Genomic DNA, 230686 nt, shown 5'->3' with positions numbered 1-230686 from the left:
CCTTGCCGCCGAGCAGCGAAAACACAGCTGCGGCGTCGGTAGAGCCGACGATGGCGCCGATCAGCAGGCCCTGGATCAGGCTCAGGTTGAACAGCCAGGCCGCGACCAGGCCGGTGAGGGCCGTGGTGATCATCACGCCGACAGTGGCCAGCGACAGTGCCGGCCACAGCGCTACGCGAAAACTTGCCACCCGTGTGCGCAGGCCGCCGTCCAGCAGGATCACCGCCAGCGCCAGGTTGCCCACCAGGTAGGCGGTCGGGTAGTTGTTGAAGATGATGCCGCCACCGTCCACGCCGGCGACCATACCGACCGCGAGGATGATGACCAGGATAGGGATGCCCAGGCGCGACGACAGCGAACTGACCAGGATACTTGCGCCCACCAGCAATGCGCCGATCAGGAACAGGCTGTTGATGGTGCTTGCATCCAAAGGCAGGTACTCCGGGACAACGGGGAAAGGAACTCGATAGCATCTCGCTAGCAGGTCGCGTGCCAATCGATTCTAACCTGATGAATTGGCAGCATGTAAAGCGTTTCTGCAGATGTGCAAAAGGCACCGCGGAGGGTGCCTTTTGATGTGTCGCCTATGCGGGCCCTTTCGCGGGTGAACCCGCTCCCACAGGGTGGTGCTACTCATGTGGGAGCGGGTTCACCCGCGAAAGGGCCGGTGCAGGATCACGCCTGCTTCACTTCTCGCATCGGCTTGCCCTTCACCGGCGCGCCCTCAGCCTTGTAGTACTTGGCAGTGCTGCGCGGCAGCGGCTTGCGGTTGCGGATCTTGTCCGAGATTTTCTCGGCGATCATGATCGTGGTGGCGTTGAGGTTACCGGTGATGATGATCGGCATGATCGACGCATCGACCACACGCAGGCCCTTCATGCCGTGCACACGGCCTTCGCCATCGACCACCGCCATGTCGTCGGTGCCCATCTTGCACGAGCAGGACGGGTGGAACGCGGTTTCGGCGTGCTCGCGGATGAACTTGTCGAGCTGCTCATCGGTTTGCACATCCGGGCCCGGGCTGATCTCGCGGCCGCGGTACGGGTCCAGCGCCGGCTGGGCCATGATTTCACGGGTCAGGCGGATGCCGTCACGGAATTCCTGCCAGTCCTGCTCGGTAGCCATGTAGTTGAACAGGATGCTCGGGTGCTGGCGCGGGTCCTTCGACTTGGCCTGGATACGGCCGCGGCTTGGCGAACGCATCGAGCCCATGTGCGCCTGGAAGCCGTGCTCCTTGACGCCGTTGGAGCCGTTGTAATTGATCGCGACCGGCAGGAAATGGTACTGGATGTTCGGCCATTCGAATTCAGGCCGGGTGCGGATGAAACCACCGGCCTCGAACTGGTTGCTGGCGCCGATGCCGGTACCTTTGAACATCCACTCGGCACCGATGGCCGGCTGGTTCCACCACAGCAGCGACGGGTACAGCGACACCGGCTGGGTGCAGGCGTACTGCAGGTACAGCTCAAGGTGGTCCTGCAGGTTTTCGCCGACGCCCGGCAGGTCGTGGACCACGGGGATGTCGAGGCTTTCCAGCAGGGCGCGCGGGCCGACACCGGAGCGCTGCAGCAGCTGCGGCGACGCGATGGCGCCGGAGCTGACGATCACTTCCTTGCGGGCGCGGGCTTCAACACGTTCTTCGCTGTCGCCGACCAGGTAGGTCACGCCAATGGCGCGCTTGCCGTCGAACAGAACGCGGTCGCTGAGGGCGTGGGTGACGATGGTCAGGTTAGGGCGCTTCTTGGCCTGGTCCAGGTAGCCGCGGGCGGTGCTGGAACGGCGGCCGTTCTTGGTCACCGAACGGTCCATCGGGCCGAAACCTTCCTGCTGATAGCCGTTGAGGTCTTCGGTGCGCGGGTAACCGGCCTGTACACCGGCCTCGACCATGGCGTGGAACAGCGGGTTGTTGCCAGCTTTTGGCGTGGCGACGCTGACCGGGCCTTCGCCACCGTGGTACTCGTTCGGGCCGATATCGCGCGTTTCAGCTTTTCGGAAATAGGGCAGGCAGTCGAGGTAGGTCCAGTCCTCGAGACCTGGCAGTTCTGCCCAGCCGTCGAAGTCCATGGCGTTGCCGCGGATGTAGCACATGCCGTTGATCAGCGACGAACCACCCAGGCCCTTGCCGCGGCCACATTCCATGCGGCGGCCGTCCATGTACGGCTCCGGGTCGGTCTCGTAGGCCCAGTTGTAGCGGCGCCCCTGCAGCGGGAAGGCCAGGGCGGCCGGCATCTGGGTGCGGAAATCGAAGCGGTAGTCGGGGCCACCGGCTTCCAGCAACAGCACGGTGACGCCGGCGTCTTCGGTCAGGCGGGTTGCCAGGGTGTTACCGGCCGAGCCGGCACCGACGATGATGTAATCGAATTCTTGGGACATGAAAGTACCCTCGTGTTGGCGGTGATCAGGGAGCGGAAACGCCCGTGCACAGCGGCACGGGCGTGGCTAGACAAGGTTTAGAAAACCGAGTTGTAGCCGCCCAGCTCGACCTGGACCGACTTGATGCGAGTGTATTGAGCCAGCGAGCTGACGCCGTTCTCACGGCCGACGCCAGACTGCTTGTAGCCACCTACCGGCATTTCCGCCGGCGATTCACCCCAGGCGTTGATCCAGCAGATGCCGGCTTCCAGCTTGTGGATGATGCGGTGGGCGCGGGTGATGTCGTTGGTGCAGACACCGGCGGCCAGGCCGTACTCGGTATCGTTGGCGCGACGGATCACTTCTTCTTCGGTTTCGTAGGAGAGAATGCTCATCACCGGGCCGAAGATCTCTTCCTTGACGATGGTCATGTCGTCGGTGCAGTCGGTGAACACGGTCGGCGCGACGAAGGCGCCCTTGGCGAACTCACCTTCGGTCAGACGCTCGCCGCCGCACAGCACGCGGGCACCTTCTTCTTTACCCTTGGCGATGTAGCCCAGCACGCTTTCCATGTGCTGGAAGCTGACCAGCGGGCCGAAGTTGGTGTTCTCGTCTTCCGGGTTGCCGACACGGATGCGGGCAACGCGCTCGGCGATCTTGGCCTCGAAGGCTGCCTTCATTTCAGCCGGGATGAACACGCGGGTGCCGTTGGTGCACACCTGGCCCGAGCTGTAGAAGTTGGCCATCATGGCGATGTCGGCGGCCTTGTCCAGGTCGGCGTCGGCGCAGATGATCAGTGGCGACTTGCCGCCCAGTTCCATGGTGACTTCCTTGAGTGACGAGCTCGAGGCGCTGGCCATGACCTTCTTGCCGGTGGTGGTGCCGCCGGTGAAGGAAACCTTTTCGATGCGCGGGTGCTCGGTCAGCAAGGTGCCGACTTCACGGCCGCTGCCGGTGAGAACGTTGAACACGCCGTTCGGCAGGCCGGCTTCGGTGTAGATCTCGGCCAGTTTCAGGGTAGTCAGCGAGGTGACTTCCGACGGCTTGAAGATCATTGCGTTGCCGGCGGCCAGGGCCGGGGCGGATTTCCACAGGGCGATCTGGATCGGGTAGTTCCAGGCACCGATACCGGCAGTCACGCCCAGCGGCTCGCGGCGGGTGTAGACAAAGGACGATTCGCGCAGCGGGATCTGCTCGCCTTCGATGGCCGGTACCAGGCCAGCGTAGTACTCCAGCACGTCGGCGCCGGTGACGATGTCGACGTAGCGGGTTTCCGAGTACGACTTGCCGGTGTCCAGGGTTTCCAGCATGGCCAGTTCGTCGTTGCGCTCGCGCAGGATGTCGACGGCGCGGCGCAGGATGCGCGAACGCTGCATGGCGGTCATCGCAGCCCAGACCTTCTGGCCACGTTCGGCGCTTTCGACGGCTTTCTCGACGTCAGCCTCGGTGGCACGTTGCACGTGGGCGAGGACTTCGCCGGTCGCCGGGTTGATGGCTTCGAAGGTGGCATCGCTGCCAGCGTCGACGTAAGCGCCATCAATGTAGAGTTTTTGCGTTCCGAAACGGGCCATAGTGTCCTCGCAAGTGCAGTGTGTGGTTTGGCTTGCGCGTCACGCTCCTGCCGAGTTGGCAAGAGCCGTGCGTGCTTGATCAGCAGCCTGGTCATGGGTGCCCAGGGTGTGCTGTTTAGCCAGTTGTAGATCCATGTATTCGTAAGCAATCCGTATCGCCTGGTCGGTGTCGAATGCATCACCCGACAGGGCACCACGCAGCCACAGGCCATCAATGAGAGCCGCCAGGCCGCGGGCAGCCTTGCGCGCATGGTAAAGCGGCAGGGCGCGGCGGAACTGGCAGCACAGGTTGGAATACAAGCGGTGGTCGTTGATCCGCTGCAACCTGTGCAAATCGGGCTGGTGCATGCTGGAAGCCCAGAAGGCCAACCAGGTTTTCATCGCCGGGCCGTTCACCTGGCTGGCATCGAAGTTGCCCTCGATGATCACTTTCAGGTGGGCACGCGGGCTGTCGTCCGTCAGGGCCAGGCGGCGTGCCCGCACCCCTTCGTTGAGCATGCTCATGATGTAACCCATCGTCGCTGCGATCAGGCCGTTCTTGTCCCGAAAGTAGTGACTGATGATGCCGTTCGACACACCGGCCAAACGGGCAATCAGCGCAATGCTGGCGTCCCCCAGTCCGACCTGATCGACCGCCTGCAACGTGGCTTCGATCAACTGCTGGCGGCGGATGGGTTGCATACCGACCTTGGGCATCTTGCTATCTCCTCAGGCCTGCGAGCAGACGACGGGCGGCTGACTCGGCGAAGACCAGTCTATTTTGTTTTGATTGAACGTTCAATCAATAAAGAATAAGCTCTGCGACAATTTGTGCCATTGACACTCTTTCGAGCGGTCATCAGGGCACGGATTGACACCCCAGGAAATCGCGTAACCCCCGGAATACAAGGCGTTGACGGGCATGAGCGATGCGAAATGCAGATTCTGCCGTACGGTCTTGCGCCCTGCGACAGGCCCTTGGAGCGGGCGCGGTGATCTGTGACGAATGCGCGCACCCAAGCGGCGGCGTGGCATTTTTCAACGGGCCACCTGTCTGTTTTTTGCAACGTATCGATTCGGGATCGCGGTTTCCAGGGTGCTTTTATAACACCTGACGCAGTGGGGATATTCCACCAATTGCTCGGGAAAGACTGATTAGCCTCCACAGCCGTACTGCCCGGAGCATTCGTGCAATGAGTTCTGCCTCCCTTACCAAACCCCCCGCCGAGAGGGTACGGGTCAACCGCGTGGTGTTCTTCACCTCGGCGCTGATGATCCTCGTTCTGACTGCCTTGCTGATCGCTGTACCCGAAACCGCCGGCCAGGTGCTGGGCGTGGCCCAGAAGTGGCTGACGCGCACCTTTGGCTGGTACTACATGCTGGTCATCTGCGGCTACCTGGTGTTCGTCGTCTACCTGGCGTTTTCCGACTATGGCAGCCTCAAGCTGGGCGGCAAGGACGACCAGCCCGACTTCAGCTACGGCGCCTGGGCCGGCATGCTTTTCTCTTCGGGTATCGGTATCTCGCTGCTGTACTTTGGCGCCTCCGAGCCGCTGGACCACTATTTCAACCCGCCCGAAGGCACGCCTGCCAGCCTCGAGGCCGCGCGCCAGGGGCTGCAGCTGACCTTCCTGCACTGGGGCCTGCATGGCTGGGCGATCTACGCCCTGGTCGGCCTGGCCGTGGGTTACTTTGCCTACCGCCACAACCAGCCGTTGGCCTTGCGTTCGGCGCTTTACCCGCTGGTGGGGGAGCGTTGGGTCAAGGGCGCCGCCGGCAACGCGGTGGATATCTTCGGCATGTTCGTGACCTTGCTGGGATTGGTGACCAACCTGGGCATCGGCTCGATGCAGGTGTCCTCGGGCCTGGAATACCTGTTCGGCATGGACCACAGCAAGACCAACTTGCTGATGGTGATCCTGGTCATGGCCGGTGTGGCTACCGTGGCTGCGGTCTCGGGTGTGGAAAACGGCATCCGCCGCCTGTCCAACCTGAACATCATGCTATTCAGCGGTTTGCTGATCTTCGTCCTGCTGGGTGGCGAGACCCTGCACCTGCTCAATGGCCTGGTGCAGAACGTGGGGGATTACCTCAACGGCATCGTCCTGAAGACCTTCGACCTGTACGTGTATGAAGGGTCGGGCGACAAGTCCGAGCGCTGGCTGGGCCTGTGGACCGTGTTCTACTGGGCCTGGTGGATTTCCTGGGGCCCGTTTGTCGGCATGTTCATTGCCCGTATCTCCAAAGGCCGCACCGTGCGCCAGCTGGTAATGGGTGTGCTGCTGATCCCCCTGGGCTTCACCTTGGCCTGGCTGTCGATCTTCGGCAACACCGCGCTGGACCTGGTGATCAACCAGGGTGCTGTCGAGCTGGGCAAGACCGCGCTGGAGCAGCCGTCGATGTCGATCTACCAGCTGCTGGAATACTTCCCCGCGGCGAAGATCGTGATTGGTGTGGCAGTGTTCGTCGGCTTCGTGCTGTTCCTCACCCCGGCCGACTCCGGCGCGGTGATGATGGCCAACCTTTCGTGCAAGGGCGGCAAGGTCGACGAAGACGCCCCGCACTGGATGGTGGTGTTCTGGTCGGTCATCATCACCCTGGTCACCATTGGCCTGCTGTTCGCCGGCAACTTCGAAGCCATGCAGACCATGGTGGTGCTGGCCGGCTTGCCGTTCTCGGTGGTGCTGGTGCTGTTCATGTTCGGCCTGTACAAGGCCATGAAGCAGGACGTGGTCGTCGAGCAGGAGCGCGCCGAACTGGCCGCCCGTGGCCGTCGCGGCTTCAGCGAGCGCCTGGGCCAGCTGGAATTGCAGCCGACCCAGGCCGTGGTCCAGCGGTTCATGGACAAGCAGGTCAGCCCGGCGCTGAAAGAAGCCGCTGCGCAACTGCAGACCCTGGGCTTCGACGTGGAAACCCGGGTTGGCCAGTCGCGCAACATGATGGGCCTGCGGGTGATGATGGAAGAGGGCAACCCGTTCGTCTATGAAGTGAGCCTGGACGGCTACATGGCTGCGCCGAGCGAAGCGCCGGTCGAAGGCGAGCCGGAAGTGCGCCAGCGCTTCTACCGTGCCGAGGTGTACCTGCACGACGGCAGCCAGGAATACGACCTGATGGGCTTTGCGCCGGAGCAGATCGTACGCGATGTGCTGGACCAGTTCGAAAGCCACCGGCAGTTGCTGGGGCGTGTGTACAGCTGATACACAAACTGTAACGCCCAAGGCCTTGCTCGAGAGAGCAAGGCCTTTTTCATGTCTGAGCTTTATGTAGCGCGGGCACCGTGATTGCTTGCAGCAGCCTACCGGCTTTGCCATTGGAGGCCTGCTGCATGATCGCTCCCGACATTCCTACCTTCGACTTCAAACACGCTGCGGCCCTGCAGTTTGGTGATCGCCCGACGCTGCGACAGGTTGCCAGCGAGCAACTGCTCAAGGTGTTGCTGGCCGAACTGCCATGGCTGGCATTTGTCAGTCCTACCCTGATCAGCGCTGATCCGCTGATGCTCGATAGCCCGGAGCCCGACACGGACTATTGGACGACCCAGCCATTTGTCGACAGGGTGCTGCTGGCTCTGCTTGAACCACCGTCGCTGGATATCGAACCCGTCGACGGGCGTCACCATAATCTGGGGCTGTTGGCCACGCATCGCTTTGCCGGCTCAACCAGCGAGTTCGATACCCGCCAATTGAGCGGTGTGTCGAACGTGCTCGATAATCTTGTAAAACAGTTGCCTCAGCTTTTTTGTGAGGCGCAACTGGCCTGCTGGAGCGAGCAGGGGAGCGCTGGGGTAAGCCGCGATCTTTGGTTACAGCTGCTGCTGAAGTCCGCTCTACTGCGTGGCTTGCCGTTGCAGGCGCTGGATAAAAAGGAGCAAGCCTGCATTCGCGGCCTGATCCGTGGCGGGGCAGATCAGCCCTCGGTATGGTTGGTGAAAGCGACTTTGACCAGCGCTACGGTGACCACCGAGGAAACATTGTGCAATTTGCTGGTGACCGGCGAGTGGGACGAGCAGCAGGTGGTGCTTTGGTGTGCGCCGTCGGGTGTGGTGCGAAGCTTCGGGTCGTTGGGCGCATTCGGCCGCGCCCTGCGTGACGAGCTAGCGCAACGCTACAGCTTCGAGCAGCTGAGTTGGACTCGCTACGCGGCCGAAGGCAACATTTTTGCTCAGCAGGTTTCACTGTTGCTCGAAACCCTATTCAACAGGGTCGAGAGGTTAGCCTACCGGGGCATTACCGATGTGACGGAACTTGAGCAGCGCTTTGCCCAGTTGAGCGACCCGTCATCCTGGTTCATCAGCTATGCCGATGATACCGCTGCGGTACAGCCCCCCCCCGGCTGGCGCAGAAGCACGGCTGAAAACAGCTTTGCCTGCCACGCCGGCTTGTTGCAACTTGCGCTCGACCAGCTCGATTCGGACGGTGTTGCAGCCTTGGATGGCGTCCAGACATTGAATGAATACGCCCGCGAGCAACTCGTTGAACAGATACACGCTGACTACAGTGACGACAGCTCGCCCGACGATTTGCTGTTGGACCTGTACCTGGCGCGTGGGGAGCCTGGCGGGCCGGCAGCAGGTGCGGGTGGCGGCGAGCCACTGGTATTCGTCGGCAGCAAGAGCCTTACTGAGTTCGCCATTGGCAATCTTGTCTCCCTGAAGGGCGCGGCTATCGAAAAGGTTCGCCGCCGAGACGGCAGTGAGGCGCCGCCGTGGCTGGACGCCGAAGCAGCCAGGCGACTGGTCACTCAGGTAGACATCGGTGGCCGTTATCCGGCCTATGTTGCAGGCCAACTTGATGACAGTGGCCGGCGGCCTGAACGGATAAGGCGCTTTGCAAGAGAGTGGCGCAGCGCGCTGCTACAGAGTGCCATCACTGCCAAGCTCGATGGCAAGGTGAAGGAGGGCGGGTTGCAATGCGTTGTCGACTATTGCGCAGGACATGTAGACCCAGACACCCCGCGGATGATGCTGATTCCCCTGGCGTTCAGGCGTAGCCAGCACTCGCGTCAAAGTGATCCGGTTCATTGCATGTATATGTTGTTTTGCGCCGAGCCTTCTTTGGTACTGCTTTATCGGCCCTTGTTCAGGCAAGACACGCTTCGCGAGTATGCAAGCCTTCCCGCGGTGCTTGAACATGTGCGCGAATCCCGGCTGTTGCAGGCCGGCATCCTCGACTGGATGGACCCCGCCGTGCGCAGCGTCTACGACAACGGCGGTTTCAGTGAACCGCATGTCACTGCCATCGGCATCGACCCCTATGCGCTGCCAGAGCGCCCAGAGCCCGTTGAACTGGCGATTGAGTTCTGGCGGAATAATGTGGATGAAAGGCTTTACGCAGCTAACCGCGACGTCTTGTTGATGCTGGCGGACCAGCAGTCGGTGTCCAACGCAGAGAGCCGCTGGCAAACCCTGTGCGAAGGTGCATGGCTGTTGTTCGATGTGGCGACATTGCTGGTTTGCGGGCCGGTGGCCAGCGTGGCCTGGTTGGTACAATCGCTGAGCGCCTTGCAAGCGGACCTTCAGGCGCTTGAGCAAGGAAATGACTTTGAGCGGTCTGCTGCAATTGCCGACCTGTTGCTGAACATGGGCATGACCCTTTTGCATGCTCATCATCCGAAGCTGGAGGTTACCCCTGAGAGCGGGTTGCCTGATGCCTCGGCGTTCGAATGCCCTCCGCCACAGAGCGGAGCGTTTTCGGAGCTAGCGGTGAAGCCAGTTCAAAGCGCTGAAAACGCTGGCGAGGTTTTGCCCGCCTATTTCGGGCAATACACAGACTTTTCATTCCGAGGCCGCCAGGGGTTCAACTCGTTGCCCCTGCGTCAGAGGGAAAAGCTGCTGGCCATGCGTTCAAGCGTGTCACTCAACGGAGTCAAACCTCATACCGTGGGTGATGCGGCTGGCCTGTACCAGATGGGTGACAGCTACTATGCAAGCCTTGCCGGTGAGGTATATCGCGTAGAGCTTTCGAGCATCGGCGCGCGTGTGGTTGATGCTCAGGGCCGCTACGGGGCATGGCTGATTCCTTTCGATGGCGTTTGGCGAGTGAATGCGGGCATGGGTATCGGGGGGATGGAGGCTAGCGCCCTGAGCCTGAATATCAGCAAGCGCTTCAAGAAGCTGTCGTCCTCGGCCAGCGCGCTCGAAGTGCAGGCCCGCAGTCTGAGAACCGAATTCGCCACGCTGGGCAAGAGCATCATTGCGCAGCGGGATAAACTTTCAAAACTCCAAGGGATCAGGGCGGGTGCTCAGGCGAAAGTGGATGAGCAACCCCAGGGCAGTAATACTGCCGCTGCGCGGGCGGCCATAAGCCAATACGACGAGCGCATTGCGCAATGGCAAGCGGACCTTTTGAACCTGCGCAAAGAAACGGTCGCCAAGCTCGAGCAGGTACTGCACAAGGAAGAGCAACTGTTGCCGCTACTGACCGCCATGCAGGAGGCGAAGTACGCCACTGAGCGCGCAGCAGGGCATTGGGGAACGATCGTGCCGGAGACCGAGGTTGCGCTCAGGGTCCGGCTGATCCGCGACAGCCACTTCGTCTTCCGCGAGCTACAGACGTTGGCAGAAATCAGGGAGCTCAGCGAATTACAGGAGCGTCTGATAGCCGCCACGGGAGACGAAATCATCGAAGTCTATTTGCTGTGGCGGAGCAAACTCGAGGTGCTGGCAGGGTTCAAGGACCGTATGCTTCTGGCGTACGAACGTCTGGACAATCTCTTGGCCAATGCTTCTGATGAGCTCCAGATCAACGGTCTATTGGGCGGGGAGACGTTGACCGTCAGGCAAATGATCTCCTTGCGCAATGTCTCTACAGTTCAGTTGCGCTTCAATCAGATAATTACCCTGGCTGACCTGTCACTGCATGATGATGTTGCTGGTGTGGGAGAGACGCTTGCTACCTACAGAAGCGAACTCAAAGGTTCGTCACTGCGCAACGCTGCAGGCGCGCATGGCGTACTCGATTTTGTCAACCTGTCGGCTGAAGACCGCATTGGTATCCTGCAGGAAGCGTGGGACGAATACTCGGCGGCAATACTCAACAGTAGCAGCATCCTGACGGCCGGAGGGCAACACATAGAACCCGCCATGCTTGAGCGATATCGAGCACATGTCGAGAAGCTCAAACTGGATGCTGGCCGTCGTCTGGTCGAAGCCGTTCAGGAGCAGGAGGGGTCTGCAGCCACTGGCACGCGAGCGCCTTACAGTGCCTCCAGCGACCAGCACCGGGTGGTACGCAACAACCAGGGGCAGTTGCTGATCGGTACTGAAGTCGAGCAGGACGGGCAGCGTATCGTCGAAATTCGCGAGTCCTTTTCCAACGAAGTCCTGGCCACATTCGACTGGGTAGACGGCCAATGGCGGCAACGACAAGCGCAGCCGATTCCATCGCCCGGGCCCGCCCCTTCAACGGATCTGGCAATGCGCGTACAAGCGCTGCTGGACGAAAATGCCGTTATCGAGAGCAAGGCCAAAGCCTATGTCGCCAACGACATCAAGGCGGGCTTGCTCGCTCAACTATTCGATGGGCAGCTCGAGAAGCTCGACCGGGTGGTGGCCGACTTGCGTGAAGAAGGCTCTGGCGACGCTTTGGTCAGGCAACTGGAAAGCGCTGCGGATCGGCTTCGGTCGGACAAAAACCTGCAACTGACGACGCTTTATACCGGCACACACTACCCCTCTGCCCAGGCATTGCAGTTCCTGCATCAGCAGGGGCTGATCAAGGTCGAATACATCGCAAGAAAGACGATGCACGACGGCAGCACGTTCGACGAGTACAAGATCATGCGCTTGACCAAACCCGGCGATTCTCAGGGCCGGAATCTGTGGGCCGCGCATTTTCATTTTCTGGCTGCTGATGCCTTTGCCGAGGAATTTACTCACGGTCACCTGAAGACGTGGCGCCAGCGCAGCATGAGCAACCGCGCGGAATCTGCTGCGGGTGAGCGGGTGCACCGCGGCAGGTTGACCCTGGAGCAGGCCAGGGGAATCATTCCTTTCGTTTGAGCAGACAAGCCGTTCAGCGGTTGCTGTAGCGGCCATGCTTACCATGCGCCGGCATGGCCTGATTGCTTCGCTCGGCGATCATCTGGTGCAGTGTGACCAGGGTGATGCCTTGGCTTTTCAAGTGTGGCAGCTCGCGTGCCAGTACCTCGAGCGTCTGTGGATACGGGTGTCCGATCAGCACCGCCGAGCCTTGCTTGCGCGCCAGGGCAATGCCCTGCTGCAGCTGCCCGGTAATCGCCTCGGTGGTGCGTACGTCGTCCAGAAACACATCGCGCGAGACATGCGCCAACCCTTGCGCTTGTGCCTCGGCGGCCGCCACCGTGGCGGCGCTGGTGCGGCTGTCGACGAAGAACAGGTGACGTTGCTGCAACTGGGCCATCAGCCAGGCCATCGGCGCGCGCTGTGCGGTCATGCGGCTGCCCATGTGGTTGTTGATGCCTGCAGCGTAGGGGACCTTGAGCAGCGCGGCCTCCAGGCGCCTGGCCAGTTCCTCGATGGGCAGGCCCGGGTGCCAGGCGTACGGCCCGGTGGCCGGGTCCATGGGCATGTGCAGAATCACCGTCTTGCCGGCCTTGTGCGCCTGGCGGGCGAAGTCGCTGGCGTGGGGGGTGTCGGGCATGATCGCCATGGTTACCGGGCCGGGCAGGGCAAGGGTGCGGCGGTCACGCTCGGGGCTTTGGCCGAGGTCGTCGATGATGATGCTCATGTACGCCTTGCCCGCCGGTGCCGCTTGCGCGACACCGGCGACCAGGCAGAACAGCAGGCACAGCAGATAACGCATGGGCTGGATCATTTACCCGAGGTAATGTTCAGGCCCTTGAGCAGGCTCAGTGCCTGGCTCAGCTGGAAGTCGTCATCCTGCGGGCGCTCCTTGCGTTTGCTGCTGCCGGTCGGGCGGTCGGCGCCGCCGTTGCCGTTGCCAAGGTGGCCCTGAAGATCGGCTTCCTTGAAGTTGTCGGTGTCGATTTCGGCGGTGAGCTTGGCCGGGCGCACTTCAATGTCGGGGACAATGCCCTGGGCCTGGATCGAGCGGCCGTTGGGGGTGTAGTACAGCGCGGTGGTCAGCTTCAGGGCACGGTCGTTGGCCAGCGGCAGCACGGTCTGCACCGAGCCTTTGCCGAAGCTGTCGGTACCCATCAGCACGGCGCGCTTCTGGTCCTGCAGGGCCCCGGCGACAATTTCCGAGGCCGAAGCGCTGCCGCCGTTGATCAGCACCACCAGCGGCACGCCTTCGCTGGCGTCGGCCGGGTCGGCCGAGAAGCGCAGCTCGGAGTTGGCGATGCGGCCCTTGGTATAGACGATCAGGCCCTTGGTCAGGAAGTGGTCGGCCACTTCTACCGCCGACTGCAGCACGCCGCCCGGGTTGTTGCGCAGGTCCAGCACCACGCCGCGCAACTTCTTGCCGTTGTCCTTGCGCATCTTGGCCAGGGCCTTGCCGACTTCGTCGCCGGTCTTGACCTGGAACTGGGTGATGCGGATGTAGCCGTAGTCGTTCTCCAGCAGCTGGCTTTTCACGCTCTTGACCTGGATGACCGCGCGGGCCAGGGTGACATCGAACGGGTTACCGCCGTCGCGTACCAGGGTCAGGGTGATTTTTTCGCCGATCTTGCCGCGCATCTTGTCGACAGCTTCGGTCATGGTCTGGCCGCGGGTCGGGGCGCCGTTGATCTTGACGATCAGGTCGCCCGCCTGCACACCGGCACGCGAGGCCGGGGTGTCATCGATCGGCGACACCACCTTGATGAAGCCGTCTTCCTGGCCCACTTCGATGCCCAGCCCGCCGAACTCGCCGCTGGTGCTTTCCTGCAGCTCCTGAAAGTCCTCGGGGCCGAGGTAGGCCGAGTGCGGGTCGAGGTTGCTGAGCATGCCCTTGATGGCGTTTTCCAGCAGGGTCTTGTCGTCCACCGGCTCGACATAGGCCGCCTTGATACGGTCCATCACCTCGGCGAAGGTGCGCAATTCTTCGAGCGGCAGCGGTGCCTTGGCAGTCACCTCGGTGGCCGGTACGGCTGCCGCCGGAGCAGGCTGGGCCTTTTCCGCAGCAATGGCCAGGGGCGCGCCGACCGCCAGGGCGATGGACAGGGCCAGCTGGGTGAGACGAGGCGAGTGCAGCATGTCGAACGAACTCCTGATCCTGTAAGCGCTCCCTGCGGAGCATCGGTGCAGCCCTCAGGCTACCCCGTATAAATGTGACTAGCCCCGGCACCACTGCGAAGGGTCGGTAGGCCGGCCCTGCTGGCGGATGGCGAAGTACAAGCCTGCCGTGTCCTGGCCACCGCTGTCGCCAACGGTGGAAATGGCTTCACCGGCCTTGACGATATCACCGGCGCTCTTCAGCAGGCTCTGGTTGTGGCCGTACAGGCTCAGGTAACCGTTGCCATGGTCGAGAATGACCAGAAGCCCCGCGCCGCGCAACCAGTCAGCGAAGACCACCCGCCCGCCGTGCACGGCCCGCACCTGGGTGCCTGGGTTGGCGCTGATCATCACCCCGTCCCACTTGGCGCGTGCATCGCTGCCGCGGGCATCACCGAAGCGTGCCAGCAATCGACCATTGACTGGCCACGGAAGTTTGCCCCGTGCGGCAGAAAAAGCTCCGCCATAGCTGGCGCTGTCGCTGGAAACCATCGGGCCGAGGGTGGTGCGGGCCTTTTTCGGCGGCTCCACGGGTTCGCGGGCCTGGTCGCGGGCAGCGGCGGCGGCCAGGGCTTCCTGTTGGCGGCGTTTTTCGGCTTCCTGCTGGGCCAGCAGGGCTTTCTGGCGTGCTTCTTCGGCCTCGCGGGCCTGGCGCGCCAGTGTTTCCTCAATGGTCTTGAGGACTTTGGCCAGGTCGGCCTGGTCTTGCTCGCGCGCCTGCAGCTTCTGGTCGCGGTCTTTGACGTCGCTGTTGAGCTTGGCCAGCACCTGCTGGCGCTTGCCGCGCTCGGCTTCCAGGGCCTGGCGGCGGCTGTCGAGGTCGGCACGCTGGGCCAGCAGTTGTTCCTGCTGGCTGGAGATTTCCTGCTCGACGTTGGCCAGCTGGCGCAAGGTCTCGTTGAAGGTGCGCAGTTGCTCCAGGCGCGCCTTGCTCAGGTAGTCGTAGTAGGTGAGGGTGCGGGCGAACTTTTCCGGGTTCTGCTGGTTGAGCAGCAGCTTGAGGTATTCCTCACGGCCGTTGTTCTGATAGGCCGAACGGGCCTGGATGGCGATCAGCCGCTGTTGTTCAACGCGGGCGCTCTGGAGTTTTTTTTTCTCGGTATCAAGGCGCTCCAGCTCGCCCTCGGTCTTTTTTAGTTCTTGTTGCAGGGCCTCCACCTGCTTTTCCAGCTTGCCGATATCGGTCTCGGTAGTCTTGAGGTCCTTTTGCACACCGGCCTTTTCTTCCTGGAGCTTGCCCAGCGTCTTCTTGAGCTCGGCAATATCCTGGCGGGTGGCGTCCAGTTGCTGCTGGGTCTGCGCACGCTCGTCGGCGAAGGCCGGGCTGAGCAGGCATGACAGGGCTAGGAGAATCAGGGCGCGAAGCATGGGGTTTGGCGTACCAGGGATGGAGACTGGCCTAGTATGCCCGCCTGGGCAGGCAAAAAAAACGCCTCGCTGCGGGTGCAGGGGGGCGTTTGTCTGGAATTCATGTGCAAAGGGGCTGCTTTGCAGCCCAATCACCGGCAAACCAGCTCCCACAAAATCACCACAAGCCTTGAAATTGTGTACGTTACCTGTGGGAGCTGGCTTGCCGGCGATGGGCCGCAGCGCGGCCCCCTACTCAGAATCAAGCGTCGATCAGGATCGAAGTACCGGTCATTTCCGCCGGCTTTTCCAGCCCCAGCAGCTTCAGCATGGTCGGCGCGACATCAGCCAACACCCCGCCGTCACGTACCTTGACGTTACGCTTGCCCACATAGATGAACGGCACGGGCTCGGTCGTGTGCGCGGTGTGCGCCTGACCGGTGCATTCGTCTTCCATCTGCTCGACGTTGCCATGGTCGGCGGTAATCAGCGCTTCGCCGTCCACTTTGGCCAAGGCCTCGACAATGCGCCCGACGCAGGTGTCCAGCGCTTCAACCGCCTTGACCGCGGCTGCGAACACGCCGGTGTGGCCGACCATGTCGCCATTGGCGTAGTTGACCACGATCACGTCGTAACGCTGCTGCTCGATGGCTTCGACAATGCGGTCGGTCACTTCAGGTGCATTCATTTCCGGTTGCAGGTCATAGGTGGCGACCTTCGGCGACGGGATCAGGATGCGCTCTTCGCCTTCGAATGGCTCTTCACGGCCACCGGAGAAGAAGAATGTCACGTGTGCGTACTTTTCGGTCTCGGCAATGCGCAGCTGGGTCTTGCCGTTTTTCGCCAGGTACTCGCCCAGCACGTTGTCCAGGCTGGCCGGGGCGAAGGCGGCAGGGGCCGCGATTTTGGCCGAGTACTGAGTCAGGCCGATGTAGGCCGCCAGTTTTGGCAGGCGGGTACGGGGGAATTCGTTGAAGTCGGGCTCGACGAAGGCGCGCGACAGCTCGCGAGCACGGTCGGCGCGGAAGTTCATGAAGATCACGGCATCGCCGTCTTCCACCTTGACCGCTTCGCCGATACGCGTGGCCTTGACGAACTCGTCGCTCTCGTCACGGGCGTAGGCGGCTTCCAGGCCTGCCTGGGCGGTGTCGGCGCTGTACTCGGCGGTGCTGTCGACGATCAGGTTGTAGGCGGCGCTGACGCGGTCCCAGCGGTTGTCGCGGTCCATGGCGAAGTAGCGGCCGATGATGCTGGCGATGCGGCCCTTGCCCAGCTTGGCAAAGGTGGCGTCGAGCAGTTCGATGGACGATTGTGCGCTGCGTGGCGGGGTGTCGCGGCCATCGAGGAAGGCGTGCAGGTAGATCTTTTCCGCGCCGCGCTGCGCGGCCAGCTCGGCCATGGCCACCAGGTGGTCCTGGTGGCTGTGCACGCCGCCATCGGACAGCAGGCCAAGGATATGCACAGCCTTGCCGGCACTGGCTGCCTTGTCCACGGCGCCGGTGAGCACCGGGTTGTGGAAGAACTCGCCGTCGCGGATGGCCTTGGTCACCCGGGTGAAGTCCTGATAGACGACGCGCCCTGCACCGAGGTTCATGTGACCGACTTCGGAGTTGCCCATCTGCCCGTCCGGCAGGCCGACATCCATGCCTGAACCAGAAATGAGGCCGTGCGGCTGGTTGGCGCGCAGGCGGTCATAGACCGGGGTATTGGCGGCAAAGATGGCGTTGTGTTCGGGGATTTCACTGTGGCCGAAGCCGTCCAGGATAATCAGGACCAGGGGTTTGGGCGTACTCGTCATCAATCAAACTCACGGTTGTTCAAAGATGATAAAGAAACGCATTTTAGGGCAAATACGCCACCCACGGCGAATATTCGTCCCATTCCCCCGACCGGCGCACCCGTGGTAGCAACATGAAGGTTGGTTTTCCCGCCGGCCCGTCGGGCTTTGGTGGCACCATGGGGCTGTGTATACTGGCCGGCATTTTCAATCGCCTGGAACACCGCTGATGGTTGCTCACCTGATTCAATTCGCGACAGATCACTACATCCTGGTTGCGATCTTCCTCATTCTGCTGGTCCTGCTGCTTATCAATGAAATCCGTCGTGGCGGCCAGAGCCTGAGCAATGGCCAGCTGACTGCCCTGGTCAACGCTGACAAGGCCCTGGTGATCGACATTCGCCCGGCCAAGGAATATTCCGCCGGTCACATCGTCGGTGCGGTGAACATCCCGCAGGACAAGCTTGCCGCCCGCATGAGCGAGCTGGAAAAGCACAAAGAGAAGACCCTGATCATCGTCGATGCGATGGGCCAGCAGTCCGGCACGCATTGCCGCGAGCTGCTAAAAGCCGGTTACAACGCCGCCAAACTGAGCGGTGGCGTTTCCAGCTGGAAAGCCGATAACCTGCCCCTGGTGAAGTGATATGAAGCCTGTCATCGTCTATTCCAGCGACTACTGCCCCTACTGCATGCGCGCCAAGTACCTGCTCGAGAGCAAGGGCGTGGCCTTCGAGGAAATCAAGGTCGACGGCAAGCCGCAGGTTCGCGCCGAGATGAGCCAGAAGGCCGGCCGTACATCGGTACCGCAGATCTGGATCGGCAGCACTCATGTCGGTGGATGCGATGACCTCTATGCCCTGGAGCGCGCCGGCAAGCTCGACGCGCTGCTGGCGGCCTGATTTGCACTGCATTCAAAAACATTAGGATAAGGATCTGCCATGACTGACCAACAGACCAACGGCGCTGCTGCAGAAGACAACAGCCCGCAGTTCTCCATGCAGCGTATCTATGTGCGCGATCTGTCGTTCGAGGCCCCGAAAAGCCCGCAGATCTTCCGCCAGACCTGGGAACCGAGCGTTGCGCTGGACCTGAACACCAAGCAGAAAGCCCTGGAAGGTGACTTCCACGAAGTGGTGCTGACCCTGTCGGTTACCGTCAAGAACGGTGACGAAGTGGCCTTCATCGCTGAAGTGCAGCAGGCTGGCATCTTCCTGATCGCCAACCTCGATGCAGCTTCGATGAGCCACACCCTGGGCGCGTTCTGCCCCAACATCCTGTTCCCTTACGCCCGTGAGACCCTGGACAGCCTGGTGACCCGCGGTTCGTTCCCGGCCCTGATGCTGTCGCCGGTCAACTTCGACGCCCTGTACGCGCAAGAAATGCAGCGCATGCAGGAAGCTGGCGAAGCGCCGACTGTGCAGTAATCGCTGGCTCTATCAAGAAAGCGCCTTTCGGGGCGCTTTTTTGTTGCCTGTACCGGCCCTGTCGCCGGCAAGCCAGCTACCACAGGTACTGCACAGGACCTGAGCTGTATGCGGTCCCTGTGGGAGCTGGCTTGCCGGCGACAGGGCCGGTACAGGCAGTTCATCAGCTCCCGGCAAACCCGTTCTGCCGCCACGCCTCATACACCGTCACCGCCACGGTATTGGACAGGTTCAGGCTGCGGCACCCTGGTCGCATCGGCAGGCGCAGGCGTTGCTCGGCCGGCAAACTGTCCAGCACGTCGGCCGGCAAGCCACGGCTCTCCGGCCCGAACAGGAACGCGTCGCCCGGCTGGTAGGCCACTTCGTGGAACGAGTGCGAGCCCTTGGTGGTAAAGGCGAACAACCGTGGGTTGCCCAGGCTTGCCAGGCATCCGGCCAGGCTCTCGTGGCGCTTGAGCGTGGCATACTCGTGGTAGTCCAGCCCCGCACGCCGCAGGCGCTTGTCATCCAGTTCGAAGCTGATGGGCTCGATCAGGTGCAGCTCGCAGCCGCTGTTGGCACACAGGCGAATGATATTGCCGGTATTCGGCGGAATTTCTGGTTGAAAAAGGATGACGTGAAACATGCACGGCTCCAAGCGTGAAGATGACGGGCATTCTACCCCTGAACCGGACGTGCGTTCGAAGGCGTTCCCGCGGGTGATGCTGTCGTTGGCGATTGTCGGCTTGATGGTCGGGCTGATGATCGGCCGCCTGACCGCGCCAGAGGAGCGCGAACTGCAGCAGGTGGAGGTGGTCCAGGACGGCCTGGAACTGTGGTTCAACGCAGAACCCAAACTGCATGGCGAGAATGTGGAAGGCACCGTTGCGCTGTTGTTCCAGGCCGAGGGCAAGGTCCAGCAGGGGCAACTTAGCTTGCAGGGCAAGCCCGTCAGCTGGCGGGTACAGCGGAGCAAGGAAGGGTTGTTGCTGACGGTGGTGGCCGCGCGCCCCCTGCACGGCGAGTGGGCCGGTGCAGAGGACGATGGGCGTTGGCGGGTGCAGGTGAAGCTGCACGAATAAAAGAGGGGATGTCCCGGCCTGCCTGTACCAGGGTCCCCAAAACGGGCGGTGTTGCGAATAAAAGAGGGGTCACCCGGCCTGCCTGTACCAGGGCCCCCGAAACTGGTGATGCGATAGCTATTGCAGGGGGCGTGCCAGTTTTGCAAAGCCCGTGAATACTGGGCTTTCAGGGGGATTTGGCCGGATGTTGAGGGGGTTTGTGCCTTCGGGAGGTGCAGTGGGCACAGGATCGGTGCATTGGGGCGGTGTCTGGTTTTGCGCCACAAACGCATTCGCGGGTGAACCCGCTCCCACAGGTACAGCACAAGCCTCTAGGTCGGTGCAGTATCTGTAGGAGCGGGTTCACCCGCGAATGCGTCAGTTCAGGTGGTCAAGGATTAATGGTCTTCACCCTCCTCATCATCCCCACCCGCCACATTCATTCCCAGTTCCTTGATCTTGCGCGTCAGGGTATTGCGTCCCCACCCCAGCAACAGTGCGGCATCCCGGCGCCGCCCGGCGGTGTGCTTGAGCGCCGTCTCGATCATGATCCGCTCAAAGCTCGGTACCGCGCTGTCCAGCAGGTTGGTCTGCCCACGGGCCAGCGCCTGGTCAGCCCATTGGCGCAGGGCCTGCTCCCAGTTGGTCACCGGCGCGGCGTCCTGCGGCAGGTTCAGCAGCTCGGGCGGCAGGTCACCGATCAGCACTTCGCGGCTGGAGGCCATCACGGTGATCCACCGGCAGGTGTTCTCCATCTGCCGCACGTTACCCGGCCATGGCAGGTTACGGATGAACTCTTCGGTCTCCGGCTTCAGGACCTTTGGCTCGACGGCCAGCTCCTGGGCCGCGCGGGCCAGGAAGTGGCGTGCAAGGGTGGGAATGTCTTCGCGGCGGTCGGCCAGGCGCGGAATGTGAATGCGGATCACGTTCAGGCGGTGGAACAAGTCCTCGCGAAACTTGCCAGCCTGCACCAGCGACTCCAGGTTCTGGTGGGTAGCGGCGATGATGCGCACATCGACCTTGACCGGCACGTGGCCGCCCACCCGGTAGAACTCGCCATCGGCCAACACCCGCAGCAGGCGGGTCTGGGTGTCGGCGGGCATGTCGCCAATCTCGTCAAGGAACAGCGTACCGCCGTCCGCTTGTTCGAAACGGCCGCGGCGCAGGTTGGCCGCCCCGGTGAAGGCGCCCTTTTCATGGCCGAACAGCTCGGACTCCATCAAGTCCTTGGGGATGGCCGCCATGTTCAGGGCAATGAACGGCGATGCTGCGCGCGGGCTGTGGCGGTGCAGGGCGTGGGCGACCAGCTCTTTACCGGTACCCGACTCACCGTTGATCAGCACAGTGATGTTGGAATGGCTGAGGCGGCCAATGGCGCGGAACACCTCCTGCATCGCCGGTGCTTCACCGATGATCTCCGGGGTGCGTGCCAGGTTCTGCGGCACATCCAGCCCTTGTTGCTCCTGCGCATGCTGGTTGGCGCGTTTGACCAGCGAGACAGCCTCGTCCACATCAAACGGCTTGGGCAGGTATTCGAAGGCACCGCCCTGGTACGACGCCACAGCGCTGTCCAGGTCTGAATGCGCGGTCATGATGATGACCGGTAGGCGCGGGTGCTGCTCGCGGATCTGCGCCAGCAAGTCCAGGCCGCTGGCGCCGGGCATGCGGATGTCGGAAATGATCACGTCCGGCTGCTGGCGTGCCAGGCGCCCCATCACACCGTCTGCGCTGTCGAAGCTCTGGGTGGTCATGCCTTCCTGTTGCAGGGCTTTTTCCAGGACCCAGCGGATGGAACGATCATCGTCGACGATCCATACGGTTTCACTTCGGCTCATGAGGCGGTGGCTCCTTGTTCCAGGGGCAGGTAGATCGAGAAGGCGGTGTGGCCGGCATGGCTTTCACACTCGATCAGGCCCTGGTGCTGGCTGATGATGTTCTGGGTAATGGCCAGGCCCAGCCCGGTACCGTCCGGGCGGCCGCTGACCATGGGATAGAAGAGGGTGTCCTGCAGTTCCGAGGGAATGCCCGGGCCGTTGTCGATGATCTCCACCCTTGCCACCAGGCGATGACGCACATGGCCGATGGTGAACTGGCGCAGGGCGCGGCTGCGCAGAGTGATGCGGCCCAGGCGCAGCTCATTCTGCGAGCTGATGGCCTGCATGGCGTTGCGCACGATGTTGAGTACGGCCTGGATCATCTGCTCACTGTCGATCAGTACATCGGGCAGGCTCGGGTCATAATCGCGCACCAAAGTGATGCAGCCCTGGCTTTCGGCCTCGACCAGGCTGCAGACCCGTTCCAGCACCTCATGAATATTGGTCATTGCCAGCGATGGCAGCTTGTTCGAGCCGAGCATGCGGTCGACCAGGTTGCGCAGGCGGTCGGCCTCTTCGATGATCACATTGGTGTAGTCGCGCAGGCCGTCTTCGGGCAGCTCGCGCGCCAATAACTGTGCGGCGCCGCGAATGCCGCCGAGCGGGTTCTTGATCTCATGGGCCAGGCCGCGCACCAGCATCTTGGTGGTTTCCTGCTTGCTCAGCTGGGCCTCTTCCTTGGTGATGCGCAGCAACCGGTCACGTGGGTGCACCTCCAGCAGCAGCAGGGTCTGGCCCTGGTGCAGGATGGGCGTGACGGCGTAATCGACGGTAATGGTCTGCCCGGTCAGCGATGTCAGTTGCGCTTCGCGCTTGGTGAAGGGGTGCGCCTGCTCCACCGCCTGGCGCAGCGAGCTGAGCGCTTCGGTCGATTCAGTGAACAGTTCGCTGATGAACTGGCCATGGCTGCGTTGGCCGCTAACGGCCAGCAGCATTTCTGCGGCCGGGTTCATGTACTCCAGGCGCAGATCCGCATTGAGCAGCAGCGTGGCGGTGGTCAGGTTGTCCAGAAGCAGACGGTGCTGTGCATCGCTGATGGTCATATGGCGTCGGTGACCTCTTTTGGCGCTTGCCTGGCACTCCTTTGGCAAGGGCCGGGCGCAGGTTGGATCCGCTGGTGCGAATTCTTGTACAAGAAAATGCAAGAAACAAACCAAAGCTCCGAAAAGAAGCGGGATTTAACGAGAAAGGCCTGGATCTGCGCGATATCGGATCAAAAACTCTGGATGAAACGTTTCATCTGAACCAGTTTGGCGAGCAAATGGGAGCACGGAGCAAAAATGTGCACCAAGATAGAGCATAGCGTGGCTGGTAAAGGTTTTTGTGGGAGCAGAAACGAAAACGGCCTCCCGAGGGAGGCCGTCTGGATCATGTCATCGGCGCCAGGCGCCGATCAGATCAGCAGCTGTAGTACAGCTCGTATTCCAGCGGGTGCACGAAGGTACGGACCTTGATCTCTTCTTCGCTCTTCAGCTCGATGAAGGCATCGATGAAGTCGTCGGAGAACACGCCGCCTTTGGTCAGGAACGCACGGCCTTTGTCCAGCTCTTCCAGGGCTTCTTTCAGGCTGCCGCATACTTGCGGAATGTCCTTGGCCTCTTCCGGTGGCAGGTCGTACAGGTTCTTGTCGGCAGCATCGCCTGGGTGGATCTTGTTCTGGATGCCGTCCAGGCCAGCCATCAGCAGGGCCGCGAAGGCCAGGTACGGGTTGGCCGATGGGTCCGGGAAACGTGCTTCGATACGGCGGGCTTTCGGGCTGCCGACGTAAGGAATACGGATCGAGGCGGAACGGTTGCGAGCCGAGTAGGCCAGCATTACCGGGGCTTCGAAGCCTGGGACCAGACGCTTGTAGGAGTTGGTCGACGGGTTGGTGAAGCCGTTCAGGGCTTTGCCGTGCTTGATGATGCCGCCGATGAAGTACAGGGCGGTGTCGGACAGGCCGGCATAGCCTTCACCCGAGAAGGTGTTCTTGCCTTCTTTCCAGATCGACATGTGCACGTGCATGCCCGAGCCGTTGTCGCCGTACAGTGGCTTCGGCATGAAGGTGGCGGTACGGCCGTAGGCGTCGGCAACGTTGTGCACGACGTACTTCAGGGCCTGTACTTCGTCAGCCTTCTTCACCAGGGTGTTGAATTTGACGCCGATTTCGTTCTGGCCGGCAGTCGCCACTTCGTGGTGGTGAACTTCGACGATCTGGCCCATTTCTTCCAGTGCGTTGCACATGGCAGTACGGATTTCGTGGTCGTGGTCGAACGGCGGAACCGGGAAGTAGCCGCCTTTCACGCCTGGACGGTGGCCTTTGTTGCCGCCTTCCACGTCAGCACCGGTCATCCACGAGCCTTGCTCGGAGAAGATCTTGAACATCGAGCCGGAGATGTCGGAATGGAACTTCACTTCGTCGAAGATGAAGAACTCAGGCTCAGGGCCTGCGAATACGGTGTCACCGATACCGGTGCTCTTCAGGTACTCTTCGGCACGCTTGGCGATCGCACGTGGGTCGCGGTCGTAGCCCTGCATGCTCGATGGGTCGACGATGTCACAGGTGATGATCAGGGTCGGCTCTTCGGTGAACGGGTCCAGCACGGCAGTGTCGTCGACCGGCATCAGGATCATGTCGGAGGCTTCGATGCCTTTCCAGCCAGCGATGGAGGAGCCGTCGAACATCTTGCCGACTTCGAAGAAGTCTTCGTCCAGGGCGTCACGCGACGGCATGGTCACGTGGTGCTGAATGCCTTTGGTGTCCGTGAAACGCAGATCAATCCACTTGACGTCATGATCTTTGATGAGTTGAACCGACTTCGACATGTTGTCCTCCGGAGGGTCTAGAGCGCGGTGGGCCGCTGCCCTGGAAAAAGGGTGTTGCCAGGCGCGGATAGTCGGCCAAGCTTACCTGCCTCACAAGGGAGCAAATTGCATGCCAGTGCCCGAAAATGGCGAGGTAGGGATAAAAGGAGGCGTTTGCGGGCATTTGAAGGTTGGGTGAGCCTGAAAAATGCACCCTAAAGATGCGAATTCTGCAGGCTGCGCACCAATATTGTGCATTGGTTGTTTGATGTGTTTTCTTGAGGGCCTCATCGCCGGCAAGCCAGCTCCCACAGGTAGGGCGCAGCTCTTGATACCTGTGGAGGGCCTGTAGGAGCTGGCTTGCCGGCGATGAGGCCGGTGCAGGTAATATAAATCCGACCTTCTGTACAAAAGTTGGTCAAATCCTGAGCAATTTCCGATATAATTCGCGCCCCTCATTTTCGGCAGGCCCTGCGCGCACTGTTAACCAATGAAACTTATCGTCAAAGTCTTCCCAGAAATCACCATCAAGAGCCGGCCGGTGCGCAAGCGCTTCATCCGCCAGCTCGCCAAGAACATCCGCAACGTGCTCAAGGATCTGGATCCCGAGCTCGCGGTCGATGGTGTCTGGGACAATCTCGAGGTGGTCACCCGCGTCGAAGACGAAAAGGTTCAGCGCGAGATCATCGAACGCCTCACCTGCACCCCGGGTATCACCCACTTCCTGCAGGTAGAAGAGTACCCGCTGGGTGACTTCGACGACATCGTCGCCAAGTGCAAGCAGCACTTCGGCCACCTGCTGGCCGGCAAGCACTTTGCCGTACGTTGCAAGCGCGGCGGCCACCATGACTTCACTTCGATGGACGTCGACCGTTACGTCGGCAGCCAGTTGCGCCAGCAGTGCGGCGCCGCCGGCATCGAGCTGAAGAACCCGGAAGTGCTGGTGCGCATCGAAATTCGCAACCAGCGCCTGTACGTGATTCACAATCAGCACAACGGCATTGGCGGCTATCCGCTGGGCGCCCTGGAGCAGACCCTGGTGCTGATGTCCGGTGGTTTCGACTCTACCGTGGCGGCCTACCAGATGATGCGCCGCGGCCTGATGACCCACTTCTGCTTCTTCAACCTCGGCGGCCGTGCCCACGAGCTGGGTGTGATGGAAGTGGCCCACTATCTGTGGAAGAAGTACGGCAGCAGCCAGCGCGTGCTGTTCATCAGCGTGCCGTTCGAAGAAGTGGTCGGCGAGATTCTCAACAAGGTCGACAACAGCTACATGGGCGTGACCCTCAAGCGCATGATGCTGCGCGGCGCTGCCCACATGGCCGACCGCCTGCAGATCGAGGCGCTGGTCACCGGCGAGGCGATTTCCCAGGTGTCCAGCCAGACGCTGCCGAACCTGTCGATCATCGACTCGGCCACCGACAAGCTGGTGCTGCGCCCGCTGCTGGCCAGCCACAAGCAGGACATCATCGACCAGGCGACCGAAATCGGCACCGCCGACTTCGCCAAGCACATGCCGGAATACTGCGGCGTGATCTCGGTGAACCCGACCACCCATGCCAAGCGTCACCGCATGGAGCACGAAGAAAAGCAGTTCGACATGGCCGTGCTGGAGCGCGCCCTGGAACGCGCCAAGTTCATTTCCATCGACCACGTGATCGATGAACTGGGCAAGGACATCGAAATCGAGGAAGTGGCCGAGGCGTTGCCAGGCCAGATCGTCATCGATATTCGTCACCCCGATGCCCAGGACGACGAGCCTCTGGTGCTGGAAGGTGTCGAAATACAGGCCATGCCGTTCTATGCGATCAACAGCAAGTTCAAGCACCTGGACCCTACGCGCCAGTACTTGCTGTATTGCGACAAGGGTGTGATGAGCCGTTTGCACGCACACCACCTGCTCAGTGAGGGACATGCCAATGTGCGTGTTTATCGTCCGACATAAGATGCCAGGGCTGTATGGCGGCAGCATCCGCCATCGCCCTCCCGACCGCCGGGCCCGCTGAGCCTTATACCTTACATATTGGTCGCCTAGACTAGGCGGCAACCGAATCCTCTGATCGAGATACACTTGTGATCGAAAATCTGCGTAACATCGCCATCATCGCCCACGTTGACCATGGTAAAACCACCCTGGTCGACAAACTCCTGCGTCAGTCCGGCACCCTGGAGCGTAACGAGCTCAACGACGAGCGCGTCATGGACTCCAACGATCAGGAAAAAGAGCGCGGTATTACCATTCTGGCGAAGAACACCGCCATTAACTGGAACGGCTACCACATCAACATCGTCGACACCCCCGGCCACGCCGACTTCGGTGGCGAGGTTGAGCGTGTAATGTCGATGGTCGACTCCGTGCTGCTGCTGGTCGACGCCCAGGACGGCCCGATGCCGCAAACCCGCTTCGTGACCAAGAAGGCCTTCGAAGCCGGCCTGAAGCCGATCGTGGTAATCAACAAGGTTGACCGCCCGGGCGCGCGTCCTGACTGGGTTCTGGACCAGATCTTCGACCTGTTCGACAACCTCGGCGCCACCGACGAGCAGCTGGACTTCAAAGTGGTCTACGCCTCGGCCCTGAACGGCATTGCCGGTCTGGACCACGCCGAAATGGGCGAAGACATGACTGCCCTGTACCAGGCTGTCATCGACCACGTTCCAGCGCCAGCTGTTGACCGTGACGGCCCGTTCCAGATGCAGATCTCGGCACTGGACTACAACAGCTTCCTGGGTGTTATCGGCGTTGGCCGTATTGCCCGTGGTCGCATCAAGCCGAACACCCCGGTTGTTGCCATCGACGCCGACGGCAAGAAGCGTAACGGCCGTATCCTCAAGCTGATGGGTCACCACGGTCTGCACCGCGTCGACGTCGAAGAAGCCCAGGCTGGCGACATCGTCTGCATCAGCGGTTTCGACGAGCTGTTCATCTCCGACACCCTGTGCGACCCGACTGCCGTTGAGGCGATGAAGCCGCTGACCGTTGACGAGCCTACCGTTTCGATGACCTTCCAGGTCAACGACTCGCCGTTCTGCGGCAAGGAAGGCAAGTTCGTCACCAGCCGTAACATCAAGGACCGTCTGGACAAGGAGCTGCTGTACAACGTTGCCCTGCGCGTTGAAGAAACCGACTCCCCAGACAAGTTCAAGGTTTCGGGCCGTGGTGAGCTGCACCTGTCGGTTCTGATCGAAACCATGCGTCGCGAAGGCTTCGAGCTGGCCCTGGGCCGTCCTGAAGTGATCATCCGCGAAGTGGACGGCGTGAAGCAGGAACCGTTCGAAAACGTCACCATCGACATCCCTGAAGAAGCCCAGGGCAAGGTCATGGAAGAGATGGGTCTGCGTAAAGGCGACCTGACCAACATGGTCCCGGATGGCAAGGGCCGTGTACGCCTGGAATACAACATCCCGGCGCGTGGTCTGATCGGTTTCCGTAACCAGTTCCTGACCCTGACCAACGGTGCAGGCATCCTGACTTCGATCTTCGATCGCTACGACACCGTCAAGTCCGGCCACATGTCCGGCCGTCAGAACGGCGTACTGGTTTCGGTCGAAACCGGCAAGGCGCTGACCTACTCGCTGGAAACCCTGCAGGCGCGTGGCAAGCTGTTCGTCGAGCACGGTCAGGAAATCTACAACGGTCAGATCATCGGCCAGAACAGCCGTGACAACGACCTGGGCGTCAACCCTACCAAGGGTAAGAAGCTCGACAACATGCGTGCTTCGGGCAAAGACGAAGTCATCGCCCTGGTTCCGCCTGTTCGCTTCACCCTGGAACAGGCTCTGGAATACATCCAGGAAGACGAGCTGTGCGAAGTAACGCCGAAGTCCATCCGTCTTCGCAAGAAGATCTTGGACGAAAGCGAGCGTACCCGCGCTGCCAAGAAAGCCAAGAACAGCTAAGTTAGTTCTGGCTGAATGAAAACGCCCCCGGTCGAATGGCCGGGGGCGTTTTTTTTTGGTATTACGATCACCTAAAGTTCCATTTCAGGTGTATCAGATTTCCGGAAAATACTACCCCGTGAGTGCGTGTTTCCATGTGCTCGGGTGTTTGATTGTTCTTTAGTCTCCTGTCTCTCTAATTTGTATGATAGTGGGAGGCTGAATATGTCTGAAGTGATTGTCGGTAAAGATATTTGCATTATTGATGACGGTTTTACCGATGACGAGCATACGCAAATTTTGCAGCTCCTTACTGATTCGGTGTGGCGATATGGCTGGCCTTATCCTTATTCGCCGCTTGAGCGCCCTTGCTGGCACAGTTTCATAGCAGGCTCTCGCAGAGACAAGATGGAAGATTGCGAGCAGGAACTGCGTGAGCGCTCGGACTGGGGTTTCTTGGCGGATATATGGGCGCGAATCAAAGCCGTTCATATGCCATCAGCAGTATTGCTGGGTGTCTACGCGAACGGACAAACCGCCAGTCAGGATGGACCTATACATCGGGATAATACCGCAGAGGCGCCGGGACGAACTGTCATGCTGTTCTGTAGTGAACATTGGGCCACTTGCTGGGGAGGCGAGTTAATGTTCTACGACGCTGGTAGGGAGACCATCATTATGTCGGTACAGCCCAAGCCAAGAAGGGTTGTCGTCTTCAATGGCGAGGTACCGCACGCCGCACGGGCGCCCGCAGCAAGCTGTAACCGTCTGCGTATGAGTATCGCCTTCAAGACGATGATAAAGGAGTGATAGCAGATGGCTAGAACAGTCGAAATAATCCTGGGCTATGTCGAAGCACCCGTCGCGGTGGGGGCGGGTTCGACCTCCATATTGGATCAGTACAATAGCGACAAGTCTGGTTATGCGTTGGTCAATCAGAGTGCCCAAACAGGTGCGGCGGTGGCAGGCGTCACGCAAATTGTAAAGCTGACGGCGGGGTTTACACCTTTTCTGAACATAAAGACGAATACGCTGGCGGCAACTACAGTGCTTCTAAAGATTACAGCGGAGTACCAGACGAACCAGAAATTTGAAGAGGGTGATGTCTTAAGTCTGATTGGAAATGTTGCTGGGATTGTCGGAGGGATTACCTTACTGGCGGGTGCCGGCCCAACTGCGCTGGTATTTACAGCTGTAGGTGTGGGTGCTAATGCGTGGGGGGTTTTTAACTCTGATGTGGCGAAGAAATTGTATCATTCTGCAATTATCCCTGTTTTGGAAAAATATTTTGTTGCAGATACAAAAGCAGTGTTTCCAGACTACTGGGTTGCACCGGACTTGACACTTGCTTCTCTTGATCAAATAATTGCGAGCTACTCAGGTGGCATTGCGGTGAGTCAGTGGAATCCTGACACTCATGACGTTTCGCTTGGCAGTAATTCAATTTACATGTATGGAGTAGACTCGGGAAGTGGTGGTGGATACATAGAGTGCGACAGTGGAGGGAGTCAGGTCATTCCGCTGCCTGTCTCCGGTTGGGGTATTGGCGTCGGCCCTATAGAGTTCCCAGAGTGGAATATTGATATTGGCCCTATACAAATTATCGAGCCTGGCGGTAGTAATTGGGGTGTTGACAGGTATCACTGAAGCGCAGCAGTGCTGCATTGTTTCGGCGAGGCATAAGGAGGGGTTTGTGTATTCAACGTCCGAGTTTGTCAAGATATACAGAGCCTCCACTCCGTTGAAGCAGATTCAATTACTTTTAATTATGATGTTTACGGTGCTGCCATTTGCAGCGCTGTATTGCAGTGACTTAAAAGTATACAAAGCTCCTGATTTCTCCAGATTGACGTTTGTTGAAGGGCGTGTATCGGGCTACCCGGATACTTGGGAGCATAATCGTTCGATCATGTATTTTGCAGTTGCATACACGCTGGATGGAGTACGGTATGGTAAACGGACCTACACGTATCCGGCGTTGTACAAGGAGTCAGGGCTGCGGATAAACAAGAAGGTATTCTTGACGGTGGAGCGCCTGGACGACGGTAGCCAAGTGCGTGAACTGGTCACCTTGGATGGCCGTGTCCTTTTCGATGATCGATTTCATCAGCAAGTCGTCGCTTGGAACAATCAATCGATAAAGTTCAAGGTGGCATTAATAGGTCTGATGTCATTCGGGCTCGCTGTCGCAGCTTTGATCGTAGCTGTACGTCATCGGGGCAAGCTTTTTCAGGCTGGTTGAGCTCAGGATTGTTTCAAGCAGAAACACGACGCCCCCGGTCGATTGGCCGGGGGCATTTTTGTATACCAGCAGGATTTGTGCTGTCGGTGCTTGCCTCTTCGCGGGTGAACCCGCTCCCACAGGTATTGCATAGGCTCTGAACACTCCAGGGGGCTGTTCGGGTTCACCGGCGAAGCGGCCAGATCAGGCTGACGATCAGCGCCCAACCACCTTTGGCTTGTAGGCACAATACCCCGGCCGCGGCCCGACCTTGGGATGGTTGCGGCAGGTATCCGGGCGCTTGTCATAAATGGTGCACAGCCGGCTTTTACGATCCAGGTACATGCAGTCATCGTTGCTCATCCGGGTCAGGGTGAAGATGCCCGACTTCTGGTTGAAGCGTTCGATGATGCCTTCCTTCTGCAGGCGTTTTGCCACATTCTTCGGCGGCTCGTCTTTCTCGAACTCGTCGACCACACCAATGCGGATCAGATCCTTGATCTTCACCTCCACCGGCAGGGTGCAGCAGGTTGAATGGCAGCCGCCACACATGTGGCTGGCATAGCGCTGCCAAGTCTCCAGGCGGTCGACTTCGGCGGCGGCAATCAGGGTCGTTTTCATTTTAATAGAGGGCTGTCTTGGGGCGCGCGATCATACCGGAATTGTTCAATTTATGAACAACCTTTTGACCGAATGCGCAAAGGCGCATGAAAACCACGAACCCAGGCCTACGCTCCCTGTCGAAGCGACTAGGCTGAACAATCTCCCTCCGCTTTCGTCAACTTGCCCGAGGATGCCGCATGTCCCAGGAACCTAAAGCACGTGACGCAGAAGTCGCGGACTTTCGTGCTGCTGTACTGAACAAGCTGACCTACGCGGTCGGCAAGGACCCGGAGCACGCTTTCGACCATGACTGGTTCGAAGCCATTGCCCTGGCGGCGCGCGATCACATGGTCGAGCACTGGATGGACCACACCCGCCGGGCCTATCGGCGCAGCCAGAAGCGGGTCTACTACCTTTCTCTGGAATTTCTCATCGGCCGGCTGCTGTATGACAGCCTGAGCAACCTGGGCCTGCTGGACATCGCTCGCGATGCCCTGGAAGGCCTGGACGTGGACCTTGAGCGCATCCGTCTGCTTGAACCCGACGCGGCGCTGGGCAACGGCGGCCTCGGTCGTTTGGCAGCGTGCTTCATGGAGAGCATGTCGACCCTGGGCATCGCTGCCCACGGTTACGGTATTCGCTACGAACACGGCCTGTTCCGCCAGGCGGTTGTCGATGGCTGGCAACAGGAACAGACCGAGAACTGGCTGGACTTCGGCAACCCCTGGGAGTTCGAGCGTGCCGAAGTGATCTACCCGATCAGCTTCGGCGGCAGCGTCGAAACGCTCACCGACGCCCACGGGCAGCAGCGTCAGGTGTGGTCGCCGGGCGAGACGGTGCGGGCGGTGGCCTATGACACGCCAGTGGTCGGCTGGCGCGGGTCCAGCGTCAACACCTTGCGCCTGTGGCGGGCGCGGGCGCTGGAGGAGTTGCACCTGGAGCGCTTCAATGCCGGTGACCACTTGGGCGCCGTGGCCGAAGTGGCGCGGGCAGAAAGCATTTCGCGGGTGCTGTACCCGGCAGACAGCACCGAAGCCGGCCAGGAGTTGCGCCTGCGCCAGGAGTACTTTTTTGTCTCGGCATCGCTGCAAGACTTGCTGCGCCGGCACCTGAACATGCATGACAGCCTGCTCAACCTGCCCGATGCGGCAGCCATCCAGCTCAACGACACGCACCCGTCGATCGCCGTGGCCGAGTTGATGCGCCTGCTGGTCGACCAGCATGAAATCCCGTGGGACAAAGCCTGGGAGCTGACCGTCGGAACCTTGGCCTACACCAACCACACGCTGTTGCCTGAAGCCCTGGAAACCTGGCCGGTGGCACTGATGGAGCGCATGCTGCCGCGGCACATGCAGATCATCTACCTGATCAACGCCTACCATATCGACAGCCTGCGAGCCAAAGGCCTGCACGACTTCGATGTACTTCGGGCAGTGTCGCTGATCGAGGAAGACAATGGCCGTCGGGTACGCATGGGCAACCTGGCATTCCTCGGCTCGCACAGTGTCAACGGTGTGTCGGCGCTGCACAGCCAGTTGATGAAGAGCACGGTGTTCTCCGAGTTGCACAAGCTCTACCCGCAGCGTATCAACAACAAGACCAACGGCATCACTTTCCGCCGCTGGTTGTACCAGTCCAATCCACAGCTGACCGAGATGCTGGTCGAGGCACTGGGGCCAGAGCTGAAGGACGACCCAGAGGGTCGCCTGGCCAGCCTGGTGCCATTTGCCGACAAGGCCGGGTTCCGCAAGCAGTTCGCCGCCCAGCGGCTGCACAGCAAGCGAGCCCTGGCCGGCATCATCCAGGACCGCATCGGCGTCACGGTCAACCCCGAGGCGTTGTTCGACGTGCAGGTCAAGCGCATTCACGAGTACAAGCGCCAGCTGCTCAACCTGCTGCACACCGTGGCGCTGTACCAGGCCATGCGCAACGACCCGGGCACCAACTGGGTGCCTCGGGTGAAAATCTTCGCCGGCAAGGCCGCCGCCAGTTATCACCAGGCCAAGTTGATCATCAAGCTGACCAACGACATCGCCCGTGTAGTGAACAATGACCCGACCGTGCGTGGTCTGCTGAAAGTGGTGTTCCTGCCCAACTACAACGTCAGCCTGGCCGAAAGCATCATCCCGGCGGCAGACCTCTCCGAGCAGATTTCCACCGCCGGTTATGAAGCCTCCGGTACCAGCAACATGAAGTTCGGCCTCAACGGCGCGCTGACCATCGGTACCCTGGATGGCGCCAACGTGGAGATGTGCGAGCATGTCGGCGCCGATAACATGTTTATCTTCGGGCTCACTGCGCAGCAGGTCGAAGCGCGCCGACGCGCCGGGGATTTCGGTGCGAGCGCAGCCATTGCGGCGTCCAGCCGGCTGGGTGACGTGCTGCAGGCAATTCGTAGCGGCGTGTTCTCGCCAGACGACCCGTCGCGCTATACCGGGTTGATCGACGGGCTGGTGGCTTACGATCGCTTCCTGGTATGTGCCGACTTCGATGCCTACTGGGACGCCCAACGGCGGGTCGAGGAGCTGTGGCACACACCGCAGGAGTGGTGGCGCATGGCGGTGTTGAACACCGCGCGGATGGGCTGGTTTTCGTCGGACCGGACCATTCGCGAGTATGCGACCGAGATCTGGAAGGCACTGGATTGAGGTGAGGCCCTTCGCGGGCACGCCCGCTCCCACAGGTACAGCGCAAGCCTCGAGGCTAGCGAGATACCTGTGGGAGCGGGCGTGCCCGCGAAGGGGCCATCAACCAGACCACCGGCCTGGCGCACGCTGAACTACCGACCTATTGTGCCGTCAGAGAGCCGTGGCGAGTCTCATCACTCGCTAGCCTGCAACTCTCCCTGTAAACTGCGGGGGTTTTTCATCCCCCAATCCGTTCGGAGCCATACATGTCCCGCGTTACCCTGAGTCGCTATCTGATTGAGCAGACCCGCAGCAACAATACCCCTGCCGATCTGCGCTTCCTGATCGAAGTGGTGGCGCGTGCGTGCAAGGAAATCAGCCATCACGTGTCCAAAGGCGCCCTCGGCGGTGTGCTGGGCAGCATGGGCACTGAAAACGTGCAGGGCGAAGTCCAGAAGAAACTGGACGTGATCTCCAACGATATCCTGCTGGAAGCCAACGAGTGGGGCGGCCACCTGGCCGGCATGGCCTCCGAAGAAATGGACAACGCCTACCAGATCCCGGGCAAGTACCCGAAAGGCGCCTACCTGCTGGTATTCGACCCGCTGGACGGTTCGTCGAACATCGACGTCAACGTCTCGGTCGGCACCATCTTCTCTGTCCTGCGTTGCCCTAACCAGTACCTGAGCCAGAACGAAAGCCTCAACGAAGAAGCCTTCCTGCAGCCAGGCACCGAGCAGGTCGCCGCCGGTTACGCCATCTACGGCCCGCAGACCATGCTGATCCTGACCCTGGGCAACGGCGTCAAGGGCTTCACCCTGGACCGCGAACTGGGCAGCTTCGTCCTGACCCACGAGAACATCCAGGTACCGGCAACCACCGCCGAGTTCGCCATCAACATGTCCAACCAGCGTCACTGGGAAGCCCCGGTACAACGCTACGTGGGCGAACTGCTGGCTGGCGAGACCGGCCCGCTGAAAAAGAACTACAACATGCGCTGGATCGCTTCGATGGTGGCCGATGTGCACCGCATCCTCACCCGTGGCGGCCTGTTCATGTACCCACGTGACGCCCGCGAGCCGAGCAAGCCGGGCAAACTGCGCCTTATGTACGAAGCCAACCCGATGTCGTTCATCATCGAGCAGGCCGGCGGCGCTTCCACCAACGGTTACGATCGCATCCTCGACATCAAGCCAGAAAGCCTGCACCAGCGTGTGTCGGTGATTCTCGGCTCGAAGGAAGAGGTCGAGCGCGTCACTGCGTATCACAAGGAGTAAACCATGCTCGCACCTTGGCAGCCGTTGCTGGAGTGGTGGTTCGGTTGGGGCACCAGTGCCCAGGCTGTGGCTGACGAGAAGAGCACGCTGTGGTTCGGCAAGCATCATGATGCCGAAGCCCAGGCAGTGTTTGGCGAGCTGGTCGAGCACGCCCTGGCGGGCGGCCTCGACGAGTGGCAACAGAGCCCGCAGGGCTGGCTTGGCCTGCTGATCCTGCTGGACCAGCTGCCGCGCATGATCTACCGCGACACGCCGCGCGCCTTCGAGGGCGACCGGCGTGCCCAGGTGGTGGCCATGCAGGGCCTGCAGAAGGGCTGGGACTATCAGCTGCTGCCGATTCAGCGTGTGTTCGTGCTGCTGGTGCTGGAGCACGCCGAGGTGCTCGACTGGCAGAACCTGTGTGTCGAGCGCTACCAGCTACTGCTGGATGAACAGCCCGAGGCCAACCGCCGGTTGTTCGAAGGCTTCCTCGACTATGCCGAGCAGCATCAGCGGGTGATTGCCCGGTTCGGGCGCTTCCCGCACCGCAACCTGATGCTGGAGCGGCCGAGCACCAGCGAAGAGATGGACTTTCTGCTGGAGCCCGGGTCCAGGTTCTGAAGCCTCCGGGGCCTGCCAAGCAGGCCATTGCGATCGGTACTTCGTCACGAGAAGGCCGCCCCTCACAGGGGCGGCTTTTTTTATTGGCATGGCTAATCCTTTGTGATTAGTCATGCCGTAGTGGCCATCCGACAAATGGTGCAGAGGCAAAGAGGGTAGGTCAGGGAACCCGGGAGGGATTTTCCCGTCGAAGGTCACTGCAGGCCACTCGCCTGTTACCCTTCTTCAGGAGTGTCCTTCATGTCGTTGCGTTCCCTCGCCCTGTTGTCGCTGTGCGTCGTCCTGACTGCCTGCAGCAAGATCAACCAGGAAAACTATTCCAGGATCAAGGCCGGTATGAACAAGGCCGAGGTCGAACAGCTGCTCGGCACGCCGACCGAGTGTTCGGGCGCGTTGGGCATGAGCAGCTGCACCTGGGGGGACGAGAAGAGCTTCATCAGCGTGCAGTACGCGGCTGACAAGGTGCTGATGTATTCAGGGCAGGGCCTCAAATGAGGCCTTTGTACCTGCTGATGGGGGTATGCCTGGCGTTGCTGCTGGGCGGTTGTGCAGGCTCGGTGCACGACCCGCTGGCGCCGAAAACCGCCGGCAATGTCGACCTCAAGCGCTACCAGGGCAAATGGTACGAGCTGGCGCGCCTGCCCATGCGCTACCAGGCCGACTGCGAGCAGTCCGAGGCGCACTACAACCTCAAGCCCGACGGTTCCTATGGTGTGCTGAACCGCTGCCGCACCATGGGGGATGAGTGGCTGCGCGCCGAAGGCCATGCCAGCATTCAGGAGCCGGGGCATACCGACAAGCTGTGGGTAGAGTTCGACAACTGGTTCACCAAGCTGGTGCCAGGGGTGGCCAGGGGCGAGTACTGGATCCTGTATGTAGACGACCGCTACCGTACCGCCATCGTTGGCAGCCCGGACCGCAAGTACCTGTGGATCTTGTCGCGGACGCCGTCGCTGGCGGCTTGGGAGCGCGAGAGCCTGTTGTCCAAGGCGCGGCAGCAAGGCTATGACACCAGTCGACTGATCTGGCGCGCGTCCGATCAGCAAATCGTAAAAATGCACTGATTTTCTGGGGCTGCAAAGCAGCCCCAGTAAACCTAACCCAAAAGCTGCCGCAACACCTCGGCAAACGCCCGCGCGCTGTGCTCTTCCTGCGCATGCCGCCCCTGGCGCACCACCCACTTCCCGTTCACCATCACATCGCGCAGCTGGCGATCGCCACCGGCAAACAGCCAGCGGTTGAGAATGGCATCGCCATCTGCCAGGGCGATGTAAGGGTCCTGCCCATCAAGCACCAGCCAGTCGGCACGCTTGCCCACTGCCAGCTCGCCAATCGCCTGCCCCAGTGCCTGCGCACCGCCTGCCAGTGCGGCGTCATACAGCGTGCGCCCGACCATCGGCTGGTCGCCGCGATACAGCCGGTTGCGCCGCTGGTCGCGCAGCCGCTGGCCATATTCCAGCCAGCGCAGCTCCTCGACCACGCTCAGCGACACATGGCTGTCCGAGCCAATACCCATACGCCCACCCTGGGCCAGGAAGTCCACTGCCGGGAATATCCCGTCACCCAGGTTGGCTTCGGTGGTCAGGCACAGGCCGGCCACTGCACCGCTGCGGGCCATCGCGGTGACCTCATCCGGCTGGGCATGGGTGGCATGCACCAGGCACCAGCGGGGGTCTACGTCCACATGCTCGTACAGCCACTGCAACGGGCGCAGTCCGCTCCAGGCCAGGCAGTCGTCGACTTCTTTCTGCTGCTCGGCGATATGGATATGCACCGGGCATTGCTTGTCGCTGGCGGCCAGCACCTCGGCGATCTGCGCAGGGGTCACCGCCCGTAGCGAATGGAAGCACAGGCCCAGGTGTTGCGCCGGCTGCGCGGCCAGCAGCGGGCCGAGTTGTGCCTGCAGTTGCAAGTACTGGTCGGTCGCGTTGATGAAGCGCCGCTGCCCGTCGTTCGGTGCCTGCCCGCCAAAACCGGCATGGCTGTACAACACCGGCAGCAGGGTCAGGCCGATGCCGCTGTCGGCTGCAGCCGCGCTGATCCTGAGCGAGAGTTCGGCAGGGTCGGCGTAAGGCTTGCCGGCCTGGTCATGGTGAACGTAGTGGAATTCGGCCACCGAGGTGTAACCGGCCTTGAGCATCTCGATATACAACTGGCGAGCGATCACCTGCAGTTGCTGCGGGCTTATCTGCCCGACCAGGCGGTACATCAGGTCGCGCCAGGTCCAGAAACTGTCGTTGGGGTTGCCGGCAACTTCCGCCAGGCCCGCCATGGCGCGCTGGAACGCATGCGAATGCAGATTGGGCATGCCCGGCAGCAACGGGCCGCCCAGGCGTTCGGCGCCTTCAGCCGAAGCCCCTGGCTGGATGCTGGCTACATTGCCATCGCTGGCGACCTCGATGCGGACATGGCTGGCCCAGCCCGTAGGCAGCAGGGCGCGTTCGGCGAAGTAGGCGGACATCGGTGAAATCCTGTTATTGTTAACTTGTATATACATATACAGGCGTTTGCCTGCCGGGTAAACTGCGGCAAGCTACCGCTCATTCCATTTGCACAAGGATCCAACGCCGTGCCGACACCTCCTGTCTCCGCGCTGGTTGCCCAGATGGGCGAGGGCCCGGCGCCGCTCTACGCCCGGGTCAAACAGATGATCATCCAGCAGATCGACAACGGCAGCTGGCCACCGCATCACCGGGTACCTTCGGAGAGCGAACTGGTCAACCAGCTGGGCTTCAGCCGCATGACCATCAACCGTGCCCTGCGCGAACTCACCGCCGACGGCCTGCTGGTGCGCATGCAGGGGGTGGGCACCTTCGTGGCCGAGCCCAAGGGCCGTTCGGCGCTGTTCGAGGTCAACAACATCGCCGACGAAATTGCCGCGCGAGGCCATCAGCATAGCTGCCAGGTGATCACCCTTGCCGAGGAAGCGGCCGGCTCCGAGCGGGCCCTGGCGCTGGACATGCGCGAAGGCCAGCGGGTATTCCACTCGTTGATCGTGCATTTCGAGAACGGTGTTCCGGTGCAGATCGAAGACCGCTACGTCAACGCGGTCATCGCCCCCGAGTACCTCAAGCAGGACTTCACCCGGCAGACCCCTTACGCCTATCTGTCCCAGGTAGCGCCGCTGACCGAGGGCGAGCACGTGGTGGAGGCGATCCTGGCCGAGCCGGAAGAGTGCCGCCTGCTGCAGATCGAGCGGGGCGAGCCTTGCCTGTTGATTCGCCGGCGTACCTGGTCCGGCCGCCAGCCGGTGACGGCTGCCCGGCTGATCCACCCCGGTTCCCGTCATCGCCTCGAAGGACGTTTCAGCAAATGAGCCAGTTGCAGTTGTTGCGTGCGCAGGATTACCCGCGCATGCCGTGGAAGAACGGTGGTGGTTTCACCGAGGAAATCACCCGCGACAGTGGCGAAGGCCTGGACGGCTTTGGCTGGCGCCTGTCGATTGCCGATATCGAGGAATCGGGCGGCTTCTCCACGTTTGCCGGTTATCAGCGGATCATCACCGTGTTGCAAGGGGATGGCATGCGCCTGCAGGTCGACGGTGAGGCCAGCCGGCCATTGCTGCCGTTCGATGCTTTTGCCTTCGGTGGTGAAAGCCAGGTGAGTTGCAAGCTGCTGGGTGGGGCGATTCGCGATTTCAACCTGATCTATGCGCCGCAGCGTTACACGGCGCGGTTGCAGTGGCTGGATGGTACCAGTCGGGTGTATAGCTCGGCTTCGACGGTGCTGTTGTTTGCAGCCAGTGGCTTGGTCGAGGTGGCTATGGCGGGGGGAGATGTGCAGCAGTTGGGTTTGTATGACTGCCTGCGGCTGGAGAGCAACGACGGGTTGTTGGGGCTGAATGTGCAGGGACGGTGCTGCCTGATCGAACTGATGCCGCGCTGACATCTGGTTAGCCAGTAAGGGGCTGCTGCGCAGCCCAATCGCCGGCAAGCCAGCTCCCACAGGTACGCCGCTGCTTTCAAGGCTAATGCGTACGGGTGGGAGCTGGCGTGCGGCGATTGGGTTCGCGCAGCGGCCCCTTGTTTTGCGAACCATTCAGCGGGCCGGTCCGATTATTTTGGTTGTCCATGCTTGTACATACAAGTAAAGGTGTGTTTGTATATCAACCACGACACACCTGCCCGCGAACGACCGCAGAGGACCTTTCCCGTGACCGACAACAACAAATACCGTGACGTTGAAATCCGTGCCCCACGTGGCAACAAGCTGACCGCCAAAAGCTGGCTGACTGAAGCGCCACTGCGCATGCTGATGAACAACCTCGACCCGCAGGTCGCGGAAAACCCCAAGGAACTGGTGGTATACGGCGGTATCGGCCGCGCCGCGCGCAACTGGGCGTGCTACGACAAGATCGTCGAAACCCTGACCCGCCTGGAAGACGACGAAACCCTGCTGGTGCAATCCGGCAAGCCGGTCGGCGTGTTCAAGACCCACAGCAATGCCCCGCGCGTACTGATCGCCAACTCCAACCTGGTGCCGCACTGGGCCAACTGGGAACACTTCAACGAACTGGACGCCAAGGGCCTGGCCATGTACGGCCAGATGACCGCCGGCAGCTGGATCTACATCGGCAGCCAGGGCATCGTCCAGGGTACCTATGAAACCTTCGTCGAAGCCGGCCGCCAGCACTACGGTGGCAGCCTGAAAGGCAAGTGGGTGCTCACCGCCGGCCTTGGCGGCATGGGTGGCGCCCAGCCACTGGCCGCCACCCTGGCTGGCGCCTGCTCGCTGAACATCGAGTGCCAGCAGAGCCGCATCGACTTCCGCCTGGAAACCCGCTATGTCGACGAGCAGGCTACCGACCTTGACGACGCCCTGGCGCGCATCGGCAAATACACCGCCGAAGGCAAGGCCATCTCCATCGCCCTGCACGGTAACGCCGCCGAAATCCTGCCAGAGCTGGTCAAGCGTGGCGTGCGCCCGGACATGGTCACCGACCAGACCAGCGCCCACGATCCGCTGAACGGCTACCTGCCCGCCGGCTGGACCTGGGAACAGTACCGCGACCGCGCACAGACCGAGCCTGCAGCAGTGGTAAAGGCCGCCAAGCAGTCGATGGCGGTGCACGTACAGGCCATGCTGGACTTCCAGAAGCAAGGCATCCCGACCTTCGACTACGGCAACAACATCCGCCAGATGGCAAAGGAAGAAGGCGTGGCCAATGCCTTCGACTTCCCGGGTTTCGTGCCCGCCTATATCCGCCCGCTGTTCTGCCGTGGCATCGGCCCGTTCCGCTGGGCGGCGCTGTCCGGTGAAGCCGAGGACATCTACAAGACCGACGCCAAGGTCAAGGAGCTGATCCCCGACGACGCCCACCTGCACCGCTGGCTGGACATGGCCCGCGAGCGCATCAGCTTCCAGGGCCTGCCGGCGCGTATCTGCTGGGTTGGCCTGGGCCTGCGCGCCAAGCTGGGCCTGGCGTTCAACGAAATGGTGCGCAGCGGCGAACTGTCGGCGCCGGTAGTGATCGGTCGCGACCACCTGGACTCTGGTTCGGTGTCCAGCCCCAACCGCGAAACCGAAGCCATGCGCGACGGCTCCGATGCGGTTTCCGACTGGCCGCTGCTCAACGCCCTGCTCAACACTGCTGGCGGCGCCACCTGGGTTTCGCTGCACCACGGCGGTGGCGTGGGCATGGGCTTCTCCCAGCACTCGGGCATGGTCATCGTCTGCGACGGTACCGATGAGGCCGCCGAGCGTATCGCCCGCGTGCTGACCAACGACCCGGGCACTGGCGTAATGCGCCACGCCGATGCCGGTTACGACATCGCCATCGACTGCGCCAAGGAGCAGGGCCTGGACCTGCCGATGATCACCGGCTGATAGCCGCGCTTTGGATCGCACCCCGCAAGGGGTGATACTGAACAACAAGAAGGAGCGCGCAGGCACCCACAGATGGGCCTGCGGTTCCACGCGATTGGAGTAGCGAAGTGACCGAATTGAACCTCAAGCCCGGCACCATGACCTTGGCCCAGCTGCGCGCAATCCATGCCGCGCCCGTGCGCCTGCAACTGGATGCCAGCGCCGACCAGCCGATCAACGACAGCGTCGCCTGCGTTGAACAGATTCTCGCCGAAGACCGCACGGCCTACGGCATCAACACCGGTTTCGGCCTGCTGGCCTCGACCCGCATCGCCAGTCACGACCTGGAAAACCTGCAGCGCTCGCTGGTGCTGTCGCACGCTGCCGGCATCGGAGCACCGCTGGACGACAGCCTGGTGCGGCTGATCATGGTGCTCAAGGTCAACAGCCTAAGCCGTGGCTTCTCCGGCATTCGTCGCAAGGTAATCGATGCGCTGATCGCCCTGATCAATGCCGAGGTCTACCCACACATCCCGCTCAAGGGCTCGGTGGGGGCATCCGGTGACCTGGCACCGCTGGCGCATATGTCGCTGGTGCTGCTGGGTGAAGGCAAGGCGCGTTACAAGGGCCAGTGGCTGCCGGCCACTGAAGCGCTGGCAGTCGCCGGCCTGGAGCCGCTGACCCTGGCCGCCAAAGAAGGCCTCGCCCTGCTCAACGGTACCCAGGCTTCTACCGCGTATGCCTTGCGTGGCCTGTTCCATGCCGAAGACCTTTACGCCGCTGCCATCGCCTGTGGCGGCCTGACCGTGGAAGCGGCGCTGGGTTCGCGTTCGCCGTTCGATGCACGGGTGCATGCGGTGCGTGGCCAGCGCGGCCAGATCGACACGGCTGCCTGCTTCCGCGACCTGCTGGGCGATTCCAGCGAAGTGTCGCTGTCGCACAAGAACTGCGACAAGGTCCAGGACCCGTACTCGCTGCGCTGCCAGCCACAGGTCATGGGCGCCTGCCTGACCCAGTTGCGCCAGGCTGCCGAGGTGCTGGGTATCGAAGCCAACGCCGTGTCGGACAACCCGCTGGTATTCGCGGCCGAAGGTGACGTGATTTCCGGCGGTAACTTCCACGCCGAGCCTGTGGCCATGGCCGCCGACAACCTCGCCCTGGCCATTGCCGAAATCGGCTCGCTCAGCGAGCGCCGCATCTCGTTGATGATGGACAAGCACATGTCCCAGCTGCCGCCGTTCCTGGTGGAAAACGGTGGGGTCAACTCCGGCTTCATGATCGCCCAGGTCACCGCAGCCGCCCTGGCCAGCGAAAACAAGGCCCTGTCGCACCCGCACAGCGTCGACAGCCTGCCGACCTCGGCCAACCAGGAAGACCACGTCTCGATGGCCCCGGCTGCCGGCAAGCGCTTGTGGGAAATGGCCGAGAACACCCGCGGCGTGCTCGCCATCGAATGGCTGGGCGCCTGCCAGGGCCTTGACCTGCGCAAAGGCCTGAAGACCTCGGCCAAGCTGGAGCAGGCGCGCCAGGCGCTGCGCAGCGAAGTGCCGCACTACGACCGTGACCGCTTCTTCGCGCCAGACATCGAAAAGGCTGTGGAACTGTTGGCCAAGGGTAGCCTGACCGGCTTGCTGCCGGCGGGTGTACTGCCAAGCCTGTAATGCCCCCGGGGCCGCTGTGCGGCCCATCGCCGGCAAGCCAGCTCCCACATTGACGGCGCAAACCCTGTCTCTGTGGGAGCTGGCTTGCCGGCGATTGGGCTGCAAGGCAGCCCCTATCGATCTCACGACCACAAAAACAATTTAAGGACGTGACATGCAACAAGCTGAAGGTCTCAAGCGCGGGCTAAGTGCCCGGCACATCCGTTTCATGGCGCTCGGTTCCGCTATCGGTACCGGGCTTTTCTACGGTTCCGCCTCGGCCATCCAGATGGCCGGCCCGGCTGTTCTGCTGGCCTACCTGATCGGCGGCGCCGCCGTGTTCATGGTCATGCGCGCGCTCGGTGAAATGGCCGTGCACAACCCGGTTGCCGGCTCCTTCGGCCACTACGCCAGCACCTACCTGGGGCCCATGGCCGGCTTCATCCTCGGCTGGACCTACGCCTTCGAGATGGTCATCGTCGCCATTGCCGACGTCACCGCCTTCGGTATCTACATGGGCTTCTGGTTCCCGGAAGTGGCCCGCTGGATCTGGGTGCTGGGCATCGTGTTCCTGATCGGCGGCCTCAACCTGTGCAACGTCAAGGTGTTCGGCGAGATGGAGTTCTGGCTGTCGCTGCTCAAGGTCGGCGCCATCGTGGCGATGATCCTGGCCGGCCTCGGCATCATGGCCTTCGGCTTCAGCCAGGTAGGTACCGGGCAGGCGGTGGGCGTCAGCAATCTGTTCGAGCATGGCGGCTTCATGCCCAATGGCGTAGGCGGCCTGATCGCGTCCTTTGCCGTGGTGATGTTCGCCTTCGGCGGTATCGAGATCATCGGCGTCACCGCCGGTGAAGCCAAGGACCCGCAGCGGGTCATCCCCAAGGCGATCAACGCCGTGCCCCTGCGCATCCTGCTGTTCTATGTGCTTACCCTGTTTGTACTGATGTGCCTGTACCCATGGCCGCAGATCGGTAGCGAGGGCAGCCCGTTCGTGCAGATATTCAGCAACCTGGGCATTGGCTCTGCCGCCGCAGTGCTGAACGTGGTGGTGATTTCCGCCGCGATCTCCGCCATCAACAGCGACATCTTCGGCGCCGGCCGCATGATGTACGGCCTGGCCCAGCAAGGTCACGCCCCGCGCAGCTTCAGCAAGCTGTCGAAGCATGGCGTGCCGTGGATGACCGTGGTGGTGATGGGCGCCGCACTGCTGGTCGGTGTGCTGCTGAACTACCTGATCCCGGAAAACGTGTTCCTGCTGATTGCCTCCATCGCCACCTTCGCCACCGTTTGGGTGTGGCTGATGATCCTGGTCACCCAGGTGGCCATGCGCCGCAGCATGAGCCGTGAAGAGGTTGCCCAGCTCAAGTTCCCGGTTCCGTTCTGGCCATACGGCCCGGCCATGGCCATTGCGTTCATGGTGTTCATCTTTGGCGTGCTCGGCTACTTCCCGGACAGCCAGCCGGCCTTGCTGGTCGGGGTGGTCTGGGTGGTGTTCCTGGTGGCCTCCTACCTGCTGTGGTGCAAGCCGCGGGCAGGGCAGGGCCAGCCGGTATCGGAGCCGGTCGAGTTGCACCGCTAGCAAAGGAGATTGTGCATGAGAACCCTCTGGCAGCATTGCCATGTGGCAACCATGGCCGAGGGCCGCTACTCGAGCATCGAGGACGCGGCCATCGTGACCAATGCCGGGCTGATCGAGTGGATCGGCCCACGGGCCGAGCTGGCGCCGGTCGATGCCGAGCGCACCGTTGACCTGGGCGGCGCCTGGGTCACCCCGGGGCTGATCGACTGCCACACCCATGCGGTGTTTGGTGGTAACCGCAGCGGCGAGTTCGAGCAGCGCCTGCAAGGCGTGAGCTACGCCGAAATTGCCGCCCAGGGTGGTGGCATCGCCAGCACCGTGCGGGCCACCCGTGCGGCCAGCGAGGACGAGCTGTTTGCCAGTGCCCGGCAGCGGGTTCAGGCATTGATGCGCGATGGCGTGACCACCATCGAGATCAAGTCCGGCTACGGCCTGGACCTGGCCAACGAGCGCAAGATGCTGCGCGTGGCCCGGCGCCTGGCCGACGAGCTGCCGCTGGCGGTGCGTGCCACCTGCCTGGCCGCGCATGCCTTGCCACCGGAGTACGCTGGCCGCGCCGACGACTACATCGCGCACATCTGCGACGAAATGCTGCCGGCCCTGGCCGCAGAAGGCCTGGTGGATGCGGTGGATGCGTTCTGCGAACACCTGGCGTTCTCCCCGGCCCAGGTCGAGCGACTGTTCATCAAGGCGCGCGAGCTGGGCCTGCCGGTCAAGCTGCACGCCGAACAGCTGTCGTCGTTGCACGGGTCAAGCCTGGCGGCGCGCTACCAGGCGCTGTCGGCTGACCACCTGGAATTCATGACCGAAGAAGACGCCATCGCCATGGCTGCAGCCGGCACTGTCGCCGTGCTGCTGCCGGGGGCCTTCTACTTCTTGCGCGAAACTCAGCTGCCGCCGATGGACGCCCTGCGCCGCCACGGGGTGAAGATTGCCCTGGCCAGCGACCTCAACCCCGGCACCTCGCCAGGGTTGTCGCTGCGGCTGATGTTGAACATGGGCTGCACGTGTTTTCGCATGACGCCAGAAGAAGCACTGGCCGGTGTCACGGTACACGCCGCCACGGCGCTAGGCCTGGGCGAGAGCCACGGCTCGCTGGAAGCGGGCAAGGTGGCCGACTTCGTCGCCTGGCAAATCGAACGCCCTGCCGACCTGGCCTACTGGCTGGGCGGCGACCTGCCCAAGCGCGTGGTGCGCAAGGGCCACGAAATCTCCAACTGAGCGAGGCGAGATGGACAAGGTACTGAGTTTTCACCAAGGCAGCCTGCCGCTGTTGATCAGCATGCCCCATGCCGGGCTGAACCTGACCGACGCCGTTCGCGACGGGCTGGTCGAGCAGGCGCGCAGCTTGCCGGATACCGACTGGCACATCCCGCAGCTGTATGACTTTGCTCAAGAGATGGGGGCCAGCGTGGTGGCGGCGGAGTATTCGCGCTTCGTCATCGACCTCAACCGCCCGGATGACGACACGCCGCTGTACGCCGGCGCTACCACCGGCCTGTACCCGGCCACACTGTTCGAGGGCGAGCCGCTGTTCAAGGCAGGCCTGGAGCCGACGACCGAGCAGCGCAAGCAATACCTTGAGCAGATCTGGCGCCCGTACCACGACACGCTTCGCAATGAGCTGATTCGACTGCGTGAGCAGTTTGGCTATGCGCTGCTGTGGGACGCCCACTCGATCCGTTCGCACATCCCGCATCTGTTCGATGGCACGCTGCCGGACTTCAACCTGGGCACGTTCAACGGCGCCAGCTGCGATCCGGCGCTTGCCGAGCGACTGGAGGACGTGTGTGCCCAGGCGCAGAATTACAGCCATGTGCTCAATGGCCGTTTCAAGGGCGGGCACATCACCCGCCACTACGGCGACCCCGCTCAGCATATTCATGCGGTGCAACTGGAGCTGGCGCAGAGTACCTACATGAATGAGGTCGAGCCCTTCGCCTACCGCGACGACCTGGCCCAACCTACCCGCCAGGTGTTGCGCCACTTGCTTGAGGAAACCTTGGCCTGGGGGAAGCAGCGCTACGGCGTCTGACCCTTGGCATTCGCCTCGGCATAGGCCTTCAGCCCGGCTTCGGCGAAGGCCCGGTCGAGCGCCGGGGTAGCGCTGTTGACTGCTCGGCACATGAACTCACCACGGGGGGCATGCTCTTGCTGCAATTCAGGTTTATGATGGCCCACGGCTGAATAAACCTCACACGGAGTGCGCAATGCAGACCCTGTACCCGCAGATCAAACCCTACGCCCGGCACGATCTGGCCGTGGAAGCGCCGCATGTGCTGTATGTCGACGAAAGCGGCTCGCCAGAAGGTCTGCCGGTGGTGTTCATCCACGGTGGCCCGGGGGCCGGTTGCGACGCCCAGAGCCGGTGCTATTTCGATCCCAACCTGTACCGCATCATCACCTTCGACCAGCGCGGCTGTGGCCGCTCCACGCCGCATGCGAGCCTGGAGAACAACACCACCTGGCACCTGGTCGAAGACCTCGAGCGTATCCGTGAGCACTTGGGCATCGACAAATGGGTACTGTTCGGCGGCTCGTGGGGCTCGACCCTGGCCCTGGCGTATGCCCAGACCCACCCCGAGCGCGTGCACGGCCTGATCCTGCGCGGCATCTTCCTGTGCCGCCCGCAGGAAATCGAGTGGTTCTATCAGGAGGGCGCCAGTCGTCTGTTCCCCGATTACTGGCAAGACTACATTGCGCCGATCCCGCCGGAAGAGCGCGGCGACCTGGTCAAGGCATTCCACAAGCGCCTCACCGGCAACGACCAGATCGCCCAGATGCATGCCGCCAAGGCCTGGTCCACCTGGGAGGGCCGCACTGCCACCCTGCGCCCCAACCCGCTGGTAGTCGACCGCTTCTCCGAGCCGCAGCGCGCGCTGTCGATTGCCCGCATCGAATGCCACTATTTCATGAACAACGCGTTCCTCGAGCCGGACCAGCTGATCCGCGACCTGCCGAAAATCGCCCATTTGCCTGCAGTGATCGTGCATGGCCGTTACGACGTGATCTGCCCGCTGGACAATGCCTGGGCGCTGCACCAGGCGTGGCCCAACAGTGAGTTGAAGGTCATTCGTGACGCCGGCCACGCCGCCTCCGAGCCTGGCATCACCGATGCCCTGGTGCGTGCGGCCGACCAGATGGCCCGGCGCCTGCTCGACCTGCCCCTGGAAGAAGCATGAGGGCGCTGCTGCAGCGTGTGCGCGGTGCGCGTGTCGAAGTTGCGGGGGAGGTGGTCGGCGCCATCGACCAGGGTTTGCTGGTGCTGGTCGCGGTCGAGCCTGAAGATTCCCCTGAGCTGGCCGACAAGCTACTGCACAAGCTGTTGAACTACCGTGTGTTCAGCGACGAGCAGGGCAAGATGAACCTGTCGCTCAAGGATGTCGGGGGTGGGTTGCTGCTGGTGTCGCAATTCACCTTGGCAGCGGACACCCGCAACGGCATGCGCCCGAGCTTCTCGACGGCAGCGCCGCCGGCCCTGGGCGCCGAATTGTTCGACTATCTTTTGCAGCAGGCCAAAGGCAAGCACGCCGATGTGGCGAGCGGGCGATTCGGCGCGGACATGCAGGTGCACCTGGTCAATGATGGCCCAGTGACATTCTTGTTACAAATATGAGGTCAAAAACCCTTTGTTTATGGGCAAACAAGGGGTTTTGTACAATAAATAGTTGTTCCAGCCTGATGCGTTGTCACGCGACCTGCTGGATAATCGCGCGCTGCATGGACCTGCGTTCGCAGGTTCGTTTCACTCTGACTCGAGCATTGTCTGGATCCGTTTGGGGAATCATTACGCCCTCACGGGGTCCGAACAGTGCTCGCCAACCCGGCATTTGTCGCTGGCCGTTGGTTTCATGATCTGTTTTCGGCGAGGGTTGCTCGTGATTGTTAGTCCCCAAAAAGCATCAAGAATCCCCGGCATCCGCCTGCGCAAGGCCCTGATGGCCAGCGTGGCTCTGGTCGGCCTGATGAGCGCGGGCCAGCTGTGGGCATTCAATCTTGACGATGTTGCAGCCAAGGCAAAGGATCTGGCCGGCCAGAAGTACGACGCACCAAAAAGCAACCTGCCGGCAGTATTCCGCGACATGAAGTTCGCGGATTACCAGAAAATTCATTTCCTGCAGGAAAAGGCCGAGTGGGCCAAGGACAAGACCCCATTCAAGCTGTCGTTCTATCACCAGGGCATGCACTTCGACACCCCGGTGAAAATCAACGAGGTCACGGCCACCACGGTCGAGGAAATCAAGTACGACCCGAGCCGTTTCGAGTTCGGTGACGTGCCGCACGACCCGGAAACCACCAAGAACCTGGGTTACGCCGGTTTCCGCGTGCTTTACCCGATCAACAAGGCCGACAAGCAGGACGAGATCATGACCCTGCTTGGCGCCAGCTATTTCCGCGTGGTCGGCAAGGGCCATGTCTACGGTTTGTCGGCGCGTGGCCTGGCCATCGACACCGCACTGCCGTCGGGCGAAGAATTCCCGCGCTTTACCGAGTTCTGGGTCGAGAAGCCCAAACCGGCCGACAAGCACCTGGTGATCTACGCCCTGCTGGACTCGCCGCGTTCTACCGGCGCCTACAAGCTGACCCTGCGCCCGGGCAACGACACTGTGGTCGACGTGCAGTCCCGCGTGTTCCTGCGTGACCAGGTCAGCCGCCTGGGCATTGCGCCGTTGACCAGCATGTACCTGTTCGGCCCCAACCAGCCATCCAAGGTCCTCAACTATCGCCCGGCCCTGCACGATTCCGAAGGCCTGTCGATTCATGCCGACAACGGCGAGTGGCTGTGGCGTCCGCTGAACAACCCGAAACACCTGGCGGTGAGCAACTTCAGCGTTGAAAACCCGCGCGGTTTCGGCCTGATGCAGCGTCAGCGCGCCTTCAGCGACTATGAAGACCTCGACGACAACTACCAGAAGCGTCCAAGCGCCTGGATCGAGCCAAAGGGTGACTGGGGCAAAGGCACCGTCGATCTGGTAGAGATCCCGACTGCGGACGAAACCAACGACAATATCGTTGCCTTCTGGAGCCCGGAAAAACTGCCTGAGCCAGGCAAGCCGTTCGAGTACGCCTACCGCCTGCACTTCACCATTGATGAAGCGAAGTTCCAGGCGGCTGAACTGGGCTCGGTCAAGCAGACCCTGCGCTCCACCGGCGACGTCAAGCAGTCCAACCTGATCCGTCAGCCAGACGGCAGCGTGGCCTTCCTGGTCGATTTCGCAGGCCCGGCCCTGGCCGCCCTGCCGGAAGACACCGCAGTGCGCAGCCTGATCAGCGTGGGCGACAACGCCGAGGTGGTCGAGAACAATCTGCGCTATAACCCTGAGACCAAGGGCTGGCGCCTGACCCTGCGCTTGAAGGTCAAGGAAGCCAACAAGTCGACCGAAATGCGTGCCTCGCTGGTGCGCGACGTACCGGTCGAGCCCGCCAAGCCTTCCCAGGACACCAAGCAGGACAAGGCCGCAGCCAAGCATGCCAAGGCCGAAAAAGCGGTCAAGGCCGAGCAACCTGCCAAGGCTGACCAACCTGCCGCCGATGCGGCGCCCACCAACGGGGCCCCGGCCACCACCGAGAAGGTGCTGACCGAGACCTGGAGCTATCAGTTGCCTGCCGATGAGTAACTCAAGCGCAAGGCCGGTACCGCTTGGCGAGTACCTGGCCCACCTACCATTGAGCGACGAGCAACGGGCGGAACTTGCCAGCTGCACCTCGTTCAGTGAGCTGCACCAACGCCTGGCGGCCAACCCGGCCGCCGATTCCGCCGAGGCGGTGCAGGCCTCGGTCGGCTCACGCCTGACCGTTGGCAGTGCCGCCGAACTGGAAGACGCCGAAATGCTCGGCGTCGATGGCAGCGGCCGCCTGTGCCTGAAGATCGCCCCGCCGATCAACCGCACCAAGGTCGTGCCAGAGCCTTGGCGGACCAACGTGCTGATCCGCATGTGGCGGCGCATGACCGGTCGCCCGAATGCGCCGCAGCCGCCCAAGCGCGAGCTGCCGCCGGCACGCTGGCGTACGGTCGGTTCGATCCGCCGTTACATCCTGCTGACCCTGATGATCGGCCAGACCATCATCGCTGGCTGGTACATGAAGGGCATCCTGCCGTACCAGGGCTGGTCGTTTGTCGACCTCGACGAAATCCTCAGCCAGTCGCTGTGGGACACGGTGGTGCAGGTGTGGCCGTATGCCCTGCAGACATCCATCCTGATTCTCTTCGGCATCCTCTTCTGCTGGGTGTCGGCGGGCTTCTGGACCGCGCTGATGGGCTTCCTCGAGCTGCTCACCGGGCGCGACAAGTACAAGATTTCGGGCAGCAGTGCCGGCAATGAGCCGATTGCACCCGAGGCGCGTACCGCGCTGGTGATGCCGATCTGCAACGAAGACGTGCCGCGCGTGTTCGCCGGCCTGCGTGCAACGTTCGAATCGGTAGCCGCCAGCGGCAACCTCGACCGTTTTGACTTCTTCGTGCTCAGCGACACCAATGACACCGACATCGCCGTGGCCGAGCAACAAGCCTGGCTGGACGTGTGCCGCGAGACCAAGGGCTTCGGCCGCATCTTCTACCGTCGCCGCCGGCGCCGGGTGAAGCGCAAGAGTGGCAACCTCGACGACTTCTGCCGTCGCTGGGGTGGCGATTACAAGTACATGGTCGTGCTCGACGCCGACAGCGTCATGAGCGGCGAGTGCCTGAGCAGCCTGGTGCGCCTGATGGAGGCCAACCCGGACGCCGGCATCATCCAGACCGGCCCGAGAGCCTCGGGCATGGACACCCTGTATGCGCGCATGCAGCAGTTTGCCACCCGCGTGTACGGCCCGCTGTTCACCGCCGGCCTGCACTTCTGGCAGCTGGGCGAATCGCACTACTGGGGCCACAACGCGATCATCCGCATGAAACCCTTCATCGAGCACTGCGCGCTGGCGCCGTTGCCGGGCAAGGGCGCGTTTGCCGGGGCAATTCTTTCCCACGACTTCGTCGAAGCTGCGCTGATGCGCCGTGCCGGCTGGGGAGTGTGGATCGCCTACGACCTGCCAGGCAGTTACGAAGAGCTGCCGCCCAACCTGCTGGACGAGCTCAAGCGTGACCGCCGCTGGTGCCACGGCAACCTGATGAACTTCCGCCTGTTCCTGGTCAAGGGCATGCACCCGGTGCATCGCGCGGTGTTCCTGACCGGGGTGATGTCGTACCTGTCGGCGCCGCTGTGGTTCCTGTTCCTGGTGCTGTCGACGGCGCTGCTGGCGACCAACACCCTGATGGAACCGCAGTATTTCATCGAACCGTACCAGCTGTACCCGCTGTGGCCGCAGTGGCACCCGGAAAAGGCCGTGGCGCTGTTCTCCACCACCATCGTGCTGCTGTTCCTGCCCAAGCTGCTCAGCGTCATCCTGATCTGGGCCAAGGGCGCCACCGAGTTTGGTGGGCGGATCAAGGTCACCCTGTCGATGCTGATGGAGATGCTGTTCTCCATGCTGCTGGCACCGGTGCGCATGATCTTCCACACCCGCTTCGTGCTGGCCGCGTTCCTCGGCTGGGCTGCGACCTGGAACTCGCCCCAGCGTGACGACGACTCCACGCCGTGGAGCGAAGCCGTGCGCCGCCATGGCCCGCAGACCCTGCTGGGCATTGCCTGGGCATCGCTGGTGGCCTGGCTGAACCCGAGCTTCCTGTGGTGGCTGGCGCCGATCGTCGGTTCGCTGGTGCTGTCGATCCCGGTTTCGGTGATTTCCAGCCGCACCCGCCTGGGCCTGGCGGCCAAGGACGAGAAGCTGTTCCTCATCCCCGAGGAATACGCCACCCCGCAAGAGCTGCTGGCCACTGACCAGTACACCCACGAGAACCGCTGGCATGCCCTGCATGACGGCTTCGTGCGGGCGGTGGTCGACCCACGGCAGAACGCCCTGGCCTGCGCCATGGCCACTGCCCGGCACGGCCAGGCGGCGCCGATCGAGGCACTGCGTGCCGAGCGCGTGGCCAAGGCAATGGAGGTCGGGCCGAAAGGGCTGGACCTCAATACCCGCCTGGCCCTGCTCAGCGACCCGGTGGCACTGACCCGCCTGCATGAGCAAGTATGGGCCGAGCATAATGCGGCGTGGATCGATGTGTGGCGTGCTTCTATCAAGAACGACCCGCATTCGCCGCTGTTGCCGTTGCACCCGGAGAATGAAGGCCAGCCGGCACTCGTCGGCGCCTGACAGGGCCTATTCGCGGGTGAACCCGCTCCCACAGGGGCTGTTCAGTACCTTGTGGGAGCGGGTTCACCCGCGAAGCTTTTAGGGCCCCCCTATTTTGGCCAACAAAGTCCCCCTCAACTCTAGGTCCCCGGGCCGCCATGCGTTAGCATCCCTCCCCGATATGCCACATCGGCCAGTACGGCCGTGCCAACAATAAGATTCGCTACTTTTCTTGCTAGGGGACTTGGTGATGATCAAGAAATACCTTTCGCGGCTGCTGGTCGGTGTTACCGCCCTGGTCGCAGTCACGGCAGCCCAGGCGGGCGCCATCGATGACGCGGTCAAGCGCGGCACCTTGCGGGTGGGCATGGACCCGACCTACATGCCGTTCCAGATGACCAACAAGCGTGGCGAGATCATCGGCTTCGAGGTCGATATCCTCAAGGCCATGGCCAAGTCCATGGGCGTGAAGTTCGAGGCCGTTTCCACCGCCTATGACGGCATCATCCCGGCCCTGCTGACTGACAAGTTCGACATGATCGGCAGCGGCATGACCCTGACCCAGGAACGCAACCTGCGCCTGAACTTCAGCGAGCCCTTCATCGTGGTTGGCCAGACCCTGCTGATCCGCAAGGAACTGGCCGGCGAGATCAAGTCGTACAAGGACCTGAACAACGAGAAGTACCGCCTCACCTCCAAGCTCGGCACCACCGGCGAGATGGTTTCCAAGAAGCTGATCGGCAAGGCCCAGTACCATGGCTACGACAACGAGCAAGAGGCGGTGATGGATGTGGTCAACGGCAAGGCTGACGCCTTTGTCTATGACGCCCCGTACAACGTTGTGGCAGTGGAGAAGGCCGGGGCCGGCAAGCTGCTGTTCCTCGAAGAACCCTTCACCTACGAGCCGCTGGCCTTCGGCCTGAAGAAAGGCGACTACGACAGCATCAACTTCATCAACAACTTCCTGCACCAGATCAAGCATGACGGGACCTACGATCGTATCCACGACAAGTGGTTCAAGAACAAGGACTGGCTAAAGGAAATGGAATAAAGCCCAGGCCACAAGCCGGCTTTATGACCCCGACGCGCAGGCAAACCCTGCGCGTTCGCATTTACGGAAGTACCCCACGTGATCAAATACAAGAAAGCCCAGTGGCCCTGGCATGGGCTGACCGCCCTGGTCCTGGTGGGCCTGGCGATCAGCCTGTACATGGCTACCTCGATGATTTCCTACGAGTGGCGCTGGAACCGCGTACCCCAGTATTTCGCCTACAAGGCCGAGGATACGCAGCGCGCCGCCGGTTACGGTACCGTGCAGGAAATCGTCATCTCCGGCGATAACGCCCGTGTCACGCTGAAGGACGACAGCGGCGCCGAGCAAGTGCTTGAGGTGGCCAAGGACAGCCTGCAACTGAGCCGCGGCGACGATGTTGCCGAAGGCGACGCGATCGGCGTAACCCGGCATTGGGCCGCGGGCCCGCTGGCCTGGGGCCTGTGGACCACGCTGTGGATTTCGGTAGTGTCCGGCGCGCTGGGCCTGCTGATCGGCCTGTTCGCCGGGTTGTGCCGGTTGTCGAACAACCCGACCCTGCGTGACCTGTCCACCGTCTATGTCGAGCTGGTGCGCGGCACGCCGCTGCTGGTGCAGATCTTCATCTTCTACTTCTTTATCGGCACCGTGCTCAATCTGTCCCGCGAGTTCGCCGGGGTAGCGGCGCTGGCGCTGTTCACCGGCGCCTACGTGGCGGAAATCGTCCGTGCCGGCGTGCAGTCGATCGCCAAGGGCCAGAACGAAGCAGCCCGCTCGCTGGGGCTGAACACCAGCCAGTCGATGCGCCACGTGATCCTGCCGCAGGCGTTCAAGCGCGTGCTGCCACCGCTGGCTGGGCAGTTCATCAGCCTGGTCAAGGACACGTCGCTGGTGTCGGTGATCGCCATCACCGAGCTGACCAAGAGCGGCCGCGAGGCCATCACCACCTCGTTCTCGACCTTCGAGATCTGGTTCTGCGTGGCAGGCCTGTACCTGCTGATCAACCTGCCGCTGTCGCACATTGCCAGCCGGCTTGAGCGGAGGCTTGCGCAAAGTGATTGAAGTTCGTGACCTGGTAAAGATCTTCGATACCCGCGGCCAGGTGGTGCGTGCGGTAGACAACGTCACCACCCGCGTGGCCAAGGCCGAAGTGGTGGTGGTGCTGGGCCCGTCGGGTTCGGGCAAGTCGACCTTCCTGCGCTGCCTCAACGGCCTGGAGCACTTCGACGAAGGCCACGTGGCCATCGACGGCTTGCAGCTGGCCGACCCGAAAACCGACATCAACGCCTACCGCCGCGAAGTCGGCATGGTGTTCCAGCACTTCAACCTGTTCCCGCACATGACCGTGCTGGAAAACCTGTGCCTGGCACAGAAGGTGGTGCGCAAGCGCAACAAGGCCGAGCGCGAAGTCAAGGCCCGAGCGTTGCTGGAGAAGGTAGGTATTGCCCAGAAGGCCAATGAATACCCTTCGCGCCTGTCCGGCGGCCAGCAGCAGCGCGTAGCCATTGCCCGTGCCCTGGCCATGGACCCGAAGGTGATGCTGTTCGACGAGCCGACCTCGGCGCTGGACCCGGAAATGGTCGGCGAAGTGCTGGACGTGATGAAGACCCTGGCCCAGGAAGGCATGACCATGGTCTGCGTCACCCACGAAATGGGCTTTGCCCGCGAAGTGGCCGACCGGGTGCTGTTCTTCGACCACGGCAAGCTGCTGGAAGATTCGCCGCCGGCGGAGTTCTTTGCCGCACCGAAAGACCCGCGTGCGCAGGCGTTCCTGCGCCAGGTGCTGTAATGGCCGGGGGCGCTTTGCGCCCCTTTCGCCGGCAAGCCAGCCCCCAGAGGGATCGCGCCGGCCTCTGGGAACTGAGCTACATGGTTGCTGTTGCAGGCACACCGCAGTATTGAGAATTGTGCATTCCCTGTGGGAGCTGGCTTGCCAGCGATTGGGCTGCGAGCAGCTCCGGCAATCTCAGATGTTGAAACGCCCTACCATCCCCCGCAACTCCCGCCCCAACTGCTCCAGCTCGCCACTCGACGCCGCCGTCTGCTCACTGGCCGCACTGGTCTGATCAGACACATCCCGCACGTTCAGCACACTGCGGTTGATCTGCTCGGCCACCACGCTCTGCTCTTCGCTGGCCGTGGCGATCTGCTGGTTCATGCCCTGGATGTTCGACACCGTGTCGGTGATCTGGCTCAGCGCATCGCCAGCCCTGCGGCTCAGCTCCACGCTCTGCTCGGTCAGGCTCTTGCTGCTGTCCAGTAGCCGGGTCACTTCGTCGGTACCGTTGTGCAGGCTGTCGATCAATTGGCCGATTTCCTCTGTCGCGGTCGAAGTTCGCTGGGCCAACCCGCGCACCTCATCGGCCACCACGGCAAACCCGCGCCCGGCTTCCCCCGCCCGCGCTGCTTCGATCGCCGCGTTCAGGGCCAGCAGGTTGGTCTGCTCGGACACCGACTTGATCACATCGAGGATGCTGCCAATGCGCTGGCTCTCGCCCGCCAGGTGCTGCATGGCGGCCAGGCAATGGTCCATCTGCCCGGCCAGTTGCTCGATGCGGCCGATGGCTTCGGCGACCACCTGGTCACCCATCTGCGCCTGCTGGTCAGCGTTGGTGGCGGCCAGCGAGGCTTGCTCGGCGTTCTGCGCCACTTCCTGCACGGTGGCGCTCATCTGGTTCATGGCGGTGGCCACCTGGTCGGTTTCCTCGCGCTGCTGGTTGATGCGCAGCTTGGTGTCTTCGCTGCTGGCCGCCAGCTGCGTGGCGGCCTGGGACAGCTGGCCGACACCCTGGTCGATACCACCGATAAGCGCGCGCAGGCTCAGGGTCATCTCGCGCATGCTGCTCTGCAACTGGCCCATCTCGTCGCGGCGTTGCACCGTGTCGACCTGGGTCAGGTCGCCCTTGGCAATGCGTGCGGCTACAGCCAGCGTCTGGCGCAAGGGCTGGGTTATCTGCAAGGTGATCAGCCAGGCGGCCAGCACCCCAACCGCCAGCGCCAGCAGCGCCACGGTGGTCAGCAGTGAGCGGGCAGCCAGGGCTTCGCTGTCGCGTTGTGCGACCTTGCGTTTGCCCAGCTCCAGGCTGACCGCGCGCAGTTCGTTGCCCATATTTTCCATGTTGTTTTGCAGCTGCTCGACGCGCACGGCAGCGCGACGATACTGGTCCAGGATGGCGCGATACTTGGCCAGCTCGACCCCCGGCTGTTCACTGAGTGCGCGTGGCAAGCCCAGCGGCGCCAGGCCCCTGAGCAGTTGCCCAAGGCTATTGTCGGCGGCGTTCAAGGCGCTGTCGCCGACCTTGGCAAAGTCTTCGACGGGGGTGAAGGTATAGGCCGGTACCAGGCTCTGCTGATTGGCGCCGTCGACATGCCGGGTGAGCGTGTCCATCAGGCCTAGCACGCCACTTTGCTGGCTGTCGGCAGGCATCTTGAGCAAGGCCTGGGTCTGCAGTTCGTCGATGACTGCATTGAGCTTTTGCTCCTGCACCTGCATGGCCTCGCGCAAGGCAATGCGATTGGCGACACTGCGTTGCAGTTCGCTGAAGTCGTCGCGCAGGCGCTGCAGCAGGGCCAGCTTTTCAGTCAGCATTTGCCGCGATTCATCGACGCTGCTGCGTTGTTGCAGCGTGGTCAGCATGTTGTCGAGCTGGTCGAGGATACTGCCCATCCGCGATTTGCTGGCGTCGTCGTCGAGCACGCGGTAGGTGATGCGTTCCGCGCGCAGGTCCTTGGTCAGGTCGTTGATCAGGCCGATTTCGCTGAGTTGCTGCGAGCGAACAATGGCGTCATCCAGCGCGCGCCAGCCGCTGATCGTGGTGGCCAGGGTAAGCAGCAGGACCACGGCAAAGCCTAGGGCCAGCTTGGCAGCGACGCTGATGTTGCCGAGCTTGCGGTTGAGGTAGCCGAGCATGGGAAGTCTCCGAGCGATTGAGAGAGGGGATGCAGGCGCATTGCTGGCATCACACCTTTGCCAATCGGCAGCGGAGCTGTAGGACTTGACCTGATAATCAGGTAGGAAAATTCGCTGCAGTGGGTAGGAAATGTTTCGCCCTGTGCCGGCCTCTTCGCGGGTTCACCCGCGAAGAGGCCGGCACAGGCTATAAATTCTCCAGATCAGAGCCTGAACCGCCCCACCAACCCCTGTAAATGGGTGCCTAGCCGCGCCAGCTCCACACTCGAACTGGCCGTCTCTTCACTGGCCGCCGAGGTCTGGTCGGAGATATCCCGCACATTCATGACGCTGCGGTTGATCTCCTCGGCTACCGCCGTCTGTTCCTCCGCCGCCGTGGCAATCTGCTGGTTCATCGCCTGGATCGACGATACGGTACGGGTGATCGTCTCCAGCGAGCTGCCGGCACGGCGGGTCAGCTCGACGCTGCTGTCGGTCAGCTGGCGGCTGTTGTCCATCACGCTGGCCACCCGTTGGGTGCCGCTTTGCAGGCCGGCGATCAGCTCTTCAATCTCTTCGGTCGACTGCTGGGTACGCTGGGCCAGGCTGCGCACTTCGTCGGCTACCACGGCAAAGCCACGGCCAGCCTCGCCGGCGCGGGCGGCTTCGATGGCCGCGTTGAGGGCAAGCAGGTTGGTCTGCTGCGCTACCGACTTGATCACGTCGAGCACACTGCCGATCTTGTCGCTTTCGGCCTTGAGCTGGTTCATCGCCTCGCTTGAGTTGACCACTTCTCCGGCCAGGCGCTCGATCTGCGCGACCGCCTCGCCGACTACCCGGTCGCCTTCACGGGCCTGCTGGTCGGCCATCAGGGCGGCCTCCGAGGCCTGTTCCGCATTGCGTGCCACTTCATGCACGGTGGCAGTCATCTGGTTCATGGCGGTCGCTACCTGATCGGTCTCGACCTTCTGGTTGTTGACCCCCGCGCTGGTCTGCTCGGTGACAGCCGACAGCTGTTCGGCCGCACTGGCAATCTGGGTGACGCCATCGCCGATGCCGCCGATCAGTTCGCGCAGGCCCTGGGTCATGCGCTGCATGCTGGCTTGCAACTGGCCCAGTTCATCGCGTCGCTGCACCTGCAGCTGGTTCTCGGTCAGGTCGCCATTGGCCACGCGTTCGGCGGCGCGCAAGGTCTGGCGCAGCGGGATGATGATCTGCCGGGTGATGGCCCAGGCTGCCAGCAGGCCCAACGCCAGCGCCAGCACCGTAGCCATGGCGAGCAGGCTCTTGGCCCGCGCGGCACCTTCATCGCGCACGACGGTTTGCGAGGCAGTCATCGCCTGGCTGGCTTTCAGCAAGACCGTGCCCTGGTCGGCCATGCGCCGCAATGCCTGCTCCGTGGCGTCCGGGTCGGCAGCGGACCGGCTGAGGTCGGCGTACGCTTGCCGATATTCGCGTACGGCTGCCAGCTGCTGCTGAAGGCGTTGCTGATCCTCAGGTTGGTCGATCTGCCCTAGCATCAGCTGGATCTGCCGCTCCAGGTCGTTCAGGGCCTTCTCCAGCTCTGCCACGGCCACGTTGTCGCGGTTGCGTTCGTAGTGTTGCCGGGCAATGCGCAAGTCCTGGGTGTACTGGTGAATCACCGAGATATTGCCCAGCTTGTCGCCACGATCGATGATGCTGTCCATGCCCAGCCAGCCGGTCACGGTGATGGCCAGGGTCAGCAGCAGCACCAGGCCGAAGCCCAGCCCCAGTTTGCGATTGACGCTCACATTGCCCAACGATTGGGCTAACCCTTGATACATGTACGACTCCCCGGCGCCTTGGCAGCACAAATAGTTGTTGTGTTGCCAAGGCCATCGGCCTGGGGGAGGGAAACTTGATGGGCGAAAAAGTGGCGTTTACGTCAGAAAATACGCGAAAGCAGCGCAGTTACTGCAGTCTCGACGCGCAAGATGCGATCACCCAACTGCACTGGCGCCAAGCCGGCCTTGCCCAGCAGGTCGACTTCGTAGGGGATCCAGCCACCCTCGGGGCCGATGGCCAGGGTCACGGCTTGTTCCACGGCGCGCGGGCAGGCGGGGTAGGGGCCGGGGTGGCCTACCAGGCCGAGAGTACCGGCGGCGATGGCCGGCAGACGGTCTTCGACGAAGGGCTTGAAGCGCTTTTCGATGATCACCTCGGGCAGCACGGTATCGCGCGCCTGCTCGAGGCCGAGGATAAGGTTGTCGCGGATGCTTTCCGGCTGCAGGAAGGGCGTTTGCCAGAAGCTTTTCTCGACCTTGTAGCTGTTCAGCAGGATCAGCCGCGGCACGCCCAGCGTCGCCACGGTCTGGAACAGCCGCCGCAGCATTTTCGGCCGTGGCACAGCCAGCACCAGGGTCAGCGGCAGTTTGGTTGGCGGCTGCTGGTCGAAGGCGACTTCAAGTTCGGCTTCGTGCTTGTCCAGGCGCAGCACGGTAGCCTTGCCCATCAGGCCGTTGATACGGCCCACGCGCAGGTTGTCGCCCACCGCCACGCGATGGATTTCCTGCATGTGGGTGAAGCGCCGATCAGCGAGAACGACACGGTCGGCCGAAACGAAGTCGGCCTCTTCAAGGAGCAACAGGTTCACGATTGGGTCGCAGGCGGCTGATCGTTATGGTCATCGGCGGTTTCGTCGTGGGTACTGCGCTTGCGAATCAGGCTGCCGCACAGCAGGCCTACCTCGAACAGCAGCCACATGGGCACGGCCAGCAGGGTCTGGGAGAAGATGTCCGGCGGGGTAAGAACCATGCCGACTACGAAGCATCCGATGATCACGTACGGGCGGATTTTCTTCAGGTACTTCACGTCGACCACGCCGATCCACACCAGCAGTACCACCGCCACCGGGATTTCGAAGGCTACGCCAAAGGCGAAGAACAGCGTCATCACGAAGTCGAGGTAGTTGGCGATGTCGGTCATCATCGACACACCGGCCGGGGTGGCGGCGGCGAAGAACTTGAACATCAGCGGGAATACGAAGAAATAAGCGAACGCCATGCCGGCGTAGAACAGCAGGATGCTCGACACCAGCAACGGTATGGCGATGCGTTTTTCGTGGCGGTACAGCCCAGGTGCGATAAACCCCCAGATTTGCTGGAGGATGAACGGGATGGCCAGGAACAGCGACACGATCATGGTCAGCTTGAACGGCGTCAGGAACGGCGAGGCCACGTCGGTGGCGATCATCGTTGCATTGGCCGGCAGGTGATCACGCAGTGGCGCGGAGACCAGGGTGTAGATCTGCTGGGCGAAGGAGAACAGCCCGGCAAAGATCAGGAAAATGACCGCGACGCAGCGCAGCAGGCGGGTGCGCAGTTCGGTCAGGTGCGAAACCAGCGGCATTGGCTGGTCGTGTTCCGGATTCTCGCTCATGGGGCTCGCGGCGTTTCAGGCGGTTCAGAAGGGGCTACCGGTGCCGCAGGTGCTTCGACCGACCTGGCTTCGAGCCCGGCAGGGGGTTGCACGGTGGCGGTGGTCACGGGCGGCTGCGCAGGTGTGGCCATCGGGTTGAGAATGCGCTTGGCTTCCTCTTCCATCTGCAGGATATGCTCGTTGTGCAGCTGGCGGCGTATGTCGTCGGCGCCGATTTCGCGCTCGACTTCCATCTTGATGCTGTTGAAGCTGCGCTTGAGTCGGCCGATCCACAGCCCTGCCGTGCGCGCGGCACCCGGCAGGCGCTCGGGGCCGAGCACCAGCAGGGCGACCAGGCCGACGAGCAGCAGCTCGGTGAAACTGATGCCGAACATGGTCAGTCTTTCCGCTGCGGCTCTTGGACCGGTTGGGCCTGGCCATCGATGGTGTGCCCTTGGGCCTGTTGCGCAGTGTTCTGCACCGGAGGCACAGGCTGGGCGGGCGGCGGGGTTTGCTCGGCCGGCTTGTTCTCTTCTTCGTTCATGGCCTTGCGGAAGCCCTTGATCGATTCGCCCAGGTCACTGCCGAAGTTCTTCAGCTTCTTGGTGCCGAACACCAGGACCACGACGACCAGCAGGACGATCCAGTGTTTCCAGTCAAAAATACCCATTTCGTACTCCTGAATATTGTGTGTTGGCCCTATCCGGGCTGCATTGCAAACCTTGTGGGAGCGGGTTCACCCGCGAACACCGGCGCAGCCGGTGCCATATATCGCGTTGCAAGCTTCGCGGGTGAACCCGCTCCCACAGGGGCGCGCAGCACGCCCCGAAAATACATCAGGCAGAAGGCGTTCGTGCGGCCTTCTCATCATGACCGGACAAGCCAAAGCGGCGGTCCAGTTCATCGAGCACGGCTTGCGGATGCTGGCCCAGTGCGCTGAGCATCACCAGGCTATGAAACCACAGGTCGGCGGTTTCATAGATGACATCGCTGTAATCCTTGCTGACGGCGGCATCCTTGGCGGCAATGATCGTCTCGATCGACTCTTCGCCGAGTTTTTCCAGAATCTTGTTCAGGCCCTTGTGGTACAGGCTGGCCACGTAGGAGCTGTCAGGGGCCGCTTGCTTGCGTTCTTCAAGCACTTCGGCCAGGCGGTCGAGGGTGTCGCTCATGTCAGTGTCCTGCGCTGTAGATGGCATCCGGGTCCTTCAGGACCGGGTCGACGGTGTTCCACTGGCCGTTTTCGAAAACCCGGTAGAAGCAGCTTTCACGGCCGGTATGGCAGGCGATATGGCCCAGTTGCTCGACCATCAGGATGATCACGTCGGCGTCGCAGTCCAGGCGCATTTCGTGCAGTTTCTGCACATGGCCCGATTCTTCGCCTTTGCGCCACAGCTTGCCACGCGACCGTGACCAGTAGATGGCGCGTTGCTCGGCGGCGGTCAGGGCCAGCGATTCGCGGTTCATCCAGGCCATCATCAGCACGCGTCCGGTCTTGTGGTCCTGGGCGATAGCCGGTACCAGGCCGTCGCTGTTCCACTTGATCTCGTCCAGCCAGTCTTTCATCGTCGACTCCAAAACGGGCCCGCTCCTGTGCCGGGCCCTTTGCGCTAGTGTGCCAGCCGCAGGCGCGGCTGGCTATTGGCGCACAATCAGGTAAAGGCCCGCAGCCAGCATCAGCCAGGCCGGCCAGGCAGCCGGGGCGGCCAGGCTGGCGGCTTCGGCGGCGCCGGCAGCCAGTACCGCACCCCCGCCCAGCAGGCCGGCCCCGAGCAGGCGCAGCGCCCGGCGGTCGCCCTGGCGGCGCCGTTCCGGCATCTGCGGGTCTTGCAGGTGCGGTTGCGACAGGCGCTCAAGCAGGTCGCGGGCCATGCCCGCCAGATGCGGCAGCTGTTCGGCCTGGCTATAGACATTGCCCAGCACGGCCTTGGGGCTCATGCGCTCGCGCATCCAGCGCTCGAGAAATGGCTTGGCGGTACTCCACAGGTCCAGGTCGGGGTACAGCTGGCGGCCCAGGCCTTCGATGTTGAGCAGGGTCTTCTGCAGCAGCACCAGCTGCGGCTGCACTTCCATATTGAAGCGCCGCGCGGTCTGGAACAGGCGCATCAGCACCTGGCCGAAGGAAATATCCTTTAACGGTTTTTCGAAGATCGGCTCGCAGACAGTGCGGATCGCTGCCTCGAACTCGTTGACCTTGGTGTGCGCCGGTACCCAGCCCGAGTCGATGTGCAGCTGGGCAACGCGGCGATAGTCACGCTTGAAGAAGGCAATCAGGTTGCGCGCCAGGTAGTCCTGGTCTTCCGAGGTGAGGCTGCCGACGATGCCGCAGTCGATGGCGATGTACTGCGGGCTCCAGGGTTTGACCGTGCTGACGAAGATGTTGCCGGGGTGCATGTCGGCATGGAAGAAACTGTCGCGGAACACCTGGGTGAAGAACACCTCCACGCCGCGTTCGGCCAGCAGCTTCATGTCGGTGCGCTGGTCGGCCAGGGTCGCCATGTCGGTCACCGGTACGCCGTAGATGCGCTCCATGACCAGCACCTTGGGCCGGCACAGGTCCCAGTACACCTGGGGCACGTACATCAGCTCGGAGCCTTCGAAGTTGCGCCGCAGCTGGCTGGCGTTGGCCGCCTCGCGCAGCAGGTCGAGCTCGTCGTAGATGGTCTTTTCGTAGTCGCCGACGATTTCCACCGGGTGCAGACGGCGGGCGTCGGCCGAGGCGCGTTCGGCGGCCTTGGCGATCAGGAACAGCCAGGCGAGGTCCTGGGCGATTACCGGCTTCAGGCCTGGGCGCACCACCTTTACCACCACCTCTTCGCCGGTTTTCAGGCGTGCGGCATGCACCTGGGCCACCGAGGCCGAGGCCAGCGGCTCCACGTCGAAGCGGCTGAACAGCTGCGCCACCGGGGCGCCCAGTTGTGCCTCGATCAGCGCCACGGCCTGCTTGGGGTCGAACGGCGGTACGCGGTCCTGCAGCAGCATCAACTCGTCGGCGATGTCGTTGGGCAGCAGGTCGCGCCGGGTAGACAGCAACTGGCCGAACTTGATGAAGATCGGCCCCAGGTCCTGCAGCGCCAGGCGCAGGCGTGCGCCGCGATTGAGCTCGGACGGTTTGCGAGGCAGCCAGCGCCATGGCATCAGCAGGCGCAGACTCATCAGCCACCAAGGCAGCGGCAGATCGAACAGCAGGTCATCGAGACGGTAGCGGATCACCACACGCTGGATGCGAAAAAGACGGCGGACGGCGAGCAGCTTCATGCGTTATCGCTGGTATCAAGGGATCGGGAAAGGCGCTGCAGGCGCGCCTCGAGGCGTTCGGTATCAAGCTTCAGGGTGTCGAGTTCGCTGAAGGCGGCTTCGGCTTCGCGCTTGCCGACCAGGGTGCGGGACTCTTCGGCCAGGTAGTCGGACAGGTTGCGGCTGAAGCGCGCCAGGCCCTGACGGGTCCAGCGTGCGCGCAGGCGGACATGGCCGGCCAGCAGCGCCGTGGCCACCGGGCCGAGCCAGCGCTGCAGTTCGTGCTCCCAGTCCAGTTCCAGGTCTTGCAGCACGCCGAACAGGTCGAGCAATACGGCGCTGTCGCCGTGCAGTTCGACCTGCGGGCTGTGCAGCACAGCGGTCTTGTCGCTGGCCAGGGCCAGTTGCGCCAGGCTGCCGGCCGGGGCGCGCAGGCTGCAATCAACCTCGCCTTGCCAGTGGGCGGCGAGCATCAGGCCCTCTTCATCGGGCAGGATGAACACCTGCAGGGCCGGTTGGCGGCAGTCGATCTCTATGACCTTGCCTTCCAGCGCAGCCAGCCGCGGCAGGGCCGTGCTGTCCATGCGCAAGACCCGGTTCAGGCCATGTTCGACGCTGGCGAGCAGCCCGGCCAGCAGCATCAGGGTTTGATCCCCCGGTGCACGGCTACGATGCCGCTGGTCATGTTGTGGTAGGTGACGCGGTCGAAGCCGGCCTCGACCATCATGCTCTTCAGCGTTTCCTGGTCAGGGTGCATGCGGATCGATTCGGCCAGGTAACGGTAGCTTTCGGAGTCGTTGGTGATCAGCTTGCCGGCCAGCGGCATGAAGGCGAACGAGTAGGCATCGTAGGCCTTGGACATCAGCTTGCTGGTCGGCTTGGAGAATTCCAGGATCAACAGCCGGCCACCGGGCTTGAGCACGCGCAGCATCGAGCGGATGGCCTGGTCCTTGTGGGTGACGTTGCGCAGGCCGAAGGCGATGGTCACGCAGTCGAAGTGGTTGTCCGGGAACGGCAGCTTCTCGGCGTCGGCCTGGACGAACTCGATGTTGCCGGCCACGCCACGGTCGAGCAGGCGGTCACGGCCAACCTTTAGCATCGACTCGTTGATGTCGGCCAGCACCACTTGCCCGGTAGGGCCGACAAGGCGCGAGAACTTGGCGGCCAGGTCGCCGGTCCCACCGGCGATGTCGAGCACGCGGTTGCCGCTGCGCACACCCGACAGCTCGATGGTAAAGCGCTTCCACAGGCGGTGCATGCCGCCGGACAGCACATCGTTCATAAGGTCGTACTTGGCGGCCACCGAGTGGAATACTTCGGCGACTTTTTTCGCCTTCTGGCTTTCAGGGACGTCCTGGTAGCCGAAATGGGTGGTGGGTTCGGCGTGTTCGCCTTTGCGCTGGTCGTTCATATCGCTTCACCGGAAAAAATTACCGCCATTCTAGGGCGAACAGGCAGATTTGTCTTGGCGGGGTGTGCCAGTGGGCAGGGGCGGGCATAATGCCAATTATGTCTACATCTTCAGGAATGCCCGCATGACCCAGATCAGCGTCGAACGCAAACACTCACTCGGCCGCGAGGCCGCCCGTGCCAAGGCCGAAGCGCTGGTCGACAAACTCAGCCGCGAATACGACCTGAAGGCCACCTGGAACGGTGATCGCGTCGATGTGGCGCGCAGCGGCGCCAACGGCAGCGTGCACATTGGCGATGACAGCATTCGCGTGGAACTGAAGCTTGGCATGATGCTGTCGATGATGAGCGGCACCATCAAGGGTGAGATCGAGCGCGCGCTGGACAAGGCCCTGGCCTGAGTCGGGCTGCCTGCCGATGGCCGAGCAGGCAGCGCTGCCAATCGGGCTTCAGGAGGCAGGAAACGGTATCACGCCCTCGACCTGTGCCAGTTTGAGGTCACCCCGGTACACGTTGGCTCGCTCGGTGGCACTGCTTGCCGCTTCCAGGCGGGCGCTGCGGCTCAGCCCGAGGGGCTCGGGGAATTTCAGGTGGCCTTTGCTGAAATCGTGCGAGCCCGCGTCTGCACGGGCATAGTGGAAATGTGCCTCCCACAGGGTTTCCTCTGGCAGATCTGCCCTGCGGATCGTGTAGACATCCAGGAAGTCACCGGCCCGCAGGCGTTTTCTCACCCGGCCTGGCTGGATGATGATCTTGCCTGCCCGGTGCAGGTAGTTCAGTGCATCGCTCCCGGGGTGGCGAGTATTCAGGTAGGTTACTGTCAGCAGTTCGTTTTTGAGTGTGCGCAGCGCGGCGCTGGTCTCGCCTAGACGAGCAGTCATCGCTTGGTCCTGGTGGCTGGTGCCGAGCCCGGACGCCAGCTCGTCCAGATTGTCGATGAAACCGTCCATGAGGTCTGCCAGACCGTTCGGTTCATCGCTGCTTACATACTGGCGAGCGGTAATCTCAAGACGTGTCGTTCCCCCCATCAAGGATGTAGCACGCTCACGCATTGCCCGGTAGTTGCGAGGCCCGGCCTGGGGGGCAGGGGTGTCGTCATAAAGCCCTTCCCGTTGCTCGTACACCTGCAACACCTGGCCGCTGTCTGGATCATGCTGAGCCATTTGGCTGGACCCCTCGACCTCATCGCCCAGTACTGCCCTGCCTCTTGACGTCCTTATCAACTTGCGGCGCCCCGGGCGTATGCGGTGAGCCACCTGCCGCGGCGCAGGCGGATCGGGTAGCTGGCTGTCGCTCAATACTGTACTCAGATTGCTTTCTGCGACCTGCTTGAGGGCGCCGACTTCAGCGATATAGGCGTCCAGCATCGGCATGTCCAGCGCCGGGTCTTCCCACAGTTGCAGATACCTGGCAATGCCTGTCGCGCGCTCGTACTGGCGCAGGGCGTAGTTGAGGATTTCAGCCTGGTCGGCAAGCGAAAGGTCGCTACCTGCCAACAGTTCATGGCTGATCGCTGCTGTCCGAAAGTCGTCGTTGAACAGCTCGGCGTGCATCAAGCGCAACGCGTCGCCATCGACGTCGGTCGACAATGCACGGTCGAACGTCAACTGGTACAGGTCGCCGATGACCTGCCTGCGCAACAGGACCGAGGAACAGGGGCGCATCTCGATCAACTTTCGAATCTGGTTTTCCTTGTCCGCAAACTGGATTTTCGCATCGTTGAGGGTGGCCAGGGTATTGCGGTCAAGGCGCAGGCTGGCCTCGAGGATACGTCGGTCGATAGCGAGAACATCGCGATAGCGGCCGCGCACTGCGGTGTATTGCTGCAGCTGTTGCGCGTCCAGAGGACCTGAAGGAAGCAGGGCATTCTGTCGCTCGATTTCGCGATGGTCTGCCAGCTGGCGCAGCCTCAGGAACAAAATAGTGTCGTTCTTGATGAGCTTGTAGGCCAGGTCACCCCGGGTACGCTGGTTGTCTGCCTGCCAGGGTGCAGATTGTTTCACTACACGGCCAGTCTGCGCATCGAACTGTTCCTTCACCAGCGCAAGCTTGGCAAACCGAGGCTCAGCGAGCGCTTCGCAGCGTTGGAGCATGCGGGTCATCAGCCGTGCCGACTCTTCATGACAGCGCGCGCTCAGCTGCAGGTCCAGGAGAATCTCCGAGCGCAAGGTGCCAAGAGCGTCATAGCTTTGTTGCATGTCTTCGGGCAGGTTGCCGGGGTCGGTACGTAACAGGCCGAGTTGTGACTGGTAAGTGCTTTCGAACAACAGCAGTTGGCGGTCAAACGGATCGAGCGCCAGGCGTTTGCGCACTGCCTGTTCCGCAAGCCGGGCCAGGCTGTTGCTGTCGGCGACCTGTTCGACGATCGCGGCCTGGAACGCTGCATCATTTTCAGCCGCCAGCTGCCGCGCGCTTTTGGGCATGCCACCGGGCAGGTGCAGGTCAATGACCCACTCTTCGTTCCAGCGGGTCAGCCATGGGCCTTTGCGGCGCTCGCGCCCGACGATGTAGTAACCGTCCCGCTCGCCTCCCCATTCACTGCTCCAGGGGCCTTGGCTCTGGTCTGGGCCGATGATGCGCATGCCGTTCCATTCTTCCTGTACTTCATAGGCATCGTCCTGCAGCTTCACGTAATGGCGCCCCTGCAGCTTGAACAGCCCGCGCAGCCGTCCCTGGGTTTCCAGGATGGCGCTTGCCAGTGAGTGCCGCGCACGCAGGCTGCCCAAGGTGCGCAACAAGGCAGGTGGCAGGTTTCCCAGGCGCTGGTTGGCGTGCCAGCGCCTCACCGTCAGGGCTGTGGGCACCTGCTCGGTCACGGGCTGCCACTCTCGTGGTCGAGGCTTTTCTGCTGGGACCTGCACCACGCCGCTGTGCTCAGGCGATGGGTCGTTCAGCCGGAGTTCTGGCAGTTGGGGTTCAGGCGTGCGGGGTGTCGCTATGGTGTGGATCAGCAGCATAGCCACGTTACTGATCAGATCTGCGGTGGCCATCGCTCGTTGTTCAACGGTGCCATTTGATAGCGCGTCAATATCGTTTTTCAGTGCCATCAGGCTGGTGACGAGCCACGCAAGGGTGGCGGCGGGTCCACGCAATAGGGTCAAAGCGGTGTTGAACAGCACGGCGGCAAAATGCACAAGCATTGCCCAGCGTTCCTGGCTATTGGACACGCTTTGGCGCGAGGCCAGCTGCCGCATGGCATTGAGCCGCGCTTCGAACATGTGGATATCGAGCCTGGTTGGCCATGGCCTGAACGCGGCGCTGGCGGGCTGCTCGAGTTTCTTCAGGATGGTCGTTACCACGGCAGTGGAGGGGCTGAAGGTATAGGCCAGTGATTCAAGTTCAGGATGAATGTGGGGTTTGCTGAAGCCACCGTTGGCATACCTGGCCCTGGCGGCTGCGCTCATCCAGTCGAGCATGCTCTGGCCCAGCGCTGGCTCGGTACGAATGCAATCCATCAGCTGCGCAATGCTCGGGAACACCCGTACAGGGTCTTCGGGGTAGAGCGGGCGATATAGCATCCAGTTTCCGGTTGCGTGCAGCTTGATCAGGAACATGCAGGCCACCTCGTCCTTTGCGGCCCCGGGGGCGAAGGCAAAGGCGAGCGGGGCCAGGGTCAGTTGGCGCTGATCGTCGCTGTCGCCGTGGCAGAAATCGTTGATGGTCTGGTGGGTGCGGCTGTCCAGTTTGCCGCCAATCCTGGCTTTGAGAGCACTGAACATCAGGCCGCTGCGCCATTCGCGGGCATACTGGTGTATCCGCTGCAGGGTCGCCTGTTCCTCGGCCAGAACGTGGTCCAGGTACGCGGGGTAGTTGCCGCCGATGTCGAGCTCACCGATCCACCGGGCGATAGTGTCCAGATCCAGGTCTTTGTCGGCCAGGGCGTTGCCAGCCAGGTCGCTGAGGCCCGTGGCCGACTCCCCTATGCCGCTGTCCAGGCGCGAGACCATCAGCTCGGTGAGCGACACATGCCGGCTGATTTCGAGCCGGGCCAGGCCGGTGCTGGAGTACTGCATCGCCACGGACAATGTGACCATCACCCGATCTGGGTGATAACGGGGCTTGCCGTCGGCCCTCTGTGGCATTTTCTGCAGCAGCCTGTCGACTGCATAGCGATGGATGTCCTGCACATCATCCAGCGCCGATTTGCCCTGGGACAACGCCTGGCAGGCCGAGAGCTCCAACAGCGCCGCGTAATAGTCCAGGCGCTCGGTGCTACTGGCCTGGGCCAGCCAGCCAGGCAGTTCGACTACTGGAAGGTCGGGCGCCAGGTAGGCGTGGTCAAGGAAATAGCTCGAAGGGTCGCTGACCCTGTCGAAGGTGCTCTCCAGCGTACTGACGCTGTCATGGCTGGCCACCTGCACCTGGCCTATGCGCATGAGCGTGTCGTTGAGCAATTGCGTGGCCTGAAAGCTGAAAGGGTCACCTTCTACAGGCTGATATGCCCAGGACATGCTTTGGAACACCTGTTGGCCAGCGAGCGCATCGCGTAACGCGGTGGCGAATGCCGACAGGCTGACGTAGCTGTGGACAATGCCCGATGGTCTGCACCAGAGCACGCGCTGCCCGGGGGCGGTGATGATGAGCAGGTCGGGAAGTGACTGGTGACGGGTGATGCCATCGCGCTGCAATGTTACCTGCAGTGCCTGCACAGCAGGCCTTTCACCGCTGCTGGCAATCAGCGAATACAAGGTGGAGCTGTCTGCCCCACTCAGGCCCTGACGATGAACATTGTCGAGCAACGCGGCCTTGAGCATCTGCTGCAACCATTCCAGGGGCGTTATCCCTGATGCATCGCTGGGCCCAGTCCAGAAACTGATCAGCGCTTGTTGGTAACGCTCGATCAGCCTGCCGAGCAGGTCGGTGAAGTCCCCGTCGAGATGGGTCATGCTCAAGCTGATTTCAGGCCGGGTCGCCGGGTCGGCCCCCTGTTCCTGAGCGCGAAAAACTGTGGGTGGCGCCAGGCTTACCTGGTCGGAAGGCACCAGCACTGTGGGGCTGGCGCCTAGAAAACACGCCAGTAGTGCGTCGACCAGGGGGCATGGGGCAGACGCTGCGCGAAGAATGTAAAAGGGCTGCAGAGAATCGAGCTGTGGGTAACCCTGGCGTATCCAGGGATAGCGCCCGGTCAGGGCGGCGAAGCCTTCTTTGGCGGCCACAGCGCGCAGGCCTGGTCGTTTGGCGAAATGGGAAGCAACCAGGCGTTTGAACGATGGCCTGGGTTCCGCTGGGTTGTGGGACATGCAGTGTGCTCCGGTCGTTTGGCTGGCGACGGTAGAGCGCATGCTTGTCAGCGCGGCGGTAGATAGATCAGTGGCTGCAATGCTTAGGGTGAAGATTCTAATTTCCCGCCTTACCTTATGCTCAAGCCCAACCTCCATGGGCGGTTTCTCCTCCACTCATGAGCATGAGGTACAGAGCATGGCCAAAGTGAATGTGAAGAAAAAGGACGACGCCCAGAGCACCTTGGGCGAGGTGCGCGGCTACGCGCGCAAGATCTGGCTGGCTGGCATCGGCGCTTACGCGCGGGTGGGCCAGGAAGGTTCGGACTACTTCCAGGAGCTGGTGAAAGCCGGTGAAGGCGTAGAAAAACGTGGCAAGAAACTCATCGACAAAGAGCTCGATGCGGCCAACCACCAGATCGACGAAGCCACCCATGAGGTGAGCCGCGTACGCGGCAAGGTCGAAGTTCAACTGGATAAAATCGAAAAAGCTTTCGACGCGCGGGTCGGTCGCGCCTTGAATCGCCTTGGCATTCCGTCTAAACATGACGTTGAAGCGTTGTCGATCAAGCTTGAACAGCTGCACGAGCTGCTTGAGCGTGTCGCGCAAAAACCATAAGGAGAGCAGGATGGCTGGCAAGAAGAATTCCGACAAAGAAGGCAGCTCCTGGGTCGGCGGGATCGAGAAGTATTCCCGCAAGATCTGGCTGGCGGGGCTGGGTATCTACTCGAAAGTCGACCAGGACGGCCCCAAGCTGTTCGACTCGCTGGTGAAGGATGGCGAGAAGGCCGAGAAGCAAGCGAAGAAAACCGCTGAAGAGGTAGCCGACAGCGCCAAATCATCGACCACTTCGCGTGTGTCGGGCGTGAAAGATCGTGCGCTGGGCAAGTGGAGTGAGCTCGAAGAGGCCTTTGACAAGCGCCTGAACAGCGCCATCTCGCGCCTCGGTGTGCCAAGCCGCAACGAGATCAAGGCCCTGCACCAGCAGGTGGATAGCCTGACCAAACAGATCGAGAAACTGACCGGCGCTTCGGTTACGCCCGTTTCGTCGCGCGCGGCTGCGGCCAAGCCGGCGGCACGCAAGGCAGCGGCCAAGCCATTGGCCAAGGCGGCAGCTGACAAGCCAGCGGCAAAAACTGCCGCGGCAAAACCTGCGGCTAAAACTGCAGCGGCAAAACCAGCAGCCAAAACCGCTGCTGCGAAGCCGGCAGCCAAGCCTGCAGCGGCCAAGCCAGCGGCAGCGAAGAAACCAGCTGTGAAGAAAGCGCCGGCCAAACCGGCAGCCGCCAAGCCAGCAGCCCCAGCAGCCAGCGCTGCGCCAGCTGCGACCGCCGCCCCGGCACCTGCCGCGGCCCCCGCCAGCAGCACGCCGTCGGCACCTACCGGCACCGGTACCCTGATCTGATACCGCGTTCGCCTTATTCGCGGGTGAATCGGATCGCCGCACCGCCGCTCCCACAGGACCACGCTATGCCTGTGGGAGCGGCGGTGCGGCGATCCGATTCACCCGCGAATGCGTCGGCAAGGGCAATACATCCCGGACAGGTCTACTCCTCCAGATACTTCACTGCCAACTGCTCCGCCGCCGCCCGTGCCTGCGGTTGCAGATGCGGCGCCACCAGCATCATCACCTGATACACCACAATTCCCACATCCCCTTCGCGCCCCAGCACCCGCTGGTAATCCAGCGAAAACATCAGGGTCATGGTGGTCTGCTCCACCAACTGCCCCAACGCCTGCGTCTCGCTGACCACCTGGCCCTGGCCCTTGAGGCTGGCCAGCAATGCCGCAAGCGTGCGCTTGAGTGCGTTGATCAGGCTGCGCATGCCGCGGGCCAGTTTCGGCAGGCGGCCAGTCAGGTTGGACAGGTCCTGGAACAGAAACCGGTACTGGGCCATGCGCTCCACGATCAAGTGCAGGAACAGCCAGTAGTCCTCAGCCTCCAGGCGAACCTCCAACGGTGGATCGAGCAAGGGCATCAACGCCTCTTCAAAGCGCTCGAACAGCCCTAGCACCAGGGGTTCCTTGCCGTGGAAGTGGTAATACAGGTTGCCTGGGCTGATGCCCAGTTCGTTGGCAATTTCCAGGGTGGATACGTTCGGCTCGCCCTGCTGGTTGAACAGCTGCAGGGCGCATTCGAGGATACGGTCGCGGGTCTTCATCCAGTGAACATGCTCATCGGGTCAGGACATAGGTGCCTGGCGCGGGGCCCAGCGGTGGGTAGGTGCTGTTGCCCAGTTCGGTGCGGGGTGCCTTCAGCGGGCCCGAGCGTGGGGTGATCCATTCCAGCCACAATGGCCACCAGCTGCCTTCGCTACGCTTGGCGTCGTGGAACCACGCACGCGGGTCGCTGGAAAGCCTGGGGTTGGCCAGGTAGTAGGCTTTGGGATTGCCGGGCGGGTTGATGATGCTCTGGATATGCCCGCTGTTGGCCAGGATGAAGCGGCGCTCGCCACCCAGCAGCAGGGACGAGCGGTACACCGCGTCCCATGGGGTGATGTGGTCATTGCTGCCGGCAACGGTGAAGCTGTCGAGGTCGACCTGCGACAAGTCGATGGGCGTGCCGCACACTTCGAGGCCGGCCGGGTAGGTGAGGGGGTTGAGCTTGAAGAAGTCCAGCAGGTCGCCATGCAGCGCGGCGGGCAGGCGCGTGCTGTCGGCGTTCCAGTAAAGGATGTCGAAGGCCGGTGGTGTCTTGCCGAGCAGGTAGTTGTTGACCCAATAGTTCCAGATCAGGTCGTTGGGCCGCATCCAGGCGAAAATCCGCGCCACCTCGCCACCGTCCAGCACGCCACGCTGGTACGAGCGGCGCTTGGCTGCCTCGATCGTCTGTTCGTCGGCAAACAGGCTGGCGGGGCTCTCGAACTTGCTGTCCAGCAGGCTGACAAGGTAGGTGGCGCTGCGTACCCGACGCAGCTGCTGCTTGGCCTGCAGGTGACCTTGCAGCGCGGCCATGGTCAGGCCGCCAGCACAGGCACCCATCAGGTTGGGGTCGCGGTTGCCACTGATGCTGCGGCAGGCGTTGAGTGCTTCCTCCAGGGCCTGTACGTAGCTCGACAGCCCCCATTCGCGATGGCGGGGGTCAGGGTTGCGCCAGCTGACCATGAACACCTGCAGGCCACTCTTGAGCATGTACTGGACGAAGCTGTTGCTCGCGCTGAGGTCGAAGATGTAGAACTTGTTGATTTGCGGCGGCACCACCAGCAGTGGGCGTGCGTGCTGCTTTTCGCTCATCGGCTTGTACTGGATCAACTCCAGCAGCTCATTGCGAAACACCACCGCGCCGGGGGTTGCCGCCAGGTTGCCGCCTACCTCGAAGGCGCGCTCGTCTACCTGGCGCGGCAGGCCGTCGTTATGGCGCAGGTCTTCAAGCAGGTGCGCCACGCCACGCACCAGGCTCTGGCCGCCGGTATTGAATAGCTCCTTGACGGCCAGCGGGTTGAGCAGCGAGTTGCTGGGGGCCAGGGCATCGTTGAGCAGGTTGAACAGAAAGTGCGTGCGGGCCCGGTCGTCGTCGCTCAGGTGGCTTTCCTCGATCCACTGGCGGGTTTGCTTCTGCCACGCCAGGTACGCCTGCAGACTGCGGCGGTAGAACGGGTTGCTGCTCCATGTGGGGTCGCTGAAGCGCGCGTCACGGGGGTTTGGCTGGTACGGCGTGTCGCCCAGCACTACCCGCCCCAGTTGCCCGCCGAGGGCCAGCAGATGCTGCGCGGTATGCAGCGGGTGGCGCAGGCCATGGCGGCCGACATTGCGCAGGGTGGACAGCAGGTCGCGGCCGCGCAGGCCGAGGATGGCGTTCTGCACGTTCATGTGGGTGGCGGGGAGCGATGTCGATCCTTTGGCCGGTTTTTCTTTCATGGCAACATTCCCTCGTCTAAGCCATTTTCAGCCGCTGGCACTATGGGAGCGGGTTTACCCGCGAACACCGGCAAAGCCGGTGCCATACACCGAGTTGGCTTTTCGCGGGTAAACCCGCTCCCACAGGTTTTGCGTCGCCCTCACAAACCCGAGGCCGGGCGTGGGTGCATGACCGCGCGCTGTCGTTCTTGCTGCAGGAACTTCATGATGATCGGGGCGACGGCCTCGGCCCGGGTGATCAGAAACAGATGGCCGTCGTCGATAATGTGTAGCTGGGCATTGGGAATCCGCCAGGCCAGCAGGCGCATGTTGACCAGCGGGATCAGCGGGTCGTCGTCGCCGGCCAGCACCAGGGTCGGCTGCTGGATCTTGTGCAGCCAGTGGATGCTGGTCCAGCCAAGCCCGGCGAACAGTTGCCAGTAATAGCCCAGCTTGCCGCCGGAGCGCACCTTGGCCGCATGGTGCATGGCCAGCTCGGGGTCACGCCGAAAGCCGCCGCCATAGATCATCGGTGCGATGCGGATGACGTGCGACGGCTGCACGTAGCGCCGTGGGCTGGCCATCATCCACAACACTTTCGGCTTGCCCGGCACCATCACCGCACCGGCGGCGGTGGCGGCCAGCACCAGCTTCTTGCAGCGCTCGGGGTAGTCGTGGGCGAACTGCTGGGCCAGGGCGCCGCCCCAGGACACGCCGATGGCATTTACCTGCCCGTAGTCGAGGTAGTCGAGCATGCGTGCCGTCAGCTTGGCCAGCCCGGGGAAGCGATACGGGTGGCGTGGCGTGGACGACCCGCCGACCCCGGGTACGTCGAAGGCGATGACTTCCAGGTCCGGGTCCAGTGCTTCGATGAACGGAAACACCAGCTCCAGGTTGGCTCCGATGCCGTTGAAGATCAGCAACGGTGTCAGGTGTGGCTTGCCTGGCCGGACGGCGGTGCGAATGGACTGGTTGTCCAGCTCGACGGTCCTGAAGATATAGGGTTGCGGCATGCGCGTGACTCTTGGGTGAAGTTAACACCGTGGCGCCCAGCAGGGCGCCACGGCGCTGCAACTCAACGCTCGTGAACGTAGGTGCCCGGTGCGGCTTCGCCAGCGGCATAGGCGCGGTTGCCCAGGCGGGTAGGTGCCTTTTTCAGCTCGCCGGCACGTTCGCCCAGCCAGCTTTGCCAGTGCAGCCACCATGAGTCGGCGTGCTTGGTGGCGTTTTCCTGCCAGGCCACCGGGTCGCCCGGGCGGTCGGCACCCGTCATGAAGCGTGCCTTGGGGTTGCCCGGCGGGTTGAGGATGCTCTGGATATGGCCGCTGTTGGACAGCACGAACTCGATCTTGCCGCCAAACAGGTGCGCCGAGCGGTAGCACGACTGCCACGGGGTGATGTGGTCGGAGGTGCCGGCAACGCTGAAAATGTCGCAGTGCACGTTCTTCAGGTCGATCGGGGTGCCGCACACTTCCAGTGCATCCGGGCGCGTCAGCGGGTTGCTTTTGAACATTTCGATGAGGTCGCCGTGGAAGGCGGCCGGCAGGCGCGTGGTGTCGTTGTTCCAGAACAGGATGTCGAACACTGGCGGCTCGTTGCCGAGCAGGTAGTTGTTGACCCAGTAGTTCCAGATCAGGTCGTTGGGGCGCATCCAGGCGAACACCTTGGCCATCTCGCTGCCTTCGAGCACGCCGGCCTGGTATGAATGGCGCTTGGCGGCTTCCAGGGTCTGCTCGTCGACGAACAGCGCCACCTGGTTATCCATGGTGGTATCCAGCACGCTTACCAGCAAGGTCAGGGCGTTGACCTTATTCTCGCCGATTGCGGCGTAGTGGCCTACCAGCGCGGTGCAGGTGATGCCGCCAGAGCATGCACCGAGCATGTTCAGGTCCTTGCTGCCGGTAATGGCCAGCACCGCGTCGACAGCCTCCTTGAGCGCGTCGATGTAGGTGGACAGGCCCCATTCGCGCTGGGCCTTGGTCGGGTTGCGCCAGCTGATGATGAACGTCTGCTGCTGCGAGCGCAGGCAGTAGCGGGCCAGGCTTTTTTCCGGGCTGAGATCGAACACGTAGAACTTGTTGATCTGCGGTGGCACCACCAGCAGCGGACGGGCATGCACCTGCTCGGTGATGGGGCTGTACTGGATCAGCTCCAGCACGTCGTTGCGGTACACCACGGCACCTTCGCTGGTGCCCAGGTTCTTGCCCACCTCGAAGGCGTCCATGTTTACCTGGCTGGGCATGCCGCCGTTGTTGACCATGTCCTTGGCCAGATTCGACAGGCCATCGAGCAGGCTTTTGCCACCCGTTTCGAAGAAGCGTTTGACCGCTGCCGGGTTGGACAGGGTATTGGTCGGGGCCATGGCTTCGGTCATCAGGTTGATGACGAACTGGCCGCGGCTGATGTCCTGGGGTGACAGGTCGCTGCTGGCGACCCAGTCCTGCAGTTCGTTGCGCCAGGCCAGGTAGGTTTGCAGGTAGCGGCGGTACAGCGGGTTGTTGCTCCAGGCCGGGTCGTTGAAGCGACGGTCGTCGCTTTCCGGGGCCAGGCTGGACTTGCCCAGCAGTACGTTTTTCAGCTCCAGGCCGAAGTGGGCCACATGCTTGGCGCTGTGCAGCGGTTGGCGCACGGCCTGGCGCAGCACGGTACGTGCCGAGCTCAACAGGTCCTTGCGGCGAATGCCGATGACCGGGTTCAGCCCCAGGGTGTTTTCCGAGGCCTGCCGCTGCAGCTCATCGTTGTTCTTGTTACTCATCTACGACGCTCCGTTGTCCTGAGACGAGTACCGGATGCCTGTGCCGGAAGCACAGTCCTGAGCCCGGTACTGCTACTCGGGTGACCAGTGATAAGGAACAGCGGTGCTGCGGGGGTTCTGACTGCCTGCAAGGTGATGCAGGGAACTTGCCACACCCATTGGTTACCCGACTTTCATGTAATGCGCAAGACAGCCCGTCACTGGGCTGTCTGTAGGGCATTCAAACAGATGAATTTAGAAAATGCGCTCTAAACCTTGCAGGCCTTGCGCTAGAGCATGAGTTTGACCACGGCTTCGGCCGGGTCGCGGGACTTTCCGGCCTTGTGCAGTTCGTCGAGGTACTCGGCCCACAGCTGTGCCTGGCGCAGGCACAGCTGTTCGAGGTATTCCCAGGTGAACAGGCCGCTGTCGTGGCCGTCGTCGAAGGTCAGTTTCAGTGCATATTGGCCGGCAGGTTCCAGGCCGACAAGGCCGACGTTGATCTTGCCGAATTGCAGGATGGGGTTGCCGTGGCCCTGGACTTCGGCGGAGGGGGAGTGCACGCGTAGGAATTCGGCGGGCAGGGTGTAGACCTCGCCGGGGGCGTAGGTGAGGCTAAGGGTTTTCGAGGCTTTGTGCAGGTTGATGGCGGTGGGCAGGCGGGCCATGACGGGAATCTCTCGGGAGCTGATGGTGCACAGCTTCGGGAGATTCGGGGGATTGTGCAAGGGGCTGCTTTGCAGCCCATCGGCGGCAAGCCAGCTCCCACAGGTACTCCACAGTCTTCAGGGTTGCGGTGATCCTGTGGGAGCTGGCTTGCCGGCGAAAGGGCCGCACAGCGGCCCCCTGCGGTCTTACAGGATGTAACGCGACAGGTCTTCGTTCTGCGCCAGCTCACCGAGGTGGCTGTTCACGTACGCCGCGTCGATCTGGATCGGTGCTTCGTCATGGGTGCTGGCCAGGTCACCTGCGCTGAACGACACCTCTTCGAGCAGGCGCTCGAGCAGGGTGTGCAGGCGGCGGGCGCCAATGTTTTCGGTTTTTTCGTTGACCTGATAGGCAATCTCGGCCAGGCGCTTGATACCGTCGGCAATGAACTCGATGTTCAGGCCTTCGGTTTTCAGCAGTGCCTGATACTGCTCGGTCAGCGACGCGTGCGGCTCTTGCAGGATGCGCTCGAAGTCTTCCGGGGTCAGTGCCTTCAGCTCGACCCGGATTGGCAGCCGGCCTTGCAGCTCGGGCACCAGGTCGCTCGGCTTGCTCAGGTGGAACGCGCCCGAGGCAATGAACAGGATATGGTCGGTCTTGACCATGCCCAGCTTGGTGTTGACGGTGCAGCCTTCGATCAGCGGCAGCAGGTCGCGCTGCACACCTTCGCGGGACACGTCGGCGCCGCCAACGTTGCCACGCTTGGCAACCTTGTCGATTTCGTCGATGAACACGATACCGTGCTGCTCGACCGCTTCCAGGGCCTTGGCCTTGAGTTCTTCCTCGTTGACCAGGCGGCTCGCTTCTTCCTCGCGAACCAGCTTCAGCGCTTCTTTCACCTTCAGCTTGCGCGCCTTGCGCTTGCCCTTGCCCATGTTGGCGAACAGGCTTTGCAGCTGGTTGGTCATTTCTTCCATGCCGGGCGGTGCGGCGATTTCCACACCCACGGCATCGGCCACTTCGATTTCGATTTCCTTGTCGTCCAGCTGGCCTTCGCGCAGGCGCTTGCGGAACAGCTGGCGGGTGTTGGAATCGCTGCTGGTCTGCGCGGCTTCCTCGCTGAAGCTGGTGACCCGCGCCTGTGGCAGCAGGGCGTCGAGGATACGGTCTTCGGCAGCGTCCTCGGCGCGGTGGCGCACGCGGATGATCTCTTGCTCACGCAGCATCTTCAGCGCGGCGTCAGCCAGGTCGCGGATGATCGATTCGACGTCGCGGCCCACATAGCCCACTTCGGTGAACTTGGTGGCTTCGACCTTGAGGAACGGCGCATTGGCCAGTTTGGCCAGACGACGGGCGATTTCGGTCTTGCCGACGCCGGTCGGGCCGATCATCAGGATGTTCTTCGGGGTCACTTCGGCACGCAGCTCGGCAGGCAGCTGCATGCGCCGCCAGCGGTTGCGCAGGGCAATGGCCACGGCGCGCTTGGCGTCGTCCTGGCCGATGATGTGGCGGTTGAGTTCGTGGACGATTTCGCGGGGGGTCATGGACATGATGAAAATGGTCCTTGGGCGGATGATCAGCGTGGAAAAGTCCCGCTTGCAGCGGGACGCCAGAACAGCTGAATCAGTCGGCCAGGTCCTGCTCCTCGATGGTCAGGTTGTGGTTGGTGAACACGCAGATATCACCCGCGATGTTCAGAGCGGTCTCGGCGATTTCTCGGGCCGAGAGGTCGGTCTTGTTCAGCAGCGCGCGGGCTGCGGCCTGGGCGTATGCGCCGCCGGAACCCATGGCGATCAGGCCGTCTTCGGGTTCGACCACGTCGCCGTTGCCGGTGATGATCAGCGAAGCGTCCTTGTTGGCCACGGCCAGCATGGCTTCCAGACGGCTCAGGGAACGGTCGGTACGCCATTCCTTGGCCAGTTCGACGGCAGCGCGAACCAGATGGCCCTGATGTTTCTCGAGCTGCCCTTCAAAGCGCTCGAACAGGGTGAAGGCATCGGCGGTAGCGCCGGCGAAGCCTGCAATGACCTGACCGTGGTACAGGCGGCGCACTTTCTTGGCGTTGCCTTTCATCACGGTGTTGCCGAGGGATACCTGGCCGTCGCCGCCCATGACGACTTTGCCGTTACGGCGGACAGAAACGATGGTGGTCAAGGGAGAGTCTCCACGCAGCGGGGCGAAAGTGCCTGATGCAGACTCATATGGGGGTGGGGGGAAGGATTTCAACCGTGAGGGATGAATGGTCAGTGTTCTGCTGCGCCGGCCTCATCGCCGGCAAGCCAGCTCCCACAGGAATACCACAGACCTTGAGGGCAGTGATTTCCTGTGGGAGCTGGCTTGCCAGCGATGAGGCCAGTGAGGGTTACTCAGGCCTCGTGGCAGACGTGCCCGTCGACCAAGGTATAACGCACGGCCCCCGGCAGGCAGTGGCCGATGAACGGGCAATTCTCGCCACGCGAGAACCACTGCTCGCCGGCAACGGTCGAGGCTTGCGGGTCGAACAGCACCAGGTCGGCTGTGCCACCCACTTTCAGCTCGCCGGCCGGCAGGCGCAGGGCCGCCGCCGGGCCGCTGCTCAGGCGTGCCAGCAGGGTTGGCAGGTCGAGCAGGCCATCCTGAACAAGGGTCATGGCCAGCGGCAGCAGCAACTCGACGCTGCTGATGCCAGGCTCGGTGGCGCCGAACGGGGCCAGCTTGGCATCGCGCTCGTGCGGCTGGTGATGGCTGGAGATTGCCTGGATCACCCCCGCCTTCACTGCCTCGCGCAGGCCATCGCGGTCGGCGGCGGTGCGCAGCGGCGGCTGCACGTGGTACAGGCTGGAGAACTCGCGCAGCGATTCATCGGTGAGGATCAGCTGGTACAACGCCACGTCGGCGGTCACCGGCAGGCCGAGTTGCTGGGCCTGCGCGATCAGCCGTGCGCCACGGGCGCTGGTGATCTGGCTGAAGTGCGCGCGCACACCGGACTGCTCCACCAGCAACAGGTTGCGGGCCAGGGCCACGGTTTCGGCGGTTTCCGGGATGCCCGGCAGGCCGAGGAAGCTGGCCATGGCGCCTTCATGGGCCAGGCCGCCCTGGGCCAGGTCGCGGTCCTGGGAGTGGAACACCACGGTCAGGTCGAAGGTGGCGGCGTATTCCAGGGCGCGGGCCAGGGTACGGTTGTTGGGGATTTGTTTCAGGCCGTTGCCAAACGCAACGCAGCCGGTGTCGCGCAGGGCTACCAGCTCGGCCAGCTGCTCGCCTTCCAGGCCTTTGGTCAGCGCGCCGATCGGGTAGACCTTGCTGTTGGCTGCCTCGCGGGCGCGGTCGAGAATCAGCTCGGCCACAGCCGAGGTGTCCAGCACCGGCTTGGTCTGCGGTGGGCAGCACAGGCTGGTAACGCCGCCGGCCACCGCTGCGCGGGTTTCACTGGCGATAGTGCCTTTGCGGCTGTAGCCCGGCTCGCGCAGGGATACACCAAGGTCGACCAGCCCGGGCGCGGCGACCAGGCCATCGGCCTGAATCGTACGGTTGGCGCTGAACCCGGCCGGGGCGGCGCCGATGGCGGCAATGCGGCCGCCGTCCAGGTGCAGGTCGGTAACCTGGTCCAGGCCGCTGTTGGGGTCGATGACCCGGGCGCCGAGAATACTGATTGTCACTGGGCGTTCTCCTGGTCGAATTGACGTTGCGCGTTCTGCCCGCTCATGGCCATGGACAACACGGCCATGCGCACGGCGATGCCGTAGGTGACCTGGTTGAGGATCACCGAGTGCTTGCCGTCGGCCACCGCCGATTCGATTTCCACCCCGCGGTTGATCGGCCCCGGGTGCATGACGATGGCATCGGGCTTGGCCCCGGCCAGGCGTGCGGTGGTCAGGCCGAACAGGCGGTAGAACTCGCCTTCGCTGGGCAGCAGGCCACCGGCCATGCGTTCACGCTGCAGGCGCAGCATGATCACCACGTCGACGTCCTTCAGGCCTTCGGCAAGGTCGGTGTAAACCTTCACGCCGTACTGCTCGATCCCGATCGGGATCAGGGTTTTCGGGCCGATCACGCGGATGTCCGGGCAGCCCAGCGCCTTCAGCGCCAGCATGTCGGAACGGGCCACGCGCGAGTGCAGGATGTCGCCGACGATGGCTACCGAGAGGTTCTCGAAGCTGCCCTTGTGGCGGCGGATGGTGAGCATGTCGAGCATGCCCTGGGTCGGGTGCGCATGACGGCCGTCCCCGCCGTTGATCACGGCCACGTCCGGGCATACGTGCTCGGCGATGAAGTGCGCAGCGCCGGAATCCGAGTGGCGCACGACGAACATGTCGGCGGCCATGGCTTCGAGGTTGCGCAGGGTGTCGAACAGCGTTTCGCCCTTGCTGGTCGAGGAAGTCGACACGTTCAGGCTGATCACGTCGGCCGACAGGCGCTGGGCCGCCAGTTCGAAGGTGGTACGGGTACGGGTGGAGTTCTCGAAGAACACGTTGCACACGGTCTTGCCGCGCAGCAGCGGGACTTTCTTCACGGCCCGGGCGCCAACTTCCAGGAAGGAATCGGCAGTGTCGAGGATCTCGGTGAGCAGTTCGCGGGGCAAACCGTCAAGCGAGAGGAAGTGGCGCAGCTGGCCCTGATCATTGAGCTGCAGCGGGCGCTTGGCGTCGATTGGCGTCATCGCGGGGGACTCTTAAAGGGCGGAAGCGGAGGCGAGGTCCTGGCGCTCGAGGGCGAGCGGTGCGGGTCCGGTCAATTTTACCCGTTCATGGGCAGCCAGCGACAGGGTGGCACCGAGCACATTCGGGCGAATTGGCAGTTCGCCGGCATCCAGGTCCAGCAGGCAGACCAGGGTGACGCTGGCCGGGCGGCCATAATCGAACAGTTCGTTGAGCGCGGCGCGAACGGTGCGGCCGCTCATCAGCACGTCATCCACCAGCACCAGGTGCTGGCCTTCGACCTCGAACGGCAGCTCGGAAGGGCGCACCTGTGGGTGCAGGCCGTTCTGGCTGAAGTCGTCGCGGTAGAACGAAACGTCCAGGGTACCCATGGCACTGGTGTCGCCCATGGCTTCCTGCAGGGCCTGGGCGACCCAGACGCCGCCGGTGCGGATGCCGATGTAGCGCGGCTCGCTGATATTGCGGCGGGCCAGGTGGGCACGAAGGTCGACAGCCATCTGCCGAACCAGGTCGGCGGGATTGGGTAGGCTCATTGCGGGCTCCTCGGAGGGGTGCGCCGGGTGGGGCCCGGCGGCAAAGATGATCAGGTATTGGCCTCCAGCCAGCCTTGCAGCAACAAGGCGGCGGCGATGGCATCGACCGGGTTGTCGCGGTAGCTGCCGCGCTGGCCGCCACGGGCCATGCGCTCGCCCTTGGCCTCGAAGGTGGTCAGGCGTTCATCGTGGGTGTGCACGGGGAGGTTGAAACGGCCATTCAGGCGGCGGGCGAACTTTTCGGCGCGGGCGCTCATTTCGCTGGGCGTGCCGTCCATGTTCAGCGGCAGGCCGACGACAATGGCGTCGGGCTTCCATTCGGTAATCAGCTTTTCCACCTGGGCCCAGTCCGGTACCCCGTTCTGTGCCTTCAGGGTGCACAGCTCGCGCGCCTGGCCGGTGATTACCTGGCCCACGGCCACGCCGATCTGCTTGCTGCCGTAGTCAAAACCCAGCAGCAGGCGCAGCTCTTGAGGTAGCTGGGCCATCAGGCGTGGCCCGCCTGGCTGGTCAGCAGGTGCAGGTTGATGCCCAGGCTGGCGGCCGCAGCCTCCAGGCGCAGGTCGCTGGCTACGCCGAAGATGATTTCAGGGTCGAACGGGCAGTTCAGCCAGGCGTTGTCGGCCAGCTCGGCCTCCAGTTGGCCCGCTTCCCAACCCGCATAGCCGAGGGTGATCAGGCTCTGTTTCGGGCCTACCCCGGCGGCGATGGCCAGCAATATGTCTTGCGATGTGCTCAGCGACAGCCCTTCCAGTGCCACGGTGGCCTGGAAACTGCACTCGTCGCTGTGCAGCACGAAGCCACGGTCGGTCTGTACCGGGCCGCCCTGGTAGATCGGCACCTGCAAGGTGCTGGCCGGGGGCGCTTCGTCCGGGCGCAGCTGCTCGAGGATGTCCGCCAGGCTCAGTTCCTGCGGCCGATTGACCACCAGGCCCATGGCGCCATTGGCGTTGTGCTCGACGATGTACGTGAGGGTCTGGGCGAAGTTCGGGTCGGCCATGTGCGGCATGGCGATCAGGAACTGATGCTTGAGGTAGCTCGGCGTGAGGGTTTTCATGGGGGATAGTGTGGCGCCCAGTTACGAGGCTGACAAGGTGCGCAACGAGGCTTGCGCGATCACTGTGGGAGCGGCTTTAGCCGCGAAGGCGTCCGACCAGGCGACATCATTGCCTGATCTGGCGCATTCGCGGCTAAAGCCGCTCCCACAGGGGGATGTGCAGGCCTTGGATCAGTTACTGGACAAACGGTCGCCACGGGCAAACCGCCAGGTGCGGATGATTTCCAGCCGGTCGAATTCGGCCAGGTCGCCGGTAAACGGTGCAAACGGCGCCGCGAGCCTAACGATGCGCTGCGCCGCCTGGTCCAGTACCGCCTGGCCGGACGACTCCAGCACCAGCACCTCGTACAGCGAGCCATCGCGGTTGATCGACACCATCATGCGCAAGTTGCCGTAGATCTGCTGCCGGCGAGCTTCGTCGGGGTAGTTCAGGTTGCCCACCCGCTCAACCTTCTTGCGCCACTCTTCCTTGTACCAGGCACCCTTGTCGCGCATGGTCGACGCCGCATTCAGGCGGTGGATGCGGGGGCGTTTGGCGTAAAGCTGCTGCTCGTTCGACAGCTCTGCTTCCAGGCTGGCGATCTGGCTGGACAGCTGCGAACTGTCGAAGTCTGGCGCTGGCGCGGCCGGCTTGGGCTGTGCCTTGCTTTCCTTGGGCTTGGGCTCGACCTTGTGCGGCTTGGGTGCCGTGGTCACCACCGCCGATTTTTGCGGCGCAGGCGGCGGTACTACCTCGGGCCTGGCCGCAGGCGGCGGGGTGATCTTGTTGATCTTGCTGTCCTGGAACGGCGCCAGCTCGGTGGTCTTGGGCACTGCCTTCTTGTCCAGGGTACCGCTGCCCTGCTGGTTGTCCTGCGCCTGGAAATCGGCCTTCTCGGGCGGTTTTTCGCTCTTGAAGGTGGCCAGGGTGATGTCCATGGTGTGGCGGATTTCTGCCGGCTTGACCACGGTGAAACCGACACCAAGGATCAGCGCCAGGTGCACCAGTGCAGCCAGGAACAGGGTAAAGCCAAGCCGGTCCACCGGGCGAACTCGGGGCGGCAGCAGGTCGGCAGGGATGTCAGCGGGCAGCGTCATCGGGTATCCAGCAACCGCAGGGCGGGGCTGCGGGTCAGGTCATCAGGACCCGCATCATACCCCACTCTGGGAGTGCGCCGCGCGTTGCCGGTCAGCGCGCCTGCAGCTGTCGATCAATGGCGTCCATCAACTTGCCGCCAATGTCGGTGTTGAACGCGTTGTCGATTTCGCGAATGCAGGTCGGGCTGGTGACGTTGATCTCGGTGAGGTAGTCGCCGATCACATCCAGGCCCACGAACAGCAGGCCCTTTTCACGCAGGGTGGGGCCCACCTGGGCGGCGATCCAGCGGTCACGCTCGCTGAGCGGGCGCGCTTCGCCACGGCCACCGGCAGCCAGGTTGCCACGGGTTTCGCCACTGGCCGGGATGCGCGCCAGGCAGTAGTCGACCGGCTCGCCGTCGATCATCAGGATACGTTTGTCGCCGTCCTTGATCGCCGGCAGGTAGGCCTGGGCCATGATCTGCTGCGCACCCAGTGCGGTCAGGGTTTCGAGGATGACCGACAGGTTGGGGTCGCCCGCCCGGTGGCGGAAGATCGAGGTGCCGCCCATGCCGTCCAGTGGTTTGAGGATCACATCGCCATGCTGCTCGGCGAACGCGCGGATGATGTCCGGGCGACGGCTGACCAGGGTAGGCGGGGTGCACTGCGGGAACAGCGTGGCAAACAGCTTTTCGTTGCAGTCACGCAGGCTTTGCGGTCGGTTGACCACCAGTACGCCGTCTTTCTCGGCCTGCTCCAGCAGGTAGGTGCTGTAGACGAACTCCATGTCGAAGGGCGGGTCCTTGCGCATCAGGATCACATCCAGCTCGGCCAGGGTGCTGTCCTGCTCCTCGCCCAGCTCGAACCAGCGTGCCGGGTCGGCGAACACTTTCAATGGGCGCATGCGCGCGCGGGCCTTGCCTTCGCCCTGGTACAGGTCGCGCTGCTCCATGTAGAACAGGCTCCAGCCGCGCGCCTGGGCGGCCAGCAGCATGGCCAGCGAACTGTCCTTCTTGTAGGAGATGGACGCGATGGGGTCCATGACAATGCCGAGGCGAACGCTCATGGGGTGGTTCCTCTTGGCGGCGGGTGGCCGCGATGGTTCGATAGAAAAGTGGCTCAGGGTGGCGCCGCGAACGCCGCTGGTCAAGGGGCGCCGCAGATGGAACGGGCACCCGGAGTGTGCTAAAAATGCAGCTGCAAGCCTTTGGCTACAAGCCTCAAGAGAACAGCAGTCACCCGCCGATTGGCCTTCTCCTGAAACTTGCCGCTTGCCACTTGCAGCTAAATTCCCACTGGTAGGCGTCTATGGAACAACCCCTGAAGGTGATGGTGATCGACGATTCACGCACGATCCGCCGCACCGCGCAGATGTTGCTCGGTGAAGCGGGCTGCGAGGTGATCACCGCCAGCGATGGCTTCGATGCCCTGGCCAAGATCGTCGACCACCGGCCAAGCATCATTTTCGTCGATGTGTTGATGCCGCGCCTGGACGGTTACCAGACCTGCGCGGTCATCAAGCACAACAGCGTTTTCAAGGACACTCCGGTGATCCTGCTGTCGTCCCGCGACGGCCTGTTCGACAAGGCCCGTGGCCGGGTGGTCGGCTCTGATCAGTTTTTGACCAAGCCGTTCAGCAAGGAAGAGCTGCTCGAGGCGATTCGCGCTCACGTGCCCGGTTTTGCCGCACCTCAACAACCCGCACCCTGACCGCGCCCCGCCATGGCACGGTCTTTTCTTTCCTGATGGGGAAACAGCATGGCCCGAGTTCTGATTGTCGACGACTCGCCGACAGAGATGTACAAACTGGCCGAATGGCTTGAAAAGCACGGTCATCAGGTGCTAAAGGCCAGCAACGGCGCCGATGGTGTGGCCCTGGCGCGCCAGGAGAAGCCGGACGCGGTGCTGATGGATATCGTCATGCCCGTGCTCAACGGCTTCCAGGCGACCCGGCAACTAAGCAAGGACCCGGAGACCAGCAACATTCCCGTATTGGTCGTTACCACCAAGGACCAGGAAACCGATCGCATCTGGGCCAAGCGTCAGGGCGCCCGCGGTTTCGTGACCAAGCCGGTGGAAGAAGACGACCTGATAGCCAAGCTCCAAGAAGTGCTGGGGGCTTGACCACCCGCCCGCATGGCGCGTCGCTGACCGCGTTCGAGTTGCTGCTGGACATCGACCGCCGCTGTCGCCTGCTGGTTGCCGACCAGCCGCCGCAGGACAACCGCCTGCAGCAGTGGAGTGGTATCGGCTTTCGCATTGCCGGGCAGTGGTTCGTCGCGCCCATGGGCGAAGTGGCCGAGGTGCTGCGCGAGCCACGCAGCAGCCGCGTCCCCGGCGTGCAGCCGTGGGTGTGCGGGGTCGCCAACCTGCGCGGCCGGCTGTTGCCGGTGATGGACCTGAGCAGCTTTTTCGGCCTGGGCCACGTCGCTCCCGGCAAGCAGCGACGGGTGCTGGTGCTGGACCACGAAGACCTGTTCGTCGGCTTGCTGGTAGACGAGGTGCTGGGCCTTCAGCACTTCGCCCTGGACAGCCTGCAACTGTCGCCACCCCAGCCGTTGATCCGTGCTGCTGCACGCTTCGTGCAGGGGCATTTCCCCCGGGAACGCAACTGGGCGATCTTCAGCCCCTTCGCCCTGGCCCAGGCGCCGGGTTTTCTCGATGTGGCGTTATAGGACCTGCGAACGTGAACAAGCCTGCAACCCCCGTCACTGCGACCACCGTCAGCCCACGTACCCGCAGCATCGCGCAGATCACCGTGCTGTTCCTGATCCTGATCCTGTCGATCATGCTGCTGTTCGCCAACTTCGCCTACCTGAACACCCAGTCCAACTACGACAAGCAGTACATCGGCCATGCCGGCGAATTGCGCGTGCTGTCGCAGCGCATCGCCAAGAACGCCACCGAGGCCGCCACTGGCAAGGCCCTGGCCTTCAAGCTGCTGTCGGATGCGCGTAACGATTTCGAGCGGCGTTGGGGCTACCTGCGCCAAGGTGACAAGTCCACCGGCCTGCCGCCCGCGCCGCCTACGGTGCGTGACGAAATGGAAGCGGTGCGCCGCGACTGGGAAAACCTGCGCAAGAACACCGACACCATCCTGGCCAGCGAACAGACCGTGCTGTCGCTGCACCAGGTGGCGGCAACCCTGGCCGAGACCGTGCCGCAGTTGCAGGTGGAATACGAAAAAGTGGTTGAGATCCTGCTGCAAAGCGGCGCCCCGGCCAACCAGGTAGCCGTCGCCCAGCGCCAGCTGTTGTTGGCCGAGCGCATCCTGGGCTCGGTCAACACCGTGCTGGCGGGCGACGACAGCGCGGCCCAGGCGGCCGACGCCTTTGGCCGCGATGCCGGGCGCTTTGGCCAGGTACTGGAAGGGATGCTCAGCGGCAACGCGGCAATCCAGGTGACCCGCGTGGAGGACGCAGACGCGCGTGCGCGGCTGGCCGAAATTGCCGAGCTGTTCCAGTTCGTCGCAGGCTCCGTGGACGAAATCCTTGAAACCTCGCCAGAACTGTTCCGCGTGCGCGAGGCGGCGGGGAATATATTCAGCTTGTCGCAGACCCTGCTCGACGAGGCTTCGCACCTGGCCAACGGTTTCGAGAACCTGGCCGGCGGCCGCACCCTCGACACCGTTGGCGGCTACGCGCTGGGCCTGCTGGCGTTGGCATCGATCATCCTGATCGGCCTGGTGATGGTGCGCACCACCAACCGCCAGCTGCGCGAGACGGCGGAAAAGAACGAACGCAACCAGCAGGCGATCATGCGCCTGCTCGACGAAATCGAAGAACTGGCCGATGGCGACCTGACCGTGACCGTATCGGTGACCGAGGACTTTACCGGGGCCATCGCCGACTCGATCAACTACTCCGTGGACCAGCTGCGCGACCTGGTTGCAACCATCAACCACAGCGCCGTGCAGGTCGCCGCCGCCGTGCAGGACACGCAGAACACCGCACGCCAGCTGGCCAAGGCCTCCGAGCACCAGGCCGCGCAGATCAGCGAGGCGTCCGAGGCGGTCGGCGACATGGTCGAATCGATCGACCGGGTTTCGGCGCATGCCTATGAATCGGCCAAGGTAGCCGAGCGCTCGGTGGCCATCGCCAACAAGGGCAACGAGGTGGTGCACAACACCATCAACGGCATGGACAACATTCGCGAACAGATTCAGGACACCGCCAAGCGGATCAAGCGCCTGGGCGAGTCTTCACAGGAAATCGGCGATATCGTCAGCCTGATCGACGACATTGCCGACCAGACCAACATCCTTGCCCTTAACGCTGCGATCCAGGCCTCGCTGGCCGGTGAGGCCGGCCGTGGCTTTGCCGTGGTCGCCGACGAGGTGCAGCGCCTGGCCGAACGCTCGTCGTCGGCCACCCGGCAGATCGAGGCGCTGGTGCGCACCATCCAGGCTGATACCAACGAGGCGGTGATATCCATGGAGCAGACCACCGCCGAAGTGGTCCGTGGCGCTCGCCTGGCCCAGGATGCCGGGGTGGCGCTGGCCGAGATCGAGGGGGTATCGCAGAACCTCGCCGACCTTATCCACAGCATTTCCGACGCCGCTCAGTTGCAGACCTCCTCGGCTGGGCAGATTTCCCACACCATGGCGGTGATCCAGCAGATTACCGCACAAACCTCCGCCGGCTCCGGCGCCACTGCCGACAGCATCCGCCACCTGGCCCGCATGGCCAGCGAGATGCGCCGTTCGGTGTCCGGTTTCACCCTGCCGCCACCTGCAGAGCCCAAATGAAGAGCTCGACCGAAACGCCGCGCCCGGCAATGCCCATTGCGTTGGCCAGTGTAAGCCCCGAGCGCCACGACACCGTGGCGCTGGCCTGGACCAAGGCCGCCATCCTCGATTGCCTGGGCCAGGCGCGTCAGGCGCTGGAGCGCTTTGCCGGCGAGCCGGGCGACCTGTCGATGCTCGCCTTCGTGGTCGACAACCTGCATCAGGTACACGGCTGCCTGCGCATGCTCGAATTGCGCGGCGCAACGCGGCTGGCCGAGGAACTTGAACTGTTCGCCAAGGCCCTGGCCGACGGCCAGGTCAGCCCGCGTGGTGACTGCCTGGGCGCGTTGTTCCGCGGCCTGGAGCAACTGCCTTCGTACCTTGAGCGCCTGCGCGGTGCGCGCCATGACCTGCCTCTGGTCATGCTGCCGCTGCTCAACCAGCTGCGCACCTGCCGCGGCATCGAACCGCTCGCCCAGGCCAGCCTGATCAGCGGCGCAGCGCAGCGCTTTGCCGGTGCCGACGACCTGGCCAACCTCGACCTGTCGCTGGGCAACTGGCGCGAGCAATTACAGGCCGGGCCTGGTCGCGATGCCCTGCGCTCGGTGGTGACCGCGCTGTGCGACGACCTGATGCGCATCAAGGAGCGCCTCGACCAGTTCGTGCGCAGTGACCGCCAGCACAGCGAACAGCTCGATGCTTTGCTGGCGCCACTGCGTCATGTGGCGGACACCTTGGCCGTGCTGGGTTTCCAGCAACCACGGCGGGTGATCATCGACCAGGTGCTGGCGCTTCAGGCCCTTGTCCTGGGCGAGCGGGCAGTGGACGACCCGGTGTTGATGGACGTGGCAGGTGCCCTGTTGTATGTCGAAGCCTCGCTCAATGGCATGGTTGGCCCGCTGGAAGAAAACGGCCAGGGTGGCCTGCCGGGCTCGGACCTGGTCGAGATTCGCCAACTGGTACTCAATGAGTCGTTGAACGTGCTGCAGCAGGCCAAGGACCTGATCGGCGATTGCCTGGAGTCTGGCTGGCCGCGGCAACGCCTGCAGCCCTTGCCGGGCCTGCTGCAGCAGATCCGTGGGGCCTTGGCGATGTTGACCCTGCCGACGGTGGCCGAGCTGTTCGCCGGTTGCGCCAACTATGTGCAGCGCTGGTTGCAGCACCTGGAGGAGGAGCCGCCTGCCGCTGAGCTGACCCACCTGGCCGAGGCGCTGAGCGCTGCCGAATGCTACTTGCAATGGCGCCTGGCCGACCCGCTGGCGGATGGCCAGCCGTTTGTCGACATGGCGCGTGCCAGCCTGGCGGCGCTGGGCGTGCATTGTGCCGTCCCAGATGCCGACTGCGACACTGACGGCAGCGGCGATGGCATTGATGACGAGCTGCGCGAAGTGTTCCTCGACGAGGCCGGTGAACTGCTGCCGGAGATCGAGCGGCACTGGCTGCGTTGGCGTGCCGACAACCAGCAGCGCGAGGCGCTGGCTGAAGTGCGTCGCGCACTGCATACCCTCAAAGGCAGTGGGCGCATGGTCCACGCCGAAGCGGTGGCCGAACTGGCCTGGGGCGCCGAACACCTGCTGAGCCGGGTCCTGGAAGGGCGTAGCCTGCTCAGCCCGGAAGGCGTGGTGGCCTTGCAGCAGGTGTTCGTCCACCTGCCCGACCTGCTGGCCGACTTTGCCGTCGGCCAGTTGCCGCAACTGACCGAGATCGAACAGCTGGCCGGGCACCTGCATGCGCTGGCCGAAAACGACGCGCCGGCGCCTGCCGATGTCGACGGCCTCGACCCGCAACTGCTGGATATCTTCCGCACTGAGGCACAAGGCCACCTGGCCAGCCTTGACGCTTTCCTGGAAGGTGCCGATGGCCACGACACACTGGTCAGCGACGGCCTGCAGCGCGCCTTGCACACGCTCAAGGGCAGTGCCGCCATGGCCGGGGTGATGCCGGTCGCCGAACTGGCCACCGCCTTCGACCGCCTGGCCCGTGAGTACAAAGGCCATCAATTGCCCGTGCAAATGGCCGAAATCGAGTGGCTAAAGGCTGCGCGCGGGCTGTTCCAGGCTGGCGTTGCGCAACTCGACAGCACGCCGCTGGCGGCTATCCCCGGTGCTGCGGAGCTGATCGAGCAGGTCGGCCAGGCGGTCGACGGGCGCCTGGCCAGCTTGCATGACGATGGCCTGCAGCAGATGCAGGGCGCCAAGCGCGACCCGCAGGGTGTCGCCAGCTTCCTGGCCCAGGCCATGGATACCCTGCTCAATGCCGAGTCGATGCTGTCGCGCTGGCAGCAACAGCCCGGCCAGCGTGACGCACTGGACATCCTGCTCGACGAAATGACCAGCCTGGGTCACGCCGCGCACCTGGCCGACCTGTGGCAGATGGACGACGTCTGCGAGGCCTTGCTCGACCTGTACGGCGCGGTGGAAGAGGGCAGCCTGCCGGCCGATGGACGCTTCTTCGCCCAGGCGCAGCAGGCGCATGAAGCCCTGCTGGACATGCTCGACGAAGTGGCAGCCGGGCAGGATATTCCGCCCCGTCCCGAGCTGGTCGACAGCTTGCGCAACCTGCTGGACCAAGCCCTGGCGCCGGATGCCACCGGGTTGGTGGGCATCGACACGGTCACACCGTTGCACCCGGACATGGACCTGGCCGATACCCTGGGAATGGGGGGCGCGCATGGCCCTTTGTTGCCCGAGTTGGCCGAGCCGCTGAGCGAGGAGCCGGAAAGCCCTGGCGAAGAGTTGCTGGAAGTGTTCCTCGAAGAAAGCTCGGATATCGTCGAGAGCGCCGCGGCAGCCCTGGCGCGCTGGCAGGCCGACCCGCGCAGCAGTGTCGAGGTGGACAACCTGATGCGCGACCTGCACACCCTCAAGGGGGTGGCGCGCATGGTCGAGATTGCGCCTATCGGCGACCTGGCCCACGAACTGGAGTTTCTCTACGAGCTGTTGGCCGCTGGCCGGCTGCCGCCGAGCGCGCCGCTGTTCGCACTGCTGCAGAACTGCCATGACCGCCTGGCGCACATGCTCGATGCCGTGCGCCTTGGGCAGCCGCTGCACGCCGCCACGGCACTGATCGACTACATTCGCAATTTCAGCAGCGCGGCCCTGACTGACAGCGCTGCCGGTCAGGGGCCGCTTGAAGCCGCCGCCAATGATGTACCTGCGGCTGCTCCGGAGCGGGCGCCAGGTGACATGGTCAAGGTCGATGCCGAGTTGCTCGACGGCCTTGGCAACCTGGCGGGCGAGCATTCGATCATCCGCGGGCGCATCGAGCAGCAGGTCAATGACGCGCAGTTCGCGCTCAACGAGATGGAAACCACGCTGGAGCGCATGCGCGACCAGTTGCTGCGCCTGGATATCGAAACCCAAGGGCGGATCTCCAGCCGCCAGCAGTTCGAAGGGGATGCCTACGACGATTTCGACCCGTTGGAAATGGACCGCCATTCGCAGCTGCAGCAGCTGTCGCGGGCCTTGTTCGAATCCGCCTCGGACCTGCTTGACCTGAAGGAAACCCTGGCCCAGCGCGCCCAGGAGGCCTCCAGCCTGCTGCAGCAGCAGGCGCGGGTGAACAGCCAGTTGCAAGAAGGCCTGACTGCCACCCTGATGGTGCCTTTCGAACGCCTGGTGCCGCGCTTGCAGCGGGTGGTGCGGCAGGTGGCGAGCGAGCTGGGCAAGCAAGTGGAGCTGGTGGTCGGTAACGCCGAAGGCGAACTGGACCGCAGTGTGCTCGAGCGCATGGTGGCGCCGCTGGAGCACATGCTGCGCAACGCTGTCGACCATGGCCTGGAAAGCCGCGAAATGCGCCTGGCGGCCGGAAAGCCTGAGCAAGGTACCATTCACCTGAACTTGCTCCACGAAGGCGCCGACATCGTTATCGAAATGACCGATGACGGTGCCGGCGTGCCTCTGGAAGCGGTACGGCGCAAAGCCATCAAGCGCGGTTTGCTGGACCCGCAGGCGCGCTTGAGCGATCACGAGATCCTGCAGTTCATCCTGCGCCCGGGGTTCTCCACCGCCGAGAAAATCACCCAGATCTCCGGGCGCGGTCTGGGCATGGACGTGGTGCACGAGGAGGTCAAGCAACTGGGGGGCTCGATGAGCATCGAGTCGGCCCAGGGCAAGGGTGCGCGCTTCCTGATCCGCCTGCCGTTCACCGTGTCGATCAACCGGGCGTTGATGGTGCATCTGGGTGAGGAGCAGTACGCCATTCCGCTGAATACCATCGAGGGCATTGTCCGCGTGCCGCCAGCAGAGCTCGCCGCTTGCTATGAGCTGGACACGCCGCGTTATGTCTATGCCGGTCACGACTACCAGCTGCGCTACCTGGGCGAGTTGCTGCAAGGCCTGCCGCGCCCGGCATTGCTGGGGCAGAGCGTACCGCTGCCGGTGCTGCTGGTGCATTCCAAGGAGCAGTCATTCGCCATCCAGGCCGACAGCCTGTCGCCCAGCCGCGAGATCGTGGTGAAGAGCCTGGGCCCGCAGTTTGCTGCGGTTGCCGGGTTGTCGGGGGCGACGTTGCTGGGCGATGGCCGGGTAGTGCTGATTCTCGATCTGCTTGGCCAGCTGCGCGGCCAGCAGCGACGCCTGGCCCGCCTGCCCGGCGGTGGCCCGCAGCGCCAGCTGCTTGGCCCGGCACCGCGCAGGGCACTGCTGGTAATGGTGGTGGACGACTCGGTCACGGTGCGCAAGGTAACCAGCCGCCTGCTGGAGCGCCACGGCATGAGTGTGCTGACCGCCAAGGACGGCGTCGACGCCATGGCCCTGCTGGAAGAGCACCGGCCGGATGTATTGCTGCTGGATATCGAGATGCCGCGCATGGACGGTTTTGAGGTGGCCACCCGCATTCGGCGTGACGCGCGGCTCAAAGACCTGCCGATCATCATGATCACCTCGCGTACCGGGCAGAAGCACCGCGATCGCGCCATGGCCATCGGGGTCAATGAATACCTGGGCAAACCGTATCAGGAATCGCTGCTGTTGCAGAGCATCGCGCACTGGAGTTCGACCCATGCTTGAACTGATCGCCGGCCAGCGCAGCAGCCTGACCGGGTTGTTGCTGCCCTTGGGTGACCGCACCCTGGTGTTGCCTAATGTGGCGGTTGCCGAATTGAGCGGCCAGCGCAACCTGGTGTGCCAACCTGGCGAGCCGGCCTGGCACCTGGGCTGGATCGACTGGCGCCAGCAGCGTCTGCCGCTGGTCGGGTTCGAGGCGGCTTGTGGCGGCGAAACGCCGTGCGGCGAGCGTGCGCGTGTGGTGGTGCTCAATGCGTTGGGCGACACCGGCTTGCGCTATCTGGCGTTGTTGCTGCAGGACATCCCGCGCTCGTGCAAGCTCGACAGCCAGCTGAATTATGTGGATGTGGCGCTGGGTCGCCTTGAGCTGGCGGCCGTGCAGGTGGGTGAGCAGGTGGCACGGGTGCCGGACCTGGTGGCACTGGAAAGGCTGGTGCGTGACGCAGACCTGCAACCTGACCTTGGGTAAGATTACCCGCGAAAGGGCCGCAACAGACATCATCAGGAACCCAGCCCGGCTCGGGAGGTCTGTGTTTGCATGTATTACGGTGAACGCTTCAACGCCTGGACCCACCTGGTCGGTGCCGTCCTGGCCTGTATCGGTGCCATCTGGCTGATCGTGGTTGCGGGCCTGCAAGGCGACCCCTGGAAGATCGTCAGCTTCTCCATCTACGGCAGTACATTGCTGTTGCTGTACAGCGTTTCCACCCTGTACCACAGCACCCGTGGCCGGGCGAAAGTGATCATGCGCAAGCTCGATCACCTGTCGATCTACCTGCTGATTGCCGGCAGCTACACGCCGTTTTGCCTGGTCAGCCTGCGCGGCCCTTGGGGCTGGAGCCTGTTCGGCGTGGTCTGGGCGCTGGCGGTGCTCGGCATGCTGCAGGAGATCAAACCGCGCAGCGAAGCGCGCATCCTGTCGATCATCATCTATGCCGTGATGGGCTGGATCGTGCTGGTGGCGGTCAAGCCTTTGCTGCGCTCGCTGGGCGTCGCCGGCTTTGCCTGGCTGGCCGCCGGCGGCGTGCTGTACACCGTGGGCATCATATTCTTTGCCCTGGACAGCCGCCTGCGCCACGCGCACGGCATCTGGCACCTGTTCGTGATCGCAGGCAGCCTGATGCACTTCGTGGCGGTGTCGTTCTATGTGCGCTAGTTAAAAGTCGCCCCACAACTGCTGGGCGACAGACAGCGCCACCACTGGCGCGGTCTCGGTGCGCAGCACGCGGGGGCCAAGGCGCGCAGCGTGGAAGCCGGCCGCCTTGGCCTGGTCGACTTCGGCCTCGCTCAAACCGCCTTCGGGGCCGATCAGGAAGGCCAGGGTTGCCGGTTTTTCATGGCTGGTGAGCGGTTCTGCCACCGGGTGCAGGACCAGTTTCAAATCCGCATTGCTGCTGCCCAGCCATTCGGCCAGGGTCAGCGGCGGGTGGATGACGGGCAGGGTCGAGCGGCCGCATTGTTCGCAGGCACTGATCGCCACCTGGCGCCAGTGGGCCAGGCGCTTGTCGGCGCGTTCATCCTTCAGGCGCACTTCGCAGCGTTCGCTGACGATGGGGGTGATTTCGTTGGCGCCCAGCTCGGTGGCCTTCTGGATCGCCCAGTCCATGCGCTCGCCGCGCGACAGGCCCTGGCCAAGGTGGACGTGCAGCGGGGAGTCGGCCTGGCCGGCGAAGGCCTGGTCGAGGTTGACGCGCACGGTCTTCTTGCCCACTTCGAGCAGCTGGCCGAGGTATTCCTGGCCGCTGCCGTCGAACAGTTGCACGGCGTCGCCGGCGGCCATGCGCAGCACGCGGCCGATGTAGTGGGCCTGGGCTTCGGGCAGGTCGTGCTGGCCAATGCTCAGGGGGGCGTCGATGAAGAAGCGGGACAGTCTCATGGATCAGCTCGGACGGAATGGGCTCATGTGACACTGTGGGAGCGGGTTCACCCGCGAATGCGGCGGCGAATCCACTATCGCATTCGCGGGTAAACCCGCTCCCACAGGGTTTGGTGGCAGGCTTGCGGGAGTTAACCCGGGTCGCGGAAGTCAGGGTGGAAGTTTGCGGGAACCGCCACGCTGACGCTATCACGGGTGGCGATGTCGATGCCTTCGCTGGCCACTTCGGCGAGGAAGTCGATCTGCTCCGGGGTGATTACATACGGTGGCAGGAAATACACCACGCTGCCCAGCGGGCGCAACAAGGCGCCACGGCTCAAGGCATGCTTGAACACTTTCAGGCCACGGCGCTCCTGCCAGGGGTAGGCGACTTTGCCAGCCTTGTCCTTGACCATTTCGATTGCCAGGGCCATGCCGGTCTGGCGGATCTCGGCCACGTGCGGGTGATCGGCCAGGTGAGCAGTGGCCGTGGCCATGCGCGTGGCCAAGGGCTTGTTGGCCTCGATCACGTTGTCCTGTTCGAAGATATCCAGGGTCGCCAGCGCCGCCGCGCACGCCAGCGGGTTGCCGGTGTAGCTGTGCGAGTGGAGAAACGCGCGCAAGGTCGGGTAGTCGTCGTAGAAGGCCTGGTACACCTTGTCGGTGGTCAGGCAGGCGGCCAGCGGCAGGTAGCCGCCGGTCAAGGCCTTGGACAGGCACAGGAAATCTGGCCGAATGCCGGCCTGCTCACAGGCGAACAAGGTGCCGGTGCGGCCGAAGCCTACGGCAATTTCGTCGTGGATCAGGTGCACGTCGTAGCGGTCGCAGGCTTCGCGCAGCAGCTTGAGGTAGACCGGGTGGTACATGCGCATGCCGCCTGCGCCCTGGATCAGCGGTTCGATAATCACGGCGCTGATCGAGGCGTGGTGCTCGGCCAGGGTCTGCTCCATTACCTGGAACATGTTGCGCGAGTGCTCCTCCCAACCCATGCCCTCGGGGCGCAGGTAGCAGTCGGGGCTCGGTACCTTGATGGTGTCGAGCAGCAGCGCCTTGTAGGTTTCGGTGAACAGCGGCACGTCGCCCACCGACATCGCGGCGATGGTTTCGCCGTGGTAGCTGTTGGTCAGGGTGACAAAGCGCTTCTTGTCCGGTTTGCCGACGTTCTGCCAGTAGTGGAAGCTCATCTTCAGCGCCACTTCGATGCACGACGAACCGTTGTCGGCATAAAACACCCGATCCAGCCCGGCCGGGGTCATGGCCACCAGGCGCTCGGACAGCTCGATCACCGGCTGGTGGCTGAAACCTGCAAGGATCACATGCTCCAGCTGGTCGACCTGGTCCTTGATGCGCTGGTTGATGCGCGGGTTGGCATGGCCGAACACGTTGACCCACCAGCTGCTCACCGCATCCAGGTAGCGCTTGCCTTCGAAGTCTTCCAGCCACACGCCTTCACCGCGCCTGATCGGGATCAGCGGCAGCTGCTCGTGGTCTTTCATCTGGGTGCAGGGGTGCCACAGGACCTTCAGGTCGCGTTGCATCCACTGATCATTGAGGCCCATCGGCACTTCTCCTGGCTTTGCGGCGTGGTTCGACCGCGTAAGCCTAAGCAATGCCGCAGGGCAGGACAACCGCTGCCGTTCAATGGCGCTGTGTGCCGGTCCATTCAAGCTTGCGGATGTGCACGGTACCGGCCTGCGAAGTGGAGATGGTCAGGCGGCGGAACGGCCCGTCGATCACCTGGTGGTAGGGCTGCGTGGCGATGGGGCCGGGGCGCAGGTCGCGAAAGCCGCTGCCCTCAAGTGTGAGCCAGTAGAAGTTGCGTGGTGCCGGTGCGATCAGGTCGTAGTTGTGGTTCCCGGCATCGAACAGCATGTGCAGGTCGTCACCGAGGAAGTCGCTGACCACGTAGTATTCCAGCCGCAGGCACTCGACCTCCTGGGCGAAGGCGATTTCCACATCGCTGTGTTCGCCGATGACCAGCTCGGTGCCGTCCTCACCCTTGAACGCCTCATGAAAGCCGCTGGATGAAGTGCTGTTGGAGCGGATACTCAGCCCGGAGGGCGTGAGCAGGGTCTGCTTGTGCGGCAACGACTGGCGGTCAACTTGCTGGAAATGCTCTTCGAACATCATCTGCGTGCCCTCCTGGCGGGCTTCTGGCCATCTTCGCCAGCATCGCCTGCTGCCGTGTGAAACGGCTACTGGCAAAAATGTCAGTTGCCTAAAGCACTTGATGTCACTGCGCTGGCAGGGTTGGCGGAGGTGACGTATTCTTAACGCATCTCCCCGGGGCATTCCTGCCTCTCCCGTCTCTGCAACTTTTTACTCGGAGTTCGCCATCATGGCTGCTGCTTGGGTGCGCCTGTGCGCGTTGGTATTGATCGGTGTGTCCAGCGGCGCCGCGCTGGCAAAGGACAAGACACCCACAGCTATTGTGGTGGGCGGCGGCCTGGCGGGCCTGACAGCGGCTTACGAGCTGCAGAACAAAGGCTGGCAGGTGACCTTGCTGGAAGCAAAGGCGGGCATGGGCGGGCGCTCAGGCCTTGCCACCAGCGAGTGGATCGGTAACGCCAAGGCGCAGCCAGTGCTCAACCAGTACATTGACCGTTTCAAGCTTGAAACACTGCCGGCGCCCGAGTTCGTGCGTACCCCCGGTTACCTGATCGACGGCGAGTACTTCAGCGCCACTGACCTGGCCACCAAGCAACCGGCCACCGCCGAGGCGCTCAAGCGCTACGAGAAGACCCTCGACGACCTGGCACGCTCGATCGACGACCCGATGAACCCGCAGGCGACCAGCACGCTGTTCGCCCTCGACCAGATCAACGTTTCCAGCTGGCTGGACAAACTGCAACTGCCGGCCACCGCCCGTCAGCTGGTGAACCAGCAGATTCGTACCCGCTACGATGAGCCGTCGCGCCTGTCGCTGCTGTACTTCGCCCAGCAGAACCGTGTGTACCGCGGCGTCAGCGACCGCGATCTGCGCGCCGCGCGCCTGCCGGGTGGCAGCCCGGTGCTGGCCCAGGCTTTCGTCAAGCAGCTCAAGACCATCAAGACCAGCTCGCCGGTGACCGCCATTGTCCAGGACAAGGACGGCGTCACGGTCAAGGTTGGCAGTGTCGGTTATCAGGCCGATTACCTGGTACTGGCCGTGCCGCTGCGCGCGCTGGCCAAGATCCAGATGACCCCGGGCCTGGACGGCCAGCACGTGGCGGCGCTGAAGGGCACCAACTATGGCTGGCGCGACCAGCTGATGCTGAAGTTCAAGACGCCAGTGTGGGAAAGCCGCGCACGCATGTCGGGTGAAATCTTCAGTAATGCCGGCCTGGGCATGCTGTGGATCGAGCCTGCGCTGAAGGGTGGCGCCAACGTGGTGATCAACCTGTCCGGTGATAATGCCCGCCTGCTGCAGGCCTTCGGCGACAAGCAGATGGTCGACCAGGTGCTGATCCGCCTGCACGCGTTCTACCCGCAGGCACGTGGTGCGTTCACTGGCTACGAGGTCAAGCGTTACAGCGTCGACGCCGGTACCGGCGGCGCCTACCTGGCCTATGGCCCGGGGCAGATCAGCAAATACTGGCGCCTGTGGGAGCGCCCGGTGCAGCGTATCACCTTTGCCGGCGAGCACACCGATGCCTTGTACCCGGGCACCCTGGAAGGCGCCCTGCGCAGTGGCCAGCGCGCCGCCAGCCAGGCGCAGGACCTGCTGGCCGGCAAGTCGTTCGACCCGGCCAAAGCGGTACCGGTTGCAGCGGCCGCAGCCGGAGCTGCAGCAGCCAAGGACAGCAATGGCGGGTTCTTCTCCAATATGTTCGGCGGCTCGTCCGACAAGGCTGACAAGGCACCTGCAAAGCCAGAGCTCAAGCAGGTCGATGAGGCAAAGCAGGACAAGCCTGGCTTCTTCAAGCGCCTGTTTGGTGGGGATGACAAGCCTGAAGTGAAGGCGGAGCCCATCGCCAAGGCCGAGGAAGTGGTACCGGCAGTTGCGCCTGTGCCTGCTCCTCAAGTCGCGCCGGCCGCAGTGGTCAAGGAAGCGTCGGCCAAGCCTGCGGCGATCAAGGCTGCACCGGTCAAGCATGCCCCGGCGCACAAATCGGCGCACAAACCTGCCGAGCCCAAGAAGGCCACTGCCAAGTCCGAGCCTGCCAAGAAGACCGTGGTCAATACCCAGGCCAAAGCGAGCTGATTTACTGACCAGTGCTGGCCTCTTCGCGGGTAAACCCGCTCCCACAGTGCATGCACCACCTGTGGGAGCGGGTTTACCCGCGAAGAGGCCGGCACTGGCAGGCGCGTACTCTCCGTCTATTGTTAATGTTTCCTTAATGGGCAGCTCAGAGAATAAATATCGTATTTATCGATAATCCGAAGCAGTTTTTTCCGCTTTTATTCGATACGTTACGCGCTAATCTGTGCACAGCTTTCACGGGGAAACACGCCAACATGCAACTGCGCAATTCACCTTCTCGCTACGGCGTGGTCAGCATCGTCCTGCACTGGGGCGTGGCGCTGGCAGTCTTCGGCCTGTTTGGCCTGGGCCTGTGGATGGTCGGCCTCGACTATTACAGCCCATGGCGCAAAGCCGGCCCGGACTTGCACAAAAGCATTGGTCTGGTGCTGCTGGCGGTGATGCTGCTGCGTGTGCTCTGGCGCTTCATCAGCCCACCACCACCGGCTCCGGCCAACCACGGCGCATTCACTCGCCTGGCGGCCAAGCTCGGCCATCTGGCTCTGTACATCGGCCTGTTTGCGGTGATGGCGGCCGGTTACCTGATTTCCACCGCCGACGGTGTTGGCATTCCGGTGTTCGGGTTGTTCGAAGTCCCGGCACTGGTCAGCGATCTGCCCGACCAGGCGGATGTGGCTGGCGTGATCCATCTCTGGCTGGCCTGGGGCCTGGTGATTTTTGCCGTGCTGCATGCCCTGGCAGCGTTCAAGCACCATTTCATCGACCGTGACGCGACCCTGACCCGTATGCTGGGCCGCAAAGCTTGACTCTCAACCTCAATTGCAAAGGAAGGAACTAAGGATGTTGAAAAAGACTTTTGCCGCTCTGGCGCTCGGTACCGCTCTGCTCTGCGCTGGCCAGGCCATGGCTGCCGAGTACAAGATCGACAAGGAAGGCCAGCACGCGTTCGTCGACTGGAAGATCAGCCACCTGGGCTACAGCTTCATTCACGGTACCTTCAAGGACTTCGACGGCAACTTCAGCTGGGACAGCGCCAAGCCTGAAGCCAGCAAGATCAGCGTCGACCTGAAAACCGCCAGCCTGTGGTCGAACCACGCCGAGCGTGACAAGCACATCGCCAGCGCCGACTTCCTCGATGTGAAGAAGTACCCGGAAGCCAAGTTCGTTTCCACCAGCGTCAAGTCGACTGGCGACAAGACTGCTGACGTGACTGGCGACCTGACCATGCACGGCGTGACCAAGCCGGTCACCTTCAAGGCCACCTTCAACGGTGAAGGCAAGGACCCATGGGGCGGCGAGCGCGCTGGCTTCAACGCCACCACCACGCTGAACCTGAACGACTTCGGCATCAAAGGCCCGGGCGCGACCTCGCAGACCCTGGACCTGGATATCAGTGTTGAAGGCGTGAAGCAGAAGTAACTATTGCTCGGCAATAAAAAACGCCGCCCATTGGGCGGCGTTTTTATTTGCCTTTGCCGAGGATGAGCCGGCAAAGGCTGGCCTGGGTTTAGCCTTTTCGGGTCAACAAGGCCGGGCGCTCGCCACGCGGGCGGCTTGGCAGGTCATCCAGCTGCTCGGGCGTCGGGAAGCGGTCAAGCTTGGATTCCTTGCGGATGATCACGGGCTGTTTTTCCGGCTGGCGCGGGTTGCGCACGGCCGGCTCTTGCCGGGCAGCATCGTCACGCGCCGGACGGCCACGGCCACCACCGCCATCACGACGGGCGCCGCCGCCGTTATTGGCGCGGGGTGGGCGTTTTTCGCCACCGTTGGAAGCACCACCACTACGCTGTTGGCCGCCACTGCGCGCCTGGCCCTGGCCCCCGGCATTGCTGCGTGGGGCGTTACCCTGGCCCTGACCGGCACCAGCACCTGGGCGGCGATTGCGGCCTTGGCCTTTACCTTGGTACGGGCTCACGTAGTCGGCACGGTTACCGAAGTTATCCACATCGTCGTCCAGGAACGCTTCAGGATCGCGATCGGCTGGCGCTTTCGGCGTACTTGCGCTGCTGGCCTGCTGCTGTTGCTGCTGACGCGGCTTCTTGTCGCGCGGCTTGCGCGGCTGCTGTTGCCGGTCGCCGCTCTTTTCCTTGTCGGCCGGCTTGTCAGCAGCCTGCGGCTTGGCCTTGCCTTTATCCTTGCCTTTGTCCTTGCGGCCGCCGTTGGCGTCCTTGCTGCCTTCGCCGCGTGGCTGCTGGTTGCGACCGCCACGGCCGTTGTTTTGCGGGCGTTCACGTACTTCGGGCTTTTCGGCTTCTACCTGGCTGGCATCAAAGCCCATCCAGTCGCCGTCCGGGATACGCTGCTTGGTCACCCGCTCGATGCTCTTGAGCAGTTTTTCTTCGTCCGGCGCGACCATGGAGATGGCCTCGCCCGAACGACCGGCGCGGCCGGTACGGCCGATGCGGTGGACGTAATCTTCCTCCACGTTCGGCAGCTCGAAGTTGACCACGTGCGGCAGCTGGTCGATGTCCAGCCCGCGCGCGGCGATATCGGTGGCTACCAGCACGCGCACGCTGTTGGCCTTGAAGTCGGCCAGTGCCTTGGTGCGGGCGTTCTGGCTCTTGTTACCGTGGATGGCGGCGGCGGTCAGGCCGTGCTTTTCCAGGTACTCGGCCAGGCGATTGGCACCGTGCTTGGTGCGGGTGAACACCAGCACCTGCTCCCAGGCACCCAGGGTAATCAGGTGCGCCAGCAGTGCACGCTTGTGGCTGGCGGGCAGGCGGTAAATGCGCTGCTCGATACGCTCGACAGTGGTGTTTGGAGGGGTGACCTCGATGCGCTCCGGGTTGTGCAGGAGCTTGTCGGCCAGGTCGGTGATGTCCTTGGAGAAGGTCGCCGAGAACAGCAGGTTCTGGCGCTTGGCCGGCAGGCGGGCGAGGACCTTCTTCACGTCATGGATGAAGCCCATGTCGAGCATGCGGTCGGCTTCGTCGAGTACCAGGATTTCCACGTGGGCCAGGTCGACCTTGCCTTGGCCGGCCAGGTCGAGCAAGCGGCCCGGGCAGGCGACCAGCACGTCCACGCCCTTGGCAATGGCCTGGACCTGCGGGTTCATGCCAACCCCGCCGAAGACGCAGGCGCTGACCAGTGGCAGGTCGCGGGCGTAGACCTTGAAGCTGTCATGCACCTGGGCTGCCAGTTCGCGGGTCGGGGTGAGGACCAGTACGCGAGGCTGGCGCGGGCCATGCCGCTGCGACTTGTCGGGGTGGCCGGCCGGGAACAGGCGCTCGAGAATCGGCAGGGCGAAGCCACCGGTTTTACCAGTACCTGTCTGAGCGGCAACCATCAGGTCGCGGCCTTGCAACACGGCGGGAATCGCCCGCTGTTGCACGGGGGTCGGCTGGGTATAGCCCGCAGCCTCGATAGCGCGGACAAGTGCCTCGGAGAGACCGAGGGAAGCAAAGGACATGGGCGATCCTGTTCTCGTGTGGGCTGGGCCCGTAGGGATGTTCTGCCTGGCGCGACGGGCATCGGTGGGATGCGATCGCGTCCGGTCCAGCTGGGCTTTCACTGCACATCCGGGAAACGGAGGGTGGACGCGAAAGCGCGTCAATTGCCGATCGGGATGCCTGTTGCGAGGCCGAGCGTCCGGGCGTGAGCCGGGCGGGAAGGCCCGAGTATAACAGAGCTATCGCGCTGTGCCGCTTTCCTGCTGCTCAACGGCGTTGAGAATGCTTCCGATGTCGCCCGTATAGCGGTTGCTGATCGCCAAGAAGGCCGGTTCCTGCTTGAAACGCCGCAGTTCTTCGGCAAAGGCCAGGGCCAGTGCTTCTCGCCCGGGCTTGCGCACCAGTCCCAGATACTGAGGCTGGCGGCTGATCACCAGCGGCAGTTGTTCGACTTGCTGCTCAAGGCGCAACTGCTGGAGCAGGTAGTGGCCGACCTTGCGGTCGGTGATTGCCAGGTCCACACGCCCCAGTACCAGCTTGCCAAAGTTGGCTTCGTGAGTGGGCGCGGCCTCACGCTTGAAGTGTGGCGCCTCGGTGAAGGCCTTGCCATAGGCGTAGCCGGGGGATGTACCGACGCGAAGACCGGCGAGATCTGCGAGGCTGGTCACGCTATGGCGACGCGAATGTTGCTGGAACAGGACGAACTCCACAATCGACATGGGCTCGGGGGCATAAACCAGGTAAGGCTGGCGTGCCTCGGTCTGGAAGATGTCGAGAATGCCATCTGCCAGGCCTTGCTCGACCATTGCCAGGCAGCGCTTCCACGGCAGGAACTGCCATTCCACTTCCACGCCCAGGCGGGCGAAGACCTGGGTGGTGACTTCGTAGTCTATGCCTTGCGGTTGGCCGTCATGTTCATACACATAGGGTGCCCAGTCGTCGCTCACCAGGCGCAAGCGCTCGGCCAGGGCCAACGGGCTCAGGCATATGAGCAGCAGGATCCAGAACAGGCGGGCGACGTGTGGCATGGCCGGAGATTACGCGCTCGGCCTGGGCAAGGCCAGTGCAGATGGTGTCCTTGTGTGCGGGCCCCACTCAACACCGGGAGGCCCGCAACAGATGTGCCTCGATATCCTTGCGCTGTTCGCCCAGCGACAGGCGCAGCCCCGGGTGGCGCAGGCACTGGCGCAGCCGGTCGGGCTCCATGTGGCCATGGCGGGCATTGAGGTTTTCCAGGGCCTTGTCCCACCAGGCCGGCGCGCAGGCACGGTCGAATTCGTTGGGGTAGGGGTAGCAGCCATACAGCAGCTCGCGGGCAAACTGGCGTTCGTGGCGCGGCAGGGTCAGGCTGAGTGCTTTATAGCCCAGGCGCTGCAAGGCCGGTGGTCGCGGCAGCTGGTCGTTGACCAGGGTGACGTCGGCGAGCGCGGCCTGGCTCAGGGGGGCTTCACCGTGCTTGCGCAGCCAGGCCTGGATCTTGGCACGGAATTGCGCCTTGCGGCTCCAGTAGTGGTGGATGACATCGGTGCATTCGGCCACCGCCAGCGTGCGGTAAGCCGCCACAGCCAGGCAGAACTCCTCGAGGGTGTAGGCCTCGCGTGCCAAGGGATGGAACTCGTCCATCATGGCAATGGAGCGGTCCAGAGTGCTGGCATCTTCGGCCGTAAGGCCGATCACTCCGGAGTTGACCAGTGGCATCTGGCAGTCGGCCAGGCCTCGGGATTCGAGGATCGCCAGCAGGTTCCTGTACAGCAGGCACTTCTGGTTGGCGCCATAGCGGGCGCCGATGGCGTTGCACAGCAGTTGGCCTGGCGCTACCCGGGCGAACAGTTGCAGTGGCGATTTGCGGAAGAACGTATCGGTATCGATCAGGACTGCCAGCGGGTGTTGCTGCAATACCTGTCGCAACAGCACATGCTTGCTGCGGAAGTGATAGCCGTGCGGGGCGTTCCATGCCTGGCGCGTGGCCTCGTCCAGCAGGTGGACGGTGACCGGGAGGCTGGCATAGGGCTGCGGGTTATCCGTGTAGACCTGGATATCCATGGCTTCGCCCGCAGCGCTGTCCAGGTGGGCGAGGGCGCTGACGATGCTGAAGCAGGCTTCCTGATGGTAGGTTGCCGGGCCAAAAGCCAGGTAGACGAGCTGTGGCCGCGAAGGCTGGAGATGCTGCATGGCTGGCAAGACCTGTGTAACCGGAAAATGAACAAGGCTTTAGTCTATGACCAAAGCCTTAATCATTTCTTAAGCAGACTTTGCCAAAAAGTTTCAGCGCGGCAGCTTCAGGTTGTTCCAGATCGCCAGGCTCGGTTCGGCCTGGTTCAAGGTGTAGAAGTGCAGGCCAGGTGCGCCGCCTTGCAGCAGCTGCTCGCACATGCGGGTGATCACTTCTTCGCCGAATGCCTGGATGCTGGCGGTGTCGTCGGCATAGGCTTCCAGCTGCTTGCGGATCCAGCGCGGGATCTCGGCGCCACAGGCGTCGGAGAAACGTGCCAGTTTGCTGTAGTTGGTGATCGGCATGATGCCCGGTACCACCGGGATGTCCACGCCCAGTTTCTGTGCGCGCTCGACGAAGTAGAAGTAGCTGTCGGCGTTGAAGAAGTACTGGGTAATGGCGCTGTCGGCACCGGCCTTGACCTTGTGCACGAAGTTGCCCAGGTCAGCCTCGAAATTGCGCGCCTGCGGGTGCATTTCCGGGTAGGCAGCCACTTCCAGGTGGAAGTGATCGGCGGTTTCCTGGCGGATGAACTCGACCAGGTCGCTGGCATAGCGCAGCTCGCCACTGGCCATGCCCATGCCCGACGGCAGGTCGCCACGCAGGGCAACGATGCGCTTGATGCCGGCGGCCTTGTATTCGGCCAGCAGGGCGCGCAGGTCGGCCTTGCTGTCGCCGACGCACGACAGATGCGGCGCGGCAGGCACCTTCACTTCGTTTTCCAGCTGCAGCACGGTGTTCAGCGTGCGGTCGCGGGTCGAACCACCGGCACCGTAGGTGCAGGAGAAGAAGTCCGGGTTGTAGGTGGCCAGCTGGCGGGCGACGCCCATCAGTTTTTCGTGGCCAGCGTCGGTCTTGGTCGGGAAGAACTCAAAGCTGTAGCGGCGTTCTTGTGACATTGATCGTTCCTCGAGCAGCAGGCTTAAGGCGGCAAGCTGCAAGTGAAAGCCAGGCCGGTGTGAGCCGGCCTGGCTTGGGCATCGTTGCTTGGCGTTGCCTGCTGCTTAGTAGCGGTAGGCGTGCGGCTTGAACGGGCCTTCGACGGTCACACCGATGTAGTCGGCTTGCTGCTTGGTCAGCTGGGTGACCACGCCGCCGAAGCCGCGGACCATTTCCAGGGCCACTTCTTCGTCGAGCTTTTTCGGCAGCACTTCAACGGTCAGGCGCTCGGCTTTCTTCTCGGCCGACAGGTCGGCGAACTTCTGCTCGAACAGGAAGATCTGTGCCAGTACCTGGTTGGCGAACGAACCGTCCATGATGCGGCTCGGGTGGCCAGTGGCGTTGCCCAGGTTGACCAGGCGGCCTTCGGCCAGCAGGATCAGGTAATCGTCGTTCTGCGGGTCGAAGCTGCCAGCGCCGGTGCGGTGGATCTTGTGTACCTGCGGCTTGACCTCTTCCCATGCCCAGTTCTTGCGCATGAAGGCAGTGTCGATTTCGTTGTCGAAGTGGCCGATGTTGCAGACCACGGCACGCTTCTTCAGGGCCTTGAGCATGTTGGCGTCGCAGACGTTGACGTTACCGGTGGTGGTCACGATCAGGTCGATCTTGCCCAGCAGGGCCTTGTCGATGCTGGCTTCGGTGCCGTCGTTGATGCCGTCGATGAACGGCGAAACCAGTTCGAAGCCGTCCATGCAGGCCTGCATGGCGCAGATCGGGTCAACTTCGGTGACTTTGACGATCATGCCTTCCTGGCGCAGGGACTGGGCCGAGCCCTTGCCCACGTCACCGTAGCCGATCACCAGGGCCTGCTTGCCCGACAGCAGGTGGTCGGTGCCACGCTTGATGGCGTCGTTCAGGCTGTGACGGCAGCCGTACTTGTTGTCGTTCTTGCTCTTGGTGACCGAATCGTTGACGTTGATCGCCGGGACTTTCAGCTCGCCCTTGGCCAGCATGTCCAGCAGGCGGTGCACGCCGGTGGTGGTTTCTTCGGTCACACCGTGTACGCGGTCCAGTACCTGTGGGTACTTCTTGTGCAGCAGCTCGGTCAGGTCACCACCGTCGTCGAGGATCATGTTGGCGTCCCATGGCTGGCCATCTTTCAGGATGGTCTGCTCCAGGCACCACTCGTACTCTTCCTCGGTTTCACCTTTCCAGGCGAACACAGGGATACCGGCGGCGGCGATGGATGCGGCGGCCTGGTCCTGGGTGGAGAAGATGTTGCAGGACGACCAGCGCACTTCGGCGCCCAGGGCAACCAGGGTTTCGATCAGCACGGCGGTCTGGATGGTCATGTGGATGCAGCCCAGAATCTTCGCACCCTTGAGCGGTTGCTCGGTCAGGTACTTGCGACGCAGGCCCATCAGCGCAGGCATTTCCGATTCGGCGATGATGGTTTCGCGACGGCCCCAGGCGGCCAGGGAGATGTCGGCGACTTTGAAATCGGTAAAACCAGCAGGCATGTTTGCAGCGCTCATGAGAGCCTCCATTCGTAGTGTGCGAATGGGCGCCGTTGTGCGTTAAGCGCCCGCGAGAGCGAGCAACGCCCCATCCGAGCCTGACAGGCCTAGCCTGCTGCAGCGCCCCTCGGACAGGTGGCGGGCATGGCGCCGCTGTGGGCAGCCATGTGAAACGGCGCAGATTATAGCCGTGCTGGGCGGCTTGCCCAAGGTTTTCTGTCGATTAATCGCGACGATAGTCGATGTTCAATGGAGCGATCGCGGCCGCTCTGCCATCATTGCTGGACGTTAGCCAAGCAGGTCAGGAGTACAGATGAACTTTCACACCCGCAAGTGGGTTAAACCCGAAGACCTCAACCCCAATGGCACTTTGTTCGGTGGCAGCCTGTTGCGCTGGATCGACGAAGAGGCAGCGATCTACGCCATCGTCCAGCTGGGCAACCAGCGCGTGGTGACCAAGTACATGTCGGAAATCAACTTCGTCAGTGCTTCGCGCCAAGGCGACATAATCGAACTGGGCATCACTGCCACAGAGTTCGGCCGCACCTCGATCACCTTGAAGTGCGAAGTGCGCAACAAGATCACCCGCAAGAGCATCCTCACCGTCGACAAGATGGTGTTCGTCAACCTGGGTGAGGACGGCATGCCGGCGGCGCACGGGCGCACCGAGATCAAGTACGTGCAGGACCAGTTCCCGGATTCGGCGGTAGAGTGATTTTCCGGGGCTGCTCTGCAGCCCATCGCCGGTAAGCCAGCTCCCACAGGTACAGCGCAGAACCGGGGCCTGGCGCCATCCTGTGGGAGCTGGCTTGCCGGCGATGGGCCGCACAGCGGCCCCGAAAATCCTACGGCTGGGCGCTGACCTTGCGCACCACCCGGCCGATGCTCAAGCCCTGCACCAGGATCGACGACAGCACCACGATGTAGGTGATCGACAGCAGCAGGTCACGCTCCTCGCCCAGCGGCAGCGACAGCGCAAGGGCAACCGACACCCCGCCACGCAGGCCACCCCAGGTCAGTACCCGCACCGTGCCCTTGGGCACCGGGCGCCAGCGGCGCAGCAGCAAGATCGCCGGGGCCACGGTCAGCATCCGCGACAGCAGCACCGCCAGCGCCAGCACGCCACCGGCGGCCAGGTGCATCCAGTTGAACGGCAGCAGCAACAGCTCCAGGCCGATCAGCGCGAACAGCAGGGCGTTGAGCATGTCATCAATGAGCTCCCAGAAGCCGTCCATGTAGCGACGGGTCATGTCGTTCATCGCCAGGTTGCGGCCCAGGTTACCGATGATCAGGCCGGCCACGACCATGGCAATCGGCGCCGAAACGTGCAGCTCGTAGCACATGGCCGAACCGCCGATGACCAGCGCCAGGGTCAGCATGACCTCGACTTGATACTGCTCGACGCTTTTGATCATGCGGTAGGTGGCGTAGCCGATGATGCCGCCGAACACCACCCCGCCGATGGCCTCGCGAGCGAACAGAATCGCCGTGTCGGCAAAGCTCGGCGTTTCTCCCAGCTGGATGATGCCCAGCAACACGGTGAACACCACCACGGCGGTACCGTCGTTGAACAGTGACTCGCCAACGATGGTGGTTTTCAGTGGTTTCGAGGCATTGGCGGTACGCAGTGCGCCGAGCACGGCAATCGGGTCGGTCGGCGAGATCAGTGCACCGAACAGCAGGCAGTAGATCAACGGTACCTGCCAGCCGAACATGGCGAATACCCAGTGCGACAAGTAGCCGATGACCACGGTGGCAATCAGCACGCCGACGGTCGCCAGCAGCCCTATAGGCCAGCGGTAGCTGCGCAAGTCGGTGAGGTTGACGTGCAAGGCGCCGGCAAACAGCAGGAACGCCAGCATCCAGTGCATCAGCAGGTCGTTGAAGTCGATCTGGTTCATCAGCCCTTCGACGCGAGCTTCCAGGCCGGGGAAGCCGACCAGGCTCAGCCCTTGCAGGATCAGCGAAAACAGCAACGCCGTGACCATCACGCCGATGGCGGGGGGCAGGCCGATGAAACGGTAATTGACGTAGGTAAGGAGGGTGGTCAGGCAGATAAACGCGGCAACTAGTTCAAGCATCCCAAATCCTGTAGCAGTGGCTTCCAAGTCGTAACCCGAATGGCTCGGGCAGTTCTTTGATGACCTGGCGAGGGGTTCGGGACACAGGCTTTGACCGGATTCGTTCCAATCGTTCCCATGTAAAGGGGCTGCCGCGCAGCCCAATCGCCGGCAAGCCAGCGCCCACATGTACTGCATCGACCTTGAAAGCAACGCGGTCAATGTGGGAGCTGGCTTGCCGGCGATTGGGCCGCACAGCGGCCCCCGAACCCTATATATTCACAGCCATAAAAAGGCCATAAGGACAACAAGGCGTGTTGGCAACATCTCTGGTGCTCGTCGCCGCCCTGCTGCATGCGACCTGGAATACCCTGATCAAATTCAGCGGCGAGCGCTTGCTGGTGATTGCCAGCATGGACACGGTGGCGCTGGCCTTCGCGGTGCTGGCTGTGCCTTTCGTCGAGGTGCCACCCGCCAATATCTGGCCGTGGCTGCTGGCCTCTGCGCTGGCCGAGCAGTTGTACCGCTATCTGCTTATCCAGGCCTACCGCGTCGGCGATCTGGGGCTGGTCTATCCTCTGATGCGCGGGCTGTCACCGCTGGTGGTGCTGGGCCTGACCCTGGCGTTTGCCGGGGAGTCGCTGAGCCAGCAGCAGATCATTGGTATCCTGCTGATCCCTTGCGGCATGGCTTGCCTGTTGTGGCAGGGCGGCGGCGGTGACCGGCTGCCCTGGTCGATGTTGCCGGTGGTCGCCCTGATTGGCCTGTGTATCGGTTGCTATACCTGGTTCGACGGCCAGGCCATCCGCTTGTGGGGCAAGCCCTGGGACTACCTGGTGTGGCTGACCCTGCTCAGCGCCTGGCAGTTTCCGCTTCTGGCCGGCGTTGCGCGACCGGCACCGTTTGCCTTGTTCTGGCGCACCCAATGGCGCCTGGGGCTGGCGGTAGGGTTCTGCGTATTGTTCAGTTACGCCCTGGTGTTATGGGCGATGCACTTGGGCTCGGTGGCCGAGGTGGCGGCACTGCGGGAGTTGAGTGTGATCCTGGTGGTACTGCTGGGCATGCGTTATCTCAAAGAACCTTTTGGCGGGCCGAGACTCCTAGCTTGCGGGCTGGTATTGGCCGGCATGCTGGTAATGAAGCTTTGACCTCTAGACTGAACAAGGAGTCCCGTCCATGACTGTTGCCCTGTGGTGCATTTTGATCGCGATGATTTTGCCGCCCCTGTGTGCGCTGATTGCCAAGGTCGGCAGCGGCCGTTTCGGCCTGAAGGACAATCACGACCCGCGCGCTTTCCTTGACACGCTCTCGGGCCTGCCGCGCCGTGCGCATGCCGCGCAGCAGAACAGCTACGAGGCGTTTCCGGCGTTTGCGGCCGCAGTGCTGGTGGCGGATATCGTCGGCAATGCCGAGCAGGTGACGCAGGATGTGCTGGGGGTGATGTATATCACCAGCCGGTTGCTCTACATCATCTGTTACCTGGCCGACTGGGCTGCCTTGCGGTCATTGGTGTGGTTTGCCGGGGTGGCCATGATCGTGGCGTTCTTTGTGGTTTCCATCTGAGACCGCGTTGTCTTTTTCGCGGGCATGCCCGCTCCCACAGGTATTGTGCGGATCCGATAGCTGTGGGAGCGGGCGACACCGATCAAGGCACTTTAGGCACTTCAGGCAACGGCTTGCCTTTGGGCCACAGCATCCAGATCTGCCCCTGCTGCTTCATGTTCCCCGCCAGCTCGCCGGCTTCCGGCCCGGTGCCCCAGAACAGGTCGGCACGCACTTCGCCGGCAATTGCCCCACCGGTATCCTGGGCGCCCACCGGGCGTACCACGGGTGAACCATCCGGGCGCGTGGTGGACAGCCACAGCAGGCTGCCCAGCGGGATCACCTTGCGGTCGATGGCTACGCTGTAGCCGGCAGTCAGCGGCACGTTCAGCGAGCCGCGCGGGCCTTCGTTGCTGTCCGGGCGGGTGCTGAAGAACACGTAGCTGGGGTTGCTGGCCAGCAGTTCCGGTACCCGCTGCGGGTTGGCCTGGGCCCAGCCGTGGATGGCGCCCATGCTCACTTCTTCTTTTTTCAGCTGACCCTGTTCCACCAGCCAGCGGCCGATCGGCCGATAGGGGTGGCCGTTCTGGTCGGCATAGCCGAGGCGCAGTTGGCGGCCGTCCTCCAGTTGTACCCTGCCGGAACCCTGGATCTGCAGGAACTGCAGGTCCATCGGGTCCGTCAGCCAGGCCAGCACCGGTGCCTTGACACCGTCACGGTTGATGACCTCGGCCGTGTCGTAGGGCTTGAGCACCCGGCCATCCAGGCGACCGCGCAAGCGCTTGCCTTTCAGTTCGGGGTAAACACTGGCAAGGTCAACCACGATCATGTCTTCAGGTACGCCATAGACCGCCACATGATTGGTCGCCGACTGGCTCAGGCTACCCGGGTAGACCGGCTCGTAGTAACCGGTGATCAGGCCGTTGGCGTTGTTCTCGGCAGACCGCAGGCCGTACACCTGCAGGTTGTGCTCAAGAAAAGTACGCACCTGTGCTGCGCTTGCGGTATCGCTGCCAGCTGCTTCGCAAGTGGCGGCCCAAACCGGGTCGCGCTTGAGCTTCTGGCAGCCGTTGCGCCAGGCGTAGAAGCCGGCCAGCAGGTCTTCATCGCTGACCGCAGGCAGGTCTTGCCAGGTAGCAGGGGCGTAGGTGGCGATGGCGTGAGGCTCGGGCTTGGCGTTCTCGCCGCCGTTGCAGCCGGCCAGCAAAGCCAGGGCCGGGATTGTCCAGGCCAGGTGGCGCAGGGCAGATTTCATGAGTGCATTCCTGTCAGGCGCAAATATGAAGATTCGCCCCTGTTATTTATGTGGCTATTGGTGTTTGGGGCTTGGGCAGCGATACTGGCCGCCCATTTGCGCAGGCTGAAGTGAGCATGATGTTGAAGCGATTGACCGTTGTTCTGCTGGCAGCCCTGACCCTGGCGGGTTGTGATCGGGTCGACCCGAACTCGCCGCTGGGCCAACGCAAGGCAATCTTCAAGGACATGCTCAAGACCAGCGAAGACCTGGGCGGCATGCTGCGTGGCCGACTGCCGTTCGACGGGCTGAAGTTTGCCGACGGCGCGCTGAAGCTGGACAACCTGTCGCATCAGCCCTGGCAGCACTTCCCACAGGTGCGTGATGCTGCTGGCGACAGTAGCGCGCGCGCCGAAGTGTGGGAGCGTCAGGCGCGCTTTCATGACCTGGCCCGGCAGCTGGAAGGCGTCACTGGCGAGCTGGTCGATGCCACTCGGGGGCAGCCACTCGATGCCGGGCAGCTGAAGGCACCGATGGACAAGGTCGAAGCTGCGTGCAAGGCCTGTCATACCGAGTTTCGTAATCATTGATAGCGTGCATTGCCCTTTGTGGAACTGTCTTGCACAGATCCTGTAGGAGCGGCCTTGTGTCGCGATCGGGCCGCGCAGCGGCCTTGGGATTTCAGCCTTGATGCGTAAATCGCCGAGGCCGCTGCGCGGCCCGATCGCGACACAAGGCCGCTCCTACACACTCACCGCGTTTGCCGGGGGGCTTCAGCGGTCCAGTTCGTCCACCGCTTCCTGCAGTTCTTTACGGGACTCGGCGAGCTTGTCCTTGCGCTTGTTGATCTTCTCCGCGTCGCCTTTCTTCTCGGCTTTTTTCAGGTCTTTCTCGCGTTGCGCCACTTCATGGCGGGCATCGAGCACTTTCTGCTCTCGTTCTTTGCGCAGGCTGGCGTCGGTGCAGTTGTCGACCCCGCGCAGCGCTTCCTCAAGCCCCGCGACCTGGTCGGTGTTGCCATGCTCGCGGGCAATTTTCAGCTGGTTCTCGATGGCGCTGCGCTTGGCGGCGCAACCGGTCAGGCCGGCATCCGGCTGGGCAGCCTGTACGGAGCCCGTGGCCAGGCCAAGCGTTGCGAGCAGAAAAAAGGTGGAAAAGCGCTTCATGTAAAGCCTCCTGAACGGGGCGGGGTAGCAAAGTTGGGGGAAATGCTGCCTTGGTTTTGCCGATTTAGAAACCCTTCTCAGGCATTTCTTGTGCAATCTCAGGGTTTCCCTACAAGCAAATTGGTAAAAAATCATTGCGTGGTCACCGTGTGCTCGACGTCAAACCCATCTACCCCTGCGCCGGCCAACTGGGTTGCAATGGCATTGACCTCGTTGCTTGCAAAGAAGTCGGCAAGCAGTTGCCCGCGTTTTGCCCCGATGTCGGGCAAGGCTTGCCACTCAAGGCTTGTGCGCGCAGCCAGCGCCGACCATGCGCCCGCCACCTGCATGCCGCCAGGCAAGGGCGCCCCGAGCCCACGCAGCCATTGGGCGAAGGGGCGCGAGCGCGCTGCTTTGAAACTGTCCTGCAGCTGTGTAGCCGTCACGATGCTGATGCCCGCTACCTGGCGCAGGCGCTCGGCGTCCAGGTCCAGCCAGTCGCTCATTGAATTCACCAGCCCGGCAGCCACCAGCCGGCGCCAGGTACCGGCCCCGGTGCGTGGCAGTGCCAGCCCCTGTTTGCTGCTGAGCCAGGCAAGGCGGGCAACGAACTGCTCTTCGCAGCCCTCGCTGACCTGCCAGCAACTGTGGGCGTGATGCCGGCCGGGCTCAGGTGCACTTACCGGCAGTCGCTCGACGGCGCGATGCACCACTTGCTCGAATCGTGGAATGGTCAGCCCGGCGAGGCTGACGGCCACCTGGTCGCCAGGGCGGATGTCGAGGCCATGCCAGCGGGCCAGCGAGCCAAGGCTCACCTGAGTGATTCGTCGATCATCAAGCGTGACCGGCAGCACGTGCAGCACCGGCGTCACTCTGCCGGTGCGGCCGACCCGAAAGCGTACGTCGCGCACTTCGGCCAAAACCTGCACATAGGGGTACTTCCAGGCCGCGATCCAGTACGGGGCCTTGGCTTGCCAGCGCTCGGCAGGGGGCCGGCTGCCCTGTCGCAAAATCACGCCATCGGTGGCGAAGGGCAGGGCGGAGCGGTACCAGTGCTCGCGCCAGTGTGCTGCCTGCGCCGGTGTATCAATCGCGACGCTGTAGTGCTGGCTGTCGGGGAAACCCAGCTGCGTCAGCTGGGCAAGGCGTTCGGCTTGTTGGCTGGGGCCTTGTGGCCAGTCCCAGACGAACAGGCCGACAGTGTTGCCTTGTTCACCGGCCAGCTGCTTGCGTGCAAGCAGGCCTGCAACTGTGCCACGGGCATTGGCGCTGCCAGCCCGGGCTTGTACGTGGGCGCCGTGGCGCAAGTAGAGTTCCCCCTGCAGCTGCAGGTCGAGTGGTCGGGGCAACCGCCGGGTAATGGCCCCGAGCTGGGGAATGTGCCGGCTCCAGTCGTGCCCATGCACGCCATCGCCTCGGCTGATCAGTTGCACCAGGCGGCCCTTTCGGTAGGTGAGGGAAACCGCAACGCCATCGACCTTGGGCTGTACCCAGACATCGGTCTTGCCGGTGAACCAGCGTTTCACGGCCTGCTGGTCGGCCAGCTTGTCTACCCCGGTATGTGGCACCGGATGAGGGATCGGTCCGCCAGCGCTGGCCAGGGGCGAAGGGCCGGTTGCGAGGCCAAAGCACTGCCGCAGCAGCTCCAGGCGCTGGCGGCTCTGGTCGTAGAGTTCGTCGGCCACCAGCGCGACGCCCTGACGGTGATAGTGGTCGTCCCACTGGGCGAGCGTGGCGCGTAGTTGAGCGACCTCGGCGTCAACTTGCTGCCGACCCCAGTCGGGGCAGGGGGCGGCCCAGGCCAGCGGGGCAGTCAGCATCATCAGGGTGAACAAAAGCTTGATCAGCATGGCCAGCATCCTTGCATGGCGGAAGGGAGTTCCCAGCCTAGGCAAGTCTGGCGGCCCTTGCTGCGCCGCTATTGTCAGCCGATATGTCACAGAAAAGCCCCTGCCGAGAGTTCGACAGGGGCTTTCTTGTCCCGCTACTAAACAGGTTGAAGATTGCTCTTTTTCCCCGTGTCTGAAGGGCCGCTTTTCAGTTCCAACCATGCCTTGCGTGCTGCCCTGGCAGTCTCCCTGAACGGCTCCCCTCCATCGCAGGCGGTATACAGCAGCGTGACCCGGACATCCTTGAGCTTGTTCTTCAATGCAGCGGCAAAGGTGTCATCCAGAATTTCCAGCTGCCACTTCGAAATGGCGCCAGTCCCCTCGAATGGCAGGTAGCGTCCGTCATGTTCGATCAATTCATAGATCCACTCGCCTGGTGCATAACCAATACCGTCTTCCAGCCGGGCAGATGACAGTGCAATCTGCTGATTGGCCCGCAGGTTGCGTTTGACGCTGTCAGGTAATGTGGGCGCTTGGGCAGCTTTTGGGTTGGGATAGCAATACTCGACACCCGCATTATCGGCTTCCACCAGCGTGGTACTGGCCACTTGGGTCAGCAGTGCGCTGATCTCGCAATCCTCGGGTAGCGCGTCAGTTTGAAGAGAAACCGAAACATGTTTGAGTTGCCGACGATAGTGCCCGGGATAGCTCTGGTCGAAGTGTTCGGCAGCAAACGAAAACTCCAGTTTTTTACTTGTTTTTTGTTCGCCCTCGGCTGAAAGGCTGCTGACCCACGCCTCGAGCGTGGCCTCGCCAAGCAATGCGTTGAGGCTGAAGGTTTTCTTGATGGTCACCCGCCGCTCGTTGGCCTGCAGGTAGGCATTTTCCATGTGCTGCAAGTCATTGAGCAGGGACTCCCCGGCCAGCATGCCTTTATAGGCATCGCGCCAGCCACTGGGCCTGATGAAGGCCGGCCGCTTGTAGTCGCCGATTTCGTAGCGCCAGGCCGCCTCCGCGCTAAGGCATAGCGACATGACGGCATCACGCGCTGCGTCATAGAGTTGCTCCTGGCGTGCCACCAGCCAGTTGTAGATCGGGATGATGGTGAAGCCTGTGGTCATGGCGACATAGGCTTCCTGAAGATTCGCCCTGTCTTGCCGGATCAGGTCGAGTGACAGCGTTGCGGCATTGAGTTCGATATTCGTGTTCTTGATTTCGTTATCCAGTGCCATGATGTCCCATTCGGTCTGCTTGAGTTCGAATTCCCACTCCTGAGCGCGGCGGTTGTACTCTGATTCGCGCAGCATCTGGTCAGCGGTAAATCCGAAGATCGCAGCAGACGTATCGAAAGCTTCGGCCCATGCCTCCGGAACGACCGAAAGCTTATGCCCGCCTATTGAAAAGCCGTAAGTGTCCGGTATGGGGGCCAATGCAGATTTCATTATATGCAAGGGGAACTTGAGCGCCACCTGGAATGCCTGGGCCATGTGCACTGTCGTTGCAGATATTTCGAGCGCATTACGGCCCACGTCAATGAGTCCGCTGAGGTAGTCGCGTTTATGAAGTGCCGCTTGTTTATTGATTTCCAATGTGTGTTTCCTGACCTTTATCGCCGCCGTATTTTCCTGCTGAATGCTGAATGTGAAGTCGCACAGCTTGATTTCCTGCTGCTTCAACAGCACGGACAGACTGGTATTGAATTCGTCCTCCATCAGCTTCATGTAATGCCGACCGAAGTCCAACAGTTGTTTTGCGGCGATACGGGCCGTGGGCAGCAACTGGCGGAATCGGTACGCCGGTATGGGGCTGCTGCTGCTGTAGGGGCGGGCAACGCGGCTGAAGCCGCCCTTGCCTGAGGCCAATGGGTCATCCAGCCCGTCTGCCCAGCCCATGTCGGGAAGCAGGTTGCCATCAAGGGTCAGGCCATGGCGCAAGTTGTACACACGACGTTGCAAATCGTCGCGCAGTTTGATCACACGGCGGTTGATGGGGCTGAGGAAGCAGTTGGCGTCGATCTCCTTCAACTGTTTCGGCTGCCAGCGTGGCACGGCCGCGCGTTCGGGCAACGGCCCTAGCAGTTCCAGTGCCTGTTGGTAGCACAGCCAGGCCTGGTTGAGGCTGCTGTAGCTGAGCTGACGGTAGGCATGGTCGCCTTGCAACTGCCAGTTTTCCAGCAGCGACAGAAAGATGGCCTGCCGGTAGTAGCGTGACAATACGAAGGCGCGGCTGACGGGGTCGACAGCCTTGAGCAGCGTCGAACTCAAAGAGCCACCTTGGGCCAGCGGGCGGGTGTTCCAGAATGCGACGCGTCGTTCGCGATCGGGTTGATCCTGCTGTTCATCGGCGTTGCCGCGATATGGGTCGAACAGGTAGTTGAGGTACCAGTGCTCTGCCTCCTCGAACTGTTGTTGCTCGGTCAGGCGAGACGCGACCAAAGCAGGCAGGTGCAGGAACAACTCCCTGAAATACAGGCCATTGGCACCGTGAAAATCGAGAGCGGAAACATCTTGCTGGGGATCGATGATGGGCTCGGGCAACTGCTGGGTTTCCCAGGCCAGCACCCGCTCGACGCTTTCCGTGGCGCGTGATACCAGGCCTTTTCCAAACAGTGTGTTCAGCCTGATGTACGGCGTGTCTAATGTTTCTTTGATATTTGGCACCTTGGACAGATCCAAGTGGTACGTTTGGTTGGTTTGGTGGAGGTGTACAAGGTCTTTTGCGTATAGTGTGTCGGGTGGTAGGTCCTCTAGTGTGGCATCGATATAAATAACTAATGAACTCAGTTCGGATGTGTCGTCAAATTCGATTTTTATTGACTCGATTGTTGATATGCCTTCTGGGATTTTAAGTTTGACCTGGAGTTTATCGTTGAAATTAGCATCTAACTCTAAGTTAATGCTTTTAACACCGTTCTGGTAGATTAAGGCTGCGGCGCATGACAGTTTTGTTCGGGGGGGGGCGTTGGGGGTGAAAAGCTGGGAGTTGTACCGTATGAGCAGGACTGTGCCTGATGGATCGGATTTTTTAGTTATGATTGTATAGGTTGTCTCTTTTTCATTTCTACCTTTGAGTTCGGCCTCGACCTTTTTTAAAGTTTTTACTCCATAAGGAGATTGTATTTTTTGTTCATTTTTATAGCGGTCCCATAGCGTCCGGGCAATGGTATTTCCCGTTTCGGTGTCGGTAATTGGCTTGCGCTCGAAAAATAAGTCAAATACTTCCAGGAAATAATCAACATCACGGGTGTCAACATTTCTCCCAATGGGGGCGAGCATTACGCTCACCCAAGGGTCGCTCGTCTGTTCATCTTTATCATTAATGGCCACTATCAGTGTGAATTGCCATGATTCGCTGAACAAGGACTGGATCGGCTTCACTCCACGCTCGTGCCCATAAGTGCCATCGAGTCGGATGACTTCATTGGCGGTCGACCATGCGCCGTCACTCTGCAGGTGGCAACACTTGACCGTGATGGCTTTGTATTTGCTTATCTTGGTACTGTCCTCTTTCTCCGGGATGCCCTGCATTTCGCGTTCGACCCAGAAAACGTAGAGCCGACCGGCAATCACCACCGGTCGCACCAAGTCCGTAGTGGTTGTCGCCTTGATGGTGTCGCCAACGTTGATTGAGTTGATGAACTGCAATCTGGTCTGGAATTCTTCATGGCTGATAGTTTTGTTGAGGTTGCGGGATGAAGTGCTATAAATTTTTCCTGATTCGTTGTCGTACGCCCTGAGCTGACCAGTGCGATGGCCTTCCACTTTGCTCCATACCATGAATTTAGTTTGGGCCAGGCTTTTTTTGAGATCAGCTTGTCGTGTTATGTTGGCTTTCTTGTCTGGGTTGGGGGCTTCGGTGGCATACGACAGCTTCAATATCTCGCCAGTGAACGCAAGCGTGATTTTTTGCCATTCACTCCACGCCAAGGGGCTCAGGCGCTTCTTGTCATCTCGCATGCCCATGTCCAGCGAGCGCCAGTAGTACTCAACCGGTGTGCTGTTGCTCTTGCCGATCAGGTAATAGGTGTCATTCAGCGGGTCGTCGCCATCAAGGTATCCGCTGATCACTTGAAGGTTGCTGAGGCGCTCGAACTTGTTCAGGTAATTGCAAATGGCGGTCTGCACCAAGCTGGTGTCGAGTTTGCCCTGGTTCAGTTCCGTCTCAAGCTCTTCGAACGCCGTGGTCTTGTGCTGGCGGTTACTGTGGTGGATGAGGTTTTCCGGGTGCATCAGGCGTTCTTGCCGAATTCGCCATTTACGGTATTCGCTCAGGTACTGGTGCCAGGCTTGCTGGGCCTCGGCCGACACCGGGTTCGTGGCATAGCCAGGTTCCAGGTGCGCGGTCAGGCGATACAAGTAGTGCTGCAGGCTGGAGATAGCATGGTTGGCAGGGGTGGCTTCAACCTTGTCGGTGACCCATACGTCGGTCAGGAAGTAATTCGACAGTGCATCAGGGGTGGGTATGAACGCCTGCAAGTTCGCGTCGGCGGCAACCCACTCGCTCATCAGGTAGGCCACCAATGCGTCACGCCATTGCGGCTGGAGGCCTCGCTGGACAGTGGCGCGCTGTTCGGCGGTGCAAGCGCCGAGTAGTACAGCGGCCGCGGTCTTGTACTTTGCAAGCGAGCTGGTTTCGTCAAGGGATGACAGTTTCAACAGCGATTGACATGACATCCCGGTAGCCTTGCTCATCGCCTGCAGTCGTAGAATGTAATCAATGTCACTGATGGAAGCGGGGACAAGCGGAGTATATTCGTACTGTACAGCTTCAAGGGGGGGCGGTGAGTCGGGTGTGTAGATTTCCAGTTCTACATAATTGGCGTTTTCTCTTATTATGCCTTGGTCTTTATAAGTTTTTATTCTTTGGGTCCAAAAGCTCTTTGAACCAATGGCTAGCTGTTGTGCTTCGGTCACGCCCAGTGGTCCTGGGTTGTCGATTATGAATTGTCGAAGTTTTTCGTACGTGCTTTGTGCTAGTGGATCAGTGTAGCGGCTACCCTTCCCTAGACAATGGTACAAGGCGAAAATGTATCGGATACCACCACCTTTTGATAGGTAGTTAAGTTCTTCAAGCGTGAATGTGTCCAGGCAGTCATTAAATGTTTTTGTTGTGCTGTCATGGGGTCGCAGTTCAATGCTGTTTTCAGTGCGGGGTGTTAGTTCGTCAAGGATCGTCGATATTGCGTAATATTCAGCTGTCGAAACCCTGATGCAGTGGCCGAATTTCTGAACGAAATCCGAGAATTTTTTATTGATCGAACTGACGTCAGGCTCCAGGTCAGCTACTGCCTCGTAGTAATTTTTTATGAGCTTTCCGAGTGCACCCCCTTTGTTCTTCGCATCGGTGTTGTAACTATTTCTCTCGTACGCGGTCAGTGAAAGCCTGAAAGCACTGAGGGTGTTTTCTTCAGGTGCAACAGGTGTGCTCTCTACCTCCAGGCAAGGGGCTGCCTGATAAACCTCATCCGCGTTCCAACCAATCAATCGACCTAATTGCTGACTGGCTTCCTTCACGCTAGTAGGGGAGTCGCTCTGAGGCCGCAGCTGCAGGTACTCGAGGGCATCGCTTTCCTGATGGCCAGTCGTGCGGCATACGTCGACCCAGTCTCGGTAGCGGCTGAGTTGGTACAGCAGGTCGAGGTTGAGCAGCGTGCCGGTTTGCGTGTCGGTATCGGGTTCATCCTCCTGCTGCTGCTGCAGGTCGAACCAATCAGGATGTTCGGCCAGGGCCTTGAGCCCGGCGGGGCTGATCTTCAAGGCAAGCACTGCCAAGGCATAGCGCTGCAGGTAGTGCCACAGCGCGGGGGTGAGCATCGACAGGGGCTTGGCATCCGGCTCGGCGGCTGTCAGATCATGCGCCGCTGCGGCAAGCATATCGCACAGGACATTGTAGGTAGAACTGCCTGCCGACTTCAGCAAGTACAGCGTATGGTCGCTTTCCAGGCGCTGCCCACTGTGGCCCAGCACGTCGGTGAGAATCTGCTTGGCGATGGCTTCCTGGGCATTGCGTGCAATGTTGATCATCGGTACAAGGTCGCTGGCGACCTTGGAGGCTTCATCCGCCGCGTCATAGTGTGGAGTCAACAGCCCCAAGAGGTAGGCATGCAGGTCTTTCATGGCTGCCTGAGGCAGTGGTCTGATCAACCCCTGGAAACCGATCACCTTGGCAAGTATTGTCGTCCACGGGCTTTTCGCGGGGCTGGCAGCCTCTTTGGCCGAGAGCTCTGCGCTCAGCAGTGTCTCGCGCAGTTGCGGCAATGCGTGCGCCACCGCCTCGCGGATGGCGGGGGAAACCACCTGCGATGTGCTGCCAGCCTCATGAGGTTTGACCCACGCAAGTACCTGGCTGGCTGTCAGGCGATTCTGGCGTAACCACCTTTCGAGGTTGGTTATGCCCACCAGGACATCGAGCAGGTCGCTGTGTTCCGCATCATCGCTGATGCTCGGGGAACCGGCCAACTGTCGGTAAATATCGGGGTTGTCGATAGCCAGCAGATCCAGCAAGGCAGTGCCATTGGCCTGGGAAAGCTTCAGCAGGCGGGGCAGGCGGCTAAGCCGGTAGAGCGATGTGATCAACCCTAGCGACAGGCGCGGCGTTTCCAGTGCCTGCTGGTCGATGACCTGGTTCAAATAACGATGAGTGAGCTGCTCTTCAACCCCCAGTACCAAGCTCAATTGGCCGACGATGGCCGAATAAGGGCGGTGGCCTTGATCGTCCGCATCACCGAGCAGCGTGAACTCGCGGTTATCGACGATCAGGCGATCACCCGCGGCTGCCAGCTGACCGGTCCCTGGGCCATCCAGGATGCGGTCCAGAAACGCGGTGTCTGAACCGACCGAGTAGGGGGAGACCTCACAGAGCAGGGCCGCGTATTGTTCAACGGTAATGCCATGACGCTCGCGCAGTAGATTGAAAACACCCAGGGCGCGTAATGTTCCCTCTCCGATACTACGGGTGTTGTGAGCGTTCTGTGCGGCCATGGCCGAGGCCAGCAGCAGGTCTGTCTGGGCAAAGCTGAGCCCCAGCGCGGCACGCAGGTGGATGAGTTTATGGATCCGCTGGAAATGGGCTGGCGTAGCGTTCCTGAACCTGAGTTGAGTACCTGGGCCGGCCTTCGAATCTTCGAGGTTGAGTAAGGGTGTCAGGCCTTTGTTGATGAACGCGGCTCCGTACAGATGAGCACCCGGTGCTTCGTCGGTACCCGGGCAATACGCTGTGCTGCGGCGCACGGCGCTGAGCCCTTCTGTGGCATCGTCAGGGACGCTGGATAGCGCCAGCATCTCCAGTACCTCATCGGTCTTGAGGCCTGTGCGCTTGCAGAACAGGTCCACGTCGCACAGTGCCGCGACGGCGGTGGCAGCGTTTCCTGCCACGCCGAAACGCGACTTGAAGTAATTCTTGCTCGTAGGGGCCGTGTCATCGAGCAGCAGCTCCTGCAGTGCGGGGCTCAGGCCGCAAGCGTTGCGCATTACCGCTCGGAGCTCGTCGGTGCGAAGGTTGCCGTAGCAGAAGTTGGGGTGGGAGTACTCGGTTTGTTGCAAAAGGTCGAAATGCGACAGCTTCTTGTGCTCAAGGACGGCCTTGATTTGCTCAAGCGAGTGGTGGAAAGGCAGGTTGTGATGGCGAACTGCGCTGGCCAGTGCATCGACTACAGGTTTGTTGCCGGTGTGTGCCAGGGCCTGGCGGCTGAGGGCTTCGATCACCAGCTTCAAGGTGGGAACTTTACTGTCGAGGCTGTTTTGGTCGAGAAAAAGCTCGCCAATATCAGGGCGCCGCGTGGCCAGGCTGAAGATCTTGCTGACGGCGCCGCTTTTCTCGATGGTGAGGGCTTTTTTGTGCAGTTCGGACAGGTAGGCAAAAGGACCGTAGGCACACTCCAGTGCATCAGTCTGGCACTTGTCGGTAATCTGCTCAGGGAAAAGGCCGCCATAGGTTGGGCGCGTAGGCGCTGTCGAGACTGCAGCATCTGGTGTGGTCGTGACAGGGGTAACCGGAGTGGTATCACTCATGCTTGAAGGCTCCTGAACGCTGAGTGCGGCGCACTGCGCAAGGCGAGTGCGAGACAAACCCATTGAACGAAGGCGGGGAGCGAGGTTGCAACTGGCAAAAATACCAGTTGCCGGCCAGAAAAAAGCCCCTGCCGATTGCTCGGCAGGGGCTTTCGCACAGCGCTGCAGGAAAAATTACAGGCCGGCGGCGTCACGCAACGACTGGGCGCGGTCGGTGCGCTCCCAAGTGAAGGTGGTGAAGGTGTCGTCGCCGACCGTCTTCTGCTGCGGGGTGCGGCCGAAGTGGCCGTAGGCAGCGGTTTCCTGGTACATCGGGTGCAGCAGGTCGAGCATGGTGGTGATGGCGTACGGACGCAGGTCGAAGCACTCGCGCACCAGCTGGATGATCTTCTCGTCGGAGACCTTGCCGGTACCGAAGGTGTTGATCGAGATGGAAGTCGGCTGGGCTACGCCGATGGCGTACGAAACCTGGATCTCGCAGCGCTCGGCCAGGCCGGCAGCGACGATGTTCTTGGCCACGTAGCGGCCGGCGTAGGCCGCGGAACGGTCGACCTTGGACGGGTCTTTGCCAGAGAACGCGCCGCCGCCGTGGCGCGCCATGCCGCCGTAGGAGTCGACGATGATCTTGCGGCCGGTCAGGCCGCAGTCACCCACCGGGCCACCGATGATGAAGTTGCCGGTCGGGTTGATGTGGTACTGGGTGCCCTTGTGTAGCAGTTCGGCAGGCAGGGTGTGCTTGACGATCAGCTCCATCACGGCTTCCTGCAGGTCTTTCTGCGAAACCTCAGGGTTGTGCTGGGTCGACAGCACGATCGCGTCGATACCCACTACCTTGCCGTTTTCGTAACGGCAGGTGACCTGGGATTTCGCGTCCGGGCGCAGCCACGGCAGCAGGCCGGACTTGCGGGCTTCGGCCTGGCGCTCGACCAGACGGTGCGAGAAGCAGATCGGTGCCGGCATCAGCACTTCGGTTTCGTTGCTGGCGTAGCCGAACATCAGGCCCTGGTCACCGGCACCCTGGTCTTCCGGCTTGGAGCGGTCGACGCCCTGGGCGATGTCCACCGACTGCTTGCCGATGATGTTCATCACAGCGCAGGTGGCGCCGTCGAAACCGACGTCGGAGCTGTTGTAGCCGATGTCGATGATCACCTTGCGCACCAGGTCTTCCAGGTCGACCCAGGCCGAGGTGGTGACTTCACCGGCGATGATGGCGACACCGGTCTTGACCAGGGTTTCGCAAGCTACGCGGGCGTATTTGTCCTGGGCGATGATGGCATCGAGGACGGCGTCCGAAATCTGGTCGGCGATCTTGTCCGGATGCCCTTCGGACACGGACTCGGAGGTGAAAAGGGAGTATTCGCTCATCTCGAAGGTTCCTGAAATTTACCGATGGTGTATGTCGCCAGCCGTGCGCTGGAAATGGCGGACCTGGATCTGGAAACCGTTACGCAAGCCCACGTACAGGCTGTCGCCGAGGGCCAGCCCGGCAGCGTTGGCCCAGCGGGCCAGGTCGTCCTGTTCGAAGCCAAGCCACAGGTCGCCGCACGCTTCCCGCGCCCACCCCTGGTCATGGCTGCAAAGTTCGGTGACCAGCAAGCTGCCGCCTGCCTTCACCCGATTGGCCAGCTGGCGCAAGGCCAGGGCCGGGTCGCTGAAATGGTGCAGGACCATGTTCAGCACAACGCAGTCGGCGGCCACATCCGTTGCACCCAGTGCATCGGCCAACTGCAGGTTCACGTTGTCGAGCCCTTCGCGCTGGCACACCTGGCGCGCCAGCTCGAGCATGGTCGGGCTGTTGTCCAAAGCGGTGACCCGGGCGAAGCGCCGGGCCAGGTCTGGCAGGAAGCCGCCGTCACCGGGGCCGACCTCCAGGGCGCTGGCAGCCGGGTCGAAATTCAGCTTGTCGAGCAGTGCCAGCAGGCTTTCGCGGTACTGCGGCAGGCCGGCAATAAGGTCTTGCTGGGCGCGAAACTTTTCTTCCACGCGCAAGAAGAAGTCCTGGCTGGTTACCGCGCGGCGCTGCTGCACCTGGGCGATCCGCGCCTGCACGTCCGGCGGCAGCGTCAGGCCGTCGACCTCTTCAAGCAACGCCGCATGCAGCCGGCCGCCCAGGCGCAGGCTGTCGGGCAGGGCGCGGCGGTAGAAGATGGCATTGCCTTCGCGGCGGGTCGCTACCAGCTCTGCCTGGGCCAGCACCTTCAGGTGGTGGCTCATGCCTGACTGGCCTACGTCGAATATCTGCGCCAGCTCCAGCACGCCGAACGAATCGTTGGCCAGGGCGCGCAGTACGTTCAGGCGCAACTCGTCGCCACTGGCCTTGCACAGGGCAGCCAGTGTTTCGCGTTGCTCGGGAATGGATTGCGCACGGAGGTTCATGGGGCGGCAGTCTAGACAGGCATCGATGCCCTAGCAAGGCCAATATCAAAAAGTTTTGATATTGAGTGATGGGCGGGCCGTTTCACCCGGTTTTGCCCCGAATTGAATGCCAATCACAGGAAAATCCCCCGACTGCGACCATACGTCATTGCCCCCGGCACCCCCAGTGGGCGAAAATAGCCGCCTTTTTCGTGACACCACCTATTCAAGCCCCCCCAGGAGACCAGCGATGCCCAGCCGTCGTGAACGTGCCAACGCCATTCGCGCCCTCAGCATGGATGCCGTGCAAAAGGCTAATAGCGGCCACCCAGGTGCCCCAATGGGCATGGCGGATATCGCCGAAGTACTGTGGCGTGACTACCTGAAGCACAACCCGAGCAACCCACATTTCGCCGACCGTGACCGCTTCGTGCTGTCCAACGGCCACGGCTCGATGCTGATCTACTCGCTGCTGCACCTGACCGGCTACGACCTGTCGATCGACGACCTCAAGGCCTTCCGCCAGCTGCACAGCCGCACCCCGGGCCACCCGGAGCTCGGTTACACCCCAGGCGTGGAGACCACCACCGGCCCGCTGGGCCAGGGCCTGGCCAACGCCGTGGGCTTCGCCCTGGCGGAAAAGGTACTGGCTGCCCAGTTCAACCGTGACGGCCACGACATCGTCGACCACAACACTTATGTGTTCCTCGGCGACGGCTGCATGATGGAAGGCATCTCCCACGAAGTCGCCTCGCTGGCCGGCACCCTGGGCCTGAACAAGCTGGTCGCCTTCTACGACGACAACGGCATCTCCATCGACGGTGAAGTGCATGGCTGGTTCACCGACAACACCCCGGCGCGCTTCGAAGCCTACAACTGGCAGGTGATCCGCAACGTCGACGGCCACGATGCCGAAGAAATCAAGATGGCCATCGAGACGGCGCGCAAGAGCGACCGCCCGACCCTGATCTGCTGCAAGACCATCATCGGCTTCGGTTCGCCGAACAAGCAGGGCAAGGAAGACTGCCACGGCGCACCGCTGGGCAATGACGAAATCGCCCTGGCCCGTAAAGAACTGAACTGGAACCACGGCCCGTTCGAAATCCCGGCCGACATTTATGCCGAATGGGATGCCAAGGCCGCCGGTGCCAAGGCCGAAGCCGACTGGAACCAGCGTTTCGACGCCTACGCCAAGGCCTACCCGGAGCTGGCTGCCGAGTTCAAGCGCCGTGACAGCGGCGAGCTGCCGGCCGACTTCAGCGAAAAGGCCCAGGCCTACATCAACGAAGTGGCTGCCAAAGGCGAAACCATCGCCAGCCGTAAAGCCAGCCAGAACGCCCTCAATGCGTTCGGCCCGCTGCTGCCTGAGTTCCTCGGTGGTTCGGCTGACCTGGCCGGCTCCAACCTGACCCTGTGGAAGGGCTGCAAGGGCGTCGAAGCCAATGACGCCAGCGGCAACTACGTGTTCTACGGCGTGCGCGAGTTCGGCATGACCGCCATCATGAACGGCGTTGCCCTGCACGGTGGCCTGGTGCCTTACGGCGCGACCTTCCTGATGTTCATGGAATACGCCCGCAACGCCGTGCGCATGTCGGCACTGATGAAGCAGCGGGTGATCCACGTCTACACCCACGACTCCATCGGCCTGGGCGAAGACGGCCCGACTCACCAGCCGATCGAGCAGCTGACCAGCCTGCGCAGCACGCCGAACCTGGACACCTGGCGCCCGGCCGATGCGGTGGAATCTGCCGTGTCCTGGAAAAACGCCCTGGAGCGCAAGGACGGCCCATCGGCGCTGATCTTCTCGCGTCAGAACCTGCAGCACCAGCAGCGTGATGCCCAGCAGATCGCTGACATCAGCCGCGGCGGCTACGTGCTCAAGGACTGCGCTGGCGAGCCTGAGCTGATCCTGATCGCTACCGGTTCCGAAGTGGGCCTGGCTGTGCAGGCCTTCGACAAGCTGACCGAGCAGGGCCGCAAGGTACGCGTGGTCTCCATGCCGTGCACCAGCGTGTTCGATGCCCAGGACGCCGCCTACAAGCAGTCCGTGCTGCCGCTGGAAGTAGGCGCGCGCATCGCCATCGAAGCTGCCCATGCCGACTTCTGGTACAAGTACGTCGGTCTGGAAGGTCGTATCATCGGCATGACCACCTACGGTGAGTCGGCGCCGGCTTCGGCACTGTTCGAAGAGTTCGGCTTCACCCTGGAGAACATCCTCGGTACTGCCGAAGAGCTGCTGGAAGACTGATGTAACAAAGGAGGGCAGTGACGCCCTCCAGGTCGTGCAAAGGGAGGGCTTTGCCCTCCATCGCGACGCAAGGCCGCTCCTGCAGGGACCGCGCAACCCAAGATGGCGGTGCGGTCCCTGCAGGAGCGGCCTTGCGTCGCGATGGGCCGCAACGCGGCCCCAACAGCCATCATGCGTTAGCGAGCCAACGAATGCCCCACCTGCGTCCCTACAAAGTTGCACTCAACGGTTATGGCCGTATTGGCCGCTGTGTCCTGCGCGCGCTGTTCGAGCGGGGGGCAAAGGCCGGTTTCGAGATCGTCGCGCTGAACGACCTGGCCGACCAGGCCAGCCTGGAATACCTGACACGCTTCGACTCCACCCACGGGCGTTTCCCCGGTGAGGTGAGGGTGGACGGCGACTGTCTGCATATCAATGGCGACTGCGTGAAGGTAATGCGCAGTGCCACCCCCGAGGGTATCGACTGGGCCGCCCTCGACATCGACCTGGTGCTGGAGTGTTCCGGCGCCTACAACACCCGTGCCGATGGCCAGCGCTTCCTCGATGCCGGCGCGCCGCGGGTGCTGTTCTCCCAGCCCATGGCCAGCGAGGCCGACGTCGATGCCACCGTGGTCTACGGCATCAACCAGGCCTGCCTGACCGGCAGCGAGCGCCTGGTGTCCAACGCCTCGTGCACGACCAACTGCGGTGTGCCGCTGCTGCGCGTGCTGGACCAGGCATTCGGCATCGAGTACGTGCAGATCACCACCATCCACTCGGCGATGAACGACCAGCCGGTGATCGACGCTTACCACCACGAAGACCTGCGCCGCACGCGCTCGGCCTTCCAGTCGGTGATCCCGGTGTCCACTGGTCTGGCGCGCGGTATCGAGCGGCTGCTTCCGGAACTTGCCGGGCGAATCCAGGCCAAAGCGGTACGTGTACCCACCGTCAACGTTTCGTGCCTGGACATCACCCTGCAGACCGCCCGCGACACCAGCGCGGCAGAGGTCAACCAGGTGCTGCGCCAAGCGGCGCTGGAAGGCCCGCTGAAAGGCTTGCTGGCCTACACCGAACTGCCGCACGCCAGCTGTGATTTCAACCACGACCCGCATTCGGCCATCGTCGATGCCAGCCAGACCCGTGTTTCCGGCCCCCGCCTGGTGAACCTGCTGGCCTGGTTCGACAACGAATGGGGGTTCGCCAACCGTATGCTCGACGTCGCCGAACACTTTCTGCACGTCGTTCACCCAACCCGCAACAAACAGCCCTGAAGGACTGCATTCATGACCGTGTTGAAGATGACCGACCTCGACCTGCAAGGTAAGCGCGTACTGATCCGCGAAGACCTCAACGTGCCTGTGAAGGACGGTGTGGTAGCCAGCGATGCGCGTATCCTGGCAGCGCTGCCGACCATCAAGCTGGCCCTGGAGAAGGGCGCAGCGGTAATGGTCTGCTCGCACTTGGGCCGCCCGACTGAAGGCGAGTTCTCTGCCGAGAACAGCCTCAAGCCGGTTGCCGACTACCTGAGCAAGGCCCTGGGCCGCGAAGTCCCGCTGGTTGCCGACTACCTGGACGGTGTCGAGGTAAAGGCCGGTGACCTGGTGCTGTTCGAGAACGTGCGCTTCAACAAGGGCGAGAAAAAGAACGCCGACGAGCTGGCACAAAAGTACGCCGCCCTGTGCGACGTGTTCGTCATGGATGCTTTCGGTACCGCACACCGCGCCGAAGGCTCGACCCATGGTGTCGCCAAGTTCGCCAAGGTTGCCGCTGCCGGCCCGTTGCTGGCTGCCGAGCTGGACGCCCTGGGCAAGGCCCTGAAAGCCCCGGCCAAGCCGATGGCGGCCATCGTTGCCGGCTCCAAGGTTTCCACCAAGCTCGACGTGCTGAACAGCCTGAGCGCGGTCTGTGACCTGCTGATCGTGGGTGGTGGCATCGCCAATACCTTCCTGGCCGCTGCCGGCCACCCGGTTGGCAAGTCGCTGTACGAGCCAGACCTGGTCGACACCGCCAAGGCCATTGCGGCCAAGGTCAACGTACCGCTGCCGGTTGACGTGGTGGTTGCCAAGGAATTCGCTGAAAGCGCCGAAGCCACCGTCAAGGCCATTGCCGACGTTGCCGCAGACGACATGATCCTGGACATCGGCCCGCAGACCGCAGCCAACTTCGCCGAGCTGCTGAAGTCGTCTAAGACCGTTTTGTGGAACGGCCCGGTGGGCGTGTTCGAATTCGACCAGTTCGGCAATGGCACCAAGGTGCTGGCCAATGCCATCGCCGACAGCGCGGCGTTCTCCATCGCCGGTGGCGGTGACACCCTGGCGGCCATCGACAAATATGGCGTCAGCAAGGATATCTCCTACATTTCTACCGGTGGTGGCGCCTTCCTCGAGTTCGTCGAGGGCAAGGTCCTGCCAGCGGTGGCAATCCTGGAAGAGCGGGCAAAGGCCTGATGACTTCGGCGCTTGGCAAAGGGAGTGGCCTGATGGTCAAGCAATTGCCTGTGATGATGCTGGCCGGCTTGCTGAGCGCTTGCGCCGGCAGCCCGGCCTCGGACGGCGACCCGTCGCACCCGCCCAAGGGCGGCTGCTACCAGTCCGAGTGGCAGGCCGAGACCGTGCCGGTCATCAGCAAGCGCGTGGGCCCGGAAGGCCTGGAAAAGTATGACGAAGACCACCAGCGCAAGGCGCCGGGTTGCCCTTGATCGGGTAGTCGGCAACCTGAAGGCTGATTTGTGGTCTTGGAAAGGGGGCCGCTATGCGGCCCATCGCCGGCAAGCCAGCTCCCACAGGTACAGCTTCTCTTGCAAGGATGTGCGGGGTCTGTGGGAGCTGGCTTGCCGGCGATGGGCTGCAAAGCAGCCCTGAATTGAGGAAACTGAATGAAAGCGCTTATGGCCGTAACGGCCCTGGCGACACTGGCAGGATGCTCACTGCTGCAGCCGGCGCAACCCGCCCCGGCAGACAACTGGACCCGTTGGGTCTGCGATACCCAGGCCGAAGTGCTGTGGCGCTTCGCCGACGCGCAACGCGACCAGGTCGACGTACGCCTTGGCGGCGGCGACCAGGTTTACCGGCTCAAGGCCGAGCCGGGTGCCTCGGGTGCGCTGTATAGCGATGGCATGCTGGCCTTCCACACCAAGGGCGAAGAAGGCCTGGTGTACTGGGTGGCAACCAACGATCTGATTGGGCGGGGCTGCAAGGCACCGTGACTGGCCGGGCCGCGAGGGTGGCCCACACTACTTGAACAGCAACCGCCCCTGCGGCAGGCTTGCACGAAACAGACGACGCTTGTCGGGAGAGAGATACACAATGGCACTCATTAGCATGCGCCAGATGCTGGACCACGCCGCCGAGTTCGGTTACGGCGTACCAGCTTTCAACGTCAACAACCTCGAGCAGATGCGCGCCATCATGGAAGCGGCCGACAAGACCGACTCTCCGGTGATCGTCCAGGCCTCGGCCGGTGCCCGCAAATACGCTGGCGCGCCGTTCCTGCGCCACCTGATCCTGGCTGCCATCGAAGAATTCCCGCATATCCCGGTGTGCATGCACCAGGACCACGGCACCAGCCCGGATGTCTGCCAGCGCTCGATCCAGCTGGGCTTCAGCTCGGTGATGATGGACGGCTCGCTGGGTGAAGACGGCAAGACCCCGACCGACTACGAGTACAACGTCCGCGTTACCCAGCAGACCGTCGCCATGGCGCACGCCTGCGGTGTTTCGGTTGAAGGCGAGCTGGGCTGCCTGGGTTCGCTGGAAACCGGCATGGCCGGTGAAGAAGACGGCATCGGCGCCGAAGGCGTGCTGGACCACAGCCAGATGCTGACCGACCCGGAAGAGGCCGCAGACTTCGTCAAGAAGACTCAGGTCGACGCCCTGGCGATCGCTATCGGTACCAGCCACGGTGCCTACAAGTTCACCAAGCCGCCAACCGGTGACATCCTGGCCATCGAGCGCATCAAGGAAATCCACAAGCGCATCCCCAACACTCACCTGGTGATGCACGGGTCCTCCTCGGTACCGCAAGAGTGGCTGGCGATCATCAACCAGTACGGCGGCGAGATCAAAGAGACCTACGGCGTACCGGTAGAAGAAATCGTCGAAGGCATCAAGTACGGCGTGCGCAAGGTCAACATCGACACCGACCTGCGCCTGGCCTCGACCGGTGCCATGCGCCGTCACATGGCCATGAACCCGAGCGAGTTCGACCCACGCAAGTTCTTCGCCGAAACCGTGAAGGCCATGCGTGACGTGTGCATCGCGCGTTATGAAGCCTTCGGCACTGCCGGCAACGCCTCGAAGATCAAGCCGATCTCCCTGGAAGGCATGTTCCAGCGCTATGCCAAAGGTGAGCTGGCCGCCAAGGTCAACTGATCCGCAGGCAACCCTGAAAAAACCCGCAGCGATGCGGGTTTTTTCATTTCTGGCGGCTACCACCTTGCGCTTTCTTTCCGCAGACCGACCGTTGGTCGGCTACCGTACAGTTAGCCACTGATAGCGTTCTGATTGCATTGCGTGTCGGCAGCTCAGGTCTAGAGTACTAAACGGATCCAACCGTATTTGAAGTCGGTCACATAATAGAGAAGCAGCATGGATGGCGCTCACCCTCAACCACAGCCACTGGATGGCAGCTCGGTTCTTCTGGTAGTAGACGACTACCCTGAGAATCTCATCAGCATGCGGGCATTGCTGGCCCGGCAGGATTGGCAAGTGTTGACGGCAAGCTCGGGGATGGAAGCCTTGAGTGCGCTGCTCGAACACGATGTCGACCTGGTGTTGCTGGATGTACAAATGCCGGAAATGGACGGCTTTGAAGTCGCCCGGCTGATGCGTGGCAGCCAGCGCACTCGGCTGACACCGATCATATTCCTCACCGCCAACGAACAGTCTGAAGCGGCCGTGCTCAAAGGCTACGCCAGCGGCGCCGTGGACTACATGTTCAAGCCGTTCGACCCGCAAATACTCAAGCCCAAGGTTCAGGCACTGCTCGACCAGCAGCGCAACCGGCGCATGCTGCAGCGCCTGACGCGTGAGCTGGAAGCGGCCAGGGCGTTCAACGCGTCAATCCTGGAAAACGCCGCCGAAGGCATCCTGGTAGTGGATGACAAGGGCATCATCGGTTTTGCCAACCCTGCCATTTCGCGCTTGCTGTCAGCGCCAGTGCAGCAGTTGCAGGGCGCCCACCTGCTCGACCTGGTGCAATTGGCCAGCGCCAGCCTGTGGCCAGAATCGGATTTCTACAAAGCCTATCTGGTTCGGCAGATTTTCCGCGTGCACGACGCCCAGCTGCGCACCGTGGCTGGCGAACTGGTGCCGGTGGCGTTGTCCTGCGCGCCGTTGCCGGCAGACCAGCAGGCCATGGTGGTGACCGTGCTGGACATGTCGGTAGTGCGCAACCTGCACCAGCAGCTTGAATACCAGGCCGTCACCGATCCGCTCACCGGCCTGCTCAACCGCCGCGGTTTCTACCAGGCCGCCGAGGGGGCGCTGCTGCGCAACGAGCGCTCGGACAAGGCACAGGCGCTGATGTACATGGACCTGGATGGCTTCAAGCGGATCAACGATTCGCTTGGCCACGATGCCGGCGACCGGGTACTGCGCTGGGTGGCCGAGCAGCTCAAGGACTGCCTGGGCAGCGATGCCCTGCTGGCGCGCATGGGTGGGGATGAGTTTACTGCGCTGTTCGACAGCCTGCCGTACCCGGAGCAGGCCGGGCGCTATGCCGAGCGTTTGCTCGAGCGTGTTTCCATCAGCCACGAAGTGGAAGGGCTGGATGTAACGCTCGGGGTCAGCATCGGCATCGCCACCTTTCCGGACTGCGGCGCCAATGTGGAAGGCCTGCTGCGGGCGGCGGATGCCGCGATGTATGCGGCCAAGCAGGCCGGTCGCCAGCAGTACCGCTTCTATGATCAGGAGCTCAATGGCCGGGCGCGGTCGCGGCTGATGCTCGAAGACAGCGTGCGCGCCGCCATCGAGCAGCAGGACTTCACCCTGGTCTACCAACCGCAGGTGGGTTTCAACGATGGTCGTCTGCGTGGCTTCGAGGCCTTGCTGCGCTGGCAGCACCCCAGTGTTGGCGATGTGCCGCCGGGGTTGTTCATCCCCTTGCTCGAGGAAGCGCGCCTGATCAACCGCCTGGCCAGCTGGATCTACCGGCAGGGCGCAGCGCAGCGCCAGGCATGGTGCCAGCGCTTCCCGGCCGACCTGGTGCTGGGCATCAGCCTGAGCCGCGCGCAGTTCGTCATGCCCGGCCTGGTCGAGGAGTTGCAGCGGGTCATCCAGCTTTACCAGCTGGCCCCGACGCAGCTGGAAGTGGAAGTGGCAGAAACCTCGCTGATGTACAACATCGATGCGGCCGTGAAGCAGATACACCGCTTGCGCGAGTTGGGGGTAAGGGTGGCGCTGGATGATTTTGGCGCGGGTGACTGTTCGCTACGCATGCTACGTGACCTGCCAATCGATACCCTCAAGCTTGACCGCCATCTGGTTGCGCGACTGCCCGACTCGGCAGTGGATGCGGCGCTGGTGCGCAGCGTCATCGGCCTGTGTACCGACTATCACATCACGGTCATCGCCGAAGGCGTGGAAACCCCGGCCCAGGCGGCCTGGCTGAGGGCCAATGATTGCGAATACGTGCAAGGGTTTTTAGTGGCGCACCCGATGACTGCGGCAGATGCCAGCGGCTTCCCGGCGATTTTCCCCTGGCCACGGGCGTGATTGGCTAGAATCGGCATTCGTTACGCCGACTACAGTGCCATGACCGTACTCCGTTATTTGCAAGCCTACCCTCCGCACCTGCAGGCGCAGGTGCGGCAGATGATCGACAGCGACCGCCTGGGCGAATACCTGCAGCGCCGCTACCCAGACCGCCATGACGTGCAAAGCGACAAAGCGTTGTATGGCTATGCCCAGGACCTGCGCCAGCAGTACCTGCGCAGCGCGCCGAACCTGGACAAGGTGCTGTTCGACAGCCGCCTCGACCTGACCCATCGGGCCCTGGGCCTGAACACGGCGGTATCGCGGGTGCAGGGCGGCAAGCTCAAGGCCAAGAAGGAGATCCGCATTGCGTCGCTGTTCAAGGAGGCCGCGCCGCAGTTCTTGCGCATGATCGTGGTGCACGAGCTGGCACATCTGCGCGAGCGCGATCACAACAAGGCGTTCTACCAGCTCTGCCAGCACATGGAGCCGGACTACCACCAACTGGAATTCGACCTGCGCGTCTACCTGACCTATCGGGAGCTGCCGGGCAACCCCTAAGGAACATGCAGCATGGAAGTGAGCAAGACCAAGAGCAGCTTCTACCGCCGCCTGTACGTGGCCTGGCTGATCGACAGCCAGACCGCGACCAGCGTGCCAGCCCTGATGGAGGCCACCGGCATGCCACGGCGCACCGCCCAGGACACTATCGCGGCGCTAGCCGACCTGGATATCGTCTGCGAGTTCGAGCAGCAGGAAGGCGCGCGCAACCACGCCGGGCATTACCGCATTCATGACTGGGGTGCGATCGACAAGCAGTGGATCATCCGCCATCTGCGGCAGATACGCGAAGTGCTGGACTACCCCTGAGGTTTATGGGAGCTGGCTTGCCGGCGAAAGGGGTGCAAAGCACCCCCGGCAATTCAGCCTTTGCGCATGCCGATATGTGGAATGTCATCTTCAAGGTATTCCTCACCCGCCACCACAAACCCATGCCTGGCATAAAACGCCTGCAAATGCGCCTGCGCCGACAGATAAACCGGTACTCCCGGCCAGCAATGCTCCGCCGCCTCCAGCGCCTTCGACAGCAACGTGTGCCCCAGCTTCAGCCCTCGCGCCGCAGGTGAAGTCACTACCCGCCCGATCACCACATCCCCGCCCTGGGATTGCGGATCGAGCAAACGCAGGTAAGCCACCAGTTTGTCTTCCTGCCACGCCATGAGGTGCAGGGTGTCGCCGCTCAGGTCCTGGCCATCGACGTCCTGATAGGCGCAGCGCTGCTCGACCACGAACACTTCGGTACGCAATTGCAGAATGGCGTAGAGCTGATCTTTGCCAAGGTCGGTGTGGTGCTTGCAGAGCCAGTCGATGGACACAGGCGCGAACTCCTTGAATGAGACCTCGATCATCGCATGTCGAATGCATTTGGCCAAAATAGAGGCTGAAAAGCACAGACCCCGCGAAAAATCAGGCGGGCGGGCTCTCTTTGATCAAGTGCCCCGCCAAGGTACGCAGCGGCCCCAACTGCCGGCAGATCAACGCCAGCTGGGTCTGCACCAGCCGCTGATGTTCATCCAGTTCTTCCGGCATCTGTTCCAGGGCATTGGCCAGCGCCTCCTCGGCATCGCTATGAATCGCCACCGGCAGCCGTGCGGCCAGGCCGTTGGCAATCTCGTCCAGACTGTTGGCCAGGCTCTGCCCTGCACCTTCGATCAATTGCTCCTGCACCTGCGCGGGCAACGCCATATCGCGGTGCGCACCCAGCCCCGACAGATAGCTGAGCAAGGTGTGCGACAGCACCAGGAAGCGGAAGCCGACGTCGGCTTCCTTACGGAAGTGCCCAGGCTCCATCAGCATGTTGGCCAGGGTGGTGGACAGCGCCGCATCGGCGTTGTGGGCGTTGCGCCGGGCCAGGCGGTAGGCCAGGTCGTCGCGCTTGCCGTGGGCGTACTGCTGCATGATCTGCCGCAGATAGACGCTGGCGCAGGCCAGGGTATTGGCCAGTGCCTTGTTCAACCGCCGCCCCTGCCAGTCGGGCAGGAACAGGAACACCGCGAGGATGGCGATCAGGCTGCCGACCAGGGTATCGAACAGGCGCGGCAGGAACAGGCCATAGCCATCGCCGATCTGGTTGAAGCAGAACAGCACCATCAAAGTGATCGCGGCCGTGGCCAGGGTGTAGCGGGTGGTGCGGTTGACGAAGAACACCACCCCGGCGACCACGGCAAACAGCGACTGGATGACCGGGTTGGGGAACAGGTCGAACAGCGCCCAGCCCACCGTCAGGCCGACTGCGGTACCGAAAATGCGCTGCACCAGCTTGCGCCGGGTTGCACCGTAGTTGGGCTGGCACACGAACAGCGTGGTGAGGATGATCCAGTAGCCCTGGGTGGGGTGAATCAGGTGCACCATGCCGTAGCCGATCGACAACGCCAGCGGCAGGCGCAAGGCGTGGCGGAACAGCAGCGAGGTCGGTGTGAGCTGGGTGCGCAGGCGCGTCCACACATCCTTCAGCGAGCGTGGCGAACGGTCGAGCAGGCTGCTGTCGCTGGCATCGGCCAGGCTGTCGGGGTTGCTGGCAGCGCTGAGCAGGCGGTCCAGCGTGGCCAGGTTGGCGGCCAGCGCCCGCAGCGAGCGCAGCAGGCTGCGCCAGGCCGGGTTGTTCTGGTTGCGCAGGTGCTCCAGCGACGCGTTGAGGTCCTCGAGTGCTTCGGTAAAGCCGCTGGCGAGTACGAACGGCTGGCGCAAGCGGATAGAGCGGGCCAGTTCCTGGCAGGATGAGCCCTGCTTGCGCAGCAGGCGCTGGCAGCGGAACATCACGTCGCTGTGGAAGAACGCCTCGGTCAGGGCGTTGTAGGGGTAGTGCGAGGCACTGACCCGCTCGTGGATATCCTGGGCCAGGAAGTACAGCTTGAGGTAGCGGCTGACCTTGGAGTTGGGCTGGCTGTTGCCGACCCGGTGCAGGATGATTTCCTTGGCGGCGTTGAGCGCCGCCACCACCTTGCCATTCTGCTGGGCCAGTTCCAGGCGCCGGGCCTCCAGGTCGAGGGTGCGGATGGGTTCGAACAGGCTGGCCTTGAGCTTGAGGTAGCGGCCCAGTTCGAAAAACAGCTTGGCAAGGCTCTGTTGCACCGGCTGGTTGGAGAACAGCGCCTGCCACAGCACCGACAGCAGCCCGTACCAGGCCGCACCTGCCACCAACAGCATCGGCTCGTGCCAGAAGTCCGTTACCTGGCCACCGCGCTGGTCCACGCCGATCATGGTGTACACCGCCGTGATCAGCGTTGCCGAGGCGATCGCGCCATAACGTTCGCCCAGGGCGCCGAGCATGGTCAGCCCGAACGCCGCCAGGGCCAGGGCGATGGCGAAGATCCAGGGGTAGGGGAACAGCAGTTCGACGGCCAGTGCAGCGATGGCGAAGCACACCAGGGTAACGGCCAGGGCGCTGAGGCGGCCCTGCCAGCTGTCGTCGGTTTCGGCCAGAGCGCTGGCGATGATGCCGAGGAACAGCGGAATCAGCAGGGCCATCTCGTTCTGGTACCAGCACAGGGCCAGGCTGCCGGTGAGGGCGATGGTGACCCGGATGCTGTAGCTGAACTTGTCTTGGCCCCACAGGCGACGCAGTGACTGACGGAACGAGCTCGATGACATGATGGCCTGCTAGGCAGTGAGCGAATGAATGCATTGCAGCACGGCCAGCAAGAAGCGTTCCGTGCTGCTGAATGGATTCTACTCTACACGAACTGCGCTGCGGCGTTGGCCGATGCCCACGCCCACTGGAAGTTGAAACCGCCCAGGTGGCCGGTCACGTCCAGCACTTCACCGATGAAGTACAGCCCGGGGCTCTTCAGTGATTCCATGGTCTTGGACGACACTTCGCGGGTGTCGACCCCTCCCAGCGTCACCTCGGCGGTGCGGTAGCCTTCGGTGCCGGCCGGCACCACCTGCCAGTTCGCCAGCTTTTCGGCGATCTGGGCCAGCTCTGCCGGGGTGTACTGCTTCATGGGCCTGGACTCGAACCACTGCTCGGCCAGCAGGTTGGCCAGTTTGCGGGTAAAGACCTCGCCCAGCACGGTCTTCAGTTCGGCGTTGGCGCGTTCGGTTTGCATCTGTTGCAGCCAGGTCAGTGCGTCACGGTCCGGCAGCAGGTTGATCTCGACCGTGTCACCGGCTTCCCAGAACGACGAAATCTGCAGGATGGCCGGGCCGCTCAGACCGCGGTGGGTAAACAGCAGGTTCTCGCGGAAGCTGCTGCCATTGCAGCTGGCGGTGCAATCCAGCGAGGTGCCGGACAGCTCGGTGCACAATGCCTTGAGTTGGGGCTCGGTGATAGTGAAGGGCACCAGGCCGGCGCGGGTTGGCAGCAGTGTGTGGCCGAACTGGCGCGCGACCTGGTAGCCGAAGCCGGTGGCGCCTAGTGTCGGGATCGACAGGCCACCGGTGGCGATCACCAGCGACTGGCAGGCGAACTGGCCGCCGCTGGTCTGCAGCAGATAGCCGTTTGCGGTTTTCTCGATCTGCTCGATGCTGATTTGCATGCGGATCTCGGCACCGGCCTCGTCGCATTCGGCCAGCAGCATGTCGAGGATGTCACTGGCCTTGTTGTCGCAGAACAGCTGGCCGAGTTTCTTCTCGTGGTACGCCACGCCATGCTTGCACACCAGCTCGATGAAGTCCCACTGGGTGTAGCGGGCCAGGGCCGATTTGCAGAAGTGTGCATTGTGCGAAAGGAAGTTGGCCGGCTCGGTGTACATGTTGGTGAAGTTGCAGCGGCCGCCGCCGGACATGAGGATTTTCTTGCCCGGTTTGTTGGCGTGGTCGAGCAGCAGTACCCGGCGGCCACGGCGGGCGCTGAGCTGGGCGCACATCAGGCCGGCGGCGCCAGCGCCGAGGATGATCACGTCGGTGGAGTGCACGGTATGAACCTGTCTGGATTCGAATGTGGAATGCCGACCCTGTGGGAGCGGGTTTACCCGCGAATACGATGGCGCATGCACCATGGCTTTCGCGGGTGAACCCGCTCCCACAGGGTCACTGTCTGGGATTAAAGAATGCGGACTTTCAGGGCGCGGCCCTTGATCTTGCCGCTGTTCAGCCGCTGCATGGCCTGCTTGGCCAGCGCACGTTCCACGGCCACGAACGCCTGGAAGTCGAAGATGGCGATCTTGCCCACCTGCTTGCCCGGGATACCGGCATCACCGGTCAGCGCACCGAGGATGTCACCCGGGCGTAGCTTGTCCTTGCGCCCGGCTGCGATGCACAGCGTGGTCATCACCGGCAGCAGCGGCTCGCCGCCTTTGTTTTTCAGGCTGTCCAGTTGGTCCCAGCGCAACGGGCTCTTCTGCAGCTGTTCGATGGCCTGGGCACGGTGGCCTTCGGCCGGGGCCACCAGGCTGACCGCAATCCCTTTCTCGCCGGCACGACCGGTCCGGCCCACGCGGTGCACATGTATTTCGGCATCACGCGCCAGCTCCACGTTGAGGACCATGTCCAGGCCATCGATATCCAGGCCGCGCGCGGCTACGTCGGTGGCTACCAGCACCGAGCTGCTGCGGTTGGCGAACATGGTCAGTACCTGGTCGCGGTCACGCTGTTCCAGGTCGCCGTGCAGGGCCTGGGCGACGATGCCCTTGGCGGTGAGGTGGGCAACCACGTCTTCGCACTGCTGCTTGGTGAAGCAGAACGCTACGCACGACTGCGGGCGGTAGTGGCCGAGCACGCGGGTGACGGCCTCCAGGCGCTGCTGCGGGTCGATCTCGATGAAGCTCTGCTCGATCTGGTTGTCGGCGTGCAGGCTCTCGACCTTCACTTGCTGCGGGTTGCGCATGAAGTCGGCGGCCAGCTGCTTGATGCCGGTTGGGTAGGTGGCCGAGAACAGCAGGGTCTGGCGGCGCGATGGGGTCTTGCCGATGATGCTGGCGATGGCGTCGAAAAAGCCCATGTCGAGCATGCGGTCGGCTTCGTCCAGCACCAGGGTGTTCAGGCCATCCAGCACCAGGGTGCCTTTGTCCAGGTGCTGCTGGATGCGCCCCGGGGTGCCGACGATGATGTGCGCACCGTGCTCCAGCGAGGCAATCTGCGGGCCCAGTGAAACGCCGCCGCACAGGGTCAGGATCTTGATGTTGTCCTCGGCCCGCGCCAGGCGGCGCAGCTCCTTGGCCACCTGGTCGGCGAGTTCGCGGGTAGGGCACAGCACCAAGGCCTGGCAGCCGAAGTAGCGCGGGTTGATCGGGTTGAGCAGGCCGATGCCGAAGGCGGCGGTCTTGCCGCTGCCGGTCTTGGCCTGGGCGATCAGGTCCTGGCCCTTGAGGATGACCGGCAGGCTCTGGGCCTGGATCGGCGTCATCGAGGCATAGCCAAGGGCGTCCAGGTTGGCCAGCATGGCGGCGGACAGCGGCAGAGTGGCAAAAGCGGTGGATTCGGTGGTCACGAGGCAGGCCTGCGTTGCGAAGCGAAAAAATGCCGCACAGTCTACCAGCCTCATGGCCATTCGCCCTACGACTCCATGTGTTGTTCCGGACGACGGGCACGCCTTCCGTCCGTCGGCGCCAGTTGCATGAAGATCGCCGCTGCCAGCATTGCCATCACGCCGATGGTGACGAAGGTCAGCTGGAACGCCCCCAGCGTGGTTTCCACGCCATCGGCGCTGCCGGCTGCAGTAAACCCGCCGAGCAACGCACCGGCGCAGGCCACACCGAGGCTGAGCGACAGCTGTGCGACCACCGACAGCAGGCTGTTGCCGCTGCTGGCGCTGGCGTCGTCAAGGTCGATCAGGGTCACCGTATTCATTGCCGTGAACTGCATGGAGTTGACGGCGCCGAGCAGGCCCAGCTGGATCAGTAGCACAGCATAGGGTGTCTGTTCGTCGACCAGGCCCAGGCTGGCCAGCAGCAGGCCCAGCAGCAGGGTGTTGCCGGTGAGGATGATGCGGTAGCCAAAGCGTTCGATCAGCGGCCTGGCGATGGATTTTGCGAGCATGGCAGCCGCCGCCAGCGGGATCATGCTCATGCCGGCCTGGGCCGGTGAATAGCCCAGCGCCACCTGCAGCAGTAGCGGCACCAGGAACGGCAGTGCGCCGCTGCCCAGGCGCGCGAACAGGTTGCCGAGGATGCCGATGGCGAAGGTGCGCACTCGGAACAGGCTGGGCGAGAACAGCGGCTCCGGGTCGCGCCCGGCGCGCAGCCAGTAGGCGGCCAGGCAGGCCATGCCGGCAAACAGCAGCAACATCACGCGCAAGTGCGGCAGGTGCAGCTCGCCCAGGCCTTCCATGGCGATGGTGATCAGCACCATCGCCGCGCCGAAAAGCACAAAGCCAGGGCCGTCGAAGCTGGTGCGTTCGGCGCCGCGCAGGTCGGGGATGAACTTCCAGACCGCGTAGCAACCGATCAGACCAACCGGCAGGTTCAGCAAAAAGATCCAGTGCCAGGTGAGGATTTCCACCAGCCAGCCGCCAACCGTTGGCCCCAGCAATGGCCCGAGCAAGCCGGGAATGGTGATGAAACTCATGATCCGCACCAGCTCGCTACGCGGGTAGGCGCGCAGCACCACCAAACGCCCCACCGGCAACATCAGTGCACCGCCCAGGCCCTGCACCACCCGGGCGAAGATCAGAAAACCCAGGCTGTTGGCTGCAGCGCACAACAGCGAGCCGAAGCTGAACAGCAGGATGGCGCTGAAGAAGATGCGCTTGGTGCCGAAGCGGTCGGCGATCCAGCCCGAGGCGGGGATCAGCAGGGCCACGGTGAGCATGTAGGCGATGATCACGCCCTGCATGCGCAGCGGGTCTTCGGCCAGCGAGCGGGCCATGGCCGGCAGCGCGGTGTTGAGAATGGTGCCGTCCAGGGACTGCATGAAGAAGGCGATCGCCACCACCCAGGGGATCCAGCGGGCGGTGACAGGGTCCAGCGGAGTGCGTTCGGGCATGAGGAACCTCAATGTTCGGCATTGCCTGTACTGGCCTCATCGCCGGCAAGCCAGCTCCCACAGGATCACCACAGGCCCCGGACTGGGTGCGGTCCCTGTGGGAGCTGGCTTGCCGGCGATGAGGCCGGAATGGCCTATTACAATGTCAGGGTCAGGCCTTTGACCAGTGCCCCCGGCAAATGACTCGACCCGGTACTGCGCTGTCCGTAGGTGCTGGTCGACAGAATCATCTCGCGCTCCCGGGTCAGGTCTTCCAGCTGGCTGCCGAGCAAACTGTACAGGCTGTCATCGAAACGCATGGTGCTGACGGGCCCCTGGATCTGGCCATCCTCTACCCAGAAAGTGGCAAAACGGGTCAGCCCGGTCATGCGGGCTGCCGGCAAGTCGGAGTAGTTCAGGTACCACAGGTTGCTGATGTACAGCCCGCTGCCAAGCCGCTCGAGGATCTGCTCGCTGGGCAAGCTCCCCGGCGCCAGGCTGAGCGCGCAGGGCGACTCGTAGCTGTCGGCGCCATTGGCCAGCAGCTCGAACTCGGCGGCACTGCGCGCACTGGTCAACCGCTGCACAGCCTGGCCCTGCTGAATCAATGGCACATCCAGGCGTGGCGAGCCTTCATCGGAAAACGCCGGGCTCAACGAGCCGCTGACCTGCTCGGTGAAGCTTACCAGCGGGCTCAGTCGTGCATCGCCGTTGTACAGGCGCTGCAGAGCGCTGTTGCCGGTGGCCAGCGCCTGCGCCGAGAAGCCGCCCCAGCACAGCATGCCGGCGATCTCGTCCATGGCTGACGGTGCCAGATAGGCGCGGTAGCTGCCGGGCTTCAGGGTGACTGCCGGAAGGCCGAGGAAACCCAGTTGCTCCCGCGCCTGGCGCAGCCGTGCGGTGAAGTTGTCGGAGTTCCATTCTTGACCGGCATAGTTGGCTTTCACCGCCTGGCCATTTTCATGGAACAGGCTCCAGTCCACGTTGAAGCTGTTGGCCTGATGCCAGCCGAAGGCGCCAAACGAACTGGCAAAGCCACGGCAGATGGGCCCGGCGGCATAGATGCCGACCAGGTCCAGGTCCCCGGCTTCGCGGTCGAGCAGGGCCAGTACATCGCTCAGCTCGGGCAGCGGTTGCTCCTGCTGGCTGTGGCTGTGCCAGGCGCTGTCGTCCAGGCGCAGGTAGGGGTCGACCGCCAGCAGCGGCAACGTCTGGCGCAGTTGCTCCAGGGCAGCGACCAGGCGCTGGGAATCCAGTTGCGCGTCCCCACTCAAGGTCACCTGTTGTTCAGCCTGGCGGCCATCACTGATCAGCCGCAGTTGCGCACTGGCCTGGCTCACTTCACCGGCCTGACGCACCTTGGCGTGGTTGAAACGCACGAATTGCGATTGCTCGGCGCTGTAGCCGAGGGTGAATTGTTCGCCCGCTTGCAGCTCGGTGCGCACATCGAGGGCCAGGGCTTCGAATGCTTGTTTCATCAGGCGTCCCCTCCGAATACGTCGATCTGGCGGAACACGCAGGCTGGCGACGCGTGGCCGACCCGCACCACCTGGTTGGGTTCACCCTTACCGCAGTTGGGCGTGCCCAGTACCTGGAAGGTGCTGCGGTCGCCGACTGCCGACAGGTTGCGCCAGAACTGCGCGGAGATGCCGCGATAGTTGGGGTTCTTGACGATGCCCTTGAGCTCGCCGTTTTCAATCAACTGGCCCCATTCACAGCCGAACTGGAACTTGTTGCGCGCATCGTCGATGGACCAGGAGCGGTTGGTACGCATCAGTATGCCGTGTTCGATGCCCTGGATCAGTTGCCGCAGGGTCTGGTCGCCGGGTTCGATGTTGAGGTTGGCCATGCGATCGATCGGCGCACGGTTCCAGCCACAGGCGCGGCTGTTGGCCACGCCGTCCAGGCTAGAACGGAACTGCGACAGCGCGCCGCCCAGCGGGCGCAGCAACAGGCCGTGGCGAATCAGGAACTGCTTGCTGGCCGGGGTGCCGTCGTCATCGAAACTGTAGCTGGCCAGTTCTTCGCCGATGGTCGGGTCGAAGGTCACGTTCAGCAGCGGGGAGCCGTATTGCAGGTGGCCGAAGTCACTGGCTTTGACGAAGCTGGTACCGGCGTAGTTGCGCTCGTCGCCGAGAATACGGTCCATCTCCAGCGGGTGGCCAATGGACTCGTGGATTTGCAGCATCATCTGGTCCGGCATCAGCAACAGGTCGCGCGGGCCGCTGGGTGTGTTCGGGGCCAGCAGCAGCTGCAGCGCTTCGTCAGCCACCCGGCTGGCTGCGCCCACCAGGCCGCAGCGCTCGATGATCTCGAAGCCACCCTGCTGGCCGAAGTTGTCGCGGCCCAGGCTACGGCTCTGGCTGTCCTGGCCATCGCTGGCGGTGACGCCCAGGCCGGGGAACAGGAAGCGTTGGGCGTGGCGCAGTTCGGCGCCGGCCGAATTGAGATAGGTCTGCTCGACCAGGCTCAGGCCCAGGCTGGCCTGCCAGTCTACCAGGCGGCTGTCCTTGGGCACGTTGGCCGATTCGGCGGCGAGCAGGCCAAGGCACTCGCCCAGGGTGGGTACAGGTTGGTCGAAGTTGGGCGAAATGTGGTCGTGGCGTGCATCGGTCACTGGCTGATCGCGCAGATCGAGCAGGCTATGCCGGGCAATCTGCCGGGCCAGTGCCTCGGCACGTTCCAGTGCTCGCTGCAGGCCTGCCTGGGACAGGTCGGCGGTGGCCGCATAAGCTTCCACCCCATTCACCCGTGCGATGAGCATGGCGCCTTCGTCCTGGCTGAAGAACGGCGGTTCGGCAACATTGCGGCGAACCGAAAGCGCCTGGTGCGACTGGGTCACATGGCGCAGGGAAAACAACTCGGCCGTACTGCGCAGCGCGGCAAAGCGCTGGCGCAGCAGGGCGCTGGAATCGAACATGCGGAAGCCTCCGTGTACACGGTGGCTCCCCCCTAGAACCACGCGTCTTGCATGGCGAGGCAGGTATCATCGCGCGCCTCGAGCAATGCCAGCTCATTATGGCAGCCTGGTAATTCCCAGGTCAGAAAATAACGCGCGGCCTGCAGCTTGCCGAGGTAGAAGTCGTGGTCGGCGGGGTTGCCTTTGCGCATGCCGAGCTCTGCGTGAATCGCCTGCTCCAGCCAGCGCCAGCCGATCACGCAGTGGCCGAAGGCTTTGAGGTAAAGGGCTGAATTGGCCAGTGTTTCAGCGACTTTACCTTTGGCCAGGTCGCCGAGCAGTACCAGGGTTACGCTTTGCAGGCGGTTGACCAACTGCTCCAGCGGCTGGCGCAGGGGGGCAAGGTTTGGATGGTGGCTGGCGCGCTCGCCAGTTGCTGCCATCAGCCGAAAAAGTTGCTTGAGCCCGGCACCCTTGTTTTGTGCCAGTTTGCGCCCAAGCAAGTCGAGCGACTGGATGCCCTCGGTGCCCTCGTGAATCGGGTTCAGGCGGTTATCGCGGTAGTACTGCTCAACCGGGTATTCGCGGGTATAGCCGTGGCCGCCGAGAATCTGGATAGCCAGTTCATTGGCCTTGAGGCAGAACGCCGAGGGCCAGGACTTGACGATCGGGGTCAGTAGGTCGAGCAGTTCCTGCGCCTGTTTGCGATCACTTTCATCGCAGGCGGTATGGGTGTCGTCGAACAGGCGTGCGGCGTACAGGCCAAGGTCGAAGGCGCCTTCGATGTAGGCTTTCTGGGCCAGCAGCATGCGTTTCACATCGGTGTGCTCGATGATCGGCACTGCCGGGCTGTGCGGGTCCTTGTTGTCCGGCAGCCGGCCCTGCGGGCGTTGGCGGGCGTATTCCAGCGAATACAGGTAGCCTGCATAGCCGAGCATCACTGCGCCCATGCCGACGCCGATGCGCGCCTCGTTCATCATCTGGAACATGCAGGTCAGCCCGTGGTGTGGCTGACCGACCAGGTAGCCGACACACTGGCCATTCTCACCGAAGTTCAGGGCGGTGGAGGTGGTGCCGCGCCAGCCCATCTTGTGGAACAGCCCGGCCAGCAGCACATCGTTGCGCGGGCCAAGGCTGCCGTCCGGATTCACCGTGTACTTGGGGACAATGAACAGCGAGATGCCCTTCACCCCTGGCGGTGCGTCCGGCAGTTTGGCCAGGACCATGTGCACGATATTTTCCGACAGTTCGTGGTCACCGCCGGAGATGAAGATCTTGTTGCCCCTGAGCCGGTAGCTGCCGTCGCCCGCCGGTTCCGCACGGGTGCGGATATCGGCAAGCGAGGATCCTGCGTGGGGCTCGGTCAGCGCCATGGTGCCGAAGTAGCGGCCTTCGATCATCGGCTGCAGGAACAGCCGTTTCTGTTCATCCGTGCCGAAACTCTCGATCAGGTTCGCCGCGCCCATGGTCAGGAACGGGTAGGCCGTGGTGCCAGCGTTGGCGGCCTGGAAGTGGGCGAAGCAGGCCTGCGAAACCAGGCTGGGCAGCTGCATGCCACCGACCTCGAAGTCGCGGTTGGCGTTGAGGAAGCCGGCTTCGAGGAAGGCGTCGACTGCCGGCTTCACCTCCGCGATCAGCTCGGCGCGGCCGTCTACATAGCGCGGCTCGTTTTCGTCGGCCTTTCGGTTGTGCGGAGCGAAGAACTTTTCGGCGATGGTGCGTGCGGTGGTCAGGGCCGCGTCGAAGGTTTCGCGGCTGTGCTCGGCGAAGCGCGGGCGTTGGGTCAGGGCTTGGGCGTCGAGGACTTCGTAGAGCTCGAAGGCCAGGTTGCGGTGGCAGAGCAGGGTCTCGGGCATGGGGGCGGTCCTGAGCGGGATGCTGCGAGTGTAGGGAATCGGCTGAGGTGGGGGGAGGTTAATAGGTTTGGGTGATATGGGGTGAGAACGGGTGGGGCATACAGCTGCCCGCTTTGATCCTTTTTGCGCTTGTGAGATCGGGCGCCGCCCGCGTGGCGCTTCGCGTGACAAGGCCGCTCACAGGTGCTGGAAAGAGTGAGGCGGACACCTTCCAGTCCCCCGCATTCTGACCTGGTTCGGTTAGGTTTTCCGTCATAAGGGCCACCACACACCTGCTGTCAAACAAGAGAGTGGCGGTTGTGCACCCTGTTCCAGGCCACGGATCACGCGCCGTGTGCCGCAACCGTTGTGCGCCACGCCATGCAGCTGCAGCCCAGGTCGCCGGCTTCGATCCTGATGATGACCTCGATGCATGAACTGGAGGCGCTGCGGGCTTTGCGTGAGTCGACGTTGATTCAGGTGCAGATGGCCGCTGAGCCCAAGCCTGTGCATTGAGGTTGCGTAACGTGTTGCCTGGGCTGGCCTCTTCGCGGGTAAATCCGCTCCCACAGGTACTGTGCAAACCTTGGGGCTTGTAATGAACCTGTGGGAGCGGGTTCACCCGCGAAAGGGGCCGCCCAGGCTGTCGAAAATTATCAGGGGATTGAACAATGACAACAGAAGATACCCAGTTCACCGTCGGCAAGACGACTTTCTGCCAAGGCGAAAACTGCACACATCCACTGTTTCGCATTGAGCCCGGTATCCCGTGCAATGGCCAAGGCACTGATGGATGATGCCGAGTTGGGCATGAAGCAGTGAGGGCATGCCTCCCGGTTGCGTGAAGGGGCGGGCACCTGTCTGCCCACCCCCAATTTCAAGTCATGCACTCCATAAAAAAGGGAGAGCCGAAGCTCTCCCTTTCCTTTCAACAACCCCCAGCCTCAGCCAATGGTCATCAAGCTGGCATTACCCCCAGCAGCCGCAGTGTTCACACTCACCGCCCGCTCGATCACCAGTCGCTCAAGCGCAATCTGATGGTCGCCGCTGGACAGCCCGTGCACACCGACGATCGCCCCGGCACGCTTGGCTACCTGCTGGCACACGCTGCGCAGCTGGTCCGAGTCGCCATGGTGGATCACGGCGTCGAACGCTACCTCATCCTTGCTCCAGTCCGCTACCAGCTTGACCTTGGCCTGCAGCTCCTTCGGCAGGCGGGCGCGCAGGGCTTTGCCCGGTTCGCCGTCAGCCCATACCGCTGAGCTGCCAACCGCCAGCACTGCAGCGAACTGCGCCAGCAGGTCGGCTTCGTTGTCTGCCAGGCACAGCACATGCTCGCGGGGCAGAATGGTGTAGCTGTTGCGCTCGCCGGTCGGGCCTGGCAACAGGCGGGCGATGCCGCTTTGCGATTGCCCGGCGAACTGGCTGCACAGTGTGGCCAGGTCGGCCAGCTGGTTGCCTTCGGCCCAGGCCTTCAGGCCGTGCAGAGGCTTGATCAGTTGCTCGTGCAGGGCGCGGTTCTGGCTTGCCTTCGCCATCCTGCAGTGCGAAGTGGCGAGCTATTGCGTCGACCGGGCGGGTCGACAACAGGCGGTAGAGGTACAGCGGGCCGCCGGCTTTCGGGCCGGTGCCGGACAAGCCTTCACCACCGAACGGCTGCACGCCCACCACTGCACCTACGATGTTGCGGTTGACGTACATGTTGCCGGCGTTGGCGGTTTCCACCACCTTGGCAATGGTCTCGTCGATACGGGTGTGCACGCCCAGGGTCAGGCCATAGCCGGAATTGTTGATCTGCTCGATCAGCTGGTCCAGGTTGCGACGGTTGTAGCGCACCACGTGCAGCACCGGGCCGAAGATTTCGCGTTTCAGTTCGTCGAAGCTGTCCAGTTCGATCAACGTCGGCATGACGAAGGTGCCGCGTTTGACCTCGGCAGCATCGGCAATGGCGACCTGATAAACCGAACGGCCTTTTTCGCGCATACCCTGGATGTGCTTCTCGATGCCGGCCTTGGCTTCGGCGTCGATCACCGGACCGATGTCCACGGCCAGGCGGTCCGGGTTGCCCAGGCGGCTCTCGGCCATGGCACCTTTGAGCATTTCGATCACGCGGTCGGCGGAGTCTTCCTGCAGGCACAGCACGCGCAGGGCCGAGCAACGCTGGCCGGCGCTGTCAAAGGCCGAAGACACCACGTCGATCACCACCTGCTCGGTCAGTGCCGAGGAGTCGACGATCATGGCGTTCTGGCCGCCGGTTTCGGCGATCAGCGGGATCGGGCGGCCCTGGTTGTCCAGGCGGCCGGCAACGTTACGCTGCAGCAGGCGGGCAACTTCGGTGGAGCCGGTGAACATAACGCCCTTGACGCGCTCGTCACCGACCAGGCCGGCACCGACGGTTTCGCCGCGGCCTGGCAGCAGTTGCAGCACGCCTTCAGGAATGCCGGCTTCCAGCAGCAGGCGCACGGCCTGTGCGGCGATCAGCGGGGTTTGCTCGGCCGGCTTGGCCAGTACCGGGTTGCCCGCGGCCAGTGCCGCAGCCACCTGGCCGGTGAAGATGGCCAGCGGGAAGTTCCACGGGCTGATGCACACCACCGGGCCCAGCGGGCGGTGGGCGTCGTTGCTGAAGTCGTTGCGGGCCTGCACTGCGTAGTAGCGCAGGAAGTCCACCGCCTCGCGCACTTCGGCGATGGCGTTGGCGAAGGTCTTGCCGGCTTCACGCACCAGCAGGCCCATCAGCGGCTGGATCTCGGCTTCCATCAGGTCGGCGGTGCGTTCCAGGATGGCGGCGCGTTCAGCCGGCGGCGTGGCCTGCCAGATCGGCGCGGCGTTGATCGCGCACTGGATGGCGTTGTCGACGTCGCCTACGGTGGCTTCCTGGACATGGCCGACCACGTCGCGGTGGTCCGCCGGGTTCAGCACAGGTGCAGCAGCGGACTCGCTGGCGCTGCAGGCCAGCAGCGGGGCAGCTTTCCAGTCGTTGTGCGCGGTGGCCAGCATGGCGCAGGACAGCGACGCCAGGCGGTGTTCGTTGGCCATGTCGATACCGGCCGAGTTGGCCCGCTCGCTGCCATACAGCTCACGCGGCATCGGGATGCGCGGGTGTGGCAGGCCGAGGCTGCCTTCCTGGGTGCCCATGCGCTCGATGCTGGCGACCGGGTCGGCAACCAGCTCCTGAATGGAAATCGAGTGGTCGGCGATGCGGTTGACGAACGAGGTGTTGGCGCCGTTTTCCAGCAGGCGACGCACCAGGTAGGCCAGCAGCGTTTCGTGGGTGCCGACCGGCGCATAAACGCGGCAAGGACGGTTCAGCTTGCCTTCGGAGATCTTGCCGACCACCTGCTCGTACAGCGGCTCGCCCATGCCGTGCAGGCACTGGAACTCGTACTGGCCGGGGTAATAGTTCTGGCCGGCGATGTGGTAGATGGCCGACAGGGTGTGGGCGTTGTGGGTAGCGAACTGGGGGTAGATGGCTTCCGGCACGGCCAGCAGCTTGCGGGCGCAGGCCACGTAGGACACGTCGGTGTAAACCTTACGGGTGTAGACCGGGTAGCCTTCCAGGCCTTCGACCTGGGCGCGCTTGATCTCGCTGTCCCAGTAGGCGCCTTTCACCAGGCGGATCATCAGGCGATGGCGGCTGCGCTTGGCCAGGTCGATGACGTAGTCGATCACGTACGGGCAGCGTTTCTGATAGGCCTGGATGACGAAGCCGATACCGTTCCAGCCCGCCAGGGACGGCTCGAAGCACAGGCGCTCGAGCAGGTCGAGGGAAAGCTCAAGGCGGTCGGCTTCTTCGGCGTCGATGTTCAGACCGATGTCGTATTGCTTGGCCAGCAGGGTCAGCGACAGCAGGCGCGGGTACAGCTCTTCCATCACGCGCTCGTACTGGGCGCGGCTGTAGCGCGGGTGCAGCGCGGACAGCTTGATCGAGATGCCCGGGCCTTCATAGATGCCACGGCCATGGGAAGCCTTGCCGATCGAATGGATCGCCTGTTCGTAGGACGCCAGGTACTTCTGCGCATCGTGCTCGGTGAGTGCAGCTTCGCCAAGCATGTCGTAGGAGTAACGGAAGCCCTTGGACTCGAAGCGGCTGGCGTTGGCCAGGGCTTCGGCGATGGTTTCGCCAGTGACGAACTGCTCGCCCATCAAACGCATGGCCATGTCGACGCCCTTGCGGATCATCGGCTCGCCGCTCTTGCCGATGATGCGGGTGAGCGAGGAGGTGAGGCCTGCTTCGTTATGGGTGGAAACAAGCTTGCCGGTCAGCAGCAGGCCCCAGGTAGCCGCGTTGACAAACAGCGATGGGCTGTTGCCCAGGTGTGGCTGCCAGTTGCCGTTGCTGATCTTGTCGCGGATCAGGGCGTCGCGGGTACCTTTGTCGGGGATGCGCAGCAGCGCTTCGGCCAGACACATCAGTGCCACGCCTTCCTGGGAGGAGAGGGAGAATTCCTGCAGCAGGCCCTGGACGATACCGGCACGGCCGCCAGCGCTCTTCTGGTTGCGCAGCTTTTCAGCGATACCAGCGGCCATCTTGTTGGTCGCTTCGGCCAGCGAAGCGCTCAGGCGCGCCTGCTCCAGCAGCATCGGCACCACTTCCTGTTCGGGGCGGCGGTAAGCGGCGGTAATTGCCGAGCGCAGTACCGACTGCGGCAGGATGCTCTCGGCAAACTCCAGGAAGCACTGGTGAGCATGATCGGCCTGCACTTCGCCGGCGTCATCTGCCAGGCTGCTGGCATGACCGTTGATTTCGGTCAGGGTGGCACCACCCTCGAGCTTCTCCAGGTAATTGAAGATCGCTTGCTTGATCAACCAGTGCGGCGTGCGGTCGATAGACTGCGCAGCTGCCTTGAGTCGCTCACGGGTCGGGTCATCGAGTTTGACCCCAAGGGTGGTCGTCGCCATTTCTTATCCTCATTATTGCCACGGTTGTGGCCTAAGCTGTTGCCAAGAGTAGCTGTAGGATATTTCAGGTGCAACCAGGTGCAACCGGAATTTTCCGTTTATTGGGTGCAACTCGTCCGACACTCTTTTCCATATGGCCGAAAGGGCCGTTTTGGTTGCTTTTTCTTCTGAAAATTGCGGTTGATGCTCCCAAAAGGAGCAAAAAAGCGGCTTTATCTGAAAATGTTGCAGAAGGTGCAACTTGTAATTGAAAAAGGGTTGCACCGTCTTTGCGTTGTTGCATAGGATTCGCCGCCTGGGTGCAACCATCCAAACGGTTGGTTGTGCATGACATAAAAACAAACGCCAGGGCACACGCATGGGCAATCCACTAACGATCACCTTCGTGATCTACATTGCGGTAATGGTGCTGATCGGCTTCGCCGCCTATCGCTCCACCAACAACCTTTCCGACTACATCCTTGGCGGTCGCAGCCTGGGCAGCGTGGTCACTGCGCTCTCGGCTGGCGCTTCCGACATGAGCGGCTGGCTGCTGATGGGCCTGCCGGGCGCTATCTATTTCTCGGGCCTTTCCGAAGCCTGGATTGCCATCGGCCTGACGGTCGGTGCCTACCTGAACTGGCTGTTCGTGGCAGGCCGCCTGCGCGTGCAGACCGAGCACAACGGTGATGCGTTGACCCTGCCGGACTACTTCTCCAGCCGGTTCGAGGACCAGAGCGGCCTGCTGCGCATCATCTCGGCCATTGTCATCCTGGTGTTCTTCACCATCTATTGCGCCTCCGGCATCGTGGCCGGTGCCCGCCTGTTCGAAAGCACCTTCGGCATGCCGTACGAGACCGCTCTGTGGGCCGGTGCCGCGGCGACCATTGCCTACACCTTCATCGGTGGTTTCCTGGCGGTGAGCTGGACTGACACGGTTCAGGCTTCGCTGATGATCTTCGCGCTCATCCTCACGCCGATCATCGTGCTGATCTCCACGGGCGGCGTCGACACGACCTTCCTGGCCATCGAGGCGCAGAACCCGGCCAACTTCGACATGCTCAAGGGCGCGACCTTCATCGGCATCATTTCGCTGATGGGCTGGGGCCTGGGCTACTTCGGTCAGCCGCACATCCTGGCGCGCTTCATGGCTGCCGACTCGGTCAAGTCGATCGCCAAGGCCCGTCGCATCTCCATGACCTGGATGATCCTGTGCCTGGCCGGTACCTGTGCTGTCGGCTTCTTCGGCATTGCCTACTTCTCTGCGCACCCGGACCTGGCGGGCCCGGTGACCGAGAACCACGAGCGCGTGTTCATCGAGCTGGCCAAGATTCTGTTCAACCCATGGGTGGCTGGCGTGCTGCTGTCGGCTATTCTGGCGGCAGTGATGAGTACCCTGAGCTGTCAGCTGCTGGTGTGCTCTAGCGCGCTGACCGAAGACTTCTACAAAGCCTTCCTGCGCAAGGGTGCTTCGCAGCGCGAGCTGGTATGGGTAGGCCGGGTGATGGTATTGGCCGTTGCACTGATTGCCATTGGCATGGCCGCCAACCCGGAAAACCGCGTACTGGGCCTGGTGGCCTATGCCTGGGCTGGCTTCGGCGCTGCCTTTGGCCCGGTGGTGCTGATCTCGGTATTGTGGAAAGGCATGACCCGTAACGGCGCGCTGGCCGGGATCGTGGTTGGCGCACTGACCGTGATCCTGTGGAAGAACTTCGACACTCTCGGGCTGTACGAAATCATCCCGGGCTTCCTGTTCGCCAGCATCGCCATTTTCCTGGTGAGCAAGCTGGGCAGCCCGTCGCAGGCGATGGTGCAGCGTTTTGAGACCGCTGATGCGGCATATCACGCTGACAAGTGATGAGTTGTGAATGAGTAACGCAAGCGGCCCGAACAATGTAGTTGTTCGGGCCGCTTGCGTTTGGGGCGATTGTTGCTTAGAGCGTGAACTCGCACCGGGTCGGCTCGAATGCGCCGGCTTCACGCGGGACGATCCTGGCTTCATAGGTACCAGGGCCATGGCGGTCCAGGCTCACTTCCCACTCGTCGGACTTCGAGCTCGGTACCACTATTGTCTCGGCAGTGCCATCTTGTTTCTTGAGTTTCAGCTGCGCGGTGTAGGGCACATTGTTCACGCCGAGTGTTCCGTGCAGTCGATTTTGAGTTTTATCGTATTGAATGGAAGCTTTCATTTGCATCTGCTCCTGGTGGGTGGAAGCTGGATTCTTGCTGCTGGCAGCGCGGCGGAGAATCAGGAACCCGTTCCGGCGGATGAAGGTTTTCAGGGGGGGGCGGGAGCGCCTGAAGAAGTGTTGCTGGTTGATCGCTGCACCTGACTCCGCTGGCAAGGCGAGGTAAACTTGCCGCTTGCGCAGGAGTTGCCATGAACTATCGTCACGCCTTCCACGCCGGCAACCACGCCGACGTACTCAAACACATCGTGCTGACCCGCCTCATCGCCCTGATGTCGCGCAAGGAGCAGCCGTTCGCCTATATCGATACCCACGCCGGCCTTGGTCTGTATGACTTGCAAGGCGACCAGGCGACCCGCACCGGCGAGTACCTGGAAGGCGTCGCCCGCCTGTGGAATCGCGATGACCTGCCGGCCATGGCCGCTGATTACCTGCGCGTCATCAAGCGCCTCAATGCCGACGGCGAGCTGCGCTACTACCCCGGCTCGCCCGAATTGGCCCGCCGCCTCATGCGCCAGCAGGACCGCGCCCTGCTCAATGAAAAGCACCCTGAAGACGGGCCGCTGCTCAAAGAGAACATGAAGAAAGACCCGCGTGTGACCGTGCACCTGGGCGAAGGCTGGCATGTGCCGCGGGCCCTGCTGCCGGTGCAGGAAAAGCGCGCGATCATGCTGATCGACCCGCCGTTCGAGCAGGCTGACGAGCTCAAGCGTTGCACCACATCGATGAAAGAGGCGATCGGCCGCATGCGCCAGACTGTCGCGGCCATCTGGTACCCGATCAAGGATCAACGCTCGCTCACCCGTTTCTATCAGGACCTGACCAGCACTGGCGCGCCGAAGTTGCTGCGGGTCGAGCTGTATGTGCATCACCAGGACAGCCCGCAGGGCCTGAACGGCTCGGGCCTGGCCATCGCCAACCCGCCGTGGGGCCTGGAAGAAGAGCTCAAAGAGCTGCTGCCGTGGCTGGCCAAAGAGCTGGCGCAGACCGCCGGCAGCTATCGCATGGACTGGCTGATCGCCGAATAAGCCGCGCCGCGATCCCTGTGCAGGAGCGCGCAGTTCTTGGTGTTTGCGTTATAATCCCGCCCTTTAGTCGCCACCCGCCCATGAGGCCGCTGGCGCATTTCTACCGAACGAAGAGGCTAATCCCTTGGCATTGACGATTCTTGGCCTGTCCGGCGCCCTTAGCCATGACCCTTCCGCGGCCCTGTACATTGACGGCAAGCTGATTGCCGCCGCCGAAGAAGAGCGCTTCGTGCGTGACAAGCATGCGAAGAACCGCATGCCCTACGAGTCGGCGAAGTTCTGTCTGGAGCAGGCGGGCATCAAGCCTTCCGACGTCGACGTTGTAGCCATCCCGTTCGCCCCGATCAGCCTGTTCGGCAAAGCGCGCTGGCACTATGCCAAGCGTTACTGGTACGCCCCCGACCGCGCCCTCGACGCGATCCTGATGGGCAACCGTCGCTACAAGCGCTACCGCAAGAAGATCGTCTGGTGCCTGGAGCAGCTGGGCTTCGACCCGAAAAAGGTCAAGATCGAGCCGGTCGAGCATCACTTGGCCCACGCTTCCAGTGCCTACCACTGCTCGGGCTTCAAGGAAAAAACCGCGATCCTGGGCATCGACGGCAAAGGTGAGTACGCCACCACCTTCTTCGGCTATGGCGAAAACGGCAAGATCCACAAGATCAAGGAATTCTTCGACCCGGATTCCCTCGGTGGCCTGTATGGCGCTATTACCGAGTTCCTTGGCTTCGAGATGCTCGACGGTGAGTTCAAGGTCATGGGCATGGCGCCGTACGGCGACGCCAGCAAGTATGACTTCTCGCGCCTGGCCAGCTTTGAAAACGGCGAACTGGTGATCAACACCGAGTACGCCAACGTCATTGGCTTGCGCCGCTACAAAGAGAAAGGCAAGGGCTTCTATTTCTCGCCGAAGCTGATCGAATGGCTGGGCCCGAAACGCGAAGGCGACATCGCCGACGAGCCGTACATCCACTACGCGGCCAGCATGCAGGCGCTGTTCGAAAAGCTCGCCTTGCAGATGATCGATCACTACCTGGGCGATACCCTGCGTGAAACCGGCAAGCTGGCCTTCGCCGGCGGCTGCGCGCTGAACGTCAAGCTCAACCAGAAGATCATCGCCCGTTCCGACGTCAAGGAGCTGTTCGTCCAGCCAGCCTCCGGCGACGCCGGTACTGCAGTTGGTGCTGCTGCCTACGTCTCTCACGCCCGTGGCGTGCCGGTCGAGAAGATGGAGCATGTCTACCTCGGCCCTTCGTACTCCAACGAGGACGTGATCGCCGCCTGCGCCCGTCACCCGGACGCGCCGAAGTGGCGCAAGCTCGACAACATGCCCGAGCAGATCGCCAAAATCATGGTCGACGGCAACCCGGTGGCCTGGTTCCAGGGCCGCATGGAGTTCGGCCCGCGTGCCCTGGGTGGTCGTTCGATCATCGGTTGCCCTAGCGTCGAAGGCGTGGCCGACCGCATCAACCACCAGATCAAGTTCCGTGAACGCTGGAGACCCTTCTGCCCGTCGATGCTCGACACCGTCGCCCCGCAGATGATCAAGGTCGACCACCCGGCGCCGTTCATGACCTTCACCTTCGAAGTGGCTGAAGAGTGGAAGACCCGCGTGCCGGAAGTGGTTCACGAGGACGGCACTTCGCGTGCCCAGGTGCTCAAGCGCGAATACAACCCGCGCTACTACGACATGATGAAAGCGCTGGAAGACCTGACCGGCAACGGCGTGTCGCTGAACACCTCGCTGAACCGCCGTGGTGAGCCGATGATCTGCTCGCCGACCGACGCCTTGAACATGTTCTTCGGCTCGGACCTGCAGTACCTGATCATGGAAGACATCCTGGTGGTGAAGGACGGCGCAGCCGCGTATGACCAGCCGCTCTGAACCGCGCATCCTGCAGTTCTGCCATGGCTATGACGGGCCGTTCCTGGACTGTGCCCGTCAGTACGCCAGCCTGTTCCAGGGGCGTGGCTACCAGGTCACCACGGTGTTCCTCACCGGCGCAGCCGATCCTCAAGTGGCGGCCGGCTGCGCGTCGGACGAGGTGCTGTTCCTGGAGTTCAGCTCCAAGGCCGTGCGTGGGCTGAAGCTCGGCGCCATTCGCGCACTACGGCGGATCGCGGCCGAGCGCAATTTCGCATTCTGCATTGCCCACCGTTTCAAGCCGATCTATGTGGCTCTGCTGGGTACGGGCCTGCCGGTAATCGGGGTGCACCATGCCTTTGGCGATTATCAGCGCAAAGGCCGCCGGTTGTTCGCCAACCTGTTCAGCAAGCGCCTGAGCCTGCTGGGTGTGTCCGACGCGGTGCGTGACGACATGCGTCGCTGCCTGCCGCAGTGGCCGGGCGAACGTATCCAGACTTTGTACAACCGCATCGACATCGACGCCTTGCAGGCGGCCCTGGTGCCACGTGCCGAGGCACGCCAGGCCCTGGGCCTGGATGCGCAGGCGTGGATCGTCGGCAACGTCGGGCGGCTGCATCCGGACAAGGACCAGGCCACCCTGCTGAGGGGGTTTGCCCAGGCGCTGCCGGGGCTACCGGTCGGCGCCCGGCTGGCTATCCTCGGCAAAGGCCGCCTGGAGCCCACACTCAAGGCCCTGGCTGCGGAGCTGGGTATCTGCGCACAAGTGGACTTCCTGGGCCAGGTGCCGGATGCGCGCCGCTACTTCCAGGCGTTCGACGTGTTCGCCCTCAGTTCTGACCATGAGCCGTTCGGCATGGTCCTGCTCGAAGCCATGGTCGCCGGCGTGCCGGTGCTGGCCACGGCCTGTGGCGGGGCGCGCGAAGTGGTCGAGGGGGTCGGCATGCTGTTCCCGCTGGGCGATGCAACGCAGCTGGCCCAAGGCCTGAAGCACATGGCCATGCTCGACGCCGGGCAGCGCGAGGCCTGCGCCGAGCACATGCTGCAACGCCTGCGACAGCGGTTCTCCGACCAGGCAGTGCGCGAGGCCTTCTGGCAGTTGCCGCAGGTGCGTGCGCTGGTGGGGCAGGCCTGATGCTCAATCGTATCCAGGCCTTCCGCGAGCGCGGTTGGCAAGCTATCGATGCTGCGACCTATGCCGAGGCGTGGGCGCGCTTTGGCGGCAGTGTCGCCACCCATCCGCTGGTGGTCGAGCAATTGGCCGAGCTGGCGCAGATCCCGGTGCGGTACCTGGGCTGGCATCAGGCCGGCGAGCTCAGGGCCGCTATCCCCACTTGGGGACGACACCTGGCGCTGTCCAAGGACGTGCTCAAGCGTGCTGGCAAGAAAGCCCTGTTCGACCTGGGCAATGCCGAAATCATTCTGCCTGCAGCGGCCGATGCCACTGCCCCGTTGCGCCATGCCGCGCGCTATCTGTCCGAGCTGAACCAGGGCCGTTTCAGCGGGCTCAAGGCGCAGGCGGAGCAGCTGGCCATGGCTCGGGCCCCTGAAGACCTGTCGAAGAAGTTTCGCTACAACCAGCGTCGCGAATTGCGCCTGCTGGAAGAGGCGGGCGGCGTGGTACGCCCGATCGGTGACTTCAGCGCTGGGGAAATTGCCAGCATGTACTGCGACCTGTTCCAGCGCCGCTGGGGCTTCCCGGCCACCGGTGCCGAACGCATGGCCGAGGTGCTGGAGCGTCTGCGCGCGTTGCTGATCGGCTCGGTACTGTTGCTGGACGGCAAACCGATTGCCATCCAGTTGGTCTATCGGGTCGAGGCGCCGGAGTGGGTCAGCGTCGAGTACATCAATGGCGGGGTCGACCCGGAAACCAAGGCCTTCAGCCCGGGCAGCGTGCTGAGCTTCCTCAATACCCAGGCCGCCTGGGAAGACGCCCGTGCCCGCAACAAGCCGCTGCGCTTCTCGTTCGGCCGTGCCGACCGCGAGTACAAGGATCGCTGGTGCAGCCCCGTGCCGGTGTACCAGGCGTGAGCCGCAAGCAGCAGTTGCTCAAGCGCCATCGGCGCAACAAGCGCCTGGGCCTGCTGGCAGGCGTGGTTGCGCTGGTCGGCTTGGCAGTAGTGAGTTGGTGGTGGTTGCCGCTGCTGCTGTTGCCGCTGCTCTGGGCCGGCCATGAGGCGTGGTTTGCCGATCACCTGTTCTACGCGCCAGGCGAGGACTATGCCTACGACTTCGGCGAGTACACGCAGCAAGCCCGCGCCAGTCTGGAGAGGGGGCTGCTCAAGGCCGAATGCGCGCTGCAAGGCGAAGAAACCCTGATCCTTGAACTGCGTCTGAAAAGTAGCTGGGTGGGGCGCTTCCTCGACCCGGCGGTCGAACTGCTGGCTGGCGAGCAGGCTGACCGACAAACCTTCGAGCGTGGCGTCGATGGCGTGCGCTTCCTCAACCTGACCGGCCTGGCTGCGCCCCTGCAGGCTGGCACGTTGCGCCTGCGCGGCCGGCATTGCCGGCTGCAAGGCCAGCCACGCCTGTGGATAACCCCGCCGGTCGAGTTGCAGCGACGTCGGGTGATGGTGATTGCGCCACATGCCGATGACGCCGAGCTGGCCGCATACGGCCTTTACAGCCAGGCCGACGAAACCTGGGTGGTCACCCTGACCGCTGGTGAAATCGAGGCCGAGCACTATCAGCAAATGGGCCTGGACAAGGCCGATGCCGCGCGCCTGAAGGGGCGCCTGCGCGCGTGGGACAGCATCGCCGTGCCGCGCTGGGCCGGGGTGCCGGAGTCGCGCTGCGTGCAGTTGGGTTATTTCTGCCTGCAGCTGCCCGCCATGCAGGCTGCGCCGGAACAGCCAGCCGCCTCCCGCGAGGCCGAGCTGGCCGATATCCGCGTATTCCGCCAGTTCAACCCGTTTCCCCTGCCGGCCGACCGGGATGGCGCGCCGACCTGGAACAACCTGCTGGCCGACCTGCGGGCGTTGCTCGACATGGCAAAACCTGAAGTGCTGGTGATGCCGCACCCGCAGCTCGACCCGCACCCTGACCATATCTGCGCCCAGGCGGCCGTGCTGGAAGCCCTGCAGGGACTGGCCTGGCAGCCAGAAACTTTACTGTGCTACGCCAACCACCTGCACGACAACGACCGCTGGCCAATGGGCGACAGTGGCGATGGTGTGGCCTTGCCTCCGCAACTGAGCACCGGGCAGGCCTGGGCGCCTTGCAGCCTGGTGCTGGGCCTGGCTACCCAGCGCGACAAGGCCATGGCCCTGGGCATGATGCACGACCTGCAGCCACCTGCACCCTTCAAGCGCCGACTGCGCCGCTTGCTGCAGCGCTGGCTGGCAGGGCGCAAGCCGTCGCCGTACGGGGAGAACGAGTTCTTCCGCAAGGCTGTGCGCCGGCACGAACTGTTCTGGCGGCGTGAGCTGTAGGCGCGCCCCATGGTTGACCGCGATGGCGCAGAGCGCCCAAGGAATGCAATGAAAGTCCTGTTTCTGGTGCAGAAAGAACAGCGGGCGATCCTCGACCGTCTGTACGATGGCGTCGCGGCCAACTGCGAGTGTGACCTGCGCTGGCTGACCAGCGAAGACCAGCGCAACCTGCGCCGCTATTTCAAGCGTGAAGTGCAGGTCGAACGCTATGACCGCATCGTCTTCTTCCTGCGCTTCAAACAGGAAATTCGCCAGGTGGCGTTCATTCGCACCGTGCCGAACCTGGTCATCCTCGAACACGATGCCTATCAGAACTACATTCCGTGCAAGTACACCGGCAAGTTCAGCGCCCATTACCGTCAACTGCCGTGGGCACGGGTAATCAGCTCTGGCTACATGGTCAGCGAGCGCCTTCGCCAGGAAGGTTTCGATGCGGTGTTCGTGCCCAAGGGTTACGACGAGCAGTTGCTGACAGATCAGGGGCGTGAGCGCGACATCGAGCTGGCGTTTGTCGGTAGCACCAACAGTGTTGCGTACAGCGGCCGCAAGGCGCTGCTGGATGAGCTGGGGCAGGTCGAAAACCTGGTGGTCACCCGCACCAAGTCGGGTGAGGACTATTGCAACACGCTCAACCGTATCCGCTTTTTCGTCAGTGCCGATGTCGGCATGGGCGAGTACATGATCAAGAACTTCGAAGCCATGGCCTGTGGCTGTGTTTTGCTGGCATACGATCAGGGCGAGGAGGAGAACCGCGCGCTGGGCCTGCAGGACATGCACAACGTGGTGTTCTATGACACCATCCCGACGCTCCAGGAAAAGCTCCGCCGCTTGCGTTCGGACCCTGAACTGTCCCGGCAAATTGCAGAAAATGGCCGCCATCTGGCGGTTTCCCGTTTCAGTTTCGGCGCAGTTGGACGTAGCATCGTCGACCACATGCGCCCGGCACTCAGGCCCCACCCACCCTTGACCGGGTGGCAGCGGTTGCGCCTGAAGCTGGGCATCTAAACAAGAGCTTTCGCGCCTGGGAGTGGGTGTTGAAAGCCGATAGTCGCAATGCGGAGGGAGTCCGGTGCGCTTTTCAAATGAGAGTGATGTCACGCTCGTCGTGACCAGTTGTGGGCGGTTCGACCTGCTCAAAGACACCCTTGAGAGTTTCGATCGCTGCAACACCGCGCCCATTCGCGAGGTGTTCATCACCGAGGATTCCGGTGATGATGCCGTGCATGACGCTGTGCCGGAGCATTGGAAGCCTCACTGCAAGGTGTTCGTCAACCGGCCTCAGCTTGGCCAGTTGCCGTCTATCGACCTGGCCTACAGCCAGGTGAAGACGCCGTACATCTTCCACTGCGAGGACGACTGGCACTTCTATCGCCAGGGCTTCGTCGAAGACTCCCAAGCGATCCTGCAGGTCAGCCCCAACCTGTTGCAGGTGTGGCTGCGCAGCCATGCCCACGACCTGGCCATCCACAGCCCGTACATCCACCTGGGCGATCGCCAGGTGATCGCTGGCGTGCCTTGCTACCCGTTGCTGTCCGAAAAAGCCGAGTGGCAGGCGTTTTCGCTCAACCCGGGCCTGCGTCGCTTGAGCGATTACCAGCGCTGCGCGCCATTTGCCGCCTATGCTGGAGAGAAGGCGCTTTCCCGGCGCTACGCTGAGTTAAATCTGACAGCGGTCACTTTGGAGGGTGATGCAGTCTTACACACCGGATTTGGTAATCACGTGACCTTGCCCATCGAAGTGGAGCGCAAGGCCAAGCGTCGTCAACGTGATCGAATGAAACTGGCATTGACGCTGGTGGCGGGTGCCTTGATCGGCATGGGTATCACCATTTTTGTTCACTGATGTCGCTGTCCCACCTGACATGCGCGGGAGAGGGCCCATGAACATCGTCAATATGATGTGGGCGGGTGGAACGCCGTACATGTCCATCCACAAAGTTCACCGGCAGGTGCTGTCGCACGCGGGCGCCGATGCGCGGATCAGTAACTGGCTGCTGCTGGGTAGCGGGCTCTGCTGCGGGCTCGGCTCGACCCGGGAGTGGCACATGCCGCCACGAGCCCTGAAAGGCCGACACCTTTGGCGCCTGCTGCGGCCGTGGCTGCGCATGCGCTTGCGCAAGGCGCTGGCCGAAGCCAAGGCAGAGATCGTGCTGCTCGATGGCATTGGCGTCGCACGGCTGGTGCTGCCGCTGTTGCAGAATATTCCCGGCGTACGGGCCAAGGTGCTGTTCCATGGCAAGACCCGGCTCAACGCCAGCGATGTGCGGCTGTTGCGCATGCTGGCGCCCGAGCGGCTGAGTATCGCGGCGGTGTCGCATACCCTGGCCGAGTCGCTGGAGCGCGACCTCGGCAGGCCGGTGCAGACGTTGCGCATGGCGCTTGACCCGCTGGCATTCGTCGAGCCGCTGCTGACTCGTGACATGGCCAGGCAGGTGCTGCGCTTGCCACAGGCAGCCGCAGTGATGCTGGGCGCAGTCGGGCGCCTGGTGGAAAGCAAAGGCTTCGAGATGCTGATCGAGGCATTCGCCAAGGCCAGTGCACGGCAACCGGGCCTGCAGTTGGCGATCATTGGTGAAGGCCCCCTGCATGCCTTGCTGCAGGAGCGTATCGAAGCGTTGGGCCTTGCAGGCCGGGTTCACCTGTGCGGCCACCGTGAAGACCTGCAGCAACTGTACCGAGCGTTCGACTGGCTACTGGTGCCTTCGCGTTCCGAAGGCCTGGGGCTGGTGGTGCAGGAGGCGGTCATGGCCGATGTGCCTGTGGTGTGCAGCGACCTGCCAGTGTTCCGCGAGCAGTTGGGTGACACCGGTGGCTACCTGCCCACTGCCGACCAGAGCGCCTGGGCCGAGGCGATCGCGCGCTGCGCGGCGCTCTGTGCTCCGGCGGTCGCCGCCAGGCAACGCCAGGCGCTGGCGCCTGAGCAGGCCTGGCAAGCGTTTTGTAATGGCTCGCAGAGCCTGCTGCGCAGCTGAGCCTCAGCGGGCCAGCAGGGCTGCCTCGAATGCGGCGAGGGGGAACTGGTCACCCAGGTTCTCCCGCTCGATATAGCGCACCATGTGCTGCACATTGCGACGAATCATGCGTGCCGAAAGCGGCGGGCGCAGGAAGCGCATGTCGGCCACGTCGATCAGGCCCAGGCGCTGGTCGGGGGTGACTACCACATTGCCTAGATGCAGCGAGCGGAAGTAAACCCCGCTACGGTGCAACTGACGGATCAGTTCGATCAGCCGGGGCAGGTAGATGTCCCAGCTGAAACCTTCATCGCGCGACATCTGCAGCAGCGTCCGCCCTGGGAGCGGGCGATAAAGCACGGCGGTGCGGCCTGGCAGGTCGAGCTTGTGCTGGCTGATTACCTCGAGGGTGGGAATGCCCAATTGCGCCAGGCGTGCGGCATTATCGACAAAGCGCTGCGAGTACGGGCGCAGCAGCGCAGATGAAATCAGTCTTTTCCTACGAAAAACCTTAAGGAAATTTCCATCCTCGAGCAGGTAGACTTTGGCGCCATGGCTGTCTGCCTCAAGTACCTGTGCGCCGAGTGTCAGCTGATCGAAGTCGACCTGGGTGAGCCGGGAGCATTGCATGAATAGGGCCTTGTCGTCTGGCGAGCAAAATGACCGGCAATAATGCCGAAAATAATGCTGTAGCACCATGGATGGTGTTTTTGATTCATCGGGGGAAAGGATGTTGTATCAGAAAAGCTGGGCAAGAGCCTGGTTGGGGTTGGGTCTGGTCTGGTTCCTGGCTGCGATTGCCCTGGCGCCGAGCAACAAGGTTTATCAACAGGGGCTGGTGTTGTTCCTGTGGCTGCCGACGCTGCTCTTGGCGTGGTCGGCTCGCGACGTGCTGGCACAGGCCTGGAAGCGCCAGCCGGCGCTGTGGACAAGCGTGTTGCTGCTGCTGGCATGGAGCGGGGTCAGCCTGGTCTGGTCGCCTGCCGAAGATCCTGGGCGCGAAATCAAGCGTCTGCTCTATATCCTGGTATTCCTGCTGGCGTTCCCGTTGCTGGCCCAGGCTGGCCTGACGCGCATCCGCCAGCTGCTGCAGCTCGGCAGTGCATTGCTGGCGATTGCCGCGCTGGTGTCGGTCATCAACTTCTACGGGCTGCAGGAGATGCCATGGCGGCTCAGGCTGGCGGGTATCGGTGAAATATCCCACCCCATCCTGGGGGCGTATGTCATCGCTTCGGCTGTGCTGTTCCTGCTCTACCAGCCGCCTCGCCAGCGCGGCACGCAACTGGCGTGGCTGGCAGCACTGGCCTGCCTGGGGGCGTTCGTGATCCTCAGCCAGAGCCGTGGCGCGATTCTGGCTTTGGTGATTACCGTCGTGATCGCACCGCTGTGGTTCCGCGACCGCCACAGTAGGGTATTTTCCATCCTCGCTGTTTTCGCTACCGGCCTGGCGCTTTCCACGGTGTACGACCTGATTGCCGAGCGCGGTTCGTCCTACCGTCCGGAGATCTTCCATGCCGTACTCGACATGATTGCCGAACATCCCTGGACCGGGCTGGGTCTGGGGGCTGGCTACCATGTCAACGCAGCCGGCCAGCAGTTCGAGCATACTCACAACATGTTCACCCACGCCGCGGTGGAAATGGGCCTGCCCGGTATGCTGCTGTGGGTAGCCGCGTGGCTGTTTGCCCTGGCTGAAATCCTCCGCGCCCGCGCAACGTTGCTCGGCAAGCTCCTGCTTGGTTTCTGGGTGTACTCGACCTTGGCCATGCAGTTTGACGCCGCCAGCCTCACCGGAACACCGCGTGCCGAGTGGTTCATCAGTTGGCTGCCGGTGGGCCTTGCCATGTTGCTGCCATGGGGGCGTGCCGAAAATGGCGCCTGTGGTAAAATTTCCGGTTCAACCTGAACAGCGAGCTCGATAATGGCCGAAACACCGCGACCGGCGGAGCCCACCTCCAGCCTGAAGATCTACTTCCGGCTGCTGGGCTATGTGAAACCCTATGTCGGCATTTTCCTGCTGAGCATTGTCGGTTTCGTGATCTTTGCCTCGACCCAGCCAATGCTGGCCGGCATCCTCAAGTATTTCGTCGACGGGCTTAGCAATCCCGAGGCTGTGTTGTTCCCCAACGTGCCCTACCTGCGCGACCTGCAATTACTGCAGGCGGTGCCGCTGCTGATCATCCTGATTGCCGCGTGGCAGGGGCTTGGCTCTTTCCTGGGTAACTACTTTCTGGCCAAGGTGTCCTTGTGCCTGGTGCACGACCTGCGGGTGGAGCTGTTCAACAAGCTGCTGGTGCTGCCGAACCGCTACTTCGACAACCACAATTCCGGGCACCTGATTTCGCGCATCACCTTCAACGTGACCATGGTCACCGGTGCTGCCACCGATGCTATCAAGGTGGTGATTCGCGAAGGCCTGACCGTGGTGTTCCTGTTTGCCTACCTGCTGTGGATGAACTGGCACCTGACACTGGTGATGGTTGCCATCCTGCCGGTGATCGCCGTGATGGTCAGCGTCGCCAGCAAGAAATTCCGCAAGCAGAGCAAGAAGATCCAGGTGGCCATGGGGGACGTCACCCACGTCGCTTCGGAAACCATCCAGGGCTACCGCGTGGTCCGCAGCTTCGGTGGCGAGGCCTACGAGGAGCAGCGCTTCAGCAAGGCCAGCCAGAGCAACACCGACAAGCAGTTGCGCATGACCAAGACCGGCTCGCTGTACACGCCGATGCTCCAGCTGGTGATCTACAGCGCCATGGCCGCGTTGATGTTCCTGGTGCTGTTCCTGCGCGGTGAGTCCACCGCCGGCGACCTGGTGGCCTATATCACTGCCGCCGGCCTGCTGCCCAAGCCGATTCGCCAGTTGTCGGAAGTCAGTTCGACCATCCAGAAAGGCCTGGCCGGCGCGGAGAGCATCTTCGAGCAGCTGGACGAAGAGCCGGAAGTGGACACCGGCACCATCGAGAAGGAGCGGGTAGAAGGGCGCCTTGAAGTGCGTAACCTGAGCTTCACGTACCCGGGCACCGAGCGTGAAGTGCTGAGCGACATCAGCTTCACCGCCGAGCCCGGGCAGATGATCGCCCTGGTTGGCCGCTCCGGCAGCGGCAAGTCGACCCTGGCGGCACTGATCCCGCGCTTCTATCACCACGACCAAGGGCAGATTCTGCTGGACGGCGTGGAGATCGAGAACTATCGCCTGCGCAACCTGCGCCGCCACGTATCGCAGGTCACCCAGCACGTCACCCTGTTCAACGACACGGTAGCCAACAACATCGCTTACGGCGACCTGGCCGGCGCGCCGCGCGCAGATATCGAGGCCGCTGCGGCCGATGCCTACGCCAAGGAGTTTGTCGATCAGTTGCCGAAAGGCTTTGATACGGACGTCGGTGAAAACGGTGTGCTGCTTTCCGGTGGCCAGCGCCAGCGTCTGGCAATTGCGCGCGCGCTGTTGAAAAACGCGCCCTTGCTGATCCTCGATGAAGCCACCTCGGCGCTGGATACCGAGTCCGAGCGGCATATCCAGGCTGCCCTGGATCATGTGATGCAAGGCCGTACCACGCTGGTGATTGCGCACCGCTTGTCGACCATCGAGAAGGCCGATCAGATCCTGGTCATGGACCAGGGCCGTCTGGTCGAGCGCGGCACCCATGCCGAGCTGCTTGCAGCCAATGGCCATTATGCCCGCCTGCATGCCATGGGCCTGGATGAGCCGGCCAAGGCCGATATCACCTGAACCCTCCTTGATCGGGGCCGTGATGGCCCCGATTGTCACGGGAATTTTCCGGGGATGATCTGGCCATAAAGCCGTCGTCTACCCTGTGCTAATATCCTGCCCCTGTTCATTATTTCCATATGGGTTGCCCATGAAGTTGTCCATGCCGCGTTTCGATCAAGCCCCGGTATTGGTGGTCGGCGATGTCATGCTCGACCGCTACTGGCATGGCGGTACTTCGCGTATTTCGCCTGAAGCGCCAGTCCCGGTGGTCAAGGTCGATCAAATCGAGGATCGCCCCGGCGGCGCGGCCAACGTTGCCTTGAACATCGCCGCGCTGGGTGCGCCGGCGTCGCTGATCGGTGTCACCGGCCAGGACGAGGCTGCCGACAGCCTCGCCAACAGCCTGCAGGCTGCCGGCGTACGCTCGGTCTTCCAGCGCATTGCGCACCAGCCGACCATCGTCAAGCTGCGGGTCATGAGCCGTCACCAGCAGCTGCTGCGCATTGATTTCGAAGAGCCGTTCGCCACCGACCCGCTGTCGCTGGGCGCCGAGGTTGACGGCCTGCTCGAGGGGGTCAAGGTGCTGGTCCTGTCCGACTATGGCAAGGGCGCACTGAAAAACCACCAGAGCCTGATCCAGGCGGCGCGGGCCAAAGGCATTCCGGTGTTGGCCGACCCCAAGGGCAAGGACTTCTCCATCTACCGTGGCGCCAGCCTGATCACGCCGAACCTCAGCGAGTTCGAGACCATCGTCGGCCGTTGCGCCGATGAAGCCGAGCTGGTTGCCAAGGGCCTGCAGCTGTTGCTGGACCTGGACCTGGGTGCCGTGCTGGTAACCCGCGGCGAGCACGGCATGACCCTGCTGCGCACGGGCCAGCCGGCCCTGCACCTGCCGGCGCGGGCGCGGGAAGTATTCGATGTCACCGGTGCCGGTGATACCGTCATCTCCACCCTTGCAGCAGCTATCGCCGCTGGCGAGGACCTGCCCCATGCGGTGGCCCTGGCCAACCTGGCGGCGGGTATCGTGGTCGGCAAGCTGGGTACGGCGGCCATCAGCGCCCCTGAACTGCGCCGGGCCATCCAGCGTGAAGAAGGCTCCGAGCGGGGTGTGCTGGGCCTGGAGCAGCTGCTGCTGGCCATCGATGATGCGCGCGCACACAAAGAGAAGATCGTCTTCACCAACGGTTGTTTCGACATCCTCCACGCTGGGCATGTCACCTACCTGGAGCAGGCGCGGGCCCAGGGTGATCGCCTGATCGTCGCGGTCAACGACGACGCCTCGGTCAGCCGCCTGAAGGGCCCCGGCCGACCGATCAACAGTGTCGACCGGCGCATGGCTGTGCTGGCCGGCCTGGGCGCGGTGGACTGGGTGATCAGCTTCCCTGAGGCCACGCCGGAGAACCTGCTGAGCCAGGTCAAGCCGGATGTGCTGGTCAAGGGGGGCGACTATGGCATCGACCAGGTGGTGGGTGCCGATATCGTCAAGGGCTATGGCGGCACCGTGAAGGTGCTGGGGCTGGTCGAGAACAGCTCGACTACTGCCATTGTCGAGAAGATTCGCAAAAACTGATGCTTTTGGGCTGCTATGCCGCCCTTCGCGGGCATGCCCGCGAAGGGCGGCATAGCGGTCCCAGTTATTTATGCAGTGAAGTACGTGCCCGCTCCAGCAGTGCCCGGGCCTTGTCACCAAAGCGCTGCAAGTGCGACGCCCGCGCCCGCGTGCTTTCCACCAGCCCCTGCTGCTTCACCCAATCCTTCCAGCGCACCCGCTCGTCCGTCACCACCCAACCGTCCTGCCGCGCAAAACTTTCGGCCAGGTACAGCCCACGAGTGCTCGCCGGCACCAGCTCGTCTTTCTTCAGCGTATACAGCTCTGCCAGTGGCTGGCCGTCTTTGAGGGGCATCAGATACAGGTCCGGCCGTTTGCGGTTGAGCCGCGCTACAAGCTGGTTGCCCTCGAGCCGTTCATCGACGTGGAACAGGCTGAGCTTCTTGGCTTCCCGCGGTACCTGCAGGCGCATGTCATAGATCAGCTGCAACGAAGCGGTGGGCAGGTGCACATAAGCCCGCGGCCGCTCCAGTAGCATCAACCTGCCGCAGTGCACCGGCCGGGCGGCGCCGGACTGCGGGGCCAGCACGAAGTGCGGGTTTTCCCGGTAATGCAGGGCGGCAGCGTAGGGTACCGGTAGCCAGGTGTCGTTGAAGCGCCCACCCAGCCAGCCCTCGGGGGTTTCCAGCAGGCACTCCTCGGCTACTTCCTGCACGGCCGTATGCAGCGGCAGGTTGAGCTCCTGCGCTGGCACATAACCCGATATCAGTTTCAGAACCACGTCGCCGCGGTCTTGCCGACGTTGACGTACCAGTACCCAATAGTCGCGGTTCTGCCACTGCAGGGTGAGGCGCACCGACACACCCAGGTTGGCCAGTTCAACCACGAACCGTTGCGCGTCCGGCAGCTGGATGGCTTTGCGCCGCTGCTGGGTCTGGGCAAAGTTCAGCGGCATGCCGATGCTCTGGTAGATCAGGCCCTCGGGCGTGGCTTCTACATGCAGGGGCAGTGTCTTGAAGTTGCTCGGGTTCTTGCGGATCAGCGTTCGCGCCACGATGCTCCTCCTTGCCTCGGGTCAGTCTCCAGGCCCTTGAGCCAGGGGTAACTCAATGCCGGCCCAGGATACGGGCGACGGTGGCCACGTTGTGGGCCAGGTGCAACGGGTTGATGGTGCCGACGATAGCACTGCTGACGCCCGAGTGGGCGAACAGCAGTTCGAAGCTGGCTTGCACCGGGTCGACGCCCGGGGCGAGACAGACATGCCCGCTGGCCAAGGCTTTTTTCACCAGGATGGCCTTGCCGTGCTCGGCAGCGTAGTCCAGCACCGGGCGCTCTGCCTGCTCGTTGAGGTTGTAGGTGACCATGGCGCAGTCGCCCTGCTGCAGCGCCTTCAGGCCGCCGGCGACGGTCTTGCCGGACAGGCCAAAGCCGAGGATCTTGCCTTCCTGCTTGAGTGCAGCCAGGGTCTGGTACACCTCCTCGTGCTCGAGGATCGCCAGGTCATTGCCGTCGGAATGCACCAACACCAGTTCTATGCGGTCGGTCTCCAGGCGGCGCAGGCTGCGCTCCACCGAGCGGCGAGTATGGGCAGCGCTGAAGTCGAAGTGCGACTGGCCAGCGTCGAATTCTTCACCGACCTTGCTCACGATCACCCATTCGTCGCGCTGGCCGCGCAGCAGCGGGCCCAGGCGTTCTTCGCTGCGGCCATAGGCCGGCGCCGTGTCGATCAGGTTGATGCCCAGCTCGCGCGCCTGGGCCAGCAGCATGCGTGCTTCGTCATCGTCGGGAATGGTGAAGCCGGTGGGGTACTTCACGCCTTGGTCGCGACCGAGCTTGACCGTGCCCAGTCCCAGCGGCGAAACCTTGAGGCCAGTGCTGCCCAGGGGGCGGAGGAGGTTGTGCAGGGTTGGCAGGCTCATGGCAGCAATTGCTCCCAGGCCGGCACGCCCAGCGGTGGGCGTGGCAGGCCGGCCAAATCGGCCTGTGCCTGCGGGCGAATGCCGTCGCGCTGCAAATGGCTGATGACCCGGTCGCTGAAGTCCGGGGCCAGCGCGAGCTTGGTTGGCCAGCCGACAAGCAGGCGTTGCTGCTCGGCGAGGAAGGCGTTGTCCGGGCGTACCAGGCCCGATTGTGCCGGTTCGGCACGGTCGACTCGCAGGGTGGCCCAGCGCATCTGGCTCTGGTCGACCCATGGCAACAGGCTGGCGATTTCTTTCTGGGCTGCAGCAATTTGCGCGGCCGGCTCACGGGCAACACCCTCGGCTTCGGCCAGGTCGCCGCCCAGGTACCAGACCCACTGGCCATCGGCGGCCGGGTGGGTGGTAATCGTCACCCGTGGCTTGGGCCCGCCGCCCAGGCAGTGGGCATACAGCGGTTTGAGGTTGGTGCCCTTGGCCATCACCATATGCAGCGGGCGGGTCTGCATGGCTGGCTGGTTCACGCCCAGGGCATGCAGCAGCGTTTCGGTGCCGGCGCCGGCGCTTAGCACGATGCGCTGGGCGCGGATGTCGCGGCCATCTACCCGCAGGCCGACCAGCTCGTCGCCTTCGCGCAGGGGTTCGACGTGCTCACCGGCCAGCAGGCTGTCACCCGCCAGCTCGGCCAGGTTGGCCAGCAGGGTGGGGACGTCGATCACCAGTTCCGCCAGGCGATAGACCTTGCCCTTGAACGCACGGTCTTGCAGCGCCGGCGGCAGTTGCTCACCTTTTACCTGGTCGACCCGGCCACGCACGGCCTTGCTGGCGAAGAAGCTGGTGAGGTTACCGGCCAGGGTGCCCGGCGACCACAGGTAGTGGGCATCGGACAGCAGGCGGGTGCTGCTCAGGTCCAGCTCGCCGCTGCCGCTCAACGCTTCGCGCCAGCGCCGCGGCATGTCGGCGATGGCTTCCGATGCACCGGTAAGGGCGCCGTGCAGGGCGTACTTGGTGCCGCCATGGATGATGCCCTGGGACTTGATGGTCTGTTCGCCGCCAAGGCTGGCGCGCTCCACCAGCACTGTCGAGTAGCCCTGGCGACGCAGCCGGGCATTGAGCCAGAGGCCTGCGACCCCGGCGCCGACGATCAGTACGTCAGTGGAAATGGCGGATGGCATGGCGGTACCTCGAAGACTGGGACAGCTGGCAAGTATACAGGGTATCCCCGAGAGGGCCCTACCGCCGGCAAGCCAGCTCCCACAGGGTTCGCGCAGGCCGCCAGGTCAATGCTTTTCCTGTGGGAGCTTGGCTTGCCGGCGATGGGGCCCTCATGGAAAACCTCAATGCCCAGCCGTCTTCGAAAACAGCTGGATCACCACCACGCCACCCACGATCATGGCCATCCCCAGCATCGCCGGCACATCCAGCTTCTGCCCGTATACCACCAGCGCCGCCACGCTGATCAGCACGATACCCAGCCCCGACCAGATGGCATAGGCAATCCCCACCGGTATGCTGCGCACCACCAGGGTAAGCATCCAGAACGCAATGCCATAGCCCACCACCATCAGCAGCAGCGGCAACGGCGTGCTTAACCCTTTGACCGCCTTCATCGAGGCAGTGGCGATGACTTCGGCGCAGATGGCGATGGCGAGGTAGGTGTAGGCATTCATGGCAGGATCCTCCGGTAACTGGTCGGGCATTCTAGAGGTTGGCCGGATGCGGTAAAGTCATTACCTATCTATACGGGAGATAGGTCGATGGCCGAGCAGTGGAATCTCGAACAACTGCGTACCTTTATGCGCGTCGCCGAATTGCGCTCGTTTTCGGCCGTGGCCCGTGAGCAGCGCAAGGCCCAGTCGGCCATCAGCAATGCCATCGCCCTGCTCGAAACCGACCTTGGGGTAACCCTGTTCGATCGCAGCAGTGGTCGGCAACCGAAGCTGACCGATAACGGCAGCGCGCTGCTGGAGGATGCCCGCGAACTGTTGCGACAGTGCGAACGTCTGGACGGGCGCGCCCTGGCATTGATGCGCGGGCAGGAGGCCTTGCTGCGAGTGGCCCAGGACGAAGCCATGCCCTACCAGCCAGTCATCGACAGCCTCGACGAGCTGGCCAGCCATTACCCATTCCTGGAAGTGCAACTGGCCAGCGGCGCCCAAGGCGATGTGGCGCGCAAGCTGGTGGAGCGGCGCGCTGATCTGGGCCTGTTCTTTCACCACGAAAGCATCCCTGCTTCGTTGGAGCGACGTGCCCTGGGCAGCGTGGAAATGGTCACGGTGTGTGCGGCCGGCCACCCGCTTGCCGGCGAACCCCGGGTCACCCGCCAGCAGCTGGCCCGCCACCGTCAGTTGCTGATTACACCGCAACAAAGCGGCTACCCGGGCGGTGAGGCGATCAGCCCGCAGGTGTGGCGTGCAGACAGCTTCTACGCCATGGCCGAACTGCTGATGCGCGGGCTGGGCTGGGCCTGGCTGCCACGGCACGTGGTGCAGTACCCGACCTATCAGGCGCACATGGTCGAGCTGGACAGCGAATGGCGCCCGCCGGCACTGGTGGCAGAGCTGGCCTGGCGCCGTGATGAACCGCTGGGCCCGGCCGCGCAGTGGCTGGCCGAGCGCTTTGCAGTGCACCTGCGCGCGATCGGGTAAACTCCGCTGCCATGAACAGAACACTTTATACCTTGCTGTTTCACCTGGGCCTGCCGCTGGTTGCGCTGCGCCTGTTCCTGCGCGCGCGCAAGGCTCCAGCCTATGGCAAACGGATTGGCGAACGCTTTGCTCTGCAGCTGCCGGCCATGCGCCAGGGCGGTATATGGGTGCACGCAGTGTCGGTTGGCGAGAGTATTGCTGCCGCGCCGATGGTGCGTGCCTTGCTCAAGGCCTACCCGGAGCTGCCGATCACGCTTACCTGCATGACCCCAACGGGTTCCGAGCGCATTCGCAGCATGTTTGCCGATGAACCGCGCGTTCAGCACTGCTACCTGCCCTACGACCTGCCTTGGGCTGCGGGGCGTTTCCTTGATCATGTGCAGCCGAAGCTGGGCATCATCATGGAAACCGAACTATGGCCCAACCACATTCATCAATGCGCCCGGCGCGGCATCCCGGTGGCCTTGGCCAATGCTCGGCTGTCCGAGCGCTCGGCACGTGGTTATGCCCGTTTCGCCAACCTGACCCGGCCGATGCTCGCCGAGATGAGCCTGATTGCGGTACAGACCGAAACCGAAGCGCAGCGCTTCCGCGACCTGGGTGCTCGCCCGGAAAGCGTGCAGGTGACAGGATCGATCAAGTTCGACTTGAAGGTAGACGAACAACTGCTGCCGCGCGCTCGCCACTTGCGCGAGCAGTGGGGCGCCTTGCAGCGCCCGGTGTGGATCGCGGCCAGTACCCACGAGGGTGAAGACGCGTTGATCCTGCAGGCCCATCGCCAGTTGCTGCAGCTGCACGGGGATGCGCTCCTGGTGCTGGTCCCGCGCCACCCTGAGCGGTTCCCTGCGGTGCATGCGTTGTGCAGCCAGCAGTTCGCCACGGTACGCCGCTCTGCCGGTACCCCTGTAGATGCCCAGACCCAGGTGCTACTGGGCGACACCATGGGCGAGTTGCTGTTCCTCTACGCACTGGCGGACATCGCCTTCGTCGGTGGCAGCCTCGTCGCCACCGGTGGCCATAATCCCTTGGAGCCTGCGGCATTGGCCTTGCCCGTGATCATGGGCCCGCACGTTTTCAACTTCCTCGAGATCAGCGCAATGCTGCGCGAGGCGGGGGCGTTGCAGCAGGTGGACGATGCTGACGGGTTGGCCGGGGCTGTGCGCCGCCTGGTGGAGTTGCCACAGGATGCTCAGCGCATGGGCGAGGCGGGCAGGGCGGTGATGGGTGCCAACCAAGGGGCGCTGGAGCGGTTGTTGACAGGGCTTGGCCGTTATCTGACCTGATATTTTTGCCAGTTTTCGCGCACCTGCGTTTGCTCTAGCGTTAAGCCTCCCCTGGTGATGGAGGCTGCGCCAATGTTCCACGATCATACGGACTTCAATAGCGCGAACTGGAATGGTTGGCAGACGGACCTTGGCGATGAGCAGTTGGGGCTGGTTGCCGATGAGGGCGGTTTCTATCTCAACTACACGGTGCCGGACAGCAGCGAGGCGTCGCGGGTACTGCTGAGCAAGGTTTTCGGCAGGCTACAGCCAGGAAAAGACTATGTATTGTGCGTACGTCTGAGTCGCGGCAAGGAAGTGGGCACAGGCACCCAGCACGTGCACTTCTGTATTGATGGGGTCGCGTACGATCGTTGGGAAATCGAGCGCGATGAATGGCAGCGATTCGTGCTGAGATTCAAGGCCAGCAAACAAATCCACACCGTCGAACTTCGCTATGAGTACGAAGCCTATTCAAGTGTCAGTGGTGGCAACTTTGTGCTGGACGACCTGAATCTGTATTGCACTGATGGCCCCGAGCAGGAGGTCGATCGGACGGATTTTGATACCGATGACTGGAACGGCTGGGAGCGAGAAACGAATGGGCTCAAGCTCACTCGCATTGCTCTGCCTGACAAACAATATGGGTTGGGCTTCGACGAGCCAAGCAATTTTTTGGGAGGGCTGATCAGGAAAAGCTATGCGTTGAAACCTGGCGCCAAGTACGAACTCCGTGCCAAGGCGCGGTTGGGTAAGCTCAAGGTAGCAACCGTTACTGTTCTTACACAGGGTGGTATAGAACAGGAGGTGAACTCGGTAAGTTGGCAGGCCTTGGCATGGCCTTTTATCGCATCCACTCCTTCCTGGTGGGATAGATTGCTCATGTGGGTGGGATTAACCCAGTCGGCTGTTAATCAGAAAATTGGGCTGTCCGGCAGGAACAAACCCACTTTCCGCGCAGCAGGGTTGTTAATTGATGATTTAAGTGTCTATGAGGTATTTGACGATACTACCGACTTTGTCGATAAGAATTACAATGGATGGCAGCTGAATCCTGAGACAACTGATCGGGTAGATCTAGTCCAGGAAAATGGCGAGGGTTATGTACTAAACTTTCCGACTCATCCAAATTTCACCCATCACGGAATCATTCTGTCAAAAATTTATCGTGGCCTTGCATCTGGCGTGAAGTTCGAGTTCACGATGCGCGTAAGATCAAACAACGCTATCAACGAGGCGCGTCTATCAGTGAGCAATGGCATGGAATTCATAATCGACGAAACATGGCTCAATCATCAAGACTGGCGCGAGTACCGGGGGATCTTCGAGGCGCGGGGAGAAGAGCTGCGCGTTGATATCAGCAATTCCAATCCCGCGAGCGTTGGCAATGACTACAGATTCTCTAAGTTACGTTGCGTTTCTATAGACAATTGATGCCATGACGGCACGGGCCTGTACGGCCCGTGCCCGCCCGGTCACGGCCTGCGTTCAAAATTCTTTGCCGCTGCCGCGGCCAGGTCCGGCGGCAAGAAGTCCTTGTCGGGGTTGTAGTCGGCCTTCAGGTACCGCCCCAGGTCCTGCAAGTCCTGCGGGCTCAGTGTGCCGGCCGCCTGCTTCAGGCTCAGGTTGTCGAGAATGTAGTCATAGCGGCTGTTGTTGTAATCCCTCACCGAGGTGTAAAGCTGGCGCTGTGCATCGAGCACGTCGACGATGTTGCGTGTACCCACCTGATAGCCGATTTCAGTGGCTTCCAGTGCGCTCTGGTTGGAAATGATCGACTGTTTGCGTGCCTGTACCTGCTCCACGTCGGTGTTCACCGCGCGGTGCAGGTTGCGGGTGTTTTCCACCACCTGGCGGCGCAGGCTCTCGCGCTGTTGCTCGCTCTGGCTCAGGCGCTGGTAGGCCTCGCGAACCTGGGAACTGGTCAGGCCACCGCTGTATATCGGGATATTCAACTGCAGGCCGACACTGGTCTGCTCGACATCGCCGCTGTAGCGCACCCCCAGCTGCGACGGGTTGGTGAAGCCGAGGCTGTCGTTGTCACCCTTCTGGTACTTGGCGACTGCGTCCAGGGTTGGCGCGTGGCCGGCCTTGCGCTGGCGCAGGGTCTCTTCGGCGGCAGAAACGGCGTAGTTGGTCGCCAGCAGGTTGAGGTTCTGGCGCCCGGCAGTTTCGACCCAGGCCTTGGCGTCGTTGGGCGTAGGCACCCGGATCGGCAAAGTATGCACCACGCCCTGGATCGACGAATACTCACGGTTGGTCAGGGTCACCAGTGCTTCGAAGGCATCCTGCACCTGGCGCTCGGCAATGATCCGGTTGGCGCGTGCCGTGTCGTAGCTGGCCTGCGATTGCAGCACATCGGTCTTGTCCGACAGGCCCACATCGAAACGCTCGTTCGACTGGTCCAGCTGGCGCTTGAAGGCCGCTTCTTCAGCCTTGGTCGCGGCCAGGTTGTCCTGGGCGCGGAGCACGGCGAAGTAGTTCTGCGCGGTCTGCAGGATCAGGTTCTGCTCGGTGGCCGACAGCTCCAGCGCCGCCTGTTCGTTGACGGCTTCGGCAGCCTGCAACTGGAACCAGCGATCGGCGCGGAAGATAGGCTGGGCCAGGGTAGCGCTCCAGGAATTGCCGCTGCGGTTGGAGGTGATCGACGGTTCGTCCAGCTTGGTGCGGGTGTTCATCATTTCGGCACCGGCCGACAGGTTGGGCAGCAAACCGGCGCGGGCCTGCGGCACCACTTCGCGGCGTGCGCCATAGTCGGCGCGGGCGGCGGCCAGGTCGGCGTTGTTGTCCACCGCCTCCTGGTAGACGCTGACCAGGTCGGTCTTCACCGTTTGGGGCACGTCCGCTGCCCAGGCCACTCCGTTGGACGCACAAGACACGGCTATCGCCAGTGAGAGTTTGCGCAGCATAGAGGCAATCCTTGTACGAAATTTAATTACTGAACTGTTGAGTATCGAGCGATGCGCCAGTGTAGTGCCATGCGCCCCCGGCAACAATCGCTCGGTACGCCTTTCATCATCCGCGCATTTACCCGCTTGGCTTTGCCGACCACTCCAGTCTAGACTGCGCGTGTTCTTGTCGGGGTGCCTTGAATCAAAGGCTGAGATCGCAGAGGTGCGGATCCCGTTGAACCTGATCAGGTTAGCGCCTGCGTAGGGAACAAGATTGCTCGCCTTCCCGGGGAGCCTCTTGTGCCAGGTCCGGGATTGTCACAGCTGCATGCAGCTTTCAGGCACCCCCATATCCGGCACTGCACCCGTCAAGGGCTGCGTCCGCGTCTTTCAGGTTCATCCCCGACATTCCACTGCTAGGAAGCCGTCTGGAGAGCCTGTGATGAGCAAACAAGAAAAAGCGATCAACCTCAGCGAATCGGCACAAGTCGATCAGCAATCCGTGCAACCGTTCCCGCGTTCGCGCAAGGTCTATGTCGAAGGCTCGCGCCCGGACATTCGCGTACCCATGCGCGAAATCAGCCTGGACGATACGCCGACCGATTTCGGTGGCGAGACCAACGCCCCGGTGCTGGTCTACGACACGTCCGGCCCGTACACCGACCCTGATGTGATCATCGACGTGCGCAAGGGCCTGGCCGACGTGCGTTCGGCCTGGATCGACGACCGCGGGGACACCGAGCGCCTAGGCGGCCTGAGCTCCGACTTTGGCCAGCAGCGCCTGAACGATGCCGACCTGGCCAAGCTACGCTTCGCCCATGTGCGCAACCCGCGCCGCGCGAAGGCCGGTGCCAACGTCTCGCAGATGCACTATGCCCGTCAGGGCATCATCACCGCCGAGATGGAATACGTGGCCATCCGTGAAAACATGAAGCTGCAGGAGGCCCGCGCCGCAGGCTTGCTGAACGATCAGCATGCCGGCCACAGCTTCGGTGCCAACATTGCGAAAGAAATCACCGCCGAATTCGTGCGTGAGGAAATCGCCCGTGGTCGGGCGATCATCCCGGCCAACATCAACCACCCGGAAGTGGAGCCGATGATCATCGGCCGCAACTTCCTGGTGAAGATCAACGGCAATATCGGCAACAGCGCCCTGGGCTCCTCGATCGAGGAAGAAGTGGCCAAGCTGACCTGGGGCATCCGCTGGGGTTCGGACACGGTCATGGACTTGTCCACCGGCAAGCATATCCATGAAACCCGCGAATGGATCATCCGCAACTCGCCGGTGCCGATCGGTACGGTGCCGATCTACCAGGCCCTGGAAAAAGTCAACGGTGTGGCCGAGGACCTGACCTGGGAGCTGTTCCGCGACACCCTGATCGAGCAGGCCGAGCAGGGCGTGGACTACTTCACCATCCACGCTGGTGTGTTGCTGCGCTATGTGCCGCTGACCGCCAAGCGCGTCACCGGCATCGTCAGCCGTGGTGGCTCGATCATGGCCAAGTGGTGCCTGGCGCACCACAAGGAAAACTTCCTGTACACCCACTTCGACGAAATCTGCGAAATCATGAAGGCCTACGACGTCAGCTTCTCGCTGGGCGACGGCCTGCGCCCTGGCTCGATTGCCGACGCCAACGACGCCGCACAGTTCGGCGAGCTGGAAACCCTCGGCGAGCTGACCAAGATCGCCTGGAAGCACGATGTGCAGTGCATGATCGAAGGCCCCGGCCACGTGCCGATGCAGCTGATCAAGGAGAACATGGACAAGCAGCTGGAGTGCTGCGACGAGGCGCCGTTCTACACCCTCGGCCCGCTGACCACCGACATCGCCCCGGGCTATGACCACATCACCTCGGGCATTGGTGCGGCGATGATCGGCTGGTTCGGTTGCGCCATGCTGTGCTACGTCACGCCCAAGGAGCACCTGGGCCTGCCGAACAAGGACGACGTCAAGACCGGCATCATCACCTACAAGATCGCTGCACATGCCGCCGACCTTGCCAAGGGCCACCCGGGCGCGCAGATTCGCGATAACGCCTTGTCCAAGGCGCGTTTCGAATTCCGTTGGGAAGACCAGTTCAACCTGGGCCTGGACCCGGACACTGCGCGTGCCTTCCACGACGAAACCTTGCCGAAGGAATCGGCCAAGGTCGCGCACTTCTGCTCGATGTGCGGGCCGAAGTTCTGCTCGATGAAGATCACCCAGGAAGTCCGTGAGTACGCCGCCAAGATCGAAGCCGTCGACGTCACGGCCGAGCAAGGCATGCGCGAGCAGGCCGAGCGGTTCCGCCAGACAGGCAGCCAGCTGTACCACAAAGTCTAAACCGCTGCGCTGCCCCTTGTAGGAGCGGCCTTGTGTCGCGATGGGCTGCGAAGCGGCCCCGGCAATTTCAGCTGTGAAGCTGAAAACCTGGGGCCGCTCTGCGGCCCTTTCGCGAGACAAGGCCGCTCCTACAGCGACCGCGTACATTCCAATACTTTGCCGAGTATCAACAAGCATGACCACGCCTAGCCAGTTTTCCCCCGACCACCCGGTCCCCACCCACCAGCGCATCTTCGGCGCCCGCGACCTGTTTTCGCTATGGTTCTCCCTGGGCATCGGCCTGATGGTGCTGCAGGTCGGCGCCATGCTGGCGCCGGGCCTTGGCCTCGCCGGCGCAGTGCTGGCCATCGCTCTGGGTACTGGTGTCGGCGTGCTGCTGCTGGGCGCCGCCGGCGTCATCGGCAGCGATACTGGCCTTTCTGCCATGGGCACCCTGAAACTCAGCCTGGGCGGCCATGGCGCGCGCCTGCCGGCGCTGCTCAACCTGCTGCAACTGGTGGGCTGGGGCGCGTTCGAGATCATTGTCATGCGCGATGCCGCCAGCCTGCTGGGTGCGCGCGCATTCGGCGCAGAAAGCGCCTGGAACAGCCCGATGCTCTGGACCCTGTGCTTCGGCGCCCTGGCCACCCTGTTGGCGGTCAGCGGCCCGCTGGCGTTTGTGCGCAAGGTGCTGCGGGCCTGGGGCATCTGGGTGCTGCTGGGCGCTTGCCTGTGGCTGACCTGGAACCTGTTCGCCAAGGCCGACCTGGCGCAGTTGTGGAGCCGTGCGGGGGACGGTTCGATGTCGCTGGCCGTGGGCTTCGACATCGTCATCGCCATGCCGCTGTCCTGGCTACCGCTGATCGCCGACTACTCGCGTTTCGCCCGCAACGGCAAGCATGTGTTCGGCGGCACGGTGATCGGCTATTTCATCGGCAACACCTGGCTGATGAGCCTGGGTGTGGCCTACACCCTGGCCTTTGCCGCCAATGGCGAGGTCAATGCCTTGCTGCTGGCACTGGCGGGCGCCGGCATGGGCATTCCGCTGCTGCTTATCCTGCTCGACGAGTCGGAAAAGGCCTTTGCCGATATCCACTCGGCAGCGGTTTCCACCGGTGTGCTGTTGCCGCTGAAGGTCGAGCACCTGGCGCTGGCCATCGGCGTGCTGTGCACCCTGATTGCCTTGCTGGCGCCACTGGCACAGTACGAGAATTTCCTGCTGCTGATCGGGTCGGTGTTCGCGCCGTTGTTCGGCGTAGTGCTGATGGACCATTACGTGGTCCGTCGCCGCCGCCTGCCGGCACAGGTGGGTGGCTTGCACTGGCAGGCGCTGCTGGCCTGGGCGGTGGGCGTTGTGGCTTACCATGTGATCGCCGCGCAGGCACCTGACCTGGGGGCGACCCTGCCGGCATTGGTGCTGGCAGGGCTACTGCACGGGCTGCTGAGCTTCAGCCGCGGCCGGGAAACAGCTCAGGCTTGAGCACGCCGTTCAGGCGCGGGTAGGGGATTTTCAGCTCCACGTGGCCCATGGAGTAGGGCGCGATAGCATAGACCTCGTACTTGACCACCACCGCGCCGTACGTCAGGGCGACGTGCGGCGACTGCTTGAATGGCCAGGTCTTGACGAACTCGGCGTCCTTGTCCATGCCTACACTGATCAGCCAGGCGCGGTGCGACTCCTCGACGGTTTTCCAGAAGGTGTCCTCCTGGCCTGGCACCAGCATGTCCTGCAAGGTCAATACCTTGTCCAGCTTGCGCGAATAGTTGATGAAGCCACGCCCGGGCATGCCGTGGGCGCCGCCGCTGTCCAGGTAGCTGGACAACTCGATGATCACCAGCCCGTCATGCTGTTCGCGTACCTTGGCTTGCAGGTAGCTGCTGTTACGTTTGTCGGCACTGGCCAGATATTGCTGTTCATAGGCCTGCAGGGTGCTTGGCGCGGTGCCATGCTGATTGTCTTCGGTCAGCTGCAGCAGGCGCTTTTCGACGATGCCATCAAGCTTGGGCAGGGCCGGGAAATGGATCATGTCGATGTTCACCAGCGGGCAGTCGCTCTCGCTGCAGCCAGGTTTGACATGCTCCCAGGCGTCGCGCTTGACCTCCAGCGGGGCCCGGTGGCTTGGCGTGAACAGGCTTTGGCAGGCGCCAAGGGCGAGTGCCAGCACGGCCACGGAAGTCAGTTTGACAAGTGTCATGATGATCCTTGCAGAACAGGGAAAAGTCGGCCTTTGACCGTCTGCGCGGCCTTCAGTTCGCCACTAAGCTAACAGAGTGAAGACGTGCTGTAACGAGTGTGCGAACGGTTGCCAGAAAGGGGTGAAACCGACAGGCGTGCAGAGTAGGATGGCGCGAAGCGGTATTTGAGGTAATGAGGGTTTCCATGTCAGACGCGTTCAATTCAGTGCCCAAGGGCTTCGAGATCATCGAGCGGGCCAATTGCTTCCAGGGCTTCTACAAGCTCGACAGGCTGCGCCTGCGCCATGAGCTTTTTGCCGGGGGCATGGGCCGCGAGATCAGCCGCGAACTGTTCGTGCGCCATGACGCGGTGTGCGTGCTGCCTTATGACCCGCAGCGCGATGAAGTGGTGCTGATCGAGCAGTTCCGTGTCGGTGCCCTGGGCAAGGTCGACAACCCCTGGTTGATCGAGATGGTCGCCGGCCTGATCGACAAGGACGAGCAACCCGAAGACGTCGCCCACCGCGAAGCCGACGAAGAAGCCGGCCTGACCTTCAGTGCCCTGTGGCCGATGACCCGCTATTTCCCCTCGCCCGGCGGCAGTGACGAATACGTCCATCTGTTCCTTGGCCGCTGCAGCAGCGAGGGTGCCGGTGGCCTGCATGGCCTGGAAGAAGAGGGCGAAGACATCCGTGTGCGCGTGTGGTCGTTCGAGGATGCCCTGCAGGCGGTGCGCGATGGGCGCATCTGCAACGCGGCAACCATCATCGGCCTGCAATGGCTGGCGCTGAACCGTGACGAAGTACGAGGTATGTGGAAGTGAACCTGCTGCGCGAGCGCTATCGAGTCGACCTGGTCGGGCTGCAGGCAGCCTGCGAGGCCAACTACGCCCGGCTGATGCGCCTGTTGCCCGACATGCGCACCACCCAGAGCTCGCGCCGCATCGGCATGACCCAGGGCGACCAGATGCTCGGCGTGCTGGTGCTCGACGTGGTGCTGGCCTGCCCGTACACCACCACCTTGCACGTGCGCCAGGAGCACAGCCTGCCGTGGTTGCCGGTACCGCATCTGGAAGTGCAGGTTTACCACGATGCACGCATGGCCGAAGTGATCAGCGCCCAACATGCCCGGCGCCTGCGCAGCATCTACCCCTATCCCAATGCAGGCATGCACCAGCCGGATGAAAAGGCCCAGCTCAACCTGTTCCTCGGTGAATGGCTGAGCCACTGCCTGGCCTGCGGGCACGAACTGGCAAGTGTTCGCTGAATTGTGACGTGGGTGGCTTGCGGGTGTTTGCTCGCAAGCATTCCACGGCCATAATTGCTGCTGAATCCGTTCGAGGAGACGGCCGTTGCCGCAGCAAGACCAATCGCGCCCCGTGCATGTGGTGCAACTGACCGATGCCCACCTGTTCGCCGACCCGGCTGGCAGCATGCTGGGCCTCAATACCCGTGACAGCCTGCGCCATGTGGTCGCCCAGGTGCGCCGCGAGCAACCGCTTGTCGACCTGCTGTTGTGCACTGGCGATCTGTCGCAGGATGCCAGCGTGGCGTCTTATGAAGCATTTCGCGAGCTGACCGCGCCGTTTGGCGTGCCCACCCGTTGGCTGCCGGGCAACCATGACGAGGCCCAGGTCATGGCGCAGGTGGCGCCGGAGTTGGTCCAGGCTGTGACCGATATTGGCGGGTGGCGCATCATCATGCTCAACACGGCGGTGCACGGGGCGCCGCACGGTTTTCTCCAAGAGGATCAGCTGGCGACGCTGGAGTCGGCCCTCAAGGGGGCGGGCGAGCGGCATTGCCTGGTGTGTTTCCATCATCAGCCTGTGGATATCGGCTGTGCCTGGATTGCACCGATCGGCTTGCGCAATGCCCAGGCAATGTTCGCTGTCGTCGAGCGTTATCCGCAGGTGCGGGCGTTGCTGTGGGGGCATGTGCATCAGCCGTGGGATGAAGTGCGAAACGGCCGGCGTCTGCTGGCCACGCCTTCGACCTGCATCCAGTTCGCGGCGCGCAGCGAGGAATTTCAGGTGAGCGAGGAGCAGCCTGGGTATCGCTGGTTGCGCCTGCATGCCGACGGGCGGCTGGACACCGGGGTGGAACGGGCGCTGGATTTTGCGGTGAAGCTGGACTTCGACAGCCCGGGGTATTGAAGAATGGGGCTGCTGCGCAGCCCATCGCCGGCAAGCCAGCTCCCACATCTGCCGCGCCGGCCTCAGACCCTGTGCTGCCTGCCTGAGGCCAACGCGGTAGGTGTGGGAGCTGGCTTGCCGGCGATGGGGCGCGCAGCGGCCCCGGCTTTCTGGAAGAAATTGTTGCGAAACCCGTGACACTGCGTCAAAACCCGGCGAACGCGATACACTGCGCGTCCCTGCGCCGGCATCACCAGGCGCGAAGCCACAGACTCCGGGGGCAGCATGTCGGGTTCCATCCTCTATATCCATGGCTTCAACAGCTCGCCGCTTTCGACCAAGGCGCGCCAGCTCGAGGCTGTGATGCAGCAGCTGGGCTTGTCGGCCCAACTGCGCCTGCCGGCGTTGCACCATCACCCGCGGCAGGCCATTGCCCAGCTGGAAGCGGCGATCGCCGAGCTGGGCGCGCCATTACTGGTGGGCAGTTCGCTCGGCGGCTACTATGCCACTCATCTGGCAGAGCGCTTTGGCCTCAAGGCCCTGCTGGTCAACCCGGCGGTAACGCCGCACAAGCATTTCGACGGCTACCTGGGTACCCAGCGCAATCACTACAGCGGTGAAACCTGGGAGCTGACCCACGATCACGTGCAGGCCCTGGCCGAGCTGGAAGTACCAGCCCCGGCGGACGCCAGCCGCTATCAAGTGTGGCTGCAGACCGCCGATGAAACCCTGGACTACCGCCATGCCGCGCACTATTACCGTGCCTGTGCCCTGCGCATCCAGGCCGGGGGCGATCACAGCTTCCAGGGCTTTGCCGAGCGCCTGCCGGCACTGCTGGCCTTCGCCGGCATCGCCCGCGGGCAGTATGCGGCGCTCGATTTTTCTGTATTTTGACTTCCCTGCATTCACCAGACTGACGACGAGACCCTATGGCCAATCCCAGCGCTAGCGCCTATAACGCAGACGCCATCGAAGTCCTCTCGGGCCTTGACCCGGTGCGCAAACGGCCGGGCATGTACACCGACACCAGCCGCCCCAACCACCTGGCCCAGGAAGTCATCGACAACAGTGTCGACGAAGCCCTGGCCGGCCATGCCCGTTCGGTGCAGGTTATCCTGCATGCCGACCACTCGCTGGAAGTCAGCGACGATGGCCGCGGCATGCCGGTGGACATCCACCCGGAAGAGGGCGTGTCGGGGGTCGAGCTGATCCTCACCAAGCTGCACGCCGGCGGCAAGTTCTCCAACAAGAACTACCAGTTCTCCGGTGGCCTGCACGGCGTTGGCATCTCGGTGGTCAACGCCCTGTCGACCCAGGTGCGCGTGCGCGTCAAGCGTGACGGCAACGAATACCAGATGACCTTCGCCGATGGCTTCAAGGCCAGCGAGCTGGAGGTGGTCGGCTCGGTCGGCAAGCGCAATACCGGCACCAGCGTGTACTTCAGCCCCGACCCCAAGTACTTCGATTCGCCCAAGTTTTCCATCAGCCGGCTCAAGCACGTGCTCAAGGCCAAGGCCGTGCTGTGCCCGGGCCTGCTGGTCAGCTTCGAGGACAAGGCCAGCGGCGAGAAGGTCGAGTGGCATTACGAGGACGGCCTGCGCTCCTACCTGGTCGACTCGGTAAACGAATTCCAGCGCCTGCCTGAAGAGCCGTTCTGCGGCAGCCTGGCCGGCAACAAGGAGGCCGTGGACTGGGCGCTGCTGTGGCTCCCCGAAGGCGGCGACAGCGTTCAGGAAAGCTACGTCAACCTGATCCCCACCGCCCAGGGCGGGACCCACGTCAACGGCCTGCGCCAAGGCCTGCTGGATGCCATGCGCGAGTTCTGCGAATTCCGCAACCTGTTGCCGCGCGGGGTGAAACTGGCCCCGGAAGACGTCTGGGAACGCATCACCTTCGTGCTGTCGATGAAGATGCAGGACCCGCAGTTCTCCGGGCAGACCAAAGAGCGCCTGTCATCGCGCGAAGCGGCTGCTTTTGTCTCTGGCGTGGTCAAGGATGCCTTCAGCCTGTGGCTCAACGGTCACCCCGAGCTGGGCATGCAGCTGGCAGAACTGGCCATCAGCAACGCCGGTCGCCGCCTCAAGGCCAGCAAGAAGGTCGAACGCAAGCGCATTACCCAGGGCCCGGCACTGCCCGGCAAGCTGGCCGATTGCGCGGGCCAGGACCCGATGCGGGCCGAGCTGTTCCTGGTCGAGGGTGACTCGGCCGGTGGCTCTGCCAAACAGGCGCGGGACAAGGAGTTCCAGGCGATCCTGCCGCTGCGCGGCAAAATCCTCAACACCTGGGAAGTGGACGGAGGCGAAGTCCTGGCCAGCCAGGAAGTGCACAACATTGCTGTAGCCATTGGCGTCGACCCCGGTGCAACCGACCTTGCGCAATTGCGTTACGGCAAGGTCTGCATCCTCGCCGACGCCGACTCCGACGGCCTGCACATCGCCACGCTGCTGTGCGCCCTGTTCGTCCAGCACTTCCGCGCGCTGGTCGAGGCCGGGCACGTCTATGTGGCCATGCCGCCGCTGTACCGCATCGACCTGGGCAAGGAAATCTACTACGCCCTCGACGAAGCCGAGCGTGACGGCATCCTCGACCGCCTGGTGGCCGAGAAGAAACGCGGCAAGCCACAAGTCACCCGCTTCAAGGGCCTGGGCGAGATGAACCCGCCGCAGCTGCGCGAAACCACCATGGACCCGAACACCCGGCGCCTGGTGCAGCTGACCCTGGATGACGTTGAGGCCACCTGCGAGCTGATGGACAAGCTGCTGGCCAAGAAGCGCGCCGGTGACCGCAAGAGCTGGCTGGAAACCAAGGGCAACCTGGCCGAGGTCATGGTTTGATTCGTCTGTGCCTGGCTGCGTGTCTGGCGCTGGTTGCCCTGCCGAGCCTGGCGGGCAACTGGCCCGAGCTGAAGCTCAGTGCCGAACACCCGATCGACGGCATGCGCGGTGGTAACCTGTCCGGCCTGGTGCAGTGTCGTGGCGGGCTGTGGGGTGTGTCCGACCGTGACGACGACCGCATCTACCGCTTCGACCAGCAGAACCCGACCTGGCGCGCGCAACCGCTCACCTTCACCCCCCCGCAGGTGCCGGAAAGCGGCCTGCCATGGGGCCTGAAGTCGCGCAACTGGGCGGCGTCGTACATTCGTGGCGGCGAGCTGGACTTCGAAGGCATCACCTGTGACCAGGCCGGCAACCTGTACCTGGTCAGCGAAGCGCACGCCGCAGTGCTGCAACTGCCGCTGGACGGCCAGCCGGACTGGTTGAAGATCGACCCGGCCATGGTGCGCCAGGCCCGGGCCAGCGGCATGCTGCTGAACTTCAATGCCTTGTTCGAAGGGCTGGCGATCAACCCGGCAGGCGACCGCCTGTGGCTGGCGGCCGAGCGCGAGCGCCGCGGCCTTGTGGCGATCGAGCGCCAGCAATCGGTGTGGACCTGCGGGCGTACCTGTGTCCTGCTGAGTGAGGCCGGGGTCGAGATGCAACCGCCGCAGATGCCCGATGCCCGGGCACTGTCTCGCGACTTTGCCGACCTGGCCTGGTTCGAGGGCAAGCTTTTTACCCTGGAACGCAACGCTTACCGGGTTTGCCGGCGTGATGCCGACAGTGGCAAGGTCGAGCGCTGCTGGTCGTTCGCCGCCGAAGCGCTGCAACCCATGCGCTGCTACGATCAGCCATTCGGCCTGGCCGAGGCACTGGTGATCGACGCCAAGGGCGCCTGGGTCGGGCTGGACAACAACAACGGTGACCGCGCCGATGGCGAAAGCCGTCCGATCGTCTGGCGCTTCGACGCGCCGGACGGCGGCTGGAGCGCCAAGCCATGAGCCAGGCGCCGGGCAAGCGTGCGGGCAGGGTGCTGATGATCCTCGCCTGGGGGGCGGCGTTGTTCCTAGCCACGCGCTTTTTTGGCCAGTGGGAAGACAGCCAGCGCAACCCTAATGCCCAGGTGCAGTCCGAGCATGGCGAAGGCTTCATCGAGGTACGCCTGTTGGGCAACGGCCAGGGCCACTTCGTGGTGGATGGCGCGATCAACGGCCAGGTGGTGCACTTCATGCTCGATACCGGTGCCACCGACGTGGCGATCCCCGAGGCCTTGGCCCGTGACCTGAACCTGCAGCGCGGCAGCCCGGTGCTGCTCAGTACCGCCAACGGTCGCACCGAAGGCTACCGCACGCGCCTGGCGAGCCTGCAGCTGGGTGAGATCCGCCTGCGGGACGTACGCGCCATCGTGGTGCCGGGCCTGGACGGGCCTACCGTATTGCTGGGCATGAGTGCCCTGAAACAACTTGAATTTACCCAACGTGGCGGCACCATGCTGCTGCGCCAGAACCTGAAATGACGAGGCCCGCATGAGCGACTCACTGGAACTCAGCCTGGACGGCGTAGAACGCCGCTCGCTGGCTGACTTCACCGAACAGGCCTACCTCAACTATTCCATGTACGTGATCATGGACCGCGCCTTGCCGCACATCGGTGACGGCCTGAAGCCGGTGCAGCGCCGCATCGTCTACGCCATGAGCGAGTTGGGGCTCGATGCCGATGCCAAGCACAAGAAATCGGCGCGTACCGTCGGTGACGTGCTCGGCAAGTTCCACCCTCACGGCGATTCGGCCTGCTACGAAGCCATGGTGTTGATGGCCCAGCCTTTCAGCTACCGTTACACCCTGGTCGACGGCCAGGGCAACTGGGGTGCGCCGGACGATCCTAAGTCGTTCGCCGCCATGCGTTATACCGAGGCGCGGCTGTCGCGCTACGCCGAAGTGCTGCTCAATGAAGTCGGTCAGGGCACCGTCGACTGGGTGCCGAACTTCGACGGCACCTTGCAGGAGCCCGCTGTTCTGCCAGCGCGGCTGCCCAACATCCTGCTCAACGGCACTACCGGTATCGCCGTGGGCATGGCCACCGACGTACCGCCGCACAACCTGCGTGAAGTGGCCAGCGCCTGCGTGCGCCTGCTCGACGAGCCCAAGGCCACCATCGAGCAGCTGTGCGAGCACATTCAGGGGCCGGATTACCCGACCGAGGCCGAGATCATCACGCCGCGGGCAGAAATCCAGAAGATGTACGAAAGCGGCCGCGGCTCGATCCGCATGCGCGCCGTATACCGTGTCGAGGATGGCGACATCGTTGTCACCGCGCTGCCACACCAGGTCTCCGGGGCCAAGGTGCTGGAGCAGATCGCCGCGCAGATGCAGGCCAAGAAGCTGCCGATGGTTGCCGACCTGCGTGACGAGTCGGACCACGAGAACCCGTGCCGCATCGTCATCATCCCGCGCTCGAACCGCGTGGATGCCGCCGAACTGATGCAGCACCTGTTTGCCACCACCGACCTGGAGAGCAGCTACCGGGTCAACGTCAATATCATCGGCCTCGACGGCCGGCCGCAGTTGAAGAACTTGCGGATGATCCTGGTGGAATGGCTGGAGTTCCGCACCAATACCGTTCGTCGCCGCCTGCAGCACCGTCTGGACAAGGTCGAGAAGCGTTTGCACCTGTTGGATGGTTTGCTCACCGCGTTCCTCAACCTGGACGAAGTGATCCACATCATCCGTACCGAGGAGCACCCCAAGCAGGCCCTTATCGCCCGTTTCGAGCTGACCGAGATTCAGGCCGAATACATTCTCGAGACCCGTCTGCGTCAGCTGGCGCGCCTCGAAGAGATGAAAATCCGTGGCGAGCAGGACGAGCTGCTTAAGGAGCAAGCCAGGCTGCAGGCCCTGCTGGGCAGCGAGGCAAAACTGCGCAAGCTGGTGCGCAGCGAGCTGATCAAGGATGCCGAAACCTATGGCGACGATCGTCGTTCGCCAATCGTCGAACGCGCCGAAGCCAAGGCCCTGTCGGAAAACGAGCTGATGCCCACCGAGCCCGTCACCGTGGTGCTTTCGGAGAAGGGCTGGGTGCGTTGCGCCAAGGGCCATGACATTGACGCCACCGGCCTTTCCTACAAGGCAGGCGACGGCTTCAAGGCCGCAGCAGCCGGGCGCTCCAACCAGTTTGCCGTGCTTATCGACTCCACCGGTCGCAGCTACTCGCTGGCGGCGCACAGCCTGCCGTCGGCGCGTGGCCAGGGCGAGCCCCTGACCGGCCGCCTGACGCCGCCGCCGGGCGCCACCTTCGAATGCGTGCTGCTGCCGGAGGACGACGCGTTGTACGTGGTGGCTTCTGACGCCGGCTATGGCTTTGTGGTCAAGGGCGAAGACCTGCAGGCCAAGAACAAGGCTGGCAAAGGGTTGCTGAGCCTGCCCAACGGGGCCAAGGTGATGACCCCGCGCCCGGTCTCCAACCGCGAGCAGGACTGGCTGGCAGCAGTGACCACCGAAGGCCGCCTGCTGGTATTCAAGGTCAGCGACCTGCCCCAGCTGGGTAAAGGCAAGGGCAACAAGATCATTGGCGTGCCGGGCGACCGGGTGGCCAGCCGAGAAGAGTTCGTCACCGATCTAACCGTGATTGCAGAAGGGGCGACCCTTGTATTGCAAGCCGGTAAGCGTACCCTGTCTCTGAAAGCGGACGACCTGGAGCATTACAAGGGCGAGCGCGGACGGCGAGGCAGCAAGCTGCCACGCGGGTTCCAGCGCGTCGATGGGTTGCAGGTGGAAGTGCCGGCGTAACCGGCAGAAATGTCTGGAACGGCAATTTCAGCGCCGTTCCGGGCAGAAATGCTGGAGTCGGACGGCTATTTCGCGGATGATATGGCCCTCGTGGTGCCGGGGTGGCCGTGTGCCCGTTTGAATTTTTATGTATCACTGCGGTGTGCCAGATGGCAACCGCCTGGATGGGATGATGAAATTTCTGCGCCTTCCATTTGCGCTGTTGATGACTGGCCTGCTGGGCCTTGGCGGGTGCACCATGCATCAGCCGGTTGCCCTGTACCAGCTCGACAGTGGTGATCCTGGCCAGCCTTCGCAGAGTGCGGGCATGGCCGTGGTGCTCGGCCCGGTATCGGTAGCCGATTACCTGCAACGCGAGACGTTCCTGCAGCGTCAGACCGATGGCAGCCTGAATTCAGCGACCGATGGTCGTTGGGCTGGCAGCCTGTCGTCGGACATCGACCAGCTGTTGGTACGCCAGCTCGCCTGGCGCCTGGACAGCCAGCGCGTGGTGCTGGCACCGGCGACCCCCGGCTTCAGCCCGGATGTGCAGGTGTTGCTGTCGATTACCCGCCTGGACTCGGGCAAGAACCAGCCGGCCATCCTGGATGCCCAGTGGCGCGTGCTCGACCGCCGTGGTCATGTGCGTGACAACCGCATTGTCCACCTCGAGCAGCAGCACGAGGGCAGTGAGGCGTCGCAGGTTCAGGCCCAGGGCCAACTGCTGCAGAAGCTGGCCGAACAGCTGAGTACGGCGGTCAAGCCGCTGGCCAACCAGCCGGCCATCGCCGAAGAACCACCGAAAAAGCCCGCTGCGCGGGTGCAGGTGAAGAAAGAGCCGGAGAAATCCAAGATTCCGATGGCCTCGCCGATCCGCACCGATATGGAAGTCTATCGGTTCTGACTGAGCCACCAGATACAAAAAAGCCCGCGATCATGCGGGCTTTTTTGTATCTGCAATAAACCAGTCTGAAGCTGTGTGCGGTCCCTGTAGGAGCGGCCTTGCGTCGCGAGGGGCGCCTACAGGGGCCAGTGCAGGCCTGTCAGGCCCGGCGCTCGTGCATGCGCGCCAGTTGCCGCTCCAGCATCGACGGGTAGGGCTCCATCAGCCGCTCCACGCAGCAGGCTCCCTCGGGGCTGGCAATTGGTCGAATACGGGCACGCTGGCGAATCAATGTGTCATCGCTGATCTGCCGCTCCACCAGCAACAGGTTGCGGCTGTGCTGCGACAGCGCCAGGGCATCCTGGGCCTTCTCGGCCATCAGCAGGTCGACCAGCTCCAGCCCGTGCAGGTCGTTACCCAGGGCCAGGCCCAACTGCAACTGCAGGGTGATGCCGCTGTCGGCCACCTCGATCTGCAGGGCATGGCCCAGGGCGCGCAACAGCTCGCCGCAGCAGATGGCGTTGGTCAGGTAGTCCTCGCCACACTCGCGGCTGTGGAACAGCACCAGCGTGCTGCCATCGTTGAGGGTGTGGGTTTCACCGTCGTAAAGCGAGGCGGCGTGCTCCAGGCAATCGCGGTAGCGCTCGGTCAGCTCGGTCAGGCGGGTACGTGGCAGGCGGCGCAACTGCTCCTGCGAACCCAGCTGCACGGCCAGCACGGCGCTGTACTGCGGCTCGTCGGATTCGACCACGGTGGCTTTCGGCGCACTGTCGTCGTCCAGCAGGCCGGCGAAGGCTTCGTCATCATCCTCTTCGGCCACGGCGGTTACCTTGGCACGCGGCGCAGCCTTGGGTGCCGGGGCCGGCTCGTCGAGGTCGTCGAAATGCTCATCGTCTTCTTCCTCAGGCTCCGGCTCGGGTGGCGGCGGGGCCAGGCGTGCATGCAGCTGGCGAGCGATGTCGCCGATCTCGTCCTGGCGGTCGGTAGCCGGGGTATAGGGCTGCGGGTCGCGCAGCCATACCCGCAGCTGCAGCAGCGGCAGCGTGATGTGGCGGCCCTGGCGCAGGCTCAGGGTCAGCGCCAGCACCAGCAGGATGGCGGCAAGAATGCCCATGCTCTGCAGGCTGATGAGCATCGGCTGCTGGAACTGGCTCATGTCCAGGCTGATGCGCAGTTGCCCGGCAGCGACGTCCTGGAAGCTGATCTTGGTCTGGTACAGGCCCTCGGCCTCGCCCAGCAGGCTATTGCGGGGGCGCTGGCCGGCCTCGGCGAGGATGCGGTTGTCCACGCTGTAGATCGCCGCATGAGCCACCAGCGGGTTTTTCACCAGGTTGCCCAGCAGCACATTGAGGCTGAGGATATCGTTGGCGACCAGCAGCTCGGTCGCCGAAGTGGCCGTCTGCGTGGTCAGGCTCTGGCCCAGGGCGTCGGCCTGCTCGTGCATGGCCTGCTTGAACTGCAGGCCCATCACGCAGGCATAGATCACCAGCGCCAGTGCCACCAGGAAGATGTTGGTGCAGGCGATGCGCAGTGCCAGCGGCACGCGACGTTGACTCAGGGCGCGATAGATCATCAGGAAGAAGTTGTCTGCTTTGACGGGCGTGGGCCGGTTCACTGAGCTCGGCTCTTAATGGCATGAAGTGTGGGGCAGTATAGCGATCCGGGTTTTGTCGGCAAAGTATCGTTGGCGCCCGATGGTCATGGAAAATCGGTAGAATGCGCATTTTTCATCGAAGTCGGAGCCAGGTTGTGCGCGAAATCGTCCTGATCAACATCACCGGTGAGGACCGTCCCGGTCTCACTGCGGCTATCACCGGCGTCCTGCTGCAGGGTGGTGTGAGCATCCTCGACATCGGCCTGGCGGTCATGCATGGCACTTTGTCGTTCGGCATTCTGGTCGACATCGCCGATAATGAAGTGGCAACCCGCCTGCTGCAAAGCGTGCAGGCCAAGGCCCACGAGCTGAACCTGCAGGCCCGCTACACGCCGATTTCCGAGGCGGACTACCAGCACTGGGCCGACGGCCAGGGCGAGGCACGCCATATTGTCACCCTGCTCAGCCGCAAGATTACCCCCGAGCAGTTGCAGCGGGTGAGTGCGGTCATCAGCCAGTATGGCCTGACCATCGAGCGTATCGAGCGCCTGTCGGCGCGTGTTGCGCTGGATGTGGAGGCCGGCAAGGGCAAGGCTGCCATCGAAATTTCGGTGCGCGGCGTGCCCAGCGATGCCCAGGCCCTGCGTGCCGACTTCTTCGCCCTGGCTGAAGAGCTGAGCGTCGACATCGCCTTCCAGAAGGACGACCTGTTTCGCCGCAATCGCCGCCTGGCGGTGTTCGACATGGATTCGACGCTGATCGAAGCCGAAGTCATCGACGAACTGGCCAAGGCGGCCGGCGTGGGTGAGCAGGTGGCCGCCATCACCGAGCGGGCCATGCGTGGTGAGCTGGACTTCCGCGCCAGCTTCAAGGAGCGCATGGCGCTGCTCAAGGGCCTGGATGTGGGCGTGCTGGACGAGATCGGCGCATCGCTGCGCCTGACCGAGGGTGCCGAAAACCTGTTCGCCGAGCTCAAGCGCCTGGGCTACAAGACCGCAATCCTGTCGGGTGGCTTCACCTACTTCGCCCGCCAGGTGCAGGCACGCCTTGGCATCGACTATGTGTTTGCCAATGAGCTGGAAGTGGTAGATGGCAAGGTGACCGGTGTGGCTGTAGAGCCGATCGTCGACGCCCAGCGCAAGGCGGAGCTGCTGCAGAAACTGGCCAGCGACGAAGGCCTGCAGCTGGAGCAGACCATTGCCGTGGGCGATGGCGCCAACGACCTGCCGATGCTGTCGCTGGCCGGCCTGGGCGTAGCGTTCCGCGCCAAGCCGCTGGTACGCCAGTCGGCCAAGCAGGCGATTTCCACCCTGGGGCTGGATGGCGTGTTGTACCTGCTGGGCCTGCGCGACCGCGACGCACGCGGCTGATCTGGAAATTCAGGGCTGCTTTGCAGCCCTGAAAAAAGGCCCTGCATGTGCAGGGCCTTTTTCATATGGCTTGAATCAAGCCTGCACAGGCACCGCCAGCTGCTGCCCCATGCGTACCGCCGACCCGGCACCCAGACTCTCAGCCCACTTCACCTGCTCTGGCCCGAACAGCACGATGGCGGTCGAACCCAGCTTGAAGCGCCCCAGCTCGGCACCTTTTTCCAAGTGAATCGGCGCACGGCTGCCCTCGTCATAACGGAAGGTCTTCAGCTCACGCTTGGGCGGCGTCACCAGCCCGGCCCACACGGTTTCGATCGAAGCGACGATCATGGCGCCAACCAGTACCACCGCCATCGGCCCGCGTTCGGTATCGAACAGGCAGACCACACGCTCGTTGCGGGCGAACAGCTCGGGGACGTTCTCTGCAGTCGTCTGGTTGACCGAGAACAGCCGGCCCGGCACATAGACCATTTCGCGCAAGGTACCGGCCAGCGGCATGTGCACGCGGTGATAGTCCTTGGGCGACAGGTAGATGGTGGCGAACTCGCCGCCCATGAACGGCGCGGCCATGGCCGGGTCACCACCCAGCAGCTCCTGGGCGCTGAAGCCGTGGCCCTTGGCCTGGAAGATGCGGCCATGCTCGATCGGGCCGAGCTGGCTGACGGCGCCGTCGGCCGGGCAGAGGATGGCGCCCGGGGTCTCGTCCAGCGGGCGGGCGCCGGGTTTCAGGGCGCGGGTGAAGAAGGCATTGAAGTGCTCGTAGGCACTGAGGTCCTCGACCATGGCTTCGGCCATGTTCACCTGGTAGCGCTTGGCGAACCAGGCGGTAAAGGCGTTCTTGAACCAGCGCACGCGGCACTCGGCGATGCAGCCGGCCAGCCGCGACAGCAGATGGTGCGGCAGCAGGTACTGGCTGATGATGAACAAACGGGATTTCATGCAGGTTCCTTAGACTTCTACAGGCGTGTCCGGGTGGTTGCCCCATTCGCTCCACGAGCCGGCATAGGCCTTGACGCGTGGATAGCCGAGGGATTTGGCCACCAGGTAAGTGAAACCGGAGCGGCGGTGGGTCTGGCAGTGGGTGATCACTTCCTTGTCGGGGGTGATGCCCAGTTGCTCGAGAACTTGTTTGATGTCTGGGCGGATGCGCAGGTGGTCGTTGAGGTCCATGCCGGCGGTCCACTCGAAGTTGATTGCGCCGGGGATGTGGCCAGCCTTGGCGGCCAGCACCTTCTCGCCGTTGAATTCCTGCGGTGCGCGGGCGTCCCAGACCACCAGGTCATCGGAGCCCAGGCGGCTTTGCAGGTACTCGCGGGTTGCAGTTGGGGCGCTGTCGATGTGCAGGCGTACCGGGGCGGTGCCACTGGCAGGTACCTCGGTGGACAGCCTGTCTGCCGGCCAGGCCTGGATACCGCCATTGAGGTAGTGGTAGCCCTTGTGGCCGATCACGTCGAGCAGCCAGATGAAGCGCCCGGCCCAGCCGCCGCCCTCATCGTCATAGACCACGTACACGGCATCATCGCGGTGGCCGAGCTCGCTGAACAGTTTTTCCAGATCGCCCAAGGGTGGCAGCAGGCCGGGCGCGGGGGGCTGGCCAAGCTGGGTACGCTTGCCTTCGACAAAGCGAGCGCCGGGGATATGCCCGCTGACATAGCGGTTGGCACTGCTGAGGTCGATCAGGATCAGCTGCGGCGAATCCAGGCGGGGCAGCAGGTCCGTGGCTTCGATCACCAGGGGCAGGCCGGTAAAGTCAGTCATCCACGGTCTCCAGTGTGGAAAGAGGGGCGATTGTAGCGCAAGGCTCAGCCCTTGCGGTTGGCAAACACCGACAAGGCTCGCTCGATGCATTGCGCGGTTTTGCCGAAGGCTTGCACGCTGATATCGGCCAGCGGCCGGCAGCCCTGGTCGGCCACCAGCAGCATCAGCACCTGATCGTTCACCGCCAACGAGCGTAGCAGCACATGCTCGCTGCGGAACAAGGCACGCAGCGGCGCGGGCAGCAGGGCCGAGAACTGGCTGTGGTTTTCCGGGGTGATGCGCAGCTGCCCGGCCTGGGACAGCAGCTTCTGCAGCAGTTTGTTCTGCGACACTTGCAGGGCCAGAGCGCTTGCTTCCTTTGCCAGGCCGGCGATCTGCTGCACGCGCAGGTAGTCGCTGGCCTTGTCCAGGCTCAACAGCATGATGCGCTGCATGCCGCAGGCCAGCAGGGCCTCGCGAGCCTGCGTCGCCAGGTGCACGGTGTTGGTGAACGGGCTGGGCTGGGCCAGCAGGTCCTGGCACAGCGTGCGCCAGCGCGCCAGGTCGTCGCTGCTGGGTGGTGGCGGGGCCAGCATGTCAGGGTGCGGGCGGCGTTGGTGCCATGGCCAGATCAGCGCTTCGGCCGGGTGGAACAGGGCATGGCGGGCGTGGCGACGGGCGCTGGCGGCAGCCTGCTGGTGCATCTGCTGCTGCACGTCTGCCAATGAAGTCTGCAGGTACAGCGCGGTCAGCAGTTGCCAGCGCAGCAGGTGCGGGTTGTCCCAGCCCACCTGCGCTGCCAGGGCCAGATTGTTGGCCAGCAACACAGTGTTGGCCGGCTGGTTGAACCAGCGGCGCAGGCCGGGTTCTGCATCCAGGCGGTGTTGCTGGCTGAGCAAGTCCTCGTCGCGGGCGATGCTCAGTACCTGAGCGAGTTGTTCGCGCTCTTCCAGCAGCAGACGATAACCCTGGGTCACCCACTGTGGCAGCCGCCAGTATTCCGCCATGGTCTGACACAGCGCCATGATGCGCACGCCAAATAGCTCGTCCTCTACCAGAGCGGCGTCCTCACCCTTGTGGATAACCCGCAGTTCCCAGGTGTCGAGCAGCTTGGGGTAGGCCAGCGCCAGCGGCCACAGTGGCGACAGGAACAGCAGGCTGCCCCAGTGAATTTCTTGCCACAGCCGCGCCAGACGGCTGGCGAACAGGCCGCTGGCCTGTTGCGAGGCATGCTGGCTGATCAGCTGAAACTGGCTGAGCACCGGCGGGATATCTTCGACCGGCACCGCAGGCAGGCGCTTGAGCAGCTGTGCACTGCGCTCCAGGCCCAGGCGGTTGAGGGCGACCTCCAGGCTTTCGGCGGGCTCGGCCTGGCTGGCATTGGTGGGGTGATTGGCTTCGCGCATCACCGACAGCACCAGCGCCGGGCTATCCTGCATCAGTTCGGCGATATCGCGCAGCGAGCGGCGGCTATCATTGATGGCGGCCATGACCCGGTCGTAGCTGTGCTTCGGCACGGGGATGCGAACACTCTCCAGCAGCTTTACCCAGGCCTCTAGCGTACGTGGAGCCTGAGCGGGCACCTTGGTTTCAATTGGCATTTTGACATCAGTCCGAACTGGCTTTTCGCTTTGAGTGGCTATAGTCTGGCGCAGTTCTGCCGATAAGTAGAAGAAGAGTTTTAAAGCTCCCGTCTCTCACCCTGACCACGACAGCAAGTGCTTTGAACCTATGGCTAAAATTATCGGCATCATCGTCGTATTCGCGAGCGTGCTCGGCGGGTACGTGCTCTCCCACGGCAAGATCGCAGCGCTGATCCAGCCGTTCGAAGTACTGATCATCGGCGGTGCGGCCTTCGGTGCATTCCTCCAGGCCAACCCCGGCTACATGACAATGCACGTCATCAAGAAGTCGATGAAGATGTTCGGCTCGCGCTTCAGCCACGCCTACTACCTGGAAGTGCTGGGCCTGGTCTACGAGATTCTCAACAAGAGCCGTCGCGAAGGCATGATGGCCATCGAGGCCGACATCGAGGACGCCGCCGCCAGCCCGATCTTCGCCAAGTACCCGACGGTGCTGGCCGACGAGCGCATGACCGCATTCGTCTGCGACTACCTGCGCATCATGTCCACCGGCAACATGGCCCCGCACGAGCTCGAGGGCCTGTTCGACATGGAACTGCTGAGCATGAAGGAAGAGCTCGAGCACCCGTCGCATGCCGTGACCGGCATCGCCGACGGCATGCCGGGTTTCGGTATCGTTGCGGCGGTACTGGGTATCGTGGTGACCATGGCCTCGCTGGGCGATGGTGACCAGGCGGCCATCGGCATGCACGTGGGTGCAGCGCTGGTGGGTACCTTCTTCGGTATTCTGGCTGCCTACGGCTTCTTCGGCCCGCTGGCCAAGTGCCTGGAGCACGACGCCAAGGAAGAGTTGAACCTCTACGAATCGATCAAGGCCTCGCTGGTGGCCTCGGCCTCGGGCATGCCGCCTTCGCTGGCGGTCGAATTCGGGCGCAAGGTGCTATACCCCAAGCACCGCCCAAGCTTCGCCGAGCTGGAACAAGCGGTTCGCGGTCGCTGAGTCATGGAGAACAATCAGCCCATCATCGTCAAGCGTGTCAAGCGCTATGGCGGCGGCCACCATGGTGGCGCCTGGAAAATCGCCTTTGCCGACTTCGCCACGGCGATGATGGCGTTCTTCCTGGTGCTGTGGCTGTTGTCCACGGCCACGCCTGAGCAGAAGATCGCCATTGCCGGCTACTTCCAGGACCCGATCGGTTTCTCCGAGAGCGGCACGCCTTATGTCATCGACCTGGGTGGTTCACCTGAGATGGCGCCGGAGAAAACCATCAATCCGGAAGTGAAGACCGAGCCGACGCAGCAGTCCCCCACTCAGTTGAACAAAGACCAGGTCGAGACCATGGCCGAGCAGGTCGAGCGTGAGCGCCTGGAGCTGCTGCTGCAGGAACTGCAGAACAAGGTGGAAGAGAACCCGCAGCTGCAGAAGTTCAAGGACCAGATCCTGTTCGAGATTACCCAGGACGGCTTGCGCATCCAGATCATGGACGCCGAGAACCGGCCGATGTTCGACATCGGCAGCGCGCGCCTGCAGCCGTACTTCGAAGACATCCTGCTGGCGATGGCCGACACGATCAAGGCAGTGCCGAACAAGATCAGCGTCAGCGGCCACACCGATGCCAAACCGTATGCCGGCGCTGGCGAATTCGGCAACTGGGAGCTGTCGGCCAACCGCGCCAACGCCGCGCGCCGCGCCCTGGTCGCCGGTGGCTATCCGGATGGCCAGGTGGCGCGGGTGGTGGGCTATGCCTCGTCTTCGCTGTTCGACCGCAAGAACCCGTTCAACCCGGTCAATCGCCGCATCGACATCATCGTGCTGACCAAGAAGGCCCAGCGCGACATCGAGGGTGAGCAGGGCGCGCCGGCTGCCGAGCCTGCGGCGCCCGCCAGTGGCGCTGCGCCGGGGGTATCTGCACCGGCTGCGCCAGCTAACCCGGGGCCTGGCGCCGACGCAGAGCAGGCGCCGATGCAGCCGCGTGAGCTGCGTCAGAAACTGAATATCTTCGAAGAGGGCACGTTGAAGATGGATGAAGCCAAGGAGCAGTAAGCCCTTTCGCGCCCTCAGTTAAGCAATTGGGGCCGCTTTGCGGCCCATCGCCGGCAAGCCAGGCTCCCACAAGTACGGCGCATGGCTTGAATTCGCTGCGGTCGGGGTGGGAGCTGGCTTGTCGTGGCGACGAACCGCGGCGATGGGCTGCGCAGCAGCCCCACTAGCCTTAACTGACTGGCATTAGGGCTTGCCCCGCGAAGCGCCGCGCGGGCGGCGCTCGATCTCACGGGCAGCATAAATGCCAAGCCGGTCAGTAGCTGTCTTCCGTCAAGCTGGCGATGATCGAGCGGTAGCTGTTCATGCGCTGCGGCTTGATACGGCCTTCGTCCAGCGCCTTGAGCAGCGCACAGCCCGGTTCGCGATCATGCTTGCAGTCGCGGAAGCGGCAGGTGCCGAACAGGTCGCGAAACTCGATGAAACCGTCTTCCACATCGGTACGGCTGACGTGGCCAAGGCCGAACTCGCGGATGCCCGGCGAGTCGATCAGGTCGCCGCCGTTGGGGAAGTGGTACAGGCGCGCGGTGGTGGTGGTGTGGGTGCCCTGGCCAGACCATTCGGACAGGTCGCCGACGCGGGTGCCGGCATCCGGCAGCAGGCTGTTGACCAGCGACGACTTGCCTACCCCGGACTGCCCGACGAACACGCTGATGTGGCCATCGAGCTGTTGTTGCAGGCGCTGCATGCCGTCGCCGTGGTGTGCCGAGACCTCCAGCAGCGGGTAGCCGAGCTCGCGGTAGACCTCCAGCAGTGCATGCAGGCCGGGGCCGTTCTCGTCGTTGACCAGGTCGGCCTTGTTCAGCAGCAGCAGCGGGCGCAGGCCGGCATGTTCGGCGGCGACCAGGTAGCGGTCGATCAGGTTCGGGTGCGGCTCCGGGGCCGGTGCGAACACGATCACGATCAAGTCGACGTTGGCGGCTACCGGCTTCAACTGGCCGTGGTTGTTCGGGCGGCACAGCTCGGTACTGCGTGGCATCTGCGCCACGATCACGCCGATACCCTGGTTGCCCGCACGCCATACCACACGGTCGCCGGTGACCAGCGCTGGCAGGTTGGCGCGCAAGTGGCAGCGGAATACCTGGCCGGCGGTTTCACCGTCCTGGGCTTCCACCTCGACCTGCACGCCGAAGTGCGCGATCACCAGGCCCAGTTGCTCCGGCCCCAGGTCGCCACCTTCCAGTTCCTGCAGCGCATTCTGCTCGCGTTTGGCGGCGCGCGCGGCGCGCTCGCCCTGGATTTTTTCGATACGCCAGTTCTGGCGGCGATTGAGCTGGCGTTTGGCCATGAAATTTCCGTGGTGGTTCGGTGTAGGGGCAGATTGAAACGGCAGGCAGTTTAGCACGGCAGGCTGAGGACCATTCCGCTTACCTGCATGCGGCGCATGGGCGTGCCCCGGCCACTAGGCTACTATGACGGCCTATACAAGGAGCACCTGCATGCAAAACCCACAGAACCTGATCTGGATCGACCTGGAAATGACCGGGCTGGATCCGGACAGCGACGTCATCATCGAGATGGCCACCATCGTCACCGACAGCGAGCTGAACACCTTGGCCGAGGGCCCGGTGATCGCCATTCACCACAGTGACGAAGTGCTGGCGCGCATGGACGAGTGGAACACCCGCACCCATGGCGGCTCGGGCCTGACCCAGCGTGTGCGCGAGAGCAAGGTCGGCATGGCCGAAGCCGAGGCGCAGACCATCGCCTTCCTTGAGCAGTGGGTGCCGAAAGGCAAGTCGCCGATCTGCGGCAACAGCATCTGCCAGGACCGCCGCTTCCTCTACCGCCATATGCGCGACCTGGAAAACTACTTCCATTACCGCAACCTGGATGTCTCGACCTTGAAGGAGCTGGCCGCGCGCTGGGCGCCGGACGTTCGCGACAGCTTCAAGAAGGGCAACACCCACCTGGCGCTGGATGATATCCGCGAATCGATCGCCGAGCTGCGCCACTATCGCGAGCACTTCATCAAGGTGTGAGCCGAAAGGGCGCAGATATTGTGCCTGCGCCCCCTTTTGGTGCCTTGGGCAACTGGTTAGACTGCGCGCCTTTCCTGCAGGGACCCGCGCCATGTTGTTGATGCTCTACCTCATCGCCATCACCGCCGAAGCCATGACCGGTGCATTGTCTGCCGGACGCCGCGGCATGGACTGGTTTGGCGTGGTACTGATCGCCTGCGTAACGGCCCTGGGTGGCGGTTCGGTGCGTGACGTGCTGCTCGGGCATTACCCGCTGACCTGGGTGAAGCACCCGGAGTACCTGGTGTTGACCAGCCTTGCTGCGCTGCTGACCATTTTCATCGCACCGATGATGCGCCGCCTGCGCTCATTGTTTCTGGTGCTCGACGCCCTGGGCCTGGTGGCCTTTACCCTGATTGGCTGCATGACCGCGCTGGAGATGGGGCAGGGCATGCTGGTGGCGTCGATCAGCGGGGTGATCACCGGGGTGTTTGGCGGCATCCTGCGGGATATCTTCTGCAACGACATTCCGCTGGTGTTCCGTCGTGAGCTTTATGCCAGCGTGTCGTTCGCGGCGGCCTGGTTCTACCTGGGTTGTGTGTATTTCCAGGTGCCGGCGGAGCAGGCGATGCTGCTGACCTTGTTCGGCGGGTTTCTGGTGCGGTTGCTGGCGATACGTTTTCACTGGGAAATGCCCAAGTTTCATTACAACGATCAGCAGTAAGTGCGCTCGTCTTGAGGGTTGCTGCGCCTGTGGGATCGAGCGCCGCGCGGGCGGCGCTCGATGTCTGCAACACCATCAAAATCAACGATTACGCCTAGCGGCCTCCATCCCCTTCAACGCCGTGCCGGGCCAGCGCCCACTCGACGTGCTCGCGCACCAATTCAGACGCATCCTCGCGCCGCGCCTTCAGCGCTTCTATCACCGGAATGGTCGACGGCGCATTGCCCAAGCCCACCGCCAGGTTGCGCAACCAGCGCTCATACCCCGCCCGGCGCAAAGGCCCGCCCTCGGTCTTGCGCAGGAAGGTCCGTTCATCCCACAAGAACATTTCAGCCAGCTCGGCATTCTCCAGCCCGTGCCGGGGCTGGAAGTCCTGCTCCTGGCTATGCCTTGCAAAGCGGTTCCATGGGCAGACGATCTGGCAGTCGTCGCAACCGAACACCCGGTTGCCCATCATCGAGCGCAACTCGACGGGGATTGGCCCCCGCAGCTCGATGGTCAGGTAGGAAATACAACGCCGCGCATCCAGCACATAAGGCCCGACAAACGCCTGGGTCGGGCAGATGTCCAGGCAGGCCTGGCAGCGCCCGCAGTGCTCGCTGGTGGTGGCTTCGTCCACCGGCAGCGGCAGTTCGACGAACAGTTCGGCGAGGAAAAAGTAGCTACCCGCTTTGCGGTTGAGCAGCAAGGTGTTCTTGCCGATCCAGCCCAGCCCGGCCTGTTCGGCCAAGGCCTTTTCCAGCACCGGTGCGCTGTCGACGAACGCGCGGTAGCCGAACGGGCCGATCGCCTCCTGAATGCGGTCGGCCAGAAACTGCACGCGCTTGCGCACCAGCTTGTGGTAATCGCGGCCCAGGGCGTAGCGCGACACGTAGGCTTTCTCCGGCTGCGCCAGGCGCTGTGCCATCTGCGTGTCGCCGGGCAGGTAGTCCATGCGCAGCGATACCACGCGTACCGTGCCAGGGATCAGCTGGTCGGGGTGCGAGCGCTTGCTGCCGTGGGCGCCCAGGTATTCCATTTCGCCCTGGTAGCCGGCGTCGAGCCAGCGCTGCAGGTGGTGTTCATGTTCGCCAAGGTCGACCCCGGCGATGCCGACGTGGGCAAAACCGAGTTCCTGGCCCCAAATCTTGATGGATTGGGCCAGTTGGGCGAGGTCAGGCGTAGAAGCGGACATGGATGGGCAAGGCAATACGGGCTCAGGTGCGTATAATTCTGCCAGACATTGGAGCCTTTGACCCCATGCCGCAGACCAAACACCCAAGCCTGACCCAACAAATGCTCAGCAGCGTGACCGTCGCGCACCTGCCGGCACGGCATGCGCACGCCCATAAAGGCGACTTTGGCCATGTGCTGGTGGTTGGTGGCGACCTCGGTACCGGTGGCGCTGTACTGCTCAGCGCTGAAGCCGCATTGCGCTGTGGCGCCGGGCTGGTCAGCGTGGCAACCCGGCCGGAGCACGTCGCGGCCAGCCTGACGCGCCTGCCCGAGGTCATGTGTCTGGGCGTCAGTTCGGCCAACCAGGTGATGGGTGTGCTGGAGCGCGCCTCGGTGCTGGTGGTCGGCCCAGGCCTGGGCCAGGCCGCATGGGGCCGTAGCCTGCTGTCGGCAGTGGCCAATGCCGAGCGGCCGCAGGTATGGGATGCCGACGCCCTGAACCTGCTGGCGCGCACCCCGCTGGCCTTGCCCAGCGGCAGCGTCCTCACCCCCCACCCAGGGGAGGCAGCCCGCCTGCTAGGGATTTCCACCGAGGCGGTGCAGGCGGACCGCCCGGGTGCTGCGCGCAAGCTGGCGCGTCGTTACAACAGCGTCTGCGTGCTTAAAGGCGCTGGCACCCTGGTGGCGGATCCCACCGGCAAGCTGGCGCTGTGCGAGCGCGGTCACCCGGCGATGGCGGGCGCGGGGCTAGGCGATGTGCTGACCGGTGTACTGGCGGCGTTGTTGGCCCAGGGGCTTGGCGCCTGGGAGGCGGCCGGCCTGGCGGTATGGCTGCACGCCTGTGCCGGCGAGCGTCTGGGTGTGAATGGTAGAGGCCTGGCGGCCAGCGATCTGGCGCCGGTCATTCGTGAGTTGTTGGAGGAGCATTCTGCGTGTCTGGTTTAACCCTGTTTCTGGCCGATGAAGCGGCCATGGTCGCCTTCGGCGGCAAAATGGCCGAAGTGACCGGCGGTCGCGGCGTGATTTTTCTGGAAGGTGACCTGGGTGCGGGTAAAACCACCCTGTCGCGTGGCCTGATTCGTGGGCTGGGCCATACTGGTGCAGTGAAAAGCCCTACCTTCACCGTGGTCGAACCCTACGAAATCGGCGAGGTCCGAGCCTTTCACTTCGACCTGTATCGCCTGGTCGATCCTGAGGAGCTGGAGTACATGGGTATTCGTGACTATTTCGACGGCGACCCGCTTTGCCTGTTCGAGTGGCCAGAAAAGGGTACGGGCGTTTTGCCAAAGCCTGACCTGACCATTACCATAAGCCCCCAAGCGGGCGGACGCTCGCTGATCCTTTCGCCGCAGGGGGCTCGCGGCGAGGCCTGGTGCGTCGCACTGGCCGAACACTATAAACAGTAAGTGGGGTAGGTATGCGCATACGCGCACTGGTCGCCATCGTTGGGCTGCTGCTGACAACGGTGACCGTTGACGCTCTGGCCGTCACTCAAGTCAAGAGCATGCGCCTGTGGCGCGCGCCGGACAACACGCGGCTGGTCTTCGACCTTTCAGGCCCCGTGCAGCATAGTGTCTTCACCCTCAGCGCGCCGGACCGCCTGGTTATCGACATCAATGGCGCAACCTTGGCTGCGCCACTGAACGTGGCCACCTCCAACACGCCGATAAGCAGCGTGCGTTCGGCCCAGCGGACGCCGACCGACCTGCGCGTGGTGGTCGACCTGAAAAAATCGGTCACCCCAAAGAGTTTCACCCTGGCGCCCAACGCCCAGTATGGCAATCGCCTGGTGGTCGACCTGTACGACCAGGAAGCCGACGCCATCGCCGCCAGCGCCCCGCCCCCGGCCCCGACCCCGGTACAAACCCCGGCGACCACCCCTGCGGTGCCGGTGAGCCCGGCCCAGCCCGCCATCAAGCTGCCGCCGGTACCGAGCGGCAAGCGGGACATCGTGGTCGCCATCGACGCCGGCCATGGCGGCGAAGACCCGGGTGCATCCGGCTCGCGTGGTCAGCATGAAAAAGACATCGTGCTGCAGATCGCCAAAGAGCTGCAGCGCCAGATCAACCGCGAGAAAGGCTTCCGGGCCGAGCTGACCCGTACTGGCGACTATTTCATCCCGCTGCGCAAACGCACGGAAATCGCCCGCAAGAAGGGCGCCGACCTGTTCATCTCCATTCATGCTGACGCCGCACCGTCGCGGGCTGCCTTTGGCGCCTCGGTGTTCGCCTTGTCCGACCGTGGTGCCACCTCCGAAACCGCGCGCTGGCTGGCCGACACGGAAAACCGCTCAGACCTTATCGGTGGTGCGGGCAATGTCAGCCTGGATGACAAGGACCGGATGTTGGCCGGTGTGCTGCTCGACCTGTCGATGACCGCCACCCTCAGCTCCAGCCTCAACGTCGGGCAGAAGGTGCTGGGCAACATGGGTCGCGTCACCTCGCTGCACAAGCAGCGTGTGGAGCAAGCCGGCTTCATGGTGCTGAAATCCCCGGATATTCCGTCGATCCTCGTTGAAACCGGGTTCATCTCGAACAACAACGAAGCGGCCAAACTGGCCACCGCCAGCCACCAGCAGGCCCTGGCCCGTTCTATTCACACGGGCGTGCGCCAGTACTTCCAGCAGAACCCGCCACCGGGCACCTATGTGGCCTGGCTGCGCGACACCGGCAAGATTGCCGCAGGCCCGCGTGAGCACACGGTTCGCCCAGGCGAAACCCTGGCCATGCTCGCCGTGCGCTACCAGGTCAGCGTTGCCAGCCTGCGCAGCACCAACAGCCTCAAGACCGATGAGCTGAAGGTCGGCCAGCGCCTCGATGTCCCGGCCACCACGCTGGCTTCGCAATGAGTGGTGGTTCGCGCATCCAGCTGCTCAGCCCGCGGCTGGCCAACCAGATTGCCGCCGGCGAAGTGGTCGAGCGGCCGGCCTCTGTCGCCAAGGAGCTGCTGGAAAACAGCCTGGACTCCGGCGCCCGACGTATCGACGTGGACGTGGAGCAGGGCGGCGTCAAGCTGCTGAAGGTGCGTGACGACGGCAGTGGTATTTCCGCCGACGACCTGCCGCTGGCCCTGGCCCGTCACGCCACCAGCAAGATCCGCGAGCTGGAAGACCTTGAAGGGGTATTGAGCCTGGGCTTCCGTGGTGAGGCCCTGGCCTCGATCAGCTCGGTGGCGCGCCTGACCCTGACCTCGCGTACCGCCAGCGCCAGCGAGGCCTGGCAGGTGGAAACCGAAGGTCGCGACATGACCCCGCGGGTACAGCCGGCGGCTCACCCGGTCGGTACGTCGGTGGAAGTGCGTGACCTGTTCTTCAATACCCCGGCCCGGCGCAAGTTCCTCAAGGCCGAGAAAACCGAATTCGATCACCTGCAGGAAGTCATCCGGCGGCTGGCCCTGGCGCGTTTCGATGTCGGCTTCCACCTGCGTCACAACGGCAAGAGCATCCTCAGCCTGCACGAAGCCCACGACGAGACCGCCCGCGCACGGCGGGTGGGCGCCATCTGTGGCGCGGGCTTCATGGAGCAGGCGCTGCCGATCGACGTCGAACGCAACGGCTTGCGCCTGTGGGGCTGGGTCGGCCTGCCGACCTTCTCGCGCAGCCAGGCAGACCTGCAGTACTTCTTCGTCAACGGCCGTGCAGTGCGCGACAAGCTGGTCGCCCACGCGGTGCGCCAGGCCTACCGCGACGTGCTGTTCAACGGGCGGCATCCGACGTTCGTGCTGTTTCTCGAGCTGGAACCCAACGGCGTCGACGTCAACGTGCACCCGACCAAGCACGAGGTGCGCTTCCGCGAAGGGCGCTCGGTTCACGACTTCCTGTATGGCACTCTGCACCGCGCCCTGGCCGATGTACGCCCGGAAGACCAGTTGGCGGCGCCTGCTGCGGTGACCGAGATGGTCCGCCCCACAGGCCCGCAGGCCGGCGAATTCGGGCCGCAGGGTGAAATGCGCCTGGCCTCGCCGGTGCTTGAGCAGCCGCGTGCCCCGCAACAGTCGTTTTCCAACGGTGGCAGTGGCGCGGGTTACCAGTACCAGTACACGCCACGTCCTTCGCAGCCGCTGCCGGCCGCCGAGGCGCAGGCGGTCTATCGCGACTTTTACAAACCGCTGGAAGGTGGTGGCGCGGCGCCAGCGACGGCCCTGCCTGAAAGCCAGGGTGACATCCCGCCGCTGGGGTATGCGCTGGCGCAGCTCAAGGGTATCTACATCCTGGCCGAGAACGCCGTCGGCCTGGTGCTGGTGGACATGCATGCCGCCCACGAGCGCATCATGTACGAGCGCCTCAAAGTGGCCATGGCCAGCGAAGGCCTCAGCGGCCAGCCGCTGCTGGTACCGGAAACCCTGGCCTTGAGCCAGCGCGAAGCCGACTGCGCCGAAGAGCACGCGCAGTGGTTCCAGCGCCTGGGCTTCGAATTGCAGCGCCTGGCCCCGGAAAGCCTGGCGATCCGCCAGATTCCGGCGCTGCTCAAGCAGGCCGAGGCCAACCGCCTGGTGCAGGACGTGCTCGCCGACCTGATGGAGTACGGCACCAGCGACCGTATCCAGGCGCACCTAAACGAACTGCTGGGCACCATGGCCTGCCACGGCGCGGTGCGCGCCAACCGGCGCCTGGCAATACCCGAGATGAATGCCCTGCTGCGCGACATGGAAAACACCGAACGCAGCGGCCAGTGCAACCATGGCCGTCCCACCTGGACCCAGATGGGCCTGGACGACCTGGACAAACTCTTCCTGCGCGGTCGATGAAATGAGCGTCAAGCCCCCTGCAATATTCCTGATGGGCCCGACGGCGGCCGGCAAGACCGACCTGGCTATCGAGCTGACCAAGGTGCTGCCGTGCGAGTTGATCAGCGTCGACTCGGCGCTGGTCTACCGCGGCATGGACATTGGTTCGGCCAAGCCCTCGAAAGAAATCCTTGCCGCCCACCCGCACCGGCTGATCGACATTCGCGACCCGGCCGAGAGCTATTCGGCCGCGCAGTTCCGTGCCGACGCACTGGAAGCCATGGCCGACATTACCGCGCGCGGCAAGATCCCGCTGCTGGTGGGTGGCACCATGCTCTATTACAAGGCCTTGATCGATGGCCTGGCAGACATGCCGGCGGCCGATGCTGCGGTCCGTGCCGAGCTGGAAGCCCAGGCAGACGCCTTGGGCCTGGCCGAACTGCACCGCCAACTGGCCGAAATCGACCCCGAGTCGGCAGCGCGAATTCACCCCAACGACCCGCAGCGGTTGATCCGTGCGCTGGAGGTGTTTCGGGTGAGCGGCGAGAGCATGACGGTTCATCGCCAGCGTCAATTCGCTGAAAGTCGCGGCGCAGACGCAGGCGCTGCCGGACATTTGCCCTATACTGTCGCGAGTTTGGCGATTGCTCCTACAGATCGTCACATTTTGCATCAGCGAATTGCGTTACGATTTTCACAAATGCTGGAACAGGGCTTCGTTGAAGAGGTCCGATCGCTGCGAGCCAGAAGTGACTTGCACGCCGGGCTGCCGTCTATACGGGCAGTGGGTTATCGGCAGGTCTGGGATTACCTGGACGGCAAGCTGACTGAGAATGAGATGCGAGAACGCGGTATCATCGCTACTCGGCAGCTGGCCAAGCGGCAGTTCACCTGGTTGCGTGGCTGGCCCGATGTTCACTGGCTTGACAGCCTGGCCTGCGACAATCTGTCCCGCACCTTGAAATACCTTGGGGCCATCTCCATATTGAGCTGAGTCCCTGCTGATTGCCGTCTATTCTTGCGAAGGGGCGGCCTAATTTATCGATTTTATTGATTTTCTATTATTTATCCTTACAGGAGTGCGGCATATGTCAAAAGGGCATTCGCTACAAGACCCTTACTTGAATACCTTGAGAAAAGAAAAGGTTCCGGTATCCATCTATCTGGTCAACGGAATCAAGCTGCAGGGCTCGATCGAATCCTTCGACCAGTTCGTGGTACTGCTGAAGAACACCGTCAGCCAGATGGTCTACAAGCACGCCATTTCGACCGTGGTTCCGGCCCGTCCGGTTCGCCTGCCAAGCCCGACCGATGCCGAGCACGGCGACAGCGAGCCAGGCAACGCCTGATAGGAGCCTGCATTGTTCTTTGAGCGCCACGGTGGTGGTGAGCGGGCGTTGCTCGTTCACTTGGAAGGTCAGAACCCTGAGGCGCGCGAAGATCCGCAGGAGTTTCAGGAGCTGGCACTGTCGGCCGGGGCGGATATCGTCTCGCTGGTGACAGTGACAAGGCATCAGCCTTCGGCGAAATACCTGATTGGCAGCGGCAAGGTCGAGGAGCTGCACGACCTGGTCCATGCCGAGCAGGTCGACCTGGTGATTTTCAATCACACCCTCACGCCCAGTCAGGAGCGCAACCTCGAACGTGTGTTCGAGTGCCGTGTGCTCGACCGGACCGGGCTGATCCTCGATATCTTCGCCCAGCGGGCGCGTACCCATGAAGGCAAGCTGCAGGTCGAACTGGCCCAGCTGGACCACATGAGCACGCGGCTGGTGCGCGGCTGGACCCACCTTGAGCGACAAAAAGGTGGTATCGGCCTGCGCGGCCCGGGTGAAACCCAGCTGGAAACCGACCGCCGCCTGTTGCGGGTGCGTATTCGCCAGATCAAGTCACGCCTGGAGAAGGTGCGCAGCCAGCGCGAGCAGGCGCGTCGCGGGCGCAAACGCGCAGACATCCCGTCGGTGTCGCTGGTGGGTTACACCAACGCCGGCAAGTCCACGCTGTTCAACGCCCTGACCCAATCCGAGGTGTACGCTGCCGACCAGCTGTTCGCCACGCTCGACCCGACCCTGCGCCGGCTTGAGCTGAACGACCTGGGGCCGATCGTGCTGGCCGACACCGTGGGCTTCATACGCCACCTGCCGCACAAGCTGGTCGAGGCATTTCGGGCTACGCTCGAAGAGTCGAGCAACTCCGACCTGCTGCTGCACGTGATCGACGCCCATGAGCCAGAGCGCATGGAGCAGATCGAGCAGGTGCTGGCGGTATTGGGCGAGATTGGTGCCGAAGGCTTGCCGATCCTCGAGGTGTATAACAAACTCGACCTGCTCGAAGATGTCGAGCCGCAGATCCAGCGCGATGCCGATGGCAAGCCGCAGCGGGTCTGGGTATCGGCACGCGATGGGCGTGGCCTGGAGCTTGTAGGCCAGGCGATTGCAGAATTGCTGGGGGATGATCTGTTTGTCGGCACACTGTGCCTGGAGCAGCGTTTTGCCCGCTTGCGCGCGCAATTCTTTGCCCTGGGTGCCGTGCGCAGTGAAGAGCATGATGAAGAAGGGCGCAGCTTGCTGAGCGTGCGACTGCCCATGGTCGAACTGAATCGCCTGGTCAGCCGTGAAGGCATGGAGCCGCAAGTGTTTGTCGAGCAACACACTTTGCAATAAATGCTCGTCGAGGTCGCCGGGCAGCAGTGACAGGCATTCTGTAGCATTGGACGGCGCGCCGTGGGCGCGTCTTTGCTTTATCAGATGGAGAGCGCTATGGCTTGGAACGAGCCGGGTGGCAACTCGAACAATCAGGATCCCTGGGGCGGTCGCCGTGGTGGCGGCGGCGGCGGTGGTGACAAGAAAGGTCCGCCGGATCTGGACGAGGCCTTCCGCAAACTGCAGGACAGCCTGAATGGCATGTTCGGTGGTAACAAGAAACGTGGCGGCGGTGACCGCAATGTCGGCAAGGGTGGCGGCTATGGTCTGCTGGGCATTGGCCTGGCGGTGCTGGCGGCTATCTGGCTGTACAGCGCCGTGTACGTGGTCGACGAGCAGGAGCAGGCCGTGGTGCTGCGCTTCGGCAAGTACTATGAGACGGTCGGTCCCGGCCTGAACATCTACTTCCCGCCAATCGATCGCAAGTACATGGAAAACGTCACGCGCGAGCGTGCCTACACCAAGCAGGGCCAGATGCTCACCGAAGACGAGAACATCGTCGAGGTGCCGCTGACCGTCCAGTACAAGATCAGCAACCTGCAGGACTTCGTGCTCAACGTCGACCAGCCTGAGGTAAGCCTTCAGCACGCGACCGACAGCGCCCTGCGCCACGTGGTGGGTTCCACCTCGATGGACCAGGTGCTGACCGAAGGCCGTGAGCAGATGGCCGTGGATATCCGCGAACGCCTGCAGCGCTTCCTCGACAACTACCGTACCGGTATCACCGTGACCCAGGTCAACGTACAGAGCGCGGCAGCCCCGCGTGAAGTGCAGGAAGCCTTCGACGACGTGATCCGTGCCCGCGAAGACGAGCAGCGCGCCCGCAACCAGGCCGAGTCCTACGCCAATGGCGTGGTCCCCGAAGCCCGTGGTCAGGCCCAGCGCATCATCGAGGACGCCAATGGTTACCGCGACGAAGTCATCGCTCGCGCCAAGGGTGAGGCAGACCGCTTCACCAAGCTGCTCGTCGAGTACCGCAAGGCACCTGACGTAACCCGTGAGCGTCTGTATCTGGAGACCATGCAAGAGGTCTACAGCAATTCGAGCAAGGTCATGGTGGCGACCAAGGACGGGCAGAACAACCTGCTCTACCTGCCACTGGACAAGATGGTCGAAGGCAGCCGCAACCCGTCCGCGCCAACCGGCAGCGTGTCGCCATCGGCCAACGATGCGGCCGCGCGTGCAGCGCAGGACCTGCAACAGCAACAGCAGCCGCTGCGCACTAGGGAGAGCCGCTGATGAGCAATAGATCGCTGATCGCCCTGATCGTCGCCGTGGTTTTGGCCATTGTGGCCTGGAACAGCTTCTACATCGTGGGCCAGACCGAGCGCGCGGTAATGCTGCGTTTCGGTAAGGTGGTCCAGGCCGATGTCCAGCCTGGCCTGCACGTGAAGATTCCGTACGTCAACCAGGTGCGCAAGTTCGACGCCCGTCTGATGACCCTCGACGCCCCGACCCAACGGTTCCTGACCCTGGAGAAGAAAGCGGTGATGGTCGACGCCTACGCCAAGTGGCGCGTCAAGGATGCGGAACGTTTCTACACCGCCACGTCCGGCATGAAGCAGATCGCCGACGAGCGCTTGTCGCGTCGTCTGGAAAGCGGCCTGCGTGACCAGTTTGGTAAACGTACCCTGCACGAGGTGGTTTCCGGTGAACGTGACGCACTGATGGCTGACATCACTGCTTCGCTGAACCGCATGGCCAACAAGGAGCTGGGCATCGAGGTGGTCGACGTTCGCGTCAAGGCCATCGACCTGCCGAAGGAAGTCAACCGCAGCGTGTTCGACCGCATGAGCACCGAGCGTGAGCGTGAAGCCCGCGAGCACCGTGCCAAGGGTAACGAGCTGGCTGAAGGTATCCGTGCCGATGCCGACCGTCAGCGCCGTGTGCTGCTGGCCGAGGCTTATCGCGAAGCAGAAGAAACCCGCGGTGATGGTGATGCCCAGGCGGCCGCTATCTATGCCAAGGCCTACAGCCAGGACGCTGATTTCTATGCGTTCCACCGTAGCCTGCAGGCATACCGCGAGAGCTTCTCGAGCAAGAGCGACGTGATGGTCCTGGACCCGAAGAACGAGTTCTTCCGTTACCTGGACAAGAGCAGGCCTTGATGCTCAGGCCCCTGAGCTGAATCGGGAGCACCCCGCCTGGCAGGTAAAATTCCAGGCAGGGTGCATCCTGAATCAAAAGGGGTGTATGATGAGGCAGCCGGGAAATTTCCCGGCTTTTTTGCGTCTGCAAGGTTGATTGGCACTGCGCCAGTTGACGGTTTGGTCAGGTCGCAAGGCAATTTGAGGGTGTCGGGTACGGTGGCTGCGCTGGGATCAGTGCTGCCCGCTGCTGTGCGCGATACCGGCTTTACTGACGGCTTGCCTGCTGGCAGCCGCCCGGACCAGAGGGGAAATGGCGTAATGGCAACGGTAGACCGCTGGCTACTGCCAGATGGCATCGAGGAAGTACTGCCACCTGAGGCTGCGCGCATCGAAATTGCGCGCCGCCAGGTGTTGGACCTGTTCCAGAGTTGGGGTTACGAACTGGTCGTCACCCCGCATATCGAGTACCTGGAGTCGCTGCTTACCGGCGCCGGCCAGGACCTGGATCAGCGCACCTTCAAGGTGGTGGACCCGCAGTCCGGCCGCCTGATGGGCTTCCGTGCCGACTTCACTCCGCAGGTGGCGCGCATCGACGCCCACACCCTGCGCCGTGAAGGCCCGAGCCGCCTGTGCTATGCCGGCAGCGTGCTGCACGCCCAGCCGCGTGCGCTGTCGACCTCGCGCAGCCCGATCCAGCTGGGTGCCGAGCTGTACGGCGACGCCAGCCCCACCAGCGACGTCGAAGTCATCAGCCTGATGCTGGCCACGCTGCAACTGGCCGATGTGCCGGATGTGCACATGGACCTGGGCCACGTCGGCATCTACCGCGGCCTGGCGCGTGCGGCCGGCCTGTCCGGTGCGGTCGAGCAGCAGTTGTTCGACGCGCTGCAGCGCAAGTCGGTGGACGAAGTGCAGGCACTGACTGCCGACCTGCCGAAGGACCTGGGCAACATGCTGCGCGCACTGGTCGAGCTGTGCGGTGGCCGCGAGGTGCTGAACGAGGCCCGTGTGCGCCTGGGCCGTGCCCCTGCCAGCGTGCTGGCGGCGCTGGACGACCTGCTGGCGATCGCTGATCGCCTGGCGTCGCGCTACCCGGACCTGCCGCTGTACTTCGACCTCGGCGAGCTGCGCGGTTACCACTATCACACCGGCGTGGTGTTCGCCGTGTTCGTGCCGGGCGAAGGTCAGTCGATCGCCCAGGGCGGGCGCTACGACGACATCGGCGCCGACTTTGGCCGGGCCCGCCCGGCAACCGGTTTCTCCACGGATTTGAAGACCCTGGTCACACTGGGGCGAGCGGAGGTCGTATTGCCAACTGGCGGCATCTGGATGCCGGACAGTGGCGACGCGGCCCTCTGGCAGCAAGTCTGCCAGTTGCGCAACGAGGGCCAGCGTGTGGTCCAGGCTCTGCCTGGCCAGCCGTTGAGTGCTGCTCTCGAGGCGGATTGTGATCGGCAATTGATTCAGCAAGACGGGCGCTGGCAGGTTCTGCCGCTGGCCCAGTGAGTTTCTGCGTCGGCAACAGGCCGGCAACCAAGTTTGCGTGAATGAGGACCAATGTAATGGGTAAGAATGTCGTCGTCCTGGGCACCCAATGGGGTGATGAGGGCAAAGGCAAGATCGTCGATCTGCTGACCGAACATGCTGCCGCCGTAGTGCGCTACCAAGGTGGCCACAATGCGGGCCACACCCTGGTGATCAACGGTGAAAAAACCGTGCTGCACCTGATTCCGTCCGGCATCCTGCGTGAAGGCGTACAGTGCCTGATCGGCAACGGCGTGGTCGTTGCCCCGGATGCCCTGATGCGCGAAATCACCAAGCTGGAAGAGAAGGGCGTACCGGTGCGCGAGCGCCTGCGCATCTCCCCGGCTGCGCCGCTGATCCTGTCGTACCACGTGGCCCTCGACCAGGCCCGTGAAAAAGCCCGTGGCGAAGCCAAGATCGGCACCACCGGCCGTGGTATCGGCCCAGCCTACGAAGACAAGGTCGCGCGCCGCGGCCTGCGCGTTGGCGACCTGTTCCACCGTGAGCGTTTCGCCGCCAAGCTGGGTGAGCTGCTGGACTACCACAACTTCCAGCTGGTGAACTACTACAAAGAGCCGGCCATCGACTTCCAGCAAACCCTGGACGAGTGCATGGCCTACGCCGAACAGCTCAAGCCGATGATGCTCGACGTCACCGCCGAGCTGCACAACCTGCGTCGTGCCGGCAAGGACATCATGTTCGAAGGCGCCCAGGGCTCGCTGCTGGACATCGACCACGGTACCTACCCGTACGTCACCAGCTCCAACACCACCGCTGGCGGTATCTCCACCGGTTCCGGCGTTGGCCCAATGTACCTGGACTACATCCTGGGTATCACCAAGGCGTACACCACTCGCGTAGGTTCGGGCCCGTTCCCGACCGAACTGTTCGACGAGACCGGCGCTACCCTGGCCAAGCGTGGCCACGAGTTCGGTTCCACCACCGGCCGTGCCCGTCGTTGCGGCTGGTTCGATGCCGTGATCCTGCGTCGCGCCATTGACGTCAACAGCATCTCGGGCATCTGCCTGACCAAGCTGGACGTGCTGGACGGCCTGGAAACCATCAACATCTGCGTTGGCTACAAGAACGAGAACGGTGCCGTCATCGACGCCCCTTCCGATGCCGACAGCTACATCGGCCTGGAGCCGGTGTACGAAGAGATGCCAGGCTGGAGCCAATCGACCCTGGGTGCCAAGACCCTGGAAGAGCTGCCAGAAGCTGCCCGCGCTTACATCAAGCGCATCGAGGAGCTGACCGGCGCGCCGATCGACATCATCTCCACCGGCCCGGACCGCAACGAAACCATCGTTCTGCGTCACCCGTTCGCCTGATCTGCCCTCCAGGCTGATCTGACGCCGCGGCCCTGAAAGGGGCCGCGGCGTTTTCATTCATGGATAACCCATTGCTGAACCTTGGCGTTTATCCCTGCTGCCCCCGGCACAACCCTTGCTGTAAGAAGTTTCTGACGATGCCATCAAAATAGTGGCGCCAGAAAACACGAGGGTTACACCGTGTCTGCCATCCTCTCACTGTTACGAAGCCGCCTATTGCGGCCTGTGTTTGTTGCCTTGGGTATCGCGCTTCTGGTGCAGGTGCTGGTTGCCGTTGCACTCACGCGTAGCACGGTCACTGCCCTGGAGGCTGATCTTGGCGAGCGCCTGGGCAATGACAGCCGTCAGCTGGCCAGCGACCTGGAGCAAGCCGGGCAGGACGTGCGCTCAGGCCTCGACAGCCTGTCCAGCAGCACCCGCCAGCGCCTCAGCGCAGGCTTGTCTGCACGCCTGCAGAGCGAACAGCAGCAACTGCGCAGCACGCTGGAACAAAACCTCAAGGAGTCCGCCAATGACATGGCCGAGCTGTTGGCCTCGGTGGCCCCGCGGGCCATCTGGGACAACGACGTGCCGGTGCTTTCCGACTTCGCCCGCCGCGCACAGCGCAACCCCAATGTGCTGTTCGTGGTCTACGACGACGCTCAGGGCCAGCATCTGACCCGCTACCTGAACCGGCAAAACCCCATCAACCAAGCGTTGATGGAAAAGGGCCAGGGTGAGCGGGCGCTGGACAAGGTGATCGATGCGGCCCGACGGGACCCGGCGGTGTACTTCGTCGAGTCCCCGATCAACCCCAATGGCGCTGAAATCGGCAAGGTGGTGATGGGCGTCTCCACGGCCGGTATTGATCAGCAGCTCAAGGCCCTCGACCAGCGTTTCTCGGCCCTGATCGCCAGCGGTGAGCAACTGGTCGGCGACAGCCTGGTCGGTGCCGCCGCCGACAGTGGCAAGACCCTGCGCGAACGCCTGGAGAAGGCGCAAGGCAGTGCTGCTGCAATGCAGGCCAATACCGCGCAGACTGTGCGTGACGCTGCCGCGGAGCTACGCTGGCGCATCGGTCTGGGTCTGGCGCTGGTCGGGCTTGGTGTGCTGCTGGTGGTCGCCGTGGTCCTTGGCCGTCGGGTGCTTAGCAAGCTGCGGCTGTTGATTGCTGCACTCGATGACCTGGCAGCAGGGGAAGGCGACCTGACCAAGCGTGTGCGGCTCGACAGCCGCGACGAAATTGGCGACATGGCCTCGGCAGTGAATCGCTTTGTCGACAAGCTGCAGCCAATCGTTCGCGAGGCGGGCGAGGTGGCGCAGCGCACTGGCGTGGAGATTGGCGCAATGGCTCAGCGCAATGCAGGTGCCGATGCCGCAGCCGCGCTGCAACGGGATGAAGTGGCGGCCAGCCTGCGTGATCTGTCGAGCATGGCCGATGAGGCTCAGGCCGAAAGCCATGCGATGCAGGCGGCATTGCAGCAAGTGGTGGATATCCGCCAGGCAACCGACGAAAACAGCCGTACCTCGACTCAGCTGGCGGGCCTGATCGAGAACCTCGCCGGGCAGGTGGACGCCGGTTCTCAGGTGATAGAGCGCCTGGCCAAGCAGAGCGAGCAGATCGAAGTGGTGCTGACGGTGATCCACGGCATTGCCGAGCAAACAAACCTGCTGGCCTTGAACGCTGCCATCGAGGCGGCCCGTGCCGGTGAAACCGGGCGTGGCTTTGCTGTGGTGGCGGATGAGGTGCGGGCGCTGGCGAGCAAGACGCAAAGCTCCACCGGGGATATTCAGGCGCATATCGCCGCGCTGCAGAAGGGTGCCAAAGAGGCCGTGGCCACCATCAGCCAGGCCGGGCTCAAGGCCAGCGAAGGGCTGCTGGTGTTGCGTGACAATGAACGCCGCCAGCAGTCGGTGCAGGCTGCGGTGGAGCAGGTACATGCGGCCATCGGCCTGGCCACCCGAGCGGCCGAGCAGCAGGCAAATGGTGCGCAGGCGGTGCGCGGGCGGGTAGAGACCATTCATGCCCAGGCCGAGCGCTCGGCGGAGGTGGTGATGCAGACCACGGCCAGCAGCAAGGTGCTGGATGACCTGGCCGCACAACTGAGGGCGAGCCTGGGGCAGTTCAGGGCTTGAGGATGGTGGCGGTCTACGGCGAAGGGATTGCTCATATCAGCTCGATAGCCCGCCAGGGTGAGCTGCTCTGCCGCCATGATGGCATTTCCGCCCCCATACCGATAATCGCCTTACCAGGACTGAGTCACCTTCATCGTCAAACTTGTAGGCAATTTCCCAAAATCGCCCTATTCGTCCACGTTCTATTGCAGCACCAGGCGCAGGGAACTAGTGTCTTTCGTACTAGGAGGCGCGCAGCGTAACCCGCCGTTTGCCTTTGGGAGCAGCCTTAAAATGGCGATGTCTGCAAGCCGTCGTTATCAGCCCAATCTTTACCAAGGAGAGGTAAGCATGGCTTTCGATGCTTATATTCAAATCGCGGAAATCACTGGCGAAGCACTGGACGAGCAGTACGCCAACTGGATCGAAATTATCGGCTACTAGTTCGGTGCAAACCAGAGTATCTCTGCCACCGCAAGCTCAGCGGGCGGCGCATCATCAGGTCGCACCACACTCACCAACTTTACCTTCACCAAATACCTGGACAGTGCTAGCTGCAAGCTGCTGGAGGCTAGCTGTGCGGGCCAGCACCTGAAGGAGGTGAAACTCGTGGTGTGCCGTGCTGGTGGCGATAAGCTCAAGTACTACGAAGTCGTCCTGGAAGAAGTGATCATTGCCGACTACGCCCAGAGCGCCAGCGCTGGGGTGCCAGTGGAAGTGGTGCAGCTGAACTACGGGCGCATCAAGACGACCTACACCCGGCAGAAACGCCTCGACGGCAGCGCCGGCGGGAATGTTACGGGTGGTTGGGACCGCATCAACAACAAGAAGTATGCGTGAGGTACGACCATGTCCGAGGCGCGCAGCTTCATTAATCCGCAAGCGCAGTCGTATGAGTCGCTGAAGGCCGATACGCCCATGAACGCGAATCAGCGGGCCAAGTTTGATGTGCTGAATGCGCATATCGTCAACACAGTTGTATTCCCTGGCGAGATGATAATTGTGGGTGACCCAAGCACGTCGTCCTGTACCGCTCAAGAGGCATTTCTCATGGGTAAGGCGTTAGGTATACACCTTGACATCGAATTGAACGGCGGTGGGTTTGACGGGTTCCTTCTGGAGAATTTTGAGCTGCTGCAGAGCTTGCTGGCCCGTGCTTCCGTCGGCGCTGGTGCTGCTAGTGACGCTTGGAGTAAGCATCTTGAAACTATCAAGAAAACGTTAGAGGAGATAGAGCAGCTACACCGAGATTATCTGGTTAAAGGTACGTTGAAAGCTCGTGATGAATTCTACTCGAAGCGAATAGCGCTGTTTTTAAAGTTGGAGTCGCAGCTAGATAGTATGGCTGCGTATGGGGCGGGGGTGCGCAATCGGGGTAAAATCAAGCATGCGCTGGATATATCTACCAAAAGATTTCTTCACGTTGGTGAGATTAAAGGGTATGCAGAAAAAGTATCTGGCGTAGCGAAGGCGGCCAATTGGGTAAAAAAAGGTACGTATTTAGGGATGGCGCTTGATGTGGCGTCAACCGAGCTGTCAATTCGTAACGCTTGCGTGCTTGGGCGGGAAGAGGAGTGTAGAAAGGCTGGGTCTGTCGAGAGAAGCTCGCTAGTTGCGAGCTTGGGTCTAGGAGGAATGGGTGGATATGTCGCTGGCATATTGGGGCCAATAGTATGCGTTGCTGTAGGTATTCCCACCGGTGGAACAGCAACTTTCGCATGTTCGGTATTGGGAGGAGCGGCTGGAGGTATTGCTGGCGGTGAGTTTGGTGAGATATTGGGAGAAAGAGTGGGGGAGATTTTGTATGAGGCAGTGCGATGAGTAACTTGCACCTCGCAGTGCTTGGCGCATTTGTAATTATTTCGCCTTTTTTGATGTTTGGTGTTTGGATATTCGTTGCGTATCGATATCTGGATCGTATCGAATCAACCCTGTCAAATAGCCGAATGGTGGCTGTGAACAGAGAAGTATATTCTCATGCTGGGCTGCTCGGGAAAGTCATGCGGCTCGGGTCAATTTCTGCAATGCTATCTATAAAGGATTTTAGCGTTCGGAAGTGGCTGTTGGATAGCAATGATATTGTAGAGGCTCCCGCCGACCTGCAGAAGCTGTTAGTGCGCTTGTGGACTGTACAAATTTTGCTGATTGCACTAATTGTTCTGTTTTTTGTTTGGATAAAATACTTGAGGTAAACTCGTGTGTGTCGTTCGAAAATCCAGGCTGCTCGCCAGCCTGGATTCGTTCTCAAGCCTTATTCAGATACATCCGCGTAGTCAGCAAGTACACCGGCAACCCCGACACCACAATCAACAGCGCCGCATAAGGCGCCGCCGCCGCAAACTCGACGTTGGCCGTATGCGCCCACACTTCGGTAGCCAGGGTGGTCATGCCGGTCGGGCTGAGCAGCAAGGTCGCCGTCAGTTCTTTCATGGCATCCAGGAACACCAGCGCGAAAGCTGCTGCCATCGCCGGGAAGATGATCGGCAAGGTCACCCGGCAGAACGCGGCAAAGCTGCTCGCGCCCAGGGTGCGGGCGGCTTCTTCCAGCGTCGGCGAAGCCTTGTTCAGCGCGGTGCGCACCGGCGATTGCGCCAGCGGCAAGAACAGCAGCGCATAGGCCAGCAGCAGCAAGGCGGTGGTCTGGTACAGCGCCGGCACGTAGTGCAGGGCGAAGAATACCAGGGTCAGGGCAATCACCAGGCCGGGCAGGGCGTGCAGCAGGTAAGGCAGCCGCTCGGCCCAGATCGCCAGGCGGCCTTTGTAGCGCACCACCAGGAAGCTGATCGGCAGCGCCAGCAGCACGCAGAAACCGGCACCACCCAGCGATACCGACAACGAGGTGAACAACGCCTTGGAGATGGCTGCCACCGGGAATGCCGCCGACGAACCAACGCTCAGCCAGTAGCCAAGCATCGCCAGCGGAATGCCACTGCCAAGCACCGCCAGGGCCACACAAAGAAGCTGCGCCAGCACCGCCCAGCCACCCAGCCTTACCGGCTGTGCGCGGCGCGCCACGCCTTGGCCGATGCGCACATGGCGAGCCTTGCCGCGCACCCGCAGCTCCAGCCACAGCATCACCAGGCACATCGCCAGCAGCACGGCGGACAGCATCGCCGCGTTGGCATTGCTGAACTCCAGTTCGAACTGCTGGTAGATGGCGGTGGTGAAGGTTTGCAGGCCGAGAATCGACAGTGCGCCGAACTCCACCAGCATGTGCAGGGCAATCAGTAGCGCGCCGCCCAGCATCGACGGCCACAAGAGGGGCAGGGTGACCTTGACGAATACCCCCCAACGGCTGCAACCCAGCGTGCGTGCCGACTCTTCAAGCGAAGTGTCGAGGTTGCGCAGGGTGGCGGCCACCGGCAGGAACACCAGCGGGTACTTGGACAAGGCCATGACCATGATCGCCCCGCCCAACCCTTCGAAATCCGAGCTCAGCGATACCCAGGTGAAGCTGCTGACGAACGACGGCACGGCAAACGGCAGGCACAGCACCACGCCCCACAGCCGGCGGCCGGCCAGGTTGCTGCGCTCCAGCAGCCAGGCCAGGGCCAGGCCCACCATCATGCAGGTCAGTGTCACCCCAACCATCAGCAGCAGGGTGTTGCGCATCAGCCCCCAGACGAAGGGACGCCACAGCAGGTGCAAGGCTTCGCGCCAGCCGGCTTCCCAGGCTTTGATGGCGACATACAGCAGTGGCAGCAAGCTCATCGCCACCAGGAACAGCACAGGTAGTACCACCCAGATGGAAGGGCGCTTGCGGCGCGGTACGAAGCGTACCGGCGCCGGCTGGGACAGGGCGGCGGTCATCAGAGCAGGCCGACCTCGCGTTCGAGTTCGATGGCTTCTTCGGCATTGCCAAGGTCAGCCGGCGAGATCTTCGGCGGGCGCAGCTCTTCGAACGGTTTCAGGCCACGGTCAGAGACCATGCCTTTGTGCAGCGGGTATTCGGCGGTGGTCTGGGTGATCACGCGCTGGCCTTCTTCACTGGCCATCCAGTTGAGCAGGGCCTGGGCTTCCTTGGGGTGCTTGCTGGCCTTCACAGCGGCAGCGCCGGAAATGGTCACCAGGTTGCCGGCATCGCCATCAGCCAGGTAGTAAAGCTTGGAGTCGAGCTTGCCGCGCTCGCGCTCCAGGGCGTACCAATAGTAGTTGTTCACCAGGACGGCAGCGACTTCGCCTTTTTCTACGGCCTTCAGGGCGACCATGTTGTTGGTGTAGGTCTTGCCGAAGGCTTTCAGGCCGGTCAGCCATTCTTCAGTGGCTTCGCGACCATGCATTTTCAGGATGGCCACGGCCTGTTCCTGGAATGCGCCGCTGGTCGGAACGTAGCCGACGCGGCCGTCCCATTCAGGGTCGGAAAAATCCATGACCGTGGTCGGCAGGTCTTTTTCGTCGATCTTCTTCGGGTTGTAGACCACCACCCGGGTACGTGCGGTGACGCCCATCCAGGTGCCGTTGGCGCCTACGTATTCCTTGGGCAGCATGTTCAGCGTGGCGTCGTCGATCTTCGCCAACAGGCCCAGCTCGCCCAGGTTGTTCAGCGGTGGAGATTCTTCGGTGTAGATGATGTCGGCGGGCGAGCGCTCGCCTTCCTCGATGATCTGGCTGGCCAGCTGGTTGCTGCTGCCTTTGCGGATATTGATGTGGATGCCGGTCTTGGCCTCATAGGCCTTGGCGATGGCCTCGCCGATTTCCTTGTGCTGACCGTTGTACATGGTCAGGGCGACCGGGGCGTCTGCCATGGCGGCCGGAGCGCCGATGACCAGGCTCAGCACGGCGGCGGCCAGGGTACGCATCAGCGGTTGCGGGCGGATCGTCATGCGGGTACTTCCTCGCTTACGGCTACATATTTGGAAACAATGGTAAACGAAATCGTTTCTCAAGTGGCCGGGTGACGAGAAATTCATGCTCAGACCATGGTCAGTGCCACACAAGGCATGCGCACGTGACGCCTGTCGCGGAGGAGGGGCCTACAAAAAACGCAGGCAAGAAAAAACCCACTAGCAAGCTAGTGGGTTTTTTGTATGGTGCCCAGGAGAAGACTCGAACTTCCACGACCTTGCGGTCACTGATACCTGAAACCAGCGCGTCTACCAATTCCGCCACCTGGGCAAAGCTTTACATCATCTGGTGAAGGCGACTATCGTTCGCTTCACACAGTAGTAACAGATCCTTGGTCATCTGTTACTTGAAATACTTGGTGCCCAGGAGAAGACTCGAACTTCCACGACCTTGCGGTCACTGATACCTGAAACCAGCGCGTCTACCAATTCCGCCACCTGGGCACACATTCGAGATTACTTGATGCTTTACAGCGCCGCTCATCTCTACTACAACTTCGGGGTTGTCCGTCGTTGTGGTGCGCACTATACGGACGCTCTGGAGGGCTGTAAAGCCCCCAATCAAAAAAAATTTCAAAAAATTCAACTTGTTGATTCCACAGGTCTATTGCCGCTCACCAGAGGTGCCGTTGGGGCTGTCCAACGCTTACATTTCCGGTTTCAATAGGCCTATGCCAGAATTCATATCTATATACCCCAAGGTGAACCCCTTCTGATGGCCGATTGGCAATCCCTCGATCCCGAGGCCGCTCGCGAAGCGGAAAAATACGACAACCCCATTCCCAGCCGTGAGCTGATCCTGCAGCGCCTTGCCGACCGTGGCGAACCCGCTGCGCGCGAGGAGCTGGCGAAAGAGTTTGGTCTGTATGAAGAAGACCAGATCGAAGCCTTGCGTCGTCGCCTGCGTGCCATGGAGCGCGACGGCCAGCTTATCTATACACGGCGCGGCACTTATGCCCCGGTAGACAAGCTGGACCTGATCTGCGGCCGCGTCTCGGGCCACCGCGATGGCTTCGGCTTCCTTATCCCTGATGACGGCAGCGAAGACCTGTTCCTCAGCCCGTCGCAGATGCGCCTGGTATTCGACGGCGACCGTGGCCTGGCCCGCGTCTCTGGCGTAGACCGCCGCGGCCGCCGCGAAGGCGTGCTGGTCGAAGTCATCTCCCGTGCCCACGAAAGCGTGGTCGGCCGTTACTTTGAAGAGGGCGGCATCGGCTACGTGACCCCGGACAACCCGAAGATCCAGCAGGAAGTGCTGGTGACCGCCGGGCGTAACGGTGGCGCGAAGATCGGCCAGTTTGTCGAGATCAAGATCACCCACTGGCCAACCCCGCGCTTCCAGCCGCAAGGCGACGTGGTCGAGGTCATCGGCAACTACATGGCGCCGGGCATGGAAATCGACGTTGCCCTGCGCAGCTACGATATCCCCCACGTCTGGCCCCAGGACGTGGTCAAGGAAGCGCGCAAGTTCCGCTCCGAAGTCGAAGACAAGGACAAGGAGAAGCGCATCGACCTGCGTCACCTGCCGTTCGTCACCATCGACGGCGAGGACGCCCGCGACTTCGACGACGCCGTCTATTGCGAACCGCTGGGCAAGCTGCGCATGTTCTCTGGCGGCTGGCGCCTGTATGTGGCCATCGCCGACGTGTCCAGCTACGTGCGCCTGGGTTCGGCCCTGGACGTCGAGGCCCAGCAGCGCGGTAACTCGGTGTACTTCCCCGAGCGCGTGGTGCCGATGCTCCCTGAAGAGCTGTCCAACGGCCTGTGCTCGCTGAACCCGCATGTCGATCGCCTGGCCATGGTCTGTGAAATGACCATGAACAAAGCCGGCCAGATGGTCGACTACCAGTTCTACGAAGCCGTGATCCATTCACATGCCCGTCTGACCTATAACAAGGTCAGCAGCATGCTCGAGCACTCCCGTACCCGCGAGGGCAAGGCGCTGCGCGAGGAGTACAAGGAAGTCCTGCCGGACCTGAAGCACCTGTACAACCTGTACAAGGTGCTGGTCGAGGCCCGCCACACGCGTGGCGCCATCGATTTCGAAACCCAGGAAACCCGGATCATCTTCGGTGACCAGCGCAAGATCGCGGAAATCCGCCCGACCGTGCGCAACGAAGCCCACAAGCTGATCGAGGAATGCATGCTGGCGGCCAACGTGGCCACCGCCGAGTTCCTGCAAAAGCATGAAGTGCCTGCCCTGTACCGGGTGCACGACGGCCCGCCGCCAGAGCGCCTGGAAAAACTCCGCGCCTTCCTGGGCGAGCTCGGCCTTTCCCTGCACAAGGGCAAGGACCCGTCGCCGAAGGACTACCAGGCCTTGCTGGCGAGCATTGCCGGGCGCCCGGACTTCCACCTGATCCAGACGGTGATGCTGCGCTCGCTGAGCCAGGCGGTGTACAGCACCGACAACAACGGCCACTTCGGTTTGAACTACGAGGCGTACACCCACTTCACCTCGCCGATCCGTCGTTACCCGGACCTGCTGGTGCATCGCGCCATCCGTAGCGTAATCCGCTCCAAGGTCGATACCCCGCACGTCAAGCGTGCCGGCGCCATGAGCATCCCCAAGGCGCGTATCTACCCGTACGACGTGAATACCCTCGATCAGCTGGGCGAGCAGTGCTCGATGACCGAGCGGCGTGCCGACGAGGCCACCCGCGACGTGGTCAACTGGCTCAAGTGCGAGTTCATGAAGGACCGCGTGGGCGAAACCTTCCCGGGCGTGATCACTGCGGTGACCGGCTTCGGCCTGTTCGTCGAGCTGACCGATATCTACGTCGAGGGCCTGGTGCACGTCAGCGCGCTGCCGGGTGACTACTATCACTTCGACCCTGTGCACCATCGACTGTCCGGTGAGCGTACCGGGCGCAGCTTCCGCCTGGGCGACACCATCGAAGTCAAGGTCATGCGCGTCGATCTCGACGAACGCAAGATCGACTTCGAGGTGTCCGAGCAGCAGCTCAAGGCGCCGATCGGACGCAAAGGGCGCGGTGCCGCACCGGTCGCCGAAAAGGGCGAGCAGCCGCCGGTGACCGAGGCCAAGGCTACGCCGAAGCCGCGTAGCCGCAAGAGCGAAGCGTCCGAGGCGTACTTCCCGAAAGACGCCGTGCAGCGCAACGCCGAAGTGCGCAAGAGCCGCGAAATGAAGAAGGCGCTGATGACCGAAGCGCGTTCCGGTGGCCATTCGAGCAGCAAGTCGGACAAAGGCAGCAGCAAGGCTGCCGGCAAGCCGACCAAACACCGTAAAGGCCCGCCGAAGTCCGGCGCGCCCCGCAAGAGCAAGAGCAAGTCATGAGTCAGCTGGAAAAGATCTACGGCGTGCACGCCGTGCAGGCGTTGTTGCAGCACCATCCGAAGCGGGTCAAGCAGATCTGGCTATCGGAAGGGCGCAGCGAGCCGCGCATCCAGGCGCTGCTGGCGCTGGCCGCCGAGAACCGCGTGGCGGTCGGCCACGCCGAGCGCCGTGAGATGGATGCCTGGGTTGAGGGTGTGCACCAGGGCGTGGTTGCCGAAGTCAGCCCGAGCCAGGTGTGGGGTGAGCTGATGCTCGAGGAATTGCTTGAGCGCACTGAAACCCCGCCGCTGATTCTGGTGCTCGATGGTGTTACCGACCCGCACAACCTCGGCGCCTGCCTGCGCACTGCCGATGCGGCCGGTGCCACGGCAGTGGTGGTGCCCAAGGACAAGTCGGCGACCCTGACCCCGGTTGTGCGCAAGGTGGCCTGCGGCGCTGCGGAAGTGATTCCGCTGGTGGCCGTGACCAACCTTTCCCGCACCCTGGAAAAACTCCAGCAGCGTGGCTTGTGGGTGGTGGGTACCGCGGGCGAGGCCGAGCAGGAGATCTACCAGCAGGACCTGACCGGGCCGCTGGTGATGATCATGGGCGCGGAAGGCAAGGGCATGCGCCGGCTGACGCGCGAGCATTGCGATTTCCTGGTGAAATTGCCGATGAGCGGGAGTGTCAGCAGCCTGAACGTTTCGGTAGCGACGGGTGTGTGCCTGTTCGAGGCCGTGCGTCAGCGACAGGCCAAGCGCTGATCTTCAGCCTGTACCGGCCCTATCGCCGGCAAGCCAGCTCCCACAGGCACGCCACAAGGTTCAGGTCCTGTGGCGATCCTGTGGGAGCTGGCTTGCCGGCGATAGGGCCAGTACAGACATAAAGTGTTTCGGGCTGTTCAAATAATCGCCAATCACCTTGCTTGTGTGCCACGGCTTCTCTACAATTGCGCCCCTTGCCGAGCTGGCAGGTGCGCATGCGCCTCCCCTCTGTGCAAGACATACAGTGTCATTCACTCCTTGTCTGACCAGATTCGCTGGCAGACTACTAACCCGTAAGGAGCATTCATGCGTCATTACGAAATCATCTTCCTGGTTCACCCGGACCAGAGCGAGCAAGTCGGCGGCATGGTTGAGCGTTACACCAAGCTGATCGAAGAAGATGGTGGCAAGATCCACCGCCTGGAAGACTGGGGCCGTCGCCAACTGGCCTACGCAATCAACAATGTTCACAAGGCTCACTACGTGATGCTGAACGTTGAGTGCACCGGCAAGGCCCTGGCCGAGCTGGAAGACAACTTCCGCTACAACGATGCCGTTATCCGTAACCTGGTCATCCGTCGTGACGAAGCCGTTACCGGTCAGTCCGAGATGCTGAAGGCTGAAGAAAACCGCAGCGAGCGCCGTGAGCGTCGCGAGCGTCCTGAGCATGCTGACTCCGCCGAAGGCGACGACAGCAATGACAGCGACTCCAGCGATAGCGCTGACGAGTAATCCACGGACCTTTAGAGGAGCCTATTAAATGGCACGTTTCTTCCGTCGTCGTAAATTCTGCCGCTTCACTGCTGAAGACGTGAAAGAGATCGACTTCAAAGATCTCAACACCCTGAAAGCTTACGTATCCGAAACCGGCAAGATCGTTCCAAGCCGCATCACCGGTACCAAAGCTCGTTATCAGCGTCAGCTGGCTACCGCTATCAAGCGCGCCCGCTTCCTGGCCCTGCTGCCCTACACCGACAGCCACGGCCGCTGAGACCGGGTCGTCGACAAGCAGTAAGGGATTAGCATGCGAGCGTTAGCAAGCTTCATCATGCGCGGTCGTGTGCAGGCCACCCTGGTGGTGGTCATCAGCGCGGTACTGCCGCTGCTGTTCTGGTTGAGTGCCGCTGCCGGCAGCCTTGTGCTGCTGCGGCGCGGGTTCAAGGATGCTACAACGGTCATCGCCGGCGGCCTGCTGGCCGGGTTGGCCGTGTGGTTCATGGGCGATCCCATCACCTTCATGGTGATTGCGGGTGCCCTGGCCATGGCCGCCATGTTGCGTGCCGAGCAACCCTGGAGCCGCGTGTTGGTGGTCAGCGCCGTGTTCGCCGTGGCTTTCAGCCTCGTGCTCGATCTGGCGCTGGCACCGACCTTCGATATGCTGGCCAAGGCTTTTGCCGAGGCCATGCCGCAAATCGAAGGGCAACCGGTGCTCTCCGGTGAGCTGATCCGCCCTGTGCTGGTCGCTTCCACAGCAGTGACGGTGCAATTGTTCAGTGTGCTGGCCTTGGTGCTGGCGCGCTACTGGCAGGCAGCGTTGTACAACCCTGGAGGCTTCGGTCGCGAGTTTCGCGCCCTGAAGCTGCCAAAACAGACCATGGCGGTGTTGGTGGCAGTGATGGTGGTGGCTCCGTTTATCGGGTCGCAGTTCATCATTCTGGCATCGGCCTCGAGCCTGGTACTGGTACTGGCCGGCATCGCCTTGATGCACGGGCTGGTGGCACAGGGCCGACTGGCTGGTTTCTGGCTGGTGGGCATGTACGTGACGCTGCCGCTGATCATGCAGCTGATTTATCCGTTGCTGATGGTCTTGGCCATTGTCGACAGCCTGATTGATTTTCGCGGTCGCAAGTCCCCCAAGGGGAATGACTCCGCGAACGGTGAAGGTTAAAAGTTAAGAGGTTTTACCAAATGGAACTGATCCTGCTGGAAAAAGTCGCTAACCTGGGC

The 230686-nt window shown here is 62.8% G+C and carries 189 protein-coding genes, 2 tRNA genes, 4 pseudogenes and 2 riboswitches (2 of these 197 cut by a window edge); of the genes and pseudogenes, 111 read left to right on the top strand and 84 right to left on the bottom strand.

The window, feature by feature from the left end; genetic code table 11:
• The 4 genes from AC5O5I_RS26280 to betI form a co-directional block, all read right to left on the bottom strand.
• A protein-coding gene (locus AC5O5I_RS26280) for a potassium/proton antiporter (protein WP_172219781.1) crosses the window boundary here: on the bottom strand, positions 1-430 show its 5' end (the start). It extends 1313 nt beyond the left edge of the window; the window shows 430 of its 1743 coding nt (coding positions 1-430); the start codon lies at positions 428-430; the stop codon falls past the left edge of the window.
• 245 nt (positions 431-675) lie between these two features.
• Entirely contained in the window at positions 676-2373 is a 1698-nt protein-coding gene (gene betA / locus AC5O5I_RS26275) for a choline dehydrogenase (RefSeq protein ID WP_172219795.1), read from the bottom strand.
• Between the two features lie 77 nt (positions 2374-2450).
• Positions 2451-3923, bottom strand: coding sequence for a betaine-aldehyde dehydrogenase (gene betB, locus AC5O5I_RS26270; protein WP_172219798.1), 1473 nt, complete (start codon positions 3921-3923; stop codon positions 2451-2453).
• A gap of 39 nt (positions 3924-3962) precedes the next feature.
• The gene (gene betI, locus AC5O5I_RS26265) at positions 3963-4619 is read right to left on the bottom strand and encodes a transcriptional regulator BetI (protein ID WP_172219801.1); all 657 of its coding nucleotides are present in this window, start codon (positions 4617-4619) and stop codon (positions 3963-3965) included.
• A 476-nt stretch (positions 4620-5095) separates the two neighbouring features.
• On the opposite strand from betI, the gene AC5O5I_RS26260 reads away from it, so the two are divergent.
• Both AC5O5I_RS26260 and AC5O5I_RS26255 read left to right on the top strand, forming a co-directional pair.
• A complete protein-coding gene (locus AC5O5I_RS26260; protein ID WP_218584433.1) occupies positions 5096-7099 on the top strand; it encodes a BCCT family transporter in 2004 nt (667 codons plus the stop codon).
• 128 nt (positions 7100-7227) lie between these two features.
• Positions 7228-11901: a dermonecrotic toxin domain-containing protein gene (locus AC5O5I_RS26255; RefSeq protein WP_494511787.1), complete on the top strand. Its 4674-nt coding sequence runs from the start codon at positions 7228-7230 to the stop codon at positions 11899-11901.
• Between the two features lie 13 nt (positions 11902-11914).
• On the opposite strand, the gene AC5O5I_RS26250 is transcribed toward AC5O5I_RS26255, so the two are convergent.
• The 4 genes from AC5O5I_RS26250 to gpmI all read right to left on the bottom strand — a co-directional run bounded on the left by AC5O5I_RS26250 (position 11915) and on the right by gpmI (position 17179).
• Positions 11915-12682 carry a divergent polysaccharide deacetylase family protein gene (locus tag AC5O5I_RS26250; protein WP_172219810.1) on the bottom strand — a complete coding sequence of 256 codons (768 nt, stop codon included), beginning with the start codon at positions 12680-12682 and terminating at the stop codon, positions 11915-11917.
• Positions 12683-12690: 8 nt separating this feature from the next.
• Positions 12691-14016, bottom strand: a complete 1326-nt coding sequence (locus AC5O5I_RS26245) for a S41 family peptidase (protein WP_172219813.1) — start codon at positions 14014-14016, stop codon at positions 12691-12693.
• A 78-nt stretch (positions 14017-14094) separates the two neighbouring features.
• Positions 14095-15402: a murein hydrolase activator EnvC family protein gene (locus tag AC5O5I_RS26240; RefSeq protein WP_172219816.1), complete on the bottom strand. Its 1308-nt coding sequence runs from the start codon at positions 15400-15402 to the stop codon at positions 14095-14097.
• Positions 15403-15643: 241 nt separating this feature from the next.
• A complete protein-coding gene (gpmI, locus tag AC5O5I_RS26235) occupies positions 15644-17179 on the bottom strand; it encodes a 2,3-bisphosphoglycerate-independent phosphoglycerate mutase (RefSeq protein ID WP_172219819.1) in 1536 nt (511 codons plus the stop codon).
• 208 nt (positions 17180-17387) lie between these two features.
• On the opposite strand from gpmI, the gene AC5O5I_RS26230 reads away from it, so the two are divergent.
• Genes AC5O5I_RS26230 through secB form a run of 3 tightly spaced genes read left to right on the top strand, consistent with a single transcriptional unit; the run spans position 17388 to position 18582 of the window.
• Complete coding sequence (locus AC5O5I_RS26230) at positions 17388-17801, top strand: rhodanese-like domain-containing protein (protein ID WP_172219822.1); 414 nt, start codon at positions 17388-17390, stop codon at positions 17799-17801.
• 1 nt (position 17802) lies between these two features.
• Positions 17803-18057, top strand: a complete 255-nt coding sequence (gene grxC / locus AC5O5I_RS26225; protein ID WP_003249204.1) for a glutaredoxin 3 — start codon at positions 17803-17805, stop codon at positions 18055-18057.
• A 39-nt stretch (positions 18058-18096) separates the two neighbouring features.
• Complete coding sequence (gene secB, locus AC5O5I_RS26220; protein ID WP_172219825.1) at positions 18097-18582, top strand: protein-export chaperone SecB; 486 nt, start codon at positions 18097-18099, stop codon at positions 18580-18582.
• Positions 18583-18745: 163 nt separating this feature from the next.
• Here secB and trmL read toward each other — a convergent pair whose 3' ends face one another.
• Positions 18746-19207 carry a tRNA (uridine(34)/cytosine(34)/5-carboxymethylaminomethyluridine(34)-2'-O)-methyltransferase TrmL gene (gene trmL / locus AC5O5I_RS26215; RefSeq protein WP_172219828.1) on the bottom strand — a complete coding sequence of 154 codons (462 nt, stop codon included), beginning with the start codon at positions 19205-19207 and terminating at the stop codon, positions 18746-18748.
• On the opposite strand from trmL, the gene AC5O5I_RS26210 reads away from it, so the two are divergent.
• The gene (locus tag AC5O5I_RS26210) at positions 19206-19643 is read left to right on the top strand and encodes a hypothetical protein (protein ID WP_172286636.1); all 438 of its coding nucleotides are present in this window, start codon (positions 19206-19208) and stop codon (positions 19641-19643) included. The genes trmL and AC5O5I_RS26210 overlap by 2 nt on opposite strands.
• A gap of 377 nt (positions 19644-20020) precedes the next feature.
• Here the strand turns inward: AC5O5I_RS26210 and ntrC are convergent, their stop codons facing one another.
• The 3 genes from ntrC to glnA all read right to left on the bottom strand — a co-directional run bounded on the left by ntrC (position 20021) and on the right by glnA (position 24301).
• On the bottom strand, positions 20021-21457 hold the full coding sequence (ntrC, locus tag AC5O5I_RS26205) for a nitrogen regulation protein NR(I) (RefSeq protein ID WP_172233324.1): 1437 nt from the start codon (positions 21455-21457) through the stop codon (positions 20021-20023).
• Complete coding sequence (gene glnL, locus AC5O5I_RS26200; protein ID WP_172286635.1) at positions 21454-22539, bottom strand: nitrogen regulation protein NR(II); 1086 nt, start codon at positions 22537-22539, stop codon at positions 21454-21456. Before glnL ends, ntrC begins: the two co-directional genes overlap by 4 nt.
• A gap of 355 nt (positions 22540-22894) precedes the next feature.
• Entirely contained in the window at positions 22895-24301 is a 1407-nt protein-coding gene (gene glnA, locus AC5O5I_RS26195; RefSeq protein WP_172227188.1) for a type I glutamate--ammonia ligase, read from the bottom strand.
• Between the two features lie 469 nt (positions 24302-24770).
• On the opposite strand from glnA, the gene thiI reads away from it, so the two are divergent.
• From thiI to AC5O5I_RS26170, 5 genes are all read left to right on the top strand, one after another.
• Positions 24771-26225 (top strand): tRNA uracil 4-sulfurtransferase ThiI, encoded by a 1455-nt coding sequence (gene thiI / locus AC5O5I_RS26190; protein WP_494511786.1) that lies wholly within the window; start codon positions 24771-24773, stop codon positions 26223-26225.
• A gap of 128 nt (positions 26226-26353) precedes the next feature.
• Positions 26354-28177, top strand: coding sequence for a translational GTPase TypA (gene typA, locus AC5O5I_RS26185; RefSeq protein WP_172227184.1), 1824 nt, complete (start codon positions 26354-26356; stop codon positions 28175-28177).
• Between the two features lie 204 nt (positions 28178-28381).
• Entirely contained in the window at positions 28382-28966 is a 585-nt protein-coding gene (locus tag AC5O5I_RS26180; RefSeq protein ID WP_494511785.1) for a 2OG-Fe(II) oxygenase, read from the top strand.
• Positions 28967-28972: 6 nt separating this feature from the next.
• Positions 28973-29803: a hypothetical protein gene (locus AC5O5I_RS26175; RefSeq protein WP_494511784.1), complete on the top strand. Its 831-nt coding sequence runs from the start codon at positions 28973-28975 to the stop codon at positions 29801-29803.
• Positions 29804-29897: 94 nt separating this feature from the next.
• On the top strand, positions 29898-30398 hold the full coding sequence (locus tag AC5O5I_RS26170; RefSeq protein ID WP_494511783.1) for a hypothetical protein: 501 nt from the start codon (positions 29898-29900) through the stop codon (positions 30396-30398).
• Between the two features lie 195 nt (positions 30399-30593).
• On the opposite strand, the gene AC5O5I_RS26165 is transcribed toward AC5O5I_RS26170, so the two are convergent.
• Positions 30594-30998, bottom strand: coding sequence for a YkgJ family cysteine cluster protein (locus tag AC5O5I_RS26165; protein WP_016712459.1), 405 nt, complete (start codon positions 30996-30998; stop codon positions 30594-30596).
• Positions 30999-31177: 179 nt separating this feature from the next.
• Between AC5O5I_RS26165 and AC5O5I_RS26160 the strand changes: the two genes are divergently transcribed.
• The 5 genes from AC5O5I_RS26160 (at position 31178) to AC5O5I_RS26140 (ending at position 36548) form a co-directional block, all read left to right on the top strand.
• Positions 31178-33628: a glycogen/starch/alpha-glucan phosphorylase gene (locus AC5O5I_RS26160; RefSeq protein WP_494511782.1), complete on the top strand. Its 2451-nt coding sequence runs from the start codon at positions 31178-31180 to the stop codon at positions 33626-33628.
• A 245-nt stretch (positions 33629-33873) separates the two neighbouring features.
• Positions 33874-34884: a class 1 fructose-bisphosphatase gene (locus AC5O5I_RS26155; RefSeq protein WP_012274595.1), complete on the top strand. Its 1011-nt coding sequence runs from the start codon at positions 33874-33876 to the stop codon at positions 34882-34884.
• A 3-nt stretch (positions 34885-34887) separates the two neighbouring features.
• A complete protein-coding gene (locus AC5O5I_RS26150; protein ID WP_172287480.1) occupies positions 34888-35484 on the top strand; it encodes a DUF924 family protein in 597 nt (198 codons plus the stop codon).
• A gap of 240 nt (positions 35485-35724) precedes the next feature.
• Entirely contained in the window at positions 35725-35979 is a 255-nt protein-coding gene (gene bamE / locus AC5O5I_RS26145; protein ID WP_043200628.1) for an outer membrane protein assembly factor BamE domain-containing protein, read from the top strand.
• Entirely contained in the window at positions 35976-36548 is a 573-nt protein-coding gene (locus AC5O5I_RS26140) for a lipocalin family protein (RefSeq protein ID WP_172231293.1), read from the top strand. The genes bamE and AC5O5I_RS26140 overlap by 4 nt, the downstream gene beginning before the upstream one ends.
• A 32-nt stretch (positions 36549-36580) precedes the next feature.
• Here the strand turns inward: AC5O5I_RS26140 and AC5O5I_RS26135 are convergent, their stop codons facing one another.
• Entirely contained in the window at positions 36581-37945 is a 1365-nt protein-coding gene (locus AC5O5I_RS26135; RefSeq protein ID WP_494511781.1) for a formimidoylglutamate deiminase, read from the bottom strand.
• A 144-nt stretch (positions 37946-38089) separates the two neighbouring features.
• On the opposite strand from AC5O5I_RS26135, the gene hutC reads away from it, so the two are divergent.
• The 14 genes from hutC to AC5O5I_RS26065 all read left to right on the top strand — a co-directional run bounded on the left by hutC (position 38090) and on the right by AC5O5I_RS26065 (position 55490).
• A complete protein-coding gene (hutC, locus tag AC5O5I_RS26130) occupies positions 38090-38800 on the top strand; it encodes a histidine utilization transcriptional repressor HutC (RefSeq protein ID WP_494512790.1) in 711 nt (236 codons plus the stop codon).
• Positions 38797-39369, top strand: a complete 573-nt coding sequence (locus AC5O5I_RS26125; RefSeq protein ID WP_494511780.1) for a HutD/Ves family protein — start codon at positions 38797-38799, stop codon at positions 39367-39369. Before hutC ends, AC5O5I_RS26125 begins: the two co-directional genes overlap by 4 nt.
• Positions 39370-39636: 267 nt before the next feature.
• Positions 39637-41310: a urocanate hydratase gene (gene hutU, locus AC5O5I_RS26120; protein WP_172285445.1), complete on the top strand. Its 1674-nt coding sequence runs from the start codon at positions 39637-39639 to the stop codon at positions 41308-41310.
• 107 nt (positions 41311-41417) lie between these two features.
• Positions 41418-42950, top strand: coding sequence for a histidine ammonia-lyase (hutH, locus tag AC5O5I_RS26115; protein ID WP_172232388.1), 1533 nt, complete (start codon positions 41418-41420; stop codon positions 42948-42950).
• A gap of 154 nt (positions 42951-43104) precedes the next feature.
• On the top strand, positions 43105-44508 hold the full coding sequence (locus AC5O5I_RS26110) for an amino acid permease (RefSeq protein ID WP_172285446.1): 1404 nt from the start codon (positions 43105-43107) through the stop codon (positions 44506-44508).
• A gap of 15 nt (positions 44509-44523) precedes the next feature.
• Positions 44524-45729 (top strand): imidazolonepropionase, encoded by a 1206-nt coding sequence (hutI, locus tag AC5O5I_RS26105; RefSeq protein ID WP_172220214.1) that lies wholly within the window; start codon positions 44524-44526, stop codon positions 45727-45729.
• A 10-nt stretch (positions 45730-45739) separates the two neighbouring features.
• Complete coding sequence (gene hutG, locus AC5O5I_RS26100) at positions 45740-46543, top strand: N-formylglutamate deformylase (protein WP_172220211.1); 804 nt, start codon at positions 45740-45742, stop codon at positions 46541-46543.
• Positions 46544-46718: 175 nt separating this feature from the next.
• Positions 46719-47690 (top strand): prolyl aminopeptidase, encoded by a 972-nt coding sequence (gene pip / locus AC5O5I_RS26095; protein WP_016489576.1) that lies wholly within the window; start codon positions 46719-46721, stop codon positions 47688-47690.
• Positions 47687-48124, top strand: coding sequence for a D-aminoacyl-tRNA deacylase (gene dtd, locus AC5O5I_RS26090; RefSeq protein ID WP_172220205.1), 438 nt, complete (start codon positions 47687-47689; stop codon positions 48122-48124). The genes pip and dtd overlap by 4 nt, the downstream gene beginning before the upstream one ends.
• Before the next feature lie 262 nt (positions 48125-48386).
• Positions 48387-50126 (top strand): glucan biosynthesis protein G, encoded by a 1740-nt coding sequence (locus tag AC5O5I_RS26085; protein WP_372242409.1) that lies wholly within the window; start codon positions 48387-48389, stop codon positions 50124-50126.
• On the top strand, positions 50119-52692 hold the full coding sequence (gene mdoH, locus AC5O5I_RS26080) for a glucans biosynthesis glucosyltransferase MdoH (RefSeq protein ID WP_172220202.1): 2574 nt from the start codon (positions 50119-50121) through the stop codon (positions 52690-52692). Before AC5O5I_RS26085 ends, mdoH begins: the two co-directional genes overlap by 8 nt.
• Positions 52693-52924: 232 nt before the next feature.
• Complete coding sequence (locus AC5O5I_RS26075; RefSeq protein ID WP_172220220.1) at positions 52925-53722, top strand: transporter substrate-binding domain-containing protein; 798 nt, start codon at positions 52925-52927, stop codon at positions 53720-53722.
• Positions 53723-53800: 78 nt separating this feature from the next.
• Complete coding sequence (locus AC5O5I_RS26070; RefSeq protein ID WP_494511779.1) at positions 53801-54763, top strand: amino acid ABC transporter permease; 963 nt, start codon at positions 53801-53803, stop codon at positions 54761-54763.
• The gene (locus AC5O5I_RS26065) at positions 54756-55490 is read left to right on the top strand and encodes an amino acid ABC transporter ATP-binding protein (protein ID WP_494512789.1); all 735 of its coding nucleotides are present in this window, start codon (positions 54756-54758) and stop codon (positions 55488-55490) included. The genes AC5O5I_RS26070 and AC5O5I_RS26065 overlap by 8 nt, the downstream gene beginning before the upstream one ends.
• Before the next feature lie 177 nt (positions 55491-55667).
• Here AC5O5I_RS26065 and AC5O5I_RS26060 read toward each other — a convergent pair whose 3' ends face one another.
• The 12 genes and pseudogenes from AC5O5I_RS26060 to ubiE form a co-directional block, all read right to left on the bottom strand.
• Positions 55668-56381, bottom strand: a complete 714-nt coding sequence (locus AC5O5I_RS26060) for a methyl-accepting chemotaxis protein (protein ID WP_494512788.1) — start codon at positions 56379-56381, stop codon at positions 55668-55670.
• Positions 56382-56522: 141 nt separating this feature from the next.
• Positions 56523-57611: pseudogene (locus AC5O5I_RS26055) on the bottom strand (methyl-accepting chemotaxis protein); the annotation flags it as partial.
• Between the two features lie 203 nt (positions 57612-57814).
• Positions 57815-59395 carry a methyl-accepting chemotaxis protein gene (locus AC5O5I_RS26050; protein ID WP_172220177.1) on the bottom strand — a complete coding sequence of 527 codons (1581 nt, stop codon included), beginning with the start codon at positions 59393-59395 and terminating at the stop codon, positions 57815-57817.
• 101 nt (positions 59396-59496) lie between these two features.
• Positions 59497-60204: a 16S rRNA (uracil(1498)-N(3))-methyltransferase gene (locus AC5O5I_RS26045; RefSeq protein WP_172220156.1), complete on the bottom strand. Its 708-nt coding sequence runs from the start codon at positions 60202-60204 to the stop codon at positions 59497-59499.
• The gene (tatC, locus tag AC5O5I_RS26040; RefSeq protein ID WP_172220153.1) at positions 60201-60989 is read right to left on the bottom strand and encodes a twin-arginine translocase subunit TatC; all 789 of its coding nucleotides are present in this window, start codon (positions 60987-60989) and stop codon (positions 60201-60203) included. Before tatC ends, AC5O5I_RS26045 begins: the two co-directional genes overlap by 4 nt.
• Positions 60986-61363: a Sec-independent protein translocase protein TatB gene (tatB, locus tag AC5O5I_RS26035; protein ID WP_172220150.1), complete on the bottom strand. Its 378-nt coding sequence runs from the start codon at positions 61361-61363 to the stop codon at positions 60986-60988. Before tatB ends, tatC begins: the two co-directional genes overlap by 4 nt.
• Before the next feature lie 2 nt (positions 61364-61365).
• Positions 61366-61638 carry a twin-arginine translocase TatA/TatE family subunit gene (locus tag AC5O5I_RS26030; RefSeq protein WP_172220147.1) on the bottom strand — a complete coding sequence of 91 codons (273 nt, stop codon included), beginning with the start codon at positions 61636-61638 and terminating at the stop codon, positions 61366-61368.
• Between the two features lie 166 nt (positions 61639-61804).
• A complete protein-coding gene (locus AC5O5I_RS26025) occupies positions 61805-62140 on the bottom strand; it encodes a phosphoribosyl-ATP diphosphatase (protein ID WP_172220144.1) in 336 nt (111 codons plus the stop codon).
• A 1-nt stretch (position 62141) separates the two neighbouring features.
• Positions 62142-62534 carry a phosphoribosyl-AMP cyclohydrolase gene (gene hisI, locus AC5O5I_RS26020; RefSeq protein WP_172220141.1) on the bottom strand — a complete coding sequence of 131 codons (393 nt, stop codon included), beginning with the start codon at positions 62532-62534 and terminating at the stop codon, positions 62142-62144.
• 72 nt (positions 62535-62606) lie between these two features.
• On the bottom strand, positions 62607-64226 hold the full coding sequence (gene ubiB / locus AC5O5I_RS26015; RefSeq protein WP_172220138.1) for a ubiquinone biosynthesis regulatory protein kinase UbiB: 1620 nt from the start codon (positions 64224-64226) through the stop codon (positions 62607-62609).
• Positions 64223-64846 (bottom strand): ubiquinone biosynthesis accessory factor UbiJ, encoded by a 624-nt coding sequence (locus AC5O5I_RS26010; protein WP_172220135.1) that lies wholly within the window; start codon positions 64844-64846, stop codon positions 64223-64225. The genes ubiB and AC5O5I_RS26010 overlap by 4 nt, the downstream gene beginning before the upstream one ends.
• Positions 64846-65616, bottom strand: coding sequence for a bifunctional demethylmenaquinone methyltransferase/2-methoxy-6-polyprenyl-1,4-benzoquinol methylase UbiE (gene ubiE / locus AC5O5I_RS26005; protein ID WP_172220132.1), 771 nt, complete (start codon positions 65614-65616; stop codon positions 64846-64848). The genes AC5O5I_RS26010 and ubiE overlap by 1 nt, the downstream gene beginning before the upstream one ends.
• A 124-nt stretch (positions 65617-65740) precedes the next feature.
• Between ubiE and AC5O5I_RS26000 the strand changes: the two genes are divergently transcribed.
• Positions 65741-66016 (top strand): polyhydroxyalkanoic acid system family protein, encoded by a 276-nt coding sequence (locus tag AC5O5I_RS26000; RefSeq protein ID WP_033701930.1) that lies wholly within the window; start codon positions 65741-65743, stop codon positions 66014-66016.
• Between the two features lie 48 nt (positions 66017-66064).
• Here the strand turns inward: AC5O5I_RS26000 and AC5O5I_RS25995 are convergent, their stop codons facing one another.
• Entirely contained in the window at positions 66065-70993 is a 4929-nt protein-coding gene (locus AC5O5I_RS25995) for a dermonecrotic toxin domain-containing protein (protein ID WP_494511778.1), read from the bottom strand.
• 40 nt (positions 70994-71033) lie between these two features.
• Between AC5O5I_RS25995 and AC5O5I_RS25990 the strand changes: the two genes are divergently transcribed.
• Complete coding sequence (locus AC5O5I_RS25990; RefSeq protein WP_172285450.1) at positions 71034-71453, top strand: phasin family protein; 420 nt, start codon at positions 71034-71036, stop codon at positions 71451-71453.
• 10 nt (positions 71454-71463) lie between these two features.
• Positions 71464-72240 (top strand): phasin family protein, encoded by a 777-nt coding sequence (locus AC5O5I_RS25985; protein WP_172220123.1) that lies wholly within the window; start codon positions 71464-71466, stop codon positions 72238-72240.
• A gap of 142 nt (positions 72241-72382) precedes the next feature.
• On the opposite strand, the gene AC5O5I_RS25980 is transcribed toward AC5O5I_RS25985, so the two are convergent.
• The 14 genes from AC5O5I_RS25980 to gshB form a co-directional block, all read right to left on the bottom strand.
• Positions 72383-72997 carry a TetR/AcrR family transcriptional regulator gene (locus AC5O5I_RS25980; RefSeq protein ID WP_172285451.1) on the bottom strand — a complete coding sequence of 205 codons (615 nt, stop codon included), beginning with the start codon at positions 72995-72997 and terminating at the stop codon, positions 72383-72385.
• Between the two features lie 13 nt (positions 72998-73010).
• A complete protein-coding gene (phaC, locus tag AC5O5I_RS25975) occupies positions 73011-74693 on the bottom strand; it encodes a class II poly(R)-hydroxyalkanoic acid synthase (RefSeq protein WP_172285452.1) in 1683 nt (560 codons plus the stop codon).
• 140 nt (positions 74694-74833) lie between these two features.
• The gene (gene phaZ / locus AC5O5I_RS25970; RefSeq protein WP_172220113.1) at positions 74834-75685 is read right to left on the bottom strand and encodes a poly(3-hydroxyalkanoate) depolymerase; all 852 of its coding nucleotides are present in this window, start codon (positions 75683-75685) and stop codon (positions 74834-74836) included.
• A gap of 62 nt (positions 75686-75747) precedes the next feature.
• Complete coding sequence (gene phaC / locus AC5O5I_RS25965) at positions 75748-77427, bottom strand: class II poly(R)-hydroxyalkanoic acid synthase (protein WP_172220110.1); 1680 nt, start codon at positions 77425-77427, stop codon at positions 75748-75750.
• 269 nt (positions 77428-77696) lie between these two features.
• Positions 77697-78074 carry a gamma-butyrobetaine hydroxylase family protein gene (locus AC5O5I_RS25960; protein ID WP_172229808.1) on the bottom strand — a complete coding sequence of 126 codons (378 nt, stop codon included), beginning with the start codon at positions 78072-78074 and terminating at the stop codon, positions 77697-77699.
• A 186-nt stretch (positions 78075-78260) separates the two neighbouring features.
• Positions 78261-79604: an ATP-dependent protease ATPase subunit HslU gene (gene hslU / locus AC5O5I_RS25955; protein WP_172229805.1), complete on the bottom strand. Its 1344-nt coding sequence runs from the start codon at positions 79602-79604 to the stop codon at positions 78261-78263.
• A 73-nt stretch (positions 79605-79677) separates the two neighbouring features.
• Entirely contained in the window at positions 79678-80208 is a 531-nt protein-coding gene (hslV, locus tag AC5O5I_RS25950) for an ATP-dependent protease subunit HslV (protein WP_003249309.1), read from the bottom strand.
• Positions 80209-80420: 212 nt separating this feature from the next.
• On the bottom strand, positions 80421-81692 hold the full coding sequence (locus AC5O5I_RS25945; RefSeq protein ID WP_172229802.1) for a dihydroorotase: 1272 nt from the start codon (positions 81690-81692) through the stop codon (positions 80421-80423).
• The gene (locus AC5O5I_RS25940) at positions 81689-82693 is read right to left on the bottom strand and encodes an aspartate carbamoyltransferase catalytic subunit (RefSeq protein WP_008099987.1); all 1005 of its coding nucleotides are present in this window, start codon (positions 82691-82693) and stop codon (positions 81689-81691) included. Before AC5O5I_RS25940 ends, AC5O5I_RS25945 begins: the two co-directional genes overlap by 4 nt.
• Positions 82694-82705: 12 nt before the next feature.
• Positions 82706-83224: a bifunctional pyr operon transcriptional regulator/uracil phosphoribosyltransferase PyrR gene (gene pyrR, locus AC5O5I_RS25935; protein ID WP_172229799.1), complete on the bottom strand. Its 519-nt coding sequence runs from the start codon at positions 83222-83224 to the stop codon at positions 82706-82708.
• A 50-nt stretch (positions 83225-83274) separates the two neighbouring features.
• Positions 83275-83712, bottom strand: coding sequence for a Holliday junction resolvase RuvX (gene ruvX, locus AC5O5I_RS25930; protein WP_172229796.1), 438 nt, complete (start codon positions 83710-83712; stop codon positions 83275-83277).
• Positions 83712-84281 carry a YqgE/AlgH family protein gene (locus tag AC5O5I_RS25925; RefSeq protein WP_172229793.1) on the bottom strand — a complete coding sequence of 190 codons (570 nt, stop codon included), beginning with the start codon at positions 84279-84281 and terminating at the stop codon, positions 83712-83714. The genes ruvX and AC5O5I_RS25925 overlap by 1 nt, the downstream gene beginning before the upstream one ends.
• Before the next feature lie 171 nt (positions 84282-84452).
• The gene (locus AC5O5I_RS25920) at positions 84453-85358 is read right to left on the bottom strand and encodes an energy transducer TonB (RefSeq protein ID WP_172287915.1); all 906 of its coding nucleotides are present in this window, start codon (positions 85356-85358) and stop codon (positions 84453-84455) included.
• Between the two features lie 91 nt (positions 85359-85449).
• Complete coding sequence (gene gshB / locus AC5O5I_RS25915; protein ID WP_172232121.1) at positions 85450-86403, bottom strand: glutathione synthase; 954 nt, start codon at positions 86401-86403, stop codon at positions 85450-85452.
• Between the two features lie 242 nt (positions 86404-86645).
• On the opposite strand from gshB, the gene AC5O5I_RS25910 reads away from it, so the two are divergent.
• From AC5O5I_RS25910 to trhA, 7 genes are all read left to right on the top strand, one after another.
• Positions 86646-87047, top strand: a complete 402-nt coding sequence (locus AC5O5I_RS25910; RefSeq protein ID WP_172232118.1) for a response regulator — start codon at positions 86646-86648, stop codon at positions 87045-87047.
• Positions 87048-87095: 48 nt separating this feature from the next.
• Complete coding sequence (gene pilH, locus AC5O5I_RS25905) at positions 87096-87461, top strand: twitching motility response regulator PilH (RefSeq protein WP_172232115.1); 366 nt, start codon at positions 87096-87098, stop codon at positions 87459-87461.
• Entirely contained in the window at positions 87458-88012 is a 555-nt protein-coding gene (locus AC5O5I_RS25900; protein ID WP_172232112.1) for a chemotaxis protein CheW, read from the top strand. Before pilH ends, AC5O5I_RS25900 begins: the two co-directional genes overlap by 4 nt.
• Positions 88013-88080: 68 nt before the next feature.
• Positions 88081-90084: a methyl-accepting chemotaxis protein gene (locus AC5O5I_RS25895; RefSeq protein ID WP_372242921.1), complete on the top strand. Its 2004-nt coding sequence runs from the start codon at positions 88081-88083 to the stop codon at positions 90082-90084.
• Positions 90081-95072: a hybrid sensor histidine kinase/response regulator gene (locus tag AC5O5I_RS25890; RefSeq protein WP_494511777.1), complete on the top strand. Its 4992-nt coding sequence runs from the start codon at positions 90081-90083 to the stop codon at positions 95070-95072. Before AC5O5I_RS25895 ends, AC5O5I_RS25890 begins: the two co-directional genes overlap by 4 nt.
• Complete coding sequence (locus tag AC5O5I_RS25885) at positions 95065-95538, top strand: chemotaxis protein CheW (protein WP_172227123.1); 474 nt, start codon at positions 95065-95067, stop codon at positions 95536-95538. Before AC5O5I_RS25890 ends, AC5O5I_RS25885 begins: the two co-directional genes overlap by 8 nt.
• A 69-nt stretch (positions 95539-95607) precedes the next feature.
• Entirely contained in the window at positions 95608-96225 is a 618-nt protein-coding gene (gene trhA, locus AC5O5I_RS25880; protein WP_172227126.1) for a PAQR family membrane homeostasis protein TrhA, read from the top strand.
• Here the strand turns inward: trhA and AC5O5I_RS25875 are convergent, their stop codons facing one another.
• The 3 genes from AC5O5I_RS25875 to AC5O5I_RS25865 all read right to left on the bottom strand — a co-directional run bounded on the left by AC5O5I_RS25875 (position 96226) and on the right by AC5O5I_RS25865 (position 99054).
• Positions 96226-96945, bottom strand: a complete 720-nt coding sequence (locus tag AC5O5I_RS25875) for a 16S rRNA (uracil(1498)-N(3))-methyltransferase (protein ID WP_172227129.1) — start codon at positions 96943-96945, stop codon at positions 96226-96228. It abuts the gene before it with no gap.
• Positions 96946-97076: 131 nt separating this feature from the next.
• Positions 97077-98483: an adenosylmethionine--8-amino-7-oxononanoate transaminase gene (locus tag AC5O5I_RS25870; protein WP_172227132.1), complete on the bottom strand. Its 1407-nt coding sequence runs from the start codon at positions 98481-98483 to the stop codon at positions 97077-97079.
• Between the two features lie 79 nt (positions 98484-98562).
• Positions 98563-99054, bottom strand: coding sequence for a hypothetical protein (locus AC5O5I_RS25865; protein ID WP_172227135.1), 492 nt, complete (start codon positions 99052-99054; stop codon positions 98563-98565).
• Positions 99055-99262: 208 nt separating this feature from the next.
• Here AC5O5I_RS25865 and AC5O5I_RS25860 point away from each other — a divergent pair, with 208 nt between their 5' ends.
• From AC5O5I_RS25860 to AC5O5I_RS25850, 3 genes are all read left to right on the top strand, one after another.
• Positions 99263-101107, top strand: a complete 1845-nt coding sequence (locus tag AC5O5I_RS25860; RefSeq protein WP_494511776.1) for a flavin monoamine oxidase family protein — start codon at positions 99263-99265, stop codon at positions 101105-101107.
• 254 nt (positions 101108-101361) lie between these two features.
• The gene (locus AC5O5I_RS25855; RefSeq protein WP_172227142.1) at positions 101362-101913 is read left to right on the top strand and encodes a cytochrome b; all 552 of its coding nucleotides are present in this window, start codon (positions 101362-101364) and stop codon (positions 101911-101913) included.
• 34 nt (positions 101914-101947) lie between these two features.
• A complete protein-coding gene (locus AC5O5I_RS25850) occupies positions 101948-102526 on the top strand; it encodes a YceI family protein (RefSeq protein WP_494511775.1) in 579 nt (192 codons plus the stop codon).
• Between the two features lie 88 nt (positions 102527-102614).
• Here AC5O5I_RS25850 and rhlE2 read toward each other — a convergent pair whose 3' ends face one another.
• The 5 genes from rhlE2 to ahcY all read right to left on the bottom strand — a co-directional run bounded on the left by rhlE2 (position 102615) and on the right by ahcY (position 109122).
• The gene (gene rhlE2 / locus AC5O5I_RS25845; RefSeq protein WP_172287103.1) at positions 102615-104516 is read right to left on the bottom strand and encodes an RNA helicase RhlE2; all 1902 of its coding nucleotides are present in this window, start codon (positions 104514-104516) and stop codon (positions 102615-102617) included.
• A gap of 219 nt (positions 104517-104735) precedes the next feature.
• Positions 104736-105524 carry a substrate-binding periplasmic protein gene (locus tag AC5O5I_RS25840; RefSeq protein WP_494511774.1) on the bottom strand — a complete coding sequence of 263 codons (789 nt, stop codon included), beginning with the start codon at positions 105522-105524 and terminating at the stop codon, positions 104736-104738.
• Positions 105525-105591: 67 nt separating this feature from the next.
• Positions 105592-106668: a hypothetical protein gene (locus tag AC5O5I_RS25835; protein ID WP_172231073.1), complete on the bottom strand. Its 1077-nt coding sequence runs from the start codon at positions 106666-106668 to the stop codon at positions 105592-105594.
• 93 nt (positions 106669-106761) lie between these two features.
• Positions 106762-107607 carry a methylenetetrahydrofolate reductase [NAD(P)H] gene (gene metF, locus AC5O5I_RS25830; RefSeq protein WP_494511773.1) on the bottom strand — a complete coding sequence of 282 codons (846 nt, stop codon included), beginning with the start codon at positions 107605-107607 and terminating at the stop codon, positions 106762-106764.
• 105 nt (positions 107608-107712) lie between these two features.
• The gene (gene ahcY, locus AC5O5I_RS25825) at positions 107713-109122 is read right to left on the bottom strand and encodes an adenosylhomocysteinase (protein WP_172228723.1); all 1410 of its coding nucleotides are present in this window, start codon (positions 109120-109122) and stop codon (positions 107713-107715) included.
• Positions 109123-109142: 20 nt separating this feature from the next.
• Positions 109143-109239, bottom strand: a riboswitch (S-adenosyl-L-homocysteine riboswitch).
• A 178-nt stretch (positions 109240-109417) separates the two neighbouring features.
• Here ahcY and AC5O5I_RS25820 point away from each other — a divergent pair.
• Positions 109418-109819: an acyl-CoA thioesterase gene (locus AC5O5I_RS25820; protein ID WP_027592453.1), complete on the top strand. Its 402-nt coding sequence runs from the start codon at positions 109418-109420 to the stop codon at positions 109817-109819.
• 130 nt (positions 109820-109949) lie between these two features.
• Here AC5O5I_RS25820 and AC5O5I_RS25815 read toward each other — a convergent pair whose 3' ends face one another.
• The gene (locus tag AC5O5I_RS25815) at positions 109950-111185 is read right to left on the bottom strand and encodes a cation:proton antiporter (RefSeq protein ID WP_172228725.1); all 1236 of its coding nucleotides are present in this window, start codon (positions 111183-111185) and stop codon (positions 109950-109952) included.
• Between the two features lie 293 nt (positions 111186-111478).
• Here AC5O5I_RS25815 and AC5O5I_RS25810 point away from each other — a divergent pair, with 293 nt between their 5' ends.
• Together AC5O5I_RS25810 and AC5O5I_RS25805 are read left to right on the top strand one after the other, a co-directional pair.
• Positions 111479-112312, top strand: a complete 834-nt coding sequence (locus AC5O5I_RS25810) for an EamA family transporter (protein WP_172228727.1) — start codon at positions 111479-111481, stop codon at positions 112310-112312.
• A gap of 28 nt (positions 112313-112340) precedes the next feature.
• Entirely contained in the window at positions 112341-112727 is a 387-nt protein-coding gene (locus tag AC5O5I_RS25805; RefSeq protein ID WP_172228729.1) for an MAPEG family protein, read from the top strand.
• A gap of 82 nt (positions 112728-112809) precedes the next feature.
• Here the strand turns inward: AC5O5I_RS25805 and mltA are convergent, their stop codons facing one another.
• Positions 112810-113961, bottom strand: a complete 1152-nt coding sequence (gene mltA / locus AC5O5I_RS25800) for a murein transglycosylase A (protein ID WP_172228731.1) — start codon at positions 113959-113961, stop codon at positions 112810-112812.
• 119 nt (positions 113962-114080) lie between these two features.
• Here mltA and AC5O5I_RS25795 point away from each other — a divergent pair, with 119 nt between their 5' ends.
• Positions 114081-114530: a c-type cytochrome gene (locus tag AC5O5I_RS25795; protein ID WP_172228757.1), complete on the top strand. Its 450-nt coding sequence runs from the start codon at positions 114081-114083 to the stop codon at positions 114528-114530.
• A 183-nt stretch (positions 114531-114713) separates the two neighbouring features.
• Here the strand turns inward: AC5O5I_RS25795 and AC5O5I_RS25790 are convergent, their stop codons facing one another.
• From AC5O5I_RS25790 to AC5O5I_RS25770, 5 genes are all read right to left on the bottom strand, one after another.
• Positions 114714-115106 carry a DUF1090 domain-containing protein gene (locus AC5O5I_RS25790; RefSeq protein ID WP_172228759.1) on the bottom strand — a complete coding sequence of 131 codons (393 nt, stop codon included), beginning with the start codon at positions 115104-115106 and terminating at the stop codon, positions 114714-114716.
• Between the two features lie 131 nt (positions 115107-115237).
• On the bottom strand, positions 115238-116935 hold the full coding sequence (gene ligB, locus AC5O5I_RS25785) for an NAD-dependent DNA ligase LigB (RefSeq protein ID WP_494511772.1): 1698 nt from the start codon (positions 116933-116935) through the stop codon (positions 115238-115240).
• 137 nt (positions 116936-117072) lie between these two features.
• Entirely contained in the window at positions 117073-124923 is a 7851-nt protein-coding gene (locus AC5O5I_RS25780; RefSeq protein ID WP_494511771.1) for a Tc toxin subunit A-related protein, read from the bottom strand.
• Between the two features lie 174 nt (positions 124924-125097).
• Positions 125098-126288, bottom strand: a complete 1191-nt coding sequence (gene metK / locus AC5O5I_RS25775; protein WP_172232944.1) for a methionine adenosyltransferase — start codon at positions 126286-126288, stop codon at positions 125098-125100.
• A gap of 18 nt (positions 126289-126306) precedes the next feature.
• Positions 126307-127299 (bottom strand): ArsR/SmtB family transcription factor, encoded by a 993-nt coding sequence (locus AC5O5I_RS25770; RefSeq protein ID WP_172232941.1) that lies wholly within the window; start codon positions 127297-127299, stop codon positions 126307-126309.
• 229 nt (positions 127300-127528) lie between these two features.
• Between AC5O5I_RS25770 and tkt the strand changes: the two genes are divergently transcribed.
• From tkt to AC5O5I_RS25725, 9 genes are all read left to right on the top strand, one after another.
• Positions 127529-129526 carry a transketolase gene (gene tkt / locus AC5O5I_RS25765; protein ID WP_172286755.1) on the top strand — a complete coding sequence of 666 codons (1998 nt, stop codon included), beginning with the start codon at positions 127529-127531 and terminating at the stop codon, positions 129524-129526.
• A 191-nt stretch (positions 129527-129717) separates the two neighbouring features.
• Positions 129718-130779 (top strand): erythrose-4-phosphate dehydrogenase, encoded by a 1062-nt coding sequence (epd, locus tag AC5O5I_RS25760; RefSeq protein WP_172227282.1) that lies wholly within the window; start codon positions 129718-129720, stop codon positions 130777-130779.
• Positions 130780-130791: 12 nt separating this feature from the next.
• Positions 130792-131955, top strand: a complete 1164-nt coding sequence (locus AC5O5I_RS25755) for a phosphoglycerate kinase (protein WP_494511770.1) — start codon at positions 130792-130794, stop codon at positions 131953-131955.
• On the top strand, positions 131955-132206 hold the full coding sequence (locus AC5O5I_RS25750; RefSeq protein ID WP_172227278.1) for a hypothetical protein: 252 nt from the start codon (positions 131955-131957) through the stop codon (positions 132204-132206). Before AC5O5I_RS25755 ends, AC5O5I_RS25750 begins: the two co-directional genes overlap by 1 nt.
• A gap of 177 nt (positions 132207-132383) precedes the next feature.
• Positions 132384-132713, top strand: coding sequence for an MliC family protein (locus AC5O5I_RS25745; RefSeq protein ID WP_172227276.1), 330 nt, complete (start codon positions 132384-132386; stop codon positions 132711-132713).
• Between the two features lie 100 nt (positions 132714-132813).
• Positions 132814-133878 (top strand): class II fructose-bisphosphate aldolase, encoded by a 1065-nt coding sequence (gene fba / locus AC5O5I_RS25740; RefSeq protein ID WP_172227274.1) that lies wholly within the window; start codon positions 132814-132816, stop codon positions 133876-133878.
• Positions 133879-134094: 216 nt separating this feature from the next.
• Positions 134095-136221, top strand: coding sequence for a putative bifunctional diguanylate cyclase/phosphodiesterase (locus AC5O5I_RS25735; protein ID WP_172227272.1), 2127 nt, complete (start codon positions 134095-134097; stop codon positions 136219-136221).
• Positions 136222-136260: 39 nt separating this feature from the next.
• A complete protein-coding gene (locus AC5O5I_RS25730) occupies positions 136261-136761 on the top strand; it encodes a M48 metallopeptidase family protein (protein WP_172286752.1) in 501 nt (166 codons plus the stop codon).
• Between the two features lie 12 nt (positions 136762-136773).
• A complete protein-coding gene (locus AC5O5I_RS25725) occupies positions 136774-137070 on the top strand; it encodes a winged helix-turn-helix domain-containing protein (RefSeq protein WP_494511769.1) in 297 nt (98 codons plus the stop codon).
• A gap of 53 nt (positions 137071-137123) precedes the next feature.
• Here the strand turns inward: AC5O5I_RS25725 and AC5O5I_RS25720 are convergent, their stop codons facing one another.
• From AC5O5I_RS25720 to AC5O5I_RS25685, 8 genes are all read right to left on the bottom strand, one after another.
• A complete protein-coding gene (locus AC5O5I_RS25720) occupies positions 137124-137576 on the bottom strand; it encodes a GNAT family N-acetyltransferase (RefSeq protein ID WP_172227268.1) in 453 nt (150 codons plus the stop codon).
• A 91-nt stretch (positions 137577-137667) separates the two neighbouring features.
• Positions 137668-139851, bottom strand: coding sequence for a YccS family putative transporter (yccS, locus tag AC5O5I_RS25715; protein WP_172227266.1), 2184 nt, complete (start codon positions 139849-139851; stop codon positions 137668-137670).
• A gap of 83 nt (positions 139852-139934) precedes the next feature.
• Positions 139935-141116 (bottom strand): BaiN/RdsA family NAD(P)/FAD-dependent oxidoreductase, encoded by a 1182-nt coding sequence (locus AC5O5I_RS25710; RefSeq protein ID WP_172286751.1) that lies wholly within the window; start codon positions 141114-141116, stop codon positions 139935-139937.
• Positions 141117-141244: 128 nt separating this feature from the next.
• Complete coding sequence (dbpA, locus tag AC5O5I_RS25705) at positions 141245-142582, bottom strand: ATP-dependent RNA helicase DbpA (RefSeq protein ID WP_256676351.1); 1338 nt, start codon at positions 142580-142582, stop codon at positions 141245-141247.
• A gap of 113 nt (positions 142583-142695) precedes the next feature.
• Positions 142696-144123 carry a multidrug transporter subunit MdtD gene (mdtD, locus tag AC5O5I_RS25700; protein WP_172286750.1) on the bottom strand — a complete coding sequence of 476 codons (1428 nt, stop codon included), beginning with the start codon at positions 144121-144123 and terminating at the stop codon, positions 142696-142698.
• Between the two features lie 137 nt (positions 144124-144260).
• Positions 144261-145580 (bottom strand): TldD/PmbA family protein, encoded by a 1320-nt coding sequence (locus tag AC5O5I_RS25695; RefSeq protein ID WP_494511768.1) that lies wholly within the window; start codon positions 145578-145580, stop codon positions 144261-144263.
• Positions 145580-147022 (bottom strand): TldD/PmbA family protein, encoded by a 1443-nt coding sequence (locus AC5O5I_RS25690; protein WP_494511767.1) that lies wholly within the window; start codon positions 147020-147022, stop codon positions 145580-145582. Before AC5O5I_RS25690 ends, AC5O5I_RS25695 begins: the two co-directional genes overlap by 1 nt.
• Before the next feature lie 32 nt (positions 147023-147054).
• The gene (locus AC5O5I_RS25685) at positions 147055-148857 is read right to left on the bottom strand and encodes an acyl-CoA dehydrogenase (RefSeq protein WP_494511766.1); all 1803 of its coding nucleotides are present in this window, start codon (positions 148855-148857) and stop codon (positions 147055-147057) included.
• Between the two features lie 297 nt (positions 148858-149154).
• On the opposite strand from AC5O5I_RS25685, the gene AC5O5I_RS25680 reads away from it, so the two are divergent.
• Positions 149155-149352: a hypothetical protein gene (locus AC5O5I_RS25680; RefSeq protein WP_494511765.1), complete on the top strand. Its 198-nt coding sequence runs from the start codon at positions 149155-149157 to the stop codon at positions 149350-149352.
• Positions 149353-149507: 155 nt separating this feature from the next.
• Positions 149508-149609, top strand: a pseudogene (locus AC5O5I_RS25675) (DUF3077 domain-containing protein); the annotation flags it as partial.
• Between the two features lie 171 nt (positions 149610-149780).
• Here AC5O5I_RS25675 and putA read toward each other — a convergent pair.
• A pseudogene (gene putA / locus AC5O5I_RS25670) lies at positions 149781-153735 on the bottom strand (trifunctional transcriptional regulator/proline dehydrogenase/L-glutamate gamma-semialdehyde dehydrogenase).
• 64 nt (positions 153736-153799) lie between these two features.
• Complete coding sequence (locus AC5O5I_RS25665) at positions 153800-154018, bottom strand: hypothetical protein (protein WP_172224428.1); 219 nt, start codon at positions 154016-154018, stop codon at positions 153800-153802.
• A gap of 75 nt (positions 154019-154093) precedes the next feature.
• On the opposite strand from AC5O5I_RS25665, the gene putP reads away from it, so the two are divergent.
• Complete coding sequence (putP, locus tag AC5O5I_RS25660) at positions 154094-155572, top strand: sodium/proline symporter PutP (RefSeq protein WP_172224425.1); 1479 nt, start codon at positions 154094-154096, stop codon at positions 155570-155572.
• Between the two features lie 76 nt (positions 155573-155648).
• Here putP and AC5O5I_RS25655 read toward each other — a convergent pair whose 3' ends face one another.
• Positions 155649-155846 carry a hypothetical protein gene (locus AC5O5I_RS25655; RefSeq protein ID WP_256676314.1) on the bottom strand — a complete coding sequence of 66 codons (198 nt, stop codon included), beginning with the start codon at positions 155844-155846 and terminating at the stop codon, positions 155649-155651.
• Between the two features lie 12 nt (positions 155847-155858).
• Here AC5O5I_RS25655 and AC5O5I_RS25650 point away from each other — a divergent pair, with 12 nt between their 5' ends.
• The 9 genes from AC5O5I_RS25650 (at position 155859) to AC5O5I_RS25610 (ending at position 165195) form a co-directional block, all read left to right on the top strand.
• Positions 155859-156047 (top strand): hypothetical protein, encoded by a 189-nt coding sequence (locus AC5O5I_RS25650; protein WP_172286279.1) that lies wholly within the window; start codon positions 155859-155861, stop codon positions 156045-156047.
• A 47-nt stretch (positions 156048-156094) separates the two neighbouring features.
• On the top strand, positions 156095-156931 hold the full coding sequence (locus AC5O5I_RS25645; RefSeq protein ID WP_172286283.1) for a 23S rRNA (adenine(2030)-N(6))-methyltransferase RlmJ: 837 nt from the start codon (positions 156095-156097) through the stop codon (positions 156929-156931).
• A gap of 124 nt (positions 156932-157055) precedes the next feature.
• Entirely contained in the window at positions 157056-158813 is a 1758-nt protein-coding gene (locus AC5O5I_RS25640) for a carbamoyltransferase family protein (RefSeq protein ID WP_110745982.1), read from the top strand.
• Entirely contained in the window at positions 158797-159927 is a 1131-nt protein-coding gene (locus AC5O5I_RS25635; RefSeq protein WP_172286284.1) for a glycosyltransferase, read from the top strand. Before AC5O5I_RS25640 ends, AC5O5I_RS25635 begins: the two co-directional genes overlap by 17 nt.
• Entirely contained in the window at positions 159927-160823 is an 897-nt protein-coding gene (locus AC5O5I_RS25630) for an antimicrobial resistance protein Mig-14 (RefSeq protein ID WP_494511764.1), read from the top strand. The genes AC5O5I_RS25635 and AC5O5I_RS25630 overlap by 1 nt, the downstream gene beginning before the upstream one ends.
• The gene (locus tag AC5O5I_RS25625; protein WP_172231317.1) at positions 160820-162223 is read left to right on the top strand and encodes a PIG-L deacetylase family protein; all 1404 of its coding nucleotides are present in this window, start codon (positions 160820-160822) and stop codon (positions 162221-162223) included. Before AC5O5I_RS25630 ends, AC5O5I_RS25625 begins: the two co-directional genes overlap by 4 nt.
• Before the next feature lie 48 nt (positions 162224-162271).
• Positions 162272-163228 carry a glycosyltransferase family protein gene (locus AC5O5I_RS25620; protein ID WP_172231311.1) on the top strand — a complete coding sequence of 319 codons (957 nt, stop codon included), beginning with the start codon at positions 162272-162274 and terminating at the stop codon, positions 163226-163228.
• A gap of 64 nt (positions 163229-163292) precedes the next feature.
• On the top strand, positions 163293-164066 hold the full coding sequence (locus tag AC5O5I_RS25615; protein WP_172286286.1) for a glycosyltransferase family 2 protein: 774 nt from the start codon (positions 163293-163295) through the stop codon (positions 164064-164066).
• 37 nt (positions 164067-164103) lie between these two features.
• Positions 164104-165195, top strand: a complete 1092-nt coding sequence (locus tag AC5O5I_RS25610; protein ID WP_494511763.1) for a glycosyltransferase — start codon at positions 164104-164106, stop codon at positions 165193-165195.
• Positions 165196-165198: 3 nt separating this feature from the next.
• On the opposite strand, the gene AC5O5I_RS25605 is transcribed toward AC5O5I_RS25610, so the two are convergent.
• Positions 165199-165804: a serine/threonine-protein kinase gene (locus tag AC5O5I_RS25605; protein ID WP_172220839.1), complete on the bottom strand. Its 606-nt coding sequence runs from the start codon at positions 165802-165804 to the stop codon at positions 165199-165201.
• A gap of 100 nt (positions 165805-165904) precedes the next feature.
• Between AC5O5I_RS25605 and AC5O5I_RS25600 the strand changes: the two genes are divergently transcribed.
• From AC5O5I_RS25600 to hldE, 3 genes are all read left to right on the top strand, one after another.
• Positions 165905-167080 carry an O-antigen ligase family protein gene (locus AC5O5I_RS25600; RefSeq protein WP_494511762.1) on the top strand — a complete coding sequence of 392 codons (1176 nt, stop codon included), beginning with the start codon at positions 165905-165907 and terminating at the stop codon, positions 167078-167080.
• Between the two features lie 15 nt (positions 167081-167095).
• Positions 167096-168904: a lipid A export permease/ATP-binding protein MsbA gene (msbA, locus tag AC5O5I_RS25595; RefSeq protein WP_172220845.1), complete on the top strand. Its 1809-nt coding sequence runs from the start codon at positions 167096-167098 to the stop codon at positions 168902-168904.
• 130 nt (positions 168905-169034) lie between these two features.
• Positions 169035-170456 carry a bifunctional D-glycero-beta-D-manno-heptose-7-phosphate kinase/D-glycero-beta-D-manno-heptose 1-phosphate adenylyltransferase HldE gene (gene hldE, locus AC5O5I_RS25590; protein WP_172220848.1) on the top strand — a complete coding sequence of 474 codons (1422 nt, stop codon included), beginning with the start codon at positions 169035-169037 and terminating at the stop codon, positions 170454-170456.
• Positions 170457-170520: 64 nt separating this feature from the next.
• Here the strand turns inward: hldE and AC5O5I_RS25585 are convergent, their stop codons facing one another.
• The 4 genes from AC5O5I_RS25585 to AC5O5I_RS25570 all read right to left on the bottom strand — a co-directional run bounded on the left by AC5O5I_RS25585 (position 170521) and on the right by AC5O5I_RS25570 (position 174021).
• Entirely contained in the window at positions 170521-171489 is a 969-nt protein-coding gene (locus tag AC5O5I_RS25585; RefSeq protein WP_172220851.1) for a metal ABC transporter ATPase, read from the bottom strand.
• A gap of 52 nt (positions 171490-171541) precedes the next feature.
• Positions 171542-172354 (bottom strand): aldo/keto reductase, encoded by an 813-nt coding sequence (locus AC5O5I_RS25580; protein ID WP_172220854.1) that lies wholly within the window; start codon positions 172352-172354, stop codon positions 171542-171544.
• Positions 172351-173526, bottom strand: a complete 1176-nt coding sequence (locus tag AC5O5I_RS25575; RefSeq protein WP_172288260.1) for an NAD(P)/FAD-dependent oxidoreductase — start codon at positions 173524-173526, stop codon at positions 172351-172353. Before AC5O5I_RS25575 ends, AC5O5I_RS25580 begins: the two co-directional genes overlap by 4 nt.
• A 162-nt stretch (positions 173527-173688) precedes the next feature.
• Entirely contained in the window at positions 173689-174021 is a 333-nt protein-coding gene (locus AC5O5I_RS25570) for a DMT family transporter (RefSeq protein WP_054887895.1), read from the bottom strand.
• 87 nt (positions 174022-174108) lie between these two features.
• Between AC5O5I_RS25570 and AC5O5I_RS25565 the strand changes: the two genes are divergently transcribed.
• The 3 genes from AC5O5I_RS25565 (at position 174109) to AC5O5I_RS25555 (ending at position 177695) form a co-directional block, all read left to right on the top strand.
• Positions 174109-174999 (top strand): LysR family transcriptional regulator, encoded by an 891-nt coding sequence (locus AC5O5I_RS25565; protein WP_172220862.1) that lies wholly within the window; start codon positions 174109-174111, stop codon positions 174997-174999.
• 11 nt (positions 175000-175010) lie between these two features.
• Complete coding sequence (gene waaA / locus AC5O5I_RS25560) at positions 175011-176282, top strand: lipid IV(A) 3-deoxy-D-manno-octulosonic acid transferase (RefSeq protein ID WP_494511761.1); 1272 nt, start codon at positions 175011-175013, stop codon at positions 176280-176282.
• A 72-nt stretch (positions 176283-176354) separates the two neighbouring features.
• Positions 176355-177695, top strand: coding sequence for a carbohydrate binding domain-containing protein (locus tag AC5O5I_RS25555; protein ID WP_494511760.1), 1341 nt, complete (start codon positions 176355-176357; stop codon positions 177693-177695).
• 41 nt (positions 177696-177736) lie between these two features.
• Here the strand turns inward: AC5O5I_RS25555 and AC5O5I_RS25550 are convergent, their stop codons facing one another.
• Entirely contained in the window at positions 177737-179170 is a 1434-nt protein-coding gene (locus AC5O5I_RS25550; RefSeq protein WP_172220871.1) for a TolC family outer membrane protein, read from the bottom strand.
• Positions 179171-179330: 160 nt separating this feature from the next.
• Positions 179331-179437: riboswitch (TPP riboswitch) on the top strand.
• A 157-nt stretch (positions 179438-179594) separates the two neighbouring features.
• On the opposite strand from AC5O5I_RS25550, the gene thiC reads away from it, so the two are divergent.
• Positions 179595-181475 (top strand): phosphomethylpyrimidine synthase ThiC, encoded by a 1881-nt coding sequence (thiC, locus tag AC5O5I_RS25545; protein WP_172286606.1) that lies wholly within the window; start codon positions 179595-179597, stop codon positions 181473-181475.
• A 175-nt stretch (positions 181476-181650) separates the two neighbouring features.
• Positions 181651-182934, top strand: coding sequence for a putative hydroxymethylpyrimidine transporter CytX (cytX, locus tag AC5O5I_RS25540; RefSeq protein WP_172220877.1), 1284 nt, complete (start codon positions 181651-181653; stop codon positions 182932-182934).
• Here the strand turns inward: cytX and AC5O5I_RS25535 are convergent.
• A complete protein-coding gene (locus AC5O5I_RS25535) occupies positions 182903-183649 on the bottom strand; it encodes an RsiV family protein (RefSeq protein WP_172220880.1) in 747 nt (248 codons plus the stop codon). The genes cytX and AC5O5I_RS25535 overlap by 32 nt on opposite strands.
• A 185-nt stretch (positions 183650-183834) precedes the next feature.
• On the opposite strand from AC5O5I_RS25535, the gene AC5O5I_RS25530 reads away from it, so the two are divergent.
• The 9 genes from AC5O5I_RS25530 (at position 183835) to AC5O5I_RS25490 (ending at position 193244) form a co-directional block, all read left to right on the top strand.
• Entirely contained in the window at positions 183835-184452 is a 618-nt protein-coding gene (locus tag AC5O5I_RS25530) for an NUDIX domain-containing protein (protein WP_172220883.1), read from the top strand.
• The gene (locus AC5O5I_RS25525; protein ID WP_172220887.1) at positions 184443-184895 is read left to right on the top strand and encodes a DUF1249 domain-containing protein; all 453 of its coding nucleotides are present in this window, start codon (positions 184443-184445) and stop codon (positions 184893-184895) included. The genes AC5O5I_RS25530 and AC5O5I_RS25525 overlap by 10 nt, the downstream gene beginning before the upstream one ends.
• 85 nt (positions 184896-184980) lie before the next feature.
• On the top strand, positions 184981-185781 hold the full coding sequence (cpdA, locus tag AC5O5I_RS25520) for a 3',5'-cyclic-AMP phosphodiesterase (protein ID WP_172286608.1): 801 nt from the start codon (positions 184981-184983) through the stop codon (positions 185779-185781).
• Between the two features lie 264 nt (positions 185782-186045).
• Complete coding sequence (locus AC5O5I_RS25515) at positions 186046-186654, top strand: YqiA/YcfP family alpha/beta fold hydrolase (protein WP_172286609.1); 609 nt, start codon at positions 186046-186048, stop codon at positions 186652-186654.
• A 35-nt stretch (positions 186655-186689) separates the two neighbouring features.
• A complete protein-coding gene (gene parE, locus AC5O5I_RS25510) occupies positions 186690-188594 on the top strand; it encodes a DNA topoisomerase IV subunit B (RefSeq protein WP_172220896.1) in 1905 nt (634 codons plus the stop codon).
• On the top strand, positions 188591-189577 hold the full coding sequence (locus tag AC5O5I_RS25505) for an esterase-like activity of phytase family protein (protein WP_494511759.1): 987 nt from the start codon (positions 188591-188593) through the stop codon (positions 189575-189577). Before parE ends, AC5O5I_RS25505 begins: the two co-directional genes overlap by 4 nt.
• A complete protein-coding gene (locus AC5O5I_RS25500) occupies positions 189574-190092 on the top strand; it encodes a retropepsin-like aspartic protease family protein (RefSeq protein WP_172286611.1) in 519 nt (172 codons plus the stop codon). The genes AC5O5I_RS25505 and AC5O5I_RS25500 overlap by 4 nt, the downstream gene beginning before the upstream one ends.
• Before the next feature lie 10 nt (positions 190093-190102).
• Positions 190103-192361: a DNA topoisomerase IV subunit A gene (gene parC, locus AC5O5I_RS25495; RefSeq protein WP_494511758.1), complete on the top strand. Its 2259-nt coding sequence runs from the start codon at positions 190103-190105 to the stop codon at positions 192359-192361.
• A 172-nt stretch (positions 192362-192533) separates the two neighbouring features.
• Positions 192534-193244, top strand: coding sequence for a PqiC family protein (locus tag AC5O5I_RS25490; protein ID WP_494511757.1), 711 nt, complete (start codon positions 192534-192536; stop codon positions 193242-193244).
• Between the two features lie 139 nt (positions 193245-193383).
• Here the strand turns inward: AC5O5I_RS25490 and AC5O5I_RS25485 are convergent, their stop codons facing one another.
• Positions 193384-194838 carry an AhpA/YtjB family protein gene (locus tag AC5O5I_RS25485; RefSeq protein WP_172220911.1) on the bottom strand — a complete coding sequence of 485 codons (1455 nt, stop codon included), beginning with the start codon at positions 194836-194838 and terminating at the stop codon, positions 193384-193386.
• A 134-nt stretch (positions 194839-194972) separates the two neighbouring features.
• Between AC5O5I_RS25485 and serB the strand changes: the two genes are divergently transcribed.
• Complete coding sequence (serB, locus tag AC5O5I_RS25480; RefSeq protein WP_494511756.1) at positions 194973-196187, top strand: phosphoserine phosphatase SerB; 1215 nt, start codon at positions 194973-194975, stop codon at positions 196185-196187.
• A gap of 75 nt (positions 196188-196262) precedes the next feature.
• On the opposite strand, the gene asd is transcribed toward serB, so the two are convergent.
• Genes asd through AC5O5I_RS25465 form a run of 3 tightly spaced genes read right to left on the bottom strand, consistent with a single transcriptional unit; the run spans position 196263 to position 199525 of the window.
• The gene (gene asd / locus AC5O5I_RS25475) at positions 196263-197126 is read right to left on the bottom strand and encodes an archaetidylserine decarboxylase (protein ID WP_256676307.1); all 864 of its coding nucleotides are present in this window, start codon (positions 197124-197126) and stop codon (positions 196263-196265) included.
• Between the two features lie 9 nt (positions 197127-197135).
• Positions 197136-197945 (bottom strand): rhodanese-like domain-containing protein, encoded by an 810-nt coding sequence (locus AC5O5I_RS25470; RefSeq protein WP_494511755.1) that lies wholly within the window; start codon positions 197943-197945, stop codon positions 197136-197138.
• A gap of 44 nt (positions 197946-197989) precedes the next feature.
• Positions 197990-199525 (bottom strand): HDOD domain-containing protein, encoded by a 1536-nt coding sequence (locus AC5O5I_RS25465; protein WP_172231174.1) that lies wholly within the window; start codon positions 199523-199525, stop codon positions 197990-197992.
• A gap of 130 nt (positions 199526-199655) precedes the next feature.
• Here AC5O5I_RS25465 and motA point away from each other — a divergent pair, with 130 nt between their 5' ends.
• Entirely contained in the window at positions 199656-200507 is an 852-nt protein-coding gene (motA, locus tag AC5O5I_RS25460) for a flagellar motor stator protein MotA (RefSeq protein WP_172286237.1), read from the top strand.
• A gap of 3 nt (positions 200508-200510) precedes the next feature.
• Positions 200511-201551: a flagellar motor protein MotB gene (motB, locus tag AC5O5I_RS25455; RefSeq protein ID WP_172230462.1), complete on the top strand. Its 1041-nt coding sequence runs from the start codon at positions 200511-200513 to the stop codon at positions 201549-201551.
• A gap of 253 nt (positions 201552-201804) precedes the next feature.
• Here motB and rsgA read toward each other — a convergent pair whose 3' ends face one another.
• Complete coding sequence (rsgA, locus tag AC5O5I_RS25450) at positions 201805-202836, bottom strand: small ribosomal subunit biogenesis GTPase RsgA (protein WP_172230465.1); 1032 nt, start codon at positions 202834-202836, stop codon at positions 201805-201807.
• 151 nt (positions 202837-202987) lie between these two features.
• Here rsgA and orn point away from each other — a divergent pair, with 151 nt between their 5' ends.
• Together orn and AC5O5I_RS25440 are read left to right on the top strand one after the other, a co-directional pair.
• Complete coding sequence (gene orn, locus AC5O5I_RS25445) at positions 202988-203530, top strand: oligoribonuclease (RefSeq protein ID WP_172230468.1); 543 nt, start codon at positions 202988-202990, stop codon at positions 203528-203530.
• Positions 203531-203621: 91 nt separating this feature from the next.
• Complete coding sequence (locus tag AC5O5I_RS25440) at positions 203622-204233, top strand: trimeric intracellular cation channel family protein (RefSeq protein ID WP_172230471.1); 612 nt, start codon at positions 203622-203624, stop codon at positions 204231-204233.
• A 94-nt stretch (positions 204234-204327) separates the two neighbouring features.
• On the opposite strand, the gene queG is transcribed toward AC5O5I_RS25440, so the two are convergent.
• Complete coding sequence (queG, locus tag AC5O5I_RS25435) at positions 204328-205407, bottom strand: tRNA epoxyqueuosine(34) reductase QueG (RefSeq protein ID WP_172286241.1); 1080 nt, start codon at positions 205405-205407, stop codon at positions 204328-204330.
• A 65-nt stretch (positions 205408-205472) separates the two neighbouring features.
• On the opposite strand from queG, the gene AC5O5I_RS25430 reads away from it, so the two are divergent.
• The 15 genes and pseudogenes from AC5O5I_RS25430 to AC5O5I_RS25360 all read left to right on the top strand — a co-directional run bounded on the left by AC5O5I_RS25430 (position 205473) and on the right by AC5O5I_RS25360 (position 222046).
• Positions 205473-206333, top strand: a complete 861-nt coding sequence (locus AC5O5I_RS25430) for an NAD(P)H-hydrate dehydratase (protein ID WP_172286242.1) — start codon at positions 205473-205475, stop codon at positions 206331-206333.
• On the top strand, positions 206321-206794 hold the full coding sequence (gene tsaE / locus AC5O5I_RS25425; RefSeq protein WP_172232309.1) for a tRNA (adenosine(37)-N6)-threonylcarbamoyltransferase complex ATPase subunit type 1 TsaE: 474 nt from the start codon (positions 206321-206323) through the stop codon (positions 206792-206794). Before AC5O5I_RS25430 ends, tsaE begins: the two co-directional genes overlap by 13 nt.
• Positions 206795-206805: 11 nt before the next feature.
• Positions 206806-208236: an N-acetylmuramoyl-L-alanine amidase gene (locus AC5O5I_RS25420; RefSeq protein ID WP_172232312.1), complete on the top strand. Its 1431-nt coding sequence runs from the start codon at positions 206806-206808 to the stop codon at positions 208234-208236.
• Positions 208233-210134, top strand: coding sequence for a DNA mismatch repair endonuclease MutL (gene mutL, locus AC5O5I_RS25415; protein WP_172286243.1), 1902 nt, complete (start codon positions 208233-208235; stop codon positions 210132-210134). Before AC5O5I_RS25420 ends, mutL begins: the two co-directional genes overlap by 4 nt.
• A 1-nt stretch (position 210135) precedes the next feature.
• Entirely contained in the window at positions 210136-211107 is a 972-nt protein-coding gene (miaA, locus tag AC5O5I_RS25410) for a tRNA (adenosine(37)-N6)-dimethylallyltransferase MiaA (protein ID WP_172228223.1), read from the top strand.
• Between the two features lie 94 nt (positions 211108-211201).
• Complete coding sequence (hfq, locus tag AC5O5I_RS25405; RefSeq protein WP_172228225.1) at positions 211202-211462, top strand: RNA chaperone Hfq; 261 nt, start codon at positions 211202-211204, stop codon at positions 211460-211462.
• Positions 211463-211474: 12 nt separating this feature from the next.
• A complete protein-coding gene (hflX, locus tag AC5O5I_RS25400; protein ID WP_172228227.1) occupies positions 211475-212776 on the top strand; it encodes a ribosome rescue GTPase HflX in 1302 nt (433 codons plus the stop codon).
• Between the two features lie 96 nt (positions 212777-212872).
• The gene (gene hflK, locus AC5O5I_RS25395) at positions 212873-214054 is read left to right on the top strand and encodes an FtsH protease activity modulator HflK (RefSeq protein WP_172228229.1); all 1182 of its coding nucleotides are present in this window, start codon (positions 212873-212875) and stop codon (positions 214052-214054) included.
• A complete protein-coding gene (gene hflC / locus AC5O5I_RS25390) occupies positions 214054-214923 on the top strand; it encodes a protease modulator HflC (RefSeq protein ID WP_172228231.1) in 870 nt (289 codons plus the stop codon). Before hflK ends, hflC begins: the two co-directional genes overlap by 1 nt.
• Positions 214924-215223: 300 nt before the next feature.
• Positions 215224-216411, top strand: a complete 1188-nt coding sequence (locus AC5O5I_RS25385; protein ID WP_172228233.1) for an ATP phosphoribosyltransferase regulatory subunit — start codon at positions 215224-215226, stop codon at positions 216409-216411.
• Between the two features lie 56 nt (positions 216412-216467).
• Entirely contained in the window at positions 216468-217760 is a 1293-nt protein-coding gene (locus AC5O5I_RS25380) for an adenylosuccinate synthase (RefSeq protein ID WP_172228235.1), read from the top strand.
• Positions 217761-217940: 180 nt separating this feature from the next.
• Positions 217941-219875, top strand: coding sequence for a methyl-accepting chemotaxis protein (locus tag AC5O5I_RS25375; protein WP_172228237.1), 1935 nt, complete (start codon positions 217941-217943; stop codon positions 219873-219875).
• Positions 219876-220205: 330 nt separating this feature from the next.
• Positions 220206-220694 (top strand): annotated as a pseudogene (locus AC5O5I_RS25370) (Hcp family type VI secretion system effector).
• A 9-nt stretch (positions 220695-220703) separates the two neighbouring features.
• Positions 220704-221675, top strand: coding sequence for a hypothetical protein (locus tag AC5O5I_RS25365; protein ID WP_494511754.1), 972 nt, complete (start codon positions 220704-220706; stop codon positions 221673-221675).
• Positions 221672-222046, top strand: a complete 375-nt coding sequence (locus tag AC5O5I_RS25360) for a hypothetical protein (RefSeq protein ID WP_494511753.1) — start codon at positions 221672-221674, stop codon at positions 222044-222046. Before AC5O5I_RS25365 ends, AC5O5I_RS25360 begins: the two co-directional genes overlap by 4 nt.
• Positions 222047-222098: 52 nt before the next feature.
• Here AC5O5I_RS25360 and AC5O5I_RS25355 read toward each other — a convergent pair whose 3' ends face one another.
• From AC5O5I_RS25355 to AC5O5I_RS25340, 4 genes are all read right to left on the bottom strand, one after another.
• Positions 222099-223664, bottom strand: coding sequence for an ABC transporter permease (locus AC5O5I_RS25355; RefSeq protein ID WP_494511752.1), 1566 nt, complete (start codon positions 223662-223664; stop codon positions 222099-222101).
• On the bottom strand, positions 223664-224677 hold the full coding sequence (locus tag AC5O5I_RS25350; RefSeq protein ID WP_172288216.1) for an extracellular solute-binding protein: 1014 nt from the start codon (positions 224675-224677) through the stop codon (positions 223664-223666). The genes AC5O5I_RS25355 and AC5O5I_RS25350 overlap by 1 nt, the downstream gene beginning before the upstream one ends.
• Before the next feature lie 205 nt (positions 224678-224882).
• Positions 224883-224969 (bottom strand) — tRNA-Leu (locus AC5O5I_RS25345).
• 86 nt (positions 224970-225055) lie between these two features.
• A tRNA-Leu gene (locus AC5O5I_RS25340) sits at positions 225056-225142 on the bottom strand.
• Positions 225143-225413: 271 nt separating this feature from the next.
• Between AC5O5I_RS25340 and rnr the strand changes: the two genes are divergently transcribed.
• From rnr to rplI, 6 genes are all read left to right on the top strand, one after another.
• Positions 225414-227996 carry a ribonuclease R gene (gene rnr, locus AC5O5I_RS25335; protein WP_494511751.1) on the top strand — a complete coding sequence of 861 codons (2583 nt, stop codon included), beginning with the start codon at positions 225414-225416 and terminating at the stop codon, positions 227994-227996.
• Positions 227993-228739 carry a 23S rRNA (guanosine(2251)-2'-O)-methyltransferase RlmB gene (gene rlmB, locus AC5O5I_RS25330; RefSeq protein WP_494511750.1) on the top strand — a complete coding sequence of 249 codons (747 nt, stop codon included), beginning with the start codon at positions 227993-227995 and terminating at the stop codon, positions 228737-228739. Before rnr ends, rlmB begins: the two co-directional genes overlap by 4 nt.
• 306 nt (positions 228740-229045) lie before the next feature.
• The gene (gene rpsF / locus AC5O5I_RS25325; RefSeq protein WP_494511749.1) at positions 229046-229471 is read left to right on the top strand and encodes a 30S ribosomal protein S6; all 426 of its coding nucleotides are present in this window, start codon (positions 229046-229048) and stop codon (positions 229469-229471) included.
• Positions 229472-229499: 28 nt separating this feature from the next.
• On the top strand, positions 229500-229730 hold the full coding sequence (rpsR, locus tag AC5O5I_RS25320) for a 30S ribosomal protein S18 (protein ID WP_003249563.1): 231 nt from the start codon (positions 229500-229502) through the stop codon (positions 229728-229730).
• 33 nt (positions 229731-229763) lie between these two features.
• Positions 229764-230627 carry a hypothetical protein gene (locus tag AC5O5I_RS25315; RefSeq protein WP_172228656.1) on the top strand — a complete coding sequence of 288 codons (864 nt, stop codon included), beginning with the start codon at positions 229764-229766 and terminating at the stop codon, positions 230625-230627.
• A gap of 20 nt (positions 230628-230647) precedes the next feature.
• Positions 230648-230686, top strand: partial view of a 50S ribosomal protein L9 gene (gene rplI / locus AC5O5I_RS25310; RefSeq protein WP_075804740.1) — the start only. It continues 408 nt past the right edge of the window; 39 of the gene's 447 nt are visible here — the first part of the coding sequence; its start codon is at positions 230648-230650; its stop codon lies off the right edge, out of view.

The sequence above is a fragment of the Pseudomonas sp. 9_2_1 genome, assembly GCF_059295275.1.
Note: the sequence above shows the minus strand (reverse complement) of the source record. Positions and strands in the feature narration are given on the sequence as shown.

Bases quoted from the DNA above. Each gene is read 5' to 3' on its own strand.
- betA (WP_172219795.1), bottom strand. From the start codon at position 2,373: ATGTCCCAAGAATTCGATTACATCATCGTCGGTGCCGGCTCGGCCGGT.
- betB (WP_172219798.1), bottom strand. From the start codon at position 3,923: ATGGCCCGTTTCGGAACGCAAAAACTCTACATTGATGGCGCTTACGTC.
- betI (WP_172219801.1), bottom strand. From the start codon at position 4,619: ATGCCCAAGGTCGGTATGCAACCCATCCGCCGCCAGCAGTTGATCGAA.
- AC5O5I_RS26260 (WP_218584433.1), top strand. From the start codon at position 5,096: ATGAGTTCTGCCTCCCTTACCAAACCCCCCGCCGAGAGGGTACGGGTC.
- AC5O5I_RS26255 (WP_494511787.1), top strand. From the start codon at position 7,228: ATGATCGCTCCCGACATTCCTACCTTCGACTTCAAACACGCTGCGGCC.
- AC5O5I_RS26250 (WP_172219810.1), bottom strand. From the start codon at position 12,682: ATGCGTTATCTGCTGTGCCTGCTGTTCTGCCTGGTCGCCGGTGTCGCG.
- AC5O5I_RS26245 (WP_172219813.1), bottom strand. From the start codon at position 14,016: ATGCTGCACTCGCCTCGTCTCACCCAGCTGGCCCTGTCCATCGCCCTG.
- AC5O5I_RS26240 (WP_172219816.1), bottom strand. From the start codon at position 15,402: ATGCTTCGCGCCCTGATTCTCCTAGCCCTGTCATGCCTGCTCAGCCCG.
- gpmI (WP_172219819.1), bottom strand. From the start codon at position 17,179: ATGACGAGTACGCCCAAACCCCTGGTCCTGATTATCCTGGACGGCTTC.
- AC5O5I_RS26230 (WP_172219822.1), top strand. From the start codon at position 17,388: ATGGTTGCTCACCTGATTCAATTCGCGACAGATCACTACATCCTGGTT.
- grxC (WP_003249204.1), top strand. From the start codon at position 17,803: ATGAAGCCTGTCATCGTCTATTCCAGCGACTACTGCCCCTACTGCATG.
- secB (WP_172219825.1), top strand. From the start codon at position 18,097: ATGACTGACCAACAGACCAACGGCGCTGCTGCAGAAGACAACAGCCCG.
- AC5O5I_RS26210 (WP_172286636.1), top strand. From the start codon at position 19,206: ATGCACGGCTCCAAGCGTGAAGATGACGGGCATTCTACCCCTGAACCG.
- trmL (WP_172219828.1), bottom strand. From the start codon at position 19,207: ATGTTTCACGTCATCCTTTTTCAACCAGAAATTCCGCCGAATACCGGC.
- ntrC (WP_172233324.1), bottom strand. From the start codon at position 21,457: ATGAGCCGAAGTGAAACCGTATGGATCGTCGACGATGATCGTTCCATC.
- glnL (WP_172286635.1), bottom strand. From the start codon at position 22,539: ATGACCATCAGCGATGCACAGCACCGTCTGCTTCTGGACAACCTGACC.
- glnA (WP_172227188.1), bottom strand. From the start codon at position 24,301: ATGTCGAAGTCGGTTCAACTCATCAAAGATCATGACGTCAAGTGGATT.
- thiI (WP_494511786.1), top strand. From the start codon at position 24,771: ATGAAACTTATCGTCAAAGTCTTCCCAGAAATCACCATCAAGAGCCGG.
- AC5O5I_RS26180 (WP_494511785.1), top strand. From the start codon at position 28,382: ATGTCTGAAGTGATTGTCGGTAAAGATATTTGCATTATTGATGACGGT.
- AC5O5I_RS26175 (WP_494511784.1), top strand. From the start codon at position 28,973: ATGGCTAGAACAGTCGAAATAATCCTGGGCTATGTCGAAGCACCCGTC.
- AC5O5I_RS26165 (WP_016712459.1), bottom strand. From the start codon at position 30,998: ATGAAAACGACCCTGATTGCCGCCGCCGAAGTCGACCGCCTGGAGACT.
- AC5O5I_RS26160 (WP_494511782.1), top strand. From the start codon at position 31,178: ATGTCCCAGGAACCTAAAGCACGTGACGCAGAAGTCGCGGACTTTCGT.
- AC5O5I_RS26155 (WP_012274595.1), top strand. From the start codon at position 33,874: ATGTCCCGCGTTACCCTGAGTCGCTATCTGATTGAGCAGACCCGCAGC.
- AC5O5I_RS26150 (WP_172287480.1), top strand. From the start codon at position 34,888: ATGCTCGCACCTTGGCAGCCGTTGCTGGAGTGGTGGTTCGGTTGGGGC.
- bamE (WP_043200628.1), top strand. From the start codon at position 35,725: ATGTCGTTGCGTTCCCTCGCCCTGTTGTCGCTGTGCGTCGTCCTGACT.
- AC5O5I_RS26140 (WP_172231293.1), top strand. From the start codon at position 35,976: ATGAGGCCTTTGTACCTGCTGATGGGGGTATGCCTGGCGTTGCTGCTG.
- AC5O5I_RS26135 (WP_494511781.1), bottom strand. From the start codon at position 37,945: ATGTCCGCCTACTTCGCCGAACGCGCCCTGCTGCCTACGGGCTGGGCC.
- hutC (WP_494512790.1), top strand. From the start codon at position 38,090: ATGGGCGAGGGCCCGGCGCCGCTCTACGCCCGGGTCAAACAGATGATC.
- AC5O5I_RS26125 (WP_494511780.1), top strand. From the start codon at position 38,797: ATGAGCCAGTTGCAGTTGTTGCGTGCGCAGGATTACCCGCGCATGCCG.
- AC5O5I_RS26110 (WP_172285446.1), top strand. From the start codon at position 43,105: ATGCAACAAGCTGAAGGTCTCAAGCGCGGGCTAAGTGCCCGGCACATC.
- hutI (WP_172220214.1), top strand. From the start codon at position 44,524: ATGAGAACCCTCTGGCAGCATTGCCATGTGGCAACCATGGCCGAGGGC.
- hutG (WP_172220211.1), top strand. From the start codon at position 45,740: ATGGACAAGGTACTGAGTTTTCACCAAGGCAGCCTGCCGCTGTTGATC.
- pip (WP_016489576.1), top strand. From the start codon at position 46,719: ATGCAGACCCTGTACCCGCAGATCAAACCCTACGCCCGGCACGATCTG.
- dtd (WP_172220205.1), top strand. From the start codon at position 47,687: ATGAGGGCGCTGCTGCAGCGTGTGCGCGGTGCGCGTGTCGAAGTTGCG.
- mdoH (WP_172220202.1), top strand. From the start codon at position 50,119: ATGAGTAACTCAAGCGCAAGGCCGGTACCGCTTGGCGAGTACCTGGCC.
- AC5O5I_RS26060 (WP_494512788.1), bottom strand. From the start codon at position 56,381: ATGAACCAGATGAGCGCCACCGTGCAGGAAGTGGCGCAGAACGCCGAG.
- AC5O5I_RS26050 (WP_172220177.1), bottom strand. From the start codon at position 59,395: ATGTATCAAGGGTTAGCCCAATCGTTGGGCAATGTGAGCGTCAATCGC.
- tatC (WP_172220153.1), bottom strand. From the start codon at position 60,989: ATGAGCGAGAATCCGGAACACGACCAGCCAATGCCGCTGGTTTCGCAC.
- tatB (WP_172220150.1), bottom strand. From the start codon at position 61,363: ATGTTCGGCATCAGTTTCACCGAGCTGCTGCTCGTCGGCCTGGTCGCC.
- AC5O5I_RS26030 (WP_172220147.1), bottom strand. From the start codon at position 61,638: ATGGGTATTTTTGACTGGAAACACTGGATCGTCCTGCTGGTCGTCGTG.
- AC5O5I_RS26025 (WP_172220144.1), bottom strand. From the start codon at position 62,140: ATGAGCGACACCCTCGACCGCCTGGCCGAAGTGCTTGAAGAACGCAAG.
- hisI (WP_172220141.1), bottom strand. From the start codon at position 62,534: ATGAAAGACTGGCTGGACGAGATCAAGTGGAACAGCGACGGCCTGGTA.
- ubiB (WP_172220138.1), bottom strand. From the start codon at position 64,226: ATGAAGCTGCTCGCCGTCCGCCGTCTTTTTCGCATCCAGCGTGTGGTG.
- AC5O5I_RS26010 (WP_172220135.1), bottom strand. From the start codon at position 64,846: ATGCTGCTGGCCGGGCTGCTCGCCAGCGTCGAACATGGCCTGAACCGG.
- ubiE (WP_172220132.1), bottom strand. From the start codon at position 65,616: ATGAACGACCAGCGCAAAGGCGAACACGCCGAACCCACCACCCATTTC.
- AC5O5I_RS26000 (WP_033701930.1), top strand. From the start codon at position 65,741: ATGACCCAGATCAGCGTCGAACGCAAACACTCACTCGGCCGCGAGGCC.
- AC5O5I_RS25995 (WP_494511778.1), bottom strand. From the start codon at position 70,993: ATGGAGGTTGGGCTTGAGCATAAGGTAAGGCGGGAAATTAGAATCTTC.
- AC5O5I_RS25990 (WP_172285450.1), top strand. From the start codon at position 71,034: ATGGCCAAAGTGAATGTGAAGAAAAAGGACGACGCCCAGAGCACCTTG.
- AC5O5I_RS25985 (WP_172220123.1), top strand. From the start codon at position 71,464: ATGGCTGGCAAGAAGAATTCCGACAAAGAAGGCAGCTCCTGGGTCGGC.
- AC5O5I_RS25980 (WP_172285451.1), bottom strand. From the start codon at position 72,997: ATGAAGACCCGCGACCGTATCCTCGAATGCGCCCTGCAGCTGTTCAAC.
- phaC (WP_172285452.1), bottom strand. From the start codon at position 74,693: ATGAAAGAAAAACCGGCCAAAGGATCGACATCGCTCCCCGCCACCCAC.
- phaZ (WP_172220113.1), bottom strand. From the start codon at position 75,685: ATGCCGCAACCCTATATCTTCAGGACCGTCGAGCTGGACAACCAGTCC.
- phaC (WP_172220110.1), bottom strand. From the start codon at position 77,427: ATGAGTAACAAGAACAACGATGAGCTGCAGCGGCAGGCCTCGGAAAAC.
- AC5O5I_RS25960 (WP_172229808.1), bottom strand. From the start codon at position 78,074: ATGGCCCGCCTGCCCACCGCCATCAACCTGCACAAAGCCTCGAAAACC.
- hslU (WP_172229805.1), bottom strand. From the start codon at position 79,604: ATGTCCATGACCCCCCGCGAAATCGTCCACGAACTCAACCGCCACATC.
- AC5O5I_RS25940 (WP_008099987.1), bottom strand. From the start codon at position 82,693: ATGACGCCAATCGACGCCAAGCGCCCGCTGCAGCTCAATGATCAGGGC.
- pyrR (WP_172229799.1), bottom strand. From the start codon at position 83,224: ATGAGCCTACCCAATCCCGCCGACCTGGTTCGGCAGATGGCTGTCGAC.
- ruvX (WP_172229796.1), bottom strand. From the start codon at position 83,712: ATGGCCCAGCTACCTCAAGAGCTGCGCCTGCTGCTGGGTTTTGACTAC.
- AC5O5I_RS25925 (WP_172229793.1), bottom strand. From the start codon at position 84,281: ATGAAAACCCTCACGCCGAGCTACCTCAAGCATCAGTTCCTGATCGCC.
- AC5O5I_RS25920 (WP_172287915.1), bottom strand. From the start codon at position 85,358: ATGACGCTGCCCGCTGACATCCCTGCCGACCTGCTGCCGCCCCGAGTT.
- gshB (WP_172232121.1), bottom strand. From the start codon at position 86,403: ATGAGCGTTCGCCTCGGCATTGTCATGGACCCCATCGCGTCCATCTCC.
- AC5O5I_RS25910 (WP_172232118.1), top strand. From the start codon at position 86,646: ATGGAACAACCCCTGAAGGTGATGGTGATCGACGATTCACGCACGATC.
- pilH (WP_172232115.1), top strand. From the start codon at position 87,096: ATGGCCCGAGTTCTGATTGTCGACGACTCGCCGACAGAGATGTACAAA.
- AC5O5I_RS25890 (WP_494511777.1), top strand. From the start codon at position 90,081: ATGAAGAGCTCGACCGAAACGCCGCGCCCGGCAATGCCCATTGCGTTG.
- AC5O5I_RS25885 (WP_172227123.1), top strand. From the start codon at position 95,065: ATGCTTGAACTGATCGCCGGCCAGCGCAGCAGCCTGACCGGGTTGTTG.
- trhA (WP_172227126.1), top strand. From the start codon at position 95,608: ATGTATTACGGTGAACGCTTCAACGCCTGGACCCACCTGGTCGGTGCC.
- AC5O5I_RS25875 (WP_172227129.1), bottom strand. From the start codon at position 96,945: ATGAGACTGTCCCGCTTCTTCATCGACGCCCCCCTGAGCATTGGCCAG.
- AC5O5I_RS25870 (WP_172227132.1), bottom strand. From the start codon at position 98,483: ATGGGCCTCAATGATCAGTGGATGCAACGCGACCTGAAGGTCCTGTGG.
- AC5O5I_RS25865 (WP_172227135.1), bottom strand. From the start codon at position 99,054: ATGATGTTCGAAGAGCATTTCCAGCAAGTTGACCGCCAGTCGTTGCCG.
- AC5O5I_RS25860 (WP_494511776.1), top strand. From the start codon at position 99,263: ATGGCTGCTGCTTGGGTGCGCCTGTGCGCGTTGGTATTGATCGGTGTG.
- AC5O5I_RS25855 (WP_172227142.1), top strand. From the start codon at position 101,362: ATGCAACTGCGCAATTCACCTTCTCGCTACGGCGTGGTCAGCATCGTC.
- AC5O5I_RS25850 (WP_494511775.1), top strand. From the start codon at position 101,948: ATGTTGAAAAAGACTTTTGCCGCTCTGGCGCTCGGTACCGCTCTGCTC.
- rhlE2 (WP_172287103.1), bottom strand. From the start codon at position 104,516: ATGTCCTTTGCTTCCCTCGGTCTCTCCGAGGCACTTGTCCGCGCTATC.
- AC5O5I_RS25840 (WP_494511774.1), bottom strand. From the start codon at position 105,524: ATGCCACACGTCGCCCGCCTGTTCTGGATCCTGCTGCTCATATGCCTG.
- AC5O5I_RS25835 (WP_172231073.1), bottom strand. From the start codon at position 106,668: ATGCAGCATCTCCAGCCTTCGCGGCCACAGCTCGTCTACCTGGCTTTT.
- metF (WP_494511773.1), bottom strand. From the start codon at position 107,607: ATGTCACAAGAACGCCGCTACAGCTTTGAGTTCTTCCCGACCAAGACC.
- ahcY (WP_172228723.1), bottom strand. From the start codon at position 109,122: ATGAGCGCTGCAAACATGCCTGCTGGTTTTACCGATTTCAAAGTCGCC.
- AC5O5I_RS25820 (WP_027592453.1), top strand. From the start codon at position 109,418: ATGAACTTTCACACCCGCAAGTGGGTTAAACCCGAAGACCTCAACCCC.
- AC5O5I_RS25815 (WP_172228725.1), bottom strand. From the start codon at position 111,185: ATGCTTGAACTAGTTGCCGCGTTTATCTGCCTGACCACCCTCCTTACC.
- AC5O5I_RS25805 (WP_172228729.1), top strand. From the start codon at position 112,341: ATGACTGTTGCCCTGTGGTGCATTTTGATCGCGATGATTTTGCCGCCC.
- mltA (WP_172228731.1), bottom strand. From the start codon at position 113,961: ATGAAATCTGCCCTGCGCCACCTGGCCTGGACAATCCCGGCCCTGGCT.
- AC5O5I_RS25795 (WP_172228757.1), top strand. From the start codon at position 114,081: ATGTTGAAGCGATTGACCGTTGTTCTGCTGGCAGCCCTGACCCTGGCG.
- AC5O5I_RS25790 (WP_172228759.1), bottom strand. From the start codon at position 115,106: ATGAAGCGCTTTTCCACCTTTTTTCTGCTCGCAACGCTTGGCCTGGCC.
- ligB (WP_494511772.1), bottom strand. From the start codon at position 116,935: ATGCTGATCAAGCTTTTGTTCACCCTGATGATGCTGACTGCCCCGCTG.
- AC5O5I_RS25780 (WP_494511771.1), bottom strand. From the start codon at position 124,923: ATGAGTGATACCACTCCGGTTACCCCTGTCACGACCACACCAGATGCT.
- metK (WP_172232944.1), bottom strand. From the start codon at position 126,288: ATGAGCGAATACTCCCTTTTCACCTCCGAGTCCGTGTCCGAAGGGCAT.
- AC5O5I_RS25770 (WP_172232941.1), bottom strand. From the start codon at position 127,299: ATGAACCTCCGTGCGCAATCCATTCCCGAGCAACGCGAAACACTGGCT.
- tkt (WP_172286755.1), top strand. From the start codon at position 127,529: ATGCCCAGCCGTCGTGAACGTGCCAACGCCATTCGCGCCCTCAGCATG.
- epd (WP_172227282.1), top strand. From the start codon at position 129,718: ATGCCCCACCTGCGTCCCTACAAAGTTGCACTCAACGGTTATGGCCGT.
- AC5O5I_RS25755 (WP_494511770.1), top strand. From the start codon at position 130,792: ATGACCGTGTTGAAGATGACCGACCTCGACCTGCAAGGTAAGCGCGTA.
- AC5O5I_RS25750 (WP_172227278.1), top strand. From the start codon at position 131,955: ATGACTTCGGCGCTTGGCAAAGGGAGTGGCCTGATGGTCAAGCAATTG.
- AC5O5I_RS25745 (WP_172227276.1), top strand. From the start codon at position 132,384: ATGAAAGCGCTTATGGCCGTAACGGCCCTGGCGACACTGGCAGGATGC.
- fba (WP_172227274.1), top strand. From the start codon at position 132,814: ATGGCACTCATTAGCATGCGCCAGATGCTGGACCACGCCGCCGAGTTC.
- AC5O5I_RS25735 (WP_172227272.1), top strand. From the start codon at position 134,095: ATGGATGGCGCTCACCCTCAACCACAGCCACTGGATGGCAGCTCGGTT.
- AC5O5I_RS25730 (WP_172286752.1), top strand. From the start codon at position 136,261: ATGACCGTACTCCGTTATTTGCAAGCCTACCCTCCGCACCTGCAGGCG.
- AC5O5I_RS25725 (WP_494511769.1), top strand. From the start codon at position 136,774: ATGGAAGTGAGCAAGACCAAGAGCAGCTTCTACCGCCGCCTGTACGTG.
- yccS (WP_172227266.1), bottom strand. From the start codon at position 139,851: ATGTCATCGAGCTCGTTCCGTCAGTCACTGCGTCGCCTGTGGGGCCAA.
- dbpA (WP_256676351.1), bottom strand. From the start codon at position 142,582: ATGCTGGCCAACCTGGACGCCCTTGGCTATGCCTCGATGACGCCGATC.
- mdtD (WP_172286750.1), bottom strand. From the start codon at position 144,123: ATGCCCGAACGCACTCCGCTGGACCCTGTCACCGCCCGCTGGATCCCC.
- AC5O5I_RS25695 (WP_494511768.1), bottom strand. From the start codon at position 145,580: ATGAAACAAGCATTCGAAGCCCTGGCCCTCGATGTGCGCACCGAGCTG.
- AC5O5I_RS25690 (WP_494511767.1), bottom strand. From the start codon at position 147,022: ATGTTCGATTCCAGCGCCCTGCTGCGCCAGCGCTTTGCCGCGCTGCGC.
- AC5O5I_RS25685 (WP_494511766.1), bottom strand. From the start codon at position 148,857: ATGCCCGAGACCCTGCTCTGCCACCGCAACCTGGCCTTCGAGCTCTAC.
- AC5O5I_RS25665 (WP_172224428.1), bottom strand. From the start codon at position 154,018: ATGCAACAACGCAAAGACGGTGCAACCCTTTTTCAATTACAAGTTGCA.
- putP (WP_172224425.1), top strand. From the start codon at position 154,094: ATGGGCAATCCACTAACGATCACCTTCGTGATCTACATTGCGGTAATG.
- AC5O5I_RS25645 (WP_172286283.1), top strand. From the start codon at position 156,095: ATGAACTATCGTCACGCCTTCCACGCCGGCAACCACGCCGACGTACTC.
- AC5O5I_RS25635 (WP_172286284.1), top strand. From the start codon at position 158,797: ATGACCAGCCGCTCTGAACCGCGCATCCTGCAGTTCTGCCATGGCTAT.
- AC5O5I_RS25630 (WP_494511764.1), top strand. From the start codon at position 159,927: ATGCTCAATCGTATCCAGGCCTTCCGCGAGCGCGGTTGGCAAGCTATC.
- AC5O5I_RS25620 (WP_172231311.1), top strand. From the start codon at position 162,272: ATGAAAGTCCTGTTTCTGGTGCAGAAAGAACAGCGGGCGATCCTCGAC.
- AC5O5I_RS25610 (WP_494511763.1), top strand. From the start codon at position 164,104: ATGAACATCGTCAATATGATGTGGGCGGGTGGAACGCCGTACATGTCC.
- AC5O5I_RS25605 (WP_172220839.1), bottom strand. From the start codon at position 165,804: ATGCAATGCTCCCGGCTCACCCAGGTCGACTTCGATCAGCTGACACTC.
- AC5O5I_RS25600 (WP_494511762.1), top strand. From the start codon at position 165,905: ATGTTGTATCAGAAAAGCTGGGCAAGAGCCTGGTTGGGGTTGGGTCTG.
- msbA (WP_172220845.1), top strand. From the start codon at position 167,096: ATGGCCGAAACACCGCGACCGGCGGAGCCCACCTCCAGCCTGAAGATC.
- hldE (WP_172220848.1), top strand. From the start codon at position 169,035: ATGAAGTTGTCCATGCCGCGTTTCGATCAAGCCCCGGTATTGGTGGTC.
- AC5O5I_RS25580 (WP_172220854.1), bottom strand. From the start codon at position 172,354: ATGAGCCTGCCAACCCTGCACAACCTCCTCCGCCCCCTGGGCAGCACT.
- AC5O5I_RS25575 (WP_172288260.1), bottom strand. From the start codon at position 173,526: ATGCCATCCGCCATTTCCACTGACGTACTGATCGTCGGCGCCGGGGTC.
- AC5O5I_RS25570 (WP_054887895.1), bottom strand. From the start codon at position 174,021: ATGAATGCCTACACCTACCTCGCCATCGCCATCTGCGCCGAAGTCATC.
- AC5O5I_RS25565 (WP_172220862.1), top strand. From the start codon at position 174,109: ATGGCCGAGCAGTGGAATCTCGAACAACTGCGTACCTTTATGCGCGTC.
- waaA (WP_494511761.1), top strand. From the start codon at position 175,011: ATGAACAGAACACTTTATACCTTGCTGTTTCACCTGGGCCTGCCGCTG.
- AC5O5I_RS25555 (WP_494511760.1), top strand. From the start codon at position 176,355: ATGTTCCACGATCATACGGACTTCAATAGCGCGAACTGGAATGGTTGG.
- AC5O5I_RS25550 (WP_172220871.1), bottom strand. From the start codon at position 179,170: ATGCTGCGCAAACTCTCACTGGCGATAGCCGTGTCTTGTGCGTCCAAC.
- thiC (WP_172286606.1), top strand. From the start codon at position 179,595: ATGAGCAAACAAGAAAAAGCGATCAACCTCAGCGAATCGGCACAAGTC.
- cytX (WP_172220877.1), top strand. From the start codon at position 181,651: ATGACCACGCCTAGCCAGTTTTCCCCCGACCACCCGGTCCCCACCCAC.
- AC5O5I_RS25535 (WP_172220880.1), bottom strand. From the start codon at position 183,649: ATGACACTTGTCAAACTGACTTCCGTGGCCGTGCTGGCACTCGCCCTT.
- AC5O5I_RS25530 (WP_172220883.1), top strand. From the start codon at position 183,835: ATGTCAGACGCGTTCAATTCAGTGCCCAAGGGCTTCGAGATCATCGAG.
- AC5O5I_RS25515 (WP_172286609.1), top strand. From the start codon at position 186,046: ATGTCGGGTTCCATCCTCTATATCCATGGCTTCAACAGCTCGCCGCTT.
- parE (WP_172220896.1), top strand. From the start codon at position 186,690: ATGGCCAATCCCAGCGCTAGCGCCTATAACGCAGACGCCATCGAAGTC.
- AC5O5I_RS25500 (WP_172286611.1), top strand. From the start codon at position 189,574: ATGAGCCAGGCGCCGGGCAAGCGTGCGGGCAGGGTGCTGATGATCCTC.
- parC (WP_494511758.1), top strand. From the start codon at position 190,103: ATGAGCGACTCACTGGAACTCAGCCTGGACGGCGTAGAACGCCGCTCG.
- AC5O5I_RS25490 (WP_494511757.1), top strand. From the start codon at position 192,534: ATGAAATTTCTGCGCCTTCCATTTGCGCTGTTGATGACTGGCCTGCTG.
- asd (WP_256676307.1), bottom strand. From the start codon at position 197,126: ATGAAATCCCGTTTGTTCATCATCAGCCAGTACCTGCTGCCGCACCAT.
- AC5O5I_RS25470 (WP_494511755.1), bottom strand. From the start codon at position 197,945: ATGACTGACTTTACCGGCCTGCCCCTGGTGATCGAAGCCACGGACCTG.
- AC5O5I_RS25465 (WP_172231174.1), bottom strand. From the start codon at position 199,525: ATGCCAATTGAAACCAAGGTGCCCGCTCAGGCTCCACGTACGCTAGAG.
- motA (WP_172286237.1), top strand. From the start codon at position 199,656: ATGGCTAAAATTATCGGCATCATCGTCGTATTCGCGAGCGTGCTCGGC.
- motB (WP_172230462.1), top strand. From the start codon at position 200,511: ATGGAGAACAATCAGCCCATCATCGTCAAGCGTGTCAAGCGCTATGGC.
- rsgA (WP_172230465.1), bottom strand. From the start codon at position 202,836: ATGGCCAAACGCCAGCTCAATCGCCGCCAGAACTGGCGTATCGAAAAA.
- orn (WP_172230468.1), top strand. From the start codon at position 202,988: ATGCAAAACCCACAGAACCTGATCTGGATCGACCTGGAAATGACCGGG.
- AC5O5I_RS25440 (WP_172230471.1), top strand. From the start codon at position 203,622: ATGTTGTTGATGCTCTACCTCATCGCCATCACCGCCGAAGCCATGACC.
- queG (WP_172286241.1), bottom strand. From the start codon at position 205,407: ATGTCCGCTTCTACGCCTGACCTCGCCCAACTGGCCCAATCCATCAAG.
- AC5O5I_RS25430 (WP_172286242.1), top strand. From the start codon at position 205,473: ATGCCGCAGACCAAACACCCAAGCCTGACCCAACAAATGCTCAGCAGC.
- AC5O5I_RS25420 (WP_172232312.1), top strand. From the start codon at position 206,806: ATGCGCATACGCGCACTGGTCGCCATCGTTGGGCTGCTGCTGACAACG.
- mutL (WP_172286243.1), top strand. From the start codon at position 208,233: ATGAGTGGTGGTTCGCGCATCCAGCTGCTCAGCCCGCGGCTGGCCAAC.
- miaA (WP_172228223.1), top strand. From the start codon at position 210,136: ATGAGCGTCAAGCCCCCTGCAATATTCCTGATGGGCCCGACGGCGGCC.
- hfq (WP_172228225.1), top strand. From the start codon at position 211,202: ATGTCAAAAGGGCATTCGCTACAAGACCCTTACTTGAATACCTTGAGA.
- hflK (WP_172228229.1), top strand. From the start codon at position 212,873: ATGGCTTGGAACGAGCCGGGTGGCAACTCGAACAATCAGGATCCCTGG.
- hflC (WP_172228231.1), top strand. From the start codon at position 214,054: ATGAGCAATAGATCGCTGATCGCCCTGATCGTCGCCGTGGTTTTGGCC.
- AC5O5I_RS25385 (WP_172228233.1), top strand. From the start codon at position 215,224: ATGGCAACGGTAGACCGCTGGCTACTGCCAGATGGCATCGAGGAAGTA.
- AC5O5I_RS25380 (WP_172228235.1), top strand. From the start codon at position 216,468: ATGGGTAAGAATGTCGTCGTCCTGGGCACCCAATGGGGTGATGAGGGC.
- AC5O5I_RS25365 (WP_494511754.1), top strand. From the start codon at position 220,704: ATGTCCGAGGCGCGCAGCTTCATTAATCCGCAAGCGCAGTCGTATGAG.
- AC5O5I_RS25360 (WP_494511753.1), top strand. From the start codon at position 221,672: ATGAGTAACTTGCACCTCGCAGTGCTTGGCGCATTTGTAATTATTTCG.
- AC5O5I_RS25355 (WP_494511752.1), bottom strand. From the start codon at position 223,664: ATGACCGCCGCCCTGTCCCAGCCGGCGCCGGTACGCTTCGTACCGCGC.
- AC5O5I_RS25350 (WP_172288216.1), bottom strand. From the start codon at position 224,677: ATGACGATCCGCCCGCAACCGCTGATGCGTACCCTGGCCGCCGCCGTG.
- rnr (WP_494511751.1), top strand. From the start codon at position 225,414: ATGGCCGATTGGCAATCCCTCGATCCCGAGGCCGCTCGCGAAGCGGAA.
- rlmB (WP_494511750.1), top strand. From the start codon at position 227,993: ATGAGTCAGCTGGAAAAGATCTACGGCGTGCACGCCGTGCAGGCGTTG.
- rpsF (WP_494511749.1), top strand. From the start codon at position 229,046: ATGCGTCATTACGAAATCATCTTCCTGGTTCACCCGGACCAGAGCGAG.
- rpsR (WP_003249563.1), top strand. From the start codon at position 229,500: ATGGCACGTTTCTTCCGTCGTCGTAAATTCTGCCGCTTCACTGCTGAA.
- AC5O5I_RS25315 (WP_172228656.1), top strand. From the start codon at position 229,764: ATGCGAGCGTTAGCAAGCTTCATCATGCGCGGTCGTGTGCAGGCCACC.